Here is a 184,435-nt window from a genome sequence, read left to right as displayed (position 1 = left end):
TGGTGACCCGTACGGGAATCGAACCCGTGTTTCAGCCGTGAAAGGGCCGCGTCCTAACCGCTAGACGAACGGGCCACAGGAGTGGCGCTTTTTGCGGATTGCAGAAGCAATACCACCACCGTGGTGACCCGTACGGGAATCGAACCCGTGTTTCAGCCGTGAAAGGGCCGCGTCCTAACCGCTAGACGAACGGGCCACGCCCGCTTGGCGGGTCGGTGGCGTGGCGGGGCAATTAGGCGCGGGGGTTCGGGTCGTCAACCCTGGAATGCACGCAATATTATCGATCCGCCCAGGCAGCGTCTTCAAGGTGAAGCTCCGCTTGGGGACGGCTGCCCCAATCGTCGATCTTCACACGCCCGGCGAGCCACAGTTTGCGCCCCTTCGAGGCGTGGAGCAGTGCCTGGCCCATTTCGCTCTCTGCTGCACGGAAGGCGATTCCCTTGAAGCTCTTTCCATCGTCGCCAGCAGCGATCAGCCGGACGTGATCGGTGCCGACAATGTCGCATTTGACCAGCCGCACCGGCCCTACGGCAATGCGCGGACCGGGCCAGCCCACCCCGTAAGGGCCGGCTTCTTCGAGTGAATTGACCAGTTCAGGTGTCAGGCCGCCAGGCGCCACCGAAAGATCGAGCGCCATTTCGCGGCTGGCCGTGGCCCGCGCAACCTGTCCTTCCAGAGTGGAATCGAGCCAGCCTGCAAATCGTTCGATCTGGTCGCTATCGACAGTCAAGCCCGCCGCCATGGCGTGGCCGCCGCCTGCAACCAGCATTCCTTCGCTTCGTGCGCGGATGATAGCTGCACCCAGATCCACTCCGGTAATCGAGCGTCCAGACCCTTTGCCGGTTTGCCCGTCGAGAGCGATCACAAGCGATGGCTTGCCGGTCTTCTCCTTGATGCGACCAGCCACGATACCGATAACGCCCGGATGCCACCCTTCGCCCGCAACAAGATGGACGGCACGATTGTGCTGGGCGGCTAGCTGTTCTTCGGCAGCTTCCTGAACAGCCGCCTCGATCGCGCGGCGTTCATCGTTCAGGGCTGAAAGCTGTGCAGCAATTTCCCGCGCTTCGTCGGGATCGCGCGTCGTCAGCAGCCGAACGCCCAATGTTGATTCGCCGACCCGCCCGCCAGCATTGATTCGGGGGCCAAGTGCGAAGCCGAGGTCGGAACAGGCCGGGGCGCGCTTGAGCCGACTGGCATCGATCAACGCGGCCATGCCGATGTTGTTACGCTTCGCCATGACTTTCAGGCCTTGCGCCACGAATGCGCGATTGAGGCCGTGCAGAGCCGCTACGTCAGCCACAGTACCCAGCGCCACCACATCCAGGAGCGCCAGCAGGTCGGGCTCCTTGCGATTTTCGAAGTAGCTGCGGTTCCGCAACGTTCGGACGAGGGCGATGGCGAGCAGGAACGCGACACCGACGGCGGCCAGATGGCCATGCGATGCAGCCTCGTCTTCCTCATCGAGCCGGTTCGGATTGACCAGCGCAACCGTTTTGGGAAGGTCGGGAGAGCATTTGTGATGATCGACGACGATTACATCGATGCCTGCATCATGCGCCATGCCCAGCGCCTCATGCGCCATCGCGCCGCAATCGACGGTGACGATCAGGCTCGAACCTTCCTCGCCCAGTTTGACCAGCGCCTCGCCCGACGGGCCGTATCCTTCGAGCAGTCGATCGGGAATGTAATAGCCGGCCTCCACGCCGAGATCGCGCAACAGCCGGATCAGCAGCGCGGAACTGGTCGCGCCATCGACATCGTAATCGCCGTAGATGGTGATCTTTTCGCCGGAAAGGACAGCCTGTGCGATCCGGTCCGCCGCGGTGTCCATATCGCGAAAAAGCGACGGATCGGGCAGGAAGTTGCGCAGTGTGGGGGTCAGGTGGCGGTCGATATCCTGCGGTGCGACCCCGCGCGACAACAGGAGCTGGCGCACGATATTATCGCCGAGCGAAGGGGCGTTGCCGAGTTCCATATTGCCGCCTCGCCAGCACCAGGCGCGCCCCGTGAGGGAAGTGGATACACCGAATACGTTGGAAAGGGCCTGTGATGGCATGGCCCGGCAATACTCTGTCGGCCGACGATGCGAAAGGTGCATGCATTGACAATCTACAGGCGCTGGCGATGCTGTGCGAATGTCTACCGGATCCCTCCTCATAGTCTGGCACAGCCGGACCGGCACCAGCGAACAACTGGCCAGAGCGGCTGCCGACGGTGCGGGCGAGGGGGGCGTGCCGCTGCGCGCAGAAGATTGCGCCCCTGCCGACCTGCTGTCTGCCGGCGGATATCTGTTTTGTTGTCCTGAAAATCTCGCCAGCATGAGCGGCATGATGAAAGAGATGTTCGATCGCTGCTATTATCCCGTTTTGGGGCAGATCGAAGGGCGACCCTATGCAACCATCATCGCCGCCGGGTCGGATGGCGAAGGGGCGCAGCGCCAGATCGACCGTATCGCAACCGGATGGCGGCTGAAGCGTGCGACCGAGGCCTGGATCGTGAATACCGACGCGCAGGAACCGGAGGAAATTCTGGCCGAAAAGACTGTTGCCCAAAGCGACATCGACCAGGCGAGGCAATTGGGCGAAGCGATGGCGGAAGGCCTTGCCCAAGGTATTTTCTGACAATCTATCGAACGGGGATCGAGCGGTGAAAGAAGCGTCTTACGACGAAGCTGGAAAATCGAGCCTGCCGGGTCTCCTGCTGCTGCTCGAACCGGGTGGTCGGCCCGATCATGACGCCCTACACAGGATGATAGCGGATATACCGCGTGCCGATGTGAGCATTCCCCGCATATTGAATGCCTCGGGGATTGTGGAAGTCATCGTCGATGGCCTGACATTCGATATCCATGGCCTCGCATCGGATGCTCCGATTTCTCCTCTGCCCATCCAATATGCATTCGATTGTCGCGTTGAGGATCTGTCGGGTTGCGATGCGATGGGCCTTTGTCCGGCGCCGCATCTGGCAGGTGGCGCAAATGCCTTGCCCGTCATCCGCACGCTGCTGAGTCTCGGCATAAAGCTTGCGGAACGTATCGACGGGGTGCGCGCCGTGTGCTGGACGCCCGCCAGAACCGCCATCGCAGCATCGACGTTCATCGATGCGGTCAATGCTTGGCTGGCCGGCGGGCAAATTCCCGCGCCCGGCCTGTTCGGGCTTTACAGCGAAGCGGACGGCACGAGGAGAACCGATGGACTGGCCTTTCTCTTCGGCCGGGAGCTCGTCATCGACAAAGATCTTTGCAATGACGACGCCGCTGCCATGCGTATGGCTGCGAGCATCGCCCACGATCTGGCAGGCTACGGCGCCCCCGATGTTGCGGAAGACCGCTGGCTGGAGGATGGCTGCGCAATCCGACTTGAACCGGATGATCGGACGGCAACCGTTGGCGTCCGATCCGCACCCAAATCTGCCGAACTGGCAGTTGCGGCGCGCGCCCGTTAGCCGATAGTTTTCGCCAGTTCCGTCTTGGCCGCCTGATATTCGCGTTCAAGCCGGGAGACGGTTTCTTCGACTGGCGCACTTTTCGTGACCGTTCCGATGCCCTGACCCGAACCCCATATGTCTTTCCAGGCCTTGGCCTTGGTATTGCCGCCGCTGCCGAAGTTCATCTTGCTCGGATCGCTGACCGGGAGGTTTTCCGGATCGAGGCCGGCACCTTCGATGCTCGAGCGCAGATAGTTTCCATGCACACCGGTAAACAGGTTCGTATAAACGATGCCGTCGGCACGCCCTTCGACGATCGCCTGCTTGTAGCGTTCGTCGGCATTGGCTTCGGTGGCGGCAATCCAGGGCGATCCGATATAAGCGAAATTCGCGCCCAGCGCCTGCGCCGCCAGGATCGAACGCCCGTGCGCGATCGAGCCAGACAGGGCCACCAGCCCGTCGAACCATTCGCGGATTTCCTGCATCAGCGCGAACGGGCTGAGGACACCTGCATGGCCGCCTGCGCCCGCTGCCACGGGGATGAGGCCGGTAGCACCTTTTTCGATAGCCTTTCGCGCAAACCGGTCGTTGATGACGTCGTGCATGGAAATGCCGCCCCAGTCTTCGACGGCGCTGAACACCTCTTCGCGCGCGCCGAGCGAGGTAATGACCAACGGCACCTGCCATTTGGCGCAGGTCGCCATGTCCGCTTCGAGCCGGTCGTTCGACTTGTGCACGATCTGGTTCACGGCATAGGGCGCCGCCGGGCGATCGGGATTGTCGCGATTATGTGCGGCCAGTTCTTCGGTGATCTGATGCAGCCATTCGTCGACCTGGGTTTGCGGGCGGGCATTGAGCGCGGGGAAAGACCCGATGATCCCCGCCTTGCACTGCGCGATGACTAGTTCCGGACCCGATACGATGAAGAGCGGCGAGCCGATGACCGGCAGGCGCAGCTTGTCGAAGGGGGCGGGCAGGGTCATGGCGGTAGGTCCTCTCTCGTGTGATCGAGGAGGGGTTATGGCGGCTTCGTCCCGTTGTCGAGGGTGACGTTACGTAAACGTCAAGCGGCGGGAAGGATGTGCTCGATGTCGTAAATACGCGCGGCATTGCCAGCAAACAGCGCACGCTTTTCCTCGGCGCTGTAGCCTTGAGCAAGCCGTTTGAATGCATTCCACAACACCGGATAACTCGCGCCCCATCGGTCGACGGGATAATTCGATTCGAACATCGCCCGGTCTGTGCCGAAAGCTTCGATGCAGGTCTCGATATAGGGCTGCCACATTTTGGCGAGTTTTTCTGACCCATGGCCCGCTGCAGGTCCGTCTTCGGGCATGCCGCAAAACGCCATGGCAAGACCGCCCAGCTTTACCGCGACATTCGGGCATTGGCCGATCGCGTTGATCGATGCGCGCCACGTATCGAAGCGTTCGTCCAGCTTGCCGCGATAGCTGGCAATGTTGAGCGGCGTACCGCAATGGTCGAGAACGATCTGCTGATCGGGAAACGCTTTTGCCAGCTCCAGCACATCGCCGAGCTGCGGCTCGAGCAGCCAGGCGTCGAAAGTCAGTCCGTGCTCGGCATAAGCGGCAAAGCCGGCGCGAAAGGCATCCGATCCGTAAAGACCTTCCGGAGCGTGAAACGGAGGTCCGAGTACCTCTGCATCGGCATCCCAGGCGCCTGCATGGCGGATCCCCTTGAACCTCCCGTTGCCGGCTGCAACCAGCGCTTCGATCACCGGATTGACAGCTTCGCCCAGTGTAAGGTCGGCATGGCCGACGATTGCGGCACAGGGCCGGTAATCGCCGTACAGCCCGCTCGCGCCCTGTGCCGCAACGCCGTTCACGAATTCGACTTCGCCCACGGGTTTCATCGCGTCGCCGCGACTTGCATCGTAAAAGGCACCGCATTCCATGAACACGGTGCCGATGATGTTATGGCCGCTATGCGTGTCCGAATGCAGTTCGTCGAAGGTGTAGTAAGCTGCCCCGGCGATGGCATCGATGAAATCGTGTCGCGGTTCGGGGAAGGCCGGGATCAGGGGCCGCAAATCCCATAAATGGTGATGCGGATCGATGATCGGCAGATCGGGTTCAAGAATGTCTTCGGTCATCGTCAGCCTCTTCCCTTTTGTTCTTTGCAGCGATGTAAACCTGAAGAGGCACGGCCCTGACAAGCGAAATTGGCGAGTCCGTCCAATTGGTTCGCCCATTGGTTCGACGCCGCAGTGAGGATCGCGGCCGACTACGTGATCTCACCAATATGCTTCCCTTCGCGCGATTAACTGCCGGACTGTATCCAGACGCTCATGGCGATTGCGGATCGAACTATGCGCGCCGCGATGCGTATCGTGGCCTACGGAACGCTCTTCCTAGCTGTTACCTGCTGCACGATCTTCTGGACCCGCTTTACGGGTGGCCTGGCGTTCGTGTGGCTCGGAACGGCAATCGCTTCGGCGCTGTTCCTGGCCCTGCCGCGCGCCCAACACTTCCGGGCCGCTGCCTTTCTGACCTTGATGAGCACAGTCGCGACCAGCCTCTTCGGGTTCGGACCTGTCTGGGCTTTTCCACTCGCGCTGATCAATGTGTTCGAAGCCTGGTTCATTGCCTGGCTGCTTGTGCGGATCAGGCCGGAACGCGACTATATCGAAAGCGAACGTGGGATCGTATGGCTCGGCTTGCTGGCAGGTGTGGCGGGTCCGTTTGCGGCGGCCATTCCCGGTGGGCTGCTGGTCACGCAGATCGTGGGTGGAAGCGCGCAATTTCACACTTTCTCGTGGCTGGTGGGCCATGGCCTCGGCACCCTGCTGGTAATGCCACTTGCCCTGCTGCTGACGTCATACCGCGAACCCTTGGTCATGCGGGTCAGAGAAGTCGGGAAGGTGTTCTCCTTCTCCGCCGTCGTCCTGCTAACCCTGGCAATTTCAGCCTGTGCGCTTCTCCAGTCGACATTGCCGTCGCTGTTTTTGCCGATCGTACCGCTGGTACTGGCAAGCTACCATTTCGGCCGCTTCGGTGCATCGATCACCGTCCTGATCATAACGGCATTTTCGGCCGTGACGCTCGGGCTGGATGTCGGTGTCTTTGCCGAACTCCACCTCGAACTGTGGCAGAAAGTCCTGTTCGTTCAGTTCTACCTCAGCGTACTGCTGCTGATATCGTTTCCCATGGCCGTGGCGCTCAAGCAGCGACAGCGGTTCATGCAGGAACTGGTCAACCGGGAAGCAATGCAACGGTTGATTGCCGATCATTCCGACGATGCTCTCCTCCATCTGGATGAAAGCGGAACGATCCGCTTCGCATCGCCGGCCTCGACGCGGCTGAGCGGGCACGACGCGGTCGAAGGCCGGCATCTCGCGGCGTTCTTCGGTACGTTCGACCGCAAAATTGTCGTCGATGCGCTCGCGTTGGCTGCCAGATGTCCCGGCCAGACGGAAATCATTGAACGCTCGGTCGAGCGGGGTGGAAAGACACGCTGGCTCGAAGCGAAATTGCGGGCCATCGAACCTGCAAGGAAGCAGGCCCCGACCTTTGTCGTGACCATTCGCGACGTCACCGAGCGCAAGCTCGCTGAAATCCAGATATCACGGGAAGCGCGAACCGATGTGCTGACAGGTCTGCCCAATCGCCGTGCCCTTCTCGGCGTGCTGGAAGAGCAGCTCGAATTTGCCGACGAAAGGCCGTTCGGGTTTGCCCTGATCGATCTCGATCACTTCAAGGCGATCAACGATTCCCATGGACATGCGGTGGGAGACAAAGTGCTGCAGCAGGTCGCTGGAATCATGCGTGACAGTGCGAGCGACGATTGCTTTTTTGCTCGCATAGGCGGCGAAGAATTCGGGCTGGTTGCCGTCGGCTCGGCTGTTGATAACATGGCCATCATTTGCGAGCGCCTGCGTCTTGCCATTCTGCGCAACGTAATGACCGACAATGACGGCGGACATTTCAACGTCACTGCCAGCATAGGAATCGCGCGGATATCAGAACGGTGCAGTTCGTCGATGGCCATGCAGGCGGCCGACGGCCCGCTCTATTCGGCAAAGGCTGCCGGCCGCAATTGTCTGCGCTTTGCCCAGCACATGGGGCATTTCGTGCTAGCGGACACGAACGACATGCCCGCATCGCCTCTGCGCGCTATCCGCTAGGTCGGCACAACCGCCGAATTGGCCGCGCTGAGCACGGCTCGAACACTGGCCGTTGCGATGTCCTCGTCGATCCCGCAGCCCCAGATCGTGCGTCCCTCGGCAGTTCGGCATTCCAGATAGGCCGCCGCACGGCTGTCGCGTCCGGTCGTCAGCGCGTGTTCGGTATAATCGACGACTTCCAGGCTCAGTCCGAAAGCGTCCTCGATCGTGCTCACCACCGATGAAATAAGCCCGTTGCCGCGGCCCGATACCGTCTGTTCCTGCCCTTCCACAGCGATCGTGCCTGTGAAGAGGCGGGTTCCGTCGCTTGCCCGACGCTCTTCGTATTCGACCAGCTGGAAATGTTTGGGGCGGCTCTGGACATGGTAGGCCGTCCTGAAGGCCTCCCAGATGTCGGCGGCATTGAGTTCGCGCCCCAGACGGTCCGCCATGCGTTGCACATGCGGGCTGAAATCGGCCTGCATCTTCTTGGGCAGCTTGAGACCCTGATCCTGTTCCAGAACCCAGGCAAACCCGCCTTTGCCGGATTGCGAATTTACGCGGATCACGGCTTCGTAGCTGCGGCCCAGATCGGCGGGATCGATCGGCAGGTATGGTACGCGCCAATGCGGATCGTTTTGCGTTTCGAGCGCTGCGAACCCTTTCTTGATGGCGTCCTGATGACTGCCGGAAAAGGCGGTATAGACCAGTTCCCCGCCATAGGGATGGCGCTGATGAACGGGCAGTTCGTTGCAATATTCGACGGTCTCGATAACGCCGTCGATGTCTGAAAAGTCGAGCTTGGGATCGACGCCCTGCGTGTACATGTTCAGCGCCATTGTCACGAGGCAGCAATTGCCGGTGCGTTCTCCGTTCCCGAACAGGCATCCTTCGACCCGGTCTGCGCCTGCCATCAGTGCCAACTCGGCTGCCGCAACGCCGGTGCCGCGATCGTTATGCGTGTGAAGAGAGATCACCGCACTTTCGCGATTGGGCAGGTTGCGGATGAAATATTCGACCTGGTCGGCGTAAATGTTCGGGGTGGCCGCTTCGACTGTTGCAGGTAGGTTGAGGATGATGGGATGGTCCGGCGTCGGGGCCAGTACATCCATAACCGCTTCACAAACCTCGAGACTGAAATCGAGTTCGGCAGTCGAGAAGGTTTCCGGACTATACTGAAAATGCCAGTCCGTATTCGGTTGACGACCTGCCTCGTCGCGCATGACTTTTGCGCCTTGAACCGCGATGTCCCGCACCTGATCGCGGGTCATGTTGAACACCACTTCGCGCCATGCGGGGCTGACGGCATTGTACAGGTGTACGATGGCCGCCCGCGCGCCGGACAGGCTGGCAAAGCTGGTTCGGATCAGGTCTTCACGGCTTTGCGTCAGTACCTGGACCATCACGTCGTCGGGGATCCGGCCTGACTTCACGAGGCCTGAAATGAAATCGAACTCGGTCGCGCCTGCGCTGGGGAACCCGACTTCGATTTCCTTCACGCCAACGTCGACGAGCAGATCGAAAAAGCGGGTTTTCTTGTGCGCGTCCATGGGGTCGACGATGGCCTGATTACCGTCGCGCAGATCGGTCGACAGCCACCGTGGCGGAGTTGTTATGGTGCGCGTCGGCCATTGCCGGTCGGTCAGAGGGACCTGCGGAAAGGGCGAATATTTGGTGCTCGGGTCGCGGAGCATGGACATCTGGAAAATCTCGGATCTTGCGGAAACTTGCGGGTGAAACTTCGTCCCTTGGGCGCTCAGCGCACCCGGGCAGGCACGCAAGCTGTCACGCCCAAGGGCGTGTAAGTCGCAGAATAAGGCCGAGTGCGCCGTTCATGCGCATCGCTATGCGAAAGGATGTATGGGTTGTAAAGAAAAACAGTCTTGGGCATCCCGAGAAATTATATTTCTCATCCACAAGGACAGACAATGGCCGAAGCGCATTCTCTATATGAAACGATGGGGCTGTTGCGCATCGTCGAAACCGATCCTGAAGGGCGGGCAACTCTCGAATACGAAGCGAAGCGGGAGCAATGCCATTCAGGCGGTGTAGTGCAGGGTGGCTTCATCAGCGGGTGGATCGATGCGGCCATGGCGCATGCTGCCATCGCGAAGAACGGGCCGGGGATCGTCCCGATGACGCTCGAACTCAAGGTCAGCTTTTTCGCGCCCACGCGGCCTGGCCTGGTCATTGCCGAGGCCTGGGTCGAGCGCCACGGCAAGCGCACAAGTTTCTACGAGGGGCATTTGAAGCAAGCGGATGGGACCGTGTTGGCCAAGGCTACCAGCACGATCCTTCTGGCGGATATGACCCGCGTGGTGGCGGCATCGAAGAAAGCGACGGAAAGTTAGCGCCAGCGCAGCCTGTCCGGCGTCAGTTGCGAGAGCGACGTGACGCCCATCAGCCGCATCCCCCGCTCGATCTCTTCCTTGAGGATGTTCACCGCACGCTCCACACCAGCCTGACCCGCGGCTGCCAAGGCGTAGAGATAGAGTCGCCCGCCAGATGCGGCGGTTGCGCCAGCAGCCACGCTTTTGAGAACGTGCGTCCCACGCCGGACCCCGCCATCGAGAATGATCTCGATCTCGCCGCCGACCGCGTCGACGATTTCGCGAAGCTGGTCGAACGGCGCGCGACTGCCGTCGAGCTGCCGACCGCCGTGATTGGAAATTATGATCGCATCGGCGCCGATTTCAACCGCCCGCCGCGCGTCGGCAACGCTCATGATACCCTTGAGCGCGAAGGGGCCGCCCCAATCCTGCCGGATGCGCGCGGCGGTATCCCAGTCCATGTTCGTATCGAGCATGGTGTTGAAATAATCCTGGATGCTTACGGGCCTGCCTGTACCTTCCTGCACATAGCCGTCGAGATTGGGCAGGCGGAATTTCGGACCGAAGACGTAATCCATCGTCCAGCGCGGGCGCGTGGCGTAACTCCACAGCGCGCTCGGGGTGAAACGAGGCGGCGTGGTGAAGCCTGATCGCAGGCACCGCTCGCGTTTGCCGGACACGATGGTATCTACGGTCAGCGCCAGCGCATCGAACTTCGCCGCCTGGCAGCGCTCGATCATGCTGGCGTTCAGCCCCTTGTCCTTGTGAACGTAGAGCTGGAACAGCTTGGGCCCGCTCGTCAGCGCTGCGATCTCTTCGATGGAGTGTGTGGCAAGGCTGGATATCCCGAACCACACGCCGAATTTCTCCGCCGCCAATGCGACCGCGCGTTCTCCATCGCGGTGAAACGCGCGCTGCAGCGCGGTTGGGCTCAGCATGAGGGGAAGGGTACTTCTGCGCCCCATGATCGTGCAGGAGGTGTCGATTTCGCCCACGCCCGCCAGCACATCGGGCACCAGATCGACATCGCCGAAGGCGCTGGTGTTGCGCGCCTTGGTGATTTCATCGTCGGCCGCACCGTCGATATAATCGAACACCGGCCAGGGCAGACGCCGCTCGGCAAGCGCCCTGAAATCGCCGATATTATGACAATCGCGAAGCTTCATGACGACCGATCGGCCCGGCTAGTGTGGCAGGCAAGCGGGCGCGTCCATGACCCGGTGCCATGGACGCGCCTGTCTTTCATTGTTTCTCGAACGCGGCGCTGATCGTCAGTTCGACCTCGTCGGATACCATCGGCACGAAGGTCGACAGGCCGAACTCGCTGCGGTTGATCGTCGTGGTCCCCTCGAAGCCGATCGTTTCCTTCTTGCTCATGGGGTTGGCCCCTGCGCCGGTGAATTCGGCAGCGATCGTGACGGGCCGCGTGACGCCGTTCATGGTCAGGTCGCCCACGATGGTGGCGCCCGTTTCGCCCGAGCGGGTGACCGATGTCGAAACGAAGCGCGCGGCATCGGGGTTGGGGCCGAAGAAATCGGGTTCGCCGCCGTCCTTGCCAGCTCTCAGTAGGTGGTCCTTGAGGCCGGCTGATGCGACGGTCACGTCCGCGATCGGGATGGTCACGTCGAGGCTGGCGGCTTCAGGGTTCGCCGGGTCCAGCTGCAGCGTCCCCTCGATGTCGCCGAACAGGCCGAAATAGTCGTTGAAGCCGAAGTGGTTGAGCCGCCAGCTTACCAGCGTGTGTCCGGGATCGGTGGCATAGGTGCCGGCCGTGACGCGCGAGACATCGACCTGGCCGGGGATGGCGGGGGCATCGTCGGCAAAACCCGGGGCGGCCAGAACGAGGGCAAGTCCGCCGGCAAGCGGCAATGCGTGGCGCAGTTTGATGGGAAAAGTCATTGATGCAGTCTCCTGTTGCAGATCCGGGCCGGAGTGTGCGCATCGCGTGGGAAGGGCGCAAGAAGGCACACGGGGGTAACCCCGCAGCGTCCCGCTTGTGCCCGAACCGTCAGTTCTTGTCCTTGTCGACCAGCTTGTTCGCCCCGATCCACGGCATCATGGCGCGCAGCTGCGCCCCGGTCTGTTCGATCGGATGCGCTTCGGCGGCCTTGCGACTTGCCTTGAGTTCCGGTTGCCCGGCCTGGTTGTCGAGCACGAAATCCTTCACGAACCGGCCGGACTGGATATCCTTCAGCACCCGCTTCATCTCGGCCTTCGTTTCGTCCGTGATGATACGCGGACCGGTCTTGATGTCGCCGTATTCGGCCGTGTTGCTGATCGAATAGCGCATGTTGGCGATACCGCCTTCGTACAGCAGGTCGACGATCAACTTGGTTTCGTGGAGGCATTCGAAATACGCCATCTCGGGCGCATATCCCGCCTCCACCAGCGTTTCGAAACCCGCCTGGATCAGGTGCGTGATGCCGCCGCACAATACCGCCTGCTCACCGAACAGATCGGTTTCGCATTCTTCCTTGAAGTCGGTTTCGATGATGCCCGAACGCCCGCCGCCCACGGCACTGGCATAGGACAGGGCGAGCTGCTTGGCATAACCCTGGCCGCCCGACTGCTCGCTTTCCTGGTGCACCGCGATCAGGCAGGGCACGCCGCCGCCCTTGATGTATTCGCCGCGCACGGTGTGACCCGGGCCCTTGGGCGCGATCATGATCACGTCGACGTCGGCCGGAGGATCGATCAGGCCGAAATGGATATTGAGCCCGTGAGCGAAGGCCAGCGCGCTGCCCGGCTTCATCTTGCCAGCGACCTCGTTGGCGTAGATTGCGGCCTGATGCTCGTCCGGGGCAAGGATCATCAGCACATCGGCCCATTCGGCAGCCTCGGATACCGTCTTCACCGTGAATCCTGCGCTCATCGCCTTTTTCGCCGTAGCCGAACCTTCGCGCAGCGCGATGACGACTTCGCCGACACCGCTGTCACGCAGGTTCTGCGCATGGGCATGCCCCTGGCTGCCATAGCCCACAATGGCGACCTTCTTGTCCTTGATCAGGTTCGTGTCGCAATCGGTATCGTAATAAACTTGCATTGGATTCCTCTTGAAAACTTTGGCGTCAGTCCTGTGCAGGACCGCGCATCATGCCCACGATCCCGGAACGACCGACCTCGACGAGGCCGAGTTCGCGCATGAGAGCGATGAAGCTGTTGATCTTGTCGGGCGAACCCGTGAGTTCGAAGACGAAGCTGCTGGTCGTGGTATCGACCACATTGGCGCGGAACAGTTCGGCAATGCGCAGCGCCTCGACCCGGTTGTCGCCTTTCCCGGCTACCTTCACCAGCGCCAGTTCGCGTTCCACATGGGCGCCGCTTTCCGTCAGGTCGATCACCTTGTGCACCGGCACCAGCCGTTCGAGCTGGGCGCGGATCTGGTCGATCACCGGCTCGGGGCCGTTGGTGACGATGGTGATCCGGCTGATCGCGTGGTCTTCCGAAATGTCGGCCACGGTCAGGCTGTCGATATTGTACCCGCGCGCGGTGAACATGCCCGTGATCTTGGCCAGGATACCCGGCTCATTGTCGACGATGACATTGAGAACGTGCCGCTCGGCGGCCTGCATGGCGATCTTCATTGTTCGCGATCCTGCCACAGGGGTTCGAACATGCGCCCTTCGCCGTCGTAGTCGCGCAGGAAATCGCGGCCGCGCCGCACGGCTTCGAAATTATCCGTCTGGCGGCTGAGGTCGAGCGTGTCGGGCAGCAGGACCCAGGCTTCGTCGTCCTGCTTTTCCGCGACTTCCATGCCCAGGAAACGCTGGCCGTTATCCTCGATCCAGTTCAGCAACCGGTCGGCATCGTCACGGGTGAACCACACGCGCCGTTCTGCGCGATCCGCAAACTGCGGCGGTATTTTCTGCTGCATTCCCATCAGACCAGCGCCTTCGCTTCATCATCCATGGTGCCGCCCACTTCGTCTCCGTAAAGCAGCATGTCGGTATGCGCCGCCCCGCTGGGGATCATCGGGAAGCAGTTGGCTTCCTTGGTCACCTGACAATCGACCATCACCGGGCCGTCATGCGCCAGCATGGCTTCGATCCCCGCATCCAGCTGGCTTTCATCCTCGATGCGGATGCCTTTCCAGCCATAGGCTTCCGCCAGTTTCACGAAATCGGGCAGGCTGTCGGAATAGCTGTTGGAATAGCGGCTCTCGTAGGTGAGCTCCTGCCATTGGCGGACCATGCCCATGTACTCGTTGTTGAGGATGAATATCTTCACCGGCAGGCGATACTGGCTGGCCGTGCCCAGCTCCTGGATGTTCATCTGGATGCTGGCTTCACCGGCAATATCGATCACCAGGCTGTCGGGATTGCCCAGTTGCGCGCCGATCGCTGCGGGCAGGCCATATCCCATCGTGCCCAGACCGCCGCTGGTCAGCCACCTGTTCGGCTGCATGAAGTGGAAATACTGTGCCGCCCACATCTGGTGCTGGCCCACTTCGGTGGTGATGATCGGATCGCGGTCCTTCGTCAACGCGAACAGGCGCTCGATGCTCTTCTGCGGCATGATCTGGTCGCTTCCGCGCTCTGGATACGCCAGGCAGTCGCGCGCTTTCCAGCCCAGGATGCGCGCCTTCCATTCGGACAGGTCGCGGGGTTTGCGATTGCCCCAGGCTTCCACGATCTGTTCGAGCACATGGGCGCAGTCGCCGATGATGCCGAGATCGACGGGGACGATCTTGTTGATGCTCGCGCGATCGATATCGATGTGAACCTTCTTCGCTTCGGGCGCGAAGGCATCCAGCCGTCCGGTCACGCGGTCGTCGAAGCGGGCCCCGATCGCAATGATCAGGTCGGCCCGGTTCATGGTCATGTTGGCTTCGTATGTGCCGTGCATGCCCAGCATGCCCAGCCAGTCCGGATGGTCGGCGGGGAACGCGCCCAGTCCCATCAGCGTGCTGGTGACCGGCGCGCCTGTCATGTCCTGCAGCTTGCGCAGCAACTGGGTCGCTCGCGGCCCGGCATTGATCACGCCGCCACCGGTATAGAACACCGGGCGCTCCGCCCCCGCCAGCATCTCGACCGCCTCCGCGATCTCATCGGCGGCGCCCACCATGCGGGGCTGATAGCGGTGTGAGGGAAGGGGGCTTTCGTCTTGACCGTCCCAGCTCGCCAAGGCGATCTGCACGTCTTTCGGAATGTCGACGACCACGGGGCCGGGTCGGCCGGATGTGGCGATGCGGAACGCTTCCTCGATCGTCGCGCCCAGCCGCTCGGGGTCTTTCACGAGGTAATTGTGCTTGGTGCAATGCCGCGTCAGGCCGATCGTGTCCGCTTCCTGAAAGGCATCGGTCCCGATCAGCGCCGTGGGCACCTGTCCGGTGATCACCACCATGGGGATCGAATCCATATAGGCATCGGCGATACCGGTTACGGCATTGGTCGCGCCCGGCCCGCTGGTTACCAGCACGACCCCGGGCTTGCCGGTGGAACGGGCATATCCTTCCGCAGCATGCGCGGCGCCCGCTTCGTGACGTACCAGAATATGCCGAATGCCGTCGTCCGCGAATAGCTCGTCGTAGATCGGCAGCACCGCGCCGCCGGGGTATCCGAAAACGAATTCCACACCTTGCCGCTTGAGACATTCGATCAGGATTGCTGCGCCGCTGCGCTCGATACTCACGTCAACCTCCGACCCGTTCGGGTCTTCACAAGATACAAATCGGCCCGACGCTGGGGTCTGAAGCGCCGGGCCGACAACGCCTCAGATAGGCGGGCCGTATTTCACGGTCAACCGCCTTATTGAAATAAAGAAACAAAAAAATCGTGGTCAGCGATAGTTTTGTTATCCGCCCTCGGCCACGACTGGGGCAACTGATTGCGGAACCATGTATATTGGCGCTTGGCATACTGGCGCGTGGCAAGCTGGCCAGCGGCGATAGCTTCAGCGCGCGATAGATCTCCTTCAAGCAATGCCTTGATCTCCGGAACGCCGATGGCGCGCATGACGGGCAGGGCAGGGTCGAGACCGCGCTCCAGCAGCGCCTCCACTTCCGCCAGCGCCCCCTTGTCGAGCATGCGCTCGAACCGCAGGTCGCAGCGGGCATTCAGCCACTCGCGCTCCGGCAGCAACACCAAGGGGTGCAGCGCGATTTCCCCGCTGATCCCTCCCGACTGGCGGTCCTGCCAGTAGATCATCGGATGGCCGGTGGATCGCACCACCTCCAAGGCGCGGGCCATCCGCTGGCTGTCGCGCGGGCCAAGGCGTCCGGCGGCCTCCGGGTCCTCCTCGACCAGGCGGGCGCGCAGGTCCTCGGTCGAAAGCTCGCGCACCGCCTCTCGCACATGCGGATCGATCGCGGGGATCGGGGATATGCCATCCAGCAATGTGCGCATGTACAGCCCGGTCCCGCCGCACAGGATCGGCACGCTGCCGGCGGCGTGCGCTTCCTCTATCGCGGCTTTGGCGGCATCGGCCCAGTTGGCGGCAGAGCAGGGCTCGACACCGTCCCATGTTCCGAACAGTCGATGTTCGATCCCGCCCATCTCGTCTTCGGTGGGCCGCGCCGACAGAATATGCAGGTCGCGATAGACCTGCTGGCTGTCGGCATTGATTATGACGCCATGGCGTCCCTCGCGACCGAGGCGCTGTGCCAGCTTCACCGCGAGATCGCTCTTGCCGCTGGCGGTCGGCCCTGCGATGAGCGCGACCGGTTTCAAATCGGGAGAAATATTGGTGCTCATTGCCCGGCTGATAGCAGACATGGACGGCGTGGAAACACGCCTCGACGCGGCAATGAAAGCCTGTGCAGCGGCGGACATGCCGGTGGCCATGGCGGGCATGCTCGATTTCTGCAGCGACGTGCTTCAGCTTTCGCTCCCGCATGGCGACGGCAGGCAGCTTGCGGAAATCCTGACCGAATATTTCGGCGATTGCGATCTGCTCATCTCCGATCACGAAATCGAAGTGCCACGCCTCTTCGTATCCGACATGGATTCCACCATGATCGGGCAGGAATGTATCGACGAACTCGCAGACTTCGCCGGGCTGAAGGACAAGGTGGCCGCAATCACCGAACGGGCGATGCAGGGCGAACTCGATTTCGGCAGCGCTCTCAAGGAACGCGTCGGCTTGCTCGAAGGGCTGGAAGAAAGCGCGATCCACCGCTGTCTGGCCGAACGCATCCGGCCGGTCGATGGCGCGCGCACGCTGGTCGCCACGCTACGAAGCAAGGGGTGCCGCACCGTTCTGGTCACCGGCGGCTTCCATCATTTCGCCGATCCCATTGCCGAAGATCTCGGCTTCGAACGGGTCGTGGGCAATCGTCTCGGTGTCGCGGGCGGCAAGTTGACCGGTCTGCTTGCAGGGCCCGTCAGCGATGCGTCGACCAAACTCGCAACGCTGGAAGAAGAACGCGCACAACTCGGCGAAGGCGCGCGGGTTCTGGCTACGGGCGATGGCGCCAATGACATTCCCATGATCGAGGCGGCGGATTACGGCATCGCCTATCGCGCCAAGCCCAGGGCCCGCGATGCGGCCAATGGACGGATCAACAGTGTACACCTCACCGCTATACTCCGGCTGTTCGGTATTCCGGAGAGCGAGTGGGTGGAGGATTTCGCTGCTGGCTAGCCGGTACGCGCCTTCCCCCAGCGAAGGGGCTAGTTTCTTTTAAGGACCGATCGGCTATAACCGGCGGCATGACCGGAACGTCTCCCGCCGCAATCGATCTGGAAACTGCCTTTGACGGCACGCCCTTGCGCCATCCGACTCGCCCTCGGTCCCGCTATCGCCCGCTGGCAGCAGTGCGGCATTTTCGCGAACTGCTCAAAGACAAGGAAAACACGGCGGAAGTCTTCAGGATTTACGATGCGCTGCCTTCCCGGCAGTTTGTCCCGCGTGTGCGCGCGCTGACGCTCAGCCCGCATGGCGATGCTCTACGTCGCAGCGAACCGTTTCTCCCTCCCATCCTCGACGATCACGATGCCCTGCGCAAAACTCCGGCCGGTTCGGTCGCGCACGCCTATTGCGATTTCATGGAAAGCGAAGGTCTCTCGGCCGCCGGTCTCGTCGCGGAATCGGAAAAAGCGGGGCGGCCGGTCTATGACGATCTGGTTCAATGGTTCGGCTTTCGCCAGCGCGACACCCACGATCTCATGCACGTTCTGACCGGCTACGGCCGCGATGCGCTCGGCGAACAATGCGTGCTGCTGTTCACCCACGGCCAGAGCCCGAGCCAGGGCCATCTTCTGCTGGGCTATGCAGGCTCGTTGCATCTCAAGAAACTCGTGAAGAGCCGGGCGCCGGTAATGAAGGCCGTTCGTCAGGCTCATCGCACCGGCAAGGCCTGCCCGCCCCTCGTCGAACTTTCGATCCGGGAACTGCTGGTCAAGAATCTCGAGCAGGCAAGGGCCGAACTCAACATCCCGGAACCGCATTGGTATCGTGAATGCCACCGCATCTGGCGCGAAGAAGGCATCGATCCCTACGATCTGCTTGCTCAGAAACAGGAACCGGAACTCGTTTCTGCCTGATCGGCGTGGCATCACTCTGTATGGCCGGGTGTTCGGCCCTCAGATCATACGTTTGATCAGCATACGTGCCGCTGTCGGATTGCGCACTTTCGCGCCGGCGATGAAGAACACATAGGCATCGCGCCCGCCCTTGGACCACCCGCGCGCCCTGTCGGCCCACGCGTCCAGAGCCTCGTCATCATACCCGGTTTCCACTGATTCTTCAGTACGTTGCAGCCGGGCATAGGAGAAATCCGCCGTCGCCTCGTCGACGCAGGGATATTCATCGCTATCGGCAAAAACCACCGCCATGTTCCGCGCGCGCGCAAGCTCGAAGAATGTTGGATCTTCGAAACTTTCATGCCGGATTTCAAGGGCGTGGCGCAGCGGAACGCCGTCTTGGCTATCGGGAATGAGGTCCAGAAACCGGGCGAAATCGTCTCGCTCGAAATGCTTGGTCGGCGCGAATTGCCACAGGATCGGTCCCAGCTTGTCGCCCAGTTCGGTGAAGCCCTGATTGAGAAACTTCTCAATCGAATCAGCGCCTTCTGCCAGAACTTTGCGCGCAGTCGAATAGCGGGAGGCCTTGACGGTGAACTGGAAACCTTCCGGTACGGCCTCGCCCCATTTGCGCCAGCTGGCCGGCTTCTGCCGGCCATAGAAGGTGGCATTTATCTCGATCGCAGTAAGATGCTGCGCGGCGTATTCCAACTCCCGCCGCTGGACCAGCCCGTCGGGATAGAAGACGCCGCGCCAGGGCTCGTAGGTCCAGCCCCCTATGCCGATGCGGACCGTCAGCCTTCCATCCACTCTGTAAAGAACGAGGTATGGGCCGCCTTCAGTTCGGCGATCGTCTTGTCAAACAGCGTATCGCCGCCCGTCTTCCCGATCCGCCTGAACCCGATCGAGGCCGTGTCCTCGTTCTCCGTTCCCTTGGCGAGCGCTTCATTCAGCGCCTGCGTATCCGGCACGGTAACGATGTAGCGGCCCTGATCTTCGCCGAACCACCACTGCGCCTGCGTGTAATCGCGGTGCCATTCGACGTCGGCACCGATCCCGCCAGCCATGGCCATTTCCGCCAGAGCGACGGCAAGGCCGCCGTCGGAAACATCGTGCACCGCGCTGACCAGGCCATCCGCGATAAGCTGGAGGACGATCTTGCCGGCGTTCTTTTCGACCGTGAGGTCCGTCGGCGGTGTGCGCCCTTCGTCGCGGCCGTGGATTTCGCTGAGCCAGAGCGACTTGCCCAGATGCGAACGCTCCGGATCGGGCGTCGCCCAATGTTCTGCGCGGATGAGATAGATGGCTTCGCCTTCGGCCTTGAAGGGCATGGTCATCATCTTGTCGTAGTCGTCGATCAGGCCGACCCCGCCGATAGCGGGCGTGGGCAGGATGGCGCTACCGCCACCGGTCGCCTTGCTCTCGTTATACAGGCTGACGTTGCCGGACACGATCGGGAAATCGAGTACGCGGCAGGCGCGGCCCATACCTTCGAGAGCATGGACGAACTGGCTCATGATTTCCGGGCGCTGCGGGTTGCCGAAGTTGAGGCAGTTCGTCACCGCCAGTGGGCGTGCTCCGACTGCGCAGAGGTTGCGATACGCCTCCGCAATGGCCTGTTTGCCACCTTCATAGGGATCGGCGAAGACATAGCGCGGCGTACAATCGGTGCTGATCGCCAGCGCCTTCTTCGTGCCGTGAACCCGCACCACGCCCGCATCGCCGCCGGTCTGCAGCGTGTCCGCGCCAACCTGGCTGTCGTACTGTTCGGAAATCCACCGGCGCGACGAGAGGTTGGGCGATGCGAGCAGCTTGATCAGATCGCCGCCGACATCGTCGGTATCGGGCCGCTCGGTCATCGGCTTGATGCCGGCCCAATCGGTGTATTCGTCCTTCGATATATAGGGGCGGTCGTATTCCGGCGCATCCGCGGCGAGGGGGCCAAGCGGGATGTCGCATACGACTTCGCCGCCGAATTCGAGCACCATGTGCCGTGTATCGGTCACTTCCCCGATGACGGCGAAATCCAGTTCCCACTTCTTGAAGATGGCCGCAGCCATTTCTTCCTTGCCGGGCTTCAGCACCATGAGCATGCGCTCCTGGCTTTCGCTCAGCATCATTTCATAGGGCGTCATGCCCTCTTCGCGGCAAGGAACCTTGTCCATGTCGAGCCGGATGCCGGCCTTGCCATTGGTCGCCATCTCCACGCTGGACGAGGTCAGACCCGCGGCGCCCATGTCCTGAATGGCGACGATGGCGTCGGTGGCCATCAACTCCAGACAGGCTTCGATCAGCAGCTTCTCGGTGAAGGGATCGCCGACCTGCACGGTCGGGCGCTTGGCCTCCGCGTCCTCTTCGAAATCGGCGGAAGCCATGGTCGCGCCGTGAATGCCGTCACGCCCGGTCTTGGAGCCGACATAGACGATCGGATTGCCGACGCCGGTCGCGGCGCTGTAGAAAATCTTGTCCGCGTCGGCGACGCCCACCGTCATCGCATTGACAAGGATATTGCCGTCATAGGCCGGGTGGAAGTTGGTTTCGCCGGCAACGGTCGGAACACCGACGCAATTGCCATACCCGCCGATCCCCGAGACCACGCCCTTGACCAGGTGCTTCATCTTGGGGTGATCGGGACGCCCGAAGCGCAATGCGTTGGCGTTCGCCACCGGGCGAGCGCCCATGGTGAACACGTCGCGCAAGATGCCGCCGACACCGGTCGCCGCGCCCTGATAGGGTTCGATGTAACTGGGGTGGTTGTGGCTTTCCATCTTGAAGATGGCGGCCTGCCCGTCGCCGATATCGATCACGCCGGCGTTTTCGCCCGGACCGCAGATAACCCAAGGAGCCTCGGTCGGCAGCTTTTTCAGATGCAGTCGGCTGCTCTTGTAGGAACAATGTTCCGACCACATGACCGAGAAGATACCCAGTTCCACGAGATTGGGCTCCCGGCCGAGGGCGTTCAGAACGCGTTCGTATTCTTCGGAGCTGAGGCCGTGCTGTTCGACGACTTCGGGGGTGATCGCGGATTCGACATTTGCCATGCGCGCGCGCTTAGCGCCGCACGCCCGACACTGCCAGTCCCACGAGACTTTTATGCCATCTTGTCGACTGCACCCAGAAGGCGAGGGCGGTCAGAATGCCGAAGGAAAGCAGGGCGGTCACATATATCCCCGTGCCAGCTTCCTGCGGCTGCGGGCCGAACCAGTTGATCACCTGGAATATCAGCATCGTTCCCAGCAAAATGAGCGGTGGGACCACTGGGCCTTTCGTGCGCCTGATATAAAAGCAGAAGGCGGCCAGCGTTATCCCGATCTCCAGCGGCATTTCGATCCAGGGCGAATTCCACAGCCCCATTCCGAATTTCTCTTCCCCGCCTGCAAGGGTAAGATCGGGCCCGTGCGCGAGCAGATCGAGCAGCCAGTGGCTCAATACCACGATTGCTCCCCATGTCGCGGCGATGGCGTTTCGCGAGACGAGCCAGACCACGATTGCGAAGCCCAGCGCCCATGCCGCGGTGCCGGACAGGCTGTGGGTGTAGGGCATGTGATAGAGATCGAGCGGGTTCATCGCTGTCATTCCGGGCACGATCCGCAGTTTCTCGATCCCGACGATCGCGAAGGTGAAGAACGCCCAGTCGACCAGTTGCGCCGCGATGAACAGCGTGCCCAGCTTGGGCGCTTCTTCCGTTATGCCGCGAGCGAGGAAGGCGGGGGCGAAGTGACCGATGAACATCGGCTCAGCCGAACCTGTCGGCGGCGAATGTAGCCGCACTGGCCGCCACGGCAGTCGCAAATGCGCCCCAGCAGATGTCGACCAATGTGACGATCGTCGACCAGTTGCGCATGGTCGCCTGGTTCGTCAGGTCGTAGGTTGCATAACAGATCGCGCCGAGCAGCGCGCCGTTGAGGGCAGCTGCCCCTATGCCGCCTGCCAATCCCGGACGCACGGCAAACCACACGATCGCGCAGATGTAGGCACAGTAGAAAAGCAGCGCGGGGACCATGCGGAAGCTTTCCGCCAGCAGACCGCCAAGCTGGGGGCGGTAGAAGTTGGGGCCGGCCCAACCCAGCCACGCCGCGTCGAGGATCCCGAAAACCAAAGCAGCTGTGACGGCGGCGACAATCCACGTCATATTCGCTCCCCCTCTTTTCGCCTTACTTGACCGCGCGCAGGTGGGCCGTCAATGCTTCCCGCCGATGGCAGAGGAACAGTTACAGATTTCGGATTTGAATTTCGAGCAGGCTCTACGCGAGCTCGAAAGCGTCGTGCGACGGCTCGAGAGCGGTGACGTGCCGCTCGACGAGAGCATAGACTTGTACGAACGCGGCGAGCAATTGCGCAAGGCGTGCCAATCGCGACTCGACTCCGCGCAGGCGCGGATCGAAAAGATCGTCGCCGGTGCCGATGGGAAGCCCACCGGGACCGAGCCTTTCGACGCGGACGGCGGTGCATGAGTGTGATGACGACCATGCCTCCTCGTCTGGGCGAGGCGTTCGAGCGGGTACAGAGCGACATAGACAGCGCGTTCGATGCGTTTCTTCCCGTTCCCGACGATAGCAGGGCCCGTCTCGTCGAAGCGATGCGCTATGCCGCGATCGGCGCGGGCAAGCGCATGCGACCCCTGCTTCTGGTCGCGACTTCGGAACTCTTCGGCGTAAACCGCAATGCTGCAATCAACGCAGGGTGCGCGGTCGAGGCGATCCACGCCTATTCGCTTATCCATGACGATCTTCCCTGCATGGACGACGATGCCATGCGGCACGGAAAACCTTCGGTGCACAAGGCGTTCGACGATGCAACGGCAGTCCTGGCAGGCGATTGCCTGCACGCGCTGGCCTTCGACATCCTGACGCAGCTCGACACCAGCGCGGATCCCTTCGTCCGCTCGGAACTTGTCGCCACCCTGGCCCGGGCAAGTGGCCACGATGGCATGGCTGGCGGGCAAATGATGGATATCGTCTCTCAGGAAGAGAATTACGATCTCCGCCAGATCACCAGGTTGCAACAACTCAAGACAGGGGCATTGCTTGCAGCCAGCGTCGAAATGGGCGCAGTGCTCGGCCGTGTGCCACCCGAAGGGCGCGCGCATCTTCGTGCCTATGCCCGCGATATCGGCCTTGCTTTCCAGATCGCGGACGATCTGCTGGACGTGGAAGGTGACGAAGCGAAAGCCGGCAAGGCGCTGCGCAAGGATGAAGAGCAGGGCAAGCAGACCTTCGTGACGCTGATGGGTGTTGAACAGGCCCGCGCGCAGGCGACGATGCTGGTCGAACAGGCGGGTCGGCACCTCTCGAGCTATGGTGAAGACGCCCGGCTTCTTGTCGAACTCGCCGACTTCGTCGTGAAAAGAGATCATTGATGGCCAAACGTATCGGCATTTATCCCGGAACATTCGACCCCATCACGCTGGGCCACATGGACATCATCGAACGGGGCGCCAAGCTGGTCGACGAGCTGATCATCGGGGTGACGACCAATATCGCTAAATCCCCTATGTTCGACGACGACGAGCGTATCGCCATGGTCGAACGCGAAGTTGCCAAAATCGCCTGCGACACCATTCGCGTGGTCGGGTTCAACTCGCTGTTGATGGACTTCGCCGAACAGATGAATGCAGGGATCGTCGTTCGCGGAATTCGCGGGGTGACGGACTTCGAATACGAATATCAGCTCACCGGCATGAACCGCCAGCTCAACGACCGGATCGAAACGGTCTTTCTCATGGCCGATGTCGAACTGCAGCCGATTGCCAGCAGGCTGGTGAAGGAAATCGCGTTTTACGGCGGCCCGATCGAAAAGTTCGTCACCCCTGCGGTGCGGGCCGATGTAGAAGCGCGGGTCCAGAAGATGGCGCCGCGCGGCGGCTGACGGATGATTTCCACCTATTCATTGAACGGACAGACGCCTCGCGCTAGTGGGTCGGCAATCCATGACATTGCTACGGAATGACGATGCTCAAGACTTCGCTAGCCATTGCTGCCGCGCTGACAATCGGTGCCGCGCCTCTAGCCGCACAGGTGGCGGAAGATTCTGCTCCGACCGAAAGTGAAGCGACTGCCCCTGCGGCTACGACTCCTGACGGTGATGCAGCGGACACTGCGGCTTCGACCGAAGCTGAGGATACGCGGACATTCTCGCCGGTCAACTTCAACGTCAATGAAGATCTCGAGAACATTCTTCTGCTGGATCTGTCGAACGGCCAGCGGGTTGCCATCCGCCTCAAGCCTGACTGGGCGCCCCACCACGTGGAGCGTATCAAGACCCTCACCCGGCAGGGCTTCTACGACGGGGTGATCTTCCACCGGGTCATCGATGGGTTCATGGCACAGACGGGCGATCCGACCGGTACGGGTACCGGTGGTTCGCAGCTTCCCGACATCGCCGAGGAATTCAACCGCATGCCGCATGTGCGCGGTACGGTTTCGATGGCTCGCGCGGCGAGTGAAGACAGTGCGAACAGTCAGTTCTTCATCGTCTTTTATCCGCGCCTGAACCTCGACAACAATTACACCAATTTCGGGCGGGTCATTTCCAACATGGCTGCGGTGGATGCGATCCAGCGCGGCGAACCGCCTGCCAATCCCACCCGCGTGCTTCAGGCGTCGATCGCAGCCGACAACAAGCCGGTCCCGGCGATGCCGGCGCCGCAGGTGCAGCAGGATATTTCGATCGACGATCTCAACGCGCCGATCGGCAACTGACTTTTCATTGCGCTGACCCCGCACTAGGGGCGGCGCAATGAAAGTTGATCTCTTCGATTTCGAACTGCCGGTAGAACGCATCGCGCTTCGCCCGGCGCGGCCGCGTGATGCTGCGCGCATGCTGATCGTGCGCGAAAGCGGCCCGTTCGAAGATCGCGGCGTGCGGGACCTGCCTCAGATACTGCGGGCTGGCGATGTTCTCGTTTTCAACGATACGCGCGTCATTCCCGCACAACTCGAAGGTCGGCGTGGCGAGGCTAAAATCGGCGCCACGCTGCACAAGCGCATCGACCTTCGTCGCTGGCAGGCCTTCGTCCGGAATGCCAAGCGGCTCAGGCCGGGCGATGTTGCCGAATTTGGCGGCGGCGTTACAGCCGTGGCTGAAGAGCGTCTGGCCGACGGAAGCTTCGTGCTGTTCTTCGAAGGGGAAGAGCCGGTCGAGGTCCTGCTCGAACGCGCCGGGCGGATGCCCCTGCCTCCCTATATCGCAGGAAAGCGCGACACGGACGATCAGGATCGCCTGGATTACCAGACCATGTTCGCGGCAGAGGACGGCGCGGTAGCTGCCCCGACTGCGGCGCTTCATTTCACGCCGGAACTGATTGCCGCTCTGGATGCAGCCGGCATCGGGCGCGAAACGCTGACTCTTCATGTCGGGGCAGGCACGTTCCTGCCGGTCAAGGCCGATGATACCGCCGACCACGCCATGCATTCCGAATGGGGCAGGGTGGAACGTGACGTTGCAGACCGCCTGAATGCCGCGCGAATGGCGGGCGGACGATTGATCGCGGTCGGGACCACCAGCTTGCGGCTATTGGAAAGCGCAACCGGGGACGATGGCATGATCGGCGAATTTTTGGGCGATACCGACATCTTCATCACCCCCGGTTACCAGTTCCGGGCAGTCGATGGATTGATGACCAACTTCCACCTTCCAAAATCGACCCTCGTCATGCTCGTCAGTGCGCTGATGGGACGCGAACGGATGCTGTCGGCCTATCGGTACGCGATCGAAAACGAATATCGGTTCTACAGCTACGGCGATTCCTCGCTCTTGCTGCCCTGATCGGGGAACAGGCTTTTCGTATCGAGCATCCGGTCGATAAGCGCGTCGTCGACGGGAATTCTGCCGTCCAGCATGAGCATGGCGATACCGTGGGCGATTGACCACGCCTGTAAGGCGAGCGTCTCGGCCCGCTCGGAGTTGCTGGCGAGCGCCCGCGTATTGGCGATCAGCAAGGCACGCGCCTCGTCCACCGGTTCGTCCTTGTCGACCGGTTTGCCCTGGGTGAACATCAGCCTGAAAAGCACGGGGTGGGCGAGGGCGAAGCGTACATAGGCTCGGCCCGTTTCGGCAAAACCGGCAGCACCTCCGCCGGCCTTTTGGGCGGCGGCGGCCTGTTCGCTACCAAGCATTTTCAACCCTTCCCGTGCGAGCGCTTGGTCCAGGGCCTGCTTGTCGGGAAAATGCCGGTAGACGGCCGTCGGCGAAACCCCAACTTTGCGAGACAATTCGCGCAGCGAAGGTGCCTTTCCGTTGGGACCTTCGAGGGCCCGCAGACCTTCGAGAACAAGCGCCTCGCGCAGATTGCCGTGATGATAGGCTTCACTCGAAGTTGACACTGTTACCATAGACCCTATGTTTACACCGTTCACTTTAACAAATGTGAGTCGGTCATGGCAAGCGTCATAGAAAAAACAATCCGTAAAGCTGTAACTCCCGCCATTCAGGCACTGGCGAGTGTCAATCGGAACAGGTTACCAGATGCCCGGACCAACCCGTTCCTGAACGGCGTTCACACCCCGCTGCGTGAAGAATTTACGCTGGAAAATCTGCACGTCACGGGCAGCATTCCTACAGAACTGGACGGTCGTTACGTTCGGATCGGCCCGAATCCGTATGGCAAGGGAGATAAGGGGCATCACTGGTTCCTGGGCGATGGTATGGTTCACGGGGTGCACCTGAAGAACGGCGACGCCATATGGTATCGCAATCGCTTTATCCGATCGCGCGATCTCGAAGGGAAGGGCGGGCCCAGGGCAGTCGATGGGCCGCGCCGCGGCTTCGGGGATACGGTGAACACCAATGTTCTGGCAATCGGCGACAAGATAATGGCGCTTGTCGAAGCCAGCAGTTTCCCCGTCCAGCTCGATGACGATCTCGAAAGCGTCGCTTACTCGGATTTCGGTGGGGGTTTGACGGGATCATTCACCGCGCATCCGCATGAATGCCCGGCAACCGGCGAATTCCACGCAATCTGCTACGATGGCATGTCGGCCGATATCATCCGCCACGTCGTTCTGGCGCGGAATGGAACGGTCTTGCGCGAAACGGAGATTGCCGTCCGCCATGGCCCGTCGATCCACGACTGCGCGCTGACGGAAAATTTCGTGGTCGTGCTGGATCTGCCGGTCACCTTCTCGATGCCTGCGCTCATTTCAGGGCACAGGTTTCCCTACCGCTGGAACCGCGCTCACAAGGCCCGTGTCGGTCTCCTGCCGCGCGGCGGCGCGGGCGATCAGATCGTGTGGCACGAAGTTGAGCCTTGCTACGCTTTTCACGTCGGCAACAGCTTCGAAGACGATAGGGGGCAGATTGTCATCGACCTTTGCGCGTATGAAACCATCTTCGATGGGGACATGCCGGGACCGTACGGCAAGCCTCTCGGTCTCGAACGCTGGACAGTCGATGGCAAGGGTGGGCAGGTACAGCGCGATGTCCTGGACTCGTCGCCGCAGGAATTTCCCCGCCCGGACGAGCGTTTCTTCACCACCGACTATCGCTACCTCTGGAGCATGGGGCTGCCGGATGATGGCGACCTCGAGTTCGTCGCGCCCATGCCGCTTTATCGCCACGACCTCGTCACCGGGGAGCGTATCCTGCACGACTTCGGCGATGGCCGCATACCGGGGGAATTCGTGTTCGTACCGCGCGATGCTGGCGCGCCCGAAGGCGACGGTTGGGTCATGGGCTATGTGATTGATCGCAATCGCGGGACGAGCGCGCTGGAGATTCTCGATGCCCACAGCCTCGAGACCGTTGCGTCCGTACACATCCCGCATCTTATCCCGCCGGGCTTCCACGGGAATTGGATCGCAGCTAACTAGGGATCTGTGGATCCGATTCTCGAACTCAATGGCCTGTCCAAGGTCTACCGCGGCGGGCTGAAGGCGCTCGACAATGTCGATCTCAGCGTACGGAAGGGCGAGATATTCGCGCTGCTCGGGCCCAACGGCGCGGGCAAGACCACGCTTATCGGTGCGGTCTGCGGCCTCGTTCGCCCCAGTTCTGGTACAATCCACGCCTTCGGCCACGATCTGGCAACCGACTGGCGCAAGGCGCGCAGCCGCATAGGGCTGGTCCCGCAGGAACTGAGCACGGACATGTTCGAACCGGTCGAACATGCCGTCAGCTATTCACGCGGCCTGTTCGGTCTCGCACCCGACAGGCAGCGGATCGAAGAGATCTTGCGCAGCCTCAGCCTCTGGGAAAAGCGCGGCGAGCGGATCATGGCCCTGTCGGGCGGAATGAAGCGCCGCGTGCTCATCGCCAAGGCTCTCGCGCACGAACCCGACCTCCTCTTCCTCGACGAACCCACTGCCGGCGTCGACGTGGAACTGCGCAAGGGCATGTGGGCGATCATAGATAAGATGCGCGCGCGCGGCGTCACCATCATCCTGACCACGCATTACATCGAAGAGGCCGAGATGATGGCCGACCGCGTCGGTGTCATCAATCGCGGCAAGCTGCTCATGGTTGACGAGAAAGACGCCATGATGGCCCGTCTCGGCCGAACCGAGGCACATATTACGCTTGCACAACCCCTCGCCACACTGCCTCCGGAAATAGGCCGGTTCCCGGTCGAATTGGAAGCGAGCGGAACGGTGCTCCGCTACCGCGGGGGCGATGGGACAGGAAAGGGTAAGGCCGAAGTCGCCGAATTGACCAAGGCGCTCATCGGCGCGGGGCTCGATTACGTCGGCATCGACACCCGTGAGAGCAGCCTCGAGGATATCTTCGTATCCCTGCTTGGCGACGGCGAGGTACCGCAATGATTTCCTGGCGCTCAACCTGGTCGATATACACCCGGGAGCTTATTCGCTTCCTTCGCACGGCATTCCAGTCGGTGCTGGCACCCGTTCTCACGACCTCGCTCTATTTCATCGTGTTCGGAGCGGCGATCGGCGGGCGCATGCCCGATCTGGATGGGGTGCAATATGGTGCGTTCATCATCCCGGGGCTGCTGATGCTCACCCTGCTGGGAGAGACCACCAGCAATTCGAGCTTCGGCATTTATATGCCTCGCTTTACCGGAACGATCTACGAATTGCTCAGCGCTCCTGTCGGGGTGACCGAAACGCTGATCGGGTTCGTAGGGGCGGCGATGACGAAAAGCCTTATCCTCGCGACGATCATATTGGTTACTGCTCGACTGTTCGTCGATTATTCGATCGCTTACCCGGTCTTGGCGGTATTCTACATCATGCTGGTCGCAGCCGCCTTCAGTCTCTTCGGATTCATCCTCGGCATCTGGGCCGATAACTTCGAAAAGCTCGGCATAATCCCGATGCTGTTCCTTACCCCGCTCACGTTTCTGGGAGGCACGTTCTATTCGATCGATATGCTGCCGAAGCCGTGGGATACCATCGCTCTAGCCAATCCGATCGTTTATCTTGTCAGTGGATTGCGCTGGACATTCTATGGGACGAGCGACGTCAATATCTGGGTCAGCTTCGGTATCACCTTGGGCTTTCTCGCCCTGTGCGTGTCGGTGATTGCCTACATTTTCAAGACAGGTTGGCGGCTACGCGCCTGAATACGAACGCGCTTTGTCGATCCAGGGTGGCGAGCGCCGGAGAGCCACGCTAGGCTTCTGGCATGTTTGTGAGAACCGCCCTATTTACGTTTGCGGCTAGCACAGCCGCATTTGCATCACCGGCACATGCCGAGCTCCCCGAAGCTGCCCGTCAGATGATCGACACAGCGCTGGCTAGTGGCGATAACGCCAAAATCGCGACCGTACTGGACTTAGCCCGCACGACATGGCCCGACGATGGGGAGGAAATCGCCGCGATCGAAGGCGCGTGGGCGAAAACTAAAGCCGAAAAAGCCGCTTTGGCCGCGAAGGAGAAGGAAGAGGCTATTCGGACTGCTGGCCTGCTCGACCGGTGGACAGGGCAAGGTGAACTGGGCGGATTCCATTCCACAGGGAATAGCGACACGACCGGCATTACCGCTGCGCTTCATCTCAAGCGGCAGGGAATCGACTGGTCGCATCACTTGAGAGCGCGTTTCGATTATCAACGCCAGAATGGTGTCACCAGTCGTGAGAAATATTTCGCGTCCTATGAACCTCGGTGGGAATTCGACGAGGGCATCTTCGCTTATGGACTGGCGCAGTATGATCGCGATGCCTTTCAAGGTATCGACGGCCGGTATGCTGTTTCCGGGGGACTGGGATATCAGGTGATCGACGGCAACAGTCTCAGCCTGTCGTTGAAGGCAGGACCGGCTTACCGGGTTACGGATTACACCGATGGTCGCGTCGAAAACCGCGTGGCCGGCCTCGCAGGCCTCGATTTCGACTGGCGGATTCTCGATCGGGTGACCCTGACGCAGGATGCAAATGCGGTCGCCGAGACCGGCGGCCAAGCAGTCGTCATCGTGGACAGTTCGAATACTACGCTCAATCTGGTCACCGGCCTCGATTTCAAGGCTACCGAAAAACTTCGGGCGAGGATGAGCTATGCGATTGATTATGACAGCAACCCTGCAGTAGGCGCTGTTTCGACCGACACGGTAACCCGTGCATCGATCGTTTACGACTTCTGAGATTTGACATTGACCAATCGTTTTACGTTTACCGTTGAGGCGGTCGATGGTGCTGCGCGGACGGGTGCGATTTCCATGTATCGCGGCCAAATCCGTACGCCGGCTTTCATGCCGGTCGGCACCGCGGCAACCGTAAAGGCCATGAAGCCTGAAACGGTGCGCAAGACGGGCGCGGACATAATCCTTGGCAACACTTACCACCTGATGCTGCGCCCCGGAGCGGAGCGCGTGGCAAAGCTCGGCGGTCTTCACAAATTCATGAACTGGGACCGGCCGATCCTTACCGACAGCGGCGGTTATCAGGTTATGAGCCTGTCGGACCTGCGGAAGCTGACTGAGAAGGGTGTGGAATTCCGCAGCCACATCGACGGGTCGAAGCATATGCTGACACCGGAACGCAGCATGGAAATCCAGCGGCTTCTGGGCAGCGACATCGTGATGGCTTTTGACGAATGCCCCCGTGCCGACCGTCCGCGCGACGAAATTGCCGCGAGCATGGAAATGAGCATGCGTTGGGCGCAGCGGAGTCGAGAGGGTTTCAACGCAGGCGGCGAACATGCAGAACGGTCTGCCTTGTTCGGTATTCAGCAAGGCGCGCTCGACGAAGATCTGCGCAAGATCAGTGCCGATAAGCTGGCCGATATCGGGTTCGATGGATATGCGATCGGCGGTCTGGCCGTCGGCGAGGGGCAGGAGGCCATGTTCGCCACACTGGACTTTGCCCCCGCGCAGCTTCCACAGGATCGCCCTCGTTATCTCATGGGCGTGGGCAAGCCGGACGACCTGGTGGGTGCGGTTGAACGCGGTGTCGATATGTTCGACTGCGTGTTGCCAAGCCGTTCCGGACGAAATGGACAAGCGTTTACTTGGAACGGCCCGATGAACCTTCGCAATGCGCGGTTCGCGGAAGATACCGATCCTTTGGATAATCGCTGCACTTGCGACACATGTAACACCTACTCGCGCGCCTATCTCCACCACCTCGTGAAATCACAGGAAATTCTCGGTGCAATGCTGATGACCGAGCATAATATCGCTTTCTACCAGCAGTTGATGCAGGCAATGCGCGATGCCATTGGGGAAGGGAGATTTGCTACCTTCGCCAAGGATTTCCGCCGGGATTACTTGCGCTGAAGCGGGACTGGCCTAATTTGTAAAAATGGCCAAGCCTCCTCAAACCCGCCCTACCTCTGCTCAATGGGGGCTTCCGTATGCGGATGGCGCGAGTGGTTCCGCCGTTAAACGCGAGCAGACGTATATCATCGCCTTTGCGGTCTTGACGATCGTTGCGTGGCAAACGGCTGTCGGTACGTTGGCGCTCATGCCGTTTACGCTGCTATCTACCTGGTGGCACGAGATGGCGCATGGTCTCATGGCGGCTGCACTTGGAGCTGAATTCGAGCGATTGGTCATCTTTGCGAACGGGTCGGGATTTGCAGAAAGCTCTGGCGACCTTGGGCGTATCGGCCAGGCCATCGTTGCTGCCTCCGGATTGCTCGGCCCCACCATCGCAGGCTGCGTCTTGATCATTGCTTCGCGTTCACCCCGTGCAACCAAGGTGATGTTGTTCGGCCTCGCGATTGCGTTGATCGCGAGCACCCTGATTTGGGTCCGATCTATTGCCGGCTGGATCGTGCTGCCGGTCTTTGCAGCAGGTGCATTCTTGATAGCATCCAGAGCGACGAGGAAATGGCAGAGGATCGCTATCGAGTTCCTTGGCGTGCAAGGAGCTGTCAGCGTTTACCAGGACATCGATTATCTGTTCAGTCCAGGCGCCGCGGTACATGGACAAGTTGCCCTATCCGATACGGGACGCATCGCGGAAGCGTTGTTCCTTCCCTACTGGTTCTGGGGCGGGGCTATCACCATCGCAATTGCGGCAATGGTCTGGAAGTCCTTGCAGATTGCAGGCCGGACGTAGCGGGCTACACCCGCTCTTTTTCGCGCATTTCCAGTATCGTCCCGCGATACGGGACGAACGTGCCGGCACTGTCCAGAAAGCCCGCACCAATAACATTCGCACGCGCCTGCGCATCGTTGAGGCTATCGTACCATTTGCCGCGACGATTGGGCGTGATGAAGCGGTATTGAGTCATAGTAAAAACTGAACCGCCAATCACCTTCCGCGTTCCTGCCAAGGCTTTGAAAATGCGGTGAATTGATACAAAAAAGGCGGCCTTGAGGCCGCCCTTTCCGTATATTGATGAACCAAAGGATCAGCGCGAGTAGAACTCGACGACCAGGTTCGGTTCCATGGTCACCGGATAGGGGACTTCATCAAGCTTCGGTACGCGAGTGAAAGTCACCTTGTCGTTACCGTCTGGCGCGACATAATCGGGAATTTCACGCTCGGGCAGGCTCTGTGCTTCGATGACCAAAGCCATTTCCTTGGCTTTGCTGCCGAGGCTGACCACGTCGCCTACCTTCACACGCGCCGAAGCGATGTTGGTCTTCACACCGTTGAGGTAGATGTGGCCGTGGCTAACGATCTGGCGGGCGGCGAAGATGGTCGGTGCGAACTTGGCGCGGTAAACGACCATGTCGAGGCGCTGTTCGAGCAGGCCGATCAAGTTCTGACCGGTGTCGCCCTTCATGGCCGACGCTTCCTTGTAGGTGCGCTTGAACTGCTTTTCCGTTACGTCGCCGTAGTAGCCCTTGAGCTTCTGCTTGGCGCGAAGCTGCAGACCGAAGTCGCTCATCTTGCTCTTGCGGCGCTGGCCATGCTGGCCGGGGCCGTACGAACGCTTGTTGACCGGGGAATTCGGACGACCCCAGATGTTTTCACCCATCCGGCGGTCGAGTTTGTACTTGGCGCTTGTGCGCTTCGTCATAAATAGTTCCTTCAATTTGCTGGACCGCCCCAGTGGCGGCCATTTAACCCGGCATCACACCGTCAACCTCGAGGTCGACGCGGCTTCCGCTTCACCGGGGTGCAGAGCCAATTTGTGAAGGCGCGCTCGTAGCAAAATTGTGTAGCGCGTCAAGCAGCAAGATAGGCGCTCGACAAGTCGGTTCAAGCGCGGCACTGCGCAGCACCATGAAGGACGATTTCAAACTGCCGGAAGATTGCACCGACATGCGCGAGGTGCGAATTGGAGTGGACACGACTGACCGCGAACTGATGGAACTGCTCGATCGCCGGTTCGGTTACATGCGAGCTGCTGCACGGATCAAGACGGATCGCAATGTCGTTCGCGACGAAGGGCGTAAGGCCGAGGTGATCGAGAACGCCCGCGCTGATGCAGAGAACCGTGCCCTTCCGGCTGATGAGCTCGCGCGGATATGGGACGATCTGGTCGAAACCTCCATTGCCTACGAAATGGAGGAATGGGACAGGATCAGGGCTTAGGTTCGCGCTGAAGCGACGACAGTACACCTCGCAAGGTGCGGATTTCGAGGTGGTTCCAGGCAGGCTTCGTCAACACGCCGCGTAATGTGCGCCGGGTAGCTTCGGCGCGGGCTTCCGGACGAAAATAGCCTTTTGGCTCCAACATGCTTTCCAAATGTGCGATCAGGCCATCAAGCTCTTCCTGTGGGGCAGGGGGCAACAGTTCTTCCTGGGTCGGCTGTACCAGGGTTTCATGCTTGGACCATTCGTAGGCACACAGGATCACCGCCTGCGCGAGATTGAGCGACCCGAACTCCGGATTGATCGGCACCGTCAAGATAGCACGCGCGAGCGCTACATCCTCGGTTTCCAGCCCGGACCGCTCCGGTCCGAACAGGATTGCGCTGCGGCCTTGCGCGACGGCAATCTTCTGACTGGCTTCCTCGGGTGTGACGACAGGTTTCGTAACGCCCCGTTTGCGGACGGTGGTGGCGTAGACATGGGCGCAGTCCGCCACCGCATCGGCAGTCGATCCAAAAACCTTTGCGCCTTCCAGCACGATGTCCGCGCCCGACGCAGACGGACCAGCCGACGGGTTTGGCCAGCCATCGCGCGGCTCGACCAAGCGCATTTCCGTGAGGCCGAAATTGAGCATGGCACGCGCGGCCTTGCCGATATTCTCACCGAGTTGCGGGCGCACGAGGACGATGATCGGTTTTCTGGCGTCAGCCCCGTTCATTGGCTGCCGCTTCCTGCACGGTACTTGCGAATTCTTCAAAATCCCGGGCTTCGCTGAAATCGCGATAGACCGAGGCGAACCGGATGTATGCGACGCTGTCCAGTCCGCGCAGTCCATCCATAACCATCTCGCCGATACGTTTGGATGGGATTTCTGGTTCGCCTGCAGTTTCGACCTGCCGCTGGATACCGCTGACGAGCTGGTCGATCCGCTCTTGCGGAACATCGCGCTTGCGGCAGGCCAGCGAAATGGATTGTTCTAGCTTGCTGCGGTCGAAGGGCTGGCGACGGTCGCCGCTTTTGACCACCGTCACTTCGCGTAATTGCACGCGTTCAAAAGTGGTAAACCGCGCGCCGCAGCTGGAGCACTGGCGACGCCGCCGGATCGAGGTCGAATCCTCGGTCGGACGACTGTCCTTTACTTGGCTGTCGTCATGCGCACAAAATGGGCAACGCATTTACGGTCGGAGGCGTTTGTAGAGCATGAAGCCCGCGCCCGCGACCAGACCGAGGGGCCAGGTCACCACCGGCAAGATGCCGGCCGCGATCGCGCCGACTGCCGCGCCGGTCAGCACGGGCTTGGTCGACGGATGGTTCAGCCCCTGCTTCGCCATTCCCTTGATCTCTGCGCTGGCATCCGAAACAAGATCGTGGTCTTGATGCTGCGGTTCTTTGTTATCCATCATTCGTCTCCTTAGCGGCCGGGGTAGACGGGGAAGTCAGCACAGAGTTCGGCAACCTTGCCACGCACCTGCTCTTCAACCTGCCCGTCGCCTTCCGGACCATTGCGCGAGAGCCCTTCGACTACCTGACAGATAAGAGCCCCAATCTGGCGGAACTCGTCGGGGCCAAATCCGCGCGTGGTGCCCGCAGGAGTGCCGAGGCGGATGCCGCTCGTAACAAAAGGGCTGCGCGTATCGTATGGAATGCCGTTCTTGTTGCAGGTCAACCATGCTCGATCTAGGCCGGTTTCTGCAGATTTGCCGGTCACGTCCATGGCCGTTAGGTCAACGAGCATGGAGTGATTGTCCGTACCCCCAGAAACGACGCGCAGGCCGTTGGCCTCGATCCCTTCGGCCAGGGCGCGGGCGTTCTCCACAACGCGCTTGGCATAGTCTTTGAAATCCGGACGCAGAGCTTCGCCGAATGCGACGGCCTTCGCCGCAACCACATGCATCAGCGGCCCACCCTGCATCCCGGGGAAGACCGCCATGTTGAATGGCTTTGTCAGGTCTTCGTCGTCCCAAAGGATCACCCCGGAGCGCGGACCACGCAAGCTCTTGTGGGTTGTTGTCGTGACGACATGGGCATGGGGGAAGGGGGATGGATGCGCGCCGCCAGCGACCAGTCCGGAAATGTGGCTCATATCTACCATGAGATAGGCGCCGACCTCGTCGGCTACCTTGCGAAAAGCCTTCCAGTCCCAAACGCGGGAATAGGCCGTTCCGCCTGCAATAATGAGCTTCGGCTTGTTGGCTTTGGCAATCGCCATAACCTCATCCATGTCGATCAGTTCATCGTTCTTCCGAACACCGTAGCTGACAGGATTGAACCACTTGCCGCTCATGTTGACAGGAGAACCATGGGTCAGGTGGCCGCCCGAATTGAGGTCGAGCCCCATGAACGTATCGCCAGGCTGGAGCAGTGCTAGAAATACCGCCTGGTTCATCTGGCTGCCTGAATTGGGCTGAACATTGGCGAAACCACAGCCGAACAGCTTTTTGGCGCGCTCGATGGCGAGTGTTTCGATTACATCGGCATAATCGCAGCCGCCGTAATAGCGCTTGCCGGGATAGCCTTCCGCATATTTGTTCGTGAATACTGATCCGGTTGCTTCTAGAACGGCGCTCGAAGCGATGTTTTCGGACGCAATAAGCTCGATCTTGTCCTGCTGACGCGCCAGTTCATTGCGGATTGCAGCATGAATTTCTGGATCTGCCTCGGCAAGGGTATCGTGCCAGAAACGATCCATAGGGTCGCGGTCGGTATTGGCGGGCTTGGTAGCCAAATCAGATCTCCGGTTTGGAAAGCTTGTCGACGCGGCGCTGGTGGCGGCCGCCGGCGAATTCGGTTTCGAGAAATGCAGTAAGGCAAGCTTTTGCCATGTCGCTTCCGATCAGGCGTGCGCCCATCGCAATACAGTTTGCGTCATTGTGTTCGCGTGAAAGTGCAGCCGAGAGCGGTTCCGAGACCAGCGCACAGCGAACCGATGGATTGCGATTGACGCTCATGGAAATACCAATGCCGGAGCCGCAGAGCGCCACGCCGCGTTCCGCGGTGCCGTCAGCGAGTACATTAGCAAGCTTGTAGCCGAAATCGGGGTAATCGACGCTATCGCCGGTGTCTGGCCCGAGATCCGCCACCTCGTGGCCCTGTTCGATCAACCATTCGCGCAATTCTGTCTTTAGGTCGATTGCGGCGTGGTCGGAGGCAATGGCTATACGCATAGGGGAGCACATAGGCATTGCCTTCGATTCGCGCGACCCCCTTGATCCCATTCTCGATCAAGCGGACGCGTAGGGATGACTTTGGCATGCAATCGGAAACTTATCGGTCGCTGGCACTTTCCAGGCTTTCGATTGCCGCTCTTATTTGGACGATCGAATATGGTTTTGTGATCGTCACGGAATTCGCAAGCTCCTTTGGGTGCTCTGCATCTCCGTATCCCGTTGCAAATGCGAAAGGGGTGCCGTCAGCTTTAAGCTCGTAAGCCAGCGGATAACTCTTTGAGCCATGCAGGTTTACATCCAAGATTGCATAATCGAACGTTTCGTTCGCTCGGCCCTCGCGCGCCTGCTCGATCGAACTGAAAACCGAAACCGTGGCACCTTCCTCGATCAGCATGTCTTCCAGAGCGAATGCGATGATCGGCTCGTCTTCGAGCACCAGAATATGTTTCCCGTTCAAGCTCATACTTTGCCCTCAATCCGGCAATAGAGGCCGCTGGCTCGATATTCCAAGGTCGTGCGACTGTCCGGGCTTCCAAGACCTCGCTTGACCAGTCGTGATCCAAAACCGCCGGTTTGAGGCTCCACTACGACCGGTCCGTCATGTTCGCTCCATTCGAAAATGAGCAAGGTGCCTTCTGTTTCAGCAGGTTGCATCCGCCAAGTGATCTCGACGAAGCCGGCTGGCTCGCTCAACGCACCGTATTTCAAGGCGTTCGTGCATAGTTCGTGCACTACCATCGAAAGCGTAACCGCAGTTTGAGGGGCCAGAACAACTTTCGGTCCTGTGAGCGAGTATCGCGACGAATCTGAGCCTGCGGTGGCTGCCAGCGATCCTGTGACGATCGATTCCAGATCGGCAGCTTCCCAACTTCGCTCGGTCAGAAGATTATGTGCGCTCGCCAAAGCTGCGAGACGATTGGAGAATGCGTCTATTCCGGTCGAACCCGGCTCCGAACGAAAGGACTGTTTTGCGAGTCCTTGGACGACCGCAAGGGTGTTCTTGACCCTGTGGTTGAGCTCATTGATCAAAATTCGCTGGTGTTCTTCAAAGGCCACTTCTTCTGTTACATCATGGCCTTGAACCAGAATGCCTTCGAAGTCGTCTCCACCGTGGATCGGTTGGTAGATAAACTCGAGAAACCGGGCCTCAAGTTCTCCGTCCTTGCCCGAATTCAGGAGGATCCTTTCTTTCTTGCCGAAGTATGGTTCGTTCTTGTCGAGCACGTCGTCGAGCAACTGGATGAACCCCTGATCGACAACTTCCGGCAGCGCTTCCGGCACCGTTCTGCCAACCAGCTTGCGCTGACCGACAAGCTGACGATACGCAGCATTCGCCATTACAAAGCGATGATCTCGTCCACTCAGCACCGCTACGAACCCTGGTGCTTGTTCGAGCAGGGAACGGAATCGATCCAGTTCCTTGCTGGCCCCTCGATAACGTTCCTCCACCGCTTCGGCGCGCCGGGCGACGCTGGCAGCGTCGCGCTCCGAGCCCGATTGCTCCAACCCTGTGATGCGAACCGTATGCTGGAGAATATATTCGACATCGCCATTCTCATCGAGAAAAGGCGTGTGAGTGGCGCTCCATATATGGGTGTCAAAGCCGCCTTGGGCGTTTGGAATATTATACGGGATTCGAGCGATTTCGTCAGCTTCGCCGGTCTCGAGGACTCGATCGAAAGACGATTTCAACTGGCGATAACTTTCACCTTCGCTCGGGAAGGCTTCGAAAATTCCGCGCTGCTTGATCTCGTCCCATCGGCTTTCCGTGGCGCTCAGATAGGCTGCATTTGCCCACTGAATGACCAGAGATGCATCGAGAATAACGTAGGGGTTGGGAGAGCGCGCAAGCACACTCTCGAAAACTAAGTTCATGCGTGCCCCGGAATAGCAGCTTTTCTGACTGGATCGGGAACCGGGATTTGGCTCACCTATCCAACTGAGTAAGGAAAAGCTTGGAAAGAAAGTCCGTTCCGGGGGACAGGCAGCGGATTTCGCCGTGTGACATTTCGGTCACCCCGCTGCCTGACGCGGATATGTATTACTGGTCGAGGAAAGAGCGCATCTTTCTGCTCCGGCTGGGATGTTTGAGCTTGCGGAGTGCCTTGGCTTCAATCTGACGAATACGTTCACGCGTGACCGAGAATTGCTGGCCCACTTCCTCGAGCGTGTGATCCGTATTCATACCGATCCCGAAGCGCATGCGCAGGACGCGCTCTTCACGCGGCGTAAGGCTGGCAAGAACGCGGGTGACCGTTTCCTTGAGGTTGGCCTGGATCGCCGCGTCGACCGGAATAATCGCGTTTTTGTCCTCGATGAAATCGCCGAGATGCGAATCTTCCTCGTCACCGATCGGTGTCTCGAGACTGATTGGCTCTTTCGCGATCTTCATGACCTTGCGCACCTTTTCAAGCGGCATGGAAAGCTTCTCGGCCATCTCTTCGGGGGTCGGCTCGCGTCCTTGATCGTGCAGGAACTGACGGCTGCAGCGGACTAGCTTGTTGATCGTCTCGATCATGTGGACCGGGATACGGATGGTCCGCGCCTGATCGGCAATCGAGCGCGTGATTGCCTGGCGAATCCACCAGGTTGCGTAGGTGCTGAACTTGTATCCGCGGCGGTATTCGAACTTGTCGACCGCCTTCATCAGACCGATGTTGCCTTCCTGGATAAGGTCGAGGAATTGCAGACCGCGATTGGTGTATTTCTTGGCAATGGAGATCACGAGGCGAAGATTTGCCTCAACCATTTCCTTCTTGGCGATACGCGCCTCGCGCTCGCCTTTCTGGACCATGTTAACGATCCGGCGGAATTCCTCGAGTGCCATGCCAGTCTGGCCGGCAATGTCGGAAATCTCGGCGCGAATCCGCTCGACCGCATCGGCTTCCTTCTCGGCGAAGGCTGCCCATTTCTTGTCCTTCTTAGCGCGATCGGTGAGCCAGTTATCGTCCAGTTCATTGCCGATGTAGGCATCGAGAAAATCGATACGCTTCACTTTGTGGCGTTCGGCAAGGCGAAGCATCTGCCCACCCAATGCGGTCAGGCGGCGATTGAAGGCGTAAAGATTATCGACCAGAAATTCGATCTTGGTCGCGTGGAACTGAACGCTCTCGACTTCAGCCGTAAGCTGCTCGGAAAGCGCCTCGTATTTCTTTTCCTTGGCAGGCGTGAACGCCTCGCCGCGGGCCATCACATCGACGCGTTCCTTCTGGAGCTTCTCGAACTTTCCGAACAGATCGGTGATCCGAGCAAAGCGCTCGATGGCGTCCGGCTTGAGCGCGGCTTCCATCTGAGCAAGAGACATGGTGTTGTCCTCTTCCTCGTCATCGTCGCTCTTGGACGAACCTTCTTCGCCATCTTCGTCGTCGGAATTGGAATCGTCGTCCTCATCCTCGTCATCATCACGGATGGTCGGACCGGCGGTCTCTTCGGAGATTTCACCGTCATCGTCATCGTCTTCGGCGTCGTCGTTCAGCTTGTCGGCCGGGGGTTCCTTCGACAGCATGGCATCGAGATCGAGAATCTCGCGTAGCTGCATTTCCTCGGCATTCAGGGCTTCCGACCATTGGATGATTGCGTGGAAGGTGATCGGAGACTGGCACAAGCCCATGATCATCATGTCGCGTCCGGCTTCGATCCGCTTGGCGATGGCGATTTCACCTTCGCGGCTGAGCAGTTCGACCGCACCCATTTCGCGCAAATACATGCGCACCGGATCGTCCGTGCGTTCTCCGGTTGCGGTCTTTTTGGCAGCAGGCTTGGCCGTAGCCTTGCTGTCCTTTTTGGTGTCGGTCGTGATTTCCTCGACCTCGTCCGCTTCTTCAGCGGCAGCCTCGGCATCTTCGTCGCTTTCGACGATCTGCACACCCATGTCTGACAGAGCGGACTGGATGTCTTCGATCTGATCGGAGCTCATCTCACCCTGCGGCAAAGCGTCGTTGAGCTCGTCATAAGTGACGTAGCCCTTCTTCTTCGCCTTCGCGATGAGCTTCTTCACCGATGCCTCATTGAGGTCGATCAGGGGAGCATCGCCATCGTCCTTGGTCTTCGACTTGGTGGCCATAAGGTAATTCAGTCCAGTCTTCTCTTGCCCGCGGGTCGCGTAACCGCGGGGATCATGAATCCGATTCGCCGTCTGCAGCTGCCTTCTTGCGACCGAAACGCTTCAACCGCTCGTTAAGGGCCAGTAATCGCTCACGCAATCGGGCCTGTTCGGCGATGGAGCCTTCCGGGTCACGTTCGAAACGCGCAGTGGCTGCGGAAAGCGCAGCCTCAAGCGCAGGTCTTTCGACCAGCAAAGACACGGCCTCGGCCAGATCCTCGCGCGCATCAACCGGGTCGGTGCCTTCATGAAGGAAGGCGAATGATGTTTTTTCCGGTGGGGCGGGAAGGCCTCGTTCCAGCGATATGGTCGATCGTGCGGACAAATCAAGCGTTTCGGCGGCTTCTACCAATGAATCGAGCGCGGGACCGACATTTTGATCACGTCTGGCCAGATCGGACAAGGCTTCCTCGTGTCGCAGTATCTGATCCGGGAACTTCACCAGGCCGGCAATCACCGCCCGGGTCAAGGCATCGCGGGCACCTCCGGTCATCGCTCGGGTAAGGCGATCGCGGGCATTCGCCGAAAGCGTTGGAGCGGGCTGTTTGAACTGCCCCTTCTTCCAGTCGCTGCGTGGACGAAATTCGCGCTGCGGGCGAGGGGGGAAGGCAAATGTAGAGAAGCGTTCGAGCAGTTCGCGCTTGTAGAGTGCACGAATGTCGGGGTGCTGGATGTTCTCAACGTGGTCAAGGAGGCGCGCCTTGAAGCCCGCCTTGTCTTCCGGTGAATTGAGCGGTGAAGCGGCTTTTTCGAAGTCCCAGAGGGTGTCGAGCAGACTGGAAGGCTGACCCAGAAGCTCCTCGAGCGCCGTGACGCCTTTCTCACGTATCAGATCGTCGGGATCCAAACCGGCAGGCATGCGAACGATGGACAGGGAGTGGGCGGGGCGAAGCATGGGAAGAGCCCGTGCCACTGCTCGCATGGCGGCGCGTTGTCCGGCATTATCCCCGTCAAAACACAGGATCGGCTGCTCCACCTGTCGCCAGAGCAGTTCGATCTGGTTCTCGGTCAGTGCGGTGCCCAGCGGGGCAACCGCCTCCTTAATTCCTGCATTGGCTAGTGCGATCGCATCCATATAACCCTCGACTACGATCAGGCGGCCGCTTTGGCGTGCCGCAGGCGCTGCGCGGTGAAGGTTGTAGAGCGTGCGCCCCTTGTCAAAGAGCGGCGTGTCGGGACTGTTCAGATATTTCGGAGCATTCGGATTGGCTTCGCTGTCGAGAATGCGTCCCCCGAAGGCAATCACTCGTCCTCGCGTATCGTGAATCGGCAGCATCAAACGACCGCGAAACCGGTCGTAAGGTTCCTTGCCCTCGACGGTGATCCGCATTCCGGCCTCTATGAGCATAGGCTCGTCGAACCGGGCGAGAGCACGCTTTAGGGCCTGCCGATCTTCCGGAGCGTAACCGAAACCGAACTCCCGGATGATGGCATCTGTAAATCCTCGGCGTCCAAGATAGCTGCGCGCCTGCATCCCGTCGCTACCGCGCAACTTGTCTTCAAACCATTCTTGAGCGGCGCCGGTCACATCGTGGAGGCTGGCGCGCTTCTCCGCTTGCTGGGCTGCTCGGGGGTCGGGGGCGGGGACTTCCATCCCCGCTTCGGCCGCCAGCTCTTTCACTGCGTCCATGAAGGGCATGCCCCTCTGATCGGTCATCCAGCGAATGGCATCGCCATGCGCCTCGCAGCCGAAGCAGTGGTAGAAACCCTTCTCGTCATTGACGTAGAAGCTGGGCGTTTTCTCGTTGTGGAATGGGCAGCACGCCTTGAACTCACGCCCAGCCTTGGTCAGCCGAAGGGTACGACCGATCATTGCGGACAGCGTGGTCCGCATGCGCAATTCGTCAAGCCATTGGGGAGACAGGGCCATGAGGTCTCCGACCTTACCCGCGCCCTGCCCAGACCGCTAGCGCGGGCGGGCGCCCTCCACAGGCTTTTCTTCTGCCGGGAAGGGGCCGGTAGCAATGGCCTGATTGCCATCGACCTCAAGGAGATACGCTTCGGCGGGGCCTTGAGGTGGCGTAGTGGACTGCCACCAGAACGTCATTGTGCCGCCCGGTTTCCAACCTGAACCGCGCGATACTCGCCAGATCAGGCTGCCGCTATCGTTGGTAATCGAGATGGCGTCAGGATCGCCAAGCGTCGCTTCCGCTTCCGCAGTGGAATAACCGACCGATTGGTTGAACCCTGAAACTTTGCGGATCGTGCGGAACAAGGTCGGAGCGCTTTCCACCACCTCAGGACCGTCCGTTTCGGCCATCTGCGTCCCATCGTCTGCATCGGTAAGGGTCACGCTGTGCACGTATGTGTACACTGTCCCCTCAGGCATTTCGCCTGGTTTGCATTCAGCCGTATCGGCGGGGCACGCAACATAGCTGACGAGGCGACCGATCTCGCGATTACCTGCGCTAAGCACGGTGCGAACCTCAGGGCCTTGCGGGCCGACGATTTTCGCTCCGAGTGTCGACAGATCGAGATCGGCTCCGACGAGGGTGCGCGGTGCGGCAACGGTTGGTGTGGGGGTAGGCGCGGGCTCTGGTTCAGAAGACCCGCAGGCTGCCAGCATGCCAATCGATAGGAGGGCGAGGGCGTTCTTCATGAAAGTGCTTCCTTCACCAGACTGCTAGCCTTGCTCATATCCAGCGTTGCGCCGTGGCGGCTTTTGAGTTCTGCCATAACCCGGCCCATATCTTTCATGCCTTCGGCCGAAAGATCGGTTTTGATCTCGGCGATAGCAGCGCGGGTTTCTTCCTCGCTCATCTGCTTGGGGAGAAACTCTTCGATCACTGCGAGTTCGCTTTTCTCCTTGTCGGCGAGCTCCTGCCGTCCTCCGTCCTCATACATCTCGATCGATTCGCGACGCTGCTTGGCCATTTTCAGCAGGACGTCGGTGACGAGTTCGTCATCCTCGGGTTTCTTGTCGGCCGTACGCAATTCGATATCGCGATCCTTGATCTTTGCCCCGATCAGGCGGAGCGCAGCGGTGCGATCCTTGTCCTTTGCCTTCATGGCGGTGACGGTTTCGGCCTGGATATTTTCGCGCAGCATGGGAGTTCCCGGTGTTTGGAGGTGGTTTTGGCCACTCATTTAGAACAGTGCACCGATATGCCAAGTGTTCCGCTTGACGGGAATCGTCCCGGTCCCTAGCGGCTGGGACTTAGCACACATCGCTGGAAACCTTTTTACCCGGAGCGCCCATGGCCCTGTCCGCATCTTCGCACGCGCAACCCAAAGGCGCGACCGGAGTCCTCGTCCTTGGCGACGGCACCGTAATCTGGGGCAAGGGCTTCGGCGCCAGCGGTCGCGCAGTGGGCGAAGTCTGCTTCAACACCGCCATGACCGGGTATCAGGAAGTGATGACCGATCCTTCCTACGACAGCCAGATCGTGACCTTCACCTTCCCGCATATCGGCAATGTTGGCGCGAACGAGGAAGATCACGAGAGCCGTGGGCTGGGCGCGGTCGGGTTGGTGGTGCGGCAGGAAATCACGCCGCATTCGAGCTTCCGCGCGCAGAACGAGTTTGTGGAATGGTGCGTAACCCACGGAAAGATCGGGCTTTCCGGCGTCGATACGCGCGCTTTGACGCGGCGGATCCGGATGAGTGGGGCGCCGAATGCGGTAATCGCTCATAATCCGCACGGAGAATTCGACCTCAAGGCCTTGAAAAAGCAGGCGAAAGAGTGGGGTGGGCTGGAAGGGCTCGACCTTGTACCGGGTGTGACGCGGGAAGGGCAGGAAAACTGGACCGGCGGGCACTGGCAGCTTGGCTTCGGCTATGGCGAAAGCAATGCCGACAAGCCCCACGTGGTCGCGATCGATTACGGCGCGAAGGATAACATCTTCAGAAACCTCGTGAAAGCGGGCGCCAAAGTGACCGTCGTGCCTGCAAAGACCTCGTTCGACGAGATCATGGCACTGGAACCCGATGGCGTTTTTCTGTCGAACGGGCCGGGCGATCCGGCAGCCACCGGACAGTACGCAGTCCCGTCAATCATACGTATGATCGAGGCCGATATACCGTTGTTCGGTATCTGTTTGGGGCATCAAATGCTCGGCATTGCGGCTGGCGCGAAGACGGCCAAGATGTTCCAGGGCCATCGCGGCGCCAACCACCCCGTACAGCGGGTCGGGAGTGAATGGGGCGAGAGCGAAGGCCTCGTCGAGATCACCAGCATGAACCACGGTTTCGCCATCGACGGTGAAACCCTGCCGGACAATGTCGAGCAGACCCATGTCTCGCTGTTCGACGGGACCAATTGCGGGATCAGCATCAAGGGCAAGAAGGCCTTCGGTGTCCAATACCATCCCGAGGCCAGCCCCGGCCCACAGGACAGCTTCTATCTCTTCGAGAAGTTCGTGGGGATGCTGGGATGAGGCGCCGATACGAAACCCTCATCCCCGGATCTGCTCCTGAAACAGCAGGAGCATTCACTCCGCATGTGTCCTTTTACGATATGGCCAAAATCTAATGCCCAAACGCACTGACATCTCCTCGATCCTCGTCATTGGCGCAGGTCCCATTATTATCGGCCAGGCGTGCGAGTTCGACTATTCGGGCACGCAGGCAATCAAGGCGCTGAAGGAAGAGGGCTACCGGGTCATCCTGGTGAACTCCAATCCCGCGACGATCATGACCGATCCGGAAATGGCCGACGCGACCTATGTCGAGCCGATCACGCCGGAAATCGTCGCGAAAATCATCGAGAAGGAGCGGCCCGACGCGGTGCTGCCGACGATGGGTGGGCAGACCGCGCTGAATTGTGCGCTCGACCTTGCGAACCAGGGCGTTCTTGAGAAATTCGGCGTCACCATGATCGGCGCCAATGCCGATGCCATCGACAAGGCCGAGAACCGCCAGCGCTTCCGTGAGGCGATGGACAAGATCGGTCTGGAAAGCGCGCGCAGCGGCGTTGCCAATACGGTCGATGAGGCGTTCGCGGTGCTGGAAACCACCGGCCTGCCCGCCATCATCCGCCCAAGCTTTACACTTGGCGGGACGGGCGGCGGCATCGCCTATAACAAGGCCGAATTCGACCGCATCGTGCGCGAAGGTCTGGATGCGTCCCCCACCACCGAAGTCCTGATCGAGGAATCGCTCCTCGGCTGGAAAGAGTACGAAATGGAGGTGGTGCGCGACCGCAAGGACAATTGCATCATCATCTGTTCGATCGAGAATGTCGATCCGATGGGCGTGCATACGGGCGATTCCATTACTGTCGCACCGGCGCTGACACTGACCGACAAAGAATACCAGATCATGCGCACCGCCAGCATCGAAGTGCTGCGCGAAATCGGCGTGGAAACAGGCGGTTCGAACGTACAGTTCGCAGTCAATCCGCAGGATGGCCGCCTGATCGTGATCGAGATGAACCCGCGCGTATCGCGCAGTTCGGCGCTCGCTTCGAAGGCCACCGGCTTCCCGATCGCGCGCGTCGCGGCGAAGCTGGCTGTCGGTTACACACTGGACGAGATCCAGAACGAGATCACCGGCGCAACGCCGGCAAGCTTCGAGCCGACGATCGACTACGTCGTGACGAAGATACCGCGTTTTGCCTTCGAAAAGTTCAAGGGCTCGAAAAACGAGCTGTCGACCGCGATGAAGTCGGTCGGCGAAGTCATGGCGATCGGCCGGTGCTTTGCCGAGAGCATGCAGAAAGCACTGCGCGGTCTGGAAACCGGGCTGGACGGGTTCAACCGGATCACCGAGTTCGAAGGGCTGAGTCGCGAGATCGTGATCGCATCGCTTTCCAAACGCACGCCGGACCGCATTCTCAAGATCGCCCAGGCTTTCCGTGAGGATTTCACGGTCGAGGAGATCGCCAAGATCACCGGTTTCGATCCATGGTTCCTGCGCCAGATCGAGGCAATCATCTATGAAGAGAAGATGATCGGCCACAATGGCTTGCCCAATGATGCGGCCGAAATGCGCCGCCTGAAGGCGATGGGCTTTTCCGACAAGCGGCTTGCCACGCTGGCCGTGCGGTCGGTGGGCGTCGCAGGCGGGCTCGGCGAAACACAGGCGAAGCGTTCCGGCCTGCTGCATGACGCGCTGCGCGCCATGGCGGGCGCGACGAGCGAGGAAGAAGTCCGCAAGCTGCGTCGCAAGCTGGGCGTCTATCCCGTGTTCAAGCGGATCGACAGCTGTGCTGCCGAATTCGAGGCGATCACGCCCTACATGTATTCGACCTACGAAGCCCCGAGCTTTGGCGAGGCCGAAGACGAGGCCGATCCCAGCGACCGCAAGAAGATCGTCATTCTGGGCGGCGGGCCGAACCGCATCGGGCAGGGTATCGAATTCGATTACTGCTGCGTCCACGCGTGTTTCGCGCTGGCAGAAGCCGGGTTCGAGACGATCATGGTCAACTGCAACCCGGAAACGGTTTCGACCGATTACGATACGTCCGACCGGCTCTATTTCGAGCCGCTGACCGAAGAAGACGTGCTGGAGATCATGCGCGTCGAAATGTCCAAGGGTGAAGTCGTGGGCGTGATCGTCCAGTTCGGCGGGCAGACCCCGCTGAAACTGGCCGCCGCGCTGGAACGCGAAGGCATCCCGATCCTGGGGACATCACCGGACGCGATCGATCTTGCCGAGGACCGCGAGCGCTTTGCCAAGCTGGTCAACAATCTGAAGCTGAAGCAGCCGATGAACGGCATCGCCAAGAGCCGTGATGAGGCGGCAGCCGTTGCCGCGCGCATCGGCTATCCGGTGCTGCTGCGCCCCAGTTACGTATTGGGGGGAAGGGCGATGGAAATCGTCGACAGCGAGGCCCAGCTCGACGATTACATCAACACCGCGGTGAATGTGTCGGGCGACAGCCCCGTGTTGGTCGACCAGTATCTGCGCGACGCCATCGAATGCGATGTCGACGTGGTATCGGACGGCGACGAGGTTCGCATTGCGGGCGTGATGCAGCATATCGAGGAAGCCGGCGTGCATTCCGGCGACAGTGCCTGCACCCTCCCGCCTTATAGCCTTTCCGGCGACATCATCGCCGAAATGGAACGTCAGGCGATCGACCTAGCCAGGGCGTTGCAGGTCCGCGGTCTGATGAACGTGCAGTTCGCGGTAAAGGAGGGCGAGGTCTATCTGATCGAGGTGAACCCGCGCGCCAGCCGTACCGTGCCATTCGTGGCCAAGGCCATCGGTCGCCCAATCGCCAAAGTGGCGGCACTGGTCATGGCAGGCCAGCCGCTGACCAGTTTCGAGCCGTTCGACCTCAACCCCAATCACATGGCTGTTAAAGAAGCCGTGTTCCCCTTCGCTCGCTTCCCCGGTGCCGATCCGGTGCTTTCACCGGAAATGAAGTCGACCGGCGAAGTAATGGGTATCGACCGCAGTTTCGCGGCCGCCTTCCTCAAATCCCAATTGGGCGCGGGAATGAAACCGCCGCAGTCGGGAACGCTGTTCGTATCGGTGAAGGACAGCGACAAGGCGCTGATCGTGCCGGCGGTGCAGACCCTGCTGGACAAGGGGTTCCGCGTCATCGCAACCGGCGGGACGCAGCGCTACCTCGCCGATCAGGGGCTGAAGGTCGAACTGGTCAACAAGGTTGCCGAGGGACGGCCCCACATCGTGGATGCGATCATCGATGGCGAAGTCCAGTTGATCTTCAACACCACCGAAGGCTGGCAGTCGTTGCTGGACAGCAAATCCATCCGCGAGGCGGCGCTGGAAAAGAAGCTGCCATACTATACGACGGCCGCTGCCTCGCTCGCCGTTGCGCAGGCGATAGCAGAGGTTTCGCCGGACCAGCTTGAAGTGCGTTCATTGCAAGACTATTATAGCTGACGAAGAATACGCCTGCTCCTCCATACATTCGAACCGCCTGGGTTCCGCAAATCGGCGGACCGGGTTTGAATTGTCCCGAGGGTGAGCATGAACAGGAAGGGCAAGGGGTCCTATGGAAAAAGTGCCGATGCTGGCCGAGGGTTATGAAAAGCTCACGGCAGATCTCAAAGCCCTGCGGGCGGAACGACCGCTGATCGTCGACGCGATCGAGGAAGCTCGGGCGCATGGCGACCTGTCGGAAAACGCCGAATACCACGCTGCCAAGGAGCGCCAGGGCCAGGTCGAGGCCATGATCGGCGACCTTGAAGACAAGATCAGCCGCGCGCAGATCATCGATCCGACGACGCTGTCGGGCGACAAGGTTATCTTCGGGGCGACCGTGACCCTGCTGGACGAGAACGACAAGCCGGTGCGGTACCAGATCGTCGGCCAGACAGAAGCCGATGCCGCAAAGGGCCGGATCAGCTACAATTCACCGATCGGCCGTGCGCTGATCGGCAAGCAGCTCGAAGAAGAGGTCGAAGTGACTGTACCTTCCGGCGACAAGTTCTACCTGATCGACAAGATCGAATTCATCTGACGAGATTTTCCGTCGCCCAACTGCAAATCGGGGAAGCCCGATGCAGATGGGCGATGGTGAACTCTCGATATTCGGCTGCAATCGTCCCGTCCACTCGCGAGCTGCGGGATTGGATTATTACGGCCTGTCTGCCTGATCAGGCTTCCGGATCGAGCAGTTTGTGAAGGTGGACGATGACGTATTTCATTTCCGCATCGTCGACCGTGCGCTGGGCATTCGAGCGCCACGCTTCCACGGCATTTTCATAGCTGCTGAACACGCCGGCAACGTGAATGCTTTCCGGATCGCTGAAGGTTACGTTGCGGGGATCGGTGACCCGGCCGCCCATGACCAGATAGAGCGCCTGTTTGCTCTCTTTTTCTTCCATTTTCTGACTTTCTCGATGGGGAGGGAGGATGGTTGCGCCACATAGCGAAAGCGGCGCCACAGGCAAGCCTGTCGCGCCGCTCGGTCATCCTGCGATGCAGGATCGCTGTTGTTCAGTATTTCAGACGCGTGCGTAGCGAACGATAGGCCCGGCTGCCCTTGCGGCCTGCCTTGCGGCGCGAACTGCGCAGGGCATCGCCTGCAACGTCCAGCTTGTAGGAGGTGTCACGGCGAAGACCGCGAGCCGCAGTGGCTGCATTATCGCCGAAATCTTCGAAGCGATCGCCCGCATATTGTGCGCCGCTGGCCACGCTGTCCATCATGCGGGCACCATAGGCCATGACTGCATCGGCAGCCAGGCCGGCGAACATACCGCCGCGGCGGCCGAGATTGCGGCCGCGCCGCGTCATTGCACCGATGGCAAGACCTGCGACAAGCACACCGCCAACGACGGCGAACGGGTGGCGCTTGGTGAATTCAAGCGCACTGTCGGCAGCATCGCGCGCCTGATCGGCAAGCGAGCGTTCCTGGATGCGCTGTTCGCCAGCATCGATGCGCGCACGAAGCTCTTCACGCTTCTGTTCGTCGCTCAGATTGCTGTCGGCGCTGATGGGGGTGACATTGTTCTTGGCTGCTTTGGCCATGATTAATCTCCGGATTTCGCGTTCGTCAGACCAACGGCCCTGGAAGGGTTAATGTTCCGACTGGGGGTAATATCCGTCATCTTCGTCATCGGCGTCGGTATCGATACCGAACAATTCCAAGATGGGGTGACGGGCGAACCAGACCACTATCGCAGCGATCAGCGCGGCGAGCGCGCCCTTGTTGTCTTCGGCGACATCGAGGGCTTCGTCGTAGAGGTCCGTCGCGCCTTCGCGCACGCGGTCGAGCGCACGTTCACCCAAGCCCTTGTGCGCAAAGTTGGATTTGAGCGTCTTGATATCGGCATCGATCAACGCGCGCGCGGAATCGCGCAGATGCTTGTCTTCCAGCATTCGCATTCGGCGAGAAGTCATTCATCGTCCCCTTCGAAAGCGTCGCGGATATCGTCGATCCGGCCTTTGAGAAGGCGCAGCATGATCAAGCCGATTACGACAAGGCTGATAGTGACGATCAGCGTGGCACCCAGCGGTCCGGTAATGGGTATGAGAGCCAGAACGAGACCAACCGTCGCCGCGATCAGGGCGAGATGAAACATGCCGAACGCGGCAAAGATGTAGATCAGCGCGCTCTTGACGCGATTGCCCACAAACCCCGCGCGGCTTTTCTGGAAACGCAATTCGGCTTCGGCATAGGTCTTGCCGTCTTCGAACAGTGCCAGCACATCGTCCGTCAGTGAGAATTGGCGCGCCTCCGGTTCATCCGTATCAGGAGCGCCGTGTCCGTCAGGTAAATCGAGCGGGCCGGGATAACCCTCGGCCCGCTCGTTATCATCGTCCCGCATTTCTGCCCCCGACGCCACTCGCTTAGCGCGAGCCGCGGAAGAGGCGCGAAAGCATGAAGCCGACGACCGCCGCAATTCCCAGCGCCTTGCCGGGGCTCTTGCGAACGAATTCGCGGCCGTCTTCTACCAGGTCGTCGACGCTCTTTTCGTCGAGCTTGCTGGCGTAACCGTCGATCGATTTGGACGCGCTGCGGGCATAATCGCCGTATTTGGCGCCGAGCCGTTCATCGACCTGATGCGCGTTTTCATTGACCAGCTTGCTGAGCGAACGCAGGCCTTCGCCAGCCTTCACCTTACCTTCGGTAGCGAGTTCGCGGCCCTTGACCTTGGCGTCTTCACCATAGGCCTTGGCTTCGCTGACCCAGTCGTCGCCCTTGTGGCGAGCTTGGTCGCGATAAGCTGCTGCGCGGTCCTTGCCTTCGGCCTTGAGCGCTGCGGCGCCGGCCTTGGCTTCTTCCAGTGCGGCGTTGAAGCGCGACTTGGCTTCGGTGCGGTTGCTCGAGGCGGTGGTGTTGGTGGCGGTATTGGTCACGGGAGCAGTCTCCTTGGCTACGCCTTTCTTCGCCACGGTCTTGCGCGGCTTGCTGGCGGTTGTCGTTTTGCTTGATGCTGGTTTCTTTGCGGCAGAGGCTTTGCGCTTGGTTGGTATGCCGTCTGGTGTGGTTTCAGCCATAGTACTCGTCCTTGCCCTCAATTCGTATTCGTCCGGCGAATTCGCCTTCGATGGTGCAACGCAACTTGCGCGCCAATGTTCCGGCGAATAGAGCGCTGCCGACTCCCCATCTGGGGGTGTTATAGCCCATTACAACACCTTTGCCCGGAGCGCTTTGACCCATGACCGCGATTATCGACATCCATGCCCGCGAAATTCTCGATTCGAGGGGCAATCCAACCGTCGAAGTCGATGTGTTGCTGGACGACGGCAGTTTCGGCCGCGCCGCCGTTCCCAGCGGAGCGTCCACCGGCGCCCACGAAGCGGTCGAACTGCGTGACGGGGACAAGGATCGCTATCTCGGCAAGGGCGTGACCCAGGCCGTCGGCGCCGTGAACACCGAACTCAGGGATTTGCTGGTCGGTGCATTCGATGCCGAAGACCAGCGCGACATCGATCTGTCCATGATCGCCCTCGATGGAACGCCGAACAAGGGCCGCATCGGGGCGAACGCGATCCTCGGTACGAGCATGGCGGTGGCGAAGGCTGCAGCGAATGCCCGCGGTCTTCCGCTCTATAGCTACATCGGCGGCGTATCCGCGCATGTTCTTCCCGTGCCGATGATGAACATCATCAATGGCGGCGAGCACGCAGACAACCCGATCGATATCCAGGAATTCATGGTGATGCCGATCGGTGCGGACAGCCTGACCGAAGCCGTGCGCTGGGGCGCCGAGGTGTTCCACACCCTGAAGAAGAAGCTGCATGAAAAGGGCTTGGCCACAGCCGTCGGCGACGAAGGTGGTTTCGCCCCCGATCTCGCCAGCACGCGCGATGCACTGGACTTCATCATGGCGTCTATCGAGCAGGCCGGGTTCAAACCAGGTGAGGATATCGCACTGGCGCTCGACTGCGCGTCGACCGAATTCTTCAAGGACGGCAAGTACGAAATTTCCGGCGAGAGCCTGTCGCTCGACGGTCATGAGATGGCCGAATATCTCGATAAGCTGTGCCGCGATTATCCCATCCGTTCGATAGAAGACGGTATGGCGGAAGACGATTTCGAAGGCTGGAAGGCCTTGACCGACCGGATCGGCAACACCGTGCAACTGGTCGGCGACGATCTGTTCGTCACGAACCCCCAGCGCCTTCGCGAAGGAATCGATCAGGGTCTTGCGAATTCTCTGCTGGTGAAGGTCAACCAGATCGGCACGCTCTCGGAAACGCTCGACGCAGTCAGCATCGCAAACCGTGCCGGTTATACAGCGGTCATGTCGCACCGGTCGGGTGAAACCGAAGATGCGACGATCGCCGACTTGGCGGTTGCGACGAACTGCGGTCAGATCAAGACCGGCTCGCTCGCACGCTCTGACCGGCTTGCGAAATACAATCAGTTGATCCGCATCGAGGAAGAACTGGGCGACAGCGCATTTTACGCCGGGCGTGAATGTTTCGGCCGCATTGGCAGCTAGCTGTTGGCGGCCACCCGGATCTGAGGGCAGAAGAGCTACTCCCATTTGCGTGAGCAGAAGGGCATGTTCTGATTAATTGTCAGGACGCTCAACGCTCGCTAGCGTTGCGCCATTGCTCGTTGTGGGAGAGGGGTGTGGCAGGATTTCCGGTACATCCGGATGGGGTGACGGCCGAGTGGCTTGGCAATGTACTGGGCAGGCCGGTGGATGCCGTCCGCTGGGAACCCATCGGCACGGGTCAGGTAGGTGACAGCGTCCGCTTTCATTTCGCGAGCGAAGGGGCCGAGAGGACCCTTGCGGGGAAGTTTCCTGCTGCAGACACTGCCAGCAGAAATACCGCCGCGATGCTGGGCCTTTATCGCAAGGAGGTCGAATTTTACCGATCTGCGGCAGCTCTACTCGAAGTCCGTGTCCCCCAGATATTCTTCGCCGAAGTCGATGAGACTGGCAGCGATTTCTTCCTGTTGTTTGAAGACGTCGGCCCGGCAAGGCAAGGCGACCAGATCAGCAGTTGCAGCATAGCCGATGCTCGCGCTGCCATGAGCCAGGCAGCCGCAATTCACGGGCCTAGCTGGGGCCGACGGGATTTGCTCGAGGCATCCTGGGTCGCGCCGCCACCCGATCTTCGTGCGAAGTTGAGGGTGATGTATCCCCAGGCGCAGGCAGTATTCCGTGATCGTTACGCCGAAACCCTAGAACCCGAATACATGAGGATCTGCGACGATCTGGCAGATGCGAGTACGGAATGGTTCGAGCGGGAGGCACCAACGCAATGTCTGGTTCATGGCGACTTCCGTCTTGATAACATGCTCTTCGACATCAAGGGTGGACGGGAACGTATCGCTATCCTCGACTGGCAGACCGTGACTGCCGGCAGACCGATGACGGACGTGGGTTACCTCATGGGGTGTGGACTGGGGCAGGCTGTTTGGCAGGAACACGAGAGGGACTTGCTGGATCTCTGGCGCGCAGAAATGCACCAGCGGGGAATCGTGTTTAGCCACGACGACATCGAAATGGATTACCGGCTCGGCATCCTCCACGGCGTGTCGACAGCCGTCTTCAGTGCAGCTTTCGTCGAACGGACCGCGCGCGGCGACGCGAATTTTCTGTCTATGGCGCGCGGCGCGTGTTCGTTGGCACTTGCCCACGAAAGTATGGCTGCGTTGAAGGAGGCGTAGTAATGGTTCTAAGCCGCGGTGACGATTACCCCATCCACCAGACGCCCGAACCCGTCGCTTATGCCGGGACGGATCGGAATTTCTACGATCGGTACTTTTTCAACGGCTACGCGCCGGATGGCAGCGGCTTCTTTGCCGTTGCGCTCGGTGTATATCCGCATCTCGATGTGATCGATGCGCATTTCAACGTCGTGCACGAAGGTATTCAACACTGCGTCCATGCAAGCGCTGAGCTAAGCATGGAACGCATGGTCATGGCGGTCGGTCCGATTTCCATCGAAATCATAGAGCCGCTGAACATGCTGCGCATCCGGCTCGAGCCTTTCGAGGGGATTTCCGCAGACATTATCTTCACTGGCCGCGCCTTCCCCATCGAGGAGCCACGGTTCACTCACCGCATCGGTCCGCGCGCCTTCATGGATTACACGCGTCTCACCCAGAACGGTCGTTACACCGGATGGATCGAGGTGGACGGGACAAAGCGCGACCTCGCCGCAGGCACGATGGGGACCCGCGATCGCAGCTGGGGCGTGCGGCCCATCGGTGCCCGCGATGCGCAGCCGATTCCCGGATCACCGGGCCCGGCGTTCTTTTGGCAATGGACGCCGATCAACTTTCCTAATGGCAGCCTGTTCTTTCACGTGAATAATGATCAGCACGGCAATGCGTGGAACACCCGCGCTGCGTGGGCAAGAGAGGGCGCTTCGGTAACCGAAATAGAGGAGGGGCACGGCGGCATGCGAACGCGCCTTCGCTCCGGAACTCGCTGGCCATCCGGAGGGACGCTGTCCCTGGCGCTACGCGGAGCACCTGAAGAGGTCACGTTCGAACCGCTAGGGCGCTTTCAGATGCGCGGCCTTGGCTATACCCATCCAGAATGGGGTCACGGCCTCTATCACGGCAGACTGAAGGTCGAGCGGGAGGATATCGACCTCGCAGCTATCGATCCTCTCGCGCCTGAGAACCTTCATGTCCAATTGCCCGTCCACGTCGTTGCCAGTGACGGGGCGGAGGGAATCGGGGTGTTCGAGCAGCTGATCATTGGGCCCTTTTCCCCTCTGGGCCTCGATCAATTTCTCGACGGCGCCGCTTAGCCCGCGAACCTTCCCTGCAGATCGTAAAGCGCCAAGGCCGCCTTGGCAGCTTCGCCTCCCTTGTCCTTTTGTTGCGGATCGGCGCGGACCAGCGCCTGTTCCTCATTCTCGACCGTGAGGATCCCGTTGCCGATGGCCATACCGTCCATCGTCAAAGCCATGATCCCTCGCGCGCTTTCGCCTGCGACGATTTCAAAATGATAGGTTTCGCCGCGAATAACCACGCCAATCCCGACATAGCCATCATAGTGGCCGCTCTCCGAAGCTAGTGCGATTGCGCCCGGAACTTCGAGCGCGCCGGGAACAGTCAGCACTTCACACGCGTGTCCAGCGGCTTCGATAGCCGACCGAGCGCCGGAAATGAGCATGTCGTTGAGGTGGTCGTAAAAACGGGCTTCGACGATCAGGAAACGGGCCATAAATGTTACTCCGGGATTGGCATGTGATCGACGATATCGAGGCCGTAGCCCTCGATCGCCACGACGTTCGGTTGCGAGTTGCTGAGCAGAATCATTTGTTCGATACCCAGATCCGCAAGTATTTGTGATCCGATGCCGACATTGCGCTGTTCGTCTCGCCCCTGATCGCCCCAATCGGCGCGCCGGCCTGTCAGCAGGACGATGACGCCAGAACCATGGTCGCCGACAACCTGCATCGCGCGCTGAAGAGTGCGTTTGCGCGGCCCGGGCTTACCCAGTAAATCATCGAAAATCGAAATGGGATGCACGCGGGCCAAAGTTGGCTCACCTTCGACGACCTGGCCTTTCTGCAGCACGTAACTCTCGCTTCCGTCGATGGTGTTGCGATAGGTCATCAGTTTCCAGTCGCCGCCATAGTCGGATTGAAACTGGCTCTCGGATATACGCTCGACGAGATGATCGTACCGCATCCGATATTCGATGAGATCGCGGATGGTACCGATCTTCATATCATGCTTGCGCGCGAAGCTGATCAAATCGTCGAGGCGGGCCATGGTCCCGTCTTCGTTCATGATCTCGCAGATCACGCCCGAGGGATTGAGGCCGGCGAGGCGGGAGATGTCCACTGCGGCTTCGGTGTGTCCTGCGCGGACAAGCACGCCGCCATCGCGGGCAGCGAGCGGAAATACGTGGCCCGGGGTGACGATATCGTCCGGGCCCTTGCTGGAATCGATCGCAACAGTAACCGTGCGTGCCCGGTCGGCAGCGCTGATCCCGGTGGTGACGCCTTCCTTAGCCTCGATCGAGGTCGTGAAAGCGGTCTGCATGCTTTCACGATTATCGCGGCTCATTGGCTGCAGGCCAAGCGCTTCCACCCGTTTGCGGTCCAACGACAAACAGATCAGCCCGCGTCCGTGGGTCGCCATGAAATTGATGGCGCTGGGCGTGGCCATCTGGGCCGGAATGATGAGATCGCCTTCGTTCTCGCGATCCTCGTCGTCCACGAGGATGTACATCCGCCCGTTGCGGGCTTCGTTGATGATTTCCTCGGCGCCGACGATCACCCGCGTCTCGTCATTGGCTTCCAGAAAGGCTTCGAGCTTGGCAAGCGTTTCTGTGGTTGGGTTCCAACTATCGTCGCCGCAATCGCGTAGCGTGTTGGCGTGAAGGCCGGCGGCTCGGGCGAGACCAGCGCGGGTCATCAGGCCCTGCGATACCAGCGTACGAACTTTTTCAATCGTGTTCATGCGTTGATCGGTATCACATTTCGATGTGATGTCCAGTATCTCGACCACATTGAATGTGATGCGACAATACTCTCGGGCGATGAGAAATGCATTGAAGGGGGGGTGGTGGACGCACTAGGGCTCGAACCTAGGACCCGCTGATTAAGAGTCAGCTGCTCTACCAACTGAGCTATGCGTCCACACTGCGGCGTACCGCTGCCTCGTGGAGTGAGGCGTTCCCGACTCGGGAGGCGCCCGTATAGCGGGGTTTTGCGGGAAGAAAAGCCCCTAAAGGCAATCTCTGCTGGCGCATGCGAAAAACCTGCCATTCGGTCAGGTGAACCCGTAATTTGGCAAGCCTGTCGACACCGAAATCTGATGATGCGCGCCCAAGAAAGCGTGCGGCTATCGCATGATTCCGGCGCGGGGTGCTTTCCGGTTCCACCGGTCGACCATCATGATCGATCCAAGACAGATCATGTTGGTGAGCATCGAACTACCGCCATGGCTCATGAAGGGCAGGGGGATACCCACAACGGGAGCAAGACCCATCACCATCATGAGGTTGATCGCGACATAGAAGAAGACGGTAGCCGTCATTCCCAGGGCGATCAGCTTGCCAAAACGGTCGTTACTCGCGCGCGCAACGGACAGGCCCCAACTGAAAATCAGCGCGAAGGCCCCGATGACCACAAGTCCGCCAAGGAAACCCCATTCTTCGGCCATGGTAGCGAAAATGAAGTCGGTATGCGGTTCCGGCAGGTAGTGCAGGTGGCTCTGTGACCCTTCGTTGAAGCCTTTTCCGGAGAACCCACCAGACCCGATGGCGATCTTGGACTGGGTGATGTGATAGCCGTCACCCAGCGGATCGCTTTCGGGATCCAGGAACGTGAAGACGCGCTTCTGCTGGTAAGGTTGCAAACCGACAAAAAAGGCTACCGGTGCAAGAACTGCCGCAGCCAATCCAGCGCCCATGAACCAGCGAATGGGGAGGCCTGCGGAGAACATGACGAGGGCTCCGCCGAAGACGATGGCGAGCGACGTCCCCAGATCGGGTTGCAACAGAACGAGCGCGACGGGGGTAAGGATCAAGCCGCCCGCCGGGATCAGCGCACGCCAGGTCGGGATCATACCCACAGGGAGCGACGAGTAGAACCGCGCAAGCACCAAGACGATGGCCGGCTTCATCAATTCCGATGGCTGCAACTGCATGAACCCGAGGTCCAGCCAGCGTTGGCTACCTCCGCCGACGAAGCCGATCGCTTCCACCGCAACCAGCATCAGCAGAATGATGCCATATATGGGAAATGCCAGAAACGTGGCCCATTCGCGAGTGAAGCGGGCCAGAATGAAGGCCATCACAAGGAAAATACCAAATCGCAGGATGTGCGAGGCGGCATAGGGCTGCCAGCTTCCGGCTGCGGCGGAGAAAAGCACCAGCGCGCCGAACCCGATCAGGACGAAAAGCGGGAAAAGCATTCGCCATGGCTGGCGCGCGATGGGCGCCGGAACGATCCCGCTCATTCGCTGGCCTGTCCGGATGAAAGGGAGGTGTCGAGACGCGGATCAACCTTTTCGTCGGCGAGGCTTTCCTGCCTGCGCACGGCGAGACGGGCTTCGGCCTCCACCTGATCGAATATCTCTTCGTCGCGGGCCGGAACGGGTTTGACGTCCTCTCCGGCTGCTGCCGCATAGGCGCGGTATTTCGCATCGAGCCGTTGCTGCGCGGTGCCGCCCCACTGTTCCTCGAAGCCGCGAAGCATTTCCATGCCCTTTTCGGGATCGAACAAAAAGGTCATCACGTCGCGCGCGATCGGATAAGCGGAACCGGAGCCACCGCCATGCTCGATCACGACGGCCCCTGCGTATTTTGGTTTGTCAAACGGCGCGAAAAAGATGAAAAGTCCGTGGTCGCGGTATTTCCATGGCCCCGATTTACCGTCCGACAAATTCAGGCCCACGACCTGTGCGGTTCCTGTCTTGCCCGCCATCTTGATGTCGTCGAAGGGCAGACGGGCACGACCGGCGGTTCCGGGGCCATTGACGACATCGCTCATCGCCTGGCGAACATAAGCCACGTGCTCGGGGGCAAAATCGACTTCGTCGAAACCTTTGACCGGTGTGGAGGTTACCAACCGGGGCTGAACGTGCCGCCCGGTCGCGAGGCGCGCCGACATCACTGCCAGTTGAAGCGGATTGGCCAGCATGTAGCCTTGCCCGATGGTCGCGTTGACGGTGTCGAATGCCTGCCAGGGGCGCCCGTATTTCTCTTCCTTCCAGGCGGGATACGGCACGGTGCCATAGAATTGGCTGGCGACGGGGAGGGGGAATTCCTGCCCCATTCCGCAGCGCTGCGCCATGGCAGCAATGGGATCCATGCCGATACGCTGAGCGAAGTGATAGTAATAGACGTCGCACGACTGGTAGATGCCCTTGGCCATATTGACCGTGCCGTGGCCGCCGCGTTTCCAGCAGCGGAATACGCGATTGCCCACGCGCAGACCGCCACCGCAGAAAACCGTTTCGTCCGGGTCCAGACCTTCACGCATGAACGCCATGGACACCATGGGTTTGACCGTCGATCCAGGCGGATACAGACCCTTCAGAACCTTGTTTCGCAGCGGCACGCGTTCATCATCGCGCAGCATGGAATATTCGACGCGCCCGATCCCTTGCGAAAAGCTGTTTGGATCGAAGCTAGGCATCGATGCCATGCACAGGAGGTCGCCCGTTTCGCAGTCCATTACGACGACAGAGCCGCTTTCCAGGCCGATGCGCCGTGCGGCATAATCCTGCAGGGGTCCATCGATGGTAAGCCGGATCGGATCGCCCTGGATATCCTCACGAGTTTCCAGTTCCCGTACGATCCGGCCAGATGCCGTCACCTCGACCCGCCGGGCGCCAGGTACACCGCGAAGTTCCTGCTCGTACTGCTTTTCCAGTCCGTCCTTGCCGATCTTGTAGCCCGGTGTGACGAGCAGAGGATTCCGATCCTGTTCGGCGTATTCTTCGGCATTCGCCGTCCCGACGTATCCGATAAGATGGCCTACGCTGGGCCCTGTCGGATAGAAGCGCGAGAAACCGCGCTGAGGAACGACACCGGGCAGATCGGGCAACCTCACGCTGACCGCGGCGAATTCGTCATAGGTTATGCCGGAAGCAATCTCGACAGGCTGATATCCAGGACCATCGGAAACCTGCTTGCGAATATCCGCAGCCTGATTTTCATCGAGGTTCAGGATTTTCGTAAGGGCAGCGATCGTCGCTTCCGTGTCGGGAGTGCGATCGGGAATGATATCGACGCGAAAATCCGCTCTATTGGAGGCGAGGGGTGCGCCATTACGGTCCAGAATCCAGCCGCGCCTGGGCGGGATGAGCGAAAGGTTGACCCGATTGCTTTCCGATTCCAGCTCGTATTTTTCGTTCTCGGCAATTGCGATGTATCCCATCCGCGCTGCCAGCAGCACGCCAAGACCGCCCATGGCGGTGCCGATGACGAAGGTCCGCCTGTCGAACGCATTGTCCAGCGTCGATTTCGTTACGACCTCTTTCGGCTTTGCACGCTTACGTAGACGCATCACAGCGCCTTCCACCTGGTAAGGCGGAAGCGGTCAAGCATGGCGACGAGACGTGCGGCGATCGGGAAGAGAAGAATGGTAAGCACTAGCTGCGGTATCAGGGCGATAAGAGAATGGAACGTGGGTTGGCCACCTGAAAGCAGCCAGCCTGCCAAGAGATAACCGAAGATCAATATACAGGCGGTGAACCAGTCCTGCCAGAATGTGCGCCACGGCAGCCGGGTTTCAATGAGTTCGATTACGATCATGATCAGAGACCATGTGAAAATCGCAAATCCGAAGGGCTGACCGTTATATAGATCGTCGAGCAGACCAAGGGGCATCCCCGCCCAAATTGGCATCAGGCCCGGTCGAACCAGTCGCCAGGCGAGAAGCATCAGCAATCCAAGGGGGGGAATGATCGGGAGAGCCGAAGCAATCGGAAAGATGGGCAGGATCGAGGCGACGATGATGCTGACCCAGGGAACGACATTTGCCAGCAAGCTGGAATGCGAACGGTTGATCCGGCTGCCATAGGCATCGCTGCGTGAACGCGGGTCGTTGCGTTCCATCAGTCGGTCAGTTCGCGCTCGATCGGCGTCTCCGCGCCGAGCACTGCTTCGGGTTCGTAGATCGGTTCTACACTTACATAGTCGGTGGCCGCGGGATCGCTGATGATGCGCGCCACACCGCCGTCATCGGTCGTTTCCGTGAGGATGGCGACTGCTATTCCGGGAGGGTAGTATCCGCCAGCGCCGCTGGTCACGAAAACATCGCCGGGCTTGAGCGGGTTGATACCCAAATTGATAAGCCTGATCCGTATCAGCCCATCTCCGCGCCCCTCGGCGAAGGCCACAACCTCGTCATTGGCGCGGCGGACCGGGAGGATGCTCTCGGTGTCCGTAAGGAGAAGAACGCGCGAACTGTCGCTGCCGACCTCGAGAATCCGGCCAACAATGCCGCGCGGCGACCGTACCGGCATACCGATCTCGACACCCTCGGACGAGCCAGCACCGAGATAGGCGAAGCGTCTCGTGCTCGAGGCCGAAGAGCTCACGAGGCGGGCCACCGCAACGGGTTCGCGTTCAGCGTCCTGGAGTTTCAGCAAGCCCTTGAGGTGAAGGTTCTCGCGCTTCACCGCCTCCGCTTCGGCAAGGCGGATTCGCGCGATTTCCATTTCACGCTTGAGGTCAGCATTTTTGGACCCCGCCCGGTAGTAGCCGCTGATCGTGTCCCAGAACCCCTTGCTTCCCGTACGAACAGTAGAGGCAGCTTCCGTGGCGGGCGAAACACCATCCTGCGCGACCCCGCGGAGTCCCCCGAACAGATGGGGTTGAAAAAACGACAGGGCGAGCAGGATCGCGCCGATCAGCGCGCCGATGCCCGCGATCACGTAACCGGTAAAAAGATTGTACTGCGCCCTGCGAGAATACCCCGAGCGCCGTGAACTTATCGGCGCCATCCGTTTTGCCTTTCTACGCCGTCATCAGGACACCGCGATAGATCGGGTCCTCCATTGCACGACCGGTGCCGAGTGCGACGCAGGAAAGCGGATCTTCGGCAATGGTGACCGGCAAGCCGGTTTCTTCGCGCAGGTAATCGTCGAGCCCGCCGATCAATGCGCCGCCGCCGGTCAGCACGATGCCTTGGTCGACAATATCGGCAGCCAGTTCAGGTGCAGTATTTTCGAGCGCAATACGCACGCCTTCGACGATCGCGCCGATTGGTTCATTGAGCGCTTCGGCAAGGTGGCCCTGATTGATCGTGATTTCCTTGGGCACACCGTTCACGAGGTCGCGGCCCTTGATGGTGATGCTTTCGCCAACACCATCTTCCGGTGGGCGCGCCACGGCGTAGTCTTTCTTGATGCGTTCGGCTGTGCTGTCGCCGATCAGCAGGTTGTGGTGTCGGCGGACATAGGAAACGATCGCTTCGTCCATCTTGTCGCCGCCAGTACGAACCGACGTGGTATAGGCAAGGCCACGCAGGGAAAGGACGGCGACTTCGGTCGTGCCGCCACCGATGTCGACGACCATGCTGCCGACCGGTTCCGTAACCGGCATATCGGCGCCGATCGCAGCGGCCATCGGTTCGAGAATAAGATAAACCTGCGATGCGCCAGCATTCGATGCCGCATCGCGGATTGCGCGACGTTCGACCGAGGTGGAACCCGACGGAACACAGATCGTGATTTCCGGATAGCGCATCAGGCTCTTGCGACCATTCACCTTGCGGATGAAGTGCTTGATCATCTCTTCGGCCACGTCGAGGTCGGCGATCACCCCGTCACGCAGGGGACGGATGGCTTCGATGCTGTCCGGCGTTTTGCCCATCATCATTTTCGCATCATCGCCTACAGCCTTGACGCGCTTCATACCGTTGATCGTCTCGAGGGCGACGACGCTCGGCTCGTTAAGAACGATGCCCTGATCCTGTACATAGACGAGGGTATTGGCGGTCCCCAGGTCGATCGCCATGTTCTGCACGCCGAATTTGAAGATGTTGTTCCAGAAGCCCATTTTAACTCGATTTTCCGTGTTGTCGCGTGGTCAGGCGAGGGGGATGCGGCCCACTCGCACCTCTCCGGGGGGATATGGTGGCCGTGCCTTAGCGAGATTAAGCAGGGAATGCCAAAAATTTCCGTGCATCTCATGGGGGATAGCGAAACGCACTGTCTCGGAATCGTGGCGCTTCATCGTTAGGATTGCCCATCAATGCCCGAAATACGCCGCCTGCCCGAGAATCTGGTCAACCGAATTGCCGCCGGTGAGGTGGTGGAGCGTCCGTCTTCCGCGCTCAAGGAGGTGGTCGAAAACGCCATCGATGCTGGCGCAAACCGGATAGCGATAAAGCTGGTCGACGGTGGGTTGACGAGTCTCGAAGTGACCGACGACGGGTGCGGCATGTCGCCCGAGGAAATGGCGCTGGCGTTAGAACGTCATGCCACGTCTAAACTGCCGAACGAAGCAATCGAACAGGTTGCAACGCTCGGCTTTCGCGGAGAAGCGCTGCCGAGCATCGCCAGTGTGGCGCGCTTTACGCTGGAAAGCCGGCCGCACGGGGCCGAGCAAGGCTGGAAACGGGTGGTGGACCACGGCGAAATTCGCGACGAGGGACCGGCTGCACTGCCACCGGGGACGCGCGTGCGAATCGAAAACCTGTTCGGGAAAATTCCCGCGCGGCGCAAATTTCTACGCACCCCGCGCAGCGAATACGCCGCATGCAAGGATGTGGTGCAGCGACTTGCCATGGCGCGGCCCGATATTGCGATCACGCTCGACCACGGCGATCGCCGCATTTACGGTTTGCAGGCCGGGGAAGGGCTGGCGAACCGCGTGGCACAGCTCGTAGCACGCGAACTCAAGGATAACGGCGTTGCCATCGATCTCGAACGTGGGGCGATGCGTCTGACCGGGATTGCAGGCCTGCCGACGTATAATCGCGGCATTGCCGATCATCAGTATCTCTTCGTCAATGGGCGGCCGGTAAAGGACCGCCTTCTCACCGGAGCAGTTCGGGGGGCTTATGCCGACATGCTCGCCCGGGATCGCCACGCTGTGCTGGCGCTGTTCCTCGAACTGCCCTGCGAAGACGTCGATGTGAATGTCCACCCGGCCAAATCGGAAGTACGCTTCCGTGATGCTCAGGGGGTCCGCGGATTTATCGTTTCCGGACTGCGGCAAGCACTGGCAACGGGCGACAAGCGCAGTGCACAATCGCCCGATGCCGGAGCGATGGCGCGCTGGCAGCAGGAACCGGTGCGCGAAGAACCGGCTGCGGCATTGCGGTCCATGTTCAGCGGTCGGGACTGGTCCGCTCCGCAGCAGCGCGTGGCGGAAGCTAGTGCCGCATGGCGCGATGTCGAGGCCGATGTCATGGCGCAGCCGCAGGGACGCGCCGAAGAAGCTGCGCCGGTAACACAAGCGACGGATGAATATCCGCTCGGCATAGCGCGCGGGCAAGTGGCGAACACCTACATCGTCGCAGAAGCGAAGGACGGTCTCGTACTGGTGGATCAGCACGCAGCGCACGAGCGTCTGGTGCTAGAGCGGCTGCGCGAGGCGGGGGCTGAAGAGGCCGTGGCACGCAGCCAGGCCTTGCTTATTCCCGAAGTGGTCGAACTGGACGAAACGAGTTGCGACAGGCTGGAGGATGCAGCGCCGAAGCTGGCCGAACATGGTTTGGCTATCGAGAGGTTCGGCCCTTCCGCGATGCTTGTCCGCAGCCTGCCGCATGCCATTGCACGGACCGATCCGGAAAAGCTCTTGCGTGATATCGATGATGATCTCGCGTTGAACGGGGAGGCATTGCTTCTGGGCGAAAAGCTCGATCTCGTGCTTGCCACCATGGCGTGCCATGGGTCGGTAAGGGCTGGGCGCGTCCTGCGTGTCGATGAAATGAATTCGCTACTGCGCGAGATGGAGCGGACACCGCGGTCCGGGCAGTGCAATCATGGCCGTCCGACCTGGGTCAAACTCTCGATGGAAGACGTCGAAAAACTGTTCGGAAGGCACTGATGCGCGTTTCAATTGTCCTGCTCGCCGTGACGCTGATGGCGTGTTCGAATGAACCGAACGAAGAAGAACGCGCTGCCGCGGTTGCTGAGGTGGAGGCTAACCGCATCCCTCCGCCCGAGGAACTTCAGCTCGAACCAATCCGCTACCGCGAGATCGAGAAGAACGAATTATACGGAACAGGCTGCAGTTTTGCACCGGACGGTGGGGGCATGTCTGCGGTCGCCCTGGCGATGGCCGAAACCGGTCATTTTCTGCGCGGCGATAAACTGATCACGCTTGCAGCCGACAAGGGCAGTTCAGAATTGCCCTATCTCGCGCGCCGCAAATATGACGGGGCGGCTTATTCGATGACCCTGGATCTCGATGAGGCCGAGGGCGAACAGTCCGGCGAAGAGACAAGCGACTATCCGGCCACCCTGACGATCCGGGATGCAAGCGAACAGGTCGTGTATCGCAAGAGCGGGATTGCCCAATGCGGCGCGTAGCCTAGTCGTTCCCTTCCGGGTCGCGCGTGCTGATCAAACCATTGGACACCATTTCCAGAACCGGCTCGTCGTTCTGATTGAACACGGTCAGCGAGCTTTTGAAGATTCCCATCTCCGGGCGCGATCCACTGCGGCGCTTTTCTATGACGACACTTTCACAGCGCAATGTGTCACCGGGAAAAACGGGTTTCTTCCAGCGCAGCTGATCTATGCCGGGCGAGCCGAGTCCTGCCTGGCGGTTGGCCTTCAGGTTCTCGACCAGCATGGCCATCGTCATTGCACAGGTATGCCAGCCACTGGCAGACAATCTACCGAAATGCGTCGCAGCAGCAGCCTCGTCGTCCAGATGGAAAGGTTGCGGATCGTATTTCGAAGCGAATTCGATCACTTCTTCACGCGTTACTTCGTAGCGCCCGAAAGCCTGCTTTTGCCCGACGGCTAGATCTTCGTAAAACTGCATTGCATATTGCAATGGATCACAAAGTCGGACGAAGCAACATCCAAATCGCCATGCCGATCATGGCGAGATTTTCGCTCAGGGAAACGAAACCCAGCGGCACGTTCGCACTGCCGCCGACACAGGCACATTTGATGCTGCGCTTCTGGATGTAAACCGCATAGAAAACGCTGATCGCGCCTACTGTCCCGATGAACAAGGCAACGGGTATGGATAGCCAAGGCAAAAGACGGCCCGCCATCAGGATGGCTGCGGTCGCTTCCAGGTAGGGGTAGGCATAGGCGTAGGGCACCCATTTTCGCCCAAGAAGATCATAACCGACGAACATGGTGGAAAACTGTTCGACATCCTGCAGTTTCAGCATGGCGAGCATCGCCATCGAAAAGGCGACAAACCATTCGGCAGTGCGAATGGTGAAGGGCAGCTGAAAAACGAACAGGCTCAGAGCAATCGCCAATGCAGCGCCGACTGCGAATACGGCGATGACAGGCCGATAGCTTGTCCCCTCCGCATCGCCGCTATCGTGACCGAAATGCTCTCGGAGCTCGGTGTAGCCACCAATCCGCTTGCCATCGATAAAGGTCTGCGGGGTGGTTTCTACCCCGTGTTCTGCCTTGAAGGCATCCGTTTCCTCACGGGTGGTCAGGTAACGATCATCGACCGAGAAACCTTCCCGTTCAAGGAGCCACTTCGATTTCACACCGAATGGACAGACATGCTTGTCCATCACCATTCGATACAGGGTCGCGGTTCTCGACATAATCAGAATGTATACCCCTAGGGGGTATTATTCAATTCATGAACGGAACTTGGGAACGCGCCCGTTCAAATTCATCTCGGGAATGGTCCGATACCTCGCGAGCACCAGACTGAATATCCCGAACGCCAAGACACCTATCGCGACAAGGGTGAAGGCAATCCCTTCGCCGGCAAGGGCTGCGACCGCGTCGCCCAGCGTTTTAATCTGGCCTGCCCCGGCTGACATGAACCCGGCTTTAAACAACGACCACCCGATGACGAGGAACACGACAGCCCGTGCGACGTATCCGATGCCCCCGAGCAAGCGTGTTTGTGAAGGAGCAGCAGGACTGATCCGGTTCATGAAACTGCCGGTCACCGCCTTCTTCGCCTGAAAAAAAGCAGTCGCGAAAAATGCAATGCCTAGTAGGCCGAGCGCTGCCCCGCCGAATTGCATGGAAAGTATGCCCGAAGCTGCATCCTGCGCCCCGCCACCATTGTCGCTTCCGGTAGTCGCGAACTGGTAAGCGGAGAAGGCCAGGGCGAGGTGACCGATGGCACTACCGGCATGGCCGATACGATGCGCCCATCCCGTGGTGTCGCTGCCTTGGTTTTCGATATCGAAGAAGGTCGAGGCGAAGCGAAACAGGGCATAGGCCAACAGGCCGACCACCATCAACCACAGGATGGCATGCCCCAACGGAAACTCTTCGATAGCGTCGAAGATGCCATTCGTACCCTGACTGATCCGACCGGCACTGGTCAGGGCGATCAGGCCGAGAACGCAATAGAGGATGGCACGACTGAAGTAGCCGACGCGCACCAATGTGCTGAATTTAGAAGACTTGCTACCCACGTTTCATCCCCACTACCTTTGCATGGCAACGGGGACATGAGACGCTCGTTCCGGATGGTGCGTAAATTAGGGTACCAGCGCCCCGGACACATCCGACAGTTTGCCGTCAGTTTTGGCTGCTTGAGGAAGGCCCAGTAGCTGGCGAAGCAACGGCGTCACAGCCGTATTCTGAAAAGGAGGGAGCGTGGTGCCGTGCCGAAAGGCTGGACCATTAACGATGAATAGCGACGTCATCTCCGGCGAATAGGGATCGAAACCGTGATTGCCGCCGTGCCAGCTACCTTCCGGCGCCGTCGGAGTGATGGTCCAACCTGTATCCGGCAAACAGAAATAGGGCGGGATACGTCGGTGGGTGCCATACTGGAAGCGAGCGGGCATATCCCCCTTGCGCCAGCATTCCATATGCTCGTGCTCACGCAAGAGTGCAGCTTCCAGCGCAGCCGTGTTGCCTTCCGTCGGCTCGAACGTGGCATAGGCGCCGCCTTCTACGAGGCGATAGAGCGACGGATCGACGATATCGGCCAGCACGACCACTTTGTCCGACCCTGTTGCGGCCATGCCGTGATCGGACACGATGACCAGATTGGCTGGTTGCCCCAGGGTTTGAAGGCCCGAAACTAGATTTGCGATGTGCTGATCCACGTCTGCGAGTGCGCGGTTCACCTCTTCGCTTTCGGGACCGCCATCATGGCCCGCGCTATCGACGGTGTCGAAATACAGGGTCACGAATTCGGGACGAATGTCGGCAGGACGCCGCAACCAGTCGAGCACCGCATTGACCCGTTGGGTATTCGAAACCTGCATGCTGAAAGCCTGCCAGTCGCTCGCCATCTCGCCATCCGTGACGGGGCCGTAGCGAACCGCGGTGCCGCCCCAGGGGACCGCCGAGCCGGGCCAGAACATGGCAGCACTGCGGATCCCTGCCTCTTCCGCTTCCACCCAGATCGGCTTGGCCTCGCTCCACCAGTAAGGATCGACCGTTGCCATCGTAAAGATTTCACCGGGCCTGCTCTTATCCTCCATCTTGTTGGCGATAATGCCATGATGGTCGGGGACGAGACCCGTTACCAGCGTCCAGTGGTTGGGAAATGTCTTGCTGGGAAAGGACGGTCGCATCGGCGCAGTGACGCCATCCGCCGTCAGACGGGAAAGGGTGGGTGTCAAGCCGCGATCCAGATAGCTGGGGTGAAATCCATCTATCGCGATGAGAATGGTGACCGGATCACGCTGTTCGATAGCCGCGCTTGCGACGGGCTCGCCGGTATAGGTAGCGCAGCCGCTCGTAATTGCGGCAAGACCAAGGGCGAGGGCGGCAGCGATCCGGTTCATTGGTGTTCTCAGACGTTGAATTTGAAAAGCATGACATCGCCGTCCTGCACGAGGTATTCCTTGCCCTCCTGCCGCAGCTTGCCCGCTTCGCGCGCACCGCTTTCGCCACCGAGAGCGACGTAGTCATCGTACGCAATTGTTTCAGCACGAATAAAGCCGCGCTCGAAATCGGTATGGATTTCACCGGCCGCCTGCGGAGCCTTGGCGCCGGCCGGGAATGTCCATGCGCGTGATTCCTTCGGGCCGGCTGTAAAGAAGGTCTGCAGGCCGAGCAGCTTGTACCCTGCCTTGATCACACGGCTGAGACCCGATTCCACGAGTCCGAGTTCGGCGAGATATTCTGCGCGGTCCTCTTCCGGCATGCCGACCAGTTCGCTTTCGATGGCTGCTGATACCACGACGGCTTCAGCGCCTTCGGCAGCGGCTTTGGCGAACACCTGTTCCGAAAGCGCGTTTCCTTTCGCAGCATCTTCTTCCGCGACGTTGCACACGTAGAGGACGGGCTTGGCAGTCAACAATTGAGCCTGACGGAAAACCCGCGCCTCTTCCTCATCCTTCGGTTCGGTGAGGCGGGCTGGTTTGCCATCTTTCAGCAGTTCCAGCGCCTGGCCCAGCACGCTGGCCATCAGCTTGGCTTCCTTGTCGCCGCCAGTGGCACGCTTGGCCGCTGCCGGCACGCGCTTCTCCAAGCTCTCCAGATCAGCGAGCAGCAATTCAGTCTCGACCACCTCGGCATCTGCGAGGGGGTCCACCTTGTTGGCTACATGCTGGATGTCGTCATCCTCGAAGCAGCGCAGCACGTGAACGATCGCATCTACTTCACGAATATTGCCGAGGAACTGGTTGCCCAGACCTTCACCCTTGCTCGCGCCTTTCACCAGACCGGCGATGTCGACGAAGGCCAGCTGGGTTGGAATAGTCTTGGCCGATTTGGCTATCCCGGCGATTTTCTCGAGCCGCTCATCAGGGACAGACACCTGGCCGACATTCGGTTCGATCGTGCAAAACGGATAGTTCGCAGCTTGCGCAGCCTGCGTCTCGGTCAGTGCATTGAACAGGGTGGACTTGCCGACATTCGGCAGGCCGACGATCCCGCAGCGGAAACCCATCAGAAACTCCGGATATAGTGTGTGGCGCGCGCCTTAGCCGCACCCCACACGAATTGCCATAGCGTCAGACGTTGTGGACGGTCTTGATCAGCGAGCCGTAGCCGCTTTCCCCCAACCACCCGACCTGGGTCTCGGCGCAAACCTCGTTGATCGCGACTTGCGGAATGCTTCCCGCACTGACTGGCAGGCGCACGGGGCGAGTGCCTGGCGCCATGGCAAGCACCCTGGCCATGGCGCGTGGGACGTCCATTGGATCTGCTTGGCGTCCCGATCCGTCCTCAGTTCCCATGGTCGCGACGATTTGCGGGTAGCCATCGAGATGAATTTGAGACGCGCGATTCTTGAGGTCCTGCGAATATCGATTTCGGTTGACCCAAACCTTTGTCGGATAGCCGCCCGGCTCGATTATCGTGACGCCGATATTATGCGGTACCAGTTCGTAGGCTAGCTGCTCGAACATGGCTTCGACCGCGAACTTCGTTGCGGAATAGTGCCCGGAATAGGGGACCATTACCCGGCCGAGCTGGCTTGAAACAGCAAAGATATGACCCTGTTTGCGCGCACGCATTCCGGGTAGGACAGCGCGGACAAGCCGGTGATAACCAAGCACATTGGTATCGAAAGCGAGCTTGGTTGCCTCCATGTCCTGAACCTCGACAGGGCCCGTAATGCCGACACCGGCATTATTGACCAGAACGTCGATCCCGCGTCCAATTTCTCGCTCTGCTGTCGCAATCGCTTCCGCAACCTCATCGTCGAGCAGAACGTCGAGCCGCAATACCCGGATATCCAGACCTTCGTCGCGCGCCAATTGTTGCAATTCATCCGCTTCGGGCCGCGGCGTATTGCGCATGGTAGCGAAGACCGTGGCGCCAGCCCGGGCAAACAGCTCGCTCGCCCGTCGACCGAAGCCGGACGAGGTCCCGGTAATCAGGATTGCCTGCCCGGTCAGATCAGGAGGGGTGTCTAGCTTATCGTCCTGAGCGAGCGAGGCCGTAGCAGCGAGCGCGCCCGTTGCCGCGGCGCCCGCGAGCAAGGTCCGGCGAGTAAGATCGGTCATGACTGGTCTCCTTCACAGGCATGATGCCGCGGCACCGCTCAATTGGCCAGCGCGTCGTCAGGATCGTGAAAAAGTCTGAGCCGACCGGTCAGATAGCGGTTGCCTTGGCGGTCCCATAGCGGAACCGCCGAATGTCTCAGCGCTTTTCGTTGCGCTTTTTGCGGCGGTAGAGCGCGACGGCCGCGCCATAGCCTGCAACGCCGGTTCCCATCATCGCGAGCGCGCCGGGTTCTGGCACGGAAGTCCCACCGCTGCTGCTGCTGCCACCCGTATCGCTAGGCGGACGGGTCATGGCCGCTGCCGAGGTGGCCGAGGCAAGCAAGGTAGCGGAAAGGAGAGCCGTCTGAACTAAGCGCATGATGAAATCCCTGAACAATCTGGATAGGGGACTAGTGTTCGGAGGACGAAAATCGACTGCCGGCTTCAAGCTGTCTCTTGCCGGGACAGTTTATCGCAGTGCAGCGTAAGTTAGTCAGATCCGCAAGGCGAGATCGCTCATGAAGCGTGCGTCATCCCCTGCGGCGAGCCACTTGGCTTCGGCGGCGATCCCGGCAAGCATGTCGGTCAGCGGATCCATTTCAGCTTTCGCGTAATTGCCCAGAACGTGGCCGTGGACGCGCTCTTTGGTACCGGGATGACCGATGCCAATTCGTACCCGGCGGAAGTCGGGCCCCAGGTGCTGATTGATCGATTTGAGACCGTTATGGCCTGCCAGTCCGCCACCGACACGGACCTTTACCTTGAACGGTGCCAGATCGAGTTCATCGTGAAAGACTGTGAGTGCATCGGGCTCCAGCTTGTAAAACCGCAATGCCTCGCCTGCAGCACGGCCGCTCTCGTTCATGAAGGTGGCGGGCTTCAGAAGCAGAATCTTCTCGGACCCGATCCGCCCTTCCTGTACCCACCCGGAAAATTTCTTCTGAACGGGGCCGAAATCATACATGTCGGCGATCACGTCCACCGCCATGAAGCCGACATTGTGCCGGTTCATCGCATATTGCGGTCCGGGATTTCCTAGGCCTGTCCAGATTTGCATGCGGCTCCTCTAGCTTCGCTCACCTCAAAAGCAAAACGCCGGCCCCTTGCGGGACCGGCGCTTCGTGAAACCCCGGTAAGGGCGGAAGGATTAGTCCTCGCCGCCTTCTTCCTCGGTATTCTCTTCGTCGCCTTCGCCAGCATCCTGCTCGGTTGCAGGAACATCGGCTGCGTCGGCGCTGGTCGTATCGCCTTCGGACTTCTTGAGAGCCGAAGGAGCAACGAGCGTAGCGATGGTGAAGTCGCGATCCGTGATCGCGCTTTCGCTGCCTGCCGGCAGTGCGACTTCGCTGATGTGGATCGAATCGCCGACTTCCTTGCCGGTGACGTCGATTTCGATTTCGCTCGGGATCTTGTCGGCATCGCAGACAAGTTCAAGCTCGTGGCGGACGATGTTGAGCACGCCGCCCTTCTTGAGGCCCGGCGAGGCTTCTTCATGCGTGAAGACAACCGGAACCTGGACTTCGACCTTGGCACCCTTCGAGAGGCGCAGGAAGTCGGCATGTTCCGGACGGTCTGTGACCGGGTGAAGCGCTACGTCCTTGGGAAGTGTGCGGAATTTCTTGCCGCCCAGTTCGATTTCGACGATCGAATTCATGAAGTGGCCGCTGTCGAGCTGCTTGATCAGCTCCTTGGCTTCAACATGGATCAGGGTGGGTTCTTCCTTGCCGCCGTAAATCACGGCGGGGACGCGGCCATCGCGGCGCAGTTGACGGGAGGCTCCCTTGCCAGCCCGTTCGCGCGCCTCGGCCGGCAGGGTCAGAGCGTCGCTCATGTCACATACCTTTCGAATGCATATTGGTTGCTCGGTCCACCACACCTCCAGGGATGACCATGGTGCCGAAGGGCGCGCCGATAGCACGAAGCGGGGGAAAGGCAAGCCTTAACCGGCCTGTCCGGCTATTCGATTCGCCTGACGGTATAGCCGCGTTCCTGCAATATTGCCGGTAGGCCGCCTTCCCCCAGAAGGTGCCCGGCGCCGACCGCAATCAGCGGCTTATCCTCAGCAGACAGCAAATTCTCGATCTGTGCCGCCCAGCTCGCATTACGGTCGTGCAGCAGGGCTTTCTCGAGTTCGGGATCAGCCAGAACCCCGCGTCGCGTCAGTTGCGTTAGCTGGTCTAGATCGCCGGCAAGCCAGGCTTCGGCCAGAGCCCCCCGGCCATCGCCATACTCGCTCGATTCCTCAAGCACGGCATTCAGCAGGTCGCGCTGCTCGGATTCGGGAAGCCTGTCGAAGATTGCCAGCTGTTTTCGCGCCCCCTCCAATTCCACGATTTCGCGCCCGTCAAAGGCGGTCAGTAGCGCGCGATCGGCACCATTCTGCGACTTATTGGACTGCGCCACCTGAGACAGTGCCAGAGCGGCCGCCCAACTTTCCATCGAATCGAAATGGTTGCGCCGGACTTTTGCCTTCGCCAGCAGCGTTTCGAACTCGTCCCGAAATTGCGGGTCGATGCGATTTTCCAAAGGGCCGGTGGGCTGATCGAACGCCATCTCGCCGAACAGCCGGGACAGTTCCGCACCGTCTTCCAGATTGGCGACCTCGACCACCAGCGTATCGGCGTTGTCGATAACCTCGGCCAGTCTGGGCGAACGCCATTTGGTGCCGTCGGGAAGGGCGTGAATGGTCCCGAACATCCAGCCTTCCACCGAGCCGGAGCCATTCACGATTTCCCACAGGGCCGGGTGCGGTCCCTCCGCTTTGCCGATATCCGGTTGCGAACCGCATGCCGCGATCAGCACGGACAGCGCGAGGCAGATGGTCGTCAGGAAGCCGCGTTTCACAAAAAACCCGCTAAGCTCGAACGTTACTGTACGCGATCAACGGTCAGACCGCGCTGTGTCAGGAAATCCTGCACGCTTTTCTGACCTGCAAGATGCCCCGCGCCAACTGCGATGAACACGGTACCAGGGCGCTCGAGGCGGGTATTGATCCACTCGGCCCAGTTTTCGTTGCGTTTGTAGAGCAGGGCATCCGCCAGCGCCGGATCGGTCAGGCCTTCGTTCATTAGCTCGGCCAGCCCGTCCGCATCGCCGGCCAGCCATTCGGCGACCATGCTGTCCATCATGGGCACGATGCGATCGATATTTTCTGCCGACACCATGAGGAAGGCGGTCTGGGATTCCTTGGGCAGGGAATCGAACAAGCCGATCTGCCATTCCATGGTTTCCAGCGCTCCGCGGGCGGCCGAAGCTGGGGCGAGCTGCTCCAGCTTGGCTTCCACGCCGCTTTCGGCACTGTACCCCGCCTTTATCAACGGCAGCACCGACAGCGTCATTCCGGCAAACCACGGTTCGAAACGGTCAAACGCTGCGGGCGGCATCTCCAGCTTGGTCAGCGCCGCTTCGTATGTGGTGCGGTCGCTATCGCTGAGCATTTCGCGCAGCGACTGATCTGCCGGCAGGATCGCCTTGGACATCACCATCTGCTGCGATGCCGGGTCCTGCGTTTCGGAGCTCGGAATCTCGGTTACGAGTTCCTGCGTTTCCGCAAGCGCGCTTTCGATCGGTCCCTGATACCAGTCGACGCTATCGGGCAGGGCGTGAACCGTGCCGAACAGATAGATCGTCGTATCCTCATCCGCCACCTTCCACAGGCCCGGGCCATCGCCTGTCCGCCCATCCGCCACGGGCGCGGTGGCAACATTTTCCTGCGAATGGGCGGCACACCCCTGCAGCAGAAGTGCAAGCGACAGAAGGCAGCCCGACAGCGGGCCCGAAGTAAGGCGTTTCATATTATGTGATTCCCTGTTGATTGACACAGGGATAGCGGGCGGCACGGCCTCTTGCAAAGCAACCCGCACGCGAAAGGCACCGAAGGCACGACGCTGTGGCATTGACGCATTTTCGCGCTTGCGCCATTGCCCCGCGCCATGGACCGCAATCCGCAGAATTCCTTCCAGGACATGATCCTCGCCCTCCACGATTTCTGGAGTGCACAGGGGTGCCTCATCCTCCAGCCCTACGACATGCGCATGGGCGCCGGGACGTTCCACACCGCGACCACCTTGCGCGCGCTGGGGCCCGAACCGTGGAACGCCGCCTTCGTGCAGCCCTGCCGCCGCCCGACCGATGGTCGCTATGGCGAGAATCCGAACAGGCTGCAGCATTACTACCAGTATCAGGTGATCCTGAAGCCGAGCCCGCCCGACATTCAGGATCTCTATCTCAAGAGCCTTGAAGTGATCGGCATCGATCCGCTGAAACACGACATCCGCTTCGTCGAGGACGACTGGGAAAGCCCGACGCTGGGCGCGTGGGGGCTGGGCTGGGAGGTCTGGTGCGACGGGATGGAAGTTACCCAGTTCACCTATTTCCAGCAGATGGGCGGCTTCGATTGCAAGCCGGTGGCGGGCGAGCTGACCTACGGGCTCGAACGGCTGGCCATGTACATCCAGGGCGTCGACAACGTCTATGATCTCAACTTCAATGGGGGCACGTCCTCAAGTAACGAAGCGGTAGGACGCGAAAGACTCGTTTCTTATGGCGACGTGTTTCTCGAGAACGAGAAGCAGATGTCGAAATGGAACTTCGAGGTCGCCGAGACTGATGCTCTGTTCGACCTGTTCAACAAGGCCGAAGCGGAATGCAAGAACGCGCTCGCGAATGAAGTGCCGATCGCCGCTTACGAACAGGCCGTGGAGGCGAGCCACATCTTCAACCTGTTGCAGGCGCGCGGCGTGATCAGTGTGCAGGAACGGGCCAGCTACATGGGCCGCGTCCGCGATCTCGCGCGCGGGTCTTGCGAAGCGCACATGGCGAAGGAAGCGCCCGTCTGGGCAGAGAAGTATCCGGAGTGGTCGAAATGAGCGACTTTCTCCTCGAACTGCGCAGCGAAGAGATCCCGGCGCGCATGCAGGCAGGCGCGCGCGCCGAACTGGAAAAACTGTTCCGGCGCGAGCTGGACGCGGCGGGCATTTCCGCAGGTGAGATCACTGTGTGGTCGACCCCGCGCCGTCTCGCATTGATTGCCCGCGCTCTTCCCGAGGCAACCGAGGCCGTAAGCGAAGAACTGAAGGGCCCACCAGTGGGCGCGCCCGATCAGGCGCTCGAAGGCTTCTGCCGCAAGGCCGGGGTCGAAAAGGCCGACCTCGAGATCCGCGAAGTGAAGGGCCGCGAGACCTATTTCGCCATCAAGAACGTGCCCGGCCGCGCGACCAAGGACCTGCTCGCCGAGGCAATACCCGCGATCGTTCGCGATTTCAGCTGGCCCAAGTCGATGCGCTGGGGCGCGGCCTCGATCAGCACCGAAAGCCTGCGCTGGGTCCGTCCGTTATCGGGAATCGTTGCGCTGCTGGGGGACGATGTGGTCGACTGCGAGGTACATGGCGTCACCTCGGGCGCGGTCACGCTCGGCCACCGCTTCCACCATTCCGGCGACATCACCATCGGCAATGCTGAAGATTATGCGGTGAAACTGCGCGCCGCGCATGTGATCGTCGATCACGAGGAACGGCAGGACCTGATCCGTTCGGGCGCTGCCAAGGTTGCGTCCGAAGCTGCCCTCAAGCTGGTCGAGGATGAAGGGCTGGTCGTCGAGAACGCCGGCCTCACTGAGTGGCCCGTCCCGCTGCTCGGGCGGTTCGAGGAAGACTTCCTTGAGGTTCCGCCCGAGACGATCCAGCTCACCGCCCGCGTGAACCAGAAATATTTCGTCTGCGAGGACGACAAGGGCGAACTCGCCAACGCCTTCATCTGCACCGCCAATATCGAGGCCGAAGACGGCGGCACACGCGTGGTCGACGGCAACCGCAAGGTGCTCGCCGCCCGCCTGTCGGACGCGCGTTTTTTCTGGGATGTCGACCGCAAGAAGACCCTCGCCCAGCACGCGAAGGGTCTGGAGCGGATCACCTTCCACGAGAAGCTGGGCACCGTCGCCGACAAGGTCGACCGGGTGGCCAAGCTGGCCGATTGGCTGGTGTTCGATGCCAAGGCCCCGAATGGCGATCATAAGCTCGCACGACAGGCAGCCGAATTGAGCAAGGCCGATCTCGTAACCGAAATGGTCGGCGAGTTCCCTGAACTGCAGGGCCTGATGGGTGGCTATTATGCCAAGGCCGAAGGTCTCCCGCTAGAAGTGTCCGAGGCCATTCGCGATCATTACAAGCCCGTCGGTGCGAGCGACGAGGTGCCGACTGCGCCGACAACGGTCGCAGTAAGCCTCGCGGATAAGCTCGACAATCTGCTCAGCTTTTTCCGCATCGGCATCCTGCCGACCGGATCGAAGGATCCCTTTGCACTGCGCCGGGCCGCGCTCGGCTATCTGAGGCTGGTTCAGGCGAATGGACTCAAGCTTGAGCTGGATCAGGTGGTCCACGCCTGGGCAAGCCAGCGCGTTGCAGGTTTGCCAGAGAAACTGGGCGAATTTCTCCTGGACCGTCTCGCGGTGCAGCTTCGTGATGAAGGTGTGCGGCATGACTATATTCAGGCATCGCGTAGCTGGCAGGGGCGGCCCGACATGCGTGTCGACCGCGTCGAAAGCCGGGCGAGGGCGCTTACCGCGTTTCTCGGTACCGAAGACGGTGCCAACTTGCTCGCCGGTTACAAGCGCGCCGCCAACATCCTCAAGAAGGAAGACTGGCACGGCAGCGAAGGCGAAATCGCCCGCACAGGCGAAGAAGATCCTCTTGCGCTTGTCGACGATCCCGACATGAAAGCCGTGATCCAGGCCAAGATGAATGAGCGCCACGCAAAAGAGCTTTCCTACACTCCGGAACCGGCCGAAAAGGCTCTTATGGACGCGCTGGAATCATCGGAACCTGCAGCGACACGAGCCATTGATGCGGAAGACTTCTCCGGCGCAATGGCTGCACTTGCTTCTCTGCGCGCACCGATCGATCGCTTCTTCGATGAAGTGACGGTAAACGCGGATGAAGAAAACAAGCGCGCCCATCGGCTCGACCTGCTTGCGCGTTTTCGCGCTGCAGTGCACCAAGTGGCAGATTTCTCTCGCATCGAGGGATGACTTTTTCCCCCTTGGACCGTGTAACAGGCGGTCCATGTCTCGGATAAGCAGGGATTAGAATGAACGATACGGTCTTCACCTTCGGCGGCAACGCTCCGCATTCGAATGCACGACAGAAGGACAAGACCGTCACCGGCGGCAAGGGGGCGAACCTGGCCGAGATGGCCAGCATCGGCCTGCCGGTTCCCCCCGGTTTCACCATCGCCACCGAAGAATGCCTCGAATATCTCGCAGGCGGTTCGGACTTCTCCGAAAAGTTGCGGGCGGACGTCGCGGACGCACTTCGCCACGTCGAAGAAACGGTGGGCAAGGGCTTTGGCAATGCTGCCGATCCGCTGCTCGTGTCGGTCCGGTCGGGCGCGGCCATTTCCATGCCGGGCATGATGGACACCGTTCTCAACCTCGGCCTGAACGACGAGACGGTCGAAGGCCTTGCAAGGACGTCCGGCGATGAACGTTTCGCGTGGGACAGCTACCGCCGCTTCATCCAGATGTACGGTGATGTGGTCCTCGGGGTTGATCACGGCCTGTTCGAAGAAGCGCTGGAAATCGCCAAGGAAGACAACGGTTATTACGCGGATACCGAGCTTTCCGCCGACGAGTGGAAGACGCTCGTCGCGCAGTACAAGTCCATTGTCGAAGAAGAACTCGGCTCTCCTTTCCCTCAGGATCCTATCGAACAGCTATGGGGCGCAATCAGCGCCGTCTTCGACAGCTGGGATACCGAGCGCGCCAAGGTCTATCGGCGCCTGAACGACATTCCGCATGACATGGGCACGGCGGTGAACGTGCAGGCGATGGTATTCGGCAACATGGGCGATACCAGCGCTACCGGCGTTGCGTTCACGCGCGATCCGTCGACCGGTGAAAAGGCCTATTACGGCGAATGGCTGGTCAATGCGCAGGGCGAAGATGTGGTCGCGGGCATCCGCACGCCGCAATATCTCACCAGGGCGCGTCGTGAAGCCGCCGGGGCAGACAAACCGAGCATGGAAGAAGCCATGCCCGAAGCGTTTGCCGAACTGTCGCATCTGTTCGATCTGCTGGAACGGCATTACACCGACATGCAGGATATCGAATTTACCGTGCAGCAGGGCAAGCTCTGGCTCCTGCAGACGCGCAACGGCAAGCGGACGGCCAAGGCCGCGCTGAAGATGGCCGTCGACATGGTGGCCGAAGGGCTGATCGACGAGAAAACCGCCATCCTGCGCGTCGATCCGATGGCGCTCGACCAATTGCTGCACCCAACGCTCGATCCCGATGCTCCGCGTGATGTTCTGACAACCGGCCTTCCTGCATCGCCGGGTGCCGCAAGCGGCAAGATCGTTCTAGATGCGGATACGGCCGAACTTTGGGCCAATCGCGGCGAGAAGGTCATTCTGGTTCGTGTTGAAACCTCACCGGAAGATATTCACGGAATGCACGCCGCAACCGGGATTTTGACGGCACGCGGCGGAATGACCAGCCATGCGGCCGTGGTTGCACGCGGAATGGGTCGTCCGTGCGTATCGGGCGCTTCGCAGGTCTCGATCGCAAGGGAAGGGCGCACACTGAGCATCGGCGATCGCGAACTTTCCGAAGGCGATATCATCACCATCGACGGCGCGAATGGTCAGGTCATGGCGGGCGAGGTCGCAACCATCGAACCCGAACTTGCCGGCGATTTCGGTACCTTGATGGAATGGGCCGACAGGCACCGCCGTATGCGCGTGCGCACCAATGCCGAGACCGAAACCGAATGCCGCATGGCGCGTCAGTTCGGCGCCGAAGGCATCGGCCTTTGCCGGACCGAGCACATGTTCTTCGATGCCGGCCGGATCAGCGCCGTGCGCGAAATGATCCTGGCCGATACCGAAAAGGGCCGCCGTGCCGCGCTCGACAAGCTGCTGCCGGAACAGCGCAGCGACTTCGTGACCATCTTTGAAGTGATGGCAGGCCTGCCATGCACTATCCGCCTGCTCGACCCGCCGCTGCACGAATTCCTGCCGCACGGCGATACCGAGTTCGAGGAACTGGCCGAAGCAACTGGCGTGCCGATCGAGAAGCTGCGCCGGCGCGCTGGCGAATTACACGAATTCAACCCCATGCTCGGCCACCGCGGTTGCCGCCTGGGGATCACCTATCCCGAAATCTACGAGATGCAGGCACGCGCGATCTTCGAAGCCGCCTGTCAGGTCGCCAGGGACAGCGGGGACGCACCTGTCCCTGAAATCATGATCCCGCTAGTCGCCACGCGGCGTGAACTCGAATTGCTCAAAGCTGTGGTCGACAGGGTCGCGGCCGAAGTGTTTGCCGATACCGGAACGACGCTCGAATACCTCGTCGGAACAATGATCGAACTGCCTCGCGCTGCCCTGATGGCGGGCGAGATAGCCGAAGTCGGCGAATTCTTCAGTTTCGGGACCAATGACCTCACCCAGACCACGCTTGGGGTCAGCCGCGACGATGCTGGACGTTTCCTCACAGCCTACGTCGACAAAGGCATTTTTGCGCGTGATCCGTTCGTCAGCCTCGATGTCGACGGCGTCGGGCAACTGGTCGAACTCGCGGTAGAGCGGGGCAGGGCCACGCGCGAAGGACTGAAGCTGGGTATTTGCGGCGAACATGGCGGCGATCCGGCAAGTATAGCCTTCTGCGATCGCACCGGTCTCGACTACGTGAGTGCGTCCCCCTACCGCGTACCGATTGCGCGTCTGGCCGCTGCGCAAGCCAGCCTTCGTTAGTCTTTCCAGCCTGTAAGCGTCAGTATCTCGAAAGTTTCGAGCACACGGCCCTTGTCGTTGGCAGCGGTCATGAACGCGTTGTCCGCTCTCTTCTTTGCCCTTTTTCCAAGCGGTGGAGGCACATTGGCTAGCGCGCTGCCCAATCCCTGATCGCGAAGGTCGGACACGAGCCGGTCAAGCGAGGCGAAGGATACGGTCAGGCGCCGACTGTCGACCACCTGCCGTTTGAACAAAGCGCGCTGGAGGAGGGCGGATGCCGCCTGATTGTCGACCAGCGGATGCATCCGCGCCGTGGGCTTGTCCGGTTCACTCGCGATCATGGCGCGCCGCAGATTGGGAAGGCTTCCAGCCCCGAGGAAACTGGCCACCATCAGACCATCATCCGCCAAGGCGTTGCGCATATGGAGAAGAGCACCAGGAAGATCGTTGACGCGGTCAACCGAAGAAAGGCTCACGATCAGATCGAACGGTTCGCCCTTGATCGGTCGCTCTTCGTCAAGAGTGGCAACGTCATGCTCGACGACGTTGGAACCGGCGCCTCGCAACGACAGCGCCAGAGTTCCAGTCCAGTCGCCGATTACCAAGGCACGTTCCGGTGACATGCGGATAAATTCGAGCCGGTCGAGAATATCCTCCACCATGTCGTCCATGATGTAACGCGCCGCGTCGCGATGAGCCTGCCTCACCCGGGAACGGCGCAAGCCTGAAATACGGCGCTCGCGAGAGAATATCCGCGGGGGCGTGGAGGAATTCATGCCTCGATCCCTGCCGCGCTTGCCAGGTGCGCGCAAGGCGGGCAGCAAGGGAAGGTGTCGACAAGCCGCCTTCTCGCGACCAGCTTCGCGCCCGTGCTCAACTTCGTGTATCCGCCCCGTTGTCCGGCGTGCGGTGGGGGAGTGGGCGAGCAGGGCGGTTTGTGCATGACCTGCTGGGATGATCTTGTCATTCCATCGGAGCCGTGTTGCACTTCGTGCCAGCGCCCATTCGGCGAAAACGGTCCGACCGATGGCGCTATCTGCGCACCCTGCCTTGCCGATCCACCGAAACACGATGGGATCGCCGCAGGAACGCTCTATACCGACACGTCGCGAAAGCTCGTTCTCGCGTTCAAGCACGGACGGCGGATCGCGCTAGCGCCGATGCTTGCAAAACTGATCGCCGCCCGGCTTCCGCGAGCAGACGGCCTCAGGCTTATCGTTCCCGTTCCGCTTCACCGCGGAAGGTTGTGGCACAGGGGCTATAATCAGGCAGCGTTGCTCGGACGGCAGCTCAGCCGCATGGGACATGGAACCCTGTGCGTGGATGGATTGATTCGAACCAAACCCACGCCAAGCCTTGGTGGTCTCGGAAGAAAGGCCAGGGCAAAGGCTCTGTCCGGGGCCGTGAAAATCAATCCCAAGCGCGCACGAGTTTTGAATGATGCTGACATCGTGCTGGTCGACGATGTATTGACCAGCGGTGCGACGAGCGCGGCTTGTGTGAAGGCCTTGAAAGCTGCTGGCGCGAAGAGCGTGATGATCGCGTGTTTTTCGCGCGTTCTCGACTAGGCCATACGAAGCTGACCCATAACGGAAACGCCCGGGATCTTGCGATCCCGGGCGCCACGTGACGAATATAACCGGACCTGCCTTGCGGCGCGGGTGCAGCCCCCCAGCATGCACCTTGGGTCCATCCCTCATCGTTTCCGGATGCGCCGCGCATACCCTCATCGCGGCTGCGGATCCGTTAACCCCCTGAACCTGGCGCTCTACTGGCACCGCTGCTCCGGTGGGCAGGCCTCACGTGCCTGCTGACCCTTTTGTTCCTCAAAAACGCCTGACTTCAAACACACTTCTGCAAGAGTGTGTGATTTTGGGTCGACTTTGTGGTTATCGTGCAACAAGCATGTCGCAGGTGTACAATTTGAAAGGTTCTACCATGTCCGATCGATCCGAGCGCGAAGCTGGACGGTCCTTTATGCCGAAGTTCGACGACAAGGGCCTCCTCAGTGCAGTGGTGGTTCACCACGAGACTCGCGACGTGCTCATGGTAGCCTTCATGGATGTCGAAGCGCTGAATGCGACGCGAGAGACGGGGGTCGCCCACTTCCATTCCCGCTCGCGCGGCAAGTTGTGGAAGAAGGGGGAAAGCTCCGGCAATATACTCAAGGTCCATGAGATACTGGTGGACTGTGATCAGGATGCGTTTGTTCTGTCTTGCACACCGGCGGGGCCGACTTGCCATACCGGAGCCCGTAGCTGCTTCTACCGCGTATTGCAGGATGACGCTCTCGAACCCGTCAAGACTTGACGCTTACGTAAACGTTGGATTATTGGAAGGGCATGAACCAGCCGCTTCCCAAGGATGTCACCGCCGCGACTGGCGATCGCCGCCACGCCGGCGCCCATATCGAACGACCCGACGAACTGGGTCGCGAACAATACTCCATATCCGATCTTACCAGCGAATTCGGCTGCACGGCGCGGGCGCTCCGCTTCTATGAGGACGAGGGCCTTATTGCGCCGTCGCGTATCGGACTAACCCGCATCTATTCGAAACGGGACCGCGCGCGACTCGCATGGATCATGCGGGCCAAGAACGTGGGCTTCTCGCTCGTCGAGATCCGCGAGATGATCGACCTCTACGATCTGGGTGACGGTCGCGTCGAACAGCGGCGCGTCACGATCGAGAAGTGCAGGACCCATGTCGCCAAGCTGAAGGAACAGCGCGACGATATCGACAGCGCGATCAGCGAACTATCCGACTTCATCGAACATATCGAAACACTCGACCGCGATTGATTTCACCAACCGGCAGCATGCCGGCCAGGCTCAAACCAAGGACACGCAGATGCCCACATATACCGCGCCGACCCGCGACACCCGCTTCCTTGTCAATGAACTGCTCGATCTTGCCAGCTACGGCAACCTGCCGGGCTTCGAAATGGCGAGCCCCGATGTAACCGATGCCGTGATCACCGAAGGCGGCAAGTTCTGTGCCGAGGTACTGGCACCCATAAACCAGTCGGGCGATCAGGAAGGCTGTACGCGTCACGAGGACGGTTCCGTCACCACTCCGAAAGGTTTCAAGGAAGCCTTCAACCAGTTCCGCGAAGCGGGATGGGGGACGCTGGCGCAGCCCGAGGAGTTTGGCGGACAGGGCTTGCCGCATGTGCTCGGCTTCGTGATGGAAGAATTCATTTCCAGCGCCAACCAGGCATTCGGTATGTATCCGGGCCTGACCAATGGCGCCATTTCTGCACTGATCGCCAAGGGCACTCAGGAACAGAAGGAAATGTATCTGCCCAAGATGGTGTCCGGCGAATGGACCGGCACCATGAACCTGACCGAACCGCAATGCGGCACCGATCTCGGCATGATCCGCACCAAGGCGGAGCCGAAGGGCGATGGCAGCTACTCGATTACCGGCACCAAGATCTTCATTTCTGCCGGCGAGCATGATCTTTCGGACAACATCATCCATCTGGTTCTGGCGAAGACCCCGGGGGCGCCAGACAGCACGAAGGGTATCTCGCTCTTCGTGGTGCCCAAGTTCCTGGTGAACGAGGACGGTTCGGTGGGCGAACGCAATGGCGTGATGTGCGGTTCGATCGAACACAAGATGGGTATTCACGCCAATTCGACCTGCGTCCTCAATTACGACGGCGCCACGGGATGGCTTGTCGGTGAAGAGAACAAGGGCCTGGCTGCAATGTTCATCATGATGAACGCAGCCCGCCTCGGCGTCGGTATGCAGGGTCTCAGCCAGGCTGAAGTCGCATATCAGAACGCTGTCGCCTACGCTCTCGACCGGCGTCAGGGCCGGGCACTGACCGGTCCCGCCGAGCCGGAAGCCCAGGCCGACCCGATATTCGTCCACCCGGACGTTCGCCGTATGCTGATGGATGCCAAGGCCTTCACCGAAGGCATGCGCGCCCTGTCGCTGTGGGGGGCGTTGCTCGTCGACCTGACCCACAAGGCGCAGACCGAAGAGGAACGCGCCGAAGCCGATGCGATGATCGGTCTGCTGACCCCGGTCATCAAGGGATATGGCACCGACAAGGGCTATGAGGTTGCGACCAACATGCAGCAGGTCTTCGGTGGCCACGGCTATATCGAGGAATGGGGCATGAGCCAGTTCGTGCGTGATGCGAGGATTGCCCAGATCTACGAAGGCACCAACGGCGTGCAGGCGATGGATCTGTGCGGTCGGAAGCTCGCGCAGAAGGGCGGGGCAGCCATCCAGGCATATTTCAAAGCGGTGGGCGACGACATTGCAGCGGCCAAGGACGACGACGATCTGGGTGCAATGGCCGAAGCTCTGGAAAAAGCGCTTAGCCAACAGCAGGCGGCAACGATGTGGTTCATGCAGAACGCCATGCAGAACCCGAACCATCTTGGCGCTGGCGCGCACCACTACATGCACATCATGGGTATCGTGACCCTGGGCTGGATGTGGCTGCGCATGGCCAAGGTGGCACAGACAGCTCTCGCATCCGACACCGATGACAAGGCGTTCTATGAGGCGAAGCTGGCAACTGCGCGCTATTACATGGACCGGTTCCTGCCTGACGTGGGAGCGCTGCGTCGCAAGCTGGAAGCCGGTGCCGATAGCCTCATGGCGCTGGACGAAGCAGCCTTCTCAACTGCCGCCTGACAGCAGGGCGGGTGACACCGACCGGGGGTGAATTAAAAACTGCCTCCGGTCGATTTCCCGTTTGCAATCATCGAATTACAAACCTTTTCGACGAAGCGTGTGTCACCTTTCGCCTTTCCTCGAGTATGGGCGACACATCTAAAAGCGCGATCGCGAGAAAATGCGACTTACGCATTTCAAAGGCGCGGCTCGCCGTCACTTCTTCATTGATGTGAAAGAGTTGCTTCCAGCATCTACCCAACAGCAGCAGTGTAGGAAAATGCTTTTGCGCTCGTGAGTAACGGGTCCAACATGATCCGCTAAGCATCGGTAAGAAAACGCAGATCAGAAGTTCGATCTTATTCATCACCGGAACGTCGGAGCACAGATTGACCTGCCTTGCTCCGAACGAAGCGCAGAGCGGACAATCATTCCACCGAATTGTTTCCAAGGGCATGGTCGTTAATCCCGTCAAACCCTAATGCGCGTTTAACCAAGCATTCGCACTTGGAAGTTACCGACTGGCTCCGCTCATGACCGCCGTTTTCATCCTCAGCATCAACATGTTCGTTTCGGCGCTGTTTGCGGTGGCATTTGCGGTGGTCGCATCTACCAATCCAACCGTTCGCGGTGCGCGGTGGCTCGCCGCTGCCTATGGCATCGGAGTAATCGATGTCGCGCTGGAGTTCCTTCTGCCTTCGCTGGCCCATCCGGGGGTGGGCGTGGTGGCGATCTATCTTGTCTATCTGACTGCACTGACCTTTGGGGTCGTGGGCGTCGCAACGCATTACGATGTGAAGCGACCGAAGATAGCTCTGGCGACGATCTGGGTTGCCGCCCTGGGGCTGATCCCGGCCCTGTTCTACCTGCCATATGGCTCGACACTGCGCACGCTCCTGTACCAGCTTCCTTATGTGTCGCTGCATGTACTGATCGTTGTGCTCGTGCTCCGGTCCGGAAGGCGTATGGCGCTCGACAGGCTCCTGGCGGCCGTCAGTGCGATGGGCGCGCTCACCTATCTGTCAAAATCCGCCATTGTTGCGCGAGTGAACAATGCCCCCGATCCGCAAAGTTACCTCGGTTCGGAATACGCCGCGATTTCTCAAACACTGGGCGCGGTTGTCCTCGTCGCCCTGGCATTGGTCCTGTTGCTGGTGATCATGCGCGACACGACGATGGAAATGGTCGTCCGCTCCGAAACGGACCCGCTTTCGGGCGTACTCAATCGTCGCGGCTTCGAAGCGCGCGGACAGCCTTATGTCGAACACGCAAAAAAGAACGGTCAGCCATTGGCGCTGATCACGATCGACCTCGATCGGTTCAAGGCGATCAATGACAGCTTCGGCCATGCCGCGGGCGATATGGTGATCGCGGACCTGGCCGCGTTGTTGCGTGCATCGTCCGGCCAGAGCGATCTGGTCGCGCGGTTGGGCGGCGAAGAATTTGCTATGCTGCTGCCGGGCCACAACGCAGCGCAGGCCCAGGCTTTAGCGGAAGACATCAGGGTGCTGATTTCGCGCAAGCTTCCCCTTCGCTTGGGCAATGAGAAAGCGGTCACGGCATCCTTCGGAGTGGCCGAGTTGCAAATGACCGATCAGCTTTCCGACCTGTGCCGTAGATCAGACGTCGCCCTGTACGAAGCGAAAGCCGGGGGGCGCAACAAGGTCGCCGCGGCATCCATTCTGCGCGCGGTCGGTTCCGAAGAGGACAGGCGCGATTACGGCCGGGTGCAGGACAGCCGCACCAAATACTGCGCGTAATTTGCTGCGCTAACTGCGCAATTCCAGCACTTCGTCGAAGAGTGCGTGCATTGCGGCCCGGCTCTGGCGATCGGCGCTGGGATCGTATGCGGGATTTGGCGTCCCGTCGCGCGCAAGCGGGTTGGTAAAGCCATGTTCAACGCCGGCATAGTTGTGGAAGTGCCAGTCGGCCCCGATTGCGTCCATTTCTTCCCAGAAGGCCAGAACCTGTGGCCGCGGAACCAAAGAATCCGCATCACCATGACACACCAGAATGCGCGGTTTTATCGGATCGTGCGCGGGAAGCGAGGTTTCCAGCATCCCATGGAAGCTGCACACGGCAACCAGATCCTGCCCGGCGCGCGCCATTTCCAGTACCGCCATTCCCCCCAGACAGAAGCCTATCGCCAGATGGGGTAAATCCGGGTGCAAGGTGCGTAGGAGGTCGAGCGTTGCCCCCAACCGCCGGCGCATGGCTGGCGGATCGCTGCGCAAGGTCCGCATCGCGGCAAAAGCCTGTTCGGGATTTTCCGGTGCTTCGGGCCCGTAAAAATCTCCGATCAGAACGGCGTAGCCGGCATCGACCAGTTGCCGCGCCTTCACCTCGACCGCCGGGGTCGAGTTCATGAAGGTCGGATAGATCGCGACAGCGGCGCGGATCGCGTCCTGCGGGTGTGCATGCAGTGCGGTCAGATCAACCGAACCGTCGCGATATCCGACCTTCCCGAGTTCCGTCATTCGGGAAGGAAATCCGGCACCGAGAGATAACGTTCACCGGTGTCGTAGTTGAACCCCAGGACCCGGGTGCCTGCGGGCAGATCGTTCAGCTTCTGCTTGATGGCGGCCAGCGTCGCGCCGCTGGAGATACCGACGAGCAAGCCTTCCTTTGCGGCACACTGACGAGCCATTTCCTTCGCATCTTCCGCTTCCACCTGGATGGTGCCGTCGATCGCCTGCGTGTGCAGATTGTCGGGAATGAAGCCGGCACCGATACCCTGAATGGGGTGGGGACCAGGCTGGCCGCCGCTGATGACCGGAGAGAGCGTGGGTTCGACGGCGAAAGCCTTCATATCAGGCCACGCGTCCTTCAGCACTTCTGCGCAGCCGGTAAGATGGCCGCCCGTACCAACACCGGTAATCAGCGCGCCGATCGGCGCGTCGCTGAAATCGTCGAGGATTTCCTTTGCAGTCGTGCGTGCATGGACCTTCCAGTTGCTGTCATTATCGAACTGGCTGGGCATCCAGGCACCATCGGTCTGTTCGACAAGCTGCTGCGCACGCTCGATAGCTCCCTTCATGCCGCCTTCCTTGGGCGTGAGATCGAAGGTGGCGCCGTAGGCGAGCATGAGGCGGCGACGTTCGACGCTCATGCTTTCCGGCATAACCAGGACCAGCCTGTAGCCTTTGACCGCGGCGGCCATGGCAAGTCCAATGCCGGTATTGCCGCTCGTCGGTTCGATTATCGTGCCGCCGGGCTTGAGTTTGCCCGCCTGTTCCGCATCTTCGATCATCGCCAGACCGATGCGATCCTTGATCGAGCCGCCGGGATTGGCGCGTTCGCTTTTCACCCAGACTTCGTGGTCGGGGAAAAGGCGCGAAAGGCGAATGTGTGGGGTTCCGCCAATGGTGGCGAGGACGGAGTCGGCTTTCATGGCATCTGCTCCTGCAGTTTTTCTTCAGGGGGAGAGTCTAGCAATTCCTCAGGCGGGTCAAAGGTCCGCGTGGTGCGCAAAACGGGAAATATTCTGGCCCAGATGGCGACGGTGACGATGGCGCCGACCCCGCCACCCACGACAGCGAAGACCGGCCCGATGAGAAAGGCCAGGCTGCCGGAAAAGAAATCGCCGAATTCGTTGGAGGCGCTGATGGTCAAGAGGCTGACGGACGAGACGCGGCCCCGCTTGTCATCGGGCGTGTGCAACTGGATCAGCGACTGACGGATGTAGACGCTGAACATGTCTGCGGCACCTACGATAAAGAGCATGGCCAGACTGAGCGGCATCCATTTGGAAAAGCCGAATATGATCGTGGCCATGCCGAAAATGCCGACGGCCCACAGCATGCGAGGGCCGACATTGGTCTTTAAGGGCCGGAAACTGAACCAGAGCGCCGTCAGCGCGGCTCCTACTGCAGGTGCCATGGCTAGCTGGGCAAGGCCGGTTTCGCCAACCTGGAGGATATCGCGTGCGAAGACCGGGAAGAGCGCCGTGGCCCCGGCGAGAAAGACGGCAAAAAGGTCGAGCGTTATCGCGCCCAGAACCATCTTGTTATGCACCACGTAGCGAAGGCCTTCGACCATTTGATGGATCGGCCGCTTGTTCGCTTCACGAGGGGGCTGGGGGACCTTGCCGATGAAGGACAGGGCAGTGATGGCGACCCCGAAGAGGGCGCAGGCGAACGCATAGGGAAGCGCCGGATAGATGGCGTGGGTATATCCGCCGATCGCCGGTCCGACGATCATACCCGTCTGCCACGCGATGCTGGAGAGCGCGATGGCATTGGGCAGGATCGTCTTGGGTACCAGATTGGGGGCCAGCGCGGATAGGGCCGGGCCGTTGAAGGCCCGCACTATGCCGAGCACGATCGCCACGCCGAACAGCGCTGTGATCGTAAGCGTTTCGGACCAGGTGAACCACGTGAGGGTGGCGGCGCAGCCGAGCTGTGCAAGCATCGTCAACCGGGCGACGTTGCGCCGGTCGAAATGATCGGCAGCCCACCCCGAAAACGGGGTAAGCAGAAACAGGGGCACGAATTGCAGCAGGCCGATCAGCGCGAGCTGCCCGGACGCCTCCGCAACACCCAAACCGCTGTCACGGGCAATGTTGTAGGTCTGCCAGCCGATAATCAGCATCATCGCATACTGCGCCAGTGTCATCGTCAGTCGCGAGACGAAATAGGCGCGGAAATTCGCGATGCGCAGTGGCGAGGATTCGGGAGAAAGGGTGTCGGTTTCGTTCACCCCGGACGCATGACAGGCCCGCCTTCGGTTGTGAAGGCGGGCCTGCTTGTTCTTCTAGAAGAAGGTGTTGCGGCTCAGCGCAGCTTGCGCAGGCGCGGATTTGGCTGAAGCGTGTCGATCAAGGCCAGAAAGTCGTCGACGCGGATGATGCGTTCGAACTGGAAGCCAGCGCGGTTATCGCGTGTCCAGATGCAATAAGCCTCGATGCGTCCGATGACAGGAAGCCGCACGATTACGCGCTCGCCCCGTGCGATCGCATCGGCGTTGTCGACCATGAAACCGTTCGCCGAAATGTTCGCAATGTGCAGCCGCACGTCGCCCCTGCCGAAATGTTCGGCAATGACGGGGTGGTCGACCGGATGGCGCGCCATGCGCCGCTGATCGGTTACGCTCAATTGTGCTCCGGCACTCATGGCTGACGATCCCTTTATTCGTGAAACAATCGAGGGTCTCTATGCCTGTAAAAGGCTAGCAATTGGTAAACCGAAGCACTGTAATTGGGCGTTGTGCCGGTTAACGGCGGATTATGGCGTGCTTTTTCTTGCCCAGGCTGAGCTTGGATTCCGCGCCTTCGGCTATGGTTACCAGATAGGCAGGATCGTCGACCGCTTCTCCGTCCAGCCTCACTGCGCCTTCGGTCAGTTTGCGCTTCGCTTCGCCGTTGGAAGCGGTGAAGCCCAGTGCGGTCAGAACGGCACCGATGCGCATGCCGTCCGCGCCCACGTCCAGAGTGGGCAGGTCCGCACCGGCCCCGCCGCCGGCAAAGGTTTCTGCTGCGGTGCGTTCGGCCAGCGTCGCAGCCTCGTCCCCGCGAACAAGCCGCGTCACCTCGTTGGCGAGTACCGTCTTCGCGTGATTGATTTCCGAACCTTCAAGCGATTCGAGCCGGGCGATCTCGCCAAGATCCAGATCGGTAAAGAGCCGCAGGAAGCGGCCGACATCCCGGTCGTCCACATTGCGCCAGTACTGCCAGAAATCGTAACTCGGCAGCTGTGCCTCGTTGAGCCACACCGCGCCCGCCGCGGTCTTGCCCATCTTGGCGCCATCGGCCGTAGTCAGCAGCGGTGTCGTCAGGCCGAACAGCTCGCTGCCGTCCATGCGGCGGCCCAGTTCCATACCGTTGACGATGTTGCCCCATTGATCGCTGCCGCCCATCTGCAGCCGCGCGCCCATTTCCTGCGACAGGTAACGGAAGTCGTACCCCTGCAGGATCATGTAGTTGAATTCGAGGAAGGTCATCGGCTGTTCGCGCTCGAGCCGCAGACGAACCGAATCGAAGCTAAGCATCCGGTTGACGGTAAAATGCGTGCCGACCTTCTGGAGCATTTCGATGTAGCCCAGACCGCCGAGCCAGTCCTGATTGTTGACCATGACGGCATCGGTCGGGCCATCGCCAAACGTCAGCAGTCGTTCGAAGACGGTCCTGATGCCGGCGATATTCTCGTCGATCGTGGCGTCGGTCAGCATCTTGCGACTTTCGTCGCGCCCGGTCGGATCGCCGATCCGTGTCGTGCCGCCGCCCATGAGGACGATCGGCTTGTGTCCGGTCTGCTGCAAACGGCGCAGCATCATGATCTGCACGAGGCTGCCGATATGCAGAGAAGGCGCAGTGGCGTCGAAACCGATGTAGCCGGGCACGATCTGTTTTGCAGCCAGGGCGTCGAGCCCCTCGGCGTCAGTTACCTGGTGGATGTAGCCGCGCTCGTTCAGCAGGCGCAGGAGATCGGATGTGTAGTTGCTCATGACGATGCGTCCGCTAGCAGCTAAGGGGCGGCATGGAAATGTATCGATTGGTGCCGCATCAGGCTCATCCACCACTAGCGATTACCAGCATCGAAGCACGCGTCATCGGTCGCGATCCGAACTGGTTGAGGCTGCGCTGGCGTATCGAGGGGGCGGGCAGGCTCGTCGTGCCGAAATTCGCGGGCAAGGGCCGGGCGGACAATCTGTGGCAGAAAACCTGCTTTGAAGTGTTTCTGCAACCCGAAGGCGGTGAACCCTATTGCGAATTCAACCTTTCCCCTTCCGAAAGGTGGAACGCCTATGATTTCCATTCCCGACGCGAGGGCATGGCGGAACGACCCGTCCAACGTGAACCCGTCTGCACGATGCGCATGGGCAGCAGCTTCGCCATTTTCGACGCCGCAATCCCCGGCGCGGCGTTGCCGGAGGCCCACTGTGCCATGGGTCTGACGAGCGTGATCGAAGAAGAGGGCGGGCATAAAAGCTATTGGGCGCTGGCTCATCATGAAACGAAGCCGGATTTTCACGATCCGGCTTGCTTCACCGCCCGCCTTGCGCCACCCAGCGCGACATGAAATTCGGCATCGATCGTCTCATTGCAGAAGATGAACTTCGCAAGCCCCTCCAGAACCAGAGGGTTTCGCTCATTGCCCATCCGGCGTCGGTTACGGCGAGCCTCGATCATTCGCTCGATGCGTTGATCGATCGCGGGGTGAACGTCACCTCCGCCTTCGGCCCGCAGCACGGTCTGAAGGGCGACAAGCAGGACAATATGGTCGAGACCGCGGATGAAACCGATCCGCAGTATGGGATCCCCGTATTCAGCCTCTACGGAGAGGTTCGCCGCCCGACCGGACAAATGATGTCGAGCGCCGATATCTTCCTGTTCGATCTGCAGGACCTGGGTTGCCGCATCTACACCTTTGTCACGACATTGCTCTACATGCTCGAGGAGGCTGGGCGAGCGGGCAAGAGTGTCTGGGTGCTGGACCGGCCAAACCCTGCGGGCGGCCCGGTCGAGGGTACGCTTCTTCTTCCGGGACAGGAAAGTTTTGTCGGCGCCGGACCGATGGTGATGCGCCATGGTCTTACGATGGGAGAAATGGCAAAATGGTTCGTCGACCATTTCAAAATCGACGTCGACCTCAAAGTGATCGAAATGATCGGCTGGAAGCCCGGGCATCCTTCGGGATACGGTTGGCCGAAAGATCGGGTCTGGATCAATCCGAGCCCCAATGCCGCAAATCTGAACATGGCAAGAGCCTATCCCGGCACGGTGATGCTGGAAGGGACCACGCTTAGCGAGGGCAGGGGCACCACCCGCCCGCTGGAAGTGCTGTTCGGCGCGCCCGACATCGATGCGAAGGCGGTTCTGGCCGAGATGAAGCGTCTGGCACCGGTCTGGCTGCGAGGCTGCGCAATACGCGAATGCTGGTTCGAACCGACGTTTCACAAGCATGCCGGCAAATTGTGCAATGGCCTGATGATACATGCCGAGGGACCGTTCTACGATCACCACGCTTTCCAGCCGTGGCGACTGCAGGCGCTGGCTTTCAAAGCGATACGGCGCTTATATCCGGATTACCCCATCTGGCGGGACTTCCCTTACGAGTATGAATTCGATCGGCTGGCAATCGATGTCATCAATGGTGGGCCGGCCTTGCGCGAATGGGTCGACGATAGCGAATCCGTGCCCGACGATCTGAATGCCCTCGCGAGCGCCGATGAGCACGCATGGCGCCAAACCATCGCGCCGCATCTTATCTACAGCTAGTTCTCCCGTGGCCTCCCCCGTGAGAGCTTTATCGTCCCGACCGTCGGTTCAATTTTCCATCAACGGCCTTGACGAAGTGTCGTAATCAGTAAAGCTTGGCCAGACAAAACGGGCATACCCGTACTTCTGGAGAGGTTTTAATGGCGACGTCGGCAGAACGGCAGACCGGTGGGTCGGTGAGGGTTACACTGTGGATCCTGCTGATCGTCTATATCTTCAATTTCATCGATCGGCAGATCGTCAATATTCTCGCCGAACCGATCCGCATGGAACTCGGCCTGAGCGACACGCAGATCGGATTGATGACCGGTCTGGCATTCGCGCTGTTTTACACCGTGCTCGGATTGCCGATTGCACGGTTTTCGGACCGTTCGACCACCAACAGACCATGGCTCATCGGCGGGGCGCTGGCGATCTGGTCTGCGATGACGGCCCTGTGCGGACTGGCGCAGAATTTCGCCCAGCTTCTGCTGGCACGGATCGGCGTGGGCGTTGGTGAAGCAGGCTGTACACCCCCCGCGCACTCCCTGATTGCCGATCTCGTCGAACCTTCCAAACGGGCATCGGCGCTTGCCTTCTATGCCCTGGGAATTCCCGTCGGCACGCTCCTCGGGATGTTCATAGGCGGGTTGCTGGCAGACGCGGTGGGGTGGAGAAACGCGTTCCTGATCGTTGGTCTGCCCGGATTGATCCTCGCGATAATCGTCTTCACCACCCTGAAGGATCCGCGGCGGACGGGGCTCGTCAAGCAAACAGCTGCCCAGGCATCGGCTGGACAAATGCCCTTGAAGGACGCGCTGAGGGCGATGTTCAGTTCCCGCGCTTTCGTGCTTCTGGTGATCGCCGGTTCGGCAGCTGCGTTTCTTGGCTATGGGAAAATCACCTGGATCACGATCTTCTTCCAGAGAACGCACGGCCTGACACCAGGAGAGACGGGCTTCTGGTTCGGCGTCGTCAATGGCGGTGCGGGTATCGCCGGCACCATGCTGGGCGGATATATTGCCGACCGGTACGGCGCGAAGAACCGCAGGCATGTTCTGACCGCACCGGCCCTGGGAATGGTGCTCACCATCCCATTCGCGCTGTGGGCGTTCATGACCGACAACTGGTTCCTGGCTCTGTTCCTGCTGATCATACCGACGCTGTGCAACTCGCTATATTACGGCCCCACATACTCGAGCGTTCAGGGTCTAGTCCCGCTTCGGGCACGCGCGATCGCAGCTGCAGTATTGCTCTTTTTCCAGAACCTGATCGGCCTCGGGCTTGGGCCTCTATTCTTCGGTATGCTGTCCGATATGCTTCAGCCTACGTATGGAGAGGAAAGCGTCAGGTATGTGCTTTACGGAGCCACATTCCTCGCGCTCGTTCCCGCATTTTTCTTCTGGCGCTGCTCGCTGCGACTGGACGAAGAGCTCGACCGTAAGGACTGATCCGGCTCACGAACCGGGGCCACCAGTTCAACCAGGACGAAACTGATCAGCATCAGGAGAAACCAGCTGCCCAGCTTGGCGAGGCTGACCATCTGCCAACCGTTCTCCTGACCGGGATAAGTCCAGGCGCGCGCGAATGTGCCGATGTTCTCCGCGCCCCAGATGAACAGGGCAACGAGCAGAAACCCCAGCAAGAGCGGCATCCAGCGATGTTCGCGCCAGTTGCGGAAATAGACCCTGGTTCGTGCAAACAGGAGGATAGTCGCCGCGAAGAGAGCGAGGCGTATGTCGGGTAGCCAGTGATGGGCGAAGAAATTCACATAGACCGCGGCGGCAAGCAACCAGGTCAAACCACGCTTTGGATAGCCAGTGTAGCGGAAATCGAAAATTCGCCAGACCCTTGCGATATAGCTGCCGACGGCCGCATACATGAACCCCGAGAAGAGCGGGACCGAGCCGATATGTAGGATGCTTGCTTCGGGATATACCCACGAGCCGGCGGCTGTCTTGAACAGTTCCATGACCGTGCCGACCACGTGGAAGATCAGGATCACCTTCGCTTCCGCCCAGGTTTCCAGTCGAAAGGCGAGCATGCCGCCCTGAATGGCGACTGCGGCGATCGTAAGGAAATCATAGCGGTGAACTGGCGCGTCTTCCGGATAGAAGAAGTGCGTGGCCAGAAGAAGCGCGAGCATGAGGCCGCCGAACAGGCACGCCCAAGCCTGCTTTATGCCAAACAGCAGAAATTCATACAGCCCAAGGCGCCACCCGCTACCCGGATCGAACCGTTCGAGGCTGAGGCGAATTCGAGCGAAACGTGAGTGATCGAACTCATTCGTTCGCAACGCTGTCATCAAGACAGATCAGCGCGCCGGTTCAAGACGGGCTGGGCCATCCGGAGAAGAGGGCAGGGGGCGGAAATCCGCCTTGTCGTTGTGCATTACCATGACGCTGCAACCGTCAATCTTCTTGTCAACTGCGGCAATGAAATAGGGTTTGTCAGCCGTTGCAGGCTGGCGATCAAGTTTGGGTAGAACGGAATCCTGCCGCGCTTGCGTAATCAGATCGTCGCAAGCGTCTCGCTCGAAATCCGGAGTTCCCAAGACCGGCATTGCCGATCGAGGCGCGCTGTGCGTCGCTTCGCCTTCAGGTGGAGACGCCGCTATCGATAGGCCGGCTGCGCAAAGCAGAAATGTAACTCTCATCGACATTCTCCTTTCCACACACGGTAAAGCAAAATTAGGAAGGGTTACAAGATGGGGTTCACTTGGCCGCGTCAGCCCTGCTTGCGGCTCAGTTCGCGCATCGCATCATCCAGCCCGTCGAGCGTAAGCGGGTACATACGGTCATTGACGATGTGCTTCATGACCTTGGTCGACTGCGAATAGCCCCATTGCTTTTCGGGCACGGGGTTCAACCATACTGTTGCCGGGTAGGTGTTTACCACGCGCTGCATCCACGTGGCGCCAGCCTCTTCGTTCATATGTTCCACACTGCCGCCGGGATGCGTGATTTCGTAAGGGCTCATCGCGGCGTCTCCAACGAAGACGACCTTGTAGTCATGCCCATATTTGTGGAGCAGGTCCCAGGTCTTGGTACGTTCCTGCCAGCGACGGCGATTGTCCTTCCAGACGCCTTCGTAGAGACAATTGTGGAAGTAGAAGAATTCCAGATTCTTGAATTCGCTGGTCGCGGCGCTGAACAGTTCCTCGGTGATCTTGATGAACGGGTCCATAGATCCGCCGACGTCGAGAAACAGGAGCAGTTTCACCGCATTGCGACGTTCGGGTCGCATATGAATATCCAGCCAGCCCTGCTTTGCCGTGCCTTCGATCGTCGCGTCGATATCCAGCTGGTCGGCGGCGCCTTCACGGGCAAACCGGCGTAGACGGCGCAGGGCCATCTTGATGTTGCGAGTGCCGAGTTCCTTGGTGTTGTCGAGATTCTTGAATTCTCGCTTGTCCCACACCTTGAGCGCGCGCTTGTGCTTGCTTTCGCCGCCTATACGCACGCCTTCCGGGTTGTAACCGGAATTGCCAAATGGCGAGGTGCCACCCGTGCCGATCCACTTGTTACCGCCCTGGTGACGCTTTTCCTGTTCTTCGAGCCGCTTCTTCAGCGTCTCCATGATCTCGTCCCAATCGCCCAGGCTCTTGATTTTTTCCATCTCCTCGTCGGAGAGAAATTTCTCGGCCACAGCCTTGAGCCAATCTTCGGGTATGTCGACAGGGTTCTGACCGTAATCGCTGAGGACGCCCTTGAAGACCCGCTGGAAGACCTGGTCGAACCGGTCGAGCAGGCCTTCGTCCTTCACGAAGGTGGCCCGGGAGAGGTAATAGAACGCCTCGGGCGATTGTTCGATGACATCGCGATCCAACGCCTCGATGAGCGTCAGGTGTTCCTTGAAGCTTGCGGGGATGCCCGCAGCGCGGAGCTCGTCGACGAAATTTAAGAACATCGGTAATGTCTAGCGCGTGCCGATCCGTCGCACCAGTCCTGCTTTGCCACTCGTCGCGGAGGCCATTTAACCGTCCGCTAACCACCCTTCGTTAGGAGGTTCGCAAACAGGGACAAAGGGGTCACAACAGCCATGGAACTTAGCGCGATCGATGCCCGGGGCGCATCGGCTCTCGACAGGATACCCGAAGCGTGCGGGAAGGTCACCGTGGGCTGTTCCGACGTCGCCGGTATCGTTCAGGGCGTGATCGATTCCTTCGGCCACCTGCGTAGCGAATATGTCGAGTTGCAGGGTACCGTACGCGCCCTCGATGAAGACCAGAGTAAAGTCCTGGAGGCGAGCGACGAAGCGCGTTTGCTTTCCGAACGCGCCATCGAACGCCTCAACGACGGCACGACGCTTATCAGCAGCTCGCTCAACGAGATCGGCAATCTCCTGCGCCTAGTCGAAACACTGACGGAGCACGTTACCGGCTTTGCTGCGGCAATGGACCAGGTGCGGCGATCGAGCCAGGAAATCGACCAGATTGCCGAAACGACCAACATTCTCGCACTGAATGCCACCATCGAGGCCATGCGGGCCGGTGAACAGGGACGCACCTTCGCCGTTGTCGCGAACGAGGTAAAGGCGCTCGCCAGCGAAACGCGCAAGGCGACTGAGGAAATCAGCCGGACCGTCGATATGCTGGGCGGCGAGGCGGAGCAGGTCATCGAGAAGATCCAGAGTGGTGCCGCGGCCAGCACACAGGCCAAGAACTCCGTCGGTGCGATCGAAGACACGATGCGCAGCGTCACCGAACTGCTGCTCGAGGTCGACGGACAACAAGACCAGATTGCCCGCAACACGGCCACGATTTCTGATCACGTTCATCGGGTTCAGGACGTGCTTGGTGATTTCGACGGTGCTGTCAGCGAAAACGAAAGCAAGCTCGCGACAGCGCATGGGCGCATGGAAGAGCTTGAACTGATCGCCAGCGACATGTTCGACAAACTTGTCAAAGCGGGTCTGTCGCCGCAGGACAGCTCCATGGTCGAGAAGGCGCAGGGACATGCGCAGGAGATCGTCGCACTTGCCGAGCAGGCCATCGCCGCGGGCGAACTGTCGATGGATCAGCTGTTCGATCGGAACTATCGTCAGGTTCCGGGTACCAATCCGCCCCTTTACCGCACGGCGCTGAGCGAATGGGCCGATGCCAATTGGCGTCCGCTGAACGATCGCGTGAGCGGCGAAGGCGGGGCCGTCATCATGTGTTCGCAGGCAGACATGAGCGGATTCCTTCCGACTCACGTTACCGCGCATTCGCGCCAGCCGACGGGCGATCTGGCGCATGATACGAAATACTGCCGCAATGGCCGCATCATTCTTGAAGGGATCGACCACGTCGCGAAGGCGACCACCGATCCGTACACGATGGCGGTCTACCGCCAGGAAGGCGACGGCAAGAACTACATGGTCGTGCGCAACGTTTATGTGCCGCTTCACATCGGCGGGCGACGCTGGGGCGATTTCGAGCTAGCTTACAGCTTCCGGTAAAATCGACGGTCAGTAAGGGCGATGGGACTGCAAACGTCAGCCCCATCGCACACCGAATTATTGCTGGCGCCGGGCCATGAAAGCGAGGCGTTCGAACATCATAACGTCCTGTTCGTTCTTGAGCAGGGCGCCGTGCAGCGGCGGGATCGCGGCGTTGGGATTGGCGTCCTGCAGCACGTCGAGCGGCATATCTTCGTTGAGGAGCAGCTTGAGCCAGTCGATCAATTCGCTGGTCGAGGGCTTCTTCTTAAGGCCGGGGACGTCACGGATTTCGTAGAAAATTTCCATCGCCTTGGTGACGAGAGATTTCTGGATGCCCGGGAAGTGGACTTCGATGATGTCGCGCATCGTGTCGTGATCGGGGAACTTGATGTAATGGAAGAAGCAACGACGCAGGAATGCGTCGGGCAGTTCCTTTTCATTGTTCGAGGTAATCACCACGATCGGGCGTTCTTTCGCTTCGATCCGCTCGTGCGTTTCGTACACGTCGAAGCTCATGCGATCGAGTTCCTGCAGAAGATCGTTCGGAAATTCGATATCGGCCTTGTCGATTTCGTCGATCAGCAGGACGGGCAACTGCGGTGAGGTGAAGGCTTCCCACAGCTTTCCCTTCTTGATGTAGTTGGCGATGTCGTGAACGCGCTCGTCACCGAGCTGGCCATCGCGCAGACGGGCAACGGCGTCATATTCATACAGGCCCTGCTGCGCCTTGGTGGTCGATTTCACGTTCCATTCGATCAGGGGCGCATCGATGGCCTTGGCGATTTCATGCGCGAGGACCGTCTTGCCGGTACCCGGTTCGCCCTTGACCAGAAGCGGACGGCGCAGCGTCACCGCGGCGTTGACCGCCACCTTGAGATCTTCGGTGGCGATATAGGACTTCGTACCTTCGAAACGGCTCGGTTCGGTCATCGGTTTTCCCTTGCAACTTTACGTAAGCGTTAGGGGCCGCAGAAGTGAAGGGCAAGGGGCATCTCGAACCCAACCGTGACAGCGACCGGGGGTGAATTAAAAACTCCATATCCTTCTATTACTCCGCATAAACAGAGGGATATGGGGCAAATGATCAAATTCGTTGTCACCTTAGTTTTCGCCGGCAGCAACCATCCCGACTGCCGGTCGATGTAGCGACATGCACGAATTACCCGTTGTAGAAAAATGTCCAGTCGCGTGACGATGGCGAAAGAGGGCAACACCCCGGCGGTATCTTTGCAGAGCCTTCGTCCCTACTATCGAAGATCAGATTATCCGTCACGCCGCGAGGAGACCCCATGCCGACCGAAACCATCACCATTGCGACCAATGCGGGCCATAATCTGGAGGGTTCGCTCGAATTACCGACGGGTCTGGTGCGTGGTGCCGCGCTGTTCGCGCATTGTTTTACCTGCACCCGTCAGAGCAGGGCGGCGGTACATGTTTCCCGTGCCCTGGCGAAGCAGGGCATCGCCTGCTTGCGGTTCGACTTTACCGGGCTTGGAGGCAGCGAGGGGGATTTCGGGCATGCCGGCTTCGCCACGGATATCGCAGATCTGGTTGCTGCGGCAGAGCATTTGCTCGAGCGCTTCGCGCAGCCGATCCTGCTTGTGGGACACAGTCTGGGCGGCGCGGCGGTTCTGGCGGCGGCGGATGATATCGGTTTCGACAGGATCGCTGCCATCGCCACCATCAGCGCGCCCAGCGACGTGCCGCATGTCCTTCAGCGCATCGACGGCGATATCGACGCCATACGAAAGGAGGGGGAGGGCCCGGTCACAATCGGCGGGCATTCCTTCATACTCAGCCGCGAATTCATCGAGCGGGTAGAGGATGTCGATCTGCTTTCCCAAGTCAGCAAGTTGAAGCGGCCGCTGCTGTTCCTCCATTCGCCCACCGACGAACTGGTGGGGATAGAGAACGCCACCGCGCTATTTAGTGCAGCGAGGCATCCGAAGAGCTTCGTCAGCCTGGATCACGCCGATCACCTCCTGCTGGACGACAAGGACGCCGCGTTCGCAGCCGATGTCATCGCCGCATGGGCGAGCCGTTATATCCCTGTAAGGGACGATTGGCCGATGCCGGAGGAAGGCGTGGTCGTTAAGACGGGCCATGGCAAATTCGGAACAGAAGTGCACACGGCCACCCACCGCTTCGTGGCCGACGAGCCGGCAGACTATGGCGGTGACGATAGCGGTCCCACGCCCTACGATCTTTTGACCGCGGCGCTGGGGACCTGCACGGCCATGACGATGAAAATGTACGCGGACCGGAAAGGCTGGCCGCTAGACGGTGTGACTGTGCAGGTGACGCATGAGAACAATCACGAATGCGTGCATGCCAAGGCGATGGAAGACGGAACCAAGATCCAGGCGCTCAATCGCCGGATCTCGATCCACGGCGATGAACTGGACGACGACCAGAAAGCGCGAATACTGGAAATGGCGGACAAGTGCCCGGTTCACCGCACCCTGGAAGGCGAACTGCACATCCACACCGATCCGCTTTAGAATTGCGGAAAATTGATACCCGGCGACAGGCTTCACGCTTGCACAGAAGCGTCGCCGGGCATCCGTCGTAGCCTGTCAACTGAGCAGGCGCGCGACCTGCTGGACGGCAAGCACCACGAACAGGATTGCAGAGCCCGCGAGCGTCAAGTTCGCGACCACACCGTTTCGGGCGTGGGCTGGTACCCGTTCGGAATTGTTGAGCATCAGCAGCGTAACGGCCAGGAACGGCATGAACAGCGCGCCGAACGCCCCGTAGATGATGACCAGCAGGAACGGCCGGTCTGCAAACAGCAGGATCATGGGCGGGAATGTCAGCCAGGCGAGATAGAACTTGTAGGCGCCGCTGCCTTCATGGCCGCCTTCGCTGGCGCCGCGCAACTGGTACCACCAGTCGGAGAAGAACAGGCTCATGCCCTGCCAGACACCCAAAAGCGATGAGAGGGAAGTCGCCGCAAAGCCGACCAGGAACAAGGTCGCGATGGTCGCGCCGAAGCGTTCTTCGAGCACACCGGACAGGCCCAGCAGGCCCTTGTCGCTGTCTTCAAGCGCAATACCTGCAGAATAAAGCAGTTCCGCGCCGACAATCAGCATGGCGATGACGAAAATGCCGGTAACGATATAGGCCAGCGCATTATCCACCCGCATCATCGGGAACCACGGCATGCCGCGCCAGCCCTTGGCCTGCGTCCAGTAACCATAGGCTGCGGTGGTGATGGTCCCACCCACGCCGCCGATCATGCCCAGCGTATAGAACAGCGATCCTTCGGGAAGTTCGAACGTCATCCCGCGTGCCATGTCGGGAAGGCTGGGCGCCACCAGGAAAGCGAGGCCGACCATGATGATGAACATGAGGCCAACCAATATCTTCATGACGATTTCGAAGGTTTCGTACCTGTTGAACCATACGAAGACGAAGCCGAAGATACCGGCGATGATCGCCCAGGCCCGCAGGGGCAGTTCCGGGAACAGGGCTGTCAGAGGAAGGGCGGTCGCGCTCATGGCGGTGGCCCCGTAGATGAAGCCCCAGATGATGACGTAAACGCCGAAATACCAGCTCGTCCATTTGCCCAGGGAGCGCCAGCCCGCCAGGATCGTGGACCCAGTGGCAAGGTGATAGCGCGCCGACCCTTCGGAAAGGGCGATCTTGACGATGCAGCCGACGACCGCCGCCCACAGCAGGGCATAGCCAAAGCGGGAACCGGCAATCAGGGTGGCGACCAGGTCGCCTGCACCGACACCGGTGGCGGCGACCACGATGCCAGGCCCAAGATGGCGCCACATCTGCCCGCGGGTGGGCGGAGCGGAATGCGCATCGGGTCCCTCGGAGCTGGTGGCCGATGGGCCAGTCTGCGCAGTTACGCCGGTTTCAGTATTCATGTCTCTCCCCTGTGACCTTGGCGGCCCTTATGGTGGAACAAAATCAGAAGCGGTAGCTCAGCCATGCTGTCGCAAAAAAGCTGTCGGCATAGCCCGCGCGGGTCAGAACGTTTCGCGCGATGGTGTATTCGGTGCGTGTACCCAGGAACAGGCGCGGCGTGATATTCCACCGGGTCTGCATGCGGATCATGTCAGCCACCTTATGCCCGGACACCTGATCGGTGCCTACGTAAGGGCGGTTGATGGGGCGATAGACCGCGTCGGTTTCTTCCGGACGATAGCTGAGCTGGTATTCGAGATTGACCGAAAAGTTCTTAAAGGCCTGGAAATTGAAACCGGGCGTGACCGCCAGCAAATTGGTCGGCGTCATGGTGATCTGATAGCCGAACGGCGCATTGATGCCATAGGGCGTGGTGGCGGTGCGCAATGTGCCCGTGCCGCTGGTGCCGTTGCCCCCGCTGCCATAATCGAAGCGCAGACCGACCGAAGGCGCGGTGCGATCTTCGCCCAGACGATAGGTCTGCGACAGGAATACCTGCCAGGCGGAAATGTCGCGATCGCCAAATGATCCGGACTGGTAGTTCGCGTTCCAATCCACCGTGATCGGACCCGCGCTGCCCCAAAGACGTGCGCCCGTATACAGGCGCCGATCATCGGCAATTTGTGGCCCCCACGTGAGATCGTTCTGCCTCAACCGCCAGATGAAGGGATCGAAGTACAATTTCGATCCCCCGAACATATCGGTCGCCAAGACAAAACCGAGATTTACACCGCTGAAGCGGGTATCGTCGTCGCTGCGATCGTCACTAGTGCCACCCGCGCCGAGCTCGGTGAATTCGAAATCGAACAGTCCTGCGCGAACGCGAGAGCCGCGAACCCATGTCCGCAGGCCGTTGACGACGAAGCGGATAGTGTTGAAATCGCGTGACCCGATCAACAACGCGGACCCATCGAGGAATTCCTGGCGGCCGTAGCGCGCACCAGCCTCGAGCCCTGCAATATCACCGCTGACTTCCGCGAAGGCTTGCTGGACGACGAGGTCGTTCTTGAAGTTGGTCTGCTGGGTAGTGAGATTGCGACCGTCGAGCCCCCCATGGGCGATCTCGGCGAAGAGCCGGACATTCGGCCCTAAATGCAGGTCCGCGCCGCCGATCACCCGGAGCCGGTCACGCCGTTCGGTAGGGCGTTCGACCAAGCCGGTGTTGGTGAGAAAATCACTGCGGACGCGAATTTCGCCCGAGAGGGTTAGGTAGACTTCGCCGTCGTCCGAAAGAGGCAGGAATTTAAGCCGATCCAGGAAATCGTCGCGCTTTGCCTGGTCGGCCATGGCGCGCCAATCCTCGGTCCAGCGGGTCGAGGCGAGGCGACCCACGACCTGACCTTCGCCGATTGCTTCGCGTGGGTAGGGATCGGTTGCGGGTGTCTCGTCCCGGTCTTGGCCTACATCGCCCGTGGCCTGCGAGGCGACGGGCGCCTGGGCGCTTTCATCGTCACTGCTAGCCGTGGGCAGATTGGGCTGGGCAGCTCCTGCAAAGGCCAGAGCGAGCATGATCGATTGCATGATCCGCGCTTCTTATCGAGCTGCGAAAAACTGGCCGGCGGGCGTTGACCCACACGTCGCTTGCGCGAGCGGCGGTGCGATGGGTCGATCGATGATCGGCAAGTCTTGTGCCATGATGATGTCCTCTCTCTCTCGCAGGTCCCGCTTTCTGCGGGATCCCCCAACGGCGGAGCATTCGTGCGCCCTGCCGACCTTGAAGGAGGAGAATGACCGATTTCGTGGCGTGGCGAAGAGGATTTCCATCTTGAGTAAAGTGGTGGAATATCAGTGATTTGCTTTACGCCTCCAGTTTTTATGTGCCGAACTATAGACAGACACACCTCGGTATGTGCAGAAATATGCACATAGTGTTCGAACGTGATTCGCCCCTCAGATATGCCTGGCGCTGGATAGTTGCGGTCGTTGCAAGCGTTGCTGCGGCGGGTTGGCTTGCCGGACTGGCCGCCGCGCAATTCACGCAGGATGCGACCGCATCACGCATGGCAACCGAAGCACAACTGCGCGCCTCGCTGCTGGAAAGCGAAGTTGCGCGATACCGGCTTCTGCCGACGCTGCTGGCGAACGATGTCGACGTGTTGCGATCCGTGGATGACGCGCCAGGCGCACGCGAGACGCTCGATGCACAGTTTGCCCAACTCGCCGATGCAACCGGAGCAGCGGCCATTTTCCTGCTGGCACCCAATGGGGATACGATCAGCGCCAGCAACGCCAACACACCGATGAGCTTTCTTGGCCAGAATTTCGCCTTTCGCGAATATTATCGCGAGGCACGCCGCGGCGGCACCGGTATCGATTATGCCCGGGGAACAGTAAGCGGCAAGCCCGGACTGTTCCTCTCCCGGGGAACTGCCAACGGCGGCGTGGTCGTCGTCAAACTCGAATTCGATGAGCTGGAAGCCCAATGGGCTCGTGGGGGAGGGGCCACCATGGTCGAGGGGCAGAACGGGACTGTCCTGATCACCAGCGATCCTGCCCTTCGTTTCCGCACCAGCGACGCGGGTAGTGAAGAGGGCGATCTCTCGGCGCTGCTGGGCGGCGCGCAAATCGCCGCTGCCGTCCCGATCGCCGTGGAAGGCTGGAAGCTCGTCCATGCAGAACCGCGCGCAGTGGCGCTTGGCGGAGTGGTGCCGATCGCCCGCCTCGCCGGCGCGCTGGCGGCGTTGGCCGTGCTTGCGCTGACGTGGATCGTTCTCGCGCGTCGCCGCCGACGGGTCGACATGGAGCGCGCGCGGATAGCACGCACGGCGGAACTCGAATCCGAAGTGGAGGCCCGCACTCGCGCTCTCCGGCTGGAAATGGACGAACGGGCAGCAAGCGAGGAACGTGCCGCTGCCCTGCGGGAGGGGCTGCGTCAGGCAAACCGCCTCGCCACGCTGGGACAGGTGACGGCCGGGGTCGCCCACGAAACCGCACAGCCGGTCGCCGCGATCCGGACCTATGCGGCCAATGGCGTTACGCTGTCCGAAAGGGGAGACAGCGCAGGCGTATCCGAGAACTTCGTCGCCATCTCACGCCTGGCAGACAGGATCGGAAAGATCACAGCGGAGCTTCGCAATTTCTCCCGAAAACGGACCGACAAGCTTGAAGATGTCCGACTGAGCGACGCCATGGCAGGGGCGCAACTCATTCTCAAAGAGCGGTTGCGGCCGATCGAGCTCGATCTCGCACCCGAAATGGAGACACTGACAGTCCGCGCCGGCCGGGTTCAACTGGAGCAAATCCTGGTCAATCTGCTACAGAATTCGGCCGAGGCGCTGGTTGATGTGCCGGATGCAAAGGTCACGATAAGTGTACGAAAAGAAAACGGAATGATTGTCATGAACGTTGCCGACAATGGTCCCGGTCTGTCGAAAGCGATGATTGCGCGACTGTTCACTCCGTTTTCCACCGAGCGTGAGGGCGGGCTGGGGCTTGGCCTGGTGATCGCCCGTGACATCGCGCGAGATATGGGCGGAGATCTTCGTCACGTCGCCAAGGGCGGGAAGGGCGCGGCGTTCGAGCTTACCTTGCGCCCGGCAGGAGAAGTGCCGTGACGTCTCGCGGACCGGTGATGGTCGTCGACGATGATGCGGATCTGCGCGCATCATTAAGCCAGATGCTGACACTCGCCGGGTATGAGGTCAGCGAAGCGCGCGACGGCGCCGAAGCGTTGCGGGCGCTAAGTCGCGAATTCGCCGGACCAATCGTCAGTGACATCCGCATGCCGGGAGTGGACGGGATCGAGCTGCTAGAGGCAGTGTGCGACATGGATCCCGAACTTCCGGTGATCCTGCTTACCGGTCATGGCGACGTTGCGATGGCGGTAGACGCCCTGAAATCAGGGGCTTGGGATTTCCTGACCAAACCCTTCGACCCGCACGAGCTTGAAGGGGCCGTATCGCGCGCGGCGGACAAGCGGCGACTGGTCATGGAAAACCGCCAGCTAAAGGCCATGGCGGGGAAGGGGGCGCGGACATCCCCGATCATCGGGCATTCTGCCGCTATCGAACAAGTGCGCCAGACGCTGGCGGCGCTAGCCCCGACGCCGATCGATCTGCTGATTGAAGGGGAAAGCGGAACGGGAAAGGAACTTGCGGCGCGGGTGCTGCACCATGATTCCCGAAATTCCCGGCGGTTCGTTGTGCTGCCCTGTGCAGGTATAACGGAAGCGATGGCGCAGGATCGGTTGTTTGCGCCCGATGGCCCCATTGCCGATGCGCAAGGTGGCACGCTTTTCATCGATGACCTGCATCGTGCCGGGCCGCTGCTGCAGTCTCGCCTCGCGGAATTTGCTGAGACGCGCCAGCTCGGCACTCTCGATCGGGATCAGGCGCTCAACGTGGCCTGCCGGGTAATCACAACGGTGGCTCACCGTGACGATCTCGCCAAGATCGATCCCGCCTTGCTTTATCGCGTATCCAGCATGCGCGTAACGCTGCCGCCGTTGCGCGAGCGTCGAGAGGACATTCCGTTGTTGCTCACCCATTTTCTGGGAGAGGCTGCACAAAAACATGGTCGTGAACCGATCCAGCCCAATCGGTCCACGTTGGATTGGGCGACGGGCCATCGATGGCCCGGCAACGTCCGCGAGCTTGAAAATCTGGCCGAACGCATGATCCTTGGGTTGGAGACGAGTTTTGGCGTTGGAGAGCAAACGCAAACATTGCCGGAGCGGCTCGAGGCTTTCGAGCGCAACCAGATCATCGCCACGCTGGCCGCGTCAGGTGGCAGCGTCGCCAAGACGATCGAGCGCCTCGGCATTCCGCGCAAGACGTTTTATTACAAGGCGAACAAACTCGGGATCGATCCAGCGCAGTTCCGCGGCGACTGAATGAAACGATCGTTTGTCAGAATTTTGCTTGGGAGGTGTTTGCGCGGGGGCGTCCAATCCTGGACGGACCGACAGAAATCCAAGATTGATAATATATATTATGTTAAATTGAGTGCGGGTCGAGTTAGCGTACGATGTCGACGAATAAAATGACGATGGCGAATATACCCGCCCATGCACCGGCCATATAAAGACCTTTCTTCCAGTTCACGTCGTGCGAGCGAAATGCCGATGCGACCAGTATCAGAAAGCCGGTCAACGAAATCAGCGACACGATCTGATACTCGTTCATACTTCGAGGCCCAGTCCATCGAAGCCGACCACGACGTCTTTGGGGACTTCATCGCACAGCGTTCGATAGTCCATGCTCTTGTCCATATGAGTGAGGACGGTCTTCCGAGCCTTGATCTTGCGCGCAAGCTCTATGGCCATATCGAGATGCGCATGTGTTGGATGAGGACGGCGGCGCAGACAGTCTACGACCAGAAGATCAGGACCCTTGAAGCATTTGATCATTTGCGGAGTGATTTCGCTGAAATCCGTCGCGTAGACGAGAGATTTGCCATCTGCTTCAAAGCGAAATCCCGTGCTTGTTACCGGCCCGTGCGGCATCTCGACGAATTGAAAGGAAAATCCCGCAACCAGCTGAGCATCTTTGACATTCTTCAGACCAATCAGTGTGGGATATCCGAACTGGCCCTCGAATATATAGTCGAACCGCCGACGCAGCCGCTCGCACGTTCCTGTGTTGGCGAAGCCTGGCAAGGGATTACTTCGATCGTAACGCATGACGCGAAGATCATCGATCCCGTGGCAATGATCGGCATGATCATGCGTCCAGAAGACGGCGTCGACCTTTTCGATGTCATTTGCCAGCAGTTGCGCCCGCAGATCCGTCGATGTGTCGACGAGGATTCGCTGTCCTGCATCATTCTCAACGATGATCGACACGCGGGTACGGCGATTGCGCGGTTCGTTCGGATCGCATTCGCCCCAGTCGTTACCGATACGGGGCACCCCCGTGGAGGTACCCGAACCGAGCATAAGGAGCTTCACGGTGCCGCCTTGCTGAAGAGCGTATAAAAATTCCTGGTCGTGTATTCTGCCAGGCTGTCGAGACTTTCGCAGCGGAGGTCCGCCAGGAATGTTGCCGTATCATGCACGAAACCGGGTTCACATGTCTTGCCGCGATGAGGGACCGGAGCAAGGAACGGGCTGTCGGTTTCGACCAGTAGACGGTCTTGAGGAATGGCTTTGGCAAATTCCTGCAGGTCGCGAGCATTCTTGAACGTAACGATGCCCGATATGGAAATGGACAGCCCCAGATCGAGTACCTGTTGACCAAAGTCCGCCGATGCAGTGAAGCAGTGAATGAGGGCTGGAAAGGCCCCCTTCCCCATTTCATCCTTGAGGATGGCAAGAGTGTCATCCTCTGCATCACGCGTGTGAATGATTACAGGAAGCTGCAGCTCTCTCGCGACATCGATGTGAAGGCGAAACAGGTGCTTCTGCGCCTCGCGGTCGGAATGATCATAGTAATAGTCGAGACCGGTTTCACCAATGCCGATGACCTTCCCACCCTTCGCCGCAGCCAAGAGGTCAGCCCTTTCGAGCTCTGAATGCTCATCCGCATGATGCGGGTGAATGCCGACACTGGCGTAAACATCCGCCGTTTTCTGCGCCGTGCCCACGACCTGCGCCCATTCGGCTTGTTTCGTCGAAATATTGAGAAAGGCCTGAACCCCTACACCGCGCGCACGATCGAGCACGGCTTCCTGTTCGTCGACCAGCCCCTCATATTCCAGGTGACAATGGCTATCGACCAGCATCACGCAGCCTCTGCAGTGGGAAGTTCCAGGCGCGGAAAGACAGGGGTAGGTTTGTCGATCGCGTGCTCGGCGGTTACTAATTCGCCAAACCAGCTTTGGTCCGAAAGATCGGCGTACCTACGGCGATCGGTTGAAATGCCGAGTTGATCAAGCACTGCAGCCGCTTTTTCCGGTACGACCGGTTGGATCGCAATAGCGAGATCGCGGATAGCAATAAACAAGGTCTGCAGTACCGCCTTCATCCGCTCGGGGTCAGTTTTCTTGAGCGCCCAAGGCGCCTGTTCATCGACATAGGCATTGCAGGCATAAACGGCCCTGAGCCATAATTCGATCCCAATTGAGAAGTTCAGCTTCTCGAACTCTCGCGGCAGTTCGGTTGCGCACGCTTCAGTGACCTTTGCCAGAAGCTCATCATCGGCGGGCTGCGTTTCGAACTGCTCGAGCTTCCCATCCATATTCTTGGCGATCATCGACAATGTACGCTGTGCGAGATTGCCGAAGCTGTTAGCGAGTTCAGCATTCACCTTGTTTACAAGGGCTTCTGCCGAATAGCTGCCGTCCTGGCCGAAGGTTACTTCTGCCAGAAGGAAGTAGCGCAGCGCATCGACGCCGAATGTTTCGGCAAGTTCCATCGGGTCGGTGACATTCCCGAGCGACTTCGATTCCTTCACACCCCGGTTGAGCAGGAAGCCATGGCCGAACACCTTCTTCGGCAGCGGCAGATCCGCGCTCATCAGAAAAGCCGGCCAGTAGATCGTGTGGAAACGAACGATGTCCTTGCCGATCAAGTGCAGATCGGCAGGCCAGAACTTGTCCCATAACTCGCCACCATCCGGATAACCGAGGCCCGTGATGTAGTTCGTCAGAGCATCCACCCAGACGTACATCACGTGGCCGTCATTATCGGGAACCTTCACACCCCAATCGAAGCTGGTCCGGCTGACGGACAAATCCTGCAATCCGCGCTCGACGAAAGCGACCATTTCATTGCGGCGACTCGCCGGCTCGATGAAGCCGGGCGCTTTCAGCACGTCCAGAAGCGGTTCGGCATATTTGGACAAACGGAAGAACCATGTCTCTTCCTCCGTCCATTCGACAGGTGTTCCCTGCGGTGATAGCTTTTCGCCCCCCTCCCCTTCGACGAGTTCCTTTTTGTCGTAGTAAGCCTCGTCACGAACGGAATACCAACCTTCGTAGCGGTCGAGGTAAAGATCGCCTTTGGCTTCCATCGCCCGCCAGATTGCCTGGCTGGCGCGATGATGATCGTCATCGGTTGTTCGAATGAAGCGATCATAGGATATGTTCAGAACATCGAACAATTCCTTGAAATACCCGGACATTTCATCAGCCAGCTCGCGAGGACTCTGGCCCAGATCGCGAGCTTTCTGCGCCATTTTCAGGCCGTGCTCGTCTGTTCCGGTTTGAAAACGAACGTCGCGCCCGCGCAAACGCTGGAAACGGGCGACGACATCTGCTGCAATCGTCTCATAAGCATGGCCGATATGCGGCTTGCCATTGGGATAGTGGATTGCGGTGGTAAGGTAATAGGGATCAGCCATCGGCTCGCTCGCTAGCGGTGGCAGCGTTGGCGAGCAAGCTACCGATTTCCATTGCAAGCAATCCGGCGTCGAAATTATAGGTCGGTTGTTCGCCGGTGAGGCGGACCAGTTCACTGTGCGTGTCGATTATCGGGCGGGGGTCGGACAGATTGTTCTCGAGCCTCTGACCCACGACCGATCGCGCAAGTTCCAGCACGGCGCGGATGCGGTTGCGATCGGGGCGTCCGCCGATCAGGCCGGCCAAGGTCCCGCGCATGCGGAAATCGGGGTCACCCCTATCCAGAATAGCGCGCATTTCCTGGGCGACTTTGCCGAGTTCCATATCGACGAATTCGAGAGCGGCGCCGGGCGACCCTGCTGCAGCAGCAATAGCTGCAGACCGGGTGGCATCGTCAGCGCCTGGGGACAACTGGATCAGCAGTCGGTCCATGTCGTTATCGCTGACGGTCGGGAAGCGAAGGACGCGGCAGCGCGACCTGATCGTGGGCAATAGCCGGGCAGGACTATGCGCAACCAGGAGGAAGTACGTGCCGACGGGCGGCTCCTCGAGGCTCTTCAGCAGAGCGTTCGCTGCGTTTCGCTCGAGATCGTCCGCCGGGTCGATAATGATCGCCCGCTTTTCGCCCATGGTCGGCCGCGTGCTCAGCCGGTTTTGCATGGCGCGGACTTGGGAAATCCGAATTGAGCGAGCCAGTTCGAAGGACTTTCCTTCGGCGCGTTTACGCTCTTCCTTGTCGTCCTTCGGCGCGAAGGAGAGGACGTGAATATCGGGATGCTGGTCTGCCTGTCCATCGGCCCCGACCAGTTCGCGAGCCGCGGCAAGCGCGAATGTGGCCTTGCCGACGCCGCGCCGACCGGCGAGCAGCCATGCATGATGCATTCTGTCCCCGGCCATGGCCTTGTGCCATTCGCGCCAAGCCGCATCATGGCCGAGCAAGGTCACGCCGTAACCTCGAACCGCTGCGAAATGGCAGCCATAACCTGCTGATGAACCTCTTCGATCGATCCGGAACCATCGATGACGGCAAACCGGTCCGGTTCGGTATTGGCGAAATCGCGAAACGCCGCGTTCACCGCCGCGTGGTAATCAGCGGCTCGCCCGCCAATGGCGTCGCTTGTGTCGCCATCGCGCTTGGCCAGTCGCGCGGCGACCGCATCATTCGGCGCATCGATCAGGAGCGTCAGATCGGGAAGTAGCCCGGCGCTACCGATCCGGTGAAGCTGGCTGACTTTATCGTCCCCCAATCCGCCCGCGATCGCCTGATAGGCACGGCTCGAATCGATAAAGCGATCACACACAACCCAGGATCCCGCCTCGAGCGTCGGCCGGATCCTGCGCGCGACGTGATCGGCGCGGGCGGCGGCGAACAGCAGCGCTTCGGCCTCGGGCGTCCACCCCTCCCCCGGAGGTGACAACAGCAGATTGCGGATAGCTTCCGCGCCTGGAGTGCCGCCGGGTTCACGCGTCAATTCAACCTTGATTCCATCCCGCTGCAGCCAATCCGCGAGCAATCTGGCCTGGGTCGACTTGCCCATCCCCTCGCCGCCTTCGAAGGCGATGAAGCGGCCACGGGTCACGTTGCCCAACCCTTGAAGGCATTGAACACACGCTGGAGCGCAGTTGCTTCGATGACTTCCTCACCCGCTACCAAAGGCACGCGGTGCTGAGGCATGCCGGCGATCGAGACGACCAGTTCGGCCACCTCCTCCCCCTTGGCGACCGGCGCTTGCAATGGCCCTTCGTATCGCAAGGACAGGGAAACGTCCGGATTGCTGCCACGGGGAATGGATATCCGCACGCCGCGCGGGGCGATCAGCCTGACTTCGGATACTCCGCCGTCCTGTACCTGCGCGCTGGCCACGCGCTCCCCTTCTCCGAACAGGACGCGGCTTTCGAAATTGCGAAAACCCCATTCGATGAATTCACGCGCCGCCTTGTTCCGGCCCCTGCCGGTCGGACTCGCCGCCACGACCATCACAAGCCTCTGACCATTCCGCTTCGCCGAGCCGAGGAAGCCGTAGCCTGCCTGATTGGTAAAGCCCGTCTTGATACCATCGGCCCCTTCTACGACGCCGGAGATGGGGTCGTGATTGCGCTGTTCGATGCCGTTGTATTTCAGACCCGTCGCGCCCACGAAATGCCGATATTTGGAGGGATGCCGCGTGACCATGGCTTGCGCCAGCGTGCCGAGATCGCGGGCGGTCACAAAGGTCTTTCCGCCGTCCATCCAGCCGTTGGGCGTCCCGAAATGGCTATTCGACATTCCGATCGCATGAGCCCTCGAATTCATCGCGGCGACCCAGTCCTCGACCGATCCGGCCGCACCTTCTGCCAGCACGACGGCTCCGTCATTGGCCGAAACCGTGGTGATGCCATGCAGGAGATCGTCGACCGTCACGCGGGCGTCGGCAGGGAGAAACATGGTCGAACCCTTGCGGTTCCATTTGCGGAACGTGTCCGGTCGAACACCATAGACTTGCTGAGGGAACAGACGGCCCTCTTCCATCCATTCGAACGCTAGGAACGTGGTCATCACCTTGGTGATGGACGCGGGCATGAAGCGGCGATCGATGTCGCGTTCGTACAGCACCTGTCCGCTGGACGTATCGAGCAGATAGGCAATCGGCGCGTCCTGCACATCGGGAATCCGCGCAGTCACCTTGGTCTGCGCACCCAGAGGTGTTGCGATAAGAGTCGTCGTCAGCAGAGCCAGCGAAATCAGGCTGTTACGCAAGTTTGCTCCCGTGCCGGGCGAGAGCCGCGGCCTGTCAGTCCAGTGAATGTATCAGAGCATCGCTATAACCGCGCGCGCGCAGCTTGGCGAGCGCCTGTTCGACCTGTCCACGGCTTGTGAAGGGCCCGACGCGAACCAAGGAGAACCGACCGCTGGTAGCGATGCTGCCATCGACCTCACGCGCAAGCTTCTCGGCATTGGCGCGGATGGCAAAAGCACCGAGCTGCACGACATAGCCACCTTCCGCAGTTGGCGGGCTCGATGGTTGGGCCGGTTCTGCAGCGCCTTCACCCTCTTCGGCCAACTCGGCACCTGGCGTCATGGGCGCGGCGACTGCGGCAGGCTCGACGTCTGCCGGCTCAGTCCGCTCTGACGTCATGACGGCTTCGCTTGTCGGGTCGATTGCCGTCACGATGCTGTCGGTAGGTTCCTTGCCGCTGATGATAGCCTGACGCGGATCACCAAGCGGCGCGGCGCCCTGTTCCGGCAAGCGTCGGCGCAGGACCTCGAGCAGACCGGCGGGCGTGTTCATGCGAAGGGGGGCTTCATTTCCGGCGCGGAGGTCAGCCCGATGGTCTTCGGGCGGATTTACGCGTCGCATGCGGATCGGTGCTCCTGCGACAACGCCCAATTGCGCCAACGCGGGTGCAGACAGGGCCACCAGGCCGTCGCCGGTCATTGGCCCACGCCGTTCAAGCCTAACGAGGATTGTTCGGCCGCTATCCAGCGATGTCACCTCGACATAACTGGGAAGCGGCAGGATGCGATGCGCCCCGGTTATGCCCGGCGCGCCGGGGGCGTCTTCGGTCACATAGCCGACCTGATCGTAATTCATCGTGTCAATCGGCGTGTAGGTTACGCCGTCGATCACATAAGGCTCGCCGATTACCACCGGGTAATCTGCTGCAGGACCGGTGCTGACAGACGAGGAAGTATCGTCCGGCTGGACCTTGGCATAGCTCGCGCCAACGGCTGGCGCGAGCGCGGCCAATGCAGTGACTACGGCAAGCGCAGTCTTAATTGGCGATTTCATCAGCGAGCAGCCCCACACTCATCGCGTAATAGTTCGAGCAATTATACTCGAGGATAACCCGATAGTTCGAAGTCAGCAGCCACGCCGGCGTGCCCGGCCCGTCAGGCTGGAACAGCGTCGCGAGCGTATCATCACCAATCCCGCGTTGTGGTTGGATGCCGAGGCTGCGCCATTCGCGGACCGGCTTGTAAACGCTATGGCGCTCGTGCACGCGCGAGCAGACAGGAGCGACGATGGGGCTGCGGTAGGCGTTCACGTTGAAGCCAGAGGGAACCGAGGCGCGTACACCCCAGGGTTGGCCGGTGCGCCATCCTGCATCGCGAAAATAATTGGCAATGGAGGCGAGCGCATCGGCGCTGTTGTTCATGATATCTGCCCGGCCATCACCATCGCCATCCGTTGCTAGCCGCAGATAGACCGACGGCAGGAATTGCGGATTGCCGAAGGCACCTGCCCAGCTACCTTTCAGTTCGCTACGCGAGTAGCCCTTGTCAGCCACTTTCATGAGCGCAACCCATTCGCTCGCAAACAGATCGCGGCGGCGACCTTCCCAAGCGAGGGTAGCCAGCGATTGCGACAAGTCGAAACCACCCTTCACGGCACCGTAGGCTGTTTCATGCCCCCAGATGGCGACAAGAATTTCGGCCGGAACGCCATATTGCCGTTCGATCGCCCGTAAAGGGCCAGACCAGGTCGCGCGGGCACTGCGCCCACCACTAATCCGTGCCGAATCGACATGCGTGGCGATGTAAGGGGCGAGCGGAGGATAGCCGGAGCCACTCGACGAGCCAGGCTGGCTTTGATCGAGTTCGATCACACGACTGCTTGGCTGAAGACCCGACGTCATTCGTTGCAGCGTAGCCTCGCTGACCCCTTCCGCCCGCGCGCGCGCGATGAGCAATTGCAGGTAGGCATCGAAACTCAGATTGTCCTGAGCATTCGCCGGCAAACCTGGGAGCGCGAGTGCTAGGGCCCCGAGGGCGGCTAAAAATCTTTGAAAAATCATGGAGAGGTTGTCGCAGAGTGAAGCTGAACGGCAAGTGTCATCTGTCGTGTACGGAGAACCCGCTATCGATGTTCCCGCAAAGACGTGACAAATCGAAAAGATACGACTAGCTAGCCTCGGCTCGCGGACAGGTGGCAGAGCGGTTGAATGCACCGGTCTTGAAAACCGGCAAGGGTGCAAGCCCTTCGTGGGTTCGAATCCCACCCTGTCCGCCAGCTACTCCGCCTGCAATGGCGCGCCCGAGGAGGTGCTCCTGCGATCCTGCTCCCGATAGCCTGCCTCGCGCGTGCTTCGCTGCCTTTCCAGAGCGACATGGTCTTCGACCAATCCGCCGTCCCGGTTGGCATGATCCCACTCTTCTAGGCCTTGCGGGTCGTCCCTGATTTCGTATTCCATCTCTGTCTCCTCTGGGGAAGAAACGAACGGTGCGAAATCCGGCGCAAGAGGTTGCGATGAAACGATTTTACTTTGCGACAGGACGCATCACAAGGCGTGTTGCAATAGGGCCTCGTAATCCTCACGGCATTCGGCCGCCACATCGGCAAATGCCCCCTCCAATTGTGGCAGGTCCGCGGGTGGTTTACCGAAGCCAGTCGACGCGTTGACCTTGTCGTACCAATGCCGGCCCCAAACGCCGTCTTCGGGGTGTGGACCGGTTTGCCAATGCAACATCGAAGTGTCCCAACCGATGCCCAAAGCCGCACAAAGCTTTTCCAGCATCATTGGCGGATCATTGAGGATGGCATCTGAGTCCACGACGGGCGCGACGGTCCCCTTACGCTCCCGCTCGTAATCGAAATACCGCCGCAAACGAGAGAAACCAAGCAGTTCGGCACGCCGCAGTTCATTCTTCTGCTGGTAACTTGCAACGACCCGTTCCGGCGCTCTTATCAAGAAGGCGTGCCGGTGGTCGGGCATGTCGGCAATCGACACCGGGCCTACCATGTGGTGCGGCATGTGCTTCTGGTACCAGACCGGTTCGCCACCGGGCGGGTGCCCGGATTGGGTGGCCAGCACCGAATGCCAGTCGCAATCCATATCGGCGATCGTTTCCGCTGCCAGCGGATGCGGTTCGCCGGTCGCCTGCAGGAAGGCGCCGTAGAATGGCTCGTCCGAAACCGCACAGTCGGGGCGCCCACCGAAACTGCGCATCATCGCGGTCGAGATGTTGCGCGGGCCGGACCACATGGCGATGCGGATGGTCATGGGCGGCTCCTTTCACTCACGTCGTCAGCAAGTCGCGCCAGATAGAGCTGTTGGAGCCTCTCGACCATTGCGCCGCGTTGGTCACCAAGCACCCGTCCGTCGATCGAGCCGATAGGTGCCACGCCGGCGAAAGTGCCCGTGGTGAAGGCTTCGTCCGCGCCATAGACGTGGGTCAGCGAGAAATTGCGTTCGCGCACGGTAATGCCGGCATTCCGCGCGATCTCGATGACGACCCCGCGCGTGATCCCGTCGAGGCAGTAGTCGCCGCTGGAGGTCCACACCTCCCCATCCTTGACGATGAAGAAATGGGTGGAATTGCAGGTCGCGACAAACCCGTGCGGGTCGAGCATCAGCCCCTCGTCGGCACCAGCCTGCGCCGCCTGAATGCATGCCGTTATGCAGTTGAGCTTGCTGTGCGAATTCAGCATAGGATCCTGAACGTCGGGATAGCCCCGGCGCACGTGGACGGTGGCCAGCTTGAGCATCCGCGTGGCGGTTTCGGGCGCAGGCTCCTTCCATTCCGGGATGATCACGATCGTGGCGGGCGTCACCACCACGCGCGGATCCTGATATGGCGTCGAACGGATGCCGCGCGTCACCATCAGGCGGATATGGACGCCATCGCCATGCATGCCGTTTGCATCGAGCACGGCGTAGAGGCGGCGTTCCAGTTCTTCTCGCGAGACCCCGATATCCATGTGGATGGCCTTCGCTCCGCGCCACAGACGGTCGAGGTGCCGATCCAGGAAGGCGAGGCGGCCATGATGCAGCCGGATGCCTTCCCATACGCCGTCGCCCAACATGAAGCCGCTGTCGAAAACGCTGATCTTCGCGTCCGGTCGCGGGAAGTGGTCCCCGTTGATGTCGATGACGACCGATGCGTTGCGATCATCAGCTACGTAATTGTGGGTGCCTTGTGTCATTGACCTCTCTTGACGATCTCATCCATCTGTTCACGCAGGACCGGATCCCATCTTGCACGCAATTCCCTGATCTTCGCCACCAGCGCCTCGTTTTCCATCGGCGGTATGTCCATGTCGTAGACCTCGGCGATTTCGAGCATCGAACTGCGGTCCATTTCCTCGAAGGCGCCGGCCATCGCGATGGCATTCTGGCGGTCTACGCCCAGCGCCTCGTACGCGGATCGCCCGATACGAATGCTGGCATCGTAGGTCTCGCGGATGACGTCTCTGCAACCATAGGCCCACAGTTCGTAGACATGGTTGCGATCTTTCGCCCGGGCGATGACATGCAGGTCCGGGAAGGTCTGCACGGCGTATTTCACGAGCTTGTCGATCTGTTCGCGCTCATCCAGTGCGACGACGAGCAGCTTCGCGCGGGCGATGCCTGCCGCGTGGAGCAGATCGGGGCGTGTCGCATCGCCGTAATAGGTGCGGACGCCGAACTTCTGCAGGATTTCCAGATGGCTGCTGTCGTAATCGACCACGGTCGTGGTGTAACCGGCCGTCTGGAGCATGCGATCGACGATCCCGCCAACCCGGCCGCGTCCAGCGATAATGATCTCGTTCTCTTCATCGATGGCGTCCGGTTCGCGTTCCATCCCCTTGCAGTAGGAATGGGCAATGACCTTGTCGTAGAGAATGAAGAGCAGCGGCGTGACCAGCATGGTCAGGGCCACAACGAGCAGCATGAGATCGGCCAGGGCGCTGTCGATGACGAAATTGGCGAGCGCAAAGGCAATCAGCACGAAGGCGAATTCGCCGGCCTGTGGAAGGCTGAGGCAGAAGAGCCAGAGCGCCTGTTTGCGCAGGCCGTAAAACCACCCGACAGCAGCCAGCACGATGAACTTCGCAGCGATGACGACTGCCGCCCAGAACACGACTTCCTGCCATATCTGCGCAGCAAGGTCGAAATCGATGCCAGCGCCGACGGTGATGAAGAAGAGGCCCAGCAGCAGGCCCTTGATCGGATCGATATCGCTTTCCAGTTCATGCCGATATTCGCTGGTCGCAAGAACGACACCCGCCACGAAGGCGCCGAGCGCCGGAGACAGGCCGACAAGCGACATCAGCAGGGCGATGCCGATTACAACCAGCAGGGCAGCGCCGGTGAACAGCTCACGCAAGCGGGCGGCGGCAATGAAACGGAACAGGGGGCGGATCGCGTAGATGCCGATGACCACCACCGCGGCGACCGCGCCGATGCGGGCGATGGCGGCGAGCCACATCGGCATGGAGGCGGTGAGGTCAATTCCGTGATGCGCGCCTGCACCGACGGGGCCGCCACTCGACGCATAGAGACCGGGCATGGCCAGCAGCGGCAGGAGGGCGAGGATGGGGATGACCGCGACGTCCTGGACCAACAGGACCGAGAAGCTTGCTTCACCACCTTCGGTGCGCATGAGTTTCTTCTCGGTCAGCGACTGGACGATGATCGCAGTCGACGACAGGGCCAGGATCATGCCGATCGCCACCGCCGTCTGCCATGGCCGGGCATCGAGCAGGGCGATGCCGGTAATGACCGCAGTCGTCAGGACGACCTGCCCGCCACCCAGCCCCAATAGCTTGCCGCGCATGTCCCACAGGCGGCGCGGTTCCATTTCGAGGCCGATGATGAAGAGCATCATCACGACGCCGAATTCGGCGAAGACCTGCAGGGCCACGACATCGACGTTGAGGGCGGCCAACAGGGGCGCGATCGCCATGCCAGCCAGCAGGTAACCGAGCACGGAGCCCAGCCCGAACCGCGTGGCGAGCGGTACGGACACGACCATCGCCACGAGGATGAGGAAGGCGAGTATCAGGAAACCGGTCATCTCGCCCTCCCCCTATGTGCAGCGCAGGCTAGATATGCAGCGCGCGCCCGTAACTCGCAAGCACGCTCTCATGCATGCTTTCGCTGATCGTCGGGTGCGGGAACACCGTCTGCATCAGTTCCGCTTCGGTCGTCTCGAGCGTCTTGCCGACGACGAAGCCCTGGATCATCTCGGTCACTTCGGCGCCGACCATGTGCGCGCCGAGCAGTTCGCCGGTCTTCGCATCGAACACGGTCTTCACGAAGCCTTCCGCCTCGCCTAGCGCGATGGCCTTGCCGTTGCCGATGAAGGGGAAGGTCCCCGCCTTCACCTCGTGGCCTGCTTCCTTCGCCTTGGCTTCGGTCAGGCCGACACTGGCGATCTGCGGATGGCAATAGGTGCAGCCCGGGATGTTGTTGCGGTCGAGCGGGTGGGGATGGACATCCTTGTTGCCAAGCTCTTTCGCAATCGCTTCGGCCGTGGTGACGCCTTCGTGGCTCGCCTTGTGCGCCAGCCAGGGGCCGGGCGTGCAGTCGCCGATGGCCCACAGGCCCTTGGACTTCGTGCGGCCGTAGTCGTCGATTTGGATGAAGCCCTTTTCCACATCCGCCAGCTTGTCGAGGCCGATGTCTTCGGTGTTCGGCACGATGCCAATAGCGGTGATGCAGTGGCTGAATTCGGTTTCGGTGACCTTGCCCTTGCTGTCCTTGATCTTGGCCTTCACGCCCTTGTCCGAAACCTTGAGATCTTCGACGCCGGCGCCGGTCATGATGGTCATGCCCTGCTTGGACAGGCTCTTTTCGAGGAAGGCCGAGACGTCCTTGTCTTCCACCGGCACGATCCGGTCGAGCATTTCGACCACGGTCACATCGCAGCCCATGTCGTTGTAGAAGCTGGCGAACTCGATGCCGATCGCCCCACTGCCGATGACGAGCAGCTTCTTGGGCATTTCCTTGGGCGTCATGGCATGGCGATAGGTCCACACGCGCTTGCCGTCCGCCTTGGCGAAGGGCAGGTCGCGCGCCCGGGCGCCGGTGGCAACGATGATGTGTTTGGCGGTGAGCTTTTCGTCGCCCTTTTCACCCTTCACCGTGAGGCTGGTCGGACCGGTCAGCGTGCCCTCGCCCATGTGGACGGCGATCTTGTTCTTCTTCATCAGATGCGTGACGCCCTGATTGAGCTGCTTGGCGACGCCGCGACTGCGCTTCACGACCGCGTCCAGATCGGCTTCGATCTCGCCCGCGATCTTGAGGCCGTAATCCTTGGCGTGCTGCGCGTAATGCAGGATCTCCGCCGAACGCAGCAGCGCCTTGGTCGGGATACAGCCCCAGTTGAGGCAGATGCCGCCCAGCAGTTCGCGTTCCACGATGGCGGTTTTGAGCCCGAGCTGCGCGCAGCGGATAGCCGCGACATAGCCGCCGGGTCCGCTGCCGAGCACGATTACGTCGTATTTGTCAGCCATGATTCGTACCTGTCAGTTGTGTGTTCGCCCGAGACATGGACCGGGTGTTACACAGTCCAGAGGCAAAAGAAGTCGGCTTGTGCGCAAAGGCGTCAGCTTGCCGGGATTTGGTGTCGGCTTGCGCCTTCGGCGTGTCGCTTTGCGCCGCGCGCCTGTCGGCTTGCACCGTGAAAATGTCGGCTTGGTGCAGCCGGGTGTCGGCGTGCGGAGAGCCTGTGCAAGGTGCAGCGTCGATGGGGGATATCGGAGTCATGATCGCACCCATCGCATATTCGCAGTCCTGTAGGACAGCGATCATGCCCACCGCTCCGCCACTGCACGGGGCCGGTCGTTTTCATCGAGCAGGACGAATTTGAACGTGCCCTGCCCGACCTTGGTTTCCGCATCGCCATTCCGCTCGCGCGCGATCGCTTCGGCGGAGATGGTCAGCGAAGTGTTTCCGGTTGCTTCGATCGCGCAATAGACCGACAGTTCGTCCCCCACCGACATCGCGCCGGGAAAGGCGAAGTCAGTGGCCGAGACGACCACGGCCTTGCCCCGCCCCTCGCGACTGGCGAGGCTGCCGGCGCCAAGCGCCATCTGGCTCATCAGCCACCCGCCGAACACCCCGCCATAGGGGTTGAGGTCGGTCGGCATGGCCGTGACGCGAATGAACGGGGTGCGACTGTCCCCGGTCATCAGCGCTGGCGGAGGATCAGGGTGATGCCGTCGTACCAGTTCACCGTCACAGTGCCATCAGGCTGAGTGGCAAAGGATGGCTCATCCGCGCTCGAGGGACCGAAGAACTGCCCATCGGAGCAACGCAGGGCGAAGCGGCCTTCCGACTCGGTAACGCGTTCCGGCGATGAACAATTGTCCCCGAAACTATATGCCTTCAACGTCGTCCCGATGGCATTTCCCCGCCACCGCACGTCATCGTCGGACACCACCAGCTGGAGCGAACGCGCGGCTTCGAGTTCGGCGTCGCCGATCGCCTGGACGCCGCCAGGTCTGGTCAGACGCGTATCGACTACCTGCCAGGTTCCGGATGCAAGCGGCGCGGCCGCATCCGATCCGGGCGTGGTGGTCGGCGCAGTCGTTTCGGTCGGCTCCGTCGCTGTGTCCGCCGGTGCGCTGGAAGCAGTCTGATCGGGCGTCATCTCCGCCTGTTCGTCCACGTCGCCGCCATTGGAGCAGGCAGCGACCAGCGCAAGGGAGGCCAGCGGTGCGATGTGCTTGAACATTTTCATACAACCAGTCCCATCGGGTTTTCGATCAGGTTCTTGAACGCTTCCATCAGTTGCGCGCCGGTAGCACCATCGATGGCGCGGTGATCGAAGCTGCCACTGGCGGTCATCACCGTGGCGACCTGCAATGCGCCGTCGACGACATAGGGGCGCTGTTCGCCAGCACCCACGGCCATGATCATGCCCTGCGGTGGGTTGATGACCGCGTCGAACTGCTTGATGCCGAACATGCCGAGGTTGGACAGGCTGGCGGTGCCGCCCTGATATTCGTGCGGCTGCAATTTGCCTTCACGGGCCTTCTCGGCCAGTTCCTTCATATTGGTACTGATCGAGGCAAGACCGCGCGTATCGGCCTCCGTGATGATCGGCGTGATGAGGCCGCTGGGGGCAGCCACCGCGACCGAGACATCGGCACGGCTGTAACGGTGCAGCGTATCGCCCTGATAGCTGACGTTGCAATCGGGCACGCGCATCAGCGCGCGGGCCAGTGCCTTGATCAGCAGATCGTTGACCGACAGCTTGACCCCGTCCGCTTCCAGACCGGCATTGAGCTGTTTGCGCAGGTCGAGCAGCGCATCGAGACGGATGTCCACGGCAAGGTAATAATGCGGGACCTGCTGCTTGCTCTCGGTGAGGCGGCGCGCAATGACCTTGCGCACATTGGAGAGCTTTTCTTCCTCGTAAGGCGCGCCGTGATCGCTGGCGGGTGCCTTAGCGGAAGATTTCGCTTCGTCCTTGTCCTTGGGAGCGGAGGTATCGGCAGCGGATTTGGCCGAGCCGCCTTCTGCGCTTTCGACATCTGCCTTAACGATCCTGCCACGCGGACCGGAGCCGGTTATGGTGGAAAGATCGACGCGGTTCTGCTCGGCGATGCGGCGAGCCAGGGGCGATGCGATGATGCGTTCACCGCTATCGTCCTTCGGCGCGGCGGGTGCCTTGGTATCGGTATCCACCGATGCGCGTGCGGGCTTGGCGCTTTCGCGCGGTGCGGCCGTGGCCGGTTCCGATTTGTCTTCGGATTCGTCCCTGGCGGGTTTTTCTTCGGCAGGCTCTTCATCGCCGGATGGAGCGGCGGCTGCCGCCTCGTCCACATCTTCGCCTTCTTCGGCGAGAATGGCGATCACCGTGCCGACCTTTACGCCTTCGGTTCCTGCTTCGACTGCGATCGAGGCAATGGTGCCTTCGTCCACAGCTTCGAATTCCATCGTCGCCTTGTCGGTTTCGATTTCGGCCATGATGTCGCCGGCGCTGACCGTATCACCCGGCTTCACAAGCCATTTGGCGAGCGTGCCCTCCTCCATGGTGGGCGAAAGGGCGGGCATCTTGATCGGCGTTGGCATGGCTGTTTACGTTACGTCCTCGCTGGGGAGATTGTGCGCCCGCACCTCTGGCGAAAAGGTGCGGTCCTCGCAAGGTCCTTGCGCAGAATACGAATTAGCGAGTAATCCGCAGCCGAGGGAGACGGGGAGCAGATATGCGTACTTATCTAGTCGTGATGGATGAAACGGACGAAGCGAAGCAGGCCTTGCGCTTTGCATCGCTGCGGGCGCAGAAAACCGACGGTTCGGTCCACATCCTCGCCCTGGTCCCGCAACAGACCTTCAATGCATTCGGCGGCGTTCAGGCGACCATCGAACAGGAAGCGCGCGAACGCGCCGAGGTCATGGCCAACAGTGCAGCCGGAAATATTTTCGGCGAAATGGGCAAGATGCCCACCATCGCCGTTCGTCCCGGCCCGCCGGCGGACGTCATCCGCAAATATATCGAGGAGCATGGCAACATCGCCGCGCTGGTGCTGGCCACGAGCGCCGAAGGGGGCTCCGGCCCGCTGGTGACGCATTTCGCAGGCCATGCGGGGCACCTGCCCTGCCCGCTCTATCTCGTGCCCGGCGGGCTGAGCCGCGAACGGATCGACGAACTGGCCTGAAGCGCTTCGTCTTCAAGGATCATTGCGAGCAGCCGCAGGCCGTGCCGACGCCTGAAGGGGGTTGCCGCCCAGGCCCTGCGGGGTTGCTCGCGATAAGAGTGGTGGTCGCTACTTGCGGCGGCCCTGATGGCGGATATTGCCGGGTCGTCCGCGTTTGCCCTGATCGTGCGTCTGACGCGGTGCGCCCGCGCCTTTCTTCTGATGGGTGCGCTTTTTGGGCGCAGGACGATTGCCGCGCGGTTCGATACCTTTGCCATCGCTGTCCGGCACTTCGAATTTGAGCGCGCCGGTCAGCGCGTTGGCTTCTGCCAGCTTCAGCTTGAGCCGGTCGCCCGTCGCATATTCGGTACCGGTCTTTTCCCCGACAAGCTTCTGCGCCTTTTCGTCATAGGTGAAATATTCGCGGCCCAGCGTGCTGACGGGGACCAGGCCGTCACCGCCCAGCTTGTCGATGGTGGCGAAGAAGCCAAAGCCCTGAACGCCGGTGATGCGGGTGTCGAATGTCTCGCCCACACGGCCCGAGAGCCACGCCGCGACATAGCGATCGATCGTATCGCGCTCCGCCTCCATCGCGCGCCGTTCGGTCTGGCTGATCGCATCGGTGATCTGATGCAGCGCATCCCTGTCCCGGTCGGATAGACCCGTACCGTCCGGCAGATCGATCTTGGGCTTGGGTTGTTCCAGCTTGTAGGCGTCCACCAGCGCGCGGTGCACGAGAAGATCGGCATAACGGCGGATCGGCGATGTGAAGTGGGCGTAGCTGCCGAGCGAGAGGCCGAAGTGCCCTGCATTGGCCGGGCCGTAATAGGCCTGCGTCTGGCTGCGCAGCACGGCTTCCATGATCAGCGCCTTTTCGGCCGGATCCGACACGTCCTTAAGCATGCGGTTGAACAGGCCCGGCGTGATGACCTGGCCCAGCGCGAACTTGCGCCCCTGACTGGCGAGATATTCCTTGAACGCCATCAGCTTTTCGCGGCTCGGCGTCTCGTGGATGCGGTAGACGACCGGCGCAGCCTTAGCCTCCAGCGCCTTGGCGGCAGCGACATTGGCGGCGATCATGAAATCCTCTACCACGCGGTGCGCATCGAGCCGTTCGCGTATGGCGATTTCCTCGATCACGCCTTCGTCGTTAAGCCGTACCTGCCGCTCCGGCAGTTCGAGGTCGAGCGGATCTCGCGCCTGGCGGGCCTTGAACAGCAGTTTCCACGCGCCCCACAGGTTCTGCAGATATTCGGGCGCGTCGCCTGCATCGATCGCCGCCTGCGCGTCTTCATAGGCGATGTTCCGGGCCAGACGGACAATGGCGCGGGTAAAGCGCCAGTCGCTGATCCTGCCTTCCGCGTCGATGCGGATGTGACAGGCCATGGCCGCACGATCCACGTCTTCCTTGAGACTGCAGACGTCGGCGCTCAGCACCTCGGGCAGCATGGGGACGACGCGGTCGGGGAAATAGACCGAATTGCCGCGTTTGCGCGCTTCGCGATCGAGCGCGCCGCCCGGGCGGACGTAATAGCTGACATCGGCAATCGCGATGATGGCGCGATAACCGCCCTTCCCGTCCGGCTCGGCCCAGATGGCATCGTCATGGTCGCGGGCATCGGCGGGGTCGATGGCGACGATGGGAACATCGCGCAGGTCTTCGCGGTGCTCGCTCGAAAGCGGCAGGTCGACTGCGCGTTCCGCCTCGGCGATGGTTTCCTGCGGGAAGACATGCGGGATGCCATGCTTGGCAATCGCGATCAGGCTGAAGGCCTTGGGCGCCAGCGGATCGCCGATCACTTCGACGACCTTGACCTTGGAGCGGGCGGATTTGCCCATGCGCTCGGCCAGTACCAGCTCGCCTTCCGCGGCCTCGCCGACATCGCCGATGGGGGCGGAATCGCGCACGCGCTTGTCGACAGGGGCCAGCCAGTAATTGCCGCTACCGTCCTTCTCGACCACGCCCATCAGACCTTCGGTGCGCGCAGGCAGCTTCTTGATCGGCGTGGCGCGCCACCCGCGTTCGGTTTCTTCGTTCCGCGCAAGGATGCGATCGCCGCGTTTGAGCGCGGCCATCTTCTTGCTTTCCTTCACCATCAGGCGAGGCGGCTTTTCCTTGGTGTCGGGCGACCAGTTTTCGGGCTCGGCAACAGGCTCCCCATCCTCGATCGCGATGATCTTGAGGACGGTCACCTTGGGCACGCCGCCCATGCGGTGATAGGCCGTGCGCTTGCCATCGATCAGGCCTTCTTCGGCCATGTCCTTGAGGCGCTTTTTCAGCGCGATCTTTTCCTGCCCCTTGAGCCCGAAGGCCTTCGCGATTTCGCGCTTGCCCGCAGGTGTGTCGGAGGTCTGGATGAATTCGAGAATCTGTTCTTTGTTCGGCAGTCCCTTGGGCTGCCGGTGCTTGTTCTGTTTTGTCATGCGCGCGATATGGGGACGATCCGCCCCCATGTCACGGTGTGGATCAATACGCCTTGGCGAGAAGCACGCGCTCTACCGCCGGTTCGCCGGTGAAGATGCAGGCGCCGTCAACCGGCGCTGCGTCCATCGGGACATTGCGGATCGTGAGCTTGTGCTCTTTCAAGCGTTCGACGACCTTTTCGAGAGCGTCACCCGTTGGCCTGGACCACTGGACTTCGACCCAGCCCGGGTAGCGGGAGGCGCCGAAGTGATCTTCAACCGCTCCGAAATCGGTGATGCCGCGGGTCACGTTGGCATCGCGCCGCTCGGCAGCCTGCGTGAGCAGCACGCTCTGCATATCGGCGAGAACGTCGGGGATGGTCTGCCCGGCAACTTCGCGGGTCGGGTTCTGGAAATCGACCTTGCCGGTTTCGCTGTCCCACAGGCGGTCACGGCGAAGCATGCTGACAACGCCGTTTTCCATGTCGCGGCCGCCGACCTCAACGATGATCGGAGCGCCCTTGCGCACGTAATCCCACCGCTTCTGGGCAGCCTTGCCGGGCCGCGTGTCGAGGAGGACGCGTAGCGGTTCGCCGAATGCGCTCTGCCCGGCGAGGGTGGCACGCAAGGCTTCGCAATATTCGATCAGCGCATCGTCTTCCGGCTTGTCGCGCAACATCGGCAGGATCACGACCTGCTGCGGGGCGATCTTGGGCGGGAGGCGCAGACCATCGTCGTCGCCATGCGTCATGATGACGCCGCCGACCATGCGGGTAGAAACGCCCCAACTGGTCGTGTGGGCGAGGCTTTCGCTGCCTTCCCTGTTCTGGAACTTGATGCCGCTGGCCTTGGCGAAATTGGTGCCGAGATAATGGCTGGTTCCGGCCTGCAATGCCTTGCCATCCTGCATCATCGCTTCGATGGACCAGGTTTCGACTGCGCCGGGAAACCGTTCGTTCTCGGGCTTTTCACCGGCAACGACCGCGAGCGCGAGATCTTGGTCCGCGAAGGCGCGATAGACCTCCAGCATGGTGAGCGTGTGGTCCTTCGCCTCGACCTCGTCGGCATGGGCGGTATGGCCTTCCTGCCAGAGAAATTCGCTGGTGCGCAGGAACATACGCGTGCGCATTTCCCAGCGCACGACATTGGCCCACTGATTGAGCTTCAGCGGAAGATCGCGCCAGCTCTGGAGCCAGCGCGCCATGGCATCGCCAATAATCGTTTCGGACGTCGGGCGGACAACCAGCGGTTCTTCCAGCTTGGCCTCCGGATCCGGAATAAGGCCGCCATCCTTGCCAGCAATCAATCGGTGATGCGTGACCACGGCCATTTCCTTGGCAAAGCCTTCGACATGCTCTGCCTCACGCTCGAAATTGGAGAGCGGTATGAAGATCGGGAAATAGGCGTTGGCGTGGCCGGTTGCCTTGATCCGGTCGTCCAGCAAGCGCTGCATGCGCTCCCATATGCCGTAGCCCCAGGGCCGGATGACCATGCAGCCTCGCACACCCGATTCTTCGGCCATTTCGGCAGCGCTGATGACTTCCTGGTACCAGGCTGCAAAATCATCGTCGCGCTTGGTGTTCAAGGCATGGCGTATCTGGGCCACGTTATATTCCCGTAATTGCTGGTCGGATCGGCGGGCGGGCCGATGCCGCTATTTGCTCATCTCGTCCAGCTTCTTCTGCATTTCGGCCATTTGCCGGCGCATCTGAGCCAGGTCATCCGACTGATTGTCCCGCGCAGGCTTGCGCGTTGCCGGAATGAAGGCTTCCGCAGCGTTCTGCATCATCTTGAAATTGGCTTCGGCCATCTTGGCCAGCGGATTGCTTTCGATACCCTTCGCAAAGGCCGCCTGAAGCTGTTCGCGATTCTTGCGCAGGTTCGTCATGCTCGCTTCAAGATAGCTTGGCATCATCGCCTGCATGGAATTGCCATACATGGAAATGAGATCGCGCAGGAAGCTGACCGGCAGCATCTGCGTACCGTGGCTCTCTTCCTCTACGATGATCTGCGTCAGGATCGTATGGGTGATGTCGTCACCGGTCTTTGCGTCGAGCACGTGGAAATCCACATTCTCGCGGACCATCTTCGCAAGATCGTCCAGAGTGATGTAACTGCTCGTATCGGTATTATAGAGCCGCCGGTTGGCGTATTTCTTGATGATGATCGCTTCGCCTTCGGCGGTCCTCTTGGCCATGCCAGCATGCTCCCAGATTGTGCATTGCGAGATACTTAGCACGTGCAAAATGTGCAGCGCAACGTCACCTAAACGTCAACCGAAACGCTGCCCCAGAACCGTGAGCAATTCATATTGGGAAAGAGAGGTTTGCTGCGCAGCATCGGGCAACCAATAGGGCAATTCTACCCAGTCCCCTTCGCCCAGTTCCGGCGCGGCGGTGAGGTCGATCACGATCATGTCCATGGAAACTTTGCCGAGTATCGGAAGCGGCGTTTCGCCCCACCGGAAATGCGCGCCGGCCCAGCTGCGCAGGATGCCGTCTGCATAACCGAGGGAGACAACCCCCGCTTTCATGCGGGCAGGCGCAGTGAATGTCGCATTATAGCCGACCTTTTCCCCGGCCTGCAGCTCCTTCACCTGAATGAGCGAAGCTTCCGGACGGGCAACCTGCCGTATCGGTCCGTCCAGTTCGGCACGCGGGACCCCGCCATAGAGCGACAGACCCGGACGCGTCAGATCGAAGGCATAATCCGCGCCAAGAGCGATGCCTGCGCTGTTGGCCAGACTTGTCCGCTGGTGCCGAATGGCTGGAATGCAGGCGCGAAAGTCTTCGAGCTGTTGTGCGTTCATGGGACTGTCTTCGTCCGCACAGGCGAGGTGGCTCATGAGAATATCGACATCGAGCGACTGAATGACAGGGTCGGCGATGTCGGCAGGCGAAATGCCGAGCCGGTTTATCCCCGTATCGACCATCAGGTGGCATGATCCCCCGCCGCCCTCCTGCCAGATCCTTGCCTGCCTGAGACTGTCGATCACCGGGCTGACGCCCGTAGCGCGGGCGTATGCTGCCTCTTCTGCACTAAGGACGCCGTGAAGTACGCTGACCTGCGTCGCAGGGACGTAGCGAAGAACGGCAGGAACTTCGCTCCAGTGGGCAACGAAGAAATCCTGGCAGCCTGCATCACGCAGTTTCGGCACACAGTGATCGACACCGAGCCCGTAACAGTTTGCCTTGACCGCGGCGCCTGCCCGGCCACTGCCCGACATCGCATTCAGCGCCTGCCAGTTTTGCGTCAAAGCGTCGCTATCGATGCTCAGCCCCAAAGTCGGCGGCGGACAGTCTGTCATGGAGTACTCACGGAAAGGAAGGCGTAACCGGCGGCGTCTGTTCGCCATCTTCGAAATCTCGCGGAGGCCCATCGGGAAGACCCCACCACGCAACGATCAGGCCGAATCCGACCACCGCCATCGTGTACCAGAGCCCCGCATATGCGTCACCCGTCATCGCCACAATATAGCCCGCAATCAGCGGCAGGAACCCGCCCAGATAGCCCGCGCCGATGTGGTAAGGTATCGACATCGAACTGTAGCGGATCTTGGCCGGAAACATTTCCGAAAGCAGGGCGGCAACCGATCCGAATGTCAGGGCCGACAACATGCCCAGCACCAGGAGCAGCCCGATGATCCCCACGATGTTGACCAGGGGTGGGAATTGCCGCGTGAAATCGTAGCCGTTGGTTTCGAGCCAGCCCTGCACGATCGCCCGCCGGGTGTTGTCCGGAATATCGTCATAGACGTAAGTCGCAGAACCGATCGACAGGCCAGAGGCCGGATCGTTATCGATAGTATAGGGCACTCCGAGAGCGGTCAGATCCTGCAGGACGCGCCCACACGGGCTTGCCTGGATTTCCGCGAAAGGATCGTATTCGCACCGCGGCCCGGTGACTGTGATCGGCGCTGCCTGCGCACTTGCCTGAAGCCCTGGATTGGCCAGTGCGCCGATCCCCCAGAAGATCGGAAACAGCAGCGCCAGCGCTGCTGCCGCGCCGATGATGATGGGTTTTTTCCTCCCCACCCTGTCGGACCATTTTCCAACAACAAGATAGAAGCTCATGGCGATGGCTCCGGCGATCAACAGCATCCATTCGACCAGGGTTTCGTCCACCCGCATGGGACCGCGCAGGAACGACAGGCCCGAAAAGAACGCCGTGTACCAGATCGTGGTCAGCACGCCGGTTATGCCGAACAGGGCGACAAATATCCTCTTGGGATTGCCGGGGTAGGTCAGACTTTCCTTGAACGGGTTGGTGCTGCTCTCGCCGGCCGCTTTCATCGCTTGAAAGACGGGGCTTTCAGACAGCTTCAGCCGCATCCACAGCGAAATCCCGAGGAGGACAATCGAAAGGAGGAATGGGATGCGCCACCCCCACGCCGCAAAATCTTCCGCGGAGATCAATGTCCGGCACGCGATGACCACGAGGATCGACAGGACGAACCCGCCGACGACGCTGGCTTGAATAAAACTGGTGTAGAACCCCCGTTTCTCAGGCGGTGCGTGCTCGGCAACGTAGATCGCCGCTCCGCCATATTCGCCGCCAAGCGCCAGCCCTTGCAGTATGCGCAAGCCTATGACGATGGTCGGAGCCGCCAGGCCGATGCTCGATGCGCTGGGGATGAGCCCGACACCGGCAGTGGCAATCCCCATAAGGGTAACAGTCACGAGGAAGGTGTATTTGCGCCCCAACCTGTCGCCGAGAAAGCCGAACAGGATCGCACCAAGGGGGCGAAAACCGAAGCCGACTGCAAATCCTGCCCATACGAGCAGGATTTCGAGTGTCTCGTTGTCGCTCGGGAAGAAGGCCGCGCCGATCAATGCGGCAAGCGTGCCGTAAATGAAGAAGTCGTACCATTCGAAGATCGTACCGGCGCTGCTCGCAGCTATGACAAGGCGGATTTCCTTGTCCGTGGGCTCCCGGTTAACCGCCGCCACAGTCTCGACCATCTCGCGCTTCCTCCCCCGCGAATATCCTTGCGTCGGGAAGCTAGCGGGCCGCTTCAGTCTTGGAAAGCGCATCCAGCGCCGCTCTCCACGGCAGGAGAATTGCTTCGTGGCGCCCCAGATGCGGCCGGGCGGGTTCAAGCAGTTCAAGTCGGGGAAGAATGGAGCTGGGTGCCTTGTCTTGCAGCCATTCGCCGAGGTTTTCGACCATGGCCGCGATCGCCGCAGCGTTCATCCCGGACGACTCGCGCGCGAAGATCGCAGCAGACGCCTGGCCGACAGCGCAAGCGGAAACCCTGAGGCCAAGATCCTCGAGTGATCCACCAGAGGACGACAGATCGATTACGCTTCCGCAGCTGCGCGACCGGGCATGGCCTATCGCGGGGGCTGCAGTGTCAAAGGGATAATCGGCCAGTTCGATAGCCAGAGCCAGCAGTTCGGTCGAGTAGAGCGCAGGCGCGCGGGAGGAAGCCATCACTCGCTTTCGTCAGACTGATCGCGCAAAGTGGCTCGCCGCTCCGCCAGAACCTGAACAAGGGCACGCGAGCTGGAATCCACCAACTCATAGCTGCGCGCTGTGGTGATCCAGTTCGGCCGCCCCTTGTAGCTCCATACCGTATCGTAACCCAGTACGAGCAGCGAAAAGGCGATCACGACGATGAGCATGCCCTTCAGCGCGCCGAACCCGAAGCCGAGAACCCGGTCGATCGGCCCAAGCAGCGAATTGCGCGATGCCATCCCCACATTGTTGGCGATGACCTTCATCGCGGCATAGGGAATGAGCAGCAGCAGGGTGAATGCGAGCAGCGATGTCGTGATGTCGTCGCCGAGAAAATCCTGCAGTGACAGGGTCAGAGGCGTGTGCAGAAAGCGGATGGCGAACGCGGCCAGTACCCAGGCTGCAAGCGAAAGTATTTCCTGAAGGAAACCACGCATGAAGCCGCCCGCAGCAGCGATGCCGACGATCAACAGGACGATATAATCGAAACCGGTCATGACCCTTCCTTGGTCGTGACTTATGAATTACCGATTACGCGGTCAACGAGGTTCGCCAGTTGTCCCAAACCATCGTAAGCGAGCGCCGACGATCCACCCTTCACATCCAGCGGTCCGAACCCTCGATCGAAGCCGAGCTTGGCCGCTTCCCGCAGGCGCAGACCGCCATGCGCGACCGGGCGGATTTCGCCCGCGAGCGAGACCTCGCCCAGCCAGATGCTGCGCGCGGGCAGAGCCTTGTCCGACATCGCGCTGACGAGCGCCGCAGCGACGGCAAGATCCGCCGCTGGGTCGGATAGCCGATAACCGCCAGCCACGTTCAGATAGACTTCTGCCGAACTGAAGTTCAGCCCACATCGCGACTCCAGTACGGCAAGGAGCATCGCAAGCCGGCCCGTGTCCCAACCGACGACGGCACGGCGAGGCGTCGCCCCGGATTGCAGCCTTACGATCAGCGCCTGAATTTCCACGAGCACCGGCCGCGTGCCTTCGATGGCCGGGAAAACGGCACTGCCGGCCATCGGTTCGTCACGGCCCGAAAGGAACAACATGGAAGGATTGTCCACCTCTTCCAGCCCTTCCCCCGCCATGGCGAAGACACCGATTTCGTCGACGGCGCCGAAGCGGTTCTTGAGCGCGCGCAAAATCCGGTACTGATGGCTCCGCTCCCCTTCGAAACTCATCACCACATCGACCATGTGTTCGAGCACGCGGGGCCCCGCGATGCTGCCATCCTTGGTCACATGACCGACAAGTACAAGAGCGACACCGTTTTCCTTCGCGTAGCGGATCAGTTCGAATGCACAGCCACGGACCTGGCTGACCGTTCCCGGCGCGCCTTCGATCGTGTCGGAATGCATCGTCTGGATCGAATCGATCACCAGCAGACCCGGTGCATCCATAGAACCCAAGGTCGTGAGAATATCGCGCACACCGGTCGCCGCTGCCAGCTTTACCGGGGCATCTGAGAGACCCAGCCTCGCCGCGCGCATGCGCACCTGACCCGATGCTTCTTCGCCGCTGACGTAAACGACGCCCCGCCCTTCGCGGGCGATCCGTGCTGCCGCCTGCAGCAGAAGGGTGGATTTCCCGATACCCGGATCCCCGCCGAGCAAGATCGCCGAACCCGGAACGAGCCCGCCACCCAGGGCCCGGTCGAATTCGGCCAGACCGGTGGGCTGCCGCACGGGAAGAGGTCCCGGCTTGTCCAATTCGACAAACTCGACGGCCCTCCCCCCACTCGAAAGATCGTGTTTCATCGAAAAGACGGTCGCCGGGGCATCTTCCACCAGCGTATTCCATTCTGCGCAGTCGGCACATTGCCCCTGCCAGCGATGGGAGACACTGCCACAGGCCTGGCAGACATAGCGTTTCTTCGGCTTTGCCATGAGCCCAGCTAGACAGAACATTTGATGAACGCAATTGCCTTGCGGCGTTTATCCGTGCACAGCATCGGGCGATGCGGCACAAGGAACTGAGGATCGCGCTGGTATGCTATGGCGGAGTCAGCCTGGCGGTCTATATGCACGGGGTTACACGCGAGTTGTGGCAGCTCGCCAGGGCTAGCCGCGATTTCCATTCGACAAGTTCATCCCCCGACGGCGTAGGCAGGGTCTATCGCGATCTGCTTGAGCGGATTGTGGCAGAACAGGACCTGCATGTCCGGGTCCTGCCCGACATCATGAGCGGCGCGAGCGCGGGCGGGATCAACACCGTCTTTCTGGCGCAGGCGGTTCATTCCGGCCAGTCACTGGAGCCTTTGACCGATCTCTGGCTGGAGGTCGCCGATGTGGACGAACTGGTCGATCCAAAGGCGCGGCTCAAATGGCGCTTTTCGAAAATGTGGGCACAGCCCTTCGCGACCTGGCTACTGAACCGCCCGGGCGGTGATCTAGCCGATGCCGTCGCACCGGAAACGCGGGCAGAGGTCGAACGCAAGGTCTCGCATCTCGTACGCGGGCGGTGGTTCGAACCGCCATTTTCCGGCATCGGCTTTTCGCGTCTGCTGGAACGGGCGTTTTCGGCAATGGCCGAAAGCAAAATAGAAAAGCCGCTCCTCCCACCGGGCCACCCGCTGGACCTGTATGTCACCACGACGGATTTTCATGGATATCTGGAACTCCTGCGGCTCCATAGCCCGCCTGTCGTCGAAGACACTGAACATCGCATGCCCATCTCATTCAGGACGCGCACGCCCGCGGCGGGTGGACGCGATCTGGCCAATCCGCTCGAACTGGTATTTGCGGCCCGTGCGACAGCCAGTTTTCCTGGCGCCTTCCCACCCTTGCGCGTCGAAGAGATCGATCAGCTTTCCAATCTCACCGAACGTACGTGGGCTGGGCGCGATGATTTTATCCAACGCATAATGCCCGTTCATGCTGCGCGGGATAGTATTGAAAACGTGTCGCTTATCGACGGATCGGTACTCGTCAACAAACCGTTCGCCGGCGCCATTTCCGCTCTTCAGGGTCGTCCCGCTCAGCGCGAGGTGGATCGCCGTTTCGTATATGTCGATCCCCGCCCGGACAGGTCGAGCAATCGCACGTCGGAAAAGAACGAGCCGGTTGGTTTCTTCTCCGCGATCTTCGGATCCTTGTCGACCATTCCGCGCGAACAGCCCATTCGTGACAATCTGGAACAGCTCGAAGAACAGAGCCGCGAGGCTGAAAGGTTGAGGCGGATCGTCAGCGCGCTGCGGCCAGAAGTGGATGCAGCCGTCGACAAACTGTTCGGACGCACACTGTTTCTGGATCGCCCCACTCCAGCGCGGTTGAATGCGTGGCGGCAGAAAGCCCAGCAGGCGGCGGCTGAAAGGGCCGGATATGCATTCCACGCTTATGCGCAGGCCAAGTTTGCCGGGATCGTTACCAGATTGGCCAGGCTCGCCATCGAGGCTGCGCCAAAACTCGCTGTCGACGATACGTCTCCTATCGAAGCCGTGCTGCGGGCCGAATTGGCGCAGCGCGGTTTGGACACGCTTTCTGCACCTGGCGGGGGGGCATCGGCCGAAGCAATCGCTTTCCTGAGAGAACACGACATCGGATTTCGCATTCGCCGCCTGCGGTTGCTCGCCCGGCGCCTGGCGCGCGACTGGGAGGCAGATCCCGACATCCCGGACGATGCATTGGAAAAGGGGCGCGATGCGGTCTTCGAGATACTTGCCCTTTATTTCGAAAAGGAAGGCGTCGCGGCGCTCGGCTCGTCATTCGAGCCCCTGGCCGAAAGTGTGTTGCAAGATCCCGGAAGCCTGCTCGACATGATCGAGGCGAAACGTCTTTTGCCAGACCTCGATGAACGGGCGGAGGAAATGCTTGCCGCTGCGCTTGAGCAGATGCCAAAGAATCTGCGGCGTCGGATGCTGCTGACCTATTTGGGATTCCCGTTTTACGACGTGGCGACCCTGCCGCTCCTGCGTAATGAAGGGCTGACCGAGTTCGACCCGGTTAAAGTGGACCGCATAAGCCCTGATGACGCGCGTAGCATTCGCGAAGGTGGGACACGGGCCACCTTGCGCGGAATCGAGTTTTACAACTTCGGGGCGTTCTTCAGCCGGGCTTACCGCGAGAACGATTACTTATGGGGACGACTGCACGGGGCCGAACGTATGATCGACCTCGTGTGCTCAACCGTAAGCAAGCCCTTTGCGGAGGATACCCGCCGCAGCTTCAAGCGAGAAGCCTTCAATGCCATCCTGGACGAAGAGCAGGGTGCCAAGCGCTGTTCGAAAAAGCTGATCGAGGAAATTCGCCGCGAAGTGTCGGAGCGTTTGCCTGACTAGCAAACGGGATTACCCGCCGAAGGCACCTTTCAGCTTATCGAAGAAACCACGGCTTTCAGGGCATTCGTCGCCAGTTTCCAGTTCGCGGAACTGTTCCAGTAATGCACGCTGTTCCTTGCTCAACCTGGTCGGAGTTTCCACGGCAATTTCGACAACGAGATCGCCGCGACCCCGCCCTTGCAGAACGGGCATGCCAGCACCACGCTGTCGCAGCTGCTTGCCCGACTGAATGCCTGCGGGAATTTCGATCGTGACATCTTCGCCATCCAGATTGGGAATGTCGATCGATCCGCCCAGCGAAGCAGTGGTAAAGCTGATCGGAACGCGCGTTGCGAGAGCTGTCCCTTCGCGCTGGAAAATCTCGTGCGGCTTCACATGCACGAAAATATAAAGGTCACCGGGAGGAGCACCACGCGGCCCAGCTTCCCCCTTGCCCGAAAGCCGAATCCGCGTCCCGGTATCGACGCCCGGCGGAATTTCGACGGCAAGCGCCTGAGGAACGTCTATGCGTCCTTCCCCGCGGCAGTCGCGACAGGGCGAGGTGATGACTTCACCGCTGCCATGGCAATTGGGGCATGGTCGCTCGACCACGAAAAAACCTTGCTTGGCCCGAACTTGTCCCTGCCCGTGGCAAAGGTTGCAAGTTCGCGCGCGAGTACCTGGCGTAGCGCCGGACCCGTGGCAGGTTTCGCAATTCTGTGAAACTTCGATCTCGATCTCGGTCGATTTACCGTGAAAGGCTTCTTCCAGATCGATCTGCATATCGTACCGCAGATCCGCACCGCGCCTGGGACGTGCACGTCCTCCGCCGCCGAATGCACCACCAAAGATCGTTTCGAATATATCCCCGATGTCGCCGAAGTCGGCACCGGGTTGACCACCGCCCGGTCCGCCTTGCTGAAAAGCTGCGTGGCCATAACGGTCGTAGGCGGCACGTTTTTGAGGATCCTTGAGAACCTCATAGGCGGCACTCACGGCCTTGAACTTGCCTTCGCTTTCCCCGCATCCAGAATTGCGATCCGGATGGTGCTTCATCGCCAGTTTGCGATAGGCCGACTTGATCGTCGCCCCATCGGCATCGCGGCTCACTCCAAGGAGTTCGTAAAAATCAATTTCGGTCGCTGACATGGCTTCCCAATACTCAATCGCCACCGGTGCATTGCGGCACCGGCGGCGACTGGTTTCTCATCGTCCGATCAGTTCTTCGCGTCTTCGTCGACTTCGGAGAATTCGGCGTCGACGACTTCTTCTTCCGAGCCGCCTTCACTACCGGCAGCCGCGCCGTCGGTCGGAGCGTCGGAAGCGGCCTTGGCTTGCTCCTGCTCGTAAATCGACTGGCCCATCTTCATCGCGCTCTGCGACAGGTCCTGAGCCTTGGCGTTGATGTCGGCTGCATCGTCGCCTTCGAGCGCCGTCTTGAGGGCGGCAACCTTCTCTTCAACTTCGCTCTTCAACGAAGCGTCGATCTTGTCGCCATGTTCTTCAAGCTGCTTTTCGGTTGCGTGAACGAGACTGTCGGCCTGATTGCGCGCTTCCGCACCTTCACGACGCTTCTTGTCCTCGTCGGCGAACTTCTCCGCGTCCTGAACCATCTTTTCGATGTCGTCGTCGGACAGACCGCCCGACGCCTGGATGCGGATCTGCTGTTCCTTGCCCGTGCCCTTGTCTTTGGCGGACACGTTCACGATGCCGTTGGCATCGATGTCGAAGGTAACTTCGATCTGCGGCACACCGCGCGGTGCGGCAGGGATACCGACCAGGTCGAACTGGCCCAGCATCTTGTTGTCCTGCGCCATTTCACGCTCGCCCTGGAAGACGCGGATGGTAACCGCATTCTGGTTGTCTTCCGCGGTCGAGTAGGTCTGCGTCTTCTTGGTCGGGATCGTCGTGTTGCGATCGATCATCTTGGTCATGATGCCGCCGAGCGTTTCGATGCCCAGCGAAAGCGGGGTCACGTCGAGCAGCAGCACATCCTTGACGTCGCCCTGAAGAACGCCGGCCTGGATGGCGGCACCCATTGCAACGACTTCATCGGGGTTCACGCCGGTGTGCGGCTTCGAGCCGAAGAATTCTTCCACCACTTCGCGAACCTTGGGCATGCGGGTCATGCCGCCGACCAGGATCACCTCGTCGATCTCGTTCTTGGACACGCCAGCATCGGCCAGCGCCTTCTTGCACGGTTCGAGCGTGCGCTTGATCAGGTCGCCGACGAGCTGTTCGAGCTTCGAACGGCTGATCGTTTCGACGAGATGCAGAGGGGTAGAACTGCCGCCTTCCATGCGTGCGGTGATGAAGGGCAGGTTGACTTCGGTCTGTGCCGAGCTCGACAGTTCGATCTTCGCCTTTTCGGCGGCTTCCTTCAGACGCTGCAGAGCGAGCTTGTCGGTCCGGAGATCCATGTTCTCCTTCTTCTTGAACTCGTCCGCGAGATATTCGACAATCGCGCTGTCGAAGTCTTCGCCGCCCAGGAAAGTGTCGCCGTTGGTCGACTTCACTTCGAAGACGCCATCGCCGATTTCGAGAACCGAAACGTCGAACGTACCGCCGCCAAGGTCATAGACGGCGATGGTCTTGCCGTCTTCCTTGTCCATGCCGTAGGCAAGTGCTGCAGCCGTCGGTTCGTTGATGATGCGCAGCACTTCGAGGCCGGCGATCTGACCGGCGTCTTTCGTTGCTTGGCGCTGTGCGTCGTTGAAATATGCGGGAACCGTGATCACGGCCTGCGTGACGGTTTCGCCGAGATAGCCCTCTGCCGTTTCTTTCATCTTCTGCAGGATGAAGGCGGACACCTGGCTGGGCGAATAATCTTCGCCGCCGGCTTCGACCCACGCGTCGCCGTTCTTACCCTTGACGATGTCGTAAGGGACAAGACCCATGTCCTTCTTGGTCAGCGGATCATCGAACCGGCGGCCGATAAGGCGCTTGATCGCGAACAGGGTATTGTCAGGATTGGTGACAGCCTGACGCTTGGCCGGCTGACCAATCAGGCGCTCGCCGTCCTTAGTGAAGGCGACAATCGAAGGCGTCGTGCGCGCGCCTTCCGAATTTTCGATAACCTTGGGCTTGCCGCCGTCCATAACGGCGACGCAGCTGTTGGTTGTGCCAAGGTCGATACCGATAACTTTGCTCATGGTTTCCCCATCTGTTTCAAGTCGTTGGACACCGCATCATTGGTTCCCCGATCCTGGCGAAACCGGTCGGCGGCTCTATCCGGTGGTGTATTACTCGGGCGATATAGGTGTGGTTTTTCTTGGCACAAGGGAGGGGGTCGGCTAGTTTTTCGGCCAGTACGTAGAGGGGACAAATTGATGAAACTTACACATTTAGCACCGGCCGCCCTGACTTTAGCGGCGCTCACGTTGGCGGGATGTTCGAGCCCTGCCGAAGAAACCACTGCACCAGCAGCGGATGAAGTGGCCCTCGAAGTCAGCAATGCGCGGCTGATGCTACCGGCAGTATCCGGCAACCCGGGTGCCATCTATTTCGATGTCGAGAACACCGGTGATCGCAATTACGCAATTCGTCGCGCAGATGTGAAAGGGGCCGGCAATGCGGAACTTCACGGTTCGCTGGAAGTCGATGGCCAGATGATGATGGACAGCGTCGGACAGGTACTTGTCGAATCGGGTGGTACGCAGAGCTTTGAGCCCGGCGGCTTCCACGTGATGGTTTTCGATCTCGATCCTTCGGTGCAGGCTGGCACCTCGACCGACATGACGCTCACCGTCGTTGGCGGCAAGAAGAAGACTTTCCCTGTCGAAGTCCGCGCTGCAGGTGACGAGCGCTGAGCGACCGGCAGCAGATGCCGGGCGCGAAAATCATGGGGGATGATCTCGTGCCCGGATGTCCGATTGGGGGCGAGCGGCCCCTGACCTCAGGCGAGATAGAGCTTGCGCGAACCGTTTTCGGTCACGCAATCGATTACAGCCGAATAATGATCAGGCGGAAAAAATGGTTTCCGTTTCAACCTCGTCAGGTCACCATGGCTCCGCGCGGCCACCTGCATTTCCATCCTCGCGGTGAAACTTACTGCGATGATTTCTCGAAGGTCGACCTGCGGCGCCAAGGCCTTTTCATCCACGAATTGGTTCATGTGTGGCAGGTTCAGGCGAAGGGCGAATGGTTTCTGGTAACGCGGCGCATGCCCTGGGCGCGTTACGATTATTCACTCAAGCCCGGTTGGCCACTCGAACGATATGGTATCGAGCAACAGGCGGAGATCGTGAAACATGCTTTCTGGCTGCGCCGAGGCATGAAGATCGCCGGCGTCGCCGATCCGGCTGCTTACGAAATGCTGGTCCGCTTCCCCGGCGCCGAAAGCTGATCCGGCACCGGGGTACGAAGTCTGCTTACCAGTATCGGGCGTAGCGGTCAGCATTACGGCAATCATCGTCGACATAACGGCCATCGCCATAATAGCCGTCGCACTCGTCGTTCTTGTCCGTGGCATAACCGACCACGCCGCCGATGGCGGCGCCGGCCAGCGCGTAGGTGGTGATGTCATCGCCCAGAATGGCGCCCAGACCCGCACCGGCTGCGGCACCGAGCCCGGCGCCTTCGACGCCATAGTTCTGCGCACACGCCCCGAGGCCCAGGGTGGAAACGGCCAGGGCAGGTGCAAGAAATAACTTGGCGTTCATCGCGATTCTCCGAAATTGTTAGCGTTGGCCATCTACGGGCGGCGCCGGATGTTGTTCCTTGGCACCCGCTGCCCGCACCGTATCCCGCGCCACGATTTCGGAAGTCGTCAGTCGTAAGTAACCCCGGGCAACCCCTGCCCGCCATCGGCGATGAATGCGTCGATCCGCGCTTCGAGTGCGGGAAGCGGAACCGAGCCGAGCGACAGCACCACATCGTGGAACTTGCGAATGTCGAAGGAGGAACCGAGCTCGTTTTCGGCCTTCTCGCGCACCCGGCGGATGGTCAGTTCCCCCAGCTTGTAGGCCAGCGCCTGCCCCGGCCAGCTGATGTAGCGGTCGATTTCGGTGCCCACTTCCCGCTCGGACAGCGCAGTATGGCTCGCAAGATAGTCGACCGCCTGCTCCCGGCTCCAGCCGTAGTGATGGATACCGGTATCGATGACCAGCCGCGCAGCGCGCCACATCTCGTAGGACAGGCGGCCGAACTTCTCGTGGGGCGTGCGATAGATGCCCATCTCTTCCCCGAGATATTCCACGTAGAGACCCCAGCCTTCGCCGAAACCGGAGAAATAGGTCTGGCGGCGGAAGCGCGGCGCCTCTTCCTGCTCCAACGCGACGGCACCCTGGAAGCTGTGGCCCGGGACGCATTCGTGCAGTGTAAGTGCAGGGATATTGTAGAGTGGTCGGGACGCCAGATCGTAGGTGTTCATCTGGCAGGCATCGAGCCCGCCCCGTCCCGCCGTATAGAACGGGGCAATGGCAGGATCGACCGGCCGGATGGTGAACCGGTGCCGGGGCAGGAAGCCGAAATAGTCGGCCAGCCGCCCATCGACACGCTTTGCGGCATAGGCAGATACGCCCATCAGTTCATCGGGCGTGCGCGCCACGAATTGCGGATCGGTGCGCAGAAAGTTCACGAATTCCGCCAGCGTGCCGTCGAAATCGGCGCTCTCTTTTACCTTCTCCATCTCGGCGGTAATTCGCGCCACCTCGTCGAGGCCGATGCGGTGGATTTCCTCTGCCGACAGGTCGAGAGTCGTATATTGCCGGATCTGCTGCGCGTAATAGGCCTCGCCATCGGGAAATTCGCTGGCGCCGAGGGTGGTGCGGGTCTGCGGGAGATATTCGTTGCGAAAGAAGGCGAGCCAGTCGGCATAGGCTGGAATGACATCGTCGCGGATCGCTGCACGGCCGGCTGCCCTGAGACGTTCCTGATCGGCTTCGGGAATGCTGCGCGGCATGTCGGCAAATGGCTTCCAGAACGGGCTGTCTTCCGCCTGGTCCACGACATAGGAGGCGATGGATACATCGCGACCATCTAGCGTAACCCGCGGCACCGAGAACCCGCGCGCGAGGCCTGCTTTTGCGTTGGCGGTCTGCTCGGCGAAATATCGCGGAATGTCCTGCATCCGGCCGATGTAGTTTTCGTATTCCTCTACCGTGGTGAAACCCCGCGAGGGCGCGAGGTACGACCAGAAATTGGAATCGCTGTCGAACGGCATTTCCCATTCGGCGAACTGCGCATCGCCGATATCAGATTCCAGCAACGACCGGAGCACTAGAGCATTGGTCCTTGCCTTCTCGCTCAATGCTTCGCGATCGATCTGGTCGAGGCGTGTCAGATAGGACTTGTATTGCGCGGAGCGTTGACGCTGCGCGTCGGGGGTAACCGACCACAAGGTATCGCCCTGCTCGGTGCTACCGTTCGCCGCCTCGCTCATGCCGAACTGTTCGAGCTGGTAGTCGTAATATGCATCAGCCAGCGCCGACAGTTCATCGTCGGCGCTATCCTGAGCAGCAAGCGGTGTAGCGAAGGCGGAGGCGACAAGAACCGCCGCTCCGAAAATGGCAGTCCTCATCGTCATTCCCCTGCTTTGACGGAGTTAATCGGGCTTCTTGGCCACGCCGACCATGGCTGGACGCAGCAGGCGATCCTTGATCATATACCCGGCCTGCATTTCCTGCACGATCGTGCCGGGCTCTGCATCATCGGTCGGCACTTCCATCATTGCCTGATGCTGGTTCGGGTCGAGCGGCATGCCCTTGGCGGCAATGCGAGTGATGCCATTGCTGTTGAAGACTTTCTCCAACTCACGCTGAGTGGCTTCGATGCCGGCGATGAAATTCTTCGCCTTTTCGTGTTCGCGTAGTTCTTCGGGAACGTGGTCGAGCGCCCTCGCAAGATTGTCGGCAACACTGAGAATATCGCGTGCGAAACCCGTCGCTGCATAATTGCGGGCGTCCTGAACATCCTTTTCGAGCCGGCGACGCACATTCTGTGTTTCCGCACGCGCATACAGCACGTCCTGCATCGCCGTTTCGAGATCGCCCTTCAGTTTCGCAAGCGCATCATCGATCGGAGTATCGGCGTCGTCATCTGAATCGTCGCGAAGATGTTCGGGCACACCTTCCATCTCACGTGCCAGATCTGCATCGACCGCTTTTTCGTGCGGTTCGTTCTTGTTCTCGTCGTTCACTGGAAAACCCTGTCAGCCAATTCGTTTACCCAAGGATCGGGCGGTGAAATCCACCATGGGGACGACTCGCGCGTAATTCAACCGAGTTGGGCCGATGACACCCAGCACACCGACAACCTTACCCTCGCGGTCCCGGTAGGGTGAAGCGATCACGGAAGAGCCCGAAAGCGAGAAAAGCCGGTTCTCGCTGCCGATGAATATGCGCATCGCGTCAGCTCTCCGGGCACGTTCCAGCAAGCCGGCCACCGATTGCTTGCTTTCCAAATCGTCGAGCAGCGAGCGAACCCGTTCGATATCGCCCAGTGCGGTCTCGTCGAGCAGGTTGGCCTGCCCCCGGACGATCAGGACCGGGCGGTTGCTGGCATCTTCACTCCATACCGCGAGCCCCCGCTGGACCAAATCGCGACTGGCTTCGTCGAGGGCAGATCTGCCGCTGGCAATCTCCTTTTCGACCATGCTCGCGGCCTGCGCCAAGGTCCGTCCGGCGCTTCGCGCGGTGAGATAGTTGCTCGCCTGCTCGAGTGACGTGCCGAGCGCCTCGACCGGAAGGGCGATAATCCGGTTCTCGATATGTCCGTCTTCGCCCACCAGAACAGCCAGCACGCGGTTTGCATCCAACGCGGTGAGGGATATCTGTGCGAGCTTGGGTTCGCGTGTCGGCACCATCACCATGCCAGCTGCGCCCGAAAGATCGGATAGCAAGGCGCTGGTTTCTTCCAAAGCTCGCTCGATCGGTCCCGGCTCCGCAAGGCGTTGTTCGATTGCGGCACGTTCTTCGCGGGTCGGCTCGGCGACTTGCATCATCGCATCGACGAAAAGACGAAGGCCCGTTTCCGTCGGCATTCTACCCGCACTGGTATGCGGTGCCGCCAGCAGTCCGCGCTGCTCGAGTTCGGCCAGCACCGAGCGTATCGACGCCGGCGAAAGGTTCACCCCCCCTTCCCCCGCCAGCGCCTTGGAGCCCATGGGTGTGCCGCTTTCCAGATACCCTTCGACCACGAGCCGGAAGATATCCCGTGCGCGATCGGACAAATCTGTGAGTGGCGGTGAATTCATGTTCCCTATCTAACCACTCCCCTTGCGGCCTCAAGACCCTTGCGCCACAGGCATCCCCGAGATTCGACTGCAATGGAGAAACCTATGCGACCTTCCGGCCGTGCGCCCGACGAAATGCGCGCTATCACCATCGAAACCGGCTACACCAAGCATGCTGAGGGCAGCTGCCTGATCAGTTTCGGTGAAACGCGTGTCCTGTGCACCGCTTCGGTCGAAGATCGAATCCCGCCCTGGCTTCGCGGCAAGGGCGAAGGCTGGGTCACTGGTGAGTATTCTATGCTCCCGCGCGCGACGCATACCCGCGGCCAGCGCGAAGCGGCCAAAGGCAAGCAGAGCGGCCGGACGCAGGAAATCCAGCGTTTGATCGGCCGCAGCCTGCGCTCGGTCGTGGACCTGAAGAAGCTGGGCGAGCATCAGATCACGCTGGATTGCGACGTTTTGCAGGCCGACGGCGGTACTCGCACGGCCTCTATCTCCGGCGCTTGGGTCGCCCTTCGCCTGGCAGTCGATGGCCTGATGAAATCGGGCGCTATTACGCAGGATCCGATTTCGGCGAAAATTGCCGCGATCTCCTGCGGTATCTACAAGGGCACACCTGTTCTCGACCTCGACTATCCCGAGGACAGCAGCGCTGATGCCGATGCCAATTTCGTCCTCATCGAAGGCGGCAAGATTGCCGAGGCACAAGCCACCGCCGAAGGCGCGCCCTATGACGAGGAGGGCTTCCTGCGGCTCCTGCGCCTTGCCCAGATCGGCTGCGCGCAGATCTTCAAGGCTCAGGAAGAGGCAACGCGCAAATGACACGCCGCATCGGTTCGAGCACGCTGGTGATTGCCACGCATAATGCGGGAAAGCTCAAAGAGATTTCCGCGCTGCTCGAACCGTATGGTGTCAAATGCATCTCGGCGGGCTCCCTCGGGCTGCCCGAACCTGCAGAAGCGGGCACCACGTTCGTCCAAAATGCGCTTCTGAAAGCGCGGGCGGCAGCGGAGGCTTCGGGTCTGGTGGCTCTGGCAGACGATAGCGGCCTGTCGGTTGACGCACTCGACGGGCGACCCGGCGTCTATACCGCGGATTGGGCGGAACGGCAGTGGTTCGAAGGCGATCCCGGTCGTGATTGGTTCATGGCCATGGGCAAGGTGGAAGGCATGCTTCAGCAGAAAGGGGCGAATGTCGATCGTTCCAGCGCCTTTCATTGCGTGCTCGCTCTGGCGTGGCCCGATGGGGAACACGCCATATACGAAGGGACCGCAAAGGGCACGCTCACCTGGCCTCCGCGGGGCGCTCTGGGATTCGGATACGATCCGGTTTTCGTACCCGAGGGACGCGAACAGACTTTCGCTGAACTCGATCCTTCAGATAAGCACGCCATCAGCCACCGCGCGGATGCCTTTGCGAAGCTGGTCGCCGAGCAGTTCGGCTGAATCTCAGTAGGCTTTTCGACCCCAGACATTCCCGGCCGGCCAGTACCGGCAGACAAGCACATCATTGCCGCGCGCCGTAACCACCGCGCAACCAACCTCTTTCGTGTCACGCCACACTATCTGAGTGTAATGGCCTACATCGCTCCAACTCCCGGTGCGCGAGATGTTTGGAAAACTGTCATGCCGGTAGTGTTTCTTCTCGTCGAGAAACATGCCCACCATGGTTTCGATCGGCCAATTGCCGGCTGTTCCCATCCAAAGGTTCTCACCCGTACCGTTGCGTGTGGAGCGATCGGCGTGTTGTAAAACGCCTTTTTCGGAGAGGACGCGCGCCCATTGTTCTGCTTCGCGTTCGAGATGGACATTCCATTTCAGCGGCTCGAGACTGAGGCGGTTTCGTTCTGCATTGTGCATGCCGAGAATGCGTGCCGCGACCTGGACCCTGGAACCTGATGGCGCCGTTCGCTCCCCAGGCATCGCATAGCTCGAGTTAGACGATCCGCTTGCAGCCACGGCAGTCCCCGTGGCACAAAGCACCGCTAAAGCGCCGACGATAGGCGCAGTCCATCTTCTTGACCCGTCCATGGCGGGCAGATTCCGCATCCACAGTTAAGATAAGCTGAAGATATTGGCCCGCGCATTATACATTCATTGGCCGTTCTGCCTTGCGAAATGCCCCTATTGCGATTTCAACAGTCATGTACGGCAGACCACGGATGTCACGTTGTGGGAAACGGCCCTGCTTGCAGACATGCGTCATGAGCACGGCGAAGTCTGCTCCGATGAACCGCTGACGAGCATCTTTTTCGGTGGTGGAACCCCTTCCCTGATGCCCCCAGCGTTGGTCTCGACCCTTCTAGGCGAGGCCGAACGCCTCTGGGGTTTCGAACCCGGAATCGAAATCACGCTGGAAGCCAATCCCAGTTCGGTAGAAGCTGCCAAATTCGCCGAGCTTGCCCTTGCCGGGGTTAATCGGGTTTCGCTCGGTGTGCAGAGCCTGCGCGACGACGTACTGCGCTTCCTCGGCCGCCTTCACGGCGCGGACGAAGCGGTAAAAGCTGTCGAGGTGGCGCAAAGCCATTTCTCGCGCGTGTCGATCGATCTTATCTACGCACGCCCGGAGCAATCGGAAAATGACTGGAGCATGGAACTGGCCGAAGCTCTCGCGCTGGGCACCGATCACATGTCGCTTTACCAGCTCACTATCGAACCGACGACCCGGTTCGCGACCGATGTCCGTCGCGGCATTTTCGACCCGCTGGACGACGACAATGCCGCAGATCTCTTCGCTCTCACGCGCAGCATGACAGACGCAGCGGGGCTACCGGCATATGAGGTCAGCAACCATGCCCGCCCCGGACAGGAAAGCAGGCACAACCTCACATACTGGCGGTATCAGGATTATATCGGCATCGGACCCGGCGCCCATGGGCGGCGTCGAAATGAGGCAACAGTTAGGCATAAGAAACCGGAAAACTATCTTTCGGCAGTCGCGGATCACTCGCACGGAATTGCCGAAGCACGCATGCTCGATCGGCGCGAACAGGCTTCCGAAGCACTCCTGATGGGCCTTCGACTTGACGAAGGGATCGACCTCGCTGCGATCGGTGGCCGGTTCGATGTTACGACCTCTAGTCTGATCGATGTCAGCAAGATGGCCCTTTATCGGAATCTCGGCCTCGTGTGGTCGAGGGAGGAAAAGATCGGCGTCACTCCGCAAGGCATGCCATTGCTGGATGCGCTGCTGGGCGAATTGGTTCAGGCAGATCTGGTGGCATCATGAGCCGGGCTGAGCTGCTGAGTCCTTGGCACGATCACCTCGCTTTGGGGCTCAGGCGTTCGCCGCATACGGTTCGGGCTTACGACAAGGCCGCATCAACCCTTCTCGCTCGGCTCAACCTCAATTCTTGGGACCAGGTGGCCGATATCACGGCTGCACAACTGCGGTCCCATCTCGCCTCGCGGCGTTCGGACGGATTATCGAATGCTTCTGCGGCGCGTGAGTTGTCCGCGCTCAAGGGGTTTATCGCTTTCGCCCGGGCACAGGCAGGCCATGAACTTTCCGACCCTCCCCGAATGCGAGGTCCCAAAATCCGCAAGGGTTTGCCCCGCCCCGTCACGCCTGACGATGCGATAGGGCTTGCCGATACCGTGGAGGCTATCGCAGGCGAAGACTGGATTGGCGCGCGGGACCGTGCGGTTCTCCTCCTGCTTTATGGCGCGGGCATGCGTATAGCCGAGGCACTCTCTGTTTCAGGGGATGCGATCCCCCTGGGTGAACGACTGACCGTCACCGGCAAGGGCGGCAAACAGCGCGTTGTACCTATCCTGCTCGTCGTGCGGGAAGCGGTGGCTGATTACGTCGCTCAATGTCCTTGGACGCTGAGCAGAAATGAGCCCCTCTTCCGGGGGGCCAAGGGCGGGCCATTGACCCAAGGTGTCGTGCAGAAGGCGACCGCTCGGGCCCGAAAGGCACTGGGGCTGCCAGACACGGCAACACCCCACGCACTGCGCCACAGCTTCGCGACCCATCTTCTGGGCGCAGGCGCAGATCTACGCAGCCTGCAGGAATTGCTTGGCCATGCCAGCCTCGGCTCCACGCAGATTTATACCAAGGTCGACGCCGCTAGCCTGCTGGATATCTATCGCAAGGCCCACCCGCGCGAAGGCAGCTAGCGCTTGTCGCGCGGTTTCCACGTAACCACCCGCCACAGATATCCGACCAGCGCAAGGCCGATGAATCCGAGGATGATCCAGCCAAGTATGTGCTGCGATTCTTCCAGCCAGTCGGCGAGCCTTCGCCCGCCTTCGACCAGGAGAAGGTTCCAGATGAACGCCCCCGCAAAGGTAAAGGCAAGAAACCGCCAGACGCCCATGTGAGCCAAGCCTGCCGGAAGCGAAATCATGGTACGGAAGATCGGCGTAAACCGGAACACGAACACCACCCATGGCCCATGCCGCCGAAAAAACCCGCGTGCCTTTTCGACATCTTCCCATTCCATGGTCAGCCAGCGCCCCCATCTCTCGACAAAGGGTTCGAGCCTCGTTTTGCCCCAATGGTCTCCCAGCCAATACCAGGCATAATTCCCGAGAGTCGATCCGACCGTCCCGGAGATCATCAATGGCCAGAAATCCATCGTGCCGCGGGACACCGCCACCCCGCCAAGCCCCATGATGACTTCGGAAGGGATCGGCGGGAAAATGTTCTCCAGCGCCATGAGAAGGAAGATGCCGACGAGGCCGCCCTGCTCTATCGCGCGGATGATAAGTTCGTGCATGGACCGCTAACGATCAACTCTGTCGGATGGTCCTACATTGCGGCATGACGGCGTTCGATCGCATCCCATATGAGCCCGGCCGTATCCGTGCCGTTGAATCTGTCGATCGCAACGATTCCCGTAGGCGAGGTGACATTTATCTCCGTCAGCCACTTGCCTCCGATCACATCAATGCCAACGAAGACGAGCCCGCGCCGCTTGAGTTCAGGCCCCATCGCCGCGCAGATTTCCTCTTCCCGCGCAGTCAGCTCCGTCGCTTCGGCATGACCGCCCTGAGCAAGATTGGAACGAAACTCGCCTTCGCCTGGGAAGCGGTTAATTGCGCCGGCAAACTCGCCATCGACCAGTACGATGCGTTTGTCGCCTTCACTCACTTCAGGAAGGAAAGGCTGCACCATGTGCGGTTCCGGCCAGGTTTGATCGAACACCTCGGACAAGGCCGAAAGATTCGTACCGGACTCGTCGATCCTGAAGATCGCCTTGCCACCGTTGCCGTGAAGAGGCTTCACCACGACCGATCCGTGTTTTTTCTGGAATGCTCGCAGATCATCCACGTGGCGTGCGACGAGCGTCGGCGGCATATATTGCGCATAGTCCAGCACGAACATCTTCTCGGGGGCGTTCACGACTTCTCGCGGGTCGTTGGCAACGAGCGTCTTTCCCTTCAGGCGATCGAGCAGCAGCGCCGCACTGATATAGCCGAGATGAAAGGGCGGATCCTGGCGCATCAGGATTACGTCGATGTCTTGCGCCAGGTCGATGCGTCGGCGCTCTCCCGCGCTGAAATGATTTCCTGCATCGCGCTGCACTGTTACCGGCGCGGCATGCGCAGTAATCCGGCCATGGGGTGTCCCATCGCTTTCGTAGGCAAGGCTGGTCACATCATAATGCCAGAGTTCGTGCCCTCGCGCCTGCGCCGACAGCATCAGGGCGAAGGAACTGTCGCCCGCAATGTTGATGTTCTCGAGCGGGTCCATCTGGACGGCGACGCGTAGCGACATTTTATTCTCCGATCATCTGGCGCCCATTCAGCGATCAGGGCTGCCAGGCATTGGCGATGTGGCGAGGGAAGCTACCGGGCGCAAGGAGGATTACGTCGATCCGGATGTCTTCACCATTCACAGCATAACGATGCGCCGCCGCTTCGACCGCTGCGGCGACGCGGGAAAGACGATATTCGTCGATCGCATGATCGAGGTCGACGCCCCGTTTTCGCCATTTCACCTCCACGAAGGCGATGATCGAGCCGCGCTTGGCGACCAGATCGATCTCGCCGACGGGCGTTTTGACCCGCTGGTCGAGGATCTGCCATCCTTTCGCCCGAAGCCAGAAGGCTGCACGCGCTTCACCGTCGCGGCCATTCTTCTCCGCCGATTGGCGCTTCATGCCGAGCGGAGTTCCATCGCGCGGGCATATAACGTCTTGCGATCCATCCCGGTTGCTTTGGCCACCTGAGCCGCGGCCTGCGAGGCTTTCATCGTCCTCAACGCATTCCGAAGCATAGCATCGGCATCTTCTTCGCTGGCAATGCTTTCCGGTGGGGGCCCGACCAACAACACGATTTCGCCTTTGGGCGGGTTGGCATCATAATATGCCAGCAGACCGGATGGCAGCCCGCGGCGCAGTTCCTCGTGAAGCTTTGTGATTTCGCGCGCCACGGCAACTTCACGATCAGGCAATGCCGCTTCGATCGCCGCTAGAGATTTCGTCAGTCGCGGCGCGGTTTCGTAGAATACCAGTGTGGCGTCTACTGCCGCAAGCTCATCCAAGATCTCTCGCCTCGCCTTTTCCTTACTCGGCAGGAAACCGGCGAACAGGAACCGGTCGTTCGGCAATCCGGACAGGGCTAGGCCACTAATAGCAGCGCAAGCCCCGGGAAGGGCGGTCACCGGAATGCCCTCGGCCCGGCAGTCGTTGACGAGGCGATAGCCCGGATCCGATACCATCGGCGTGCCTGCATCGCTGACCAGTGCGACCGCTTTCGATCGCATGGATTCGACCAGGCGCGTTCGGTCGCGATGTTCGCTATGATCGTCATAGCGCCACATCGGTTTCGAAATACCCAGATGTTTTAGCAGCTTGCCCGTTACGCGGGTATCCTCGCACGCGACGCCGTCGCATTGTCGCAACACTTCGACCGCTCTCAGCGTAATATCGCCGAGATTGCCGATCGGGGTGGAGACGATATAGAGCCCCGGTGTAAGGGATCGGTTTTCGGGTGAAGTTGCATCGGACACCGTTCACCCATGAACCAAGAATGAGGGATGCGGCAAGATGAAGCGCTGGACTATCGACCGTCGGGCAATGGTTACCGTGGGGCTGGCAGCATTGCTGGGCGCCTGCGCGGTGATTCCAAAGGGTGCAGAACGCCCCGGCCCCGTGGCCCAGACGCCCGCACCGGAACCGACCGAAAGCCTGCCAAGCGATGAAACGCGGCACCGCATCGCATTGCTCGTGCCAATGACCGGCCAGAACGGCCCGGTCGGCCAGTCGATTGCCAATGCAACCACCATGGCGCTGCTCGACACGAACGCCGACAATCTTCGCATCACGACCTATGATACAGCGAAAGGCCCGGAGGCCGCTGCGCAGCAGGCTATTGCGGAAGGCAACAAGCTCATCCTCGGCCCACTACTCGGTTCGAACATCCGGTCGGTCGTTGCCTCTGCCCGCGCGGCTGACGTGCCGGTCATATCTTTTTCCAACGATATCAGCGCTGCGGGCCCCGACGTGTTCATCATGGGCCAGATTCCCGACCAGTCGATCATGCGTACCATCCAGTACGCGCGCAGCAAGGGTGCGCAGAGGTTTGCCGTTATCGCGCCCGATGGTGAATATGGCGCCCGAGCAGAAAATGCCATGCGCCAGGCCGTGTCCGCCTTTGGCGGAGAAGTGGTGTGGACCGAACGGTATGCCCGCGGCAATACCTCCATCGTCAGCGCGGCCCAGCGCCTCAAATCGCATGGGGGCTATGATGCGGTCCTGATCGCAGATGGCGCGCGTCTCGCGGCACAGGCGGCTGGTGTGCTCAATCCTTCCGGTGGCGGCGACAAGACCCGCCTTCTCGGCACCGAATTGTGGAGCGGAGAAAGCGCGGTCACTCGGGCCTCGGCATTGGGCGGCGCATGGTTCTCGGCCATATCGGACGCGCGTTACAAACGGTTTGTGGACAGTTACGAGGCGCGCTTCGGCAGCCAGCCCTATCGCATCGCGACCCTTGGATACGACGCCGTGCTACTGACCTTGCGGGTTGCGCGCGACTGGCGTGTCGGACGGGATTTTCCCGAAAGCGAGTTGCTCGCGTCGGACGGTTTTCTGGGGCTGGATGGGGCGTTCCGCTTCGGTCGCAACGGAATGGTCGAACGTGCTTTTGAAGTACGCGAAGTACGCAATGGGTCGGTCGTCGTGGTCGATAACGCGCCTGCCCGGTTCTAAGCAGAGCGGATAACCTGGCCGGGGCGCTTGTAGGCGGACAGATCGGCGCGATATAGCAGCAGCCATGTCCGACGATCTGTTCGAAAACACGCCCACTTCCAGCGGCGATTACGACGCTTCCTCGATCGAGGTTCTGGAAGGCCTCGAACCCGTTCGCCGCAGGCCCGGCATGTATATCGGCGGGACCGACGACCGCGCGCTGCACCATCTTGTCGCCGAAGTACTCGACAATTCGATGGACGAGGCAGTAGCCGGGCATGCCACGCGGATCGAGGTGCGGCTCGACGAAGGCAATCGCGTAACCGTCTCGGACAACGGACGCGGTATGCCGGTGGGCGAACACCCCAAATTCCCGGGCAAATCCACGCTCGAGGTCATCCTCTCCACGCTGCACTCCGGAGGCAAATTCTCTGGCAAGGCCTACGCCACCAGCGGCGGCCTGCACGGCGTCGGCGTTTCGGTCGTGAACGCCCTGTCCAGCGATACGCGGGTCGAGGTCGCGCGTGACAAGCAGCTTTACGCGCAGAGCTTTTCCAAGGGGCAGACCTTGGGCGCGCTGGAAGAACTCGGCCCCACCCCCAATCGGCGTGGGACGACGGTCAGCTTCGTCCCCGATATCGAAATATTCGGCGACCGCCAGTTCAGTCCCAAGCGCCTGTTCAAGCTCGCCCGTTCAAAGGCCTATCTCTTTGCAGGCGTCGAAATCCGCTGGAAATGCGCCGAAAGTCTGGCCAGCGAAGACGTGCCGGCAGAAGCCGTGTTCAAGTTTCCCGGCGGTCTGGCCGATCATCTTGCCGAACAGCTCGGCGGACGTGAATGCGTTACTACGCAGCCTTTCGCGGGCAATCAGGATTTCCCCGACGAGGCTGGCCGTGTCGAATGGGCCATCGCATGGCCGCTCTATTCGGACGGATCGACAAGCTGGTACTGCAACACCGTGCCCACCCCCGATGGCGGAACGCATGAACAGGGGCTCCGCGCGGCGCTCATCAAGGGACTGCGTGGCTTCGGCGAACTGACAGGAGCGAAAAAGGCCAAGGACCTTACTGCCGACGACGTAATGACTGGCGCCGAGGTCATGCTCAGTGTCTTCATTCGCGACCCCCAGTTCCAGAGCCAGACCAAGGACCGGCTTACTTCGCCAGAGGCTGCGCGACTGGTGGAAAACGCCGTTCGCGATCATTTCGACCATTTCCTCTCCGACAATATGGATCGGGGCAAAGCCCTACTCGGGCAGGTCATGGAGCGAATGGACGAGCGCCTGCGTCGCAAGCAGGAGCGCGAGATCAAGCGCAAGACCGCAACCAATGCCAAGAAGCTGCGCCTGCCGGGCAAGCTCACCGACTGTTCGGGCGAAGGCGATGGTGAGACCGAACTTTTCATCGTTGAAGGCGACAGCGCAGGCGGCAGCGCCAAGCAGGCGCGCAATCGCAAGACTCAGGCAATCCTCCCGATCCGCGGTAAAATTCTGAACGTCGCATCCGCCACCGCCGACAAAATCCGTGCCAACAGCGAAATCGCCGATCTCTCACTCGCCATGGGGTGCGGCACACGCAAGGATTGCGATCCCGAACAACTACGGTACGATCGCATCATCATCATGACCGATGCCGACGTCGACGGCGCACACATCGCCACGTTGCTCATGACGTTCTTTTTCCAGGAAATGCCCGATGTCGTGCGCAATGGGCACCTCTACCTTGCGCAGCCTCCGCTTTATCGCCTGACAGCCGGTAAGGAGAGTCGGTATGCACGCGACGACGCGCATCGCAAGGAATTGGAAGAAACGGTTTTCAAGGGCAAGAAAGTCGAAGTCGGTCGCTTCAAGGGTCTAGGCGAGATGAATCCGGCCCAGCTGCGCGAAACGACCATGAACCCTGAAAGCCGGAGCCTGATCCGCATTACCCTGCCCGTCGAATTCGAACAGCGTGCAGTGGTGAAGGAACTCGTCGATCAGTTGATGGGACGCAACCCCGAACACCGGTTCAATTTCATCCAGAACAATGCCGGCGAATTCGATCGCGAGATGATCGACGCGTAAATCCGCGGGTCCGGTCCGCAGGATCGATCAGCCCAAAACCCTAGCCTTTGGATTGGCCCATGTCCCATCAGACCGACCGACTATTGAGGATCATGGCGCGACTGCGCGACCCGAAGGCCGGCTGTGAGTGGGATAGAGCGCAGACCTTCTCGACGATAGCGCCTTATACCATCGAAGAGGCTTACGAGGTCGCCGACGCCATCGAGCGGGCCGACATGGACGAGCTGCGTGGCGAACTTGGCGATCTGCTGTTTCAAGTCGTCTTCCACGCGCGAATGGCCGAGGAATCGGGCGACTTTTCTTATGAAGACGTCGCGCGTGACATCTCCGACAAGATGGAGGCACGTCATCCCCACATCTTTGGCGACGAAGGCGGGATCATGGAAGACAGCCGCTGGGAAGAGATCAAGGCGGCGGAACGCGCTGCTGCCGGATCGACCAGCGCGGTGGACGGCGTAGCGCTTGCCCTGCCCGCGCTACTCCGCTCGGACAAGCTTCAGAAGCGGGCTGCACGTATCGGGTTCGAATGGCCCGATATCGAGGGTCCGATCCAGAAACTTCATGAAGAATTGGGCGAACTGGCGCTTGCCGAAACCGAACGGGACAGGCTTATGGAAGCCGGCGATGTGCTGTTCGTAGCGGTCAACATCGTGCGCCGATACGGGGTCGATCCGGAACAGGCTCTACGTGCATCGAACGGCAAGTTCGAACGTCGGTTCAAGAAGATGGAAGAACTGGCTCGAAGCGACGGCAAGGATTTCGCCGAACTCGATCTCGATACGCAGGAGCTTTACTGGCAACGTGCAAAAGCACAGATCGGTTAATCGAGCGCCTCGTACTGGCCCATTTCCTTGGGATTGAGCCGAACAGTGATGAGGCGGTTGGAACCATCGGTTTCCGCTTCGACATCTTCAAGCACTTCGCCATGCGCATGCAGCCAGGCAATGCGGCGGCCATCGCTGGCGGGCACCTCGAAGCTTCGAAGAGTAGCGTTGCGGGTCAACATGCTTCCGAGACGATCGAGCAAAGTATCGACACCGTCTCCAGTCAACGCAGACATGGCGACAATGTCGTCGTCAGCTTCGACCTGCTCGCCCAGTTCTTCCGCGTCGTCGTCGTTCAGCAGGTCCCATTTGTTCCAGACCTCCAGGATCGGGATCGACGTATCTCCTTCCCCATCGATAACGCCAAGATCGCGCAATACATCCAGGACCTGCGCTTTCTGTGCGGCCGTCGAAGGGTTTGAAATATCCCGCACATGGCAGATGACGTCGGCCGACGTCACTTCCTCCAGCGTGGCGCGGAAAGCGGCGACCAACTGTGTCGGCAGATCGGAGATGAAGCCCACTGTATCCGACAGGATTGCCTTTTCGACGCCTGGCAAGGCTATTGCCCGCATTGTCGGATCGAGTGTCGCGAATAGCAGATCTTCCGCCATGACTGTGGCGCCGGTGAGGTGGTTGAACAGCGTCGATTTGCCGGCGTTTGTGTATCCGACAAGGGCGACCACTGGCCAAGGAGCCCGTTCGCGCCTTTCGCGATGCAAGCCGCGGGTCTTGCGAACCTGCTCGAGTTCCTTGCGCAAGCGGCCCATACGCTGGCGGATCATTCGCCGGTCGGCTTCGATCTGCGTCTCGCCCGGACCGCCGAGAAAACCGAAGCCACCGCGCTGGCGTTCGAGGTGAGTCCAGCTACGTACGAGCCGGCTCTGCTGATAGTCCAGATGCGCCAGCTCTACCTGCAAACGCCCTTCGGCGGTCGCAGCACGCTCCCCGAATATTTCGAGGATGAGGCCGGTTCGATCGATTACCTTGCGGGAAAGCTTGTCTTCGAGGTTACGCTGCTGGATCGGGGTTAGCGCCCCGTCAACCACCACAAGTTCGGCTTCGTTCTGTTCGCAAGCAATGGCGATGTTGTCGACCTGCCCGGCCCCGAACAACAGATTGGGTCGCACCTCCCTTACAGGCAGCACGAAACTTTCCGCGATCGTAATCCCGATGGCAAGCGCAAGGCCTTCAGCTTCGGCCAGCCGGGATTGGGCATCCAGATCGTAGGCCATCCCACGGATGTCCGGGCACACCACGAGTGCCCGCGCCCCGCGGGATACCTCTCCCATCAGATCATCGTCGAAACTCAGGAGTCGTCCTCTTCCCATTCTTCCGTCAGATCGACCGCCGTAGCCGGCTGGATCGTCGACACGGCATGCTTATACGCGAGTTGAACATACCCGTCGCGTTCTAACAGCATGCAGAACAGATCGTAGGCGGCAATCCTGCCCTGCAGCATCACCCCATTGACCAAGAACATTGTTACCTGCGCTTCGGCTTGGCTGACCCGGCTCAGGAAAACATCCTGAAGCAGACGCTGCTTCGCGCCAGAACTCTGGCTGCCGAACTGTTCCGTATCAACCGGCTGTGCTGGCATGATCGTGCTGATCGCATGCTTGTAGACCAGTTGCGACTGCCCATCCCGACGAAGCAGGATGGAGAAATTATCGAACCACGTGACGATGCCCTGAAGCTTGACTCCCTTGACCAGAAACATGGTCACGGGAGACTTGTTCTTTCGCAAGAGGTTCAAAAAGGCGTCCTGCAGGTTTTGCGGACGCGCCCGGTGTTCGGGCTGAGGCGGCTTGGGTCGTGGCCGCGCAGAGAGTGTTCGTTCGCCGGACATATTCTTTCCCGTTTTTTGGCGGCCCGTCTTAGAACCGCAATCTGGGCGCCCACCACGCCCGGGGTGTCCGCAAGTTCTTCGCGAACAAACCTAATGTGGTTGAATACTCATAACAACGCAACGCAATCCTAGTTTCGAATAAAATCGCGCAACTTTGCGATCCTGTTCAACTCTTACGATCGGATCCCTTGCGCTCGACCATACCAAGCAGCTTCAGTTTCCGGTGCAGAGCCGATCGCTCCATCCCGATGAAAGTCGCCGTCTTAGAGATATTGCCTGAAAATCTGCGAATCTGGACGGTAAGATATTCTCTCTCGAAGTTCTCGCGCGCCTCGCGTAACGGGGCACCCATCATTGCTCCGACACCGCCGTTAGCGCCGATTTTCCCGCCAAGTACTTCTTCGGGAAGCATATCGACCTCGATCTGCTCCAGGTTTTCTCGCGGTGTCAGGATGATCGTCCGCTCGACGACATTGCGTAATTGGCGCACATTGCCCGGCCAGTCGTATGCTTGCAGAGCCGCCATGGCTTCTTCGCTGATTGTCGGCGGGCGCAATCCCTGTTCGGTTGCATAACGCGCGAAAAACCCATCGGCCAACGACGGGATGTCGTCCCGGCGCTCGGCCAGAGATGGGACTTCCACCGGCACCACGTTCAAACGATAGAAGAGGTCTTCGCGAAACCGCTTCTCTTCCATTTCGTTTGCGAGGTCGCGCGACGTCGATGAGACGACGCGGACGTCTACACCGATTTGTCGAGTCCCCCCGACCCGCACGAAACTCTGTTCTGTCAGAACACGTAGAATGCGCGCCTGTGTGGAAAGCGGCATGTCCGCGACTTCATCCAGATAGAGCGTGCCTCCGTCGGCAGTCTCCAGCAGGCCTGGCCGCACCAGCTTGCCATCTGCCTCTTCCCCGAACAGTTCCTCTTCAAACCGTTCGGGGGTGATGCGCGCGGAATTGACGATGACAAAGGCCTTGTCCGCCCGCGGGCTCCAGCTGTGGAGCAGACGCGCAGCCACTTCTTTGCCGGCCCCTGCGGGTCCGGTCACCAGAACACGACTGCCGGTGCTTGCGACGCGCTTCAGCGTTGCCCGCACAGCATTTATGACTGCCGAATTGCCCGTGAACTCGTCGATCTGCGACTCGTTCTCGCGCAACCGCGTATTCTCGCGGCGAAGCCTTTCCGTCTCCGTTGCTCGCTCGACCAGGTAAAGCAGACGTTCCGCTTCGAATGGCTTCTCGATGAAGTCGACGGCGCCGCGACTGACGGCACTGACGGCCGTGTCGATATTGCCGTGACCGGAGAAAATGATGACGGGCAAATCGGGTTCACGTACCTTGATGGCATCGAGAACCTCGAGCCCATCCATCTGGCTACCGTGTAGCCATACGTCCAGCAGCACCAGGCTGGGTCGCTTTGTGTCGACCGCTTCAAGCGCAGAAGTACTATCGGCCGCGGTGCGGCACTCGTAGCCCTCATCACTCAGGACCCCCGCGACCAGTTCGCGGATGTCGCGTTCGTCATCGACGATCAGAATGTCTAACGCCATACGGCCTTATCCTTCATCTATCCTGTGTGCTGCCCGTCGCCATTCTTGGCGAGCGGATCGCGTGCAAATCGCATTGTTACGCGCGTGCCGCCGGTTTCAACCGAGGTGAACGTCATTTCACCGCCGTGTTCCTCGACGATCTTGTTGACGATCGCCAAACCCAGACCGGTGCCTTTTTCGCGCGTGGTCACATAAGGTTCGAGAATGTTGACCCGGTCCTGCGGCAACCCAATTCCGTTATCCTGCACCGAGACGATTACCGAATCCTCGCCCGGCTCGACCGCGATCAGGATCTTGCCGCGGTAATCGACGTCGGACGACTGGAGTTTGGTTTCAATCGCTTCGTAAGCATTCTTGAGCGTATTGGTCAGCGCCTGGCCCAATTGGTGCCTGTCGCATTGCATGCGTATCGGGCCATCATGTGGCGCTTCCAACCGGTAATCGACATCGGGGTGCGCGACTTCCTGGAGGAACAGCGACTGCCTGACCAGATCGAGCATGTCCTCAGGGCGGAAACTTGGTTTGGGCAGTCGCGCAAAGCTGGAGAATTCATCCACCATCTTCCGGAGATCACCCACCTGCCGAACGATCGTGCTGGTCAATTCATCGAACAACTCGCCATCTTGTGCGATCTGTTTGCGGTATCTGCGCTTCAATCGCTCCGTCGCGAGCTGAATGGGGGTCAGCGGGTTCTTGATTTCGTGAGCAATCCTGCGGGCAACATCGGACCATGCGGCCTGCCGTTGATCGAGAAGCTGCCGGGTAATGTCTTCAAACGTAATGACATGTCCGTCACTTTCGCGACCGATCTTGACCGCCAGCGTCAGCAATTCGCCCCTGCGGTTATGCGACACGACGCCTCTGGTCAGGCCGGCCCTGACCATTGCGCCAATCTGCGGTGCAAGATCATCGAGCGTGCTGGGCAACTCCTGCGGTGAGGCATCGTTTTCCAGCATAGCCTGCGCCGGTGCGTTCATCAGGAGCACATTCAGGTCGGTATCGACTGAAATCACGCCCGCACTCACAGATTCAAGAACCGCTTCAATGAAGCTACGCCGCTCTTCCAGCTCGGTATTTGCAGAGAGCAGCGCATCGGTCTGCTTTTCCAACTGAGCGGTCATCCGGTTGAAGGCGCGGTTCAGCAACCCGATCTCATCGGCGCCCGTCCGTCCTTCGACGCGAAGCGCGAAATTACCCGCCCCGACCTTGCGCGCGGCCGCCACCAGATCGGTAAGCGGCTCGACCTGTCGGTCGGCAAAGCGAAGCGCGAACCAGACGGCGAGGCCCACCAGAGCAAGGGACACGAAAAACAGCGCCAGATTAAAGCGCAGTTGAAGGGCCCGGGCCCGTTTCGTCAGTTCGTTGTACTTGCTGGAAATCGAGCGAGCGGTCTGCCAACTGCGAAAGGTCCCGGCTTCGGCATTGCGCGCTGTATAGAGATAGATACCCGTGTCGCGATCGATCGGTGCAACTGCTTCGATCCGTTGAGGACTTCCCCGGACCGCAACCTGTTCTCCAGCATTCAGTCGTGCGAACGATTGCTGCGCAAACGCTCGAGGGTCGCTGTCCTCATTTAGTCCGTAGACAACCGCTGTGCGCATCGACCTGTCGGGCATCGCCTGCAGAATTGCGCTTTCCATCACATCGCGAGGTTCCGCCTGGTACTGATAAACCAAGGCGAAATTCGGATCTGTCAATTCGACGCGTCCAAGAATGGAGCGCATGTCCATAGCCATCGAAATCGTTTCATTGGCCAGATCAAGCTGGTTTTCCTCATAGTAGCTGTCGGCGAGCCTATTGGCGTTTTCCATCAGGCCACGTGAATCGTCCGAAAACCAGAAATCGGCGCCCGACTGGAACAGGAACGCGGCGAAGCCGGCGACCATCAATGTCGGAACGGCGGCAATCATCGAGAAAAAGAATACCAGCCGCACGTGAAGCCGCGCGGTACTTCCCGCCGCTCGCCTCAAAGCAATCCTGCGGCCCGCGAGGACCAGCAGTGCCATCGAAGGGATCAGCATGCCGATCAGAAGCCCGGCGACCTGCCGGGACGGCAGCAAGGCGCCGTCGGGCGGTGCATTGGTGAAAGTGGCCCAAGTGCTGGCCCCGATAACCACAATAGCGATCGCGGCAGCGATTTCGATATAGGCGAATATATTCTTGCGGCGCGACGTCACAATGAATCTGCGCCACCAGCGAGGAGTCTGATTCCTTGGTACTTCTACGCCTGACGCCATCGTGGCGGGCATACAACGGGAGTGTTGCACATTTGCAAGTATAAATTCGACAAATTGTGGCCGGCTGTCGCCAGTTCGCGCGGCATCAACTCCGGCGCGCGAAATTTTCTGGTGTAATATCAAGCTCAGAGAGGCGTTTTCGCAGGGTGTTGCGATTTATGCCTAGCATGCGTGCCGCGCGTAACTGGTTTCCCTGCGTCCGCTGGAGTGTGTGCTCGAACAGCGGCTTTTCGAAAGCAGCGAGCGCCGCATGATACACACCGCCATCCACCGGACGAGCTTCGTCGAACCATGCTTCGAGCGCCGCTTCAAGACCATGTTTGGCGCTTTCACCCTCGGGCTTTCGAACCGCTGGCAATAAATCGTCGACAGCAGAACGATCGATCACGTCCTCGCGCGCCATCAGGGCAAGGCGAAAGATCGCATTACGTAGTTCGCGTACATTTCCCCGCCATTCGCGTGCCTCGAGGGCTTCGATCGCTCCCAGGCTCGCTTGTCGGTTGGGCAGACCCTCGCTCGCGGCCTGTCCAAGGAAATGGCGAACCAGCGCGCCGACATCCTCCGATCGCTCCCGCAACGGCGGGAGATGGATCGGAACCACGTTCAGGCGATAATAGAGGTCCTCGCGAAAGCGCCCTTCGCCGATCATCGGCACCAGATCACGATTGGTCGCCGCGACGATGCGTACATCTACGCCGATTTCCTGCCGCCCTCCGACCCGGCGAATCCTGCCAGATTGCAATGCGCGCAACAGCCGCGTTTGCGCTTCGGCCGGCATGTCCCCGATTTCGTCGAGGAACAGCGTCCCGCCATTGGCCTGCTCGAACTTGCCGATCTGTTGGCTGACAGCTCCGGTGAAGGCCCCGCGCTCGTGACCGAAGAGCTCGCTTTCAAGAAGATCGTGCGGAATGGCTGCCATGTTGACCGCCACGAACGGCCCCGTCTTGCGCGAACCGAGCTCGTGGATGGCTTCCGCCACCAGCTCCTTGCCTGTGCCACTCTCGCCGGTAATCAGGACCGTTAGATCGTTCCTCAGGACGCGGGTGATCATCCGGAACACGCCCTGCATGGCGGGACTGCGCCCGATCAGTGGCAACGTGCTTTCTTCCGGCCCCTCGACGCCCTCTACCGACGGACGGTTTGCAACCGCCTGCGCAACCGCCTGCATAAGTTCATCGAGATCAAACGGCTTGGGAAAATACTCGAACGCGTCGCTGTCGCTGGCGCGGACTGCCGTATCCAGCGTATTCTGAGCCGACAGAACGATCACGGGCATGTCGGGGGCGGCGCGCCGGACCGCGTCGATCGACGCCAGGCCATCGCCATCCTGCAGCATTACATCTGTCAGCATGACATCGAACCGACCATGGCCGAGCAGCACATCGCGCCGTTCGATGCTCTCGCAGGCGGTAACCTCGAACCCGTCCTCGCGCAGCGCCTCGGTAATGACCGTGGCGATGCTCTTGTCGTCTTCGACCAGCAGAACTGCGTGGCTCATCGGTCCCCTACCCTGCCGCTATCGGCAGATTGATGCGGAAATGCGTTTCACCCGCGCGCTCATCCCGCTCGTGCGAAATGCGCCCCCCCATGTCGCGAAGAAGCTTGCGGACCAGGGCCAGTCCAAGTCCCTGACCATGTGGCTTGCTCGATACGAAAGGCTCGAAAACATGATCGCGCAGCGCAGGATCGATCCCTGGGCCACCGTCGGTCACGGTTATCTCGATCGGCAGCCTGGTCGCCTTGCCGAAGCGTATCGTATTGAAAACGAGCCCGCTGACGAACCGGGTACGTACGCGAACTTTCGGCTCTGACACTCCGGCACACGCGTCGCAGGCATTCGCGATCAGGTTGATCAGAACCTGCTCCAGCGCGCCTTGATCGGCAGCGACGGGTGGCAAAGAGGGATCGAATTCTTCTTCCAGTTCGCATGCCGTGGTGCGCGCTGCCCTGACCGTAGCCATGGCATTGCGGATCGCAGCGTGGAGATTGCACGGCCCCGTGATCTCTACCGGCTTCGCGCCCAATTGCTGCATGCGGTCGACGAGCTGCGCAATGCGGTCCACTTCTGTAGAAATCATTTGCGCCAGCGGCTTGTCCTTGCCCGCAACCCGCCGCGCCAGCAATTGGCTTGCGCCGCGGATCGCGGAAAGCGGGTTCTTGATTTCATGGGCCAGCACTGCCGGGGCACGCAATTCGACGCGTTCGGTTTCGTCTTCGTCATTTTCCGGCTGCCCGGCATCAGACAGGGTAAGGACCCGCCATCCGTTCTCGCCAGGCATTGGCGAACTGCTGATATTCACCCGGCGATCGCCGATCGCAGTGGCGATGGTCGCACCACGCGCCACGATCTGCGCATCGTTGGACTGTAACCGATCGCTCAGGCGTTGATCGGAAATTCCCACTACGTCCCAGAAACGTTTTTCGGACAATTTGCGAGCACTGCGACCGAGCATTTCTTCGGCAGCATGGTTGGCTTCGACGATCTTGTCGTCTTCATCGAGTAACAACACTGCAAAGATAAGCGACGCTAGCTGGTCGCGCGCGTCAGGCGCACCAGCGGGCGTGCTCACGCGGCCCTTCGCTGCAACATGGGTTCGTAGAACCGTTCGATCTCATCGAGAACCTTCATGGGGTCGTCGATGAAGTTGACGAAATTCCTGAACTCGGCGGAACCGTGCAGTCCCTTGGTGTACCAGCCAAGGTGCTTGCGTGCGATCTTGGTGCCGACATCTTCGCCATAATGGTCCAGCATCATACGATAGTGTTCGATCAGCGTTTCGAACTGTTCGTCCACACTCGGGCTTTCCAGCACTTCGCCGGTGCGCCACCAATGCATCACCTGACCCAGCAGCCAGGGTTTCCCATAAGCCCCGCGACCGATCATGATACCGTCCGCGCCGGATTGATCGAGCGCCTTCGCCGCATCTTCGATGGTGCAGATGTCGCCGTTGGCAATCACTGGAATTGAAACCGCATCCTTGACCTTGCGAATGAATGCCCAGTCTGCGCTGCCCTTGTACATCTGATTGCGCGTGCGGCCGTGTACGGTGATCATTTTGACGCCGAGATCCTGGGCAATGCGCGCGAGTTCCGGGGCATTGAGATCAGCATGATCCCAACCCATGCGCATTTTCACCGTAACCGGGACGTCCACCGCCTTGACCGTCGCTTCCATAAGCTTCGTCGCCAGCGGCACTTCACGCATCAGAGCGGAGCCCGCCAACTGTCCGACGACCTTTCGCACCGGACAACCGAAGTTGATGTCGATTATCGCAGCGCCGTTGTCCTGCTGAAGCTTGGCTGCCTCTGACATGCTGACAGGATCGCACCCGACAAGCTGCATCGAAACAGGTTCTTCGGTCGCGTCCCAGGCAGCCTTCTGAACGCTTTGCCGTGTTTCGCGGATCGCCGCTTCACTTGCGATCATTTCGGTCACGTTGAGACCTGAACCATAACGGCGCACCAACTTGCGGAACGGCAAGTCAGTGACGCCCGTCATAGGCGCAAGCACGACCGGCGTGTCGATCGACACGTCGCCGACAAAAATGGGCTTCGGCGGAGCCGGAGGAAGAGGGGTCATCGTCATGCCGGAAATCATTGCCTAAATATTGGGCAGGCACATAGTGCGTTGCAGCTAAAACGGCAAGCCGCTAGCGCGCTGCTACCTATGGACGACGCCCCCACCCTCCCCTCGTTCGCCGCGATAGTCGTTGCCGCCGGCAAGGGGCTTCGCGCCGGTCAACCGCTTCCCAAACAGTTCGCGATGTGGCGCGGCAAACCGGTTTTGCGCCATTCTGTCGAAACGCTGCTCGATGCAGGGGCTCGTCCGCTCGTAATCGCTGTCCCGCCGGATGGCGAACAGGCGGTGCTGGACGCGTTGGCGGGATTGGAAGGGTTTGCACTGGTAACGGGCGGCACGACGCGTCAGCAATCCGTGAAGAAGGCTCTCGCCGCCGTCGAAAGCGCCGAACGTATCCTGATCCACGATGCAGCCCGGCCGGATCTGCCCCTCCCGGTGATCGAACGCCTGCTCGCCGCGCTGGAGCATCACTCAGGTGCAATACCCGTCCTGCCGGTGATCGACAGCCTCTCAGTCGAGAACGACGGCGTGATGAGCGGCACCGCCCCACGTGAACAGCTTCGGCGCGTACAGACCCCGCAGGCATTTCGCTTTGATGCAATTTTCCGTGCACATCAGGCCTGGAAGGACGAAGACAGTGCCGGTGATGACGCGCAGGTCCTGCGTGCAAATGGTGGCATTGTGGCTCATGTTCAGGGCGATGAACGTCTCGCTAAATTGACCTTCGCGGAGGATTTCATGGTTCAACAGCCGAGCATTCGGATCGGCATGGGCTTCGACGTCCACCGCCTCGTCGAAGGTGAGGAACTCTGGCTCGGCGGTATCCGCCTCGATCATTCCAAAGGGCTTTCCGGCCATAGTGATGCCGATGTCGCCCTGCATGCCATCGTCGATGCACTGCTCGGAGCAGTGGCGAATGGCGATATCGGCAGCCATTTCCCTCCCAGCGATCCCCGGTGGAAAGGCGCCAGCAGTGACCGGTTTTTAGAACACGCGGCCAGGCTTGTTCGGGAAGCCGGTTATGGTGTCGGCAACGTCGATCTGACGATTATCTGCGAAGCACCGAAGATCGGCCCGCACCGCGACGCCATGCGAACACGAATTGCCGATCTGCTTGGCGTTGACATCGCGCTCGTATCGGTAAAGGCCACGACGACGGAACGTCTCGGTCTTACGGGTCGCGGCGAAGGAATAGCGGCGCAGGCAATAGCGACAGTCATCAAGGAATAAGAACATGCAGAGTGCGACCGGCAGAAAAATGATCACCGCGGCCGTGGCCAGCCTAGCATTACTACAGGCTCAGGCTGCCTCGGCTCAGGAATGCATTGCTCCGCAGGATCTGACCGACGCTGCCATCTACGCTGTGCCGGTCATTGCGAATGGCTTTCGTGCATCATGTTCAGCCCAACTTTCACCCAATGGCTTCTTCGCTACCCAGGGCCAGGCTTTCGTCGCCCCTTATGAAGCCATGCAGGCAGAGCGCTGGCCGGGCGCCATGCGCGCCGTCATGGTTTTTGCCACCAGCGGAAAGGAGCAGGTAGACGATGCCGGCATGCGCGAGATGGTACAGAACCTGCCGCCGGAAGCGCTGCGTCCCTTCGTCGATGCGATCCTGGCACAGAAGTTGGGCGAATCCATCAAGCCGGCTGACTGCGGCAAGATCGAACGGGCAATGGAGCTGCTTTCGCCCCTCCCGCCGGAAAATCTCGGCGGACTGCTGACGTTTGTGATGGATGTGACCGGTAACAGGCAGCCGGCAGTATGCGACGTGGACGGGTAATGTCTTCGGCGCTCCTCCCCGAAGAAATCGAAAGCCTGGCGCGCAGGGTTGTCGAAGAAAACAGGGCTGCCAACCGTAAAGTCGTGCTGGCGGAAAGCTGCACCGGTGGGCTGGTCGCAGCCGCACTTACTGAAATACCGGGATCGTCAGCCGTGCTGGATCGCGGTTTCGTCACCTATTCGAACGAGGCCAAGCAGGAAAGCTTGGGCGTCCCACTTGAAATAATCGAAACGTTCGGCGCGGTTTCGATCGCATGCGCATGGGCCATGGCAAAAGGCGCTCTCGAACGCTCTCACGCGGATATCGCTGTCGCAATCAGCGGAGTTGCCGGGCCGGATGGAGGTACCGACCTCAAGCCGGTAGGCACGGTCGTGTTCGCGCGAGTCGTACGCGGTACGGAAAGCGAGCCCGAGGGCGAACTTAAACTTTTCGAACCGATCTCTCGCGCCAGCATCCGCCGCGAAGCGACACTCTGCGCTCTGGATCTGCTGCTACCCTAGAGATTGGCCGCCGCGTTCTCGCGTCCGTAGAGTTCATCCGCCCGGTCTTCGAAAGCCTGCACCATCTTACGGAACGCGCGGTCGAAATACTGACCGGCCAGTGCTTCGAACACGGCATTGCGGAACGTGAAATCGACGCAGAAGTCTATCTCGCACCCGCCGTCTTCGGTCGGGCTGAACGTCCAGTTGTTATCCAGATCCTTCAACGGACCGTCGACGTAAATCACTTCGATGTGATCAGGGCGCTGCTTCAGCACGCGCGAGGTGAACTTTTCACGAATGGCCTTGAAGCCGACGAGCATGTCCGCAACCATTTCCGTTTCGCTGTCGCTGCGTACCCGCGTTGCGACTACCCACGGAAGGAACTTCCCATAGTTGCCGACGTCGGCAACCAGATCGAACATCTGCTCCTGGCTATACGGCAGTCGCCGCTTTTCGCGAATGCCGGGCATCACGCACTCTGCTTGGCCAGCTTCGCTTCCCGCGCCGCGCGCATTTGGGCGAAGTCGTCACCGGCATGATAGCTGGACCGCGTGAGCGGGCTCGATGCCACCTGCAGGAAGCCCTTGGCCCGGGCGATCGAGCCATAAGCGGCGAATTGCTTCGGCGTGACGAATTCCTCGACCTTGGCATGCTTGGGCGTGGGCTGGAGATACTGGCCCATGGTAATGAAATCGATATCGGCGCTGCGCATGTCGTCCATTACCTGATGCACCTCGAGACGCGCTTCGCCGAGGCCGAGCATGATACCTGATTTGGTGAAGATCAGCGGATTATGCGCTTTCACCTCCTCGAGCAGACGAAGGGAAGCATAGTATCGCGCTCCAGGCCGGATGGTCGGATAAAGCCGCGGCACTGTTTCCAGATTGTGATTGAACACGTCTGGCCCGGCCTCGCAGATTTCCTCGATCGACTGCTTCATGCGCCCTTTGAAATCGGGGGTCAGGATTTCGATCGTGGTATTCGGCGTCTCCCGACGCAGCGCGTTGATCACCTTGACGAACTGGCCCGCGCCTCTGTCCGGCAGATCGTCGCGATCCACGCTGGTGATCACGATATGCTCGAGCCCCATCGCCGCCGCCGCAGTGGCGGTATGTTCCGGTTCAAGCGGGTCGACCGGCATCGGCATGCCGGTCTTGATGTTGCAGAACCGGCAGGCGCGCGTGCAGGTGTCGCCCAGGATCATCACCGTCGCGTGCTTCTTGGTCCAGCATTCGCCGATATTCGGGCAGGCCGCTTCTTCGCAAACCGTATGCAAGTTGAGCTCTCGCATCAGCTTGCGCGTTTCCTGATAGCCCTTGCTGACAGGAGCCTTCACCCGAATCCAATCGGGCTTGCGCTGCATTTTGGGGCGTTCGCCCTCGGGCTGGGGTGCGGAAGAAAGGTCGTTCATATCGGCGCCCATCTAGGCTCCCTCCCCCTCTCCCGCAACCCGCATAGCTATGCGCGAGGCCTCTTGCATCGCTCACGAAATCGGGGCAGCGGAGCGATATGAAGACTTTCGATGAAATGATCGACGGCTACGGCCGCTTCCGCAGCGGCGACTGGAAGCGTCAGCACGAGCGGTGGGAACAGCTCAAGGAAGGCCAGTCACCCCAGGTTATGGTGATTGCCTGTTCGGATAGCCGGGTCGATCCGGCGCAGATATTCGATGTCGATCCGGGCGAGATTTTCGTGGTGCGCAATGTCGCCGCTCTGGTGCCGCCGTTCGAAACGACGCCCGGCCAGCACGGTGTTTCTGCCGCGCTCGAATTTGCCGTCCAGTTCCTCAAGGTCCGCGAAGTCGTCGTGATGGGTCACGGCATGTGCGGCGGCTGTCAGGCGGCGCTGACGCAGAATCTGCATGGCAACCGCCTCGGCGAAGGCGGCTTCGTGGCCCACTGGATCGACATGCTGGACGACGTGCGTGAACCGATCGCGGCTGAAAAGGGTACCGTTGGACGCGACGCCGAGCGCGCGATGGAAATGGCTGCCGTCAAGGTGAGCCTTGCCAATCTGCGGACCTTCCCTTGCGTGCAGGAAAAGGAAGCGAACGGCAGCCTCAGACTGCGCGGAGCCTATTTCGCAATTTCCGATGGCGTGCTGCATCTGCTCGACGAGAAAAGCGGGGAATTTCTCCCCGCCTCCTGACTTGCGCCCGGCACCGGTGGCGGCCATGTGTGCGCCATGTCAGATTCCGGCCTCAAGAACATCGCCCTGCTCATCGACGCGGACAACACCAGCCCCAAGGGTATCGATCCCGTCCTCACCGTCATGGCGGAACTCGGGCAGGTCAATATCAAGCGAGCCTATGGCAATTTTGCCAAGAACAACCTCGCCAACTGGGACAAGATTACCCACAAATACGGCATTCGCCCGCAGCAGCAGTTCGATCTGACAGCAGGCAAGAACGCTACCGACATGGCCATGACGATCGATGCGATCGACCTTCTCTATCAGGGCAAGGTCGATGGCTTCGGCATCATGAGCTCGGACAGCGACTTTACCCCGCTGGTCACCCGGCTCAGGCAGGACGGCCTGATCGTCTACGGTTTCGGCAGTACCAGCAAAACGCCCGCCGCATTCAAGAGCGCGTGCACTCGCTTCATCGACATCGATGCTTTGATCAAAAGCGCCTCGGACGAACCGGATGCGCCCAAGTCGGAGGCCGCTCCGGGTAAATCGGGGATTGACGATGAACTCGTCGAGCTTCTCGGGACCGCATGGAAAGCCGCGAAACGCGACGAGAACGGCTTCGCGTCGCTTAGCGAGGTCGGCAATATCGCCGGCAACCGATCCAGCTTCGATGTTCGCAACTATGGGTTCAAGCGGCTATCGGACCTCTTCCAGTCCATCGACCAGTTCCAGGTCGAACGGCGCGAGAACAATCATCTCTATGTGAAACGGCTCCGCTGACGAAAAAGGGCGCGAACCGGAGTTCGCGCCCTTTCTTAATCTGTTGGATTGGAGTGTTACGCTCCGCCGCTTGCCTTCTGGCTGGCATAGGCAGCCCAAAGATCGGCGATCGGCTTGCGCGTGCCATTGACCGACTTGAAGGTCGTTTCAGCCTCGGCAAACTTGCCTTGGTCGAACTGCGCGATGCCAAGGCGGGTCGAAACCATGCCCTTGTCAGCACTCGGCATGGACAGAGCCTTGGTATACATCGCTTCCGCATCGGCCGGGCGTTTCAGGCCGAGCATGGTGTCGCCAGCAGCCATGACCGTCGAAAGCGTGGCACCGGATTTGTTCGCATCCGCGATCAGCTTGTCCGCATCGGCGCGGTCGGCCTCTGCACGGCTAGCGGCCTGCTCGCGCGTGTCGGTGATGTACGGGTCGGTCTTGTCGAGCGAGCCCTTGGCATAGCCTTCATCAATCACGGCTACCACTTCGGCAGGGAGACGACGATAGTCTGCCGCATCGACATACTCGCGGTACACATTGCCATCACGCAGGGCCCCCGCGCGCTGACCGAGGCGCAGCAGATCGAGCGTTTCCGGCTGCTGGTAGCCCCCAGTGTTCAACTGAATTGCCACCGCATCGCCCCAGCTTTGATCGCTCGGATACTGGCTGACATACCAGGTCGAATACTTGTTGGCCTCTTCCTTGAGATTGTTGTTGTAAGCCTGTGCAAGCCCGCGCTTCAGCCACGCTTCATCGACCGGCTCGCCAGCAGCGACCTTGCTTTCAATGATCTGGCTCAGATAGTTCAGTCCCTGCTGGGCCTGATCTTCGGCAAAGTAGCTTTCCGCCACGAAGATCAAAGGATCACGCTCGGTATATCCTGCTTCGGCTGCCGCTTCGAAATAGGGGCGCGCCTTGGCGTAATCGTTCGCCGCATAAGCGAGCTGGCCGGCCACGAAGTTGTACTGGCCAAGATTTTCAGCCGGAACGTTGCCGCTCTGCAGCATCATTTCCATGCCCTGCAGCGCGGTTGGCTGATCTTCTGCCTTCACGGCCGTCGCATAGATGAAGCTGCCTGCGGCGAAGCGATCGTCGTTGTTTTCAGCCGCGGCTACCAGGCCCGGGACAGCCGCCTTGATCGATGCGTAATCCACCGGCTCGGCCGATGCCATCGTTTCAAGCGGCTTGTACGCTTCGATGAATGCCTTCGAATATTTCGGCTGGCTCTTCTTTTCCTTCTGGGCAAACGCCGGCGCTTCGAATGCGCTGGCTGCGACCATGCCGCCTGCGGCGATCGAAACTGCCAGGGCCAGGGTCGAGGCCGCGTTGTTCTTGCGGGCAAGACGAGTGAAAATCATATGATAAACTCCCAAGAGTGGATAGGGGGCTGAGCGCCTCTGCGCCTGTTCAGATTTGGCTTGGCGGCACATGCCGCGTGTGGGCTCTCATTGCAAATTCTTCTACGGAAAGTGGGCTGAATGGGTATTGAATGCCTGTCTGGCTCACCGTTCATGGTTACCATCCTCGCTTGCAGTACCCATATGTGGAAAAAGCGCTCGAAACCGGGCTTTGGTTCCCGGCGCGAGTGGCGCTCCCCAACCCTTTCCCCTAGGCTCTGCACACCTAGAACATAAAGCCTTTGGCAGTACGGAAATACGTTTTGTCCGACGATATTGAAATTCTGGATACCCCCGCCCCCGGCGGTGAAGAATACGCCCGCATCGACATCGTCGATGAAATGAAGACCAGCTATCTCGATTACGCGATGAGCGTGATCGTCAGCCGCGCCCTGCCAGATGTGCGCGACGGTTTGAAACCTGTTCACCGGCGCATCCTTTTCGCCAGCAACGAGGGCGGCTTCGTTGCAGGCCGCCCCTACCGCAAGAGCGCCAAGATCGTCGGCGACGTCATGGGTAACTATCACCCTCATGGCGATGCCGCGATTTACGATGCCCTCGCCCGGATGACTCAGGACTGGTCGCTACGCGTGCCGCTGATCGATGGTCAGGGTAACTTCGGCTCGATGGACCCGGATCCGCCGGCATCCATGCGTTACACCGAAGCGCGGCTTGCACGTGTCGCCAATGCCCTGCTCGACGATCTCGACAAGGATACGGTCGACTTCACCGACAACTACGACGGGTCGCGCCGCGAACCGACCGTGCTTCCGGCCCGTTTCCCTAACCTGCTGGTCAACGGCGCAGGCGGCATCGCGGTCGGCATGGCGACCAACATTCCGCCGCACAACCTTGGCGAAGTGATCGACGGCTGCTTCGCGTTCATGGACAACCCGGCGATCACGTCGGAAGAACTGTTCGAAATCATTCCCGGTCCGGATTTCCCGACCGCACCGCTCATCCTCGGCAAATCCGGGGCACGCGCGGCCTATACGGTGGGTCGCGGCTCGATTCTCATGCGCGCGCGCCACGAGGTCGAGACGAAGGGCAATCGCCAGTCGATCGTCCTGTCTTCCATTCCCTATCAGGTCGGCAAGAGCGGGCTGGTCGAAAAGATCGCGGAAGCCGCAAAAGAAAAACGGATCGAAGGCGTCTCCGACATCCGCGATGAATCATCGCGTGAAGGTGTGCGCGTCGTCGTCGATCTCAAGCGGGATGCCTCGCCGGAGGTCGTGCTCAACCAGATCTGGCGCTATACGCCGGCACAGGCCAGCTTCCCGGCCAACATGCTGGCGATCCGCGGCGGCCGCCCCGAAGTGCTCACCCTGCGTGACTTCATCCAGGCCTTCATCGGTTTCCGCGAAGAAGTCATCACGCGCCGGACAAAGTTCGAACTGAACAAGGCGCGTGAGCGCGCTCATATCTTGCTCGGCCTCGTGGTCGCCGTCTCGAACCTCGACGAAGTCGTGGCAATGATCCGGGGCTCCTCCAATCCTGCTGCTGCGCGCGCAAAACTGCTCGCCAAGGAATGGGCGATTGGCGACATTGCGCAATATATCGCGCTGGTCGAAGCGATCGAACCGACCGACGAACAGACGGGCGGCACCTATCGCCTCTCCGAACGTCAGGTGAAGGCGATTCTCGAACTCCGCCTGCACCGCCTCACGGCTCTCGGTCGCGACGAAATCGGCGACGAGCTTAAAGAACTCAGCCTCGCGATCGAGGAATATCTCTCGATCCTGGCAGACCGCGTGAAGCTCTATCGCGTCATGCGCGAAGAGCTCGAGGAAATCCGCAATACCTATGCCACGCCGCGCATCAGCGAAATCGCGCCGGCCTGGGATGGTATCGAAGACGAAGACCTCATCGAACGCGAAGAAATGGTCGTTACGGTCACCCATGGCGGCTATATCAAGCGCACCCCGCTCGATGCCTTCCGCGCCCAGGCACGCGGCGGCAAGGGCCGCAGCGGCATGGCGACGAAGGATGAAGACGCAGTCGTCGAAATGTTCGTCACCTCGACGCATAATCCGGTGCTGTTCTTCACCAATACCGGCCGCGTCTATCGCATGAAGGTCTGGAAGCTGCCCGAAGGTGGCCCGCAGACCAAGGGACGCCCGATGGTCAACCTCCTTCCCCTGGGCGATGATGAGCGTGTTACCAACGTCCTGCCTCTGCCGGAGGATGAGGGCGAATGGTCCAAGCTCAACATCGTGTTCGCCACGGAACAGGGCATGGTCCGCCGCAATTCCATGGATGCCTTCACTAACGTGCCCAGCAACGGCAAATACGCGATGGGCTTTGTCGAAGGCAGTGGCGACCGCCTGATCGGCGTGCGCCTCCTCAGCGAAGGGCAGGAGATTTTCCTTGCTTCGGATAGCGGCAAGGCAATCCGTTTCGCTGCCAGCGATGCCCGCGAAACGAAGAGTCGCACCGGTATCGGCGTTCGCGGCATGAAGCTCCGGGACGATCAGAAGGTCGTGTCCATGGCTGTTCTTGACGCTGGGGAGCGCGATACGGAAGTTCGCGACCAGTATCTTCGGGCCGCCGAATGGAAGAACAACGATAACGAACCGACGCTCGATGCCGAAAAGGTCGCCGAACTGGCCGAAGCGGAAGAGTTCATTCTCACGCTCACAGCCAATGGGTATGGCAAGATCTCGTCGGCATACGAATATCGGACCACTGGCCGCGGCGGTCAGGGCCTGACCAATATCGGCGAACCGTCCAGCAATCCGAACCGCAACGGCCATGTCGTCGCCAGCTTCCCTGTACGGCACGGCATGCAGCTCATGCTGGTCACCGATCAGGCCAAGCTTATCCGTATGCCGCTGCAGTTCCGTCATCTGATTGATGGCGGGTTCGACAGCCACACCGGCTTCTCGATCTCCGGTCGCGGATCGTCGGGCGTGCGCATCTTCAATGTCGCCAAGGGCGAACAGATCGTCAAAGCGGCAAGGATCGACGAAACCGAAGAACCCGAAAACTCCGCAGAAGAAGCTGTGGCTGACGAGATTGCCGATCGCGGTGGGCTCGATCGCACAACGCCGCACACCACCTTCCACTCGGACGACAATATCGAAGGCGAGCCCGACAGCGACTGACGCTTCGCGCTCGGATTGATTTTCCTACATGAACCGGAGGGGCTAAGGCTCCTTCGGTTCTTTCACATCGTCGCCAGCCCAAACCGATCGCACCGAAGCCCGTTCTCTCGGCTTTCAAAGATATTTGAAAAGTGACACGTCAGCGCGTCGCCTCGCCCGTGCTCGATATCATACACCGCTAATATCGTTAGACTTTTCTAACTGCCAGCCCCTCTCCAGAGAGGACGCGCAGTTTTGAAAACACCGCTGGTTTGCGTCAACCTCGCTGCGTGAAGCTCTTGCCCCGCAACGTCTGGACAACCCCGGTCGCGATCAGGAACTGCCCGCCGAAATAAAGCGGCCAGATCAGCCAGCTCGTTATCGATTCGGGCAAGACACCGGCTTCGCGGGAAAAAATAAACAGGTCGCTCACCACGAATAGCACGGCACCCAGGCCGACCCGGTAACGCGGAAACCGGCTCAGCCATGCTGTCGCCGCCATCGCGCCGACAACGCCAGAATACGCCGCCGCAAGCATCCAGTTATCCAGCGGGAACGTCATCAGCGCTGCAATCAGTGGCGTCAGAATCAGCAGGGCAAGTGCCGCCATAAGCTGGCTCGAACTGGTCCTCTCTCGGCGATTCCGAAGATAAAGTGCTATGGCTATCAGGTGCCCAACGGCAAACAGACTGCCGCCGACCACATAGCTGATCTCCAGGGCGACATCGCCCAGTGCCCCGAACAGCATGACTGCGGCGATCAGCAGGCCATCGGTCCCTCGTCCTCGAAAGGCGGCATAGATCGCAAGGAAGGCGACGCCTGCCCCTTTCCACAGCATCAGCCAGACTCCGCCGATGGGATCGTCGGCTACGAAGAAGTAGCTGACGCCTGCAATCAGGCTGGCGAGTAGCCATGGGCGATGTTCGGAAAGGGCGCGGCGCGACATTCGGCGACGCTAGGCCTTGCCGGAAGCCACTGGCAAGCATTAGGGCGCGCTCGATGACCCATGATATCCACATAATCGGCGGCGGCCTCGCCGGAAGCGAAGCCGCCTGGCAACTTGCCAGGCGCGGCTTCAAGGTGCGCTTGTCGGAAATGCGCGGCAGCGGCGAAATGACGCCGGCCCATCAGACCGACGGCCTGGCCGAACTCGTCTGCTCGAACAGCTTCCGCTCGGATGACGACACGAAAAATGCGGTCGGGCTGCTCCATCATGAAATGCGCCGCCTCGACAGCCTGATCATGCGCGCAGGCGAAGTCGCGCGCGTGCCCGCCGGTTCGGCAATGGCAGTCGATCGCGATGTGTTTTCTGCCGAAGTTCAGCGCACCCTCGCCGAACATCCCAATGTCACCGTCATTCGCGAACGGGTCGATGCCCTTCCCACCTCCGGTGCGACCATCGTCGCTACCGGGCCACTGACGGCCCAGTCGCTGGCCGAAAGTATCGTGGGGGCAACCGGGCAGGACCGCCTCGCTTTCTTCGATGCGATTGCACCTATCGTCCATCACGACAGCATCGACATGTCCAAATGCTGGATACAGAGCCGGTGGAACAAACGCACCGAAGCATCGAACGAAGATGGCGATTATATCAATTGCCCGATGACGAAGGAGCAATATCTCGCCTTCCACCAAGGCTTGATGGACGGCGAAAAGACCGAATTTCGCGACTGGGAAGCCGACACCCCTTATTTCGACGGCTGTATGCCGATCGAGGTCATGGCTGCGCGCGGCGTCGAAACGCTTCGCTATGGTCCGATGAAGGGGGTCGGGCTCGATAACCCCTTCGATACATCGGAAGAGTTTCCGCAAGGCCGCTGGCCATATGCCGTCGTGCAGCTCCGCCAGGATAACAAGCTCGGCACCTTGTGGAACATGGTCGGTTTCCAGACCAAGCTCAAATATGGTGCACAGGTCGAACTCTTCCGGACGATACCCGGCCTCGAGAATGCGGAATTCGCCCGTCTCGGCGGATTGCACCGCAATACCTTCATCAACTCACCCCTCGTTCTAGACCGTCAACTTCGTTTGAAGGGTGGCGATCACATCCGGTTCGCCGGGCAGATCACCGGCTGTGAAGGCTATGTCGAAAGTTCGGCAGTGGGTTTGATGGCCGGGCTCATGACGGCAGCTCAGCTTGCGGGGCGCGAATGGGCGCCGCCGCCGCGTACTACGGCTTTCGGCGCACTCCTGTCGCACATCACCGGCGATGCCGAAGCGTCCACCTTTCAGCCCATGAACGTCAATTTCGGTCTATTCCCGCCCTTGCACGACGTGGGAAAGAAAGTGCGGAAAGAGGCCTACACCAATCGCGCGAAGGCTGATTTCGGGGAATGGCTCGCCGGCATGGAAGCGGTTCCCGCCTAGCAGGCGCAGCGCGGTTTCTTCTTCGGTTTGGGTGCCGTGGTCGCGAACTCGGCCGGGGTCAGCTCGTTGTCGCCATTCGCATCCGCAGATTCGAATTTCTCCACCGTAGCAACCGCCCATTCTTCGAAATCGAGCAGATTGTTGCCGTCCTTGTCGAGCTTGCGAAACGCCTCCGTTCGACTGGACAACATTTCCGTACGCGTGATGCGCCAGTCGCGATTACGGTCATACCGGAAGAAGCGGCGTTGCTCCTTGGTGAGCTCGGTTGCCTCGGGTGGCGCGGGTCCCACCATGTCGTCCGGGTCGGAAGCCGGAATTTCCGGAAGGTTGGCCGAGGCTTCTGCAGGCTGCGGTGGCGGCGCTCCGCGTTCCACTTCCGCTCTGCCCTGCCACCAGAACAGCCCCAATCCAGTGAGCGCGAGTGCGATCAAGGCCCCCAACACGATCCGGTTCATTCAATGCCCCCCTTGAACCCTGCGCGAGCCTAGCGTCCAATCAGGCTCAACCGCAAGGCAATCAAGGGGCTGGCGCGATCACCCAGCATCGGTCGTCCACCGAAATGCAGGGACCGCCGCGCGAGTCCGGCAATGACAGCGAGCGGCCGCATGTCGCGCGAAAGCCGCAGCCCGTCCGCACCCTCTGCGGCACCCAGTTTCACCGCTCTCGACAGTTCGGCTTCGTCGCGGGCGTTGATGGCAAGGTCAGCCAGCGCCCATAGCGTTCCGGCGCGGCGTACGTCGCGCTCGTGGTCCATCGTTCCGACCAGATTTGCCAAGCCCAGCGACAGGCTTACTCTACCGGCTACGAACTCCAGGATCGCCGTTTCTGCCAGCGGTCGCGGCGAGAGCAGTGCCTCCCACCCTTCGATCAATTCGACTAACGCGGCTTCGTTCTGGTTCCAGTTCTTCCCGATCAGATCGAGCAATTGGTCGCCCCGCGGCCGATCGTGGACCGGCTTGCCGAGCTGATCGCGCCACCATGCAAGCCGCATTTGCCCGAGCATCGGCTCGCTTGCGCCAAGAACCATCCGACCGACGCGGCCATCGAGGGCAAAGGCGGCTAGCCAAATGTCCCGATGTGCGCTCGCGCTCGAAAGAGCGACGCGCAACACTTCGGGACATTCGTCGAGCAGGTCGGCACTCTCCATGAAAGCGCCCTCCCCGTCAGTCGCGATAACAGACCTTCTTGACGGCCTCGATGATCCGCGGTGTGTCGATCAGCGCAAGCTTCTCGAGGTTCGCAGCATAGGGCAGCGGAACGTCCTCATTGCAAACGCGGGTGACCGGTGCATCGAGATGGTCGAAGCCTTCTTCCATGCAGATCGCCACAATTTCCGAGGCAATCGAACATGTCGGCCAGTTTTCTTCGGCGATGACCAGTCGGTTGGTCTTGGCAAGCGAGGTAAGTACCGTTTCCTTGTCGAGCGGGCGCAAGGTACGCAGATCGATGACCTCCGCTTCGATGCCTTCATTCGAAAGCTCTTCCGCTGCCTCGAGTGCAAGCCCGACGGCGATCGAATAAGAAACGATCGTTACGTCCGAACCCTCGCGCATGATCCGCGCCTTGCCGATCGGAAGCACGTAGTCATCCAGATCGGGAACCTCGAAGCTTCGCCCGTAAACAAGCTCGTTCTCGAGGAATACGACGGGATCTTCACTACGTATGGCGGCCTTGAGCAGGCCCTTGGCATCTGCAGCATCGTATGGTGCGATAACTACCAAACCAGGTACGCTTGCGTACCAGGCTCCGTAATTCTGGCTATGCTGTGCGCCTACGCGGCTTGCTGCACCGTTGGGGCCACGAAACACGACCGGACAGCGCATCTGACCACCGGACATGTAGTTGGTCTTGGCCGCGGAATTTACGATATGATCGATCGCCTGCATGGCGAAATTGAAGGTCATGAATTCGACGATCGGGCGCAGACCACCCATTGCGGCGCCGGTGCCGATGCCTGCAAATCCATATTCCGTAATCGGAGTATCGATGACCCGCTTGGCCCCGAATTCATCCAGCAGGCCTTGCGTGACCTTGTACGCCCCCTGATACTGGGCCACTTCCTCGCCCATGACGAAGACGCGTTCGTCCTTGCGCATTTCTTCGGCCATGGCATCGCGCAAAGCTTCACGGACGGAAACCGATGTGAAGCTGGTGCCTTCGGGAACCTCCGGATCCTTCACGTCGACCTTGCGCGGCGTCTTCATCAGCTGCGCTTCACTGGCATCGGTAGATTTCTCTTTGCCGCCGCTCTTGTCTGATTCCGGCGATTCCTTTTCAGCGGGCGCCTCGATATCGGAAGCATCTTCGTCCTCGCCAGCCAGCATGGCGATCACGGTCCCGACCTTCACGCCTTCGGTACCTTCGTCGATGAGGATTTTCCCGAGGGTCCCTTCATCGACTGCCTCGAATTCCATCGTAGCCTTGTCGGTTTCGATTTCGGCTATGATGTCACCCGCAACGATCTCGTCACCTTCGGACTTCAGCCACTTGGCCAATGTGCCCTCCTCCATAGTGGGCGACAGCGCGGGCATTTTCAGTTCGATAGCCATGGCTCAATACTCCTCCACCAGTACGTCGGTGTAGAGTTCGCTCGCTTCCGGCTCTGGCGAGTTCTCGGCAAAATCCGCAGCTTCGGTCACGGTCTTGCGAATATCCTTGTCGATCGCTTTCAATTCTTCCTCGGTCGAGCCGTTTTCGAGTAGCAGCTTCTTGATCCCTTCGATCGGATCCTTGTGATCGCGAATATCCTGGACCTCTTCGCGCGTACGGTACTTTGCCGGATCGGACATCGAATGCCCGCGATAGCGATAGGTATTGCATTCCATCAGGACCGGCCCCTTGCCTTCGCGAACATGCTTGAAAGCGATCTCGGCAGCCTGCCTGACTTCCAGAACGTCCATGCCGTTCACGTCCATTCCCGGAATACGGAAGGCGGTGCCGCGGCGGTGGAATTCTGTTTCAGCAGAGCTGCGACCGACGGCGGTTCCCATGGCGTACTGGTTGTTTTCGACCACAAAGACGATCGGCAAATTCCAGAGCGCCGCCATGTTCATCGTTTCATATACCTGGCCCTGGTTGGCGGCACCGTCGCCGAAGTAGGCAAGACAGAAACCGCCATCGTCGTTGTACTGGTGAGCCAGCGCGAGGCCCCCGCCCAATGAAACCTGGGCACCTACGATGCCGTGACCGCCATAAAATTTATGTTCGGTCGAGAACATGTGCATCGACCCGCCCTTGCCCTTCGAGATGCCGGCTTCCCTGCCGGTCAGTTCGGCCATGATGACTTTGGGATCGATGCCGTAGGCGAGCATGTGACCATGGTCGCGATATCCGGTGATGACACTGTCCTTGTCACCATCGAGCGCGGACTGGAGGCCGATCGCAACTGCTTCCTGCCCGATGTAAAGGTGACAGAAACCGCCGATCAGGCCGAGACCATATAGCTGGCCCGCGCGCTCTTCGAAGCGACGGATGAGCAGCATCTGCTCGTAAAAATGGAGCATCTGCTCCTTGCTGGCATCGTAATGGCGATTCTCTTCCAACGCCTCTTGCAGGGAGTGGAGAGCGAAGTCGGGATCTTCCGCAGGCGATTTGGTGGGCTGCTTCTTGCTCCGGGGGGCTTTGGCCAAGACTTGTGTCCTTGTTCTTCCGGGGAGGATGTCAGTTGCGCCTATAGGCACAGGCTTGCGACCCGCGCAACGGCAGAGCGCATGTGCATACGAAAACCCTTACGGCAAGCGATGGTTTCGCTCCGTTCAGTCTTCCAGTTTTATGACGACTTCGTTCGGATGCACGACATTGAGCTGACTACGCAGCAGCTCGCCGACCATATCGGGATCAGCGGCGTTGGGATCAAGTAAGGCGACCCGGTTCTCAAGCGCATGCCTTTCGGCCTGCAGTTTTGCCAACTGGGCCTCACGCTGATCGAGCAGCCGCAAATTCTCACTCCAGGCAAGCAGTCCGGATGGACCTGCAATCGCCAATCCGCCCATGACCAGGAGCGCAGCAAGAGCGGCATGCTGCGAGGTCCTGACTCGGCGGATCGAAGCTAGGGAATTTGTGCGGCGCATGAGGCGACAGAATCACAGTTAACCGCTTCGCGCAAGCACAATTCATCGTCGACATCCGTTTGACGCATGAAAGGAACTGGCCACCATGCATGGCCGTTGAAAACTTGACAGCTTACGAGCGACTGTGATTAGTTACTTTTGAAACCACCTAGCAAATCCCAGAGGATTGAAATGACCGATCTCTTCGAAAATCCAATCGGACTCGACGGATTCGAGTTCGTCGAATTCTGCGCTCCCGAAAAAGGCGTCGTCGAACCGGTCTTTAAAGCCATGGGATTTACCCATGTAGCCACGCACCGATCGAAGGACGTGAATCTCTGGCGTCAGGGTCAGATCAACCTCATCCTCAACTACGAACCGCGAAGCGCCGCGTGGTTTTTTGCGCGCGAGCACGGCCCCTCGGCATGCGGCATGGGTTTCAGAGTTCGCGATGCGAAGAAGGCCTATGAAGAACTTCTCGAAAAAGGGGCAGAACCTGTCGCGGTGGAAACCGGTCCGATGGAGCTGCGCATCCCTGCCATCCGTGGCATCGGCGGTGCTATCGTTTATCTGATTGACCGTTATGCAGATGCAGAAGGCGACGGCCTCTCCATCTACGATATCGATTTCGAATATCTCGATGGTGTCGAAAAGTGGCCTGTTGGAGCCGGCTTCAACGTGATCGATCACTTGACGCACAATGTTTATAACGGACGCATGAAGTACTGGGCGGATTATTACGAGACGCTCTTCAACTTCCGCGAAATCCGCTTTTTCGACATCAAGGGTGAATATACTGGCCTGACATCCAAGGCATTGACGGCGCCTGATGGCAAAATTCGCATTCCGCTCAACGAGGAAGGTGAAGGCGGTAAGGGTCAGATCGAAGAGTTCCTCAAGGAATTCAACGGAGAAGGTATCCAGCACATCGCCTTGATCTGTGACGATCTTGTGCAGGCCTGGGACAATCTGAAGAGCCTTGGCGTTCCCTTCATGACCGCCCCGCCCGAAACCTATTACGAAATGCTGCCCGACCGTCTGCCCGATCACGGGGAGCCGGTGGATGAATTGAAAGCCCGCGGGATCCTGCTCGATGGTACGACAGAAGGCGGGCACCCGCGTCTGCTGCTGCAGATTTTTGCCGAAGCGCAGGTCGGTCCGGTGTTCTTCGAATTCATCCAGCGCAAGGGTGACGAAGGTTTCGGTGAAGGAAATTTCAAGGCGCTGTTTGAAAGCATGGAGCGCGACCAGATCAAGCGCGGCGCCCTCAGCGTTGAGGACGCCAAGACAGTCGAGACGGAGCCCGCAGAATGAGCGAAGCACCTGTTCATCCCGTGAAGCTCGCTGGCGTCCACCATGCGGCCTATCGCTGCAAGGATGCGAAGGAAACGGTCGAATGGTACGGCAAAGTGCTCGGCATGGATTACACGACGGCCTTTGCAGAGGATCACGTGCCATCCACGGGCGATTACGACCCTTACATGCACGTTTTCCTCGATGCGGGTAATGGCAATATCCTAGCTTTCTTCGAACTGCCAAATCAGAAAGACATGGGCCGGGACGAAAATACCCCGGCTTGGGTCCAACATCTCGCTTTCAAACTTGGCAGCGAAGAAGAATTGCTCGCGGCCAAAAAGCATGTCGAGAGCTTGGGCATCGAGGTTCTGGGTCCAACTCACCACGGCATTTTCAAATCGATCTACTTCTTTGATCCGAATGGTCATCGGGTAGAACTAGCCACGGATATCGGCACCGATGAACAGTACGCCGAATTGAAGCGTGTTGCCCCCATGATGCTGGACGAATGGAGCCAGACTAAGAAAGCTCCGAGGCACGCCGATTGGCTGCATGAAATCGCTCGCAAGGAGCACGCCGGAAGCTAGCCTTTCTAAAGGCCATAGCCAGCAATTCGGAACCCTTTGTGCAACCCTCCCGTTGCCTCGCAAAGGGAGTTTTCTGCGACGTGAATTATATCGCAACGCTGCGCACGCAGTTGCAAACCATGGGCAAAGGCTTCGTAGAGGCGCTGCCCAGCCTTGCGATTGCATTCTTCATCATCCTTATGACGTGGATCGTTGCGCGATTTGCCGTGCGCATTTCCGACGCCGTCGTTGGGCGCACCGAGATACGCAGCAGCCTGAAGAACCTTATCGATACGCTCGTCAGGCTCGGAATCTGGACCCTCGGCATCTTCATCGCGGCGGTGGTGGTCATCCCCGATCTCACGCCGGCCAGCCTGCTTGCTGGGCTCGGTATCGGAGCCGTGGCGATTGGTTTTGCCTTCCAGGACATCTTCGAGAATTTCCTGGCAGGCGTGCTTATCATGCTGCGGGAAAAAATGCGCATCGGCGACGTGATCGAATGCGAAGATATCACCGGCAAGGTCGAACACATCACATTACGCGAAACGCATGTGCGCAAACTGTCCGGCGAACTCACAGTCGTGCCGAACTCCATCCTTTTCAAGAACCCGGTCGAAATCTTTACCGATGTCGATCAGCGCCGGCATCAGGTTGTAGTCGGCGTATCGTACGACACGCAGCTTGATCATGCTGCCGATATCATCCGTCGGGCGGTCGAAGGTGTCGATGACGT

At 60.2% G+C, this 184,435-nt stretch carries 180 protein-coding genes and 4 tRNA genes (1 of these 184 running past the window's edge); 64 read left to right on the top strand and 120 right to left on the bottom strand.

The window, feature by feature from the left end; translation table 11 throughout:
- The 3 genes from K3177_RS12550 to recJ all read right to left on the bottom strand — a co-directional run bounded on the left by K3177_RS12550 (position 1) and on the right by recJ (position 2,059).
- Positions 1-75: transfer RNA gene (locus K3177_RS12550), tRNA-Glu, on the bottom strand.
- A 46-nt stretch (positions 76-121) separates the two neighbouring features.
- Positions 122-196 (bottom strand) — tRNA-Glu (locus K3177_RS12545).
- An 81-nt stretch (positions 197-277) separates the two neighbouring features.
- On the bottom strand, positions 278-2,059 hold the full coding sequence (gene recJ, locus K3177_RS12540; protein ID WP_221598508.1) for a single-stranded-DNA-specific exonuclease RecJ: 1,782 nt from the start codon (positions 2,057-2,059) through the stop codon (positions 278-280).
- Between the two features lie 79 nt (positions 2,060-2,138).
- Here recJ and K3177_RS12535 point away from each other — a divergent pair, with 79 nt between their 5' ends.
- Positions 2,139-2,624, top strand: coding sequence for a flavodoxin family protein (locus K3177_RS12535; protein WP_221598507.1), 486 nt, complete (start codon positions 2,139-2,141; stop codon positions 2,622-2,624).
- Positions 2,625-2,649: 25 nt separating this feature from the next.
- Positions 2,650-3,447 (top strand): hypothetical protein, encoded by a 798-nt coding sequence (locus tag K3177_RS12530; RefSeq protein ID WP_221598506.1) that lies wholly within the window; start codon positions 2,650-2,652, stop codon positions 3,445-3,447.
- Here K3177_RS12530 and K3177_RS12525 read toward each other — a convergent pair.
- Together K3177_RS12525 and K3177_RS12520 are read right to left on the bottom strand one after the other, a co-directional pair.
- The gene (locus K3177_RS12525) at positions 3,444-4,412 is read right to left on the bottom strand and encodes an NAD(P)H-dependent flavin oxidoreductase (protein ID WP_221598505.1); all 969 of its coding nucleotides are present in this window, start codon (positions 4,410-4,412) and stop codon (positions 3,444-3,446) included. The genes K3177_RS12530 and K3177_RS12525 overlap by 4 nt on opposite strands.
- An 80-nt stretch (positions 4,413-4,492) precedes the next feature.
- Entirely contained in the window at positions 4,493-5,542 is a 1,050-nt protein-coding gene (locus K3177_RS12520; protein ID WP_221598504.1) for an amidohydrolase family protein, read from the bottom strand.
- A 195-nt stretch (positions 5,543-5,737) separates the two neighbouring features.
- On the opposite strand from K3177_RS12520, the gene K3177_RS12515 reads away from it, so the two are divergent.
- Positions 5,738-7,573 (top strand): sensor domain-containing diguanylate cyclase, encoded by a 1,836-nt coding sequence (locus tag K3177_RS12515; RefSeq protein WP_221598503.1) that lies wholly within the window; start codon positions 5,738-5,740, stop codon positions 7,571-7,573.
- On the opposite strand, the gene leuA is transcribed toward K3177_RS12515, so the two are convergent.
- Positions 7,570-9,252, bottom strand: coding sequence for a 2-isopropylmalate synthase (gene leuA / locus K3177_RS12510; protein ID WP_221598502.1), 1,683 nt, complete (start codon positions 9,250-9,252; stop codon positions 7,570-7,572). The two genes, K3177_RS12515 and leuA, sit on opposite strands and share 4 nt — an antisense overlap.
- Positions 9,253-9,480: 228 nt before the next feature.
- On the opposite strand from leuA, the gene K3177_RS12505 reads away from it, so the two are divergent.
- Positions 9,481-9,903, top strand: a complete 423-nt coding sequence (locus K3177_RS12505; protein WP_221598501.1) for a PaaI family thioesterase — start codon at positions 9,481-9,483, stop codon at positions 9,901-9,903.
- On the opposite strand, the gene K3177_RS12500 is transcribed toward K3177_RS12505, so the two are convergent.
- The 7 genes from K3177_RS12500 to miaA form a co-directional block, all read right to left on the bottom strand.
- Entirely contained in the window at positions 9,900-11,048 is a 1,149-nt protein-coding gene (locus tag K3177_RS12500) for an alpha-hydroxy acid oxidase (RefSeq protein ID WP_221598500.1), read from the bottom strand. The two genes, K3177_RS12505 and K3177_RS12500, sit on opposite strands and share 4 nt — an antisense overlap.
- 76 nt (positions 11,049-11,124) lie before the next feature.
- Complete coding sequence (locus K3177_RS12495; RefSeq protein WP_221598499.1) at positions 11,125-11,781, bottom strand: YceI family protein; 657 nt, start codon at positions 11,779-11,781, stop codon at positions 11,125-11,127.
- A 109-nt stretch (positions 11,782-11,890) separates the two neighbouring features.
- Positions 11,891-12,925: a ketol-acid reductoisomerase gene (gene ilvC, locus K3177_RS12490; protein ID WP_103023378.1), complete on the bottom strand. Its 1,035-nt coding sequence runs from the start codon at positions 12,923-12,925 to the stop codon at positions 11,891-11,893.
- 25 nt (positions 12,926-12,950) lie between these two features.
- Positions 12,951-13,466, bottom strand: a complete 516-nt coding sequence (ilvN, locus tag K3177_RS12485; RefSeq protein ID WP_103023379.1) for an acetolactate synthase small subunit — start codon at positions 13,464-13,466, stop codon at positions 12,951-12,953.
- Positions 13,463-13,762 carry a hypothetical protein gene (locus K3177_RS12480; protein WP_103023380.1) on the bottom strand — a complete coding sequence of 100 codons (300 nt, stop codon included), beginning with the start codon at positions 13,760-13,762 and terminating at the stop codon, positions 13,463-13,465. The genes ilvN and K3177_RS12480 overlap by 4 nt, the downstream gene beginning before the upstream one ends.
- Entirely contained in the window at positions 13,762-15,513 is a 1,752-nt protein-coding gene (ilvB, locus tag K3177_RS12475; protein WP_221598498.1) for a biosynthetic-type acetolactate synthase large subunit, read from the bottom strand. Before ilvB ends, K3177_RS12480 begins: the two co-directional genes overlap by 1 nt.
- Positions 15,514-15,629: 116 nt before the next feature.
- Positions 15,630-16,574 (bottom strand): tRNA (adenosine(37)-N6)-dimethylallyltransferase MiaA, encoded by a 945-nt coding sequence (gene miaA / locus K3177_RS12470; RefSeq protein ID WP_221598497.1) that lies wholly within the window; start codon positions 16,572-16,574, stop codon positions 15,630-15,632.
- Here miaA and serB point away from each other — a divergent pair.
- Positions 16,531-17,463 carry a phosphoserine phosphatase SerB gene (gene serB, locus K3177_RS12465; RefSeq protein WP_247714439.1) on the top strand — a complete coding sequence of 311 codons (933 nt, stop codon included), beginning with the start codon at positions 16,531-16,533 and terminating at the stop codon, positions 17,461-17,463. The genes miaA and serB overlap by 44 nt on opposite strands.
- Before the next feature lie 68 nt (positions 17,464-17,531).
- Positions 17,532-18,365 (top strand): Coq4 family protein, encoded by an 834-nt coding sequence (locus K3177_RS12460; protein ID WP_221598496.1) that lies wholly within the window; start codon positions 17,532-17,534, stop codon positions 18,363-18,365.
- Positions 18,366-18,404: 39 nt separating this feature from the next.
- Here the strand turns inward: K3177_RS12460 and K3177_RS12455 are convergent, their stop codons facing one another.
- From K3177_RS12455 to K3177_RS12440, 4 genes are read right to left on the bottom strand one after another with little or no spacing between them, the layout of a single operon-like run.
- On the bottom strand, positions 18,405-19,154 hold the full coding sequence (locus K3177_RS12455) for a DUF72 domain-containing protein (protein ID WP_221598495.1): 750 nt from the start codon (positions 19,152-19,154) through the stop codon (positions 18,405-18,407).
- The gene (purL, locus tag K3177_RS12450) at positions 19,139-21,385 is read right to left on the bottom strand and encodes a phosphoribosylformylglycinamidine synthase subunit PurL (protein ID WP_221598494.1); all 2,247 of its coding nucleotides are present in this window, start codon (positions 21,383-21,385) and stop codon (positions 19,139-19,141) included. Before purL ends, K3177_RS12455 begins: the two co-directional genes overlap by 16 nt.
- A 10-nt stretch (positions 21,386-21,395) precedes the next feature.
- Entirely contained in the window at positions 21,396-22,076 is a 681-nt protein-coding gene (locus tag K3177_RS12445; RefSeq protein ID WP_221598493.1) for a hypothetical protein, read from the bottom strand.
- 4 nt (positions 22,077-22,080) lie between these two features.
- Positions 22,081-22,476 (bottom strand): DUF2177 family protein, encoded by a 396-nt coding sequence (locus tag K3177_RS12440; protein WP_196846237.1) that lies wholly within the window; start codon positions 22,474-22,476, stop codon positions 22,081-22,083.
- Between the two features lie 64 nt (positions 22,477-22,540).
- On the opposite strand from K3177_RS12440, the gene K3177_RS12435 reads away from it, so the two are divergent.
- From K3177_RS12435 to queA, 5 genes are all read left to right on the top strand, one after another.
- A complete protein-coding gene (locus K3177_RS12435; protein WP_103023388.1) occupies positions 22,541-22,798 on the top strand; it encodes an exodeoxyribonuclease VII small subunit in 258 nt (85 codons plus the stop codon).
- A gap of 14 nt (positions 22,799-22,812) precedes the next feature.
- Positions 22,813-23,703: a polyprenyl synthetase family protein gene (locus K3177_RS12430; RefSeq protein WP_196848095.1), complete on the top strand. Its 891-nt coding sequence runs from the start codon at positions 22,813-22,815 to the stop codon at positions 23,701-23,703.
- Positions 23,700-24,212: a pantetheine-phosphate adenylyltransferase gene (gene coaD / locus K3177_RS12425; protein WP_221598492.1), complete on the top strand. Its 513-nt coding sequence runs from the start codon at positions 23,700-23,702 to the stop codon at positions 24,210-24,212. Before K3177_RS12430 ends, coaD begins: the two co-directional genes overlap by 4 nt.
- 83 nt (positions 24,213-24,295) lie before the next feature.
- Positions 24,296-25,045, top strand: a complete 750-nt coding sequence (locus tag K3177_RS12420; protein ID WP_221598540.1) for a peptidylprolyl isomerase — start codon at positions 24,296-24,298, stop codon at positions 25,043-25,045.
- 37 nt (positions 25,046-25,082) lie between these two features.
- Positions 25,083-26,111, top strand: a complete 1,029-nt coding sequence (gene queA, locus K3177_RS12415; protein WP_221598491.1) for a tRNA preQ1(34) S-adenosylmethionine ribosyltransferase-isomerase QueA — start codon at positions 25,083-25,085, stop codon at positions 26,109-26,111.
- Here the strand turns inward: queA and K3177_RS12410 are convergent.
- The gene (locus K3177_RS12410) at positions 26,081-26,677 is read right to left on the bottom strand and encodes a TetR/AcrR family transcriptional regulator (protein WP_221598490.1); all 597 of its coding nucleotides are present in this window, start codon (positions 26,675-26,677) and stop codon (positions 26,081-26,083) included. The two genes, queA and K3177_RS12410, sit on opposite strands and share 31 nt — an antisense overlap.
- A gap of 45 nt (positions 26,678-26,722) precedes the next feature.
- Here K3177_RS12410 and K3177_RS12405 point away from each other — a divergent pair, with 45 nt between their 5' ends.
- The 6 genes from K3177_RS12405 (at position 26,723) to K3177_RS12380 (ending at position 32,799) form a co-directional block, all read left to right on the top strand.
- Positions 26,723-28,153 (top strand): 8'-apo-carotenoid 13,14-cleaving dioxygenase, encoded by a 1,431-nt coding sequence (locus tag K3177_RS12405; RefSeq protein ID WP_221598489.1) that lies wholly within the window; start codon positions 26,723-26,725, stop codon positions 28,151-28,153.
- 6 nt (positions 28,154-28,159) lie between these two features.
- A complete protein-coding gene (locus K3177_RS12400) occupies positions 28,160-29,101 on the top strand; it encodes an ABC transporter ATP-binding protein (protein WP_221598488.1) in 942 nt (313 codons plus the stop codon).
- Positions 29,098-29,862 (top strand): ABC transporter permease, encoded by a 765-nt coding sequence (locus K3177_RS12395; RefSeq protein ID WP_221598487.1) that lies wholly within the window; start codon positions 29,098-29,100, stop codon positions 29,860-29,862. The genes K3177_RS12400 and K3177_RS12395 overlap by 4 nt, the downstream gene beginning before the upstream one ends.
- Positions 29,863-30,017: 155 nt before the next feature.
- Positions 30,018-30,878, top strand: coding sequence for a DUF481 domain-containing protein (locus tag K3177_RS12390; protein WP_247714438.1), 861 nt, complete (start codon positions 30,018-30,020; stop codon positions 30,876-30,878).
- A gap of 9 nt (positions 30,879-30,887) precedes the next feature.
- On the top strand, positions 30,888-32,012 hold the full coding sequence (gene tgt, locus K3177_RS12385) for a tRNA guanosine(34) transglycosylase Tgt (RefSeq protein WP_221598485.1): 1,125 nt from the start codon (positions 30,888-30,890) through the stop codon (positions 32,010-32,012).
- Positions 32,013-32,037: 25 nt separating this feature from the next.
- A complete protein-coding gene (locus K3177_RS12380) occupies positions 32,038-32,799 on the top strand; it encodes a M50 family metallopeptidase (RefSeq protein ID WP_221598484.1) in 762 nt (253 codons plus the stop codon).
- Between the two features lie 4 nt (positions 32,800-32,803).
- Here K3177_RS12380 and K3177_RS12375 read toward each other — a convergent pair whose 3' ends face one another.
- Both K3177_RS12375 and rpsD read right to left on the bottom strand, forming a co-directional pair.
- Positions 32,804-32,974, bottom strand: coding sequence for a hypothetical protein (locus tag K3177_RS12375; RefSeq protein ID WP_173829991.1), 171 nt, complete (start codon positions 32,972-32,974; stop codon positions 32,804-32,806).
- A gap of 120 nt (positions 32,975-33,094) precedes the next feature.
- A complete protein-coding gene (rpsD, locus tag K3177_RS12370; RefSeq protein WP_103023398.1) occupies positions 33,095-33,709 on the bottom strand; it encodes a 30S ribosomal protein S4 in 615 nt (204 codons plus the stop codon).
- A gap of 206 nt (positions 33,710-33,915) precedes the next feature.
- On the opposite strand from rpsD, the gene K3177_RS12365 reads away from it, so the two are divergent.
- The gene (locus K3177_RS12365; RefSeq protein ID WP_221598483.1) at positions 33,916-34,227 is read left to right on the top strand and encodes a chorismate mutase; all 312 of its coding nucleotides are present in this window, start codon (positions 33,916-33,918) and stop codon (positions 34,225-34,227) included.
- Here the strand turns inward: K3177_RS12365 and K3177_RS12360 are convergent.
- The 11 genes from K3177_RS12360 to K3177_RS12310 form a co-directional block, all read right to left on the bottom strand.
- Complete coding sequence (locus K3177_RS12360) at positions 34,217-34,945, bottom strand: RNA methyltransferase (RefSeq protein WP_221598482.1); 729 nt, start codon at positions 34,943-34,945, stop codon at positions 34,217-34,219. The two genes, K3177_RS12365 and K3177_RS12360, sit on opposite strands and share 11 nt — an antisense overlap.
- On the bottom strand, positions 34,932-35,402 hold the full coding sequence (gene nrdR, locus K3177_RS12355; protein WP_103023401.1) for a transcriptional regulator NrdR: 471 nt from the start codon (positions 35,400-35,402) through the stop codon (positions 34,932-34,934). Before nrdR ends, K3177_RS12360 begins: the two co-directional genes overlap by 14 nt.
- Entirely contained in the window at positions 35,403-35,627 is a 225-nt protein-coding gene (locus K3177_RS12350) for a hypothetical protein (protein ID WP_196848094.1), read from the bottom strand. It abuts the gene before it with no gap.
- Between the two features lie 11 nt (positions 35,628-35,638).
- Positions 35,639-36,916, bottom strand: a complete 1,278-nt coding sequence (glyA, locus tag K3177_RS12345; protein WP_221598539.1) for a serine hydroxymethyltransferase — start codon at positions 36,914-36,916, stop codon at positions 35,639-35,641.
- Positions 36,917-36,953: 37 nt separating this feature from the next.
- Positions 36,954-37,391: a ribose 5-phosphate isomerase B gene (gene rpiB, locus K3177_RS12340; protein WP_221598481.1), complete on the bottom strand. Its 438-nt coding sequence runs from the start codon at positions 37,389-37,391 to the stop codon at positions 36,954-36,956.
- A 100-nt stretch (positions 37,392-37,491) separates the two neighbouring features.
- Positions 37,492-37,857 (bottom strand): response regulator, encoded by a 366-nt coding sequence (locus K3177_RS12335; protein WP_221598480.1) that lies wholly within the window; start codon positions 37,855-37,857, stop codon positions 37,492-37,494.
- Positions 37,854-39,269, bottom strand: a complete 1,416-nt coding sequence (locus tag K3177_RS12330) for a sensor histidine kinase (protein ID WP_221598479.1) — start codon at positions 39,267-39,269, stop codon at positions 37,854-37,856. The genes K3177_RS12335 and K3177_RS12330 overlap by 4 nt, the downstream gene beginning before the upstream one ends.
- A 166-nt stretch (positions 39,270-39,435) precedes the next feature.
- Positions 39,436-41,457, bottom strand: coding sequence for an RNA polymerase sigma factor RpoD (gene rpoD / locus K3177_RS12325; protein ID WP_196846222.1), 2,022 nt, complete (start codon positions 41,455-41,457; stop codon positions 39,436-39,438).
- 52 nt (positions 41,458-41,509) lie between these two features.
- Positions 41,510-43,366, bottom strand: coding sequence for a DNA primase (gene dnaG / locus K3177_RS12320; RefSeq protein ID WP_221598478.1), 1,857 nt, complete (start codon positions 43,364-43,366; stop codon positions 41,510-41,512).
- A 36-nt stretch (positions 43,367-43,402) separates the two neighbouring features.
- A complete protein-coding gene (locus K3177_RS12315; protein ID WP_221598477.1) occupies positions 43,403-44,095 on the bottom strand; it encodes a hypothetical protein in 693 nt (230 codons plus the stop codon).
- Complete coding sequence (locus tag K3177_RS12310; protein ID WP_103023409.1) at positions 44,092-44,544, bottom strand: GatB/YqeY domain-containing protein; 453 nt, start codon at positions 44,542-44,544, stop codon at positions 44,092-44,094. Before K3177_RS12310 ends, K3177_RS12315 begins: the two co-directional genes overlap by 4 nt.
- A 149-nt stretch (positions 44,545-44,693) precedes the next feature.
- On the opposite strand from K3177_RS12310, the gene carA reads away from it, so the two are divergent.
- The 3 genes from carA (at position 44,694) to greA (ending at position 49,870) form a co-directional block, all read left to right on the top strand.
- Positions 44,694-45,872 carry a glutamine-hydrolyzing carbamoyl-phosphate synthase small subunit gene (gene carA, locus K3177_RS12305; RefSeq protein WP_221598476.1) on the top strand — a complete coding sequence of 393 codons (1,179 nt, stop codon included), beginning with the start codon at positions 44,694-44,696 and terminating at the stop codon, positions 45,870-45,872.
- A 94-nt stretch (positions 45,873-45,966) separates the two neighbouring features.
- Positions 45,967-49,290 carry a carbamoyl-phosphate synthase large subunit gene (carB, locus tag K3177_RS12300; RefSeq protein WP_221598475.1) on the top strand — a complete coding sequence of 1,108 codons (3,324 nt, stop codon included), beginning with the start codon at positions 45,967-45,969 and terminating at the stop codon, positions 49,288-49,290.
- A 112-nt stretch (positions 49,291-49,402) separates the two neighbouring features.
- Positions 49,403-49,870, top strand: a complete 468-nt coding sequence (gene greA, locus K3177_RS12295) for a transcription elongation factor GreA (protein ID WP_103023412.1) — start codon at positions 49,403-49,405, stop codon at positions 49,868-49,870.
- 136 nt (positions 49,871-50,006) lie between these two features.
- Here the strand turns inward: greA and K3177_RS12290 are convergent, their stop codons facing one another.
- From K3177_RS12290 to K3177_RS12270, 5 genes are all read right to left on the bottom strand, one after another.
- Positions 50,007-50,237 (bottom strand): DUF4170 domain-containing protein, encoded by a 231-nt coding sequence (locus tag K3177_RS12290; protein ID WP_103023413.1) that lies wholly within the window; start codon positions 50,235-50,237, stop codon positions 50,007-50,009.
- A 112-nt stretch (positions 50,238-50,349) separates the two neighbouring features.
- A complete protein-coding gene (locus K3177_RS12285; RefSeq protein ID WP_221598474.1) occupies positions 50,350-50,880 on the bottom strand; it encodes a hypothetical protein in 531 nt (176 codons plus the stop codon).
- 48 nt (positions 50,881-50,928) lie between these two features.
- Complete coding sequence (locus K3177_RS12280) at positions 50,929-51,252, bottom strand: hypothetical protein (protein ID WP_221598473.1); 324 nt, start codon at positions 51,250-51,252, stop codon at positions 50,929-50,931.
- Positions 51,249-51,680 (bottom strand): phage holin family protein, encoded by a 432-nt coding sequence (locus K3177_RS12275; RefSeq protein WP_221598472.1) that lies wholly within the window; start codon positions 51,678-51,680, stop codon positions 51,249-51,251. The genes K3177_RS12280 and K3177_RS12275 overlap by 4 nt, the downstream gene beginning before the upstream one ends.
- Positions 51,681-51,702: 22 nt before the next feature.
- Complete coding sequence (locus tag K3177_RS12270) at positions 51,703-52,212, bottom strand: hypothetical protein (protein ID WP_103023488.1); 510 nt, start codon at positions 52,210-52,212, stop codon at positions 51,703-51,705.
- A gap of 13 nt (positions 52,213-52,225) precedes the next feature.
- Between K3177_RS12270 and K3177_RS15555 the strand changes: the two genes are divergently transcribed.
- From K3177_RS15555 to K3177_RS12255, 4 genes are all read left to right on the top strand, one after another.
- Positions 52,226-52,444 carry a hypothetical protein gene (locus tag K3177_RS15555; protein ID WP_158246601.1) on the top strand — a complete coding sequence of 73 codons (219 nt, stop codon included), beginning with the start codon at positions 52,226-52,228 and terminating at the stop codon, positions 52,442-52,444.
- Positions 52,445-52,514: 70 nt separating this feature from the next.
- Positions 52,515-53,804, top strand: a complete 1,290-nt coding sequence (eno, locus tag K3177_RS12265) for a phosphopyruvate hydratase (protein ID WP_196846215.1) — start codon at positions 52,515-52,517, stop codon at positions 53,802-53,804.
- A gap of 134 nt (positions 53,805-53,938) precedes the next feature.
- Positions 53,939-54,985 (top strand): phosphotransferase family protein, encoded by a 1,047-nt coding sequence (locus K3177_RS12260; protein WP_221598471.1) that lies wholly within the window; start codon positions 53,939-53,941, stop codon positions 54,983-54,985.
- A gap of 2 nt (positions 54,986-54,987) precedes the next feature.
- Complete coding sequence (locus tag K3177_RS12255; RefSeq protein WP_221598470.1) at positions 54,988-56,079, top strand: Rv3169 family protein; 1,092 nt, start codon at positions 54,988-54,990, stop codon at positions 56,077-56,079.
- On the opposite strand, the gene ribH is transcribed toward K3177_RS12255, so the two are convergent.
- The 8 genes from ribH to K3177_RS12215 form a co-directional block, all read right to left on the bottom strand.
- Positions 56,076-56,498 carry a 6,7-dimethyl-8-ribityllumazine synthase gene (gene ribH / locus K3177_RS12250; protein WP_221598469.1) on the bottom strand — a complete coding sequence of 141 codons (423 nt, stop codon included), beginning with the start codon at positions 56,496-56,498 and terminating at the stop codon, positions 56,076-56,078. The genes K3177_RS12255 and ribH overlap by 4 nt on opposite strands.
- Positions 56,499-56,503: 5 nt before the next feature.
- Complete coding sequence (ribB, locus tag K3177_RS12245; protein WP_221598468.1) at positions 56,504-57,745, bottom strand: 3,4-dihydroxy-2-butanone-4-phosphate synthase; 1,242 nt, start codon at positions 57,743-57,745, stop codon at positions 56,504-56,506.
- 103 nt (positions 57,746-57,848) lie between these two features.
- Positions 57,849-57,924: transfer RNA gene (locus K3177_RS12240), tRNA-Lys, on the bottom strand.
- A gap of 205 nt (positions 57,925-58,129) precedes the next feature.
- The gene (gene rodA / locus K3177_RS12235) at positions 58,130-59,248 is read right to left on the bottom strand and encodes a rod shape-determining protein RodA (RefSeq protein ID WP_221598467.1); all 1,119 of its coding nucleotides are present in this window, start codon (positions 59,246-59,248) and stop codon (positions 58,130-58,132) included.
- Entirely contained in the window at positions 59,245-61,302 is a 2,058-nt protein-coding gene (gene mrdA, locus K3177_RS12230) for a penicillin-binding protein 2 (RefSeq protein WP_221598466.1), read from the bottom strand. Before mrdA ends, rodA begins: the two co-directional genes overlap by 4 nt.
- Entirely contained in the window at positions 61,302-61,853 is a 552-nt protein-coding gene (locus K3177_RS12225; RefSeq protein WP_196846203.1) for a rod shape-determining protein MreD, read from the bottom strand. The genes mrdA and K3177_RS12225 overlap by 1 nt, the downstream gene beginning before the upstream one ends.
- Positions 61,853-62,743: a rod shape-determining protein MreC gene (gene mreC, locus K3177_RS12220; protein WP_196846202.1), complete on the bottom strand. Its 891-nt coding sequence runs from the start codon at positions 62,741-62,743 to the stop codon at positions 61,853-61,855. The genes K3177_RS12225 and mreC overlap by 1 nt, the downstream gene beginning before the upstream one ends.
- A gap of 13 nt (positions 62,744-62,756) precedes the next feature.
- Positions 62,757-63,800, bottom strand: a complete 1,044-nt coding sequence (locus K3177_RS12215; RefSeq protein ID WP_103024952.1) for a rod shape-determining protein — start codon at positions 63,798-63,800, stop codon at positions 62,757-62,759.
- Between the two features lie 195 nt (positions 63,801-63,995).
- On the opposite strand from K3177_RS12215, the gene mutL reads away from it, so the two are divergent.
- Together mutL and K3177_RS12205 are read left to right on the top strand one after the other, a co-directional pair.
- A complete protein-coding gene (gene mutL / locus K3177_RS12210) occupies positions 63,996-65,798 on the top strand; it encodes a DNA mismatch repair endonuclease MutL (RefSeq protein ID WP_221598465.1) in 1,803 nt (600 codons plus the stop codon).
- On the top strand, positions 65,798-66,283 hold the full coding sequence (locus tag K3177_RS12205) for a hypothetical protein (protein ID WP_221598464.1): 486 nt from the start codon (positions 65,798-65,800) through the stop codon (positions 66,281-66,283). The genes mutL and K3177_RS12205 overlap by 1 nt, the downstream gene beginning before the upstream one ends.
- 1 nt (position 66,284) lies before the next feature.
- Here K3177_RS12205 and K3177_RS12200 read toward each other — a convergent pair whose 3' ends face one another.
- The 11 genes from K3177_RS12200 to K3177_RS12150 all read right to left on the bottom strand — a co-directional run bounded on the left by K3177_RS12200 (position 66,285) and on the right by K3177_RS12150 (position 75,605).
- Positions 66,285-66,743, bottom strand: coding sequence for a MaoC family dehydratase (locus K3177_RS12200; protein ID WP_221598463.1), 459 nt, complete (start codon positions 66,741-66,743; stop codon positions 66,285-66,287).
- Positions 66,744-66,759: 16 nt separating this feature from the next.
- Entirely contained in the window at positions 66,760-67,500 is a 741-nt protein-coding gene (locus K3177_RS12195; RefSeq protein WP_221598462.1) for a MauE/DoxX family redox-associated membrane protein, read from the bottom strand.
- Between the two features lie 36 nt (positions 67,501-67,536).
- Positions 67,537-68,334, bottom strand: a complete 798-nt coding sequence (locus tag K3177_RS12190; RefSeq protein ID WP_221598461.1) for a DUF1206 domain-containing protein — start codon at positions 68,332-68,334, stop codon at positions 67,537-67,539.
- A gap of 66 nt (positions 68,335-68,400) precedes the next feature.
- On the bottom strand, positions 68,401-69,663 hold the full coding sequence (locus K3177_RS12185) for an alkaline phosphatase family protein (RefSeq protein ID WP_221598460.1): 1,263 nt from the start codon (positions 69,661-69,663) through the stop codon (positions 68,401-68,403).
- Positions 69,664-69,671: 8 nt separating this feature from the next.
- Complete coding sequence (ychF, locus tag K3177_RS12180) at positions 69,672-70,772, bottom strand: redox-regulated ATPase YchF (RefSeq protein WP_103024958.1); 1,101 nt, start codon at positions 70,770-70,772, stop codon at positions 69,672-69,674.
- 64 nt (positions 70,773-70,836) lie between these two features.
- Entirely contained in the window at positions 70,837-71,832 is a 996-nt protein-coding gene (locus K3177_RS12175) for an SDR family oxidoreductase (protein ID WP_221598459.1), read from the bottom strand.
- Positions 71,833-71,968: 136 nt separating this feature from the next.
- Positions 71,969-72,190 (bottom strand): PEP-CTERM sorting domain-containing protein, encoded by a 222-nt coding sequence (locus tag K3177_RS12170; RefSeq protein WP_196846194.1) that lies wholly within the window; start codon positions 72,188-72,190, stop codon positions 71,969-71,971.
- Between the two features lie 114 nt (positions 72,191-72,304).
- Positions 72,305-72,868, bottom strand: a complete 564-nt coding sequence (gene pth / locus K3177_RS12165) for an aminoacyl-tRNA hydrolase (RefSeq protein ID WP_221598458.1) — start codon at positions 72,866-72,868, stop codon at positions 72,305-72,307.
- A gap of 90 nt (positions 72,869-72,958) precedes the next feature.
- Positions 72,959-73,642, bottom strand: coding sequence for a 50S ribosomal protein L25/general stress protein Ctc (locus K3177_RS12160; RefSeq protein ID WP_103024962.1), 684 nt, complete (start codon positions 73,640-73,642; stop codon positions 72,959-72,961).
- A 125-nt stretch (positions 73,643-73,767) separates the two neighbouring features.
- Positions 73,768-74,655, bottom strand: a complete 888-nt coding sequence (locus K3177_RS12155) for a TraB/GumN family protein (protein WP_221598457.1) — start codon at positions 74,653-74,655, stop codon at positions 73,768-73,770.
- A 23-nt stretch (positions 74,656-74,678) separates the two neighbouring features.
- Positions 74,679-75,605, bottom strand: a complete 927-nt coding sequence (locus K3177_RS12150) for a TraB/GumN family protein (RefSeq protein ID WP_221598456.1) — start codon at positions 75,603-75,605, stop codon at positions 74,679-74,681.
- Between the two features lie 138 nt (positions 75,606-75,743).
- Between K3177_RS12150 and K3177_RS12145 the strand changes: the two genes are divergently transcribed.
- The 3 genes from K3177_RS12145 to ppdK are packed head-to-tail and all read left to right on the top strand — an operon-like array spanning position 75,744 to position 81,558.
- On the top strand, positions 75,744-76,679 hold the full coding sequence (locus K3177_RS12145; RefSeq protein WP_103024965.1) for a glycine--tRNA ligase subunit alpha: 936 nt from the start codon (positions 75,744-75,746) through the stop codon (positions 76,677-76,679).
- A complete protein-coding gene (gene glyS / locus K3177_RS12140; RefSeq protein WP_221598455.1) occupies positions 76,676-78,835 on the top strand; it encodes a glycine--tRNA ligase subunit beta in 2,160 nt (719 codons plus the stop codon). Before K3177_RS12145 ends, glyS begins: the two co-directional genes overlap by 4 nt.
- Before the next feature lie 59 nt (positions 78,836-78,894).
- Positions 78,895-81,558: a pyruvate, phosphate dikinase gene (gene ppdK, locus K3177_RS12135; protein WP_221598454.1), complete on the top strand. Its 2,664-nt coding sequence runs from the start codon at positions 78,895-78,897 to the stop codon at positions 81,556-81,558.
- Here ppdK and K3177_RS12130 read toward each other — a convergent pair.
- Positions 81,555-82,313, bottom strand: a complete 759-nt coding sequence (locus K3177_RS12130) for a class I SAM-dependent methyltransferase (RefSeq protein ID WP_221598453.1) — start codon at positions 82,311-82,313, stop codon at positions 81,555-81,557. The two genes, ppdK and K3177_RS12130, sit on opposite strands and share 4 nt — an antisense overlap.
- A 54-nt stretch (positions 82,314-82,367) precedes the next feature.
- Here K3177_RS12130 and K3177_RS12125 point away from each other — a divergent pair, with 54 nt between their 5' ends.
- The 5 genes from K3177_RS12125 (at position 82,368) to K3177_RS12105 (ending at position 87,932) form a co-directional block, all read left to right on the top strand.
- Complete coding sequence (locus K3177_RS12125; protein ID WP_221598452.1) at positions 82,368-83,105, top strand: ComF family protein; 738 nt, start codon at positions 82,368-82,370, stop codon at positions 83,103-83,105.
- Positions 83,106-83,475: 370 nt separating this feature from the next.
- Positions 83,476-83,847, top strand: a complete 372-nt coding sequence (hisI, locus tag K3177_RS12120) for a phosphoribosyl-AMP cyclohydrolase (protein WP_221598451.1) — start codon at positions 83,476-83,478, stop codon at positions 83,845-83,847.
- Positions 83,848-83,879: 32 nt separating this feature from the next.
- Positions 83,880-84,338, top strand: a complete 459-nt coding sequence (locus K3177_RS12115) for a MerR family transcriptional regulator (protein WP_103024969.1) — start codon at positions 83,880-83,882, stop codon at positions 84,336-84,338.
- A 49-nt stretch (positions 84,339-84,387) separates the two neighbouring features.
- The gene (locus K3177_RS12110; RefSeq protein ID WP_221598450.1) at positions 84,388-86,193 is read left to right on the top strand and encodes an acyl-CoA dehydrogenase C-terminal domain-containing protein; all 1,806 of its coding nucleotides are present in this window, start codon (positions 84,388-84,390) and stop codon (positions 86,191-86,193) included.
- A gap of 512 nt (positions 86,194-86,705) precedes the next feature.
- Positions 86,706-87,932, top strand: a complete 1,227-nt coding sequence (locus K3177_RS12105; protein ID WP_221598449.1) for a GGDEF domain-containing protein — start codon at positions 86,706-86,708, stop codon at positions 87,930-87,932.
- A 9-nt stretch (positions 87,933-87,941) separates the two neighbouring features.
- On the opposite strand, the gene K3177_RS12100 is transcribed toward K3177_RS12105, so the two are convergent.
- From K3177_RS12100 to tyrS, 5 genes are all read right to left on the bottom strand, one after another.
- A complete protein-coding gene (locus tag K3177_RS12100) occupies positions 87,942-88,649 on the bottom strand; it encodes a dienelactone hydrolase family protein (protein WP_221598448.1) in 708 nt (235 codons plus the stop codon).
- Positions 88,646-89,563 (bottom strand): cysteine synthase A, encoded by a 918-nt coding sequence (cysK, locus tag K3177_RS12095; protein WP_221598447.1) that lies wholly within the window; start codon positions 89,561-89,563, stop codon positions 88,646-88,648. The genes K3177_RS12100 and cysK overlap by 4 nt, the downstream gene beginning before the upstream one ends.
- Positions 89,560-90,870, bottom strand: coding sequence for an MFS transporter (locus K3177_RS12090; RefSeq protein WP_221598446.1), 1,311 nt, complete (start codon positions 90,868-90,870; stop codon positions 89,560-89,562). The genes cysK and K3177_RS12090 overlap by 4 nt, the downstream gene beginning before the upstream one ends.
- Positions 90,871-90,944: 74 nt before the next feature.
- Positions 90,945-91,283, bottom strand: coding sequence for a PilZ domain-containing protein (locus K3177_RS12085; protein WP_103024975.1), 339 nt, complete (start codon positions 91,281-91,283; stop codon positions 90,945-90,947).
- Positions 91,284-91,383: 100 nt separating this feature from the next.
- A complete protein-coding gene (gene tyrS, locus K3177_RS12080; RefSeq protein WP_221598445.1) occupies positions 91,384-92,613 on the bottom strand; it encodes a tyrosine--tRNA ligase in 1,230 nt (409 codons plus the stop codon).
- A 32-nt stretch (positions 92,614-92,645) separates the two neighbouring features.
- On the opposite strand from tyrS, the gene K3177_RS12075 reads away from it, so the two are divergent.
- The 3 genes from K3177_RS12075 (at position 92,646) to K3177_RS12065 (ending at position 95,817) form a co-directional block, all read left to right on the top strand.
- A complete protein-coding gene (locus tag K3177_RS12075; protein ID WP_221598444.1) occupies positions 92,646-93,188 on the top strand; it encodes a DOMON-like domain-containing protein in 543 nt (180 codons plus the stop codon).
- Complete coding sequence (locus K3177_RS12070; protein ID WP_221598443.1) at positions 93,185-94,387, top strand: exo-beta-N-acetylmuramidase NamZ family protein; 1,203 nt, start codon at positions 93,185-93,187, stop codon at positions 94,385-94,387. Before K3177_RS12075 ends, K3177_RS12070 begins: the two co-directional genes overlap by 4 nt.
- 140 nt (positions 94,388-94,527) lie before the next feature.
- A complete protein-coding gene (locus K3177_RS12065) occupies positions 94,528-95,817 on the top strand; it encodes a spinster family MFS transporter (protein ID WP_221598442.1) in 1,290 nt (429 codons plus the stop codon).
- Here K3177_RS12065 and K3177_RS12060 read toward each other — a convergent pair.
- From K3177_RS12060 to K3177_RS12050, 3 genes are all read right to left on the bottom strand, one after another.
- Complete coding sequence (locus K3177_RS12060; protein WP_247714437.1) at positions 95,727-96,662, bottom strand: DUF817 domain-containing protein; 936 nt, start codon at positions 96,660-96,662, stop codon at positions 95,727-95,729. The two genes, K3177_RS12065 and K3177_RS12060, sit on opposite strands and share 91 nt — an antisense overlap.
- A gap of 18 nt (positions 96,663-96,680) precedes the next feature.
- Positions 96,681-97,022: a hypothetical protein gene (locus tag K3177_RS12055; protein WP_221598440.1), complete on the bottom strand. Its 342-nt coding sequence runs from the start codon at positions 97,020-97,022 to the stop codon at positions 96,681-96,683.
- A 71-nt stretch (positions 97,023-97,093) separates the two neighbouring features.
- Positions 97,094-98,275, bottom strand: coding sequence for a vWA domain-containing protein (locus tag K3177_RS12050; RefSeq protein WP_221598439.1), 1,182 nt, complete (start codon positions 98,273-98,275; stop codon positions 97,094-97,096).
- Positions 98,276-98,407: 132 nt separating this feature from the next.
- Here K3177_RS12050 and K3177_RS12045 point away from each other — a divergent pair, with 132 nt between their 5' ends.
- The gene (locus tag K3177_RS12045) at positions 98,408-99,808 is read left to right on the top strand and encodes a methyl-accepting chemotaxis protein (protein WP_221598438.1); all 1,401 of its coding nucleotides are present in this window, start codon (positions 98,408-98,410) and stop codon (positions 99,806-99,808) included.
- Between the two features lie 57 nt (positions 99,809-99,865).
- Here K3177_RS12045 and K3177_RS12040 read toward each other — a convergent pair whose 3' ends face one another.
- A complete protein-coding gene (locus K3177_RS12040; protein ID WP_103024984.1) occupies positions 99,866-100,720 on the bottom strand; it encodes an AAA family ATPase in 855 nt (284 codons plus the stop codon).
- Positions 100,721-101,079: 359 nt separating this feature from the next.
- On the opposite strand from K3177_RS12040, the gene K3177_RS12035 reads away from it, so the two are divergent.
- The gene (locus K3177_RS12035) at positions 101,080-102,291 is read left to right on the top strand and encodes a bifunctional alpha/beta hydrolase/OsmC family protein (protein WP_221598437.1); all 1,212 of its coding nucleotides are present in this window, start codon (positions 101,080-101,082) and stop codon (positions 102,289-102,291) included.
- A gap of 75 nt (positions 102,292-102,366) precedes the next feature.
- Here the strand turns inward: K3177_RS12035 and K3177_RS12030 are convergent, their stop codons facing one another.
- Together K3177_RS12030 and K3177_RS12025 are read right to left on the bottom strand one after the other, a co-directional pair.
- Positions 102,367-103,668, bottom strand: coding sequence for an Nramp family divalent metal transporter (locus tag K3177_RS12030; protein WP_221598436.1), 1,302 nt, complete (start codon positions 103,666-103,668; stop codon positions 102,367-102,369).
- 43 nt (positions 103,669-103,711) lie between these two features.
- A complete protein-coding gene (locus K3177_RS12025; RefSeq protein ID WP_221598435.1) occupies positions 103,712-105,229 on the bottom strand; it encodes an alginate export family protein in 1,518 nt (505 codons plus the stop codon).
- Between the two features lie 347 nt (positions 105,230-105,576).
- On the opposite strand from K3177_RS12025, the gene K3177_RS12020 reads away from it, so the two are divergent.
- A complete protein-coding gene (locus K3177_RS12020; protein ID WP_345725402.1) occupies positions 105,577-107,262 on the top strand; it encodes a sensor histidine kinase in 1,686 nt (561 codons plus the stop codon).
- Positions 107,259-108,539, top strand: a complete 1,281-nt coding sequence (locus K3177_RS12015) for a sigma-54-dependent transcriptional regulator (RefSeq protein WP_345725401.1) — start codon at positions 107,259-107,261, stop codon at positions 108,537-108,539. Before K3177_RS12020 ends, K3177_RS12015 begins: the two co-directional genes overlap by 4 nt.
- A 124-nt stretch (positions 108,540-108,663) precedes the next feature.
- On the opposite strand, the gene K3177_RS12010 is transcribed toward K3177_RS12015, so the two are convergent.
- The 9 genes from K3177_RS12010 to K3177_RS11970 are packed head-to-tail and all read right to left on the bottom strand — an operon-like array spanning position 108,664 to position 116,701.
- Positions 108,664-108,831, bottom strand: a complete 168-nt coding sequence (locus K3177_RS12010; protein WP_196846170.1) for a hypothetical protein — start codon at positions 108,829-108,831, stop codon at positions 108,664-108,666.
- Positions 108,828-109,595: an MBL fold metallo-hydrolase gene (locus tag K3177_RS12005; RefSeq protein WP_221598433.1), complete on the bottom strand. Its 768-nt coding sequence runs from the start codon at positions 109,593-109,595 to the stop codon at positions 108,828-108,830. The genes K3177_RS12010 and K3177_RS12005 overlap by 4 nt, the downstream gene beginning before the upstream one ends.
- A complete protein-coding gene (locus tag K3177_RS12000) occupies positions 109,592-110,368 on the bottom strand; it encodes a TatD family hydrolase (protein WP_221598537.1) in 777 nt (258 codons plus the stop codon). The genes K3177_RS12005 and K3177_RS12000 overlap by 4 nt, the downstream gene beginning before the upstream one ends.
- The gene (gene metG / locus K3177_RS11995; RefSeq protein WP_221598432.1) at positions 110,368-111,927 is read right to left on the bottom strand and encodes a methionine--tRNA ligase; all 1,560 of its coding nucleotides are present in this window, start codon (positions 111,925-111,927) and stop codon (positions 110,368-110,370) included. Before metG ends, K3177_RS12000 begins: the two co-directional genes overlap by 1 nt.
- Entirely contained in the window at positions 111,920-112,870 is a 951-nt protein-coding gene (locus K3177_RS11990; protein WP_221598431.1) for an AAA family ATPase, read from the bottom strand. The genes metG and K3177_RS11990 overlap by 8 nt, the downstream gene beginning before the upstream one ends.
- On the bottom strand, positions 112,867-113,505 hold the full coding sequence (gene tmk, locus K3177_RS11985) for a dTMP kinase (RefSeq protein ID WP_221598430.1): 639 nt from the start codon (positions 113,503-113,505) through the stop codon (positions 112,867-112,869). Before tmk ends, K3177_RS11990 begins: the two co-directional genes overlap by 4 nt.
- Positions 113,502-114,662, bottom strand: a complete 1,161-nt coding sequence (locus tag K3177_RS11980; protein ID WP_221598429.1) for a D-alanyl-D-alanine carboxypeptidase family protein — start codon at positions 114,660-114,662, stop codon at positions 113,502-113,504. The genes tmk and K3177_RS11980 overlap by 4 nt, the downstream gene beginning before the upstream one ends.
- A 34-nt stretch (positions 114,663-114,696) precedes the next feature.
- Positions 114,697-115,695: an SPOR domain-containing protein gene (locus K3177_RS11975; protein WP_221598428.1), complete on the bottom strand. Its 999-nt coding sequence runs from the start codon at positions 115,693-115,695 to the stop codon at positions 114,697-114,699.
- Positions 115,679-116,701, bottom strand: a complete 1,023-nt coding sequence (locus K3177_RS11970) for a lytic murein transglycosylase (RefSeq protein WP_221598427.1) — start codon at positions 116,699-116,701, stop codon at positions 115,679-115,681. Before K3177_RS11970 ends, K3177_RS11975 begins: the two co-directional genes overlap by 17 nt.
- Before the next feature lie 125 nt (positions 116,702-116,826).
- Between K3177_RS11970 and K3177_RS11965 the strand changes: the two genes are divergently transcribed.
- Positions 116,827-116,916, top strand: a tRNA-Ser gene (locus K3177_RS11965).
- A 1-nt stretch (position 116,917) separates the two neighbouring features.
- On the opposite strand, the gene K3177_RS11960 is transcribed toward K3177_RS11965, so the two are convergent.
- The 8 genes from K3177_RS11960 to K3177_RS11925 all read right to left on the bottom strand — a co-directional run bounded on the left by K3177_RS11960 (position 116,918) and on the right by K3177_RS11925 (position 124,690).
- On the bottom strand, positions 116,918-117,097 hold the full coding sequence (locus K3177_RS11960; RefSeq protein WP_221598426.1) for a hypothetical protein: 180 nt from the start codon (positions 117,095-117,097) through the stop codon (positions 116,918-116,920).
- Between the two features lie 87 nt (positions 117,098-117,184).
- Positions 117,185-117,907 carry a sulfotransferase gene (locus K3177_RS11955; RefSeq protein ID WP_221598425.1) on the bottom strand — a complete coding sequence of 241 codons (723 nt, stop codon included), beginning with the start codon at positions 117,905-117,907 and terminating at the stop codon, positions 117,185-117,187.
- On the bottom strand, positions 117,904-118,830 hold the full coding sequence (locus K3177_RS11950) for an aminotransferase class IV (RefSeq protein ID WP_221598424.1): 927 nt from the start codon (positions 118,828-118,830) through the stop codon (positions 117,904-117,906). The genes K3177_RS11955 and K3177_RS11950 overlap by 4 nt, the downstream gene beginning before the upstream one ends.
- A complete protein-coding gene (locus tag K3177_RS11945; RefSeq protein ID WP_221598423.1) occupies positions 118,827-120,683 on the bottom strand; it encodes a cation:proton antiporter domain-containing protein in 1,857 nt (618 codons plus the stop codon). The genes K3177_RS11950 and K3177_RS11945 overlap by 4 nt, the downstream gene beginning before the upstream one ends.
- 28 nt (positions 120,684-120,711) lie before the next feature.
- On the bottom strand, positions 120,712-122,124 hold the full coding sequence (gene lpdA, locus K3177_RS11940) for a dihydrolipoyl dehydrogenase (protein ID WP_221598422.1): 1,413 nt from the start codon (positions 122,122-122,124) through the stop codon (positions 120,712-120,714).
- A 294-nt stretch (positions 122,125-122,418) separates the two neighbouring features.
- On the bottom strand, positions 122,419-122,802 hold the full coding sequence (locus tag K3177_RS11935) for an acyl-CoA thioesterase (RefSeq protein ID WP_247714436.1): 384 nt from the start codon (positions 122,800-122,802) through the stop codon (positions 122,419-122,421).
- Positions 122,802-123,353: a hypothetical protein gene (locus tag K3177_RS11930; protein WP_221598421.1), complete on the bottom strand. Its 552-nt coding sequence runs from the start codon at positions 123,351-123,353 to the stop codon at positions 122,802-122,804. Before K3177_RS11930 ends, K3177_RS11935 begins: the two co-directional genes overlap by 1 nt.
- Positions 123,350-124,690, bottom strand: a complete 1,341-nt coding sequence (locus K3177_RS11925) for a pyruvate dehydrogenase complex dihydrolipoamide acetyltransferase (RefSeq protein WP_221598420.1) — start codon at positions 124,688-124,690, stop codon at positions 123,350-123,352. Before K3177_RS11925 ends, K3177_RS11930 begins: the two co-directional genes overlap by 4 nt.
- Before the next feature lie 134 nt (positions 124,691-124,824).
- Here K3177_RS11925 and K3177_RS11920 point away from each other — a divergent pair, with 134 nt between their 5' ends.
- Entirely contained in the window at positions 124,825-125,277 is a 453-nt protein-coding gene (locus K3177_RS11920; RefSeq protein ID WP_103025024.1) for a universal stress protein, read from the top strand.
- 108 nt (positions 125,278-125,385) lie between these two features.
- On the opposite strand, the gene rnr is transcribed toward K3177_RS11920, so the two are convergent.
- The 8 genes from rnr to radA form a co-directional block, all read right to left on the bottom strand.
- Positions 125,386-127,680, bottom strand: coding sequence for a ribonuclease R (gene rnr, locus K3177_RS11915; protein ID WP_221598419.1), 2,295 nt, complete (start codon positions 127,678-127,680; stop codon positions 125,386-125,388).
- A gap of 43 nt (positions 127,681-127,723) precedes the next feature.
- Positions 127,724-129,265 (bottom strand): proline--tRNA ligase, encoded by a 1,542-nt coding sequence (gene proS / locus K3177_RS11910; protein WP_221598418.1) that lies wholly within the window; start codon positions 129,263-129,265, stop codon positions 127,724-127,726.
- Positions 129,266-129,313: 48 nt separating this feature from the next.
- Complete coding sequence (gene phaR, locus K3177_RS11905) at positions 129,314-129,856, bottom strand: polyhydroxyalkanoate synthesis repressor PhaR (RefSeq protein ID WP_221598417.1); 543 nt, start codon at positions 129,854-129,856, stop codon at positions 129,314-129,316.
- A gap of 75 nt (positions 129,857-129,931) precedes the next feature.
- Positions 129,932-130,966 (bottom strand): alanine racemase, encoded by a 1,035-nt coding sequence (alr, locus tag K3177_RS11900; RefSeq protein WP_221598416.1) that lies wholly within the window; start codon positions 130,964-130,966, stop codon positions 129,932-129,934.
- A 7-nt stretch (positions 130,967-130,973) separates the two neighbouring features.
- Complete coding sequence (locus tag K3177_RS11895) at positions 130,974-132,620, bottom strand: MFS transporter (RefSeq protein WP_221598415.1); 1,647 nt, start codon at positions 132,618-132,620, stop codon at positions 130,974-130,976.
- Positions 132,621-132,660: 40 nt separating this feature from the next.
- The gene (locus K3177_RS11890) at positions 132,661-133,092 is read right to left on the bottom strand and encodes an iron-sulfur cluster assembly scaffold protein (protein WP_221598414.1); all 432 of its coding nucleotides are present in this window, start codon (positions 133,090-133,092) and stop codon (positions 132,661-132,663) included.
- Complete coding sequence (locus K3177_RS11885; RefSeq protein WP_103025030.1) at positions 133,092-133,613, bottom strand: CvpA family protein; 522 nt, start codon at positions 133,611-133,613, stop codon at positions 133,092-133,094. The genes K3177_RS11890 and K3177_RS11885 overlap by 1 nt, the downstream gene beginning before the upstream one ends.
- A 20-nt stretch (positions 133,614-133,633) precedes the next feature.
- Entirely contained in the window at positions 133,634-135,001 is a 1,368-nt protein-coding gene (gene radA / locus K3177_RS11880) for a DNA repair protein RadA (protein WP_196846139.1), read from the bottom strand.
- Positions 135,002-135,072: 71 nt separating this feature from the next.
- Between radA and K3177_RS11875 the strand changes: the two genes are divergently transcribed.
- Complete coding sequence (locus K3177_RS11875; RefSeq protein WP_221598413.1) at positions 135,073-137,391, top strand: patatin-like protein; 2,319 nt, start codon at positions 135,073-135,075, stop codon at positions 137,389-137,391.
- 9 nt (positions 137,392-137,400) lie between these two features.
- Here the strand turns inward: K3177_RS11875 and dnaJ are convergent, their stop codons facing one another.
- A complete protein-coding gene (gene dnaJ, locus K3177_RS11870) occupies positions 137,401-138,519 on the bottom strand; it encodes a molecular chaperone DnaJ (protein ID WP_221598412.1) in 1,119 nt (372 codons plus the stop codon).
- A gap of 68 nt (positions 138,520-138,587) precedes the next feature.
- The gene (dnaK, locus tag K3177_RS11865; protein ID WP_221598411.1) at positions 138,588-140,522 is read right to left on the bottom strand and encodes a molecular chaperone DnaK; all 1,935 of its coding nucleotides are present in this window, start codon (positions 140,520-140,522) and stop codon (positions 138,588-138,590) included.
- Positions 140,523-140,699: 177 nt separating this feature from the next.
- Between dnaK and K3177_RS11860 the strand changes: the two genes are divergently transcribed.
- Positions 140,700-141,179, top strand: a complete 480-nt coding sequence (locus K3177_RS11860; protein ID WP_221598410.1) for a copper chaperone PCu(A)C — start codon at positions 140,700-140,702, stop codon at positions 141,177-141,179.
- Positions 141,180-141,265: 86 nt separating this feature from the next.
- Here the strand turns inward: K3177_RS11860 and K3177_RS15595 are convergent, their stop codons facing one another.
- A complete protein-coding gene (locus K3177_RS15595; protein ID WP_420493675.1) occupies positions 141,266-141,484 on the bottom strand; it encodes a hypothetical protein in 219 nt (72 codons plus the stop codon).
- Here K3177_RS15595 and K3177_RS15590 point away from each other — a divergent pair.
- Positions 141,476-141,715, top strand: coding sequence for a hypothetical protein (locus tag K3177_RS15590; protein ID WP_420493674.1), 240 nt, complete (start codon positions 141,476-141,478; stop codon positions 141,713-141,715). The genes K3177_RS15595 and K3177_RS15590 overlap by 9 nt on opposite strands.
- A 25-nt stretch (positions 141,716-141,740) precedes the next feature.
- Here K3177_RS15590 and K3177_RS11850 read toward each other — a convergent pair whose 3' ends face one another.
- From K3177_RS11850 to hrcA, 4 genes are all read right to left on the bottom strand, one after another.
- Positions 141,741-142,031, bottom strand: a complete 291-nt coding sequence (locus tag K3177_RS11850) for a glycine zipper domain-containing protein (protein WP_221598408.1) — start codon at positions 142,029-142,031, stop codon at positions 141,741-141,743.
- A 107-nt stretch (positions 142,032-142,138) separates the two neighbouring features.
- A complete protein-coding gene (locus tag K3177_RS11845; RefSeq protein WP_221598407.1) occupies positions 142,139-143,890 on the bottom strand; it encodes a DUF885 domain-containing protein in 1,752 nt (583 codons plus the stop codon).
- A gap of 24 nt (positions 143,891-143,914) precedes the next feature.
- Positions 143,915-144,508 carry a nucleotide exchange factor GrpE gene (gene grpE, locus K3177_RS11840; RefSeq protein WP_103025037.1) on the bottom strand — a complete coding sequence of 198 codons (594 nt, stop codon included), beginning with the start codon at positions 144,506-144,508 and terminating at the stop codon, positions 143,915-143,917.
- Positions 144,509-144,520: 12 nt separating this feature from the next.
- A complete protein-coding gene (gene hrcA / locus K3177_RS11835) occupies positions 144,521-145,564 on the bottom strand; it encodes a heat-inducible transcriptional repressor HrcA (protein WP_221598406.1) in 1,044 nt (347 codons plus the stop codon).
- Between the two features lie 84 nt (positions 145,565-145,648).
- On the opposite strand from hrcA, the gene rph reads away from it, so the two are divergent.
- Both rph and rdgB read left to right on the top strand, forming a co-directional pair.
- Entirely contained in the window at positions 145,649-146,365 is a 717-nt protein-coding gene (gene rph / locus K3177_RS11830; protein WP_196846129.1) for a ribonuclease PH, read from the top strand.
- Positions 146,362-146,988, top strand: coding sequence for an RdgB/HAM1 family non-canonical purine NTP pyrophosphatase (rdgB, locus tag K3177_RS11825; protein WP_221598405.1), 627 nt, complete (start codon positions 146,362-146,364; stop codon positions 146,986-146,988). The genes rph and rdgB overlap by 4 nt, the downstream gene beginning before the upstream one ends.
- Before the next feature lie 3 nt (positions 146,989-146,991).
- On the opposite strand, the gene K3177_RS11820 is transcribed toward rdgB, so the two are convergent.
- The gene (locus tag K3177_RS11820) at positions 146,992-147,501 is read right to left on the bottom strand and encodes a CAP domain-containing protein (RefSeq protein ID WP_345725400.1); all 510 of its coding nucleotides are present in this window, start codon (positions 147,499-147,501) and stop codon (positions 146,992-146,994) included.
- A gap of 115 nt (positions 147,502-147,616) precedes the next feature.
- Between K3177_RS11820 and hemW the strand changes: the two genes are divergently transcribed.
- Together hemW and K3177_RS11810 are read left to right on the top strand one after the other, a co-directional pair.
- Positions 147,617-148,771, top strand: coding sequence for a radical SAM family heme chaperone HemW (hemW, locus tag K3177_RS11815; RefSeq protein WP_221598404.1), 1,155 nt, complete (start codon positions 147,617-147,619; stop codon positions 148,769-148,771).
- A complete protein-coding gene (locus K3177_RS11810) occupies positions 148,768-149,664 on the top strand; it encodes a tyrosine recombinase XerC (protein ID WP_221598403.1) in 897 nt (298 codons plus the stop codon). The genes hemW and K3177_RS11810 overlap by 4 nt, the downstream gene beginning before the upstream one ends.
- On the opposite strand, the gene K3177_RS11805 is transcribed toward K3177_RS11810, so the two are convergent.
- From K3177_RS11805 to rsmI, 4 genes are read right to left on the bottom strand one after another with little or no spacing between them, the layout of a single operon-like run.
- On the bottom strand, positions 149,661-150,266 hold the full coding sequence (locus K3177_RS11805) for a DedA family protein (protein WP_221598402.1): 606 nt from the start codon (positions 150,264-150,266) through the stop codon (positions 149,661-149,663). The genes K3177_RS11810 and K3177_RS11805 overlap by 4 nt on opposite strands.
- A 32-nt stretch (positions 150,267-150,298) precedes the next feature.
- On the bottom strand, positions 150,299-151,267 hold the full coding sequence (gene gshB / locus K3177_RS11800) for a glutathione synthase (RefSeq protein ID WP_221598401.1): 969 nt from the start codon (positions 151,265-151,267) through the stop codon (positions 150,299-150,301).
- A 34-nt stretch (positions 151,268-151,301) separates the two neighbouring features.
- Complete coding sequence (locus K3177_RS11795) at positions 151,302-151,652, bottom strand: YraN family protein (RefSeq protein WP_221598400.1); 351 nt, start codon at positions 151,650-151,652, stop codon at positions 151,302-151,304.
- Positions 151,649-152,503, bottom strand: coding sequence for a 16S rRNA (cytidine(1402)-2'-O)-methyltransferase (rsmI, locus tag K3177_RS11790; protein ID WP_196846122.1), 855 nt, complete (start codon positions 152,501-152,503; stop codon positions 151,649-151,651). Before rsmI ends, K3177_RS11795 begins: the two co-directional genes overlap by 4 nt.
- Positions 152,504-152,540: 37 nt before the next feature.
- On the opposite strand from rsmI, the gene K3177_RS11785 reads away from it, so the two are divergent.
- From K3177_RS11785 to mazG, 3 genes are all read left to right on the top strand, one after another.
- A complete protein-coding gene (locus tag K3177_RS11785; RefSeq protein ID WP_221598399.1) occupies positions 152,541-153,701 on the top strand; it encodes a penicillin-binding protein activator in 1,161 nt (386 codons plus the stop codon).
- A gap of 64 nt (positions 153,702-153,765) precedes the next feature.
- The gene (parE, locus tag K3177_RS11780; RefSeq protein WP_221598398.1) at positions 153,766-155,742 is read left to right on the top strand and encodes a DNA topoisomerase IV subunit B; all 1,977 of its coding nucleotides are present in this window, start codon (positions 153,766-153,768) and stop codon (positions 155,740-155,742) included.
- Positions 155,743-155,801: 59 nt separating this feature from the next.
- Positions 155,802-156,566: a nucleoside triphosphate pyrophosphohydrolase gene (mazG, locus tag K3177_RS11775; protein ID WP_221598397.1), complete on the top strand. Its 765-nt coding sequence runs from the start codon at positions 155,802-155,804 to the stop codon at positions 156,564-156,566.
- Here mazG and hflX read toward each other — a convergent pair.
- From hflX to dusB, 7 genes are all read right to left on the bottom strand, one after another.
- Complete coding sequence (hflX, locus tag K3177_RS11770) at positions 156,563-157,858, bottom strand: GTPase HflX (protein WP_173830110.1); 1,296 nt, start codon at positions 157,856-157,858, stop codon at positions 156,563-156,565. The two genes, mazG and hflX, sit on opposite strands and share 4 nt — an antisense overlap.
- 17 nt (positions 157,859-157,875) lie before the next feature.
- Complete coding sequence (gene hfq / locus K3177_RS11765) at positions 157,876-158,415, bottom strand: RNA chaperone Hfq (RefSeq protein ID WP_221598396.1); 540 nt, start codon at positions 158,413-158,415, stop codon at positions 157,876-157,878.
- 166 nt (positions 158,416-158,581) lie between these two features.
- Positions 158,582-159,967, bottom strand: a complete 1,386-nt coding sequence (ntrX, locus tag K3177_RS11760; protein WP_103025052.1) for a nitrogen assimilation response regulator NtrX — start codon at positions 159,965-159,967, stop codon at positions 158,582-158,584.
- A gap of 17 nt (positions 159,968-159,984) precedes the next feature.
- Positions 159,985-162,204: a sensor histidine kinase gene (locus K3177_RS11755; protein WP_221598395.1), complete on the bottom strand. Its 2,220-nt coding sequence runs from the start codon at positions 162,202-162,204 to the stop codon at positions 159,985-159,987.
- An 85-nt stretch (positions 162,205-162,289) separates the two neighbouring features.
- Positions 162,290-163,702 (bottom strand): sigma-54-dependent transcriptional regulator, encoded by a 1,413-nt coding sequence (locus K3177_RS11750; RefSeq protein ID WP_221598394.1) that lies wholly within the window; start codon positions 163,700-163,702, stop codon positions 162,290-162,292.
- Positions 163,703-163,709: 7 nt separating this feature from the next.
- On the bottom strand, positions 163,710-164,774 hold the full coding sequence (locus tag K3177_RS15550) for a two-component system sensor histidine kinase NtrB (protein WP_221598393.1): 1,065 nt from the start codon (positions 164,772-164,774) through the stop codon (positions 163,710-163,712).
- The gene (gene dusB / locus K3177_RS11740; protein WP_221598392.1) at positions 164,771-165,790 is read right to left on the bottom strand and encodes a tRNA dihydrouridine synthase DusB; all 1,020 of its coding nucleotides are present in this window, start codon (positions 165,788-165,790) and stop codon (positions 164,771-164,773) included. Before dusB ends, K3177_RS15550 begins: the two co-directional genes overlap by 4 nt.
- A gap of 81 nt (positions 165,791-165,871) precedes the next feature.
- Between dusB and K3177_RS11735 the strand changes: the two genes are divergently transcribed.
- The 3 genes from K3177_RS11735 to K3177_RS11725 are packed head-to-tail and all read left to right on the top strand — an operon-like array spanning position 165,872 to position 168,064.
- On the top strand, positions 165,872-167,014 hold the full coding sequence (locus K3177_RS11735; protein WP_221598391.1) for a bifunctional 2-C-methyl-D-erythritol 4-phosphate cytidylyltransferase/2-C-methyl-D-erythritol 2,4-cyclodiphosphate synthase: 1,143 nt from the start codon (positions 165,872-165,874) through the stop codon (positions 167,012-167,014).
- Between the two features lie 4 nt (positions 167,015-167,018).
- Positions 167,019-167,564, top strand: coding sequence for a hypothetical protein (locus K3177_RS11730; RefSeq protein ID WP_221598390.1), 546 nt, complete (start codon positions 167,019-167,021; stop codon positions 167,562-167,564).
- Entirely contained in the window at positions 167,564-168,064 is a 501-nt protein-coding gene (locus K3177_RS11725) for a CinA family protein (RefSeq protein WP_103025058.1), read from the top strand. Before K3177_RS11730 ends, K3177_RS11725 begins: the two co-directional genes overlap by 1 nt.
- Here the strand turns inward: K3177_RS11725 and K3177_RS11720 are convergent.
- Complete coding sequence (locus K3177_RS11720; RefSeq protein WP_103025059.1) at positions 168,061-168,516, bottom strand: type II toxin-antitoxin system RatA family toxin; 456 nt, start codon at positions 168,514-168,516, stop codon at positions 168,061-168,063. The two genes, K3177_RS11725 and K3177_RS11720, sit on opposite strands and share 4 nt — an antisense overlap.
- Entirely contained in the window at positions 168,516-169,457 is a 942-nt protein-coding gene (gene lipA / locus K3177_RS11715) for a lipoyl synthase (protein WP_103025091.1), read from the bottom strand. The genes K3177_RS11720 and lipA overlap by 1 nt, the downstream gene beginning before the upstream one ends.
- Before the next feature lie 98 nt (positions 169,458-169,555).
- Between lipA and K3177_RS11710 the strand changes: the two genes are divergently transcribed.
- A complete protein-coding gene (locus K3177_RS11710) occupies positions 169,556-170,194 on the top strand; it encodes a carbonic anhydrase (RefSeq protein ID WP_221598389.1) in 639 nt (212 codons plus the stop codon).
- Between the two features lie 36 nt (positions 170,195-170,230).
- Positions 170,231-170,959: an NYN domain-containing protein gene (locus tag K3177_RS11705; RefSeq protein WP_103025061.1), complete on the top strand. Its 729-nt coding sequence runs from the start codon at positions 170,231-170,233 to the stop codon at positions 170,957-170,959.
- 56 nt (positions 170,960-171,015) lie between these two features.
- Here K3177_RS11705 and K3177_RS11700 read toward each other — a convergent pair whose 3' ends face one another.
- Positions 171,016-172,302, bottom strand: coding sequence for a hypothetical protein (locus K3177_RS11700; RefSeq protein WP_221598388.1), 1,287 nt, complete (start codon positions 172,300-172,302; stop codon positions 171,016-171,018).
- 302 nt (positions 172,303-172,604) lie between these two features.
- On the opposite strand from K3177_RS11700, the gene gyrA reads away from it, so the two are divergent.
- Positions 172,605-175,445: a DNA gyrase subunit A gene (gene gyrA, locus K3177_RS11695; RefSeq protein WP_103025063.1), complete on the top strand. Its 2,841-nt coding sequence runs from the start codon at positions 172,605-172,607 to the stop codon at positions 175,443-175,445.
- A 256-nt stretch (positions 175,446-175,701) separates the two neighbouring features.
- Here the strand turns inward: gyrA and K3177_RS11690 are convergent, their stop codons facing one another.
- Positions 175,702-176,370: a lysoplasmalogenase family protein gene (locus K3177_RS11690; protein WP_221598387.1), complete on the bottom strand. Its 669-nt coding sequence runs from the start codon at positions 176,368-176,370 to the stop codon at positions 175,702-175,704.
- Between the two features lie 53 nt (positions 176,371-176,423).
- On the opposite strand from K3177_RS11690, the gene trmFO reads away from it, so the two are divergent.
- A complete protein-coding gene (gene trmFO, locus K3177_RS11685) occupies positions 176,424-177,791 on the top strand; it encodes a methylenetetrahydrofolate--tRNA-(uracil(54)-C(5))-methyltransferase (FADH(2)-oxidizing) TrmFO (protein WP_221598386.1) in 1,368 nt (455 codons plus the stop codon).
- Here the strand turns inward: trmFO and K3177_RS11680 are convergent.
- The 5 genes from K3177_RS11680 to K3177_RS11660 all read right to left on the bottom strand — a co-directional run bounded on the left by K3177_RS11680 (position 177,788) and on the right by K3177_RS11660 (position 181,861).
- A complete protein-coding gene (locus K3177_RS11680; RefSeq protein WP_221598385.1) occupies positions 177,788-178,246 on the bottom strand; it encodes an EF-hand domain-containing protein in 459 nt (152 codons plus the stop codon). The two genes, trmFO and K3177_RS11680, sit on opposite strands and share 4 nt — an antisense overlap.
- A gap of 29 nt (positions 178,247-178,275) precedes the next feature.
- On the bottom strand, positions 178,276-178,938 hold the full coding sequence (locus K3177_RS11675) for a hypothetical protein (protein ID WP_221598384.1): 663 nt from the start codon (positions 178,936-178,938) through the stop codon (positions 178,276-178,278).
- 16 nt (positions 178,939-178,954) lie between these two features.
- The gene (locus K3177_RS11670) at positions 178,955-180,340 is read right to left on the bottom strand and encodes a pyruvate dehydrogenase complex E1 component subunit beta (RefSeq protein ID WP_103025068.1); all 1,386 of its coding nucleotides are present in this window, start codon (positions 180,338-180,340) and stop codon (positions 178,955-178,957) included.
- A gap of 3 nt (positions 180,341-180,343) precedes the next feature.
- Complete coding sequence (gene pdhA, locus K3177_RS11665; protein WP_103025069.1) at positions 180,344-181,420, bottom strand: pyruvate dehydrogenase (acetyl-transferring) E1 component subunit alpha; 1,077 nt, start codon at positions 181,418-181,420, stop codon at positions 180,344-180,346.
- A gap of 126 nt (positions 181,421-181,546) precedes the next feature.
- Positions 181,547-181,861 carry an FtsB family cell division protein gene (locus K3177_RS11660; RefSeq protein WP_103025070.1) on the bottom strand — a complete coding sequence of 105 codons (315 nt, stop codon included), beginning with the start codon at positions 181,859-181,861 and terminating at the stop codon, positions 181,547-181,549.
- A 171-nt stretch (positions 181,862-182,032) separates the two neighbouring features.
- On the opposite strand from K3177_RS11660, the gene hppD reads away from it, so the two are divergent.
- The 3 genes from hppD to K3177_RS11645 form a co-directional block, all read left to right on the top strand.
- Positions 182,033-183,154 carry a 4-hydroxyphenylpyruvate dioxygenase gene (gene hppD, locus K3177_RS11655; protein WP_221598383.1) on the top strand — a complete coding sequence of 374 codons (1,122 nt, stop codon included), beginning with the start codon at positions 182,033-182,035 and terminating at the stop codon, positions 183,152-183,154.
- Positions 183,151-183,723 carry a VOC family protein gene (locus K3177_RS11650; RefSeq protein WP_221598382.1) on the top strand — a complete coding sequence of 191 codons (573 nt, stop codon included), beginning with the start codon at positions 183,151-183,153 and terminating at the stop codon, positions 183,721-183,723. Before hppD ends, K3177_RS11650 begins: the two co-directional genes overlap by 4 nt.
- An 80-nt stretch (positions 183,724-183,803) precedes the next feature.
- Positions 183,804-184,435, top strand: partial view of a mechanosensitive ion channel family protein gene (locus tag K3177_RS11645; protein ID WP_345725399.1) — the 5' portion only. Its footprint extends 247 nt past the window's final position; the window shows 632 of its 879 coding nt (coding positions 1-632); its start codon is at positions 183,804-183,806; the stop codon falls past the right edge of the window.

It is taken from the genome of Qipengyuania pacifica (assembly GCF_019711555.1).
Taxonomy (GTDB): domain Bacteria; phylum Pseudomonadota; class Alphaproteobacteria; order Sphingomonadales; family Sphingomonadaceae; genus Qipengyuania; species Qipengyuania pacifica.
The sequence above is the reverse complement of the archived record's forward strand: the minus strand, read 5'-3'. Positions and strand labels throughout refer to the sequence as shown.

Excerpts from the sequence above, each read along its gene's own strand:
- K3177_RS11680 (WP_221598385.1), bottom strand. The coding sequence starts at position 178,246 with ATGAACCGGATCGTGTTGGGGGCCTTGATCGCACTCGCGCTCACTGGA.
- rdgB (WP_221598405.1), top strand. The coding sequence starts at position 146,362 with ATGACACGCCGCATCGGTTCGAGCACGCTGGTGATTGCCACGCATAAT.
- glyA (WP_221598539.1), bottom strand. The coding sequence starts at position 36,916 with ATGGATCGTTTCTGGCACGATACCCTTGCCGAGGCAGATCCAGAAATT.
- K3177_RS11930 (WP_221598421.1), bottom strand. The coding sequence starts at position 123,353 with ATGAAAATGTTCAAGCACATCGCACCGCTGGCCTCCCTTGCGCTGGTC.
- K3177_RS12205 (WP_221598464.1), top strand. The coding sequence starts at position 65,798 with ATGCGCGTTTCAATTGTCCTGCTCGCCGTGACGCTGATGGCGTGTTCG.
- alr (WP_221598416.1), bottom strand. The coding sequence starts at position 130,966 with ATGACAGACTGTCCGCCGCCGACTTTGGGGCTGAGCATCGATAGCGAC.
- K3177_RS11890 (WP_221598414.1), bottom strand. The coding sequence starts at position 133,092 with ATGGCTTCCTCCCGCGCGCCTGCGCTCTACTCGACCGAACTGCTGGCT.
- K3177_RS11755 (WP_221598395.1), bottom strand. The coding sequence starts at position 162,204 with ATGGCGTCAGGCGTAGAAGTACCAAGGAATCAGACTCCTCGCTGGTGG.
- K3177_RS12030 (WP_221598436.1), bottom strand. The coding sequence starts at position 103,668 with ATGAATACTGAAACCGGCGTAACTGCGCAGACTGGCCCATCGGCCACC.
- ychF (WP_103024958.1), bottom strand. The coding sequence starts at position 70,772 with ATGGGTTTCCGCTGCGGGATCGTCGGCCTGCCGAATGTCGGCAAGTCC.
- carB (WP_221598475.1), top strand. The coding sequence starts at position 45,967 with ATGCCCAAACGCACTGACATCTCCTCGATCCTCGTCATTGGCGCAGGT.
- K3177_RS11955 (WP_221598425.1), bottom strand. The coding sequence starts at position 117,907 with ATGACCATCCGCATCGCCATGTGGTCCGGCCCGCGCAACATCTCGACC.
- K3177_RS12360 (WP_221598482.1), bottom strand. The coding sequence starts at position 34,945 with ATGAACGGGGCTGACGCCAGAAAACCGATCATCGTCCTCGTGCGCCCG.
- K3177_RS12170 (WP_196846194.1), bottom strand. The coding sequence starts at position 72,190 with ATGCGCTTAGTTCAGACGGCTCTCCTTTCCGCTACCTTGCTTGCCTCG.
- K3177_RS12100 (WP_221598448.1), bottom strand. The coding sequence starts at position 88,649 with ATGACGGAACTCGGGAAGGTCGGATATCGCGACGGTTCGGTTGATCTG.
- hisI (WP_221598451.1), top strand. The coding sequence starts at position 83,476 with ATGTCCGATCGATCCGAGCGCGAAGCTGGACGGTCCTTTATGCCGAAG.
- K3177_RS12195 (WP_221598462.1), bottom strand. The coding sequence starts at position 67,500 with ATGTCGAGAACCGCGACCCTGTATCGAATGGTGATGGACAAGCATGTC.
- rpoD (WP_196846222.1), bottom strand. The coding sequence starts at position 41,457 with ATGGCCACCAAGTCGAAGACCAAGGACGATGGCGATGCTCCCCTGATC.
- K3177_RS11785 (WP_221598399.1), top strand. The coding sequence starts at position 152,541 with ATGAAGCGCTGGACTATCGACCGTCGGGCAATGGTTACCGTGGGGCTG.
- K3177_RS12085 (WP_103024975.1), bottom strand. The coding sequence starts at position 91,283 with ATGAGTGCCGGAGCACAATTGAGCGTAACCGATCAGCGGCGCATGGCG.
- K3177_RS12430 (WP_196848095.1), top strand. The coding sequence starts at position 22,813 with ATGCCTCCTCGTCTGGGCGAGGCGTTCGAGCGGGTACAGAGCGACATA.
- mutL (WP_221598465.1), top strand. The coding sequence starts at position 63,996 with ATGCCCGAAATACGCCGCCTGCCCGAGAATCTGGTCAACCGAATTGCC.
- pth (WP_221598458.1), bottom strand. The coding sequence starts at position 72,868 with ATGCAAATCTGGACAGGCCTAGGAAATCCCGGACCGCAATATGCGATG.
- K3177_RS12445 (WP_221598493.1), bottom strand. The coding sequence starts at position 22,076 with ATGTTCATCGGTCACTTCGCCCCCGCCTTCCTCGCTCGCGGCATAACG.
- K3177_RS12050 (WP_221598439.1), bottom strand. The coding sequence starts at position 98,275 with ATGTTCTTAAATTTCGTCGACGAGCTCCGCGCTGCGGGCATCCCCGCA.
- K3177_RS12200 (WP_221598463.1), bottom strand. The coding sequence starts at position 66,743 with ATGCAGTTTTACGAAGATCTAGCCGTCGGGCAAAAGCAGGCTTTCGGG.
- K3177_RS12255 (WP_221598470.1), top strand. The coding sequence starts at position 54,988 with ATGGTTCTAAGCCGCGGTGACGATTACCCCATCCACCAGACGCCCGAA.
- K3177_RS12215 (WP_103024952.1), bottom strand. The coding sequence starts at position 63,800 with ATGGGCTTCTGGAACAACATCTTCAAATTCGGCGTGCAGAACATGGCG.
- radA (WP_196846139.1), bottom strand. The coding sequence starts at position 135,001 with ATGGCAAAGCCGAAGAAACGCTATGTCTGCCAGGCCTGTGGCAGTGTC.
- glyS (WP_221598455.1), top strand. The coding sequence starts at position 76,676 with ATGAGCGACTTTCTCCTCGAACTGCGCAGCGAAGAGATCCCGGCGCGC.
- K3177_RS12515 (WP_221598503.1), top strand. The coding sequence starts at position 5,738 with ATGGCGATTGCGGATCGAACTATGCGCGCCGCGATGCGTATCGTGGCC.
- K3177_RS12010 (WP_196846170.1), bottom strand. The coding sequence starts at position 108,831 with ATGAACGAGTATCAGATCGTGTCGCTGATTTCGTTGACCGGCTTTCTG.
- K3177_RS11750 (WP_221598394.1), bottom strand. The coding sequence starts at position 163,702 with ATGAGCCACGCAGTTCTGCTGGTCGAAGACGACAAGAGCATCGCCACG.
- lipA (WP_103025091.1), bottom strand. The coding sequence starts at position 169,457 with ATGAACGACCTTTCTTCCGCACCCCAGCCCGAGGGCGAACGCCCCAAA.
- K3177_RS11885 (WP_103025030.1), bottom strand. The coding sequence starts at position 133,613 with ATGACCGGTTTCGATTATATCGTCCTGTTGATCGTCGGCATCGCTGCT.
- K3177_RS12290 (WP_103023413.1), bottom strand. The coding sequence starts at position 50,237 with ATGGAAGAAAAAGAGAGCAAACAGGCGCTCTATCTGGTCATGGGCGGC.
- K3177_RS11690 (WP_221598387.1), bottom strand. The coding sequence starts at position 176,370 with ATGTCGCGCCGCGCCCTTTCCGAACATCGCCCATGGCTACTCGCCAGC.
- K3177_RS12480 (WP_103023380.1), bottom strand. The coding sequence starts at position 13,762 with ATGGGAATGCAGCAGAAAATACCGCCGCAGTTTGCGGATCGCGCAGAA.
- dnaJ (WP_221598412.1), bottom strand. The coding sequence starts at position 138,519 with ATGTCAGCGACCGAAATTGATTTTTACGAACTCCTTGGAGTGAGCCGC.
- K3177_RS12000 (WP_221598537.1), bottom strand. The coding sequence starts at position 110,368 with ATGCTGGTCGATAGCCATTGTCACCTGGAATATGAGGGGCTGGTCGAC.
- metG (WP_221598432.1), bottom strand. The coding sequence starts at position 111,927 with ATGGCTGATCCCTATTACCTTACCACCGCAATCCACTATCCCAATGGC.
- K3177_RS12070 (WP_221598443.1), top strand. The coding sequence starts at position 93,185 with ATGAAATTCGGCATCGATCGTCTCATTGCAGAAGATGAACTTCGCAAG.
- K3177_RS11650 (WP_221598382.1), top strand. The coding sequence starts at position 183,151 with ATGAGCGAAGCACCTGTTCATCCCGTGAAGCTCGCTGGCGTCCACCAT.
- dnaK (WP_221598411.1), bottom strand. The coding sequence starts at position 140,522 with ATGAGCAAAGTTATCGGTATCGACCTTGGCACAACCAACAGCTGCGTC.
- K3177_RS12495 (WP_221598499.1), bottom strand. The coding sequence starts at position 11,781 with ATGACTTTTCCCATCAAACTGCGCCACGCATTGCCGCTTGCCGGCGGA.
- K3177_RS11860 (WP_221598410.1), top strand. The coding sequence starts at position 140,700 with ATGAAACTTACACATTTAGCACCGGCCGCCCTGACTTTAGCGGCGCTC.
- K3177_RS12110 (WP_221598450.1), top strand. The coding sequence starts at position 84,388 with ATGCCCACATATACCGCGCCGACCCGCGACACCCGCTTCCTTGTCAAT.
- K3177_RS12275 (WP_221598472.1), bottom strand. The coding sequence starts at position 51,680 with ATGCGGGACGATGATAACGAGCGGGCCGAGGGTTATCCCGGCCCGCTC.
- hflX (WP_173830110.1), bottom strand. The coding sequence starts at position 157,858 with ATGGGAGAGGTATCCCGCGGGGCGCGGGCACTCGTGGTGTGCCCGGAC.
- leuA (WP_221598502.1), bottom strand. The coding sequence starts at position 9,252 with ATGTCCATGCTCCGCGACCCGAGCACCAAATATTCGCCCTTTCCGCAG.
- K3177_RS12115 (WP_103024969.1), top strand. The coding sequence starts at position 83,880 with ATGAACCAGCCGCTTCCCAAGGATGTCACCGCCGCGACTGGCGATCGC.
- rnr (WP_221598419.1), bottom strand. The coding sequence starts at position 127,680 with ATGACAAAACAGAACAAGCACCGGCAGCCCAAGGGACTGCCGAACAAA.
- K3177_RS12350 (WP_196848094.1), bottom strand. The coding sequence starts at position 35,627 with ATGGATAACAAAGAACCGCAGCATCAAGACCACGATCTTGTTTCGGAT.
- hrcA (WP_221598406.1), bottom strand. The coding sequence starts at position 145,564 with ATGAATTCACCGCCACTCACAGATTTGTCCGATCGCGCACGGGATATC.
- K3177_RS11705 (WP_103025061.1), top strand. The coding sequence starts at position 170,231 with ATGTCAGATTCCGGCCTCAAGAACATCGCCCTGCTCATCGACGCGGAC.
- cysK (WP_221598447.1), bottom strand. The coding sequence starts at position 89,563 with ATGAAAGCCGACTCCGTCCTCGCCACCATTGGCGGAACCCCACACATT.
- K3177_RS11960 (WP_221598426.1), bottom strand. The coding sequence starts at position 117,097 with ATGGAATACGAAATCAGGGACGACCCGCAAGGCCTAGAAGAGTGGGAT.
- K3177_RS12395 (WP_221598487.1), top strand. The coding sequence starts at position 29,098 with ATGATTTCCTGGCGCTCAACCTGGTCGATATACACCCGGGAGCTTATT.
- K3177_RS11730 (WP_221598390.1), top strand. The coding sequence starts at position 167,019 with ATGCAGAGTGCGACCGGCAGAAAAATGATCACCGCGGCCGTGGCCAGC.
- K3177_RS12410 (WP_221598490.1), bottom strand. The coding sequence starts at position 26,677 with ATGGTAACAGTGTCAACTTCGAGTGAAGCCTATCATCACGGCAATCTG.
- K3177_RS12150 (WP_221598456.1), bottom strand. The coding sequence starts at position 75,605 with ATGAAACGCCTTACTTCGGGCCCGCTGTCGGGCTGCCTTCTGTCGCTT.
- serB (WP_247714439.1), top strand. The coding sequence starts at position 16,531 with ATGAGCGCGACCGGTTTCAAATCGGGAGAAATATTGGTGCTCATTGCC.
- K3177_RS11660 (WP_103025070.1), bottom strand. The coding sequence starts at position 181,861 with ATGCGCCGCACAAATTCCCTAGCTTCGATCCGCCGAGTCAGGACCTCG.
- K3177_RS12535 (WP_221598507.1), top strand. The coding sequence starts at position 2,139 with ATGTCTACCGGATCCCTCCTCATAGTCTGGCACAGCCGGACCGGCACC.
- hppD (WP_221598383.1), top strand. The coding sequence starts at position 182,033 with ATGACCGATCTCTTCGAAAATCCAATCGGACTCGACGGATTCGAGTTC.
- K3177_RS12335 (WP_221598480.1), bottom strand. The coding sequence starts at position 37,857 with ATGAGCTTGAACGGGAAACATATTCTGGTGCTCGAAGACGAGCCGATC.
- rpsD (WP_103023398.1), bottom strand. The coding sequence starts at position 33,709 with ATGACGAAGCGCACAAGCGCCAAGTACAAACTCGACCGCCGGATGGGT.
- K3177_RS12310 (WP_103023409.1), bottom strand. The coding sequence starts at position 44,544 with ATGCTGCGCGAAAATATCCAGGCCGAAACCGTCACCGCCATGAAGGCA.
- K3177_RS12160 (WP_103024962.1), bottom strand. The coding sequence starts at position 73,642 with ATGAGCGACGCTCTGACCCTGCCGGCCGAGGCGCGCGAACGGGCTGGC.
- K3177_RS12025 (WP_221598435.1), bottom strand. The coding sequence starts at position 105,229 with ATGCAATCGATCATGCTCGCTCTGGCCTTTGCAGGAGCTGCCCAGCCC.
- parE (WP_221598398.1), top strand. The coding sequence starts at position 153,766 with ATGTCCGACGATCTGTTCGAAAACACGCCCACTTCCAGCGGCGATTAC.
- ribB (WP_221598468.1), bottom strand. The coding sequence starts at position 57,745 with ATGAACACGATTGAAAAAGTTCGTACGCTGGTATCGCAGGGCCTGATG.
- ribH (WP_221598469.1), bottom strand. The coding sequence starts at position 56,498 with ATGGCCCGTTTCCTGATCGTCGAAGCCCGTTTTTACGACCACCTCAAC.
- K3177_RS12175 (WP_221598459.1), bottom strand. The coding sequence starts at position 71,832 with ATGACCGATCTTACTCGCCGGACCTTGCTCGCGGGCGCCGCGGCAACG.
- K3177_RS11795 (WP_221598400.1), bottom strand. The coding sequence starts at position 151,652 with ATGAAGCGCCAATCGGCGGAGAAGAATGGCCGCGACGGTGAAGCGCGT.
- K3177_RS11950 (WP_221598424.1), bottom strand. The coding sequence starts at position 118,830 with ATGACACAAGGCACCCACAATTACGTAGCTGATGATCGCAACGCATCG.
- rodA (WP_221598467.1), bottom strand. The coding sequence starts at position 59,248 with ATGAGCGGGATCGTTCCGGCGCCCATCGCGCGCCAGCCATGGCGAATG.
- K3177_RS12040 (WP_103024984.1), bottom strand. The coding sequence starts at position 100,720 with ATGACCGAACCGAGCCGTTTCGAAGGTACGAAGTCCTATATCGCCACC.
- queA (WP_221598491.1), top strand. The coding sequence starts at position 25,083 with ATGAAAGTTGATCTCTTCGATTTCGAACTGCCGGTAGAACGCATCGCG.
- K3177_RS11710 (WP_221598389.1), top strand. The coding sequence starts at position 169,556 with ATGAAGACTTTCGATGAAATGATCGACGGCTACGGCCGCTTCCGCAGC.
- K3177_RS11935 (WP_247714436.1), bottom strand. The coding sequence starts at position 122,802 with ATGACCGGGGACAGTCGCACCCCGTTCATTCGCGTCACGGCCATGCCG.
- K3177_RS11875 (WP_221598413.1), top strand. The coding sequence starts at position 135,073 with ATGCGGCACAAGGAACTGAGGATCGCGCTGGTATGCTATGGCGGAGTC.
- gshB (WP_221598401.1), bottom strand. The coding sequence starts at position 151,267 with ATGTCGCTACGCGTCGCCGTCCAGATGGACCCGCTCGAGAACATCAAC.
- K3177_RS12315 (WP_221598477.1), bottom strand. The coding sequence starts at position 44,095 with ATGAAGAACGCCCTCGCCCTCCTATCGATTGGCATGCTGGCAGCCTGC.
- K3177_RS12435 (WP_103023388.1), top strand. The coding sequence starts at position 22,541 with ATGGCAGAGGAACAGTTACAGATTTCGGATTTGAATTTCGAGCAGGCT.
- mazG (WP_221598397.1), top strand. The coding sequence starts at position 155,802 with ATGTCCCATCAGACCGACCGACTATTGAGGATCATGGCGCGACTGCGC.
- K3177_RS11970 (WP_221598427.1), bottom strand. The coding sequence starts at position 116,701 with ATGATTTTTCAAAGATTTTTAGCCGCCCTCGGGGCCCTAGCACTCGCG.
- K3177_RS12375 (WP_173829991.1), bottom strand. The coding sequence starts at position 32,974 with ATGACTCAATACCGCTTCATCACGCCCAATCGTCGCGGCAAATGGTAC.
- mreC (WP_196846202.1), bottom strand. The coding sequence starts at position 62,743 with ATGGCGCCGATAAGTTCACGGCGCTCGGGGTATTCTCGCAGGGCGCAG.
- lpdA (WP_221598422.1), bottom strand. The coding sequence starts at position 122,124 with ATGGCTGACAAATACGACGTAATCGTGCTCGGCAGCGGACCCGGCGGC.
- K3177_RS11810 (WP_221598403.1), top strand. The coding sequence starts at position 148,768 with ATGAGCCGGGCTGAGCTGCTGAGTCCTTGGCACGATCACCTCGCTTTG.
- ilvN (WP_103023379.1), bottom strand. The coding sequence starts at position 13,466 with ATGAAGATCGCCATGCAGGCCGCCGAGCGGCACGTTCTCAATGTCATC.
- K3177_RS12365 (WP_221598483.1), top strand. The coding sequence starts at position 33,916 with ATGAAGGACGATTTCAAACTGCCGGAAGATTGCACCGACATGCGCGAG.
- mrdA (WP_221598466.1), bottom strand. The coding sequence starts at position 61,302 with ATGCGTCTACGTAAGCGTGCAAAGCCGAAAGAGGTCGTAACGAAATCG.
- greA (WP_103023412.1), top strand. The coding sequence starts at position 49,403 with ATGGAAAAAGTGCCGATGCTGGCCGAGGGTTATGAAAAGCTCACGGCA.
- ntrX (WP_103025052.1), bottom strand. The coding sequence starts at position 159,967 with ATGGCGTTAGACATTCTGATCGTCGATGACGAACGCGACATCCGCGAA.
- K3177_RS12390 (WP_247714438.1), top strand. The coding sequence starts at position 30,018 with ATGATCGACACAGCGCTGGCTAGTGGCGATAACGCCAAAATCGCGACC.
- K3177_RS12130 (WP_221598453.1), bottom strand. The coding sequence starts at position 82,313 with ATGAATTCCTCCACGCCCCCGCGGATATTCTCTCGCGAGCGCCGTATT.
- K3177_RS12330 (WP_221598479.1), bottom strand. The coding sequence starts at position 39,269 with ATGAACTTAGTTTTCGAGAGTGTGCTTGCGCGCTCTCCCAACCCCTAC.
- carA (WP_221598476.1), top strand. The coding sequence starts at position 44,694 with ATGGCCCTGTCCGCATCTTCGCACGCGCAACCCAAAGGCGCGACCGGA.
- K3177_RS12145 (WP_103024965.1), top strand. The coding sequence starts at position 75,744 with ATGGACCGCAATCCGCAGAATTCCTTCCAGGACATGATCCTCGCCCTC.
- K3177_RS11925 (WP_221598420.1), bottom strand. The coding sequence starts at position 124,690 with ATGCCAACGCCGATCAAGATGCCCGCCCTTTCGCCCACCATGGAGGAG.
- K3177_RS15595 (WP_420493675.1), bottom strand. The coding sequence starts at position 141,484 with ATGAACCAATTCGTGGATGAAAAGGCCTTGGCGCCGCAGGTCGACCTT.
- K3177_RS11725 (WP_103025058.1), top strand. The coding sequence starts at position 167,564 with ATGTCTTCGGCGCTCCTCCCCGAAGAAATCGAAAGCCTGGCGCGCAGG.
- K3177_RS12505 (WP_221598501.1), top strand. The coding sequence starts at position 9,481 with ATGGCCGAAGCGCATTCTCTATATGAAACGATGGGGCTGTTGCGCATC.
- ppdK (WP_221598454.1), top strand. The coding sequence starts at position 78,895 with ATGAACGATACGGTCTTCACCTTCGGCGGCAACGCTCCGCATTCGAAT.
- K3177_RS12525 (WP_221598505.1), bottom strand. The coding sequence starts at position 4,412 with ATGACCCTGCCCGCCCCCTTCGACAAGCTGCGCCTGCCGGTCATCGGC.
- K3177_RS12280 (WP_221598473.1), bottom strand. The coding sequence starts at position 51,252 with ATGACTTCTCGCCGAATGCGAATGCTGGAAGACAAGCATCTGCGCGAT.
- recJ (WP_221598508.1), bottom strand. The coding sequence starts at position 2,059 with ATGCCATCACAGGCCCTTTCCAACGTATTCGGTGTATCCACTTCCCTC.
- K3177_RS12520 (WP_221598504.1), bottom strand. The coding sequence starts at position 5,542 with ATGACCGAAGACATTCTTGAACCCGATCTGCCGATCATCGATCCGCAT.
- K3177_RS12055 (WP_221598440.1), bottom strand. The coding sequence starts at position 97,022 with ATGAGAGTTACATTTCTGCTTTGCGCAGCCGGCCTATCGATAGCGGCG.
- K3177_RS12440 (WP_196846237.1), bottom strand. The coding sequence starts at position 22,476 with ATGACGTGGATTGTCGCCGCCGTCACAGCTGCTTTGGTTTTCGGGATC.
- K3177_RS12035 (WP_221598437.1), top strand. The coding sequence starts at position 101,080 with ATGCCGACCGAAACCATCACCATTGCGACCAATGCGGGCCATAATCTG.
- hfq (WP_221598396.1), bottom strand. The coding sequence starts at position 158,415 with ATGTCCGGCGAACGAACACTCTCTGCGCGGCCACGACCCAAGCCGCCT.
- K3177_RS11670 (WP_103025068.1), bottom strand. The coding sequence starts at position 180,340 with ATGGCTATCGAACTGAAAATGCCCGCGCTGTCGCCCACTATGGAGGAG.
- K3177_RS11845 (WP_221598407.1), bottom strand. The coding sequence starts at position 143,890 with ATGAGGACTGCCATTTTCGGAGCGGCGGTTCTTGTCGCCTCCGCCTTC.
- K3177_RS12460 (WP_221598496.1), top strand. The coding sequence starts at position 17,532 with ATGACCGGAACGTCTCCCGCCGCAATCGATCTGGAAACTGCCTTTGAC.
- K3177_RS11675 (WP_221598384.1), bottom strand. The coding sequence starts at position 178,938 with ATGGAGAGTGCCGACCTGCTCGACGAATGTCCCGAAGTGTTGCGCGTC.
- purL (WP_221598494.1), bottom strand. The coding sequence starts at position 21,385 with ATGGCAAATGTCGAATCCGCGATCACCCCCGAAGTCGTCGAACAGCAC.
- K3177_RS12380 (WP_221598484.1), top strand. The coding sequence starts at position 32,038 with ATGGCCAAGCCTCCTCAAACCCGCCCTACCTCTGCTCAATGGGGGCTT.
- miaA (WP_221598497.1), bottom strand. The coding sequence starts at position 16,574 with ATGAGCACCAATATTTCTCCCGATTTGAAACCGGTCGCGCTCATCGCA.
- K3177_RS12105 (WP_221598449.1), top strand. The coding sequence starts at position 86,706 with ATGACCGCCGTTTTCATCCTCAGCATCAACATGTTCGTTTCGGCGCTG.
- ilvC (WP_103023378.1), bottom strand. The coding sequence starts at position 12,925 with ATGCAAGTTTATTACGATACCGATTGCGACACGAACCTGATCAAGGAC.
- K3177_RS11895 (WP_221598415.1), bottom strand. The coding sequence starts at position 132,620 with ATGGTCGAGACTGTGGCGGCGGTTAACCGGGAGCCCACGGACAAGGAA.
- dnaG (WP_221598478.1), bottom strand. The coding sequence starts at position 43,366 with ATGGCCCTGTCTCCCCAATGGCTTGACGAATTGCGCATGCGGACCACG.
- K3177_RS12500 (WP_221598500.1), bottom strand. The coding sequence starts at position 11,048 with ATGAAGCTTCGCGATTGTCATAATATCGGCGATTTCAGGGCGCTTGCC.
- K3177_RS12225 (WP_196846203.1), bottom strand. The coding sequence starts at position 61,853 with ATGGAACGCAACGACCCGCGTTCACGCAGCGATGCCTATGGCAGCCGG.
- K3177_RS12185 (WP_221598460.1), bottom strand. The coding sequence starts at position 69,663 with ATGAACCGGATCGCTGCCGCCCTCGCCCTTGGTCTTGCCGCAATTACG.
- K3177_RS12065 (WP_221598442.1), top strand. The coding sequence starts at position 94,528 with ATGGCGACGTCGGCAGAACGGCAGACCGGTGGGTCGGTGAGGGTTACA.
- K3177_RS11700 (WP_221598388.1), bottom strand. The coding sequence starts at position 172,302 with ATGATTTTCACTCGTCTTGCCCGCAAGAACAACGCGGCCTCGACCCTG.
- K3177_RS12075 (WP_221598444.1), top strand. The coding sequence starts at position 92,646 with ATGGAAATGTATCGATTGGTGCCGCATCAGGCTCATCCACCACTAGCG.
- K3177_RS12285 (WP_221598474.1), bottom strand. The coding sequence starts at position 50,880 with ATGGCCAAAGCAGCCAAGAACAATGTCACCCCCATCAGCGCCGACAGC.
- dusB (WP_221598392.1), bottom strand. The coding sequence starts at position 165,790 with ATGACGATGACCCCTCTTCCTCCGGCTCCGCCGAAGCCCATTTTTGTC.
- rpiB (WP_221598481.1), bottom strand. The coding sequence starts at position 37,391 with ATGCGTATAGCCATTGCCTCCGACCACGCCGCAATCGACCTAAAGACA.
- K3177_RS11850 (WP_221598408.1), bottom strand. The coding sequence starts at position 142,031 with ATGAACGCCAAGTTATTTCTTGCACCTGCCCTGGCCGTTTCCACCCTG.
- K3177_RS11945 (WP_221598423.1), bottom strand. The coding sequence starts at position 120,683 with ATGACCGGTTTCCTGATACTCGCCTTCCTCATCCTCGTGGCGATGGTC.
- K3177_RS12420 (WP_221598540.1), top strand. The coding sequence starts at position 24,296 with ATGCTCAAGACTTCGCTAGCCATTGCTGCCGCGCTGACAATCGGTGCC.
- trmFO (WP_221598386.1), top strand. The coding sequence starts at position 176,424 with ATGACCCATGATATCCACATAATCGGCGGCGGCCTCGCCGGAAGCGAA.
- K3177_RS11720 (WP_103025059.1), bottom strand. The coding sequence starts at position 168,516 with ATGCCCGGCATTCGCGAAAAGCGGCGACTGCCGTATAGCCAGGAGCAG.
- rph (WP_196846129.1), top strand. The coding sequence starts at position 145,649 with ATGCGACCTTCCGGCCGTGCGCCCGACGAAATGCGCGCTATCACCATC.
- phaR (WP_221598417.1), bottom strand. The coding sequence starts at position 129,856 with ATGGCCAAGAGGACCGCCGAAGGCGAAGCGATCATCATCAAGAAATAC.
- K3177_RS11735 (WP_221598391.1), top strand. The coding sequence starts at position 165,872 with ATGGACGACGCCCCCACCCTCCCCTCGTTCGCCGCGATAGTCGTTGCC.
- eno (WP_196846215.1), top strand. The coding sequence starts at position 52,515 with ATGACCGCGATTATCGACATCCATGCCCGCGAAATTCTCGATTCGAGG.
- K3177_RS12405 (WP_221598489.1), top strand. The coding sequence starts at position 26,723 with ATGGCAAGCGTCATAGAAAAAACAATCCGTAAAGCTGTAACTCCCGCC.
- K3177_RS11975 (WP_221598428.1), bottom strand. The coding sequence starts at position 115,695 with ATGAAATCGCCAATTAAGACTGCGCTTGCCGTAGTCACTGCATTGGCC.
- K3177_RS11920 (WP_103025024.1), top strand. The coding sequence starts at position 124,825 with ATGCGTACTTATCTAGTCGTGATGGATGAAACGGACGAAGCGAAGCAG.
- K3177_RS12045 (WP_221598438.1), top strand. The coding sequence starts at position 98,408 with ATGGAACTTAGCGCGATCGATGCCCGGGGCGCATCGGCTCTCGACAGG.
- nrdR (WP_103023401.1), bottom strand. The coding sequence starts at position 35,402 with ATGCGTTGCCCATTTTGTGCGCATGACGACAGCCAAGTAAAGGACAGT.
- K3177_RS11805 (WP_221598402.1), bottom strand. The coding sequence starts at position 150,266 with ATGCACGAACTTATCATCCGCGCGATAGAGCAGGGCGGCCTCGTCGGC.
- tyrS (WP_221598445.1), bottom strand. The coding sequence starts at position 92,613 with ATGAGCAACTACACATCCGATCTCCTGCGCCTGCTGAACGAGCGCGGC.